The sequence below is a fragment of the Geothrix limicola genome (assembly GCF_030268085.1).
Taxonomy (GTDB): Bacteria; Acidobacteriota; Holophagae; order Holophagales; family Holophagaceae; genus Geothrix; species Geothrix limicola.
The window spans coordinates 457,934-682,053 of sequence record NZ_BSDE01000001.1 but is presented as its reverse complement, the minus strand read 5'-3'; the positions used below and the strand labels follow the sequence as shown (position 1 = coordinate 682,053).

The 224,120-nt window shown below is 66.9% G+C and carries 208 protein-coding genes and 2 tRNA genes (1 of these 210 cut by a window edge); 116 read left to right on the top strand and 94 right to left on the bottom strand.

What is annotated here, in order from left to right:
- The 6 genes from QSJ34_RS02905 to QSJ34_RS02880 form a co-directional block, all read left to right on the top strand.
- Positions 1-50, top strand: partial view of an efflux RND transporter periplasmic adaptor subunit gene (locus QSJ34_RS02905; protein WP_285570055.1) — the 3' end only. The gene continues 1,171 nt to the left of window position 1, outside the view; only the last 50 of its 1,221 coding nucleotides appear in the window; its start codon lies beyond the left edge, outside the window; its stop codon occupies positions 48-50.
- Positions 51-190: 140 nt separating this feature from the next.
- Positions 191-877 (top strand): ABC transporter ATP-binding protein, encoded by a 687-nt coding sequence (locus QSJ34_RS02900; protein WP_285570053.1) that lies wholly within the window; start codon positions 191-193, stop codon positions 875-877.
- A complete protein-coding gene (locus tag QSJ34_RS02895; RefSeq protein ID WP_285570050.1) occupies positions 878-2,128 on the top strand; it encodes an ABC transporter permease in 1,251 nt (416 codons plus the stop codon).
- Positions 2,121-3,434, top strand: a complete 1,314-nt coding sequence (locus QSJ34_RS02890; protein WP_285570047.1) for an ABC transporter permease — start codon at positions 2,121-2,123, stop codon at positions 3,432-3,434. The genes QSJ34_RS02895 and QSJ34_RS02890 overlap by 8 nt, the downstream gene beginning before the upstream one ends.
- Before the next feature lie 9 nt (positions 3,435-3,443).
- A complete protein-coding gene (arfB, locus tag QSJ34_RS02885) occupies positions 3,444-3,869 on the top strand; it encodes an alternative ribosome rescue aminoacyl-tRNA hydrolase ArfB (protein ID WP_285570044.1) in 426 nt (141 codons plus the stop codon).
- A gap of 25 nt (positions 3,870-3,894) precedes the next feature.
- Complete coding sequence (locus tag QSJ34_RS02880) at positions 3,895-4,326, top strand: DUF6526 family protein (RefSeq protein ID WP_285570041.1); 432 nt, start codon at positions 3,895-3,897, stop codon at positions 4,324-4,326.
- A 66-nt stretch (positions 4,327-4,392) separates the two neighbouring features.
- Here QSJ34_RS02880 and QSJ34_RS02875 read toward each other — a convergent pair whose 3' ends face one another.
- Positions 4,393-5,331 (bottom strand): bifunctional methionine sulfoxide reductase B/A protein, encoded by a 939-nt coding sequence (locus tag QSJ34_RS02875; RefSeq protein WP_285570039.1) that lies wholly within the window; start codon positions 5,329-5,331, stop codon positions 4,393-4,395.
- 285 nt (positions 5,332-5,616) lie between these two features.
- Between QSJ34_RS02875 and QSJ34_RS02870 the strand changes: the two genes are divergently transcribed.
- The 3 genes from QSJ34_RS02870 (at position 5,617) to QSJ34_RS02860 (ending at position 9,346) form a co-directional block, all read left to right on the top strand.
- The gene (locus QSJ34_RS02870) at positions 5,617-7,680 is read left to right on the top strand and encodes a DNA topoisomerase 3 (RefSeq protein WP_309568724.1); all 2,064 of its coding nucleotides are present in this window, start codon (positions 5,617-5,619) and stop codon (positions 7,678-7,680) included.
- Positions 7,681-7,845: 165 nt separating this feature from the next.
- A complete protein-coding gene (locus tag QSJ34_RS02865; protein ID WP_285570036.1) occupies positions 7,846-8,493 on the top strand; it encodes a GAF domain-containing protein in 648 nt (215 codons plus the stop codon).
- A gap of 73 nt (positions 8,494-8,566) precedes the next feature.
- Entirely contained in the window at positions 8,567-9,346 is a 780-nt protein-coding gene (locus QSJ34_RS02860; RefSeq protein WP_285570033.1) for a hypothetical protein, read from the top strand.
- 12 nt (positions 9,347-9,358) lie between these two features.
- Here the strand turns inward: QSJ34_RS02860 and QSJ34_RS02855 are convergent, their stop codons facing one another.
- Positions 9,359-10,195: a hypothetical protein gene (locus QSJ34_RS02855; RefSeq protein ID WP_285570031.1), complete on the bottom strand. Its 837-nt coding sequence runs from the start codon at positions 10,193-10,195 to the stop codon at positions 9,359-9,361.
- Between the two features lie 173 nt (positions 10,196-10,368).
- Between QSJ34_RS02855 and QSJ34_RS02850 the strand changes: the two genes are divergently transcribed.
- The 3 genes from QSJ34_RS02850 to QSJ34_RS02840 all read left to right on the top strand — a co-directional run bounded on the left by QSJ34_RS02850 (position 10,369) and on the right by QSJ34_RS02840 (position 13,062).
- Positions 10,369-10,578: a hypothetical protein gene (locus QSJ34_RS02850; protein ID WP_285570029.1), complete on the top strand. Its 210-nt coding sequence runs from the start codon at positions 10,369-10,371 to the stop codon at positions 10,576-10,578.
- A 115-nt stretch (positions 10,579-10,693) separates the two neighbouring features.
- Positions 10,694-11,011, top strand: a complete 318-nt coding sequence (locus tag QSJ34_RS02845; RefSeq protein WP_285570026.1) for a hypothetical protein — start codon at positions 10,694-10,696, stop codon at positions 11,009-11,011.
- 254 nt (positions 11,012-11,265) lie between these two features.
- The gene (locus tag QSJ34_RS02840; protein WP_285570024.1) at positions 11,266-13,062 is read left to right on the top strand and encodes an ATP-binding protein; all 1,797 of its coding nucleotides are present in this window, start codon (positions 11,266-11,268) and stop codon (positions 13,060-13,062) included.
- Between the two features lie 25 nt (positions 13,063-13,087).
- Here QSJ34_RS02840 and QSJ34_RS02835 read toward each other — a convergent pair whose 3' ends face one another.
- Positions 13,088-13,363, bottom strand: a complete 276-nt coding sequence (locus QSJ34_RS02835) for a hypothetical protein (RefSeq protein WP_285570022.1) — start codon at positions 13,361-13,363, stop codon at positions 13,088-13,090.
- Positions 13,364-13,941: 578 nt separating this feature from the next.
- On the opposite strand from QSJ34_RS02835, the gene QSJ34_RS02830 reads away from it, so the two are divergent.
- From QSJ34_RS02830 to QSJ34_RS02795, 8 genes are all read left to right on the top strand, one after another.
- Positions 13,942-15,252 (top strand): site-specific integrase, encoded by a 1,311-nt coding sequence (locus QSJ34_RS02830; RefSeq protein ID WP_285570020.1) that lies wholly within the window; start codon positions 13,942-13,944, stop codon positions 15,250-15,252.
- 47 nt (positions 15,253-15,299) lie between these two features.
- Positions 15,300-15,623 (top strand): hypothetical protein, encoded by a 324-nt coding sequence (locus QSJ34_RS02825; protein WP_285570018.1) that lies wholly within the window; start codon positions 15,300-15,302, stop codon positions 15,621-15,623.
- Positions 15,624-15,714: 91 nt separating this feature from the next.
- Entirely contained in the window at positions 15,715-16,398 is a 684-nt protein-coding gene (locus QSJ34_RS02820) for a hypothetical protein (RefSeq protein WP_285570016.1), read from the top strand.
- A 537-nt stretch (positions 16,399-16,935) separates the two neighbouring features.
- Positions 16,936-17,355 carry a hypothetical protein gene (locus QSJ34_RS02815; RefSeq protein WP_285570014.1) on the top strand — a complete coding sequence of 140 codons (420 nt, stop codon included), beginning with the start codon at positions 16,936-16,938 and terminating at the stop codon, positions 17,353-17,355.
- 111 nt (positions 17,356-17,466) lie between these two features.
- Positions 17,467-18,336, top strand: a complete 870-nt coding sequence (locus QSJ34_RS02810; RefSeq protein WP_285570012.1) for a hypothetical protein — start codon at positions 17,467-17,469, stop codon at positions 18,334-18,336.
- Positions 18,329-19,078, top strand: coding sequence for a P-loop NTPase family protein (locus tag QSJ34_RS02805; protein ID WP_285570010.1), 750 nt, complete (start codon positions 18,329-18,331; stop codon positions 19,076-19,078). The genes QSJ34_RS02810 and QSJ34_RS02805 overlap by 8 nt, the downstream gene beginning before the upstream one ends.
- Positions 19,075-19,518, top strand: a complete 444-nt coding sequence (locus QSJ34_RS02800) for an antA/AntB antirepressor family protein (protein WP_285570008.1) — start codon at positions 19,075-19,077, stop codon at positions 19,516-19,518. Before QSJ34_RS02805 ends, QSJ34_RS02800 begins: the two co-directional genes overlap by 4 nt.
- Positions 19,519-19,884: 366 nt before the next feature.
- On the top strand, positions 19,885-20,250 hold the full coding sequence (locus QSJ34_RS02795) for a hypothetical protein (RefSeq protein WP_285570006.1): 366 nt from the start codon (positions 19,885-19,887) through the stop codon (positions 20,248-20,250).
- A gap of 998 nt (positions 20,251-21,248) precedes the next feature.
- On the opposite strand, the gene QSJ34_RS02790 is transcribed toward QSJ34_RS02795, so the two are convergent.
- Entirely contained in the window at positions 21,249-21,563 is a 315-nt protein-coding gene (locus QSJ34_RS02790; protein ID WP_285570003.1) for a hypothetical protein, read from the bottom strand.
- Between the two features lie 105 nt (positions 21,564-21,668).
- Between QSJ34_RS02790 and QSJ34_RS02785 the strand changes: the two genes are divergently transcribed.
- Positions 21,669-21,866: a hypothetical protein gene (locus tag QSJ34_RS02785; RefSeq protein WP_285570000.1), complete on the top strand. Its 198-nt coding sequence runs from the start codon at positions 21,669-21,671 to the stop codon at positions 21,864-21,866.
- 2 nt (positions 21,867-21,868) lie between these two features.
- Positions 21,869-22,513, top strand: coding sequence for an SOS response-associated peptidase (locus tag QSJ34_RS02780; RefSeq protein WP_309568718.1), 645 nt, complete (start codon positions 21,869-21,871; stop codon positions 22,511-22,513).
- 645 nt (positions 22,514-23,158) lie between these two features.
- On the opposite strand, the gene QSJ34_RS02775 is transcribed toward QSJ34_RS02780, so the two are convergent.
- The 3 genes from QSJ34_RS02775 to QSJ34_RS02765 all read right to left on the bottom strand — a co-directional run bounded on the left by QSJ34_RS02775 (position 23,159) and on the right by QSJ34_RS02765 (position 27,608).
- Positions 23,159-23,234, bottom strand: a tRNA-Thr gene (locus QSJ34_RS02775).
- A gap of 40 nt (positions 23,235-23,274) precedes the next feature.
- Complete coding sequence (locus QSJ34_RS02770; RefSeq protein ID WP_285569997.1) at positions 23,275-25,428, bottom strand: prolyl oligopeptidase family serine peptidase; 2,154 nt, start codon at positions 25,426-25,428, stop codon at positions 23,275-23,277.
- Positions 25,429-25,496: 68 nt separating this feature from the next.
- On the bottom strand, positions 25,497-27,608 hold the full coding sequence (locus tag QSJ34_RS02765) for a prolyl oligopeptidase family serine peptidase (protein WP_285569994.1): 2,112 nt from the start codon (positions 27,606-27,608) through the stop codon (positions 25,497-25,499).
- Positions 27,609-27,716: 108 nt separating this feature from the next.
- Between QSJ34_RS02765 and QSJ34_RS02760 the strand changes: the two genes are divergently transcribed.
- The 16 genes from QSJ34_RS02760 (at position 27,717) to hisG (ending at position 43,373) form a co-directional block, all read left to right on the top strand.
- A complete protein-coding gene (locus QSJ34_RS02760) occupies positions 27,717-29,048 on the top strand; it encodes a PhoH family protein (RefSeq protein ID WP_285569990.1) in 1,332 nt (443 codons plus the stop codon).
- A 9-nt stretch (positions 29,049-29,057) separates the two neighbouring features.
- Entirely contained in the window at positions 29,058-29,609 is a 552-nt protein-coding gene (locus QSJ34_RS02755) for a hypothetical protein (protein WP_285569987.1), read from the top strand.
- 45 nt (positions 29,610-29,654) lie between these two features.
- The gene (gene tyrS, locus QSJ34_RS02750; protein ID WP_285569984.1) at positions 29,655-30,857 is read left to right on the top strand and encodes a tyrosine--tRNA ligase; all 1,203 of its coding nucleotides are present in this window, start codon (positions 29,655-29,657) and stop codon (positions 30,855-30,857) included.
- The gene (locus QSJ34_RS02745) at positions 30,854-32,494 is read left to right on the top strand and encodes a DUF4388 domain-containing protein (protein WP_285569982.1); all 1,641 of its coding nucleotides are present in this window, start codon (positions 30,854-30,856) and stop codon (positions 32,492-32,494) included. The genes tyrS and QSJ34_RS02745 overlap by 4 nt, the downstream gene beginning before the upstream one ends.
- A 161-nt stretch (positions 32,495-32,655) precedes the next feature.
- Entirely contained in the window at positions 32,656-33,459 is an 804-nt protein-coding gene (locus QSJ34_RS02740) for a septal ring lytic transglycosylase RlpA family protein (RefSeq protein ID WP_285569977.1), read from the top strand.
- A complete protein-coding gene (locus QSJ34_RS02735; protein ID WP_285569974.1) occupies positions 33,428-34,132 on the top strand; it encodes an IspD/TarI family cytidylyltransferase in 705 nt (234 codons plus the stop codon). Before QSJ34_RS02740 ends, QSJ34_RS02735 begins: the two co-directional genes overlap by 32 nt.
- Positions 34,133-34,249: 117 nt before the next feature.
- The gene (lpxC, locus tag QSJ34_RS02730; protein WP_285569971.1) at positions 34,250-35,170 is read left to right on the top strand and encodes a UDP-3-O-acyl-N-acetylglucosamine deacetylase; all 921 of its coding nucleotides are present in this window, start codon (positions 34,250-34,252) and stop codon (positions 35,168-35,170) included.
- Between the two features lie 71 nt (positions 35,171-35,241).
- Entirely contained in the window at positions 35,242-36,591 is a 1,350-nt protein-coding gene (gene hisD, locus QSJ34_RS02725; RefSeq protein WP_285569969.1) for a histidinol dehydrogenase, read from the top strand.
- A gap of 82 nt (positions 36,592-36,673) precedes the next feature.
- A complete protein-coding gene (locus QSJ34_RS02720) occupies positions 36,674-38,437 on the top strand; it encodes an aminotransferase class I/II-fold pyridoxal phosphate-dependent enzyme (protein ID WP_285569966.1) in 1,764 nt (587 codons plus the stop codon).
- The gene (gene hisB / locus QSJ34_RS02715; protein WP_285569963.1) at positions 38,434-39,018 is read left to right on the top strand and encodes an imidazoleglycerol-phosphate dehydratase HisB; all 585 of its coding nucleotides are present in this window, start codon (positions 38,434-38,436) and stop codon (positions 39,016-39,018) included. Before QSJ34_RS02720 ends, hisB begins: the two co-directional genes overlap by 4 nt.
- Positions 39,015-39,659 carry an imidazole glycerol phosphate synthase subunit HisH gene (hisH, locus tag QSJ34_RS02710; RefSeq protein ID WP_285569960.1) on the top strand — a complete coding sequence of 215 codons (645 nt, stop codon included), beginning with the start codon at positions 39,015-39,017 and terminating at the stop codon, positions 39,657-39,659. Before hisB ends, hisH begins: the two co-directional genes overlap by 4 nt.
- On the top strand, positions 39,650-40,363 hold the full coding sequence (locus tag QSJ34_RS02705; RefSeq protein WP_285569956.1) for a 1-(5-phosphoribosyl)-5-[(5-phosphoribosylamino)methylideneamino]imidazole-4-carboxamide isomerase: 714 nt from the start codon (positions 39,650-39,652) through the stop codon (positions 40,361-40,363). The genes hisH and QSJ34_RS02705 overlap by 10 nt, the downstream gene beginning before the upstream one ends.
- Positions 40,363-41,115, top strand: coding sequence for an imidazole glycerol phosphate synthase subunit HisF (gene hisF / locus QSJ34_RS02700; protein WP_285569953.1), 753 nt, complete (start codon positions 40,363-40,365; stop codon positions 41,113-41,115). The genes QSJ34_RS02705 and hisF overlap by 1 nt, the downstream gene beginning before the upstream one ends.
- A 1-nt stretch (position 41,116) precedes the next feature.
- Entirely contained in the window at positions 41,117-41,761 is a 645-nt protein-coding gene (gene hisIE, locus QSJ34_RS02695; protein ID WP_285569950.1) for a bifunctional phosphoribosyl-AMP cyclohydrolase/phosphoribosyl-ATP diphosphatase HisIE, read from the top strand.
- Positions 41,761-42,729 carry an ATP phosphoribosyltransferase regulatory subunit gene (locus QSJ34_RS02690; protein ID WP_285569947.1) on the top strand — a complete coding sequence of 323 codons (969 nt, stop codon included), beginning with the start codon at positions 41,761-41,763 and terminating at the stop codon, positions 42,727-42,729. The genes hisIE and QSJ34_RS02690 overlap by 1 nt, the downstream gene beginning before the upstream one ends.
- The gene (gene hisG / locus QSJ34_RS02685; protein WP_285569944.1) at positions 42,726-43,373 is read left to right on the top strand and encodes an ATP phosphoribosyltransferase; all 648 of its coding nucleotides are present in this window, start codon (positions 42,726-42,728) and stop codon (positions 43,371-43,373) included. The genes QSJ34_RS02690 and hisG overlap by 4 nt, the downstream gene beginning before the upstream one ends.
- An 11-nt stretch (positions 43,374-43,384) precedes the next feature.
- Here the strand turns inward: hisG and QSJ34_RS02680 are convergent, their stop codons facing one another.
- The 11 genes from QSJ34_RS02680 to QSJ34_RS02630 form a co-directional block, all read right to left on the bottom strand.
- Positions 43,385-44,920, bottom strand: coding sequence for an NAD(P)H-dependent oxidoreductase (locus QSJ34_RS02680; protein ID WP_285569942.1), 1,536 nt, complete (start codon positions 44,918-44,920; stop codon positions 43,385-43,387).
- A 77-nt stretch (positions 44,921-44,997) separates the two neighbouring features.
- Positions 44,998-46,098: a CofH family radical SAM protein gene (locus QSJ34_RS02675; protein ID WP_285569939.1), complete on the bottom strand. Its 1,101-nt coding sequence runs from the start codon at positions 46,096-46,098 to the stop codon at positions 44,998-45,000.
- 1 nt (position 46,099) lies between these two features.
- Positions 46,100-46,264 carry a hypothetical protein gene (locus tag QSJ34_RS02670; protein ID WP_285569937.1) on the bottom strand — a complete coding sequence of 55 codons (165 nt, stop codon included), beginning with the start codon at positions 46,262-46,264 and terminating at the stop codon, positions 46,100-46,102.
- Between the two features lie 147 nt (positions 46,265-46,411).
- Positions 46,412-46,735, bottom strand: a complete 324-nt coding sequence (hpf, locus tag QSJ34_RS02665; protein ID WP_285569935.1) for a ribosome hibernation-promoting factor, HPF/YfiA family — start codon at positions 46,733-46,735, stop codon at positions 46,412-46,414.
- A gap of 53 nt (positions 46,736-46,788) precedes the next feature.
- A complete protein-coding gene (gene rpoN, locus QSJ34_RS02660) occupies positions 46,789-48,357 on the bottom strand; it encodes an RNA polymerase factor sigma-54 (RefSeq protein ID WP_285569932.1) in 1,569 nt (522 codons plus the stop codon).
- Positions 48,357-49,094 carry an LPS export ABC transporter ATP-binding protein gene (gene lptB / locus QSJ34_RS02655; RefSeq protein ID WP_285569930.1) on the bottom strand — a complete coding sequence of 246 codons (738 nt, stop codon included), beginning with the start codon at positions 49,092-49,094 and terminating at the stop codon, positions 48,357-48,359. Before lptB ends, rpoN begins: the two co-directional genes overlap by 1 nt.
- A 34-nt stretch (positions 49,095-49,128) precedes the next feature.
- Positions 49,129-50,877: a hypothetical protein gene (locus tag QSJ34_RS02650; RefSeq protein ID WP_285569928.1), complete on the bottom strand. Its 1,749-nt coding sequence runs from the start codon at positions 50,875-50,877 to the stop codon at positions 49,129-49,131.
- Entirely contained in the window at positions 50,874-52,532 is a 1,659-nt protein-coding gene (locus tag QSJ34_RS02645) for a single-stranded-DNA-specific exonuclease RecJ (RefSeq protein WP_285569926.1), read from the bottom strand. The genes QSJ34_RS02650 and QSJ34_RS02645 overlap by 4 nt, the downstream gene beginning before the upstream one ends.
- Before the next feature lie 10 nt (positions 52,533-52,542).
- Positions 52,543-53,475 carry an acetyl-CoA carboxylase carboxyltransferase subunit alpha gene (locus QSJ34_RS02640; protein WP_420798820.1) on the bottom strand — a complete coding sequence of 311 codons (933 nt, stop codon included), beginning with the start codon at positions 53,473-53,475 and terminating at the stop codon, positions 52,543-52,545.
- Positions 53,476-53,590: 115 nt separating this feature from the next.
- The gene (locus QSJ34_RS02635) at positions 53,591-55,561 is read right to left on the bottom strand and encodes a hypothetical protein (RefSeq protein WP_285569921.1); all 1,971 of its coding nucleotides are present in this window, start codon (positions 55,559-55,561) and stop codon (positions 53,591-53,593) included.
- Positions 55,562-55,572: 11 nt separating this feature from the next.
- Positions 55,573-57,513, bottom strand: coding sequence for a hypothetical protein (locus QSJ34_RS02630; RefSeq protein WP_285569919.1), 1,941 nt, complete (start codon positions 57,511-57,513; stop codon positions 55,573-55,575).
- 97 nt (positions 57,514-57,610) lie between these two features.
- On the opposite strand from QSJ34_RS02630, the gene coaE reads away from it, so the two are divergent.
- The 3 genes from coaE (at position 57,611) to QSJ34_RS02615 (ending at position 62,857) form a co-directional block, all read left to right on the top strand.
- A complete protein-coding gene (gene coaE / locus QSJ34_RS02625) occupies positions 57,611-59,695 on the top strand; it encodes a dephospho-CoA kinase (protein WP_285569916.1) in 2,085 nt (694 codons plus the stop codon).
- A 1-nt stretch (position 59,696) separates the two neighbouring features.
- Entirely contained in the window at positions 59,697-61,082 is a 1,386-nt protein-coding gene (locus tag QSJ34_RS02620) for a TldD/PmbA family protein (protein ID WP_285569913.1), read from the top strand.
- A gap of 74 nt (positions 61,083-61,156) precedes the next feature.
- Complete coding sequence (locus QSJ34_RS02615) at positions 61,157-62,857, top strand: phospho-sugar mutase (RefSeq protein ID WP_285569911.1); 1,701 nt, start codon at positions 61,157-61,159, stop codon at positions 62,855-62,857.
- A gap of 65 nt (positions 62,858-62,922) precedes the next feature.
- On the opposite strand, the gene QSJ34_RS02610 is transcribed toward QSJ34_RS02615, so the two are convergent.
- From QSJ34_RS02610 to QSJ34_RS02590, 5 genes are all read right to left on the bottom strand, one after another.
- Complete coding sequence (locus QSJ34_RS02610) at positions 62,923-63,159, bottom strand: cytochrome c3 family protein (protein WP_285569909.1); 237 nt, start codon at positions 63,157-63,159, stop codon at positions 62,923-62,925.
- Between the two features lie 172 nt (positions 63,160-63,331).
- Positions 63,332-65,206 (bottom strand): cytochrome b/b6 domain-containing protein, encoded by a 1,875-nt coding sequence (locus QSJ34_RS02605; RefSeq protein ID WP_285569907.1) that lies wholly within the window; start codon positions 65,204-65,206, stop codon positions 63,332-63,334.
- A gap of 218 nt (positions 65,207-65,424) precedes the next feature.
- Positions 65,425-65,682 (bottom strand): hypothetical protein, encoded by a 258-nt coding sequence (locus QSJ34_RS02600; RefSeq protein ID WP_285569904.1) that lies wholly within the window; start codon positions 65,680-65,682, stop codon positions 65,425-65,427.
- A 227-nt stretch (positions 65,683-65,909) separates the two neighbouring features.
- Positions 65,910-66,161 carry a hypothetical protein gene (locus QSJ34_RS02595; RefSeq protein ID WP_285569902.1) on the bottom strand — a complete coding sequence of 84 codons (252 nt, stop codon included), beginning with the start codon at positions 66,159-66,161 and terminating at the stop codon, positions 65,910-65,912.
- 111 nt (positions 66,162-66,272) lie between these two features.
- Positions 66,273-67,928, bottom strand: coding sequence for an acyl-CoA mutase large subunit family protein (locus tag QSJ34_RS02590; RefSeq protein ID WP_285569900.1), 1,656 nt, complete (start codon positions 67,926-67,928; stop codon positions 66,273-66,275).
- Between the two features lie 75 nt (positions 67,929-68,003).
- Here QSJ34_RS02590 and QSJ34_RS02585 point away from each other — a divergent pair, with 75 nt between their 5' ends.
- The 3 genes from QSJ34_RS02585 to QSJ34_RS02575 all read left to right on the top strand — a co-directional run bounded on the left by QSJ34_RS02585 (position 68,004) and on the right by QSJ34_RS02575 (position 71,295).
- Positions 68,004-69,605, top strand: a complete 1,602-nt coding sequence (locus QSJ34_RS02585) for an amidohydrolase (protein ID WP_285569896.1) — start codon at positions 68,004-68,006, stop codon at positions 69,603-69,605.
- A 4-nt stretch (positions 69,606-69,609) separates the two neighbouring features.
- On the top strand, positions 69,610-70,296 hold the full coding sequence (gene rpe, locus QSJ34_RS02580; protein WP_285569893.1) for a ribulose-phosphate 3-epimerase: 687 nt from the start codon (positions 69,610-69,612) through the stop codon (positions 70,294-70,296).
- Between the two features lie 219 nt (positions 70,297-70,515).
- A complete protein-coding gene (locus QSJ34_RS02575; RefSeq protein WP_285569890.1) occupies positions 70,516-71,295 on the top strand; it encodes a hypothetical protein in 780 nt (259 codons plus the stop codon).
- On the opposite strand, the gene QSJ34_RS02570 is transcribed toward QSJ34_RS02575, so the two are convergent.
- The 7 genes from QSJ34_RS02570 to QSJ34_RS02540 form a co-directional block, all read right to left on the bottom strand.
- Positions 71,279-71,575 (bottom strand): GIY-YIG nuclease family protein, encoded by a 297-nt coding sequence (locus QSJ34_RS02570; protein WP_285569887.1) that lies wholly within the window; start codon positions 71,573-71,575, stop codon positions 71,279-71,281. The genes QSJ34_RS02575 and QSJ34_RS02570 overlap by 17 nt on opposite strands.
- Before the next feature lie 107 nt (positions 71,576-71,682).
- Positions 71,683-73,152, bottom strand: coding sequence for a hypothetical protein (locus QSJ34_RS02565; RefSeq protein WP_285569884.1), 1,470 nt, complete (start codon positions 73,150-73,152; stop codon positions 71,683-71,685).
- Complete coding sequence (locus tag QSJ34_RS02560) at positions 73,152-73,928, bottom strand: hypothetical protein (protein WP_285569881.1); 777 nt, start codon at positions 73,926-73,928, stop codon at positions 73,152-73,154. Before QSJ34_RS02560 ends, QSJ34_RS02565 begins: the two co-directional genes overlap by 1 nt.
- Positions 73,929-73,944: 16 nt before the next feature.
- Positions 73,945-74,826: a hypothetical protein gene (locus QSJ34_RS02555; RefSeq protein WP_285569879.1), complete on the bottom strand. Its 882-nt coding sequence runs from the start codon at positions 74,824-74,826 to the stop codon at positions 73,945-73,947.
- Positions 74,827-74,834: 8 nt separating this feature from the next.
- Entirely contained in the window at positions 74,835-79,583 is a 4,749-nt protein-coding gene (locus tag QSJ34_RS02550; RefSeq protein WP_285569876.1) for an alpha-2-macroglobulin family protein, read from the bottom strand.
- 1 nt (position 79,584) lies between these two features.
- Complete coding sequence (locus QSJ34_RS02545) at positions 79,585-80,544, bottom strand: DUF1175 family protein (protein ID WP_285569874.1); 960 nt, start codon at positions 80,542-80,544, stop codon at positions 79,585-79,587.
- On the bottom strand, positions 80,541-82,718 hold the full coding sequence (locus QSJ34_RS02540) for a hypothetical protein (RefSeq protein WP_285569871.1): 2,178 nt from the start codon (positions 82,716-82,718) through the stop codon (positions 80,541-80,543). Before QSJ34_RS02540 ends, QSJ34_RS02545 begins: the two co-directional genes overlap by 4 nt.
- 196 nt (positions 82,719-82,914) lie before the next feature.
- Here QSJ34_RS02540 and hutI point away from each other — a divergent pair, with 196 nt between their 5' ends.
- Positions 82,915-84,123 carry an imidazolonepropionase gene (gene hutI, locus QSJ34_RS02535; protein WP_285569869.1) on the top strand — a complete coding sequence of 403 codons (1,209 nt, stop codon included), beginning with the start codon at positions 82,915-82,917 and terminating at the stop codon, positions 84,121-84,123.
- Positions 84,124-84,266: 143 nt separating this feature from the next.
- Here the strand turns inward: hutI and QSJ34_RS02530 are convergent, their stop codons facing one another.
- Positions 84,267-84,500, bottom strand: coding sequence for a DUF465 domain-containing protein (locus tag QSJ34_RS02530; protein WP_285569866.1), 234 nt, complete (start codon positions 84,498-84,500; stop codon positions 84,267-84,269).
- Positions 84,501-84,649: 149 nt separating this feature from the next.
- On the opposite strand from QSJ34_RS02530, the gene QSJ34_RS02525 reads away from it, so the two are divergent.
- The 6 genes from QSJ34_RS02525 (at position 84,650) to QSJ34_RS02500 (ending at position 91,207) form a co-directional block, all read left to right on the top strand.
- Positions 84,650-85,588: an ABC transporter ATP-binding protein gene (locus tag QSJ34_RS02525; protein WP_285569863.1), complete on the top strand. Its 939-nt coding sequence runs from the start codon at positions 84,650-84,652 to the stop codon at positions 85,586-85,588.
- Positions 85,589-85,640: 52 nt separating this feature from the next.
- On the top strand, positions 85,641-87,101 hold the full coding sequence (gene guaB, locus QSJ34_RS02520; protein ID WP_285569861.1) for an IMP dehydrogenase: 1,461 nt from the start codon (positions 85,641-85,643) through the stop codon (positions 87,099-87,101).
- Between the two features lie 115 nt (positions 87,102-87,216).
- Complete coding sequence (locus QSJ34_RS02515; RefSeq protein ID WP_285569858.1) at positions 87,217-88,509, top strand: dihydroorotase; 1,293 nt, start codon at positions 87,217-87,219, stop codon at positions 88,507-88,509.
- A gap of 25 nt (positions 88,510-88,534) precedes the next feature.
- On the top strand, positions 88,535-89,422 hold the full coding sequence (locus tag QSJ34_RS02510) for a hypothetical protein (protein ID WP_285569856.1): 888 nt from the start codon (positions 88,535-88,537) through the stop codon (positions 89,420-89,422).
- A 35-nt stretch (positions 89,423-89,457) separates the two neighbouring features.
- A complete protein-coding gene (locus QSJ34_RS02505; protein WP_285569854.1) occupies positions 89,458-89,985 on the top strand; it encodes a GNAT family N-acetyltransferase in 528 nt (175 codons plus the stop codon).
- An 88-nt stretch (positions 89,986-90,073) separates the two neighbouring features.
- Positions 90,074-91,207: a GGDEF domain-containing protein gene (locus tag QSJ34_RS02500; protein ID WP_285569852.1), complete on the top strand. Its 1,134-nt coding sequence runs from the start codon at positions 90,074-90,076 to the stop codon at positions 91,205-91,207.
- 7 nt (positions 91,208-91,214) lie between these two features.
- Here the strand turns inward: QSJ34_RS02500 and QSJ34_RS02495 are convergent, their stop codons facing one another.
- Entirely contained in the window at positions 91,215-92,258 is a 1,044-nt protein-coding gene (locus QSJ34_RS02495) for an NAD(P)-dependent alcohol dehydrogenase (RefSeq protein ID WP_285569850.1), read from the bottom strand.
- A 106-nt stretch (positions 92,259-92,364) separates the two neighbouring features.
- Here QSJ34_RS02495 and QSJ34_RS02490 point away from each other — a divergent pair, with 106 nt between their 5' ends.
- Positions 92,365-92,874: a GNAT family N-acetyltransferase gene (locus QSJ34_RS02490; RefSeq protein WP_285569847.1), complete on the top strand. Its 510-nt coding sequence runs from the start codon at positions 92,365-92,367 to the stop codon at positions 92,872-92,874.
- Between the two features lie 9 nt (positions 92,875-92,883).
- Here the strand turns inward: QSJ34_RS02490 and QSJ34_RS02485 are convergent, their stop codons facing one another.
- Positions 92,884-93,393: a hypothetical protein gene (locus tag QSJ34_RS02485; protein ID WP_285569845.1), complete on the bottom strand. Its 510-nt coding sequence runs from the start codon at positions 93,391-93,393 to the stop codon at positions 92,884-92,886.
- 98 nt (positions 93,394-93,491) lie between these two features.
- Between QSJ34_RS02485 and QSJ34_RS02480 the strand changes: the two genes are divergently transcribed.
- Positions 93,492-94,061 (top strand): thioredoxin family protein, encoded by a 570-nt coding sequence (locus QSJ34_RS02480; RefSeq protein WP_285569843.1) that lies wholly within the window; start codon positions 93,492-93,494, stop codon positions 94,059-94,061.
- Between the two features lie 190 nt (positions 94,062-94,251).
- The gene (locus tag QSJ34_RS02475) at positions 94,252-94,878 is read left to right on the top strand and encodes an outer membrane beta-barrel protein (RefSeq protein ID WP_285569840.1); all 627 of its coding nucleotides are present in this window, start codon (positions 94,252-94,254) and stop codon (positions 94,876-94,878) included.
- Positions 94,879-94,884: 6 nt separating this feature from the next.
- Here QSJ34_RS02475 and QSJ34_RS02470 read toward each other — a convergent pair whose 3' ends face one another.
- Positions 94,885-95,682: a TrmH family RNA methyltransferase gene (locus tag QSJ34_RS02470; RefSeq protein WP_285569837.1), complete on the bottom strand. Its 798-nt coding sequence runs from the start codon at positions 95,680-95,682 to the stop codon at positions 94,885-94,887.
- Positions 95,683-95,713: 31 nt separating this feature from the next.
- Here QSJ34_RS02470 and QSJ34_RS02465 point away from each other — a divergent pair, with 31 nt between their 5' ends.
- The 6 genes from QSJ34_RS02465 to QSJ34_RS02440 all read left to right on the top strand — a co-directional run bounded on the left by QSJ34_RS02465 (position 95,714) and on the right by QSJ34_RS02440 (position 102,214).
- Positions 95,714-96,622, top strand: a complete 909-nt coding sequence (locus tag QSJ34_RS02465; RefSeq protein ID WP_285569835.1) for a LysR family transcriptional regulator — start codon at positions 95,714-95,716, stop codon at positions 96,620-96,622.
- 114 nt (positions 96,623-96,736) lie between these two features.
- The gene (locus QSJ34_RS02460; protein ID WP_420798819.1) at positions 96,737-98,305 is read left to right on the top strand and encodes an aromatic amino acid hydroxylase; all 1,569 of its coding nucleotides are present in this window, start codon (positions 96,737-96,739) and stop codon (positions 98,303-98,305) included.
- Positions 98,302-98,547, top strand: a complete 246-nt coding sequence (locus QSJ34_RS02455; RefSeq protein ID WP_285569831.1) for a 4a-hydroxytetrahydrobiopterin dehydratase — start codon at positions 98,302-98,304, stop codon at positions 98,545-98,547. Before QSJ34_RS02460 ends, QSJ34_RS02455 begins: the two co-directional genes overlap by 4 nt.
- Before the next feature lie 70 nt (positions 98,548-98,617).
- Positions 98,618-99,286 (top strand): hypothetical protein, encoded by a 669-nt coding sequence (locus QSJ34_RS02450; RefSeq protein WP_285569827.1) that lies wholly within the window; start codon positions 98,618-98,620, stop codon positions 99,284-99,286.
- Positions 99,279-100,439, top strand: coding sequence for a cytochrome c biogenesis ResB family protein (locus QSJ34_RS02445; RefSeq protein ID WP_285569825.1), 1,161 nt, complete (start codon positions 99,279-99,281; stop codon positions 100,437-100,439). Before QSJ34_RS02450 ends, QSJ34_RS02445 begins: the two co-directional genes overlap by 8 nt.
- Before the next feature lie 2 nt (positions 100,440-100,441).
- Positions 100,442-102,214: a cytochrome c biogenesis protein gene (locus QSJ34_RS02440; RefSeq protein ID WP_285569822.1), complete on the top strand. Its 1,773-nt coding sequence runs from the start codon at positions 100,442-100,444 to the stop codon at positions 102,212-102,214.
- 91 nt (positions 102,215-102,305) lie between these two features.
- On the opposite strand, the gene QSJ34_RS02435 is transcribed toward QSJ34_RS02440, so the two are convergent.
- The 3 genes from QSJ34_RS02435 to murD are packed head-to-tail and all read right to left on the bottom strand — an operon-like array spanning position 102,306 to position 105,581.
- Positions 102,306-102,830 (bottom strand): hypothetical protein, encoded by a 525-nt coding sequence (locus QSJ34_RS02435; RefSeq protein ID WP_285569817.1) that lies wholly within the window; start codon positions 102,828-102,830, stop codon positions 102,306-102,308.
- Positions 102,831-102,843: 13 nt separating this feature from the next.
- On the bottom strand, positions 102,844-104,256 hold the full coding sequence (locus tag QSJ34_RS02430) for an FAD-binding oxidoreductase (protein ID WP_285569815.1): 1,413 nt from the start codon (positions 104,254-104,256) through the stop codon (positions 102,844-102,846).
- The gene (murD, locus tag QSJ34_RS02425) at positions 104,253-105,581 is read right to left on the bottom strand and encodes a UDP-N-acetylmuramoyl-L-alanine--D-glutamate ligase (RefSeq protein WP_285569813.1); all 1,329 of its coding nucleotides are present in this window, start codon (positions 105,579-105,581) and stop codon (positions 104,253-104,255) included. The genes QSJ34_RS02430 and murD overlap by 4 nt, the downstream gene beginning before the upstream one ends.
- A 131-nt stretch (positions 105,582-105,712) precedes the next feature.
- On the opposite strand from murD, the gene QSJ34_RS02420 reads away from it, so the two are divergent.
- Positions 105,713-106,480 (top strand): EAL domain-containing protein, encoded by a 768-nt coding sequence (locus QSJ34_RS02420; RefSeq protein WP_285569810.1) that lies wholly within the window; start codon positions 105,713-105,715, stop codon positions 106,478-106,480.
- On the opposite strand, the gene mraY is transcribed toward QSJ34_RS02420, so the two are convergent.
- The 8 genes from mraY to QSJ34_RS02380 are packed head-to-tail and all read right to left on the bottom strand — an operon-like array spanning position 106,458 to position 115,362.
- A complete protein-coding gene (gene mraY, locus QSJ34_RS02415) occupies positions 106,458-107,546 on the bottom strand; it encodes a phospho-N-acetylmuramoyl-pentapeptide-transferase (RefSeq protein WP_285569808.1) in 1,089 nt (362 codons plus the stop codon). The genes QSJ34_RS02420 and mraY overlap by 23 nt on opposite strands.
- A gap of 21 nt (positions 107,547-107,567) precedes the next feature.
- Complete coding sequence (locus QSJ34_RS02410; RefSeq protein WP_285569806.1) at positions 107,568-108,917, bottom strand: UDP-N-acetylmuramoyl-tripeptide--D-alanyl-D-alanine ligase; 1,350 nt, start codon at positions 108,915-108,917, stop codon at positions 107,568-107,570.
- On the bottom strand, positions 108,914-109,900 hold the full coding sequence (locus tag QSJ34_RS02405; RefSeq protein ID WP_285569803.1) for an L-threonylcarbamoyladenylate synthase: 987 nt from the start codon (positions 109,898-109,900) through the stop codon (positions 108,914-108,916). The genes QSJ34_RS02410 and QSJ34_RS02405 overlap by 4 nt, the downstream gene beginning before the upstream one ends.
- Positions 109,897-111,354, bottom strand: a complete 1,458-nt coding sequence (locus QSJ34_RS02400) for a UDP-N-acetylmuramoyl-L-alanyl-D-glutamate--2,6-diaminopimelate ligase (protein WP_285569800.1) — start codon at positions 111,352-111,354, stop codon at positions 109,897-109,899. The genes QSJ34_RS02405 and QSJ34_RS02400 overlap by 4 nt, the downstream gene beginning before the upstream one ends.
- Positions 111,351-113,492 carry a penicillin-binding transpeptidase domain-containing protein gene (locus QSJ34_RS02395; protein ID WP_285569796.1) on the bottom strand — a complete coding sequence of 714 codons (2,142 nt, stop codon included), beginning with the start codon at positions 113,490-113,492 and terminating at the stop codon, positions 111,351-111,353. Before QSJ34_RS02395 ends, QSJ34_RS02400 begins: the two co-directional genes overlap by 4 nt.
- A gap of 45 nt (positions 113,493-113,537) precedes the next feature.
- On the bottom strand, positions 113,538-113,906 hold the full coding sequence (locus tag QSJ34_RS02390; RefSeq protein ID WP_285569793.1) for a hypothetical protein: 369 nt from the start codon (positions 113,904-113,906) through the stop codon (positions 113,538-113,540).
- Positions 113,907-113,917: 11 nt separating this feature from the next.
- On the bottom strand, positions 113,918-114,874 hold the full coding sequence (gene rsmH, locus QSJ34_RS02385; RefSeq protein ID WP_285569790.1) for a 16S rRNA (cytosine(1402)-N(4))-methyltransferase RsmH: 957 nt from the start codon (positions 114,872-114,874) through the stop codon (positions 113,918-113,920).
- A 2-nt stretch (positions 114,875-114,876) separates the two neighbouring features.
- The gene (locus QSJ34_RS02380; RefSeq protein ID WP_285569788.1) at positions 114,877-115,362 is read right to left on the bottom strand and encodes a division/cell wall cluster transcriptional repressor MraZ; all 486 of its coding nucleotides are present in this window, start codon (positions 115,360-115,362) and stop codon (positions 114,877-114,879) included.
- A 346-nt stretch (positions 115,363-115,708) separates the two neighbouring features.
- On the opposite strand from QSJ34_RS02380, the gene QSJ34_RS02375 reads away from it, so the two are divergent.
- Positions 115,709-116,095, top strand: a complete 387-nt coding sequence (locus QSJ34_RS02375) for a response regulator (RefSeq protein WP_285569783.1) — start codon at positions 115,709-115,711, stop codon at positions 116,093-116,095.
- A gap of 6 nt (positions 116,096-116,101) precedes the next feature.
- Here the strand turns inward: QSJ34_RS02375 and QSJ34_RS02370 are convergent, their stop codons facing one another.
- The 6 genes from QSJ34_RS02370 to QSJ34_RS02345 form a co-directional block, all read right to left on the bottom strand.
- Entirely contained in the window at positions 116,102-117,250 is a 1,149-nt protein-coding gene (locus tag QSJ34_RS02370; RefSeq protein ID WP_285569780.1) for an HD domain-containing phosphohydrolase, read from the bottom strand.
- Entirely contained in the window at positions 117,240-118,388 is a 1,149-nt protein-coding gene (locus tag QSJ34_RS02365; RefSeq protein WP_285569778.1) for an HD domain-containing phosphohydrolase, read from the bottom strand. Before QSJ34_RS02365 ends, QSJ34_RS02370 begins: the two co-directional genes overlap by 11 nt.
- Positions 118,388-119,602: a response regulator gene (locus QSJ34_RS02360; protein ID WP_285569775.1), complete on the bottom strand. Its 1,215-nt coding sequence runs from the start codon at positions 119,600-119,602 to the stop codon at positions 118,388-118,390. The genes QSJ34_RS02365 and QSJ34_RS02360 overlap by 1 nt, the downstream gene beginning before the upstream one ends.
- Before the next feature lie 7 nt (positions 119,603-119,609).
- The gene (locus tag QSJ34_RS02355) at positions 119,610-121,274 is read right to left on the bottom strand and encodes a PAS domain-containing sensor histidine kinase (RefSeq protein ID WP_285569772.1); all 1,665 of its coding nucleotides are present in this window, start codon (positions 121,272-121,274) and stop codon (positions 119,610-119,612) included.
- Positions 121,271-123,700, bottom strand: a complete 2,430-nt coding sequence (locus QSJ34_RS02350; RefSeq protein ID WP_285569769.1) for a PAS domain S-box protein — start codon at positions 123,698-123,700, stop codon at positions 121,271-121,273. The genes QSJ34_RS02355 and QSJ34_RS02350 overlap by 4 nt, the downstream gene beginning before the upstream one ends.
- A gap of 247 nt (positions 123,701-123,947) precedes the next feature.
- Positions 123,948-124,307: a histidine triad nucleotide-binding protein gene (locus tag QSJ34_RS02345; protein ID WP_285569767.1), complete on the bottom strand. Its 360-nt coding sequence runs from the start codon at positions 124,305-124,307 to the stop codon at positions 123,948-123,950.
- An 11-nt stretch (positions 124,308-124,318) separates the two neighbouring features.
- On the opposite strand from QSJ34_RS02345, the gene QSJ34_RS02340 reads away from it, so the two are divergent.
- The 4 genes from QSJ34_RS02340 (at position 124,319) to QSJ34_RS02325 (ending at position 127,609) form a co-directional block, all read left to right on the top strand.
- Positions 124,319-124,774 (top strand): tRNA (cytidine(34)-2'-O)-methyltransferase, encoded by a 456-nt coding sequence (locus QSJ34_RS02340; RefSeq protein WP_285569764.1) that lies wholly within the window; start codon positions 124,319-124,321, stop codon positions 124,772-124,774.
- A 12-nt stretch (positions 124,775-124,786) separates the two neighbouring features.
- Positions 124,787-125,185 (top strand): cobalamin B12-binding domain-containing protein, encoded by a 399-nt coding sequence (locus QSJ34_RS02335; RefSeq protein WP_285569762.1) that lies wholly within the window; start codon positions 124,787-124,789, stop codon positions 125,183-125,185.
- On the top strand, positions 125,185-126,549 hold the full coding sequence (gene radA, locus QSJ34_RS02330; RefSeq protein WP_285569758.1) for a DNA repair protein RadA: 1,365 nt from the start codon (positions 125,185-125,187) through the stop codon (positions 126,547-126,549). Before QSJ34_RS02335 ends, radA begins: the two co-directional genes overlap by 1 nt.
- A 61-nt stretch (positions 126,550-126,610) precedes the next feature.
- The gene (locus QSJ34_RS02325; RefSeq protein ID WP_285569755.1) at positions 126,611-127,609 is read left to right on the top strand and encodes a hypothetical protein; all 999 of its coding nucleotides are present in this window, start codon (positions 126,611-126,613) and stop codon (positions 127,607-127,609) included.
- A gap of 29 nt (positions 127,610-127,638) precedes the next feature.
- On the opposite strand, the gene QSJ34_RS02320 is transcribed toward QSJ34_RS02325, so the two are convergent.
- The 9 genes from QSJ34_RS02320 to QSJ34_RS02280 all read right to left on the bottom strand — a co-directional run bounded on the left by QSJ34_RS02320 (position 127,639) and on the right by QSJ34_RS02280 (position 138,547).
- Positions 127,639-128,352, bottom strand: a complete 714-nt coding sequence (locus tag QSJ34_RS02320) for a hypothetical protein (RefSeq protein WP_285569753.1) — start codon at positions 128,350-128,352, stop codon at positions 127,639-127,641.
- Positions 128,353-128,559: 207 nt separating this feature from the next.
- Positions 128,560-130,287 carry an NAD(P)H-dependent flavin oxidoreductase gene (locus tag QSJ34_RS02315; RefSeq protein WP_285569751.1) on the bottom strand — a complete coding sequence of 576 codons (1,728 nt, stop codon included), beginning with the start codon at positions 130,285-130,287 and terminating at the stop codon, positions 128,560-128,562.
- A 121-nt stretch (positions 130,288-130,408) separates the two neighbouring features.
- Complete coding sequence (gene ilvC, locus QSJ34_RS02310; RefSeq protein WP_285569748.1) at positions 130,409-131,425, bottom strand: ketol-acid reductoisomerase; 1,017 nt, start codon at positions 131,423-131,425, stop codon at positions 130,409-130,411.
- Between the two features lie 39 nt (positions 131,426-131,464).
- Positions 131,465-132,040, bottom strand: a complete 576-nt coding sequence (gene ilvN, locus QSJ34_RS02305; protein WP_285569745.1) for an acetolactate synthase small subunit — start codon at positions 132,038-132,040, stop codon at positions 131,465-131,467.
- 11 nt (positions 132,041-132,051) lie between these two features.
- Entirely contained in the window at positions 132,052-133,776 is a 1,725-nt protein-coding gene (gene ilvB, locus QSJ34_RS02300; RefSeq protein ID WP_285569742.1) for a biosynthetic-type acetolactate synthase large subunit, read from the bottom strand.
- Positions 133,777-133,787: 11 nt separating this feature from the next.
- Complete coding sequence (ilvD, locus tag QSJ34_RS02295; RefSeq protein ID WP_285569740.1) at positions 133,788-135,476, bottom strand: dihydroxy-acid dehydratase; 1,689 nt, start codon at positions 135,474-135,476, stop codon at positions 133,788-133,790.
- Between the two features lie 303 nt (positions 135,477-135,779).
- Positions 135,780-136,856: a 3-isopropylmalate dehydrogenase gene (gene leuB, locus QSJ34_RS02290; RefSeq protein ID WP_285569739.1), complete on the bottom strand. Its 1,077-nt coding sequence runs from the start codon at positions 136,854-136,856 to the stop codon at positions 135,780-135,782.
- 2 nt (positions 136,857-136,858) lie between these two features.
- Entirely contained in the window at positions 136,859-136,984 is a 126-nt protein-coding gene (locus QSJ34_RS02285; protein WP_285569736.1) for a hypothetical protein, read from the bottom strand.
- A 12-nt stretch (positions 136,985-136,996) separates the two neighbouring features.
- Positions 136,997-138,547, bottom strand: a complete 1,551-nt coding sequence (locus QSJ34_RS02280; protein ID WP_285569733.1) for a 2-isopropylmalate synthase — start codon at positions 138,545-138,547, stop codon at positions 136,997-136,999.
- A gap of 138 nt (positions 138,548-138,685) precedes the next feature.
- Between QSJ34_RS02280 and QSJ34_RS02275 the strand changes: the two genes are divergently transcribed.
- From QSJ34_RS02275 to leuD, 3 genes are read left to right on the top strand one after another with little or no spacing between them, the layout of a single operon-like run.
- The gene (locus tag QSJ34_RS02275; protein WP_285569731.1) at positions 138,686-139,606 is read left to right on the top strand and encodes a LysR family transcriptional regulator; all 921 of its coding nucleotides are present in this window, start codon (positions 138,686-138,688) and stop codon (positions 139,604-139,606) included.
- Complete coding sequence (leuC, locus tag QSJ34_RS02270; protein WP_285569728.1) at positions 139,603-141,012, top strand: 3-isopropylmalate dehydratase large subunit; 1,410 nt, start codon at positions 139,603-139,605, stop codon at positions 141,010-141,012. The genes QSJ34_RS02275 and leuC overlap by 4 nt, the downstream gene beginning before the upstream one ends.
- A gap of 1 nt (position 141,013) precedes the next feature.
- Positions 141,014-141,616, top strand: coding sequence for a 3-isopropylmalate dehydratase small subunit (leuD, locus tag QSJ34_RS02265; RefSeq protein WP_285569725.1), 603 nt, complete (start codon positions 141,014-141,016; stop codon positions 141,614-141,616).
- A 31-nt stretch (positions 141,617-141,647) separates the two neighbouring features.
- Here the strand turns inward: leuD and QSJ34_RS02260 are convergent, their stop codons facing one another.
- Positions 141,648-142,358 carry a tetratricopeptide repeat protein gene (locus QSJ34_RS02260; protein ID WP_285569722.1) on the bottom strand — a complete coding sequence of 237 codons (711 nt, stop codon included), beginning with the start codon at positions 142,356-142,358 and terminating at the stop codon, positions 141,648-141,650.
- Positions 142,359-142,548: 190 nt separating this feature from the next.
- Here QSJ34_RS02260 and QSJ34_RS02255 point away from each other — a divergent pair, with 190 nt between their 5' ends.
- Positions 142,549-143,424, top strand: coding sequence for a YicC family protein (locus tag QSJ34_RS02255; RefSeq protein ID WP_285569719.1), 876 nt, complete (start codon positions 142,549-142,551; stop codon positions 143,422-143,424).
- 72 nt (positions 143,425-143,496) lie between these two features.
- Positions 143,497-144,282 (top strand): PhzF family phenazine biosynthesis protein, encoded by a 786-nt coding sequence (locus tag QSJ34_RS02250; protein WP_285569716.1) that lies wholly within the window; start codon positions 143,497-143,499, stop codon positions 144,280-144,282.
- Between the two features lie 32 nt (positions 144,283-144,314).
- Here QSJ34_RS02250 and QSJ34_RS02245 read toward each other — a convergent pair whose 3' ends face one another.
- Positions 144,315-145,184, bottom strand: coding sequence for a periplasmic substrate-binding domain-containing protein (locus QSJ34_RS02245; protein WP_285569714.1), 870 nt, complete (start codon positions 145,182-145,184; stop codon positions 144,315-144,317).
- A gap of 1 nt (position 145,185) precedes the next feature.
- Positions 145,186-146,214, bottom strand: coding sequence for a threonine aldolase family protein (locus QSJ34_RS02240; RefSeq protein WP_285569711.1), 1,029 nt, complete (start codon positions 146,212-146,214; stop codon positions 145,186-145,188).
- Positions 146,215-146,280: 66 nt separating this feature from the next.
- On the opposite strand from QSJ34_RS02240, the gene QSJ34_RS02235 reads away from it, so the two are divergent.
- The 9 genes from QSJ34_RS02235 to QSJ34_RS02195 all read left to right on the top strand — a co-directional run bounded on the left by QSJ34_RS02235 (position 146,281) and on the right by QSJ34_RS02195 (position 153,988).
- Complete coding sequence (locus QSJ34_RS02235; RefSeq protein ID WP_285569709.1) at positions 146,281-146,616, top strand: winged helix-turn-helix domain-containing protein; 336 nt, start codon at positions 146,281-146,283, stop codon at positions 146,614-146,616.
- Positions 146,613-147,344, top strand: coding sequence for a hypothetical protein (locus QSJ34_RS02230; RefSeq protein ID WP_285569706.1), 732 nt, complete (start codon positions 146,613-146,615; stop codon positions 147,342-147,344). The genes QSJ34_RS02235 and QSJ34_RS02230 overlap by 4 nt, the downstream gene beginning before the upstream one ends.
- A 60-nt stretch (positions 147,345-147,404) precedes the next feature.
- Entirely contained in the window at positions 147,405-148,286 is an 882-nt protein-coding gene (locus QSJ34_RS02225; RefSeq protein WP_285569703.1) for an undecaprenyl-diphosphate phosphatase, read from the top strand.
- A gap of 133 nt (positions 148,287-148,419) precedes the next feature.
- A complete protein-coding gene (locus QSJ34_RS02220; RefSeq protein WP_285569701.1) occupies positions 148,420-149,181 on the top strand; it encodes an ABC transporter ATP-binding protein in 762 nt (253 codons plus the stop codon).
- Positions 149,181-150,371, top strand: coding sequence for an ABC transporter permease (locus QSJ34_RS02215; protein WP_285569698.1), 1,191 nt, complete (start codon positions 149,181-149,183; stop codon positions 150,369-150,371). Before QSJ34_RS02220 ends, QSJ34_RS02215 begins: the two co-directional genes overlap by 1 nt.
- 88 nt (positions 150,372-150,459) lie before the next feature.
- Positions 150,460-150,993, top strand: a complete 534-nt coding sequence (locus tag QSJ34_RS02210) for a TPR end-of-group domain-containing protein (RefSeq protein ID WP_285569695.1) — start codon at positions 150,460-150,462, stop codon at positions 150,991-150,993.
- 15 nt (positions 150,994-151,008) lie between these two features.
- On the top strand, positions 151,009-151,998 hold the full coding sequence (locus QSJ34_RS02205) for a gluconeogenesis factor YvcK family protein (protein ID WP_285569692.1): 990 nt from the start codon (positions 151,009-151,011) through the stop codon (positions 151,996-151,998).
- Between the two features lie 134 nt (positions 151,999-152,132).
- On the top strand, positions 152,133-153,257 hold the full coding sequence (locus QSJ34_RS02200; RefSeq protein WP_285569690.1) for a DUF4388 domain-containing protein: 1,125 nt from the start codon (positions 152,133-152,135) through the stop codon (positions 153,255-153,257).
- Between the two features lie 23 nt (positions 153,258-153,280).
- A complete protein-coding gene (locus tag QSJ34_RS02195) occupies positions 153,281-153,988 on the top strand; it encodes a hypothetical protein (RefSeq protein ID WP_285569687.1) in 708 nt (235 codons plus the stop codon).
- Here QSJ34_RS02195 and truA read toward each other — a convergent pair.
- The gene (truA, locus tag QSJ34_RS02190; protein ID WP_285569685.1) at positions 153,976-154,776 is read right to left on the bottom strand and encodes a tRNA pseudouridine(38-40) synthase TruA; all 801 of its coding nucleotides are present in this window, start codon (positions 154,774-154,776) and stop codon (positions 153,976-153,978) included. The two genes, QSJ34_RS02195 and truA, sit on opposite strands and share 13 nt — an antisense overlap.
- A 252-nt stretch (positions 154,777-155,028) precedes the next feature.
- On the opposite strand from truA, the gene QSJ34_RS02185 reads away from it, so the two are divergent.
- The 6 genes from QSJ34_RS02185 (at position 155,029) to QSJ34_RS02160 (ending at position 159,821) form a co-directional block, all read left to right on the top strand.
- Positions 155,029-155,424 carry an HU family DNA-binding protein gene (locus tag QSJ34_RS02185; RefSeq protein ID WP_309568717.1) on the top strand — a complete coding sequence of 132 codons (396 nt, stop codon included), beginning with the start codon at positions 155,029-155,031 and terminating at the stop codon, positions 155,422-155,424.
- Between the two features lie 263 nt (positions 155,425-155,687).
- Entirely contained in the window at positions 155,688-156,335 is a 648-nt protein-coding gene (locus QSJ34_RS02180) for a flagellar basal body-associated FliL family protein (RefSeq protein ID WP_285569683.1), read from the top strand.
- 93 nt (positions 156,336-156,428) lie between these two features.
- A complete protein-coding gene (locus tag QSJ34_RS02175; RefSeq protein WP_285569681.1) occupies positions 156,429-156,737 on the top strand; it encodes a FliM/FliN family flagellar motor switch protein in 309 nt (102 codons plus the stop codon).
- Between the two features lie 41 nt (positions 156,738-156,778).
- Positions 156,779-157,624 carry a bifunctional hydroxymethylpyrimidine kinase/phosphomethylpyrimidine kinase gene (locus tag QSJ34_RS02170; protein WP_285569678.1) on the top strand — a complete coding sequence of 282 codons (846 nt, stop codon included), beginning with the start codon at positions 156,779-156,781 and terminating at the stop codon, positions 157,622-157,624.
- Positions 157,621-158,808, top strand: coding sequence for a hypothetical protein (locus QSJ34_RS02165; protein WP_285569674.1), 1,188 nt, complete (start codon positions 157,621-157,623; stop codon positions 158,806-158,808). Before QSJ34_RS02170 ends, QSJ34_RS02165 begins: the two co-directional genes overlap by 4 nt.
- A gap of 23 nt (positions 158,809-158,831) precedes the next feature.
- Positions 158,832-159,821 carry a cation diffusion facilitator family transporter gene (locus tag QSJ34_RS02160; RefSeq protein WP_285569671.1) on the top strand — a complete coding sequence of 330 codons (990 nt, stop codon included), beginning with the start codon at positions 158,832-158,834 and terminating at the stop codon, positions 159,819-159,821.
- Positions 159,822-159,827: 6 nt separating this feature from the next.
- Here QSJ34_RS02160 and dusB read toward each other — a convergent pair whose 3' ends face one another.
- Positions 159,828-160,808: a tRNA dihydrouridine synthase DusB gene (gene dusB, locus QSJ34_RS02155; protein WP_285569668.1), complete on the bottom strand. Its 981-nt coding sequence runs from the start codon at positions 160,806-160,808 to the stop codon at positions 159,828-159,830.
- Positions 160,809-160,958: 150 nt separating this feature from the next.
- Positions 160,959-161,570: a class I SAM-dependent methyltransferase gene (locus QSJ34_RS02150; protein WP_285569665.1), complete on the bottom strand. Its 612-nt coding sequence runs from the start codon at positions 161,568-161,570 to the stop codon at positions 160,959-160,961.
- Positions 161,571-161,670: 100 nt separating this feature from the next.
- Between QSJ34_RS02150 and QSJ34_RS02145 the strand changes: the two genes are divergently transcribed.
- Positions 161,671-162,654 (top strand): CE1 family esterase, encoded by a 984-nt coding sequence (locus QSJ34_RS02145; protein ID WP_285569660.1) that lies wholly within the window; start codon positions 161,671-161,673, stop codon positions 162,652-162,654.
- Positions 162,655-162,696: 42 nt separating this feature from the next.
- On the opposite strand, the gene QSJ34_RS02140 is transcribed toward QSJ34_RS02145, so the two are convergent.
- Positions 162,697-165,642: a lantibiotic dehydratase gene (locus QSJ34_RS02140; protein WP_285569656.1), complete on the bottom strand. Its 2,946-nt coding sequence runs from the start codon at positions 165,640-165,642 to the stop codon at positions 162,697-162,699.
- 402 nt (positions 165,643-166,044) lie between these two features.
- On the opposite strand from QSJ34_RS02140, the gene QSJ34_RS02135 reads away from it, so the two are divergent.
- The 4 genes from QSJ34_RS02135 (at position 166,045) to QSJ34_RS02120 (ending at position 169,449) form a co-directional block, all read left to right on the top strand.
- Positions 166,045-166,197, top strand: a complete 153-nt coding sequence (locus QSJ34_RS02135) for a hypothetical protein (RefSeq protein ID WP_285569652.1) — start codon at positions 166,045-166,047, stop codon at positions 166,195-166,197.
- Between the two features lie 406 nt (positions 166,198-166,603).
- Positions 166,604-167,320: a sensor histidine kinase gene (locus tag QSJ34_RS02130; protein ID WP_285569649.1), complete on the top strand. Its 717-nt coding sequence runs from the start codon at positions 166,604-166,606 to the stop codon at positions 167,318-167,320.
- A complete protein-coding gene (locus tag QSJ34_RS02125; protein WP_285569646.1) occupies positions 167,289-168,029 on the top strand; it encodes a LytR/AlgR family response regulator transcription factor in 741 nt (246 codons plus the stop codon). Before QSJ34_RS02130 ends, QSJ34_RS02125 begins: the two co-directional genes overlap by 32 nt.
- Positions 168,030-168,261: 232 nt before the next feature.
- Complete coding sequence (locus QSJ34_RS02120; protein ID WP_285569644.1) at positions 168,262-169,449, top strand: two-component system sensor histidine kinase NtrB; 1,188 nt, start codon at positions 168,262-168,264, stop codon at positions 169,447-169,449.
- 31 nt (positions 169,450-169,480) lie between these two features.
- Here QSJ34_RS02120 and rho read toward each other — a convergent pair whose 3' ends face one another.
- From rho to QSJ34_RS02105, 3 genes are all read right to left on the bottom strand, one after another.
- Positions 169,481-170,743 carry a transcription termination factor Rho gene (gene rho / locus QSJ34_RS02115; RefSeq protein WP_285569640.1) on the bottom strand — a complete coding sequence of 421 codons (1,263 nt, stop codon included), beginning with the start codon at positions 170,741-170,743 and terminating at the stop codon, positions 169,481-169,483.
- A 121-nt stretch (positions 170,744-170,864) separates the two neighbouring features.
- Complete coding sequence (locus tag QSJ34_RS02110; protein WP_285569637.1) at positions 170,865-171,686, bottom strand: alpha/beta fold hydrolase; 822 nt, start codon at positions 171,684-171,686, stop codon at positions 170,865-170,867.
- Position 171,687: 1 nt separating this feature from the next.
- On the bottom strand, positions 171,688-172,164 hold the full coding sequence (locus QSJ34_RS02105) for a SixA phosphatase family protein (protein ID WP_285569634.1): 477 nt from the start codon (positions 172,162-172,164) through the stop codon (positions 171,688-171,690).
- Between the two features lie 187 nt (positions 172,165-172,351).
- Between QSJ34_RS02105 and QSJ34_RS02100 the strand changes: the two genes are divergently transcribed.
- Positions 172,352-174,010 carry a DEAD/DEAH box helicase gene (locus QSJ34_RS02100; RefSeq protein ID WP_285569633.1) on the top strand — a complete coding sequence of 553 codons (1,659 nt, stop codon included), beginning with the start codon at positions 172,352-172,354 and terminating at the stop codon, positions 174,008-174,010.
- 106 nt (positions 174,011-174,116) lie between these two features.
- Here QSJ34_RS02100 and QSJ34_RS02095 read toward each other — a convergent pair whose 3' ends face one another.
- On the bottom strand, positions 174,117-175,451 hold the full coding sequence (locus tag QSJ34_RS02095; protein WP_285569631.1) for an alginate export family protein: 1,335 nt from the start codon (positions 175,449-175,451) through the stop codon (positions 174,117-174,119).
- A gap of 104 nt (positions 175,452-175,555) precedes the next feature.
- Complete coding sequence (locus QSJ34_RS02090) at positions 175,556-177,994, bottom strand: penicillin-binding protein 1A (RefSeq protein ID WP_285569629.1); 2,439 nt, start codon at positions 177,992-177,994, stop codon at positions 175,556-175,558.
- Between the two features lie 81 nt (positions 177,995-178,075).
- On the opposite strand from QSJ34_RS02090, the gene QSJ34_RS02085 reads away from it, so the two are divergent.
- The 4 genes from QSJ34_RS02085 to QSJ34_RS02070 all read left to right on the top strand — a co-directional run bounded on the left by QSJ34_RS02085 (position 178,076) and on the right by QSJ34_RS02070 (position 182,486).
- Positions 178,076-178,954 carry an NAD(+)/NADH kinase gene (locus QSJ34_RS02085; RefSeq protein WP_285569627.1) on the top strand — a complete coding sequence of 293 codons (879 nt, stop codon included), beginning with the start codon at positions 178,076-178,078 and terminating at the stop codon, positions 178,952-178,954.
- A 311-nt stretch (positions 178,955-179,265) separates the two neighbouring features.
- Positions 179,266-180,666 (top strand): 3-methyl-2-oxobutanoate dehydrogenase subunit VorB, encoded by a 1,401-nt coding sequence (vorB, locus tag QSJ34_RS02080; RefSeq protein ID WP_285569626.1) that lies wholly within the window; start codon positions 179,266-179,268, stop codon positions 180,664-180,666.
- Positions 180,663-182,093, top strand: coding sequence for a 2-oxoacid:acceptor oxidoreductase family protein (locus tag QSJ34_RS02075; protein WP_285569625.1), 1,431 nt, complete (start codon positions 180,663-180,665; stop codon positions 182,091-182,093). The genes vorB and QSJ34_RS02075 overlap by 4 nt, the downstream gene beginning before the upstream one ends.
- A 129-nt stretch (positions 182,094-182,222) precedes the next feature.
- The gene (locus QSJ34_RS02070) at positions 182,223-182,486 is read left to right on the top strand and encodes a hypothetical protein (RefSeq protein WP_285569624.1); all 264 of its coding nucleotides are present in this window, start codon (positions 182,223-182,225) and stop codon (positions 182,484-182,486) included.
- A gap of 51 nt (positions 182,487-182,537) precedes the next feature.
- Here the strand turns inward: QSJ34_RS02070 and QSJ34_RS02065 are convergent, their stop codons facing one another.
- The 5 genes from QSJ34_RS02065 to rbfA all read right to left on the bottom strand — a co-directional run bounded on the left by QSJ34_RS02065 (position 182,538) and on the right by rbfA (position 188,479).
- Positions 182,538-184,847 (bottom strand): putative Ig domain-containing protein, encoded by a 2,310-nt coding sequence (locus QSJ34_RS02065; protein ID WP_285569623.1) that lies wholly within the window; start codon positions 184,845-184,847, stop codon positions 182,538-182,540.
- 110 nt (positions 184,848-184,957) lie between these two features.
- Entirely contained in the window at positions 184,958-186,340 is a 1,383-nt protein-coding gene (locus QSJ34_RS02060) for a tetratricopeptide repeat protein (protein ID WP_285569621.1), read from the bottom strand.
- 29 nt (positions 186,341-186,369) lie between these two features.
- Entirely contained in the window at positions 186,370-187,005 is a 636-nt protein-coding gene (locus tag QSJ34_RS02055) for a hypothetical protein (protein ID WP_285569620.1), read from the bottom strand.
- 167 nt (positions 187,006-187,172) lie between these two features.
- Complete coding sequence (truB, locus tag QSJ34_RS02050; protein ID WP_285569618.1) at positions 187,173-188,069, bottom strand: tRNA pseudouridine(55) synthase TruB; 897 nt, start codon at positions 188,067-188,069, stop codon at positions 187,173-187,175.
- On the bottom strand, positions 188,069-188,479 hold the full coding sequence (gene rbfA, locus QSJ34_RS02045; protein ID WP_285569617.1) for a 30S ribosome-binding factor RbfA: 411 nt from the start codon (positions 188,477-188,479) through the stop codon (positions 188,069-188,071). The genes truB and rbfA overlap by 1 nt, the downstream gene beginning before the upstream one ends.
- A gap of 104 nt (positions 188,480-188,583) precedes the next feature.
- On the opposite strand from rbfA, the gene QSJ34_RS02040 reads away from it, so the two are divergent.
- Both QSJ34_RS02040 and QSJ34_RS02035 read left to right on the top strand, forming a co-directional pair.
- Positions 188,584-189,309 carry a class I SAM-dependent methyltransferase gene (locus QSJ34_RS02040; RefSeq protein ID WP_285569616.1) on the top strand — a complete coding sequence of 242 codons (726 nt, stop codon included), beginning with the start codon at positions 188,584-188,586 and terminating at the stop codon, positions 189,307-189,309.
- 65 nt (positions 189,310-189,374) lie between these two features.
- On the top strand, positions 189,375-190,571 hold the full coding sequence (locus QSJ34_RS02035; RefSeq protein WP_285569614.1) for a phosphoglycerate kinase: 1,197 nt from the start codon (positions 189,375-189,377) through the stop codon (positions 190,569-190,571).
- Positions 190,572-190,610: 39 nt separating this feature from the next.
- Here the strand turns inward: QSJ34_RS02035 and QSJ34_RS02030 are convergent, their stop codons facing one another.
- Positions 190,611-191,018 (bottom strand): DUF3224 domain-containing protein, encoded by a 408-nt coding sequence (locus QSJ34_RS02030; RefSeq protein ID WP_285569612.1) that lies wholly within the window; start codon positions 191,016-191,018, stop codon positions 190,611-190,613.
- Between the two features lie 218 nt (positions 191,019-191,236).
- Here QSJ34_RS02030 and QSJ34_RS02025 point away from each other — a divergent pair, with 218 nt between their 5' ends.
- Positions 191,237-192,046 carry an AraC family transcriptional regulator gene (locus QSJ34_RS02025; protein WP_285569610.1) on the top strand — a complete coding sequence of 270 codons (810 nt, stop codon included), beginning with the start codon at positions 191,237-191,239 and terminating at the stop codon, positions 192,044-192,046.
- A 74-nt stretch (positions 192,047-192,120) separates the two neighbouring features.
- The gene (tpiA, locus tag QSJ34_RS02020; protein WP_285569608.1) at positions 192,121-192,855 is read left to right on the top strand and encodes a triose-phosphate isomerase; all 735 of its coding nucleotides are present in this window, start codon (positions 192,121-192,123) and stop codon (positions 192,853-192,855) included.
- A gap of 86 nt (positions 192,856-192,941) precedes the next feature.
- Here tpiA and QSJ34_RS02015 read toward each other — a convergent pair whose 3' ends face one another.
- Together QSJ34_RS02015 and QSJ34_RS02010 are read right to left on the bottom strand one after the other, a co-directional pair.
- Complete coding sequence (locus tag QSJ34_RS02015) at positions 192,942-193,685, bottom strand: zf-TFIIB domain-containing protein (RefSeq protein ID WP_285569607.1); 744 nt, start codon at positions 193,683-193,685, stop codon at positions 192,942-192,944.
- Positions 193,685-194,542 carry a hypothetical protein gene (locus tag QSJ34_RS02010; protein WP_285569605.1) on the bottom strand — a complete coding sequence of 286 codons (858 nt, stop codon included), beginning with the start codon at positions 194,540-194,542 and terminating at the stop codon, positions 193,685-193,687. Before QSJ34_RS02010 ends, QSJ34_RS02015 begins: the two co-directional genes overlap by 1 nt.
- 96 nt (positions 194,543-194,638) lie before the next feature.
- On the opposite strand from QSJ34_RS02010, the gene aroF reads away from it, so the two are divergent.
- The 4 genes from aroF (at position 194,639) to QSJ34_RS01990 (ending at position 197,644) form a co-directional block, all read left to right on the top strand.
- A complete protein-coding gene (gene aroF / locus QSJ34_RS02005; protein WP_285569603.1) occupies positions 194,639-195,670 on the top strand; it encodes a 3-deoxy-7-phosphoheptulonate synthase in 1,032 nt (343 codons plus the stop codon).
- Positions 195,671-195,708: 38 nt separating this feature from the next.
- Positions 195,709-196,044, top strand: a complete 336-nt coding sequence (secG, locus tag QSJ34_RS02000; RefSeq protein WP_285569602.1) for a preprotein translocase subunit SecG — start codon at positions 195,709-195,711, stop codon at positions 196,042-196,044.
- A 61-nt stretch (positions 196,045-196,105) separates the two neighbouring features.
- Positions 196,106-196,191, top strand: a tRNA-Leu gene (locus tag QSJ34_RS01995).
- Positions 196,192-196,549: 358 nt separating this feature from the next.
- The gene (locus tag QSJ34_RS01990) at positions 196,550-197,644 is read left to right on the top strand and encodes an A/G-specific adenine glycosylase (protein ID WP_285569601.1); all 1,095 of its coding nucleotides are present in this window, start codon (positions 196,550-196,552) and stop codon (positions 197,642-197,644) included.
- On the opposite strand, the gene QSJ34_RS01985 is transcribed toward QSJ34_RS01990, so the two are convergent.
- The 11 genes from QSJ34_RS01985 to QSJ34_RS01935 all read right to left on the bottom strand — a co-directional run bounded on the left by QSJ34_RS01985 (position 197,641) and on the right by QSJ34_RS01935 (position 207,250).
- A complete protein-coding gene (locus QSJ34_RS01985) occupies positions 197,641-198,357 on the bottom strand; it encodes a tetratricopeptide repeat protein (RefSeq protein WP_285569599.1) in 717 nt (238 codons plus the stop codon). The two genes, QSJ34_RS01990 and QSJ34_RS01985, sit on opposite strands and share 4 nt — an antisense overlap.
- A 171-nt stretch (positions 198,358-198,528) precedes the next feature.
- The gene (pal, locus tag QSJ34_RS01980; protein WP_285569597.1) at positions 198,529-199,248 is read right to left on the bottom strand and encodes a peptidoglycan-associated lipoprotein Pal; all 720 of its coding nucleotides are present in this window, start codon (positions 199,246-199,248) and stop codon (positions 198,529-198,531) included.
- Positions 199,249-199,313: 65 nt separating this feature from the next.
- Positions 199,314-200,594: a hypothetical protein gene (locus QSJ34_RS01975; protein ID WP_285569596.1), complete on the bottom strand. Its 1,281-nt coding sequence runs from the start codon at positions 200,592-200,594 to the stop codon at positions 199,314-199,316.
- 23 nt (positions 200,595-200,617) lie between these two features.
- Positions 200,618-201,016, bottom strand: coding sequence for an NUDIX domain-containing protein (locus QSJ34_RS01970; protein WP_285569595.1), 399 nt, complete (start codon positions 201,014-201,016; stop codon positions 200,618-200,620).
- Positions 201,013-201,837: a ribonuclease HII gene (locus tag QSJ34_RS01965; RefSeq protein WP_285569593.1), complete on the bottom strand. Its 825-nt coding sequence runs from the start codon at positions 201,835-201,837 to the stop codon at positions 201,013-201,015. Before QSJ34_RS01965 ends, QSJ34_RS01970 begins: the two co-directional genes overlap by 4 nt.
- Positions 201,838-201,860: 23 nt before the next feature.
- Positions 201,861-202,532, bottom strand: coding sequence for a glycosyltransferase family 2 protein (locus QSJ34_RS01960; RefSeq protein ID WP_285569591.1), 672 nt, complete (start codon positions 202,530-202,532; stop codon positions 201,861-201,863).
- Between the two features lie 5 nt (positions 202,533-202,537).
- Positions 202,538-204,352: a M61 family metallopeptidase gene (locus QSJ34_RS01955; RefSeq protein WP_285569586.1), complete on the bottom strand. Its 1,815-nt coding sequence runs from the start codon at positions 204,350-204,352 to the stop codon at positions 202,538-202,540.
- An 8-nt stretch (positions 204,353-204,360) separates the two neighbouring features.
- Positions 204,361-205,062, bottom strand: a complete 702-nt coding sequence (locus tag QSJ34_RS01950) for a TetR/AcrR family transcriptional regulator (RefSeq protein ID WP_285569584.1) — start codon at positions 205,060-205,062, stop codon at positions 204,361-204,363.
- Between the two features lie 60 nt (positions 205,063-205,122).
- Entirely contained in the window at positions 205,123-205,716 is a 594-nt protein-coding gene (miaE, locus tag QSJ34_RS01945) for a tRNA isopentenyl-2-thiomethyl-A-37 hydroxylase MiaE (protein ID WP_285569582.1), read from the bottom strand.
- Complete coding sequence (locus QSJ34_RS01940; RefSeq protein WP_285569580.1) at positions 205,713-206,561, bottom strand: EamA family transporter; 849 nt, start codon at positions 206,559-206,561, stop codon at positions 205,713-205,715. The genes miaE and QSJ34_RS01940 overlap by 4 nt, the downstream gene beginning before the upstream one ends.
- 23 nt (positions 206,562-206,584) lie before the next feature.
- On the bottom strand, positions 206,585-207,250 hold the full coding sequence (locus tag QSJ34_RS01935) for a DUF2520 domain-containing protein (protein WP_285569575.1): 666 nt from the start codon (positions 207,248-207,250) through the stop codon (positions 206,585-206,587).
- Between the two features lie 53 nt (positions 207,251-207,303).
- On the opposite strand from QSJ34_RS01935, the gene QSJ34_RS01930 reads away from it, so the two are divergent.
- Positions 207,304-208,005: a hypothetical protein gene (locus QSJ34_RS01930; RefSeq protein WP_285569572.1), complete on the top strand. Its 702-nt coding sequence runs from the start codon at positions 207,304-207,306 to the stop codon at positions 208,003-208,005.
- Positions 208,006-208,075: 70 nt separating this feature from the next.
- The gene (locus tag QSJ34_RS01925; RefSeq protein ID WP_285569570.1) at positions 208,076-209,596 is read left to right on the top strand and encodes a S1C family serine protease; all 1,521 of its coding nucleotides are present in this window, start codon (positions 208,076-208,078) and stop codon (positions 209,594-209,596) included.
- A 101-nt stretch (positions 209,597-209,697) separates the two neighbouring features.
- On the opposite strand, the gene QSJ34_RS01920 is transcribed toward QSJ34_RS01925, so the two are convergent.
- Both QSJ34_RS01920 and elbB read right to left on the bottom strand, forming a co-directional pair.
- Positions 209,698-210,789, bottom strand: a complete 1,092-nt coding sequence (locus QSJ34_RS01920) for a sensor domain-containing diguanylate cyclase (RefSeq protein WP_285569567.1) — start codon at positions 210,787-210,789, stop codon at positions 209,698-209,700.
- Positions 210,790-210,911: 122 nt separating this feature from the next.
- The gene (elbB, locus tag QSJ34_RS01915; RefSeq protein ID WP_285569565.1) at positions 210,912-211,589 is read right to left on the bottom strand and encodes an isoprenoid biosynthesis glyoxalase ElbB; all 678 of its coding nucleotides are present in this window, start codon (positions 211,587-211,589) and stop codon (positions 210,912-210,914) included.
- Between the two features lie 122 nt (positions 211,590-211,711).
- Between elbB and QSJ34_RS01910 the strand changes: the two genes are divergently transcribed.
- The 6 genes from QSJ34_RS01910 (at position 211,712) to QSJ34_RS01885 (ending at position 218,678) form a co-directional block, all read left to right on the top strand.
- Complete coding sequence (locus QSJ34_RS01910) at positions 211,712-212,869, top strand: pyridoxal phosphate-dependent aminotransferase (protein ID WP_285569562.1); 1,158 nt, start codon at positions 211,712-211,714, stop codon at positions 212,867-212,869.
- Between the two features lie 18 nt (positions 212,870-212,887).
- Positions 212,888-214,945: a DUF4178 domain-containing protein gene (locus QSJ34_RS01905; protein WP_285569560.1), complete on the top strand. Its 2,058-nt coding sequence runs from the start codon at positions 212,888-212,890 to the stop codon at positions 214,943-214,945.
- Positions 214,945-215,124 (top strand): hypothetical protein, encoded by a 180-nt coding sequence (locus QSJ34_RS01900; RefSeq protein ID WP_285569557.1) that lies wholly within the window; start codon positions 214,945-214,947, stop codon positions 215,122-215,124. Before QSJ34_RS01905 ends, QSJ34_RS01900 begins: the two co-directional genes overlap by 1 nt.
- Positions 215,124-215,342, top strand: coding sequence for a DUF350 domain-containing protein (locus tag QSJ34_RS01895; RefSeq protein ID WP_285569554.1), 219 nt, complete (start codon positions 215,124-215,126; stop codon positions 215,340-215,342). The genes QSJ34_RS01900 and QSJ34_RS01895 overlap by 1 nt, the downstream gene beginning before the upstream one ends.
- A 35-nt stretch (positions 215,343-215,377) precedes the next feature.
- Positions 215,378-216,928 (top strand): polyamine aminopropyltransferase, encoded by a 1,551-nt coding sequence (locus QSJ34_RS01890; protein WP_420798818.1) that lies wholly within the window; start codon positions 215,378-215,380, stop codon positions 216,926-216,928.
- Between the two features lie 142 nt (positions 216,929-217,070).
- Complete coding sequence (locus tag QSJ34_RS01885) at positions 217,071-218,678, top strand: FAD-dependent oxidoreductase (protein ID WP_285569549.1); 1,608 nt, start codon at positions 217,071-217,073, stop codon at positions 218,676-218,678.
- Here the strand turns inward: QSJ34_RS01885 and QSJ34_RS01880 are convergent.
- On the bottom strand, positions 218,640-219,185 hold the full coding sequence (locus QSJ34_RS01880) for a histidine phosphatase family protein (protein ID WP_285569546.1): 546 nt from the start codon (positions 219,183-219,185) through the stop codon (positions 218,640-218,642). The genes QSJ34_RS01885 and QSJ34_RS01880 overlap by 39 nt on opposite strands.
- 292 nt (positions 219,186-219,477) lie before the next feature.
- On the opposite strand from QSJ34_RS01880, the gene QSJ34_RS01875 reads away from it, so the two are divergent.
- The 4 genes from QSJ34_RS01875 to dsrP are packed head-to-tail and all read left to right on the top strand — an operon-like array spanning position 219,478 to position 224,027.
- Positions 219,478-221,289 (top strand): hypothetical protein, encoded by a 1,812-nt coding sequence (locus QSJ34_RS01875; RefSeq protein ID WP_285569544.1) that lies wholly within the window; start codon positions 219,478-219,480, stop codon positions 221,287-221,289.
- Positions 221,286-221,822 carry a cytochrome c3 family protein gene (locus tag QSJ34_RS01870; RefSeq protein WP_285569541.1) on the top strand — a complete coding sequence of 179 codons (537 nt, stop codon included), beginning with the start codon at positions 221,286-221,288 and terminating at the stop codon, positions 221,820-221,822. Before QSJ34_RS01875 ends, QSJ34_RS01870 begins: the two co-directional genes overlap by 4 nt.
- Positions 221,823-221,836: 14 nt before the next feature.
- A complete protein-coding gene (locus tag QSJ34_RS01865; RefSeq protein ID WP_285569538.1) occupies positions 221,837-222,748 on the top strand; it encodes a 4Fe-4S dicluster domain-containing protein in 912 nt (303 codons plus the stop codon).
- Positions 222,749-222,752: 4 nt separating this feature from the next.
- A complete protein-coding gene (gene dsrP / locus QSJ34_RS01860; RefSeq protein ID WP_285569534.1) occupies positions 222,753-224,027 on the top strand; it encodes a sulfate reduction electron transfer complex DsrMKJOP subunit DsrP in 1,275 nt (424 codons plus the stop codon).
- Positions 224,028-224,120: the final 93 nt, after the last annotated feature.

Genomic DNA, 224,120 nt, shown 5'->3' with positions numbered 1-224,120 from the left:
TGGAAGACCCCAGCAAGAAGAAGGTCGAGAAAGACGATGAGAACAATTGATGCTCTGCGGGGGGACCGCCTACTCGCTTCGCTCGCGATGTCCCCCCGCACCCCCGCCCCTCGGTCGGCCTTCGCCTCCCTCCGGGCCTCTACTCCATCCATGAATGGCCTGCCTGCTCTGCTCTCCTGAGAGAACGCCCATGAAACCCATCATCCAGACCGAAGCCCTCACCAAGGTCTACGGCGCCAACGGCACGGCGGTGCACGCCCTGCGCGGCATCGACTTCACCGTGAGCCGCGGCGAATTCGTCGCCCTCATCGGCCCTTCGGGATCGGGCAAGTCCACGCTCATGGCCATTCTCGGCTGCCTGGACCTGCCCACCGCGGGCACCTACACGCTGGATGGCCACCAGGTCCAGGGGCTGGCAGGCGGAGAGCTGGCCCGCATCCGCAACGAGAAGGTGGGCTTCGTCTTCCAGAGCTACAACCTGCTACCCAAGGCGAGCATCGCCCGCAACGTCGAGCTGCCCATGCTCTACGCGGGCGTGGGACGCAAGGAGCGCCGCGAGCGGGCCATGGCCCTGCTTGAAAAGGTGGGCATCGCCGACAAGGCCGACAAGCTGCCGGGCACCCTCTCGGGCGGTCAGCGGCAGCGCGTCGCGGTGGCCCGGGCCCTGGCCAACGAACCCGCCCTCCTGCTGGCGGACGAGCCCACGGGCGCCCTCGATTCCAAGACCGGCGCCGAGGTGCTCGACCTCTTCCGCGAACTCCATCAGCAGGGCAACACCCTGCTGCTCGTCACCCACGATCCCTCCATCGCGGCCCAGGCCCAGCGGCGGGTCGAGATCCGCGACGGTCTCATCGCCGTGACCGAGGGAGTGGCCTAGATGATCGCCTCCGGCGCCTTCCGCGAGCGGCTGTTCGGGGCCTGGGTGGAGATCCGGGAAAACCTCGGACGCTCGGTGCTGCAGGCCCTCGGCGTGCTGCTGGGCGTGGCCTCCGTGCTGGGCGGCTTCTCGATTTCGGATAGCCAGCGCAAGCGCTCCGACGAGCTGTACGTGAAGCTGGGCGGCCTCGACAAGCTGAACGTCCAGCCCCGGGCCGCCATCAAGGACGGCCAACCCACGGCCCTCCAGCAGGCCAACCTGGGGCTCCGGGACGCGGACGCCACCGGTGGCGAGGCCCTCAAGGCCGACGCCATCCAGGGCGTGAGCCGCCAGCGGAACGCCCGGTCTCGCGTCGTTTCTGCCTATGCGGACCAGGATCGGCAGATCAGCGGCATCGGCGGCGATTTCATTCCAGCCAACGGCTATGGCATCGCCCAGGGCCGCGGCTTCTCGAACACGGAGATGGAGACCGGCGCCCCCGTCGTCGTCCTCGGCACCGAGGCCGCCAACACCTTCTTCCCAAAAGGCGACGCCCTCGGGCAGTCCATCCGCATCGGCGACGTGCCCGTCACGGTGATCGGCACCTTCGAGGAACGGGTGTTCCGCTTCCGCGAGAACCAGGGCAACCAGTTCTGGTGGCGCAACCGGATCATCGCCGTGCCCGCCAACCTGGTGCAGCGCCGCATGAACGGCGACGCCTACCGCCGCGTGGACCGCGTGACCTTCCGCATCCCCGACCTCAACCTCATGAGCGGCTTCGCCGACCAGCTCCAGAACCTCCTGAAGTCGAACCATCGCCTGCAGGATGATTTTCGGCTCGACGACGTGGCGGCGCGGGTCCGCAAGAGGCGCAGCCAGGGCGATGTCTACAACATCATCTTCATGCTCTCGGGCGTCCTCGCGCTGGTGGGCGGCGGCATCGTGAACGTGAACATCCAGATGGCCAGCCTCAAGGAGCGCGTCCGCGAGGTCGGCGTGAAGATGGCCATCGGCGCCTCGGGGCGCGAGATCTTCAAGGGCTTCATGACCGAGGCCCTCCTCCTCACGGCCCTGGGCGGCTTCGCCGGCCTGGTGCTCGGTGTCGGGTTCTCGTGGATCATCACCTCCAGCATCGGCATCCCGCTCTACATGACGCCCGCCAGCTTCGTGTGGGCCTACGGCTTGGCCGGGGTGTTCGGGTTCGTCTTCGCGTTGTATCCCGCCTGGAAGGCCTCGCGCCTCTCTCCCATGGAGGCCCTGCGCTATGAGTGACGAGACCCTCCTCCTCCGCTCCCCCGGGCCCTCCCTCCTGAACGGCGTGGCCCCTGCCCCGGCCCCGGCCTCGCGCGGGTTCAGCCTCGGCATGCTGTGGGAGATCGTCCGCACCGGCCTGGTGGAACTCTGGGCCCACAAGGGGCGCAGTGTGCTCACGCTCACGCTGCTCATGCTCGGCGTCTTCGCGCTGGTCGTGATGACCTCCGTGCTCGATGGCGTCATGGACAAGATCAGCACCGGCTTCGCGGGCATGAGCTGGGACGGTACCGTCCGCATCGCCCCGAAGGCGCCCGAAACCGGGGAGGACCGCAAGCGCTTCAACATGAGCCCCGGCCTGCGCTTCGAGGATCTCAGCCGGGTCGCCACGCCCAATCCCAAGGTGCTGGCCTTCCTGCCCCGGGCCCAGAAGACCGTGACCGTGCGGATCTTCGGCGACTCCGAACGCATCTTCGTGAACGGCGTGACGCCCGATTACGCCCAGTGGATGAACCGTCCCATCGGCATCGGGCGCGGCCTCACCGAGGACGACCAGCGCCGCCGCTCCACGGTGGCCGTGGTGGGCGCCACCCTCGCCACCAAGCTGTTCGGCGGGGCCGATCCCGTGGGCCGCGACCTGGTGGTCGACGGCATCCCCTTCCGCATCGTCGGCGTCCAGGCCCCAGGCCAGATCTTCAACGACGAAAACTACTACGACGCCAACGGCATCCTCATCCCGCTGGAAACGTACATGGACCGCATGGATTCGGCCCACAAGCTCTCCCAGGTGACCGTCAAGCTCCGCCGCCCGGAGGATATGGGTGAGGTCTCGGCCATGCTGCTGGGCCGCGTCCGGCAGGCTCACCACGGCATCGAGGATGCAGAGGTGGTGGACCTGGATTCCGAGGCCGCCAAGAGCTACCAGAACTTCCTCGAACAGATGCGGGGCTGGCAGATCGTGCTGCTCAGCCTGGCCGGCACGGTGCTCCTGGTGGGTGGCGTGGGCGTGCTGTCCGTGATGCTCATCAGCTTCAGCGACCGCCGCTTCGAGATCGGCCTGCGCAAGGCTCTGGGCGCCTCCGACCACGAGATCTTCATCCAGTTCCTGCTGGAAGCCGTGGTGCTGGCCGCCATCGGCGCCCTGCTGGGAACCGTCTCCGGCGGCCTGCTCTGCCAGGCCCTATCCGCCAACTTCCCCTACGGCCTCGTCGTGAATCCCCTGGGCCTCCTCACCGCCTGGGTGGTCGCCCTGAGCCTGGCCCTGATCTTCGGCCTCTACCCTGCCTTCCGCGCCATGCGCCTCAGCCCCATGGAAGCAATGAGGTAGGATCAGGCCATGGCCGATCCCATCCAAGTCACCGCCTCCGTCCGCATCCCGGGCGACGCCATCCGCTTCAAGGCGGTGCGGGCCGGCGGCGCGGGCGGGCAGAACGTGAACAAGGTGTCTTCCAAGGTCGAACTCCGCATCGACCTCGCCGCCATCGAAGGCCTGCCCGAGGACGCGCTGTTCCGCCTGCGCGTGGCCCAGCGCAACCGGCTCGACGCCGAAGGGCTCTGGATCATCCTCAGCGACCGCACCCGCGATCAGCTCAAGAACCTCGAGGACGCCCGCGAGAAGGCCGCCGAAGCCGTGCGCGAGGCCCTCGTGAGGCCCGTTGCCAGGCGCGCCACCCGCCCCACGCGGGGCTCGAAGGAACGCAGGCTGGAGGCCAAGAAGCGGGCCTCCCAGACCAAGCAGCAGCGAAGGGGAAGCTTCGATTAACCTAAAGACCACCGAAGGGGATTCCATGTCCGAGCCGCAGACCTACGCCTCGCACCGTCGCGTCGATCCCTGGTACCACTACTTCGTGATGCCTTTTGGCTTTCTCCTGGTGTGCGTGGCGGCCGTCGCCCTCTTCCGCAAGCCCAGCCTCCATCAGGCTTTCGCGCTGCTGGGCTCCTTCGCGTTCCTCATGCTGATCTTCAAGGTTCGGCTCTACGCGCTGAAACTCCAGAACCGCCTCATCCGGCTGGAAGAAGCCCAGCGCATGGCAACCCTGCTGCCTGAAGATCTCAAAGCGCGCAGCTCCGAACTGACGATCCCCCAGGTGGTCGCCCTTCGCTTCGCCTCGGACGCCGAACTGACGATCCGGGTCCGCGAGGCCCTCGATGAAAAGCTCAGCAGCGAGGCCATCAAGAAGCGCGTCCAGACCTGGCGGCCCGACACGTACAGGATCTGAGCGAAAACGACGGATCCACCACGAGGGGCCTAAACCGCGTGGTGGATCCGTCCTGAACGCATCGCGTCAATCGCGGATGTAGTGGCAGGTGTAGCCGCCGGGGTTCTTGACCAGGTAGTCCTGGTGGTATTCCTCGGCCTTCCACCAGGGGCCCGCGGCGGTGATCTCGGTGACGATGGGCCGCTTCCACTTGCCGCTGGCATCCACCTCGGCCTTCACACGCTCGGCCGTCTGGCGCTGCGCTTCGGAGTGGTAGAAGATCGCGCTGCGGTACGAGGTGCCCATGTCGTTGCCCTGGCGGTTCAGGGTGGTGGGATCGTGGATGCGGAAGAAGAAGCGCACCAGGGCCTCGAAAGTGGTCTTGGTGGGATCGAAGCGGATCTGCACGGCCTCGGCGTGACCCTCGTGATGCTGATAGGTGGCGTTGGCCACGCTGCCGCCGGTGTAGCCCACCTCGATGCCGGTCACGCCGGGCTGTTTGCGCAGCAGGTCCTCCATGCCCCAGAAGCAGCCGCCGGCAAGGGTGGCGATCTCCTCTTTCGTCTCTTTCGGCGCGGGTTTGCCGAACAGCGGCAGGAAGGCACCCAGACCCTCCTTCTCCAGATCCTGCACGGGCACGAAGCGCAGTGAGGCGCTGTTGATGCAGTAGCGCAGGCCGCCGCGATCCCGCGGGCCGTCGTCGAAGACGTGGCCCAGGTGCGAATCCGCATCCTTGGAGCGCACCTCCGTGCGGACCATGCCGAGGCTCATGTCGCGCTTCTCCACGACATCCTGACCGGCCAGCGGCTTCGAGAAACTGGGCCAGCCGCAGCCTGAATCGAACTTGTCCTTGGAGGAGAAGAGAGGCTTCCCGCTGACGACATCGACGTAGACGCCCTCGCGGTGCTCGTTCCAGTACTCGTTGCGGAAGGGCGGCTCGGTGCCGGCCTCCTGGGTCACGTGGTACTGCATGGGCGTGAGCTTCTTCTTCAGTTCGGCAGGGCTGGGCTTCTTGGAATCGGACACCTGATCCTCTCGATTGGGCGAGGCTGTCGCAGAGGCAGCCCCAGGATTGATGGACGGGTTGGCAGAGGCGGAGAACCGACAGCCCGCAAGGGCCACTGTAAGAGCTATGCCGCCCCAGATGGCTCGTGGACGCATGAAAACCTCCGGTATGAAGGGTTGGATGCATAGAATCCTCCGGATGGTACAAATCCCTTTCCGGGTCGGTTCCAGGCGGGTTTCCATCGCGTCCAGCCCCAGGAAGGGCGGGCCTTCCACTACAATGGAGCCTGCGCATTAGGAGCCACCCTGCGTCTGATCATCGCCGAGAAACCGAGCATGGGCCGTGCCCTGGCGGAAGCCCTCGGGCTGCCCGGCAAGGGACGGAGCCTCATCGAGGGGAACGGCCTCGTGGTGACCTGGTGCGTGGGCCACCTGGTGGAGGCCCTGAACCCCGAAGGCTACGATCCCGCCTGGAAGGCCTGGCGCTGGGACCGCCTGCCCATCTTCCCCGCGCCCTTCCGCTACGCGCCCATCGCGCAGACCCGCGAGCAGTTCGACGTGGTGGCGCGCCTCCTCAACCGCGCCGACATCACCGATGTGGTGAACGCCACGGACGCCGGGCGCGAAGGCGAGCTCATCTTCGACCTCGTCTACCGTCTGGCGGAGTGCACCAAGCCCGTGAAGCGCTTCTGGGCGTCGAGCCTCACCCCCGAAGCCATCCGCGAAGCCTACGCCAACATGAAGCCCGGCGAGGCCTACACGGGCCTGCGCGAGGCCGCCCGCAGCCGCCAGGAAGCGGACTGGCTCGTGGGCATCAACGCCACCCGCGCCCAGACCCTGCGCATGCGCCGCGCGGGCGCCGAGGACGGCGTGTGGAGCGTGGGCCGCGTGCAGACGCCGACGCTCGCCCTGCTCGTGCGCCGGGAACTGGACATCCGCGATTTCAAGCCCCAGCCCTTCTGGACGCTGCGGGCCCGCTTCGCCCATCCCAACGGCGCATACGAGGGCCGCTGGTTCAAGGAGGCGGAAGGCCAGACTCAGGAGCGCTTCGCCAACGAGACCGAAGCCCGCGAACTCGCGGCGAGGCTCGAAGGCAGGCCCGGGAAGATCCGCAGCGCCACGGGCCGCACGGAAAAGAAGAAACCCGAACTGCTCTACGACCTCACCACCCTGCAAAAGGAAGCCAACAAGCGCTTCGGTTTCACCGCCGAAGGCACCCTGGGCCTGGCGCAGAACCTCTACGAGAAGCAGCTCATCTCGTACCCCCGCACGAACAGCCGCCACCTCACGGAGGCCGACGCCCAGAAGGCGCCCCAGTGGATCAAGGCCCTGGCCCAGGGCCAGCTCACGGAGCTGCAGCCCTTCCTCGACGAGCTGCGCAAAAAGTGGCCCGTCAAGCTGGACAAGCGCTTCGTCAACGACAAGGAAGTGGAGGACCACGCCGCCCTCGTGCCCACGGAAAAGCCCGCCAGGGGCCTCGCCGGCGACGAGCTGCGCATCTACGACCTCATCGCGCGGCGCTTCCTCGGCGCCTACTTCCCAGATCGCGTGGAAGCCAAGACCACCATCATCACGGAGGTCGAAGGCGAGACCTTCAAGACCAACGGCACCATCGTGAAAGAAGAAGGCTGGTCCGCCATCGATCCCCCCCATCGACGCAAGAAGGCCGAAAAGACCGCCGATCCTGCGGAGGCCGAAGCAGGAGCGGAGGGCCACCTGCCGAAGGCAGGCCCACAGGGCGAGGCACAGGAAGTGCCGAGTGAAGAGGAGGCGGATGAAGAGGTCGAGGGCGGCCTGCCCATTGTGAAGAAGGGCGAGGCCGTCGACGTCGCCTCGCTGCATCCCAAGGAAGGAAAGACCACACCGCCCAAGCGCATGAGCGAAGGCGACCTGCTGGCCGCCATGCAGGGTGCGGGCAAGGATCTGGATGACGAAGCGCTGCGTGGCGCCATGAAAGATTGCGGCCTGGGCACGCCCGCCACCCGCGCCAACATGATCGAGACCCTCATCAAGCGGGCCTACATCGAACGCAAGCGCAACGTCCTGCTGCCCACGGAGAAGGGCATCCGGCTCATCCAGGGCCTGCCCGCCGAGGCCCTGCGCAGCGCCGAGCTGACGGGCAGCTGGGAGGCTCGCCTGGAGCGCATGCGGCGCGGCGAAGAGGCCCGCGAGACCTTCATGACCGATATCCGCGGCTTCGTCAGCGGCGTCGTCGCTGAACTCCAGGACGCACCGGCCCCCCACGTCCACGGGAAGCCCTGCCCCACCTGCGCCAAGCCCATGCGGATCATTCCGAGCACCCGGCGCGGCGACTTCTTCCATCGCTGTTCGGACTGCAACATCGTGGAACCGGTTCCAAAGCCCTCCTGAGCCGTCGACCTTTGTCACAACAGGGGCAGCCCTCCCGGGGCCTGGTTCCTATCCTCAGAATGATCAATGCCGGCCGTCTCCTCACCGAGGCCCCGAAGTGTGACGTCCGCCACCGCGGTCCGATCCCCACTCGTGCAGACTGAAACACGTTTGTCAGGGGCTCCTTTGCAGCATCCGTTCCGCCAGGCCTACGATTCCGAGATCACCTTCCTCGATTCCGACGAGACCGCCCTCGCGGCCCTGCGGCAGGAGAACCAGCAGCTGCGCACGAAGGAGGCCTTCCTCAACCGCCTGCTCATGGCCATGACGCTCCTGACCCGGCACCGCTCCCTGGCCTCCGGCGACCTCAAGAACGCCCTCCGCGACATCACCCGCATGGCCGCCCTGTCGGTGGAGGTGCAGCGGGCCAGCATCTGGTTCCTGGACGAGGCGCGCACGGATCTGACCTGCGCCTGCATCTTCGACAGCCTTGAAAGCCTGCACGGCGAGGGCGCTCGGCTGCTGGCCCGCAACTACCCCGCCTACTTCGCGGAGATCGAGCGGGGTCGCGTGGTGGCCGCCGAGGACGCCCTCCAGGACCCCCGCACTTGCGAATTCGCCGAGGGTTACCTCCGACCCCTCCGCATCTCGTCCATGATGGACGTGCCCATCAAGGTGGGCGACCGGCTGATCGGCGTCGTCTGCCTCGAACATACGGGGCCCTGCCGCGCCTGGCAGCCCGAGGAGCAGCAGTTCGCGGCCTTCGTCTCGAGCCTGGTCAGCCTGGTGATCGAGACTTCCGAGCGGATCCTCGGCCTGACGGGCGCGAAATAGTCGGATTTCATCGCAGAACGAATGCCGGGTGGAATCGATGCCGATTCTTTACCCAGCCTTCGAGGAGTCCACCATGATCCGGACCTTTGCGACGCTCGCCCTCTGTTCCACCCTGCCCCTGGCGGCGGAAGATCCCAGCCGCAGCTTCCAGTTCGACCTCCACCGGGTCGGGCCAACCTTCGAAGGTCATTTCCTGGGGGTTCAGGACGGCAAGCCCCTGGTCGTCGACCTCAAGAACGATTTCGGCATCCAGAAGGACACCACCAAGATCGGCCTCGGCATGGAATACCAGGGGCCGCGTTTCGGCGTGGAGCTTTCGGCCGAAGAGCAGGACTACCGCGGCCACAACTTCATCCAGCGGGATATCCAGATCAACGGTTCGACCTTCCATGCGGGCGCGGTGGTGGATTCGACCGTCAAGATGACCGACTACACCTTCAACTGGACCATCCGCGCCTTCACTCGGCCCCAGTTCTGGATCGGCGTCGACCTGGGCGCCCGCGTGTGGGCCCTGGACATGACCGCCTCGGGCTATGAGCCGCTGACCACCGCCTACATACCGCCCGTCACGGAAAAAGTGCCCCTGCCCATCCCCCAGGTCGGCATTTCCACGGGCTTCAACGCCTTCGACCGGCGCCTCATCGCCAAGGGCTACTACCACCTGCTCAGCTACAAGGGCGCCACGTACCATCACGTGGGCGCCGACGTTCGCTTCTTCCCCATCCAGTGGCTCGGCGTCCGGGTCTTCACGGACGATGAAAAGCTGGACGTGCCCAAGGGCTCCCTCAAGGACGACCTCGAAGTCCGCCTGGACCGCCAGGGAACGGGATTCGGCGTGGTCGTCCGCTTCTGATCCCGCCTTTCCTCATTGACCCAGAGTGAGCCGGTAGCCGTTGATGGTGATGACTCCGCAGCCGGTCTGGATGTTCGGATCCGTGATCGAAGTATTGAAGCGGATCTCCGCGCTGGCGGGGGGAAGCGAGAGGTTGAGCACGCCCGAAGTCGGATAGGTGCAGCCCGAGGTCCAGATGAGGGGCGTGGCCTGTGCGATGGTGGCCGTCAGGGTGTCTCCCGCGGGCTGGGTCTGCTGGAAGCTGTAGGTTCCCCAGAACTTCATGGCATTCGCATTCGACCAGTCGGCCTGGAGATTCGGTGTGTACGACCAGGACTTGTTCTTGCTGGCATCGGTGGCGTGCTGGAAGGTCACGCTGAAGGGCTGGCCGGCCGGTACCGCCACGCTGCCGGTCTTGGCCGCGGTATTGATGGTGGTGATCTTGGTGCCCGTGTAGTGCCAGGTCCCGGCCGAATCCGCAACGGTCAGATCGTAGACGGCCGTATCGACGAGGGTGGTCGTCCCGGCGGCTGTGACTGTCACCGTGCCAGACAGGGTGCCACCGTTGGCGGAGCGGCATCCGTTGAAGGTGTATCTGAACGTGGTGAGGTTGACCGGCGTGACCGTGATGCAGCCGCTGCCCGAGACGCCCGCCGACAGGTTGTCGGGCCGGATGGTTTCAAGATCCGTGAACACGATGGTCGCCACCCCTGCGGGCGAGACCTTCAGGGAGGCCGGATCCGTGTTCTGAACAGTCACCTCGGGGCTCGAGGTACTGCTGCACGCGACGATGCCCAACATCAGGCCCAACACCAGGCTCGGCATCAGGCCCAGCGTGAGGAAAGTAGCCGGATAGGTTCGGACGGACATAGGCCCTCCTTGTGGCTTCTGCCTCCATTATCGAGCCGGAGCAGGCACAGGATTAAGAACCTACCGGACTCCGGCCGCTTTTCCGGATCATCCAGACCCCGGTCCCCGGAACTCTTGGCGGAATCCTGGCATCCAAAGATCAGACACCCATCCATCCACCGCCTGGAGGCTTTATGCCACCTGGGAATCAGCGCACCAAAATACCGGCCAAAGTCATTGAAAAAGCCACCGCCGAAGCCTGCGTCGCCATCGCGCACCGTGTGGCCCGCGTCCATTTCCAGGGGAATGACCCGCTGGGATCCAAGGCTGCCGAGCAGGTCGCCCGGTTCATCGAAGAGGAATTGCTGGGAGCGCCCCACATGGAAGGCGGGCAAGGCATTTGAGGGCCGGTCCTACCAACGAAGGCCTTTATGCATGGCCGCGAACTCTGGATCCGAACCTGCCGCCTGCGAGGTGGTACCGGCGATACTGAAGGACGCCGCGCGGCAAGGAGCGTCCATGGGTTTCGAGTTCAAGCCTGGTGACCGGGTGCGCCTCACGCGCACGGGCGTGACCTTCTACGGAGGTGCATGGCCGCACCATGTCCCCCAGGGTCAAGGCGGAGGAACCACCGGCACGGTGCTCGTCGCCGAGGACCGCCCGCACAAGCCCGGAGCCGCTCCCAGACCCTACTATGTCCGCTGGGACAACCAGGTCGAGAACAGCTACCGGGAAGAAGATCTGGAGGCCGCCACCCCCGCGGAACCAGGGCCGGACGCTGAACCCTTGAGCGACCAACCGACCAACATCGTGCCCTTCCGACGCCTGCCCTCCTGACCGTTGGAGGCCCGAAAATGACCGTTCGGCTGTTTTCAGCCTTGGGAAGGCTGTGGGCGGGTATTTGGTAGATGGCCCAGGCGGCGCCATGCGACTCGAAGGAGGGCAGATGCTTTCAGATCGGGACGAAAGCAGGGATTCCTGCCTCCTCCGTGCCATCAAAGAGGGATGGCAGAAGCCCCGCCGGAGCAGGCCCGTGGGCCGCCTCCTGCATCCCTCGATGTAGGCGGACTCTGTCGAACCGGAGGCCGCAGATGCTCCCTGCCAAGTCCACCGCTGGCGACCCGGGCCCGGATTTCAAGGCCATCTTCGAGTCGTCACCGAACCTGTACCTGGTCCTGGATCCGCACCTCAGGATCGTCGCCGTGAGCCAGGCCTACCTTTCCGCGACCTTGACTCGCCGCGAGGAGATCCTTGGCCGCGACATCTTCGACGTGTTTCCCGATAATCCGGACGATCTTGGGGCCACCGGAGTGTCCAACCTTCTCGATTCCCTCCGGCGGGTGATCGCCCTGAAGCGGCCCGATGTCATGGCCGTTCAGAAATACGACATCCAACGCCCACTTCCCGAGGGGGGCGGCTTCGAAGTGCGCCACTGGAGCCCCGTCAACACACCCGTCCTGTCGCAGGATGGCGACTTGATCTACATCATCCACCGGGTGGAGGACGTCACCGAATTCGTGCGCCTCAAGGAGGCCCACCGCGCCCAGGGTGACCTTGCAGAAGAACTGAAAGACCAGGCCTCCAGAATGGAAGTGGAGGTCTTCCAGCGGGCCCAGGAGATCCAGGAAACGAACCGGCAGTTGCGGGATCTCCAGGCCCACCTCGAGGCCCGCGTGGCGGAACGCACGGCTGAACTTCAGGAGGCCATCCAGGCCCTGAAGCAGAGCGAGGAACAGCTGCGCCAGTCCCAGAAGATGGAAGCGGTGGGCCGTCTGGCCGGAGGCATTGCTCATGATTTCAACAACCTGCTGACCGTGATGTTCAGCGCCTCCCAGGCCCTCGAAACGAAGCTCGGGGAGGATAAGAACCTGGAGGCGATCCTGGTGGCCTCCGAGCGCGCGGCCCGCCTGACCCGCCAGCTCCTCGCATTCAGCCGCCAGCAGATCCTGGCCCCGCATGCCATCGACCTCAATGCCTCCCTCGACGGACTGGGCCCGATCCTTCAGCGACTCGTGGGAGAGGAGATCGAGCTTCAGGTCCGAACGGTTCCCGGGCTCCGGACCATCTTTGCGGATCCCGGCCAGATCGAGCAGGTGATCCTCAATCTGGCGATCAATGCGCGGGATGCGATGCCCGAAGGCGGAAGGCTCGTCATCGAAACCCAGAATGTCGATCTCGACGAATCCTACGCTCAGGAACACCACGGCGTTGCACCCGGCCCCTACGCCAAACTGGCCGTGAGCGACACGGGCCATGGCATGGACAAGGCGACACAGGCCCGCATTTTCGAGCCCTTCTTCACGACAAAAGAACTCGGGAAGGGGACCGGCCTGGGCCTCTCCACCGTCTTCGGAATCGTGAAGCAGAGCCATGGCCACATCTGGCTGTACAGCGAGCCTGGCGTGGGCACGACATTCAAGATCTACTTCCCGGAAATACCGCAGGATCATGGGGCGTCACTGGCGATGACGGCCACTCAGACGGCGGACGAGGGCGGCAACGAAACCATCCTCCTGGTGGAAGATGAAGACCAGGTCCGCGAAGTCGCCGGAAACACCTTGAGGGAGGCGGGCTACAAGGTCCTGGAGGCCCGGAACGGAGACGAAGCCGTCGAGATCTGCCTCCAATCCGAAGCCCCCATCCACTTGCTCCTCACGGACGTGATCATGCCCGGCATGAACGGGCGGAAGGTGTCCGAAATGGCGATCTCCGCCCACCCAGACATGGCCGTCCTGTTCATGTCCGGATACACCGACGACGCCATCCTCCGCCATGGCGTCATAGAAGCGAATGTGCCCTTCCTTGAGAAGCCGTTCACCCCCAGGAAACTCAGGATCAAAGTCCGGGAAACGCTTGAGCGGATGGCGCAGCAGGCCAGCGGAGGATAACCCGGATCGCCCATCCGTCCGACCTTCATCCCGCCGCTTCCTCCTCCGCGAGAAGACCCGGAAGCGCCCATGCCGCGTTCGGCGCAGGCGAATTCGTGCACTTCGCCAGGAACTTGTCCACGTCGTCCGCCCAGGTCGCGTTGGGGTGCTCGATGCCGCGCAGGAGGGACAGCGCCTCCTCCAGATCAGTCAGAGCCAAGGAGGCGATGGTCAAAGGGACTGAAGACGTAAGGCGGCGGTTCCGGAGGTATTCCTTCAGGGCCTGCCTGCTCTCTGGAGTGGTGTGTGCCTGGACATTCATGGGTGCCTCCTGGGTTATCCAGAATGGCGAATTAAAAGCGAATGTCAACCATCAGCGAATGCCCCAAAAGAATCTTCGAATTCGCCAGAAAATGTCCAATCGACCGGCCTAAGTTGGCTCCATGCGACCCCTCGAAATCACACCCATGCAGACACCCCCGACTCAGCAGCCTCCCGCAACCGGGGAGCTCCCGGCAGACCGTCGGCGACCCGGCGTCCACCCCGCAAATCACCTCGCTGCCCTGGCTGGCGCCGTCCCCCTGCCCGGCCTCGAACCATGGACTGGTTTCGGCCGTCTTCGTTGACATCCAATCCGGCAGGGGCAGGGACTTTCTTCGACCAGCCGCTCAGACAAAAGGAAAACCCCCGTCGACTCAAAGTCTCCGGGGGTACCTCACTGGAGCCAACTACAGGATTCGAACCTGCGACCTGCTGATTACGAAAAAGATGGTCTATGACTTTGTGGAACTGATTGGAACACATTCAGATTGATTTTGTTTGAGTTATAATCTGATAGAACGAATTGGGACTTGATGGATCTAAGCCCGGATGTATATTGGTAGGACAACGGGAGAAACAATGCCCAGGGTGTCCATAAAGCAACTTACAGACACGCGCTGCCAGCGGGCGAAGGTGAAGAAGCACCCAAAGACGGGCGAGCCGGTCATGACCTATGAGTGGGATTCGGCCATCCGAGGCTTCGGGCTGCGCATTACCGCCCTGGGAACGAAAACCTTCTGCCTCAAGTTCATCGATACCCACGGGAAGCAGGCCTGGATGCCTCTTGGGCCCTACATCCCTGGTGTTGTGGATGCTGAAGGGGAGAACCTCTCACTCCTTAGCGCTCGAAAGCTGGCCGGGGAGTACAGAACCCAGATCGCCAACGGGAAGGATCCCCGCATCGAGAAGAAGAAGGCCCTGGACATTCCAACCTTCCGGGAATTCGTGAAGACCCATCTGGAGGCACAGAAGAAGAAGCTGCGCCCCTCCTCCTACAAAGGGACGAAATTCTACCTTGATGAGTTAGCCGTGCCGGAGCTGGGGGACTTCCGTATCAATGAGGTAGAACGCTTCCAGGTGTCTGCTTTAGTGGACAAGGTGGCCACGGGGTGGCGTCCAGGCATAAAGAAGGGCGAGAAGCCGTCGAAGCCGACTCCCGCCGCAGCAAACCGATTCCAGGCCGCCCTATCTAAGCTCTTCAGTGAATCCGAGCGAAAGGGATTGAGGACTCAGCACACAAATCCCTGCCAACTTATCGAAAAGCAGGCGGAGGCCAAGGGGAAGGAACGCTTCTTGACCCCTAAAGAACTGGAGAGCCTGGGCAAAGTCATGCGGAAGACCCTGGCAGCCAACGCGGCCGAAAAGCACCCGCTGAAGACGGTCCCCTATGAGATCGCAGCAATCAAGCTCCTGATGCTGACCGGAGCCCGCCTGAATGAAATTCTTGGCCTGGAATGGTCACAGGTGGACAAAGTCAGGGGGGTTATCCGAATCGAGAAGCACAAGACCAGCGGGAAGAAGGGCGCCAAGGAATTGCCCTTGAACGCAGCTGTCCTATCCATCCTCCAAGACCTGGAGAAATTGCCCACTCGTGAACTCAAGGGCCGATACGTCATCCAGGGGCACAAGCACGGGGAGCACCTGGTCAATCTCCAGAAGCCCTGGGATCGCATTAGGACCGCCGCTAAATGCCTGGACGTCCGAATCCACGATCTACGCCACACCTTTGCCTCTGTGGGAGTCACAGAAGGCATGAGTTTGCCTATGGTTGGGTCGTTGCTTGGTCATTCTCAGCCATCTGTAACAAACCGTTATGCCCACCTGGATACGGATCCCCGCCTCCAGGCCTCCGAACAGATCAGCGCCAAGATCGCAGCATCTCTGGGCTGAACCAATCACACCCGCAGGGCAACGCCCTGCAATTTGCTGGGGGTACCATGAGCACCAATGGAAATGTCATCCCGACATTTGATGAATTAAAGGTGAGGAAACCAAACCTCACCCCCTCTGAATACGGGCTGAAAATCTTTATGACCGAAACCGAAAAGGAGCCATCCTACAAAAAGTTCGAATTAAAAATGAAGCGGAGAATGGCCCAGCCTGCAATTAAGCTGAGCGGCCTGAAACGTGAATGTGATGGAGTAATACACGATGTTGCCATGCTCACGATGCACCCATCGCCTCTCGTTCGAGCAAAGGCCAAGAGAGAAGCCCAGATTGCCATTGATACGTTAACTGCTCTGCTTAAGCTTCGAAGCTAAGCTTAAGACAGGCGCGGCTAGGGTAGCTCCCGAACGCTGGTCCCACACCAGCTGCCGCGCCTCCTTTGTGGGGCATCGGTGGGGGTGCGTTGTGGATTCAAGTAATCATTCAGATCCGGTTTGGCTGCAATGGATCAACCCAAAGCCGGTCGATGATGAAGAGGTTGCCAAGATCGAGGCCGCGCTAAGAGAGGTGATTGAGACAGTTGAAGACCTCAATTATCTAGACACAGAAGGCCCACGCATTATCCCCAAACTCCGCCTCGTCAAAGAACATCTGGATGCAGTAGCGCTGCTACTTGAATCCTTGCCCGACCACAGAATTTTTAACGATTCAGAGAAGGCAAAAGGTTGGAAGGCTTCGATCGAAACGGTCAACCTTGGTGTCGCTGGTCTGATTAAAAAGGATGAAGACTGGTTGGCGTCCGAGATTGCAGCCCATGGGCCTCTGCCACTCCGCAAAGCAGGCCGCCCAGAGGAGGAAGGTAAAAGAGGTTGCGTGTTATACGTTTATGAGACCCTAAAATCACTCGGCAAACGTCACGGAATGCACCAGAACGGGCCGGTTGCCAATCTGGCTAGGTGGGTCTGGATCGAGGCTGGTGGGGACGACATGACCACCTTACGCGCCTGGGGTTCACACGCTGAGGCCTGGGTAAAGGAGTTGAAGGATGAGGACGAGCCACTAAAGACAATTGAATTAATATCTATGGATCAACTAACAACAAACATCAAAAAGTGGGTTGAGGACCAGAAAACCAACCCGAATTCCTGAATTGACTGGTCCTGACAGTTGATAGTCCTAGCACGACCCTTTTGATACAGCGGAAAACCGCCGAACCAAAAGGAGTCCAATCGTGAAGACTGCACACCCAGAACCCCAGAGAGTAGCGCTGAGAATCGCTGACTTCTGTATCCGATACAGCGTTAGCCGAACGCGGGTTTTTGAAGAGATCAAGGCGGGTCGGCTCCCTGCCAGGAAAGCAGGACGAGCGACCCTGATCGCCGTGGAAGATGGGGACTCCTGGTATGAGTCCCTGCTCCTTCGCAAGGCGAGTTGAGGCGACCCGATGAGAACCGATCACGCATCCCACTTAATGGGGGCTGAGGACTCATGCGGATCTGCGAATCCAGCATCAGTCACGGTGAACATCCCATGCTCAAGACCGCAGGACCTGGACTTCTTGGCAGCGGAGCACGAGGCTCTTGAGGCGGCCGGCGTCCCCTGGGAGTGGCGTGACGCCCTCCGGAGGACGATGCCGACTTCACCTGAGGAAGGTGCCCCCTGCCCCGGTGGATACGGATTCGGAGTATGAGTACCTTCCGTTGGATCCCGCGAAAGAAGAAGGCCAGCGCCAGTGTCACGATCCATTCCAACGTTCTGAAGGTTCTACAAACCAAGGCCCCACTCCCCTCCATGCCTCGGATGGAAGAACGGTTCGCGCCACTGATGGCCCCGAATGCCACACCGAATGAAGTGTGTTACCTCTTCGGCTCGTATGTGGCCAGGGTTCGGGCCAAGGCGAACCCCAATGCCAAGGGAGTGCAGAACCCAAATTCAGCGGCTTTCCGAATCATCGAATTGGCCTGCTCATTGGGTGCCTACCGCCTGGCCCTCCGAGGTGAGCTGCTGACCGATGAATCCGTATTTGCCGAGGCGCGAAAGGTCATGCCGGAGCTCCGGGCCCAGGTTGACGATGCGGAGGCGGGCCATGCTCCACACGAGGCCTAATAGGTCCTTCCAGGCCCAAGGGAGGGCCGTCTAATGGCCCGACGCCGATTCCTCCAGCCTGGTTTCTGGTCCAATCCCCTGCTGTCAAAATGCCCTGCCCTCACGCGGCTGATGTTCCAGGTGATCTGGACGCATGCGGACTTCGATGGAGCCTTCCAGTGGGATCCAGAGGCCCTGGCTATGAAGGGTCTCCCTCGAGATGACTTCGACGCTGGGGAGGCCCTGGCCCGCCTAGAGCATGACGGATTCATTCGGTCCTACACGGTCGGAGGGAAGCGGTTCGGCTTCGTAGTGAACTGGCACAAGCACCAGGATCCCCACCCAGGGGAGAAACCCATATTCCCACGCCCATCCGATGACCCTGACTTCCAGGTGAAGGTGAAAGAGGTTAGGTGGCGCAAGCCAGGAGACACGGCCTTTGAGTCTCCCGAGATCGAACGTGGCCTTTACCCTTGGCTGCAACTTGCAGGCAGGTTGCTGGCAACTTGCACAGAGGTTGCGGGCAGGTTGTCAGCAACGGACAAAGAAGGAAAAGAAGGAAAAGAAGGCCCAAGCCAGGAAGAAGATGTACCTAGGTTGGAACCACTCACCCGGCAAGGTCCGAAACCGAAAGCGGAACGGCAACCGAAACCCATCCCAAAGCTAGAGGCCATCCTTGGCCCCAAAGGGTCGCCGGATGATTTGGCCTATTGGAAGCTAGTCGGAATCTTCGGAGCGGCTAAGAATCCAGCTCCGACTCAGACTGCACAGGCATTCGTAAATGCCATGATGACCATTCCACCTCATTCCATCCTGGCCAAGGCACAGAATCTCAGGGACTCCCTCTCAGGGCCACAGTTCATGCCACAGCTCCAGAAATGGCTGGATGGTCAGGGATACCTAAACCCCGACGCACCTTCGGCAGGGATGGCCCCTTCTCACCGCCGTGAGTCCGACGAGGAATACGCGGCATTGCTGGAGAGGGAGCAAATCGGTGCCTGAACTCTGCCGGACTCCCGAACACCAAGACGCTATCCTCGATGGCGAATGCTGGAAGTGCCGCAAGGAATCGGAACGTCTGGATGCGATTGCCCAATTCCGGGCCGAACGCTCCCGGCGAATCCTAGACCTCCTCTGGGACGATGGCCGCGGGCTCCAGCGCCGGGAGGCCCGTGCCGAACGGGAACGGATCCCTGGGCTCATCCTCGAGGCAATCCCAGGCAGATTCCGGGCCGGGCACCTGGAGGTTGGATTCGGGATTGGAGGCGGGACCGGGATTGGAAAGACCCAGGCCATCGCGGCCCTCCTGACCGAAGGTCTCACCCACTGGTCCGAGCGTGTGATCGTGCCTAGCATCCAGGGGCAATGGGACAGCCGGAAGGACTTCCCGCGAGTCGTGTGGTCCAGCTGGCCCGATGAGGTCCATTGGCTTCGGTCCAATGCCGTGAATGGGGCAGAGGAGCGCGTGGAACGATTGGCGATGGCTCATCTCTTGGTCCTGGATGACCTGGGACGGGAGCGCCTCAAAGGCAGCTATACGGAAGACTGGGGGGCCTCCCAGCTCGATCACATCATCAACTCACGCTACCGGGCGGAGCTCCCCACGATCTGGACCACGAACGTCTCCCAGGTTGACCTGGTGCGGCTGTACGGTGCCGCCACGGTTCGCCGGCTGATCGAGCCTAACCCTCTTTCATGGGTCACAGGCTTGAAGCCGTTCAATCTTCCGGGGAGGCCCGCATGAGGCGCGCGTCGTCCAAATTGATCCCGATCCAGAAGGCCCAGCTTGGCGGTTCGGAGGTCAACGCCGTTTCAGGTAGGGACCTCCATGCATTCCTGGAAGTGGGCAAAGACTTCACTACTTGGATCAAAGATCACGTTGAAGCATTCAGTTTCATTGAGGGCCAGGACTTCGAGGTTTTCACCGAAAACGGGGAAAACCCCAAGGGTGGTCGCCCCGCTAAGGAATACATGACCTCCATTTCCATGGCCAAGGAATTGGCGATGGTTCAGCGAACAGCCAAAGGCAAACAGGCCCGCCTCTATTTCATCGAGTGTGAGCGCCGCGCGACTGGCAAACAGACATCCAAGCATCTCAATCGCTGGCTCCATGCGGGGGAATGCAAGTATTGGTCCATGGGTTACACATCTCACCCTCATTCAGGCCGCAAAGGTGCGGCATGAACTCAATGGATGAATGGCTGACGCGACTTCGAGAAGCGTTCAGGGTATCTATGCCGAACAACGAAGACCTGGCTATCGTGCTCGCGAACCTGGCCTACGCCGTGAGTCGTGAGTGCTTGGCAGGCCATCGAGTTCCACCCCCACCCACGACTCCGCTTTCCCCAGAAACGCGAGAGGAACGCCACAAGCGGGTAATAGAACTTCTTGGGATTGGGGTTCCTGAAGCCGAGATTGCCACGAGAGTGAATCTCCACAGATCCACCGTCAATCGCATCAAACTCCGACGCCGAGCAACTAAAAATACTGTCGCCCCTTGAGCCACCAACGCGACAACGGCGCCTCATCCTTGGCTGTGGAGGCTGCGCCGTGAATGAACTCGACCGATTACGCGCGAAGAAAAGGCGGCGGCAGGCTGCGCTTCAGCAAATCGGCGAGATGGAGGATCGGCTTCAAATTCTCAAGAATTCGTTTCAGGAGATCAGGACCCGCGCGCTCACGCTCCAAATTCGCTATTCACGGTTCATCCCGGATGCAATCCGGTTTAGGGCCACGTCAAAAGAATCCCTGCTGAAAGAGATCTCAGAGATTTCCGAGAAAGACGCCCTGTTAGATGAAATCGCCGGCGGCTTGGACTCCATCCGTTCGGAGTTCTTGACTCTGGCCCGTACCGACGAAGCCGAACTACAGGAACTCGACGCACTGCTCAAGTCACAACTCAAGGAGGATTCATGATCGTAAAGTTACCGATGGACCGTCTCAAGGAAATGCTTGGGCAGATGGTTGCCTTCGCGGACAGGATGGAGACGCTGAACACGGCTCGGATTTCCAAGATCGCTGCCATCAATACGGATAGCAGCCGAACCTTGGCATGGAAGACCACGGCAATTGAGCCCCTGCATACAGCCCCCGAACTCGACGCTTTGGGGGCCCAGGCACGACTTCTCTGGGATGCAATCGCGGAGCAACGGGGGCTCTGGCGTGATTCCGCCACCCTTCTGCGAGACACTGCGGTTCCCCTGCCCCGGCCGCATCGGCAGCCGGCTCCAATCCCTTCTGGAGTGGTGGGCTCTCAGCGCCGGCCGCGTCCATGCAAACGCAGATCTCGGCCCCGATTGTCGTCCACGTGAGCAACACGGGTGGCGCCACAGTGAGCGCGGACAACGCCGGCGCAGCCAGTCGGGACCTCGTGAAGATGTTTGAGCCAGTCATGAATGACTGGGCCGTGAAGCAGAAGCGGCCGGGCGGGATGCTGGCATGAGCCAGTAGTTCTCCCACCTGCACCCAGAATTCAGCAGAGATCTAACCTCACCTCCTGCTTGCCCTGAGGCGAGAATGCAACCGCTTCTGCACCGTCATTGAGGATTTCGGGCATCATGCTTCCCATGATCAGCCGTGAAACCCGCACTCATTACATTTCGTCACGAACCTATCAGTCATAGTTGGTTTCCCACATCGCGGGCAGTTACCATTTTTCACGCAATCAGGGCAATCACTAATGTGGGCCAAGGGCATCAACATCACTGCACCCTTCCCGTCGCAGGTTTTGCAGACAGTTGTTGGTGGAGGGACACAAACGGGAGACACCCATCCGGACTCCTCCCATTCGGATATTTCTTGGGTCACCTGGTCGAATCGTTCCGCAAGCCAGCGCCCAGGCCCAAGAGATTCGATCAAAACCCAATGTCCATCAGTCCGTTCGATTTTCTGACCAACGTAATGATTTCGCATCCTCAGGCCTCCCGATCGGATTTCACCTGCGCCTGGTGATTCCAAGCACCCCAGACGTGACTCGCGATTTCCATCAATTCAAGCGCTTTCGATGTCATTTTCTGGCAACCAATTGATTCGCAGTAGGCCATTACCACTTGGTCTGAATACCGCCCCCACGCCATGGCAACCACCCCGTCATTTTCAGATGCTGCGGTTTCCCAAAGCTTGAACAACCCATGCATTGACCGTAGCCCAGCGTTGCTCGTGTCGCTTGGCTTATAACCAAACTTTTCACAGTCAGAAATGAAATCAGATAGTTTTCGAGTAATGCTCATAATTGCCTCCTTAATTAATTTGCTCACAGTATTTCAGGCTTGCGGCAACACATGTTAAATAAACACTTACAGGTAAACCGGAGATTCAAACCATAAGGAGGCACATTGAAAGTGCTGACTTTTCTGATCAAAGCGCCCGATGACCACACCATAGAAGCCTCCCGTGAAGTGGTGGAGGGATGCTCAAGTCTGCTCTTCGCAACTTACGAAGCGAATCCCACTGTTCGCCTCCGTGACAGGCGTTACTTCACCAATGACGCCGGGTTCGACATGGGCGACCCTGCTGACTTTCTCAGAGAATAACTATGTGCGGACGCATGGTATCTGCGGCGATAAAACGGATGCTGCGGGAGGCCTTCCCAGGCCGCCCCATGAAAGAACTCATCAAGGAGTTCATGGATCGCTGGAATGTAAGTCCGGGGCAGAAGGTCCCAGTCATCGAGCCAGGTGAGGAATGGACGGTCACGGAACGCATGTGGGGCTTCCAACCTGGATGGAGCAAGCGACCCCTCATCAATGCTCGGGCGGAAACCCTGCATGAGTTGAAGACCTGGCGCGGGCCATTCAAGGACGGGCGCCTGGTGGTGCCGGCCACTGGCTTCTACGAATGGCCGGTGATCGCGGGCCGCAAGCGCGCCATGTTCATCCACCCTGCCGAGGGGCATCACTTTCTCTTCGCGGGCCTGGGGCTGCGCCACGAAGGGGAGGACGTTTGCGCCGTCATCACCACCTTTCCGAACAAGATCATGGAGGAGCTCCACCCCAAGTCCATGCCGGCGATACTTTCACCAGAGGCCGCCGAGGCGTGGCTGGACCCCAACACATCGCAGGCGGACCTCCAGGCCCTGCTGGGCCCCTGTCCTGACGAATGGATCGAGGCATATGAGGTGAGTTCGGCAGTGGGGAATGTGAAGGCGCAGGGGCCGGAGCTAATCCTCCCCATTGCCTAATCGAACTGGAGTAGCCATTCCCTGTCGATTCGAGAGGCCTATGCTTGGTGCCCCGAGGCATCAATGCGCCACCCATTCCAAACTGACTCGTTCGATCCAAGCGACTTTGAGCTAGTGAAGAAGGTGTGTGCGGGCCAGAAGCTTCATTTGGGGTTCCACATCGGCTCAACTGCCCTGGGGGTAGACGGAGACCGCTGGATCTGGCTCCACCATCCCTACCCATACCCAACGCCCTACAAATTCGGCGGTGGGTTCCTTCACCAACTTGTCTATCCGATGCCGGAATCCTTCGGTGAAGATCCGTACCAGGCTATGAACGCTTTCGAGTGGGCTTGGAACTTCGAGCGGAGGCGTCTCTGGGCATTGGAGCCGCCCCTAGTGCCGGCACAGGCACCCCTGCGGCCTGCAATACCTCCAGCACCCGCTCCGATTCGTTCACTGCTTCGAAGACAGCCCAAGGGCCGTCCTGTCGCACTGGCAGGTGCTGTACCTCTGCCAGGGCTAGAACCTTGGACCGGGTTCGGTCGTCGGGGATGAGCTGCTTGATCTTCATGGGGCCACTTTACGTCAAGGCCTCCAGCCAACCTGAGAACGCATGGGATGTTTATCGAGCAAAGCGAAGGCCCCTCGGAAGGGGCCTAAGTGTGGAGCCAACTACAGGATTCGAACCTGCGACCTGCTGATTACGAATCAGCTGCTCTACCAGCTGAGCTAAGTTGGCGCTGGCCTCTTAGTTTGCCCTGAGAGGCCGCTGGAATCAACTACTGGGCGAATCCGGAGGGCAGTTTCATGCCGAGGTTCTTGACGAGGAAGGCCCACTGGTCGGCTCTTTCGGCGATCTGCTTGGCGGTGGGCTTGCCGGCGCCGTGGCCCGCGTTGGTCTCGATGCGGGTGAGCACGGGGGCGGGGCCGGCCTGGTCGGCCTGCAGGGTGGCGATGAACTTGTGGCTGTGGGCGGGCACCACGCGGTCGTCATGGTCGCCGGTGGTCACGAGGGTGGCCGGGTAGCTCACACCGGGTTTCAGCTTCTGCAGGGGGCTGTAGGTCATCAGGTAGCGGAAACCCTCGGCCTCGTCGGAGCAGTCGTAGTCGCTCTTCCACATCCAGCCGATGGTGAACTTGTGGTACCGCAGCATGTCCATGACCCCCACGGCAGGCAGGGCCGCGCCGAAGAGTTCGGGACGCTGGGTCATGCAGGCGCCCACGAGCAGGCCGCCGTTGGAGCCCCCGTGGATGGCCAGCTTCGGAGTGCTGGTGTATTTCTCGCGGATCAGCCATTCGGCCGCGGCGATGAAGTCGTCGAAGACATTCTGCTTCTGGTGCAGCTTGCCCGCGTCGTACCACTCCCGCCCGTACTCGCTACCGCCGCGCAGGCAGGCCATGGCGTAGACGCCGCCCATCTCCATCCAGGCCAGGTTCGCGGGGCTGAAGCCGGGCGCCATGGGGATGTTGAATCCGCCGTAGGCGTAGAGCAGCGTTGGGTTCTGGCCGTCGAGCCTGAGGCCCTTGCGATGGGCCAGGAAGAGGGGCACCTTCGTGCCGTCCTTGCTGGGGTAGAAGACTTCCTTCACCTCGAAGGCCGCGGGATCGAAGGCCACCTTGGGCTGGCGGAAGACCTCGCTCTTGCCCGAGGCGAAGTCGTAGCGGTAGAGGGTGGTGGGCAGGTTGAAGCTGGTGAAGCCGTAGAAGGCCTCCTGATCCTGGCGGCGGCCACCGAAACCCATGAGGGAACCCACGCCGGGCAGCGCGATCTCCCGCTCCAGCTTGCCCTTCAGATCGTAGAGACGGACCTTGTTCAGCGCGTCCACGCGCCAGGTGGTGGCGAAGCGGTTGGCCACCAGGTTCACGCCCGCCAGCACGTCACGGCCAGGCGCCTCGGGAATCAGCGTCTTCCAATCCTTCGCCTCGCCCTTGGTCGCATCAATGGCGACGAGGCGTCCGCGCGCCGCACCCTGGTCGGTGTAGACGTAGAAGGTGCCGCCATCATTGCCGATCACGTGATAGGTGGCATCGAACTTGTCGAGCCAGGGCTCGACCTTCGCGTCGGCCTTCGTCAGGTCTTTGAGGTAGACGCGGCTGCGACGGTCCGTGCCCTGGTTCTGGTAGATGACGAGCCACTTGCCGTCATCCGTGACATGGGCACTGAAGCCCCAATCCGGCTGGTCGGGACGCTCGTAGACGACCACATCCTTTTCCACCGGCGTACCCAGCAGGTGGAAGAAGAGCTGCTGATGCTTGAAGACGCCCGTGAGGGCGCTGCGGTCCTTGGGCAGCGGGTAGCGCGTGTAGTAGAAGCCGCGGCCATCCTTCGCCCAGTCGCTGACGCCGTTGCGACCCATGGGCAGTTCGTCCGCGAGATCCTGGCCCGTCTCGACATTGCGGACCTTCCAGATGTTCAGATCCGCGCCGCCCTTGGAGAGGGAATACGCCATGAGGCGTCCGTCTTCCGTGAACACGGTGCCGCCCAGGGACACCGTGCCGTCGGTGCTGAGCCCGTTGGGATCCAGCAGCACCCGGCCCTTCTCCTTCAGGTCTGTCGTCACGTACAGCACGCCCTGGTTCTGCAGGCCCGAGTTGTAGCTGTAGATGTAGTATTTCCCCCGCTTGCTGGGGGTGCTGAACTTCTCGTAGTCCCACAGTTTCGTGAGGCGGGCCTCGATGGGCTTCCGCTCGGGAATCCCGCCCAGATAGGCCTGGGTCACCTTGTTCTGGGCTTCCACCCAGGCGGCGGTTTCGGGCGAACGGTCATCCTCCAGCCAGCGGTAGGGATCGGCCACCTTGGTGCCGTGATAGTCCTCCACCACGTCGGCCTTGCGAGTGTTCGGATAGGCCGGGGGCGCGGCCAGGGGGGACGAGGCCACGAGGGCCGAGGTCGCCAGGGCCAGCAGGCCGGTGCGAGACAGGGAAAGGGGCATGAAGGGGCCTCCTGAAGGACATGGGGATGCCCTTCAGGATACCTCGCAAAACTAGGCCAAATAAAGCCTCAGGGTTTCATGCCCAGGTTCTTCACCAGGAAGGCCAGCACGTCGGCCCTTTCGGCGATCTGCTTGGCCGTGGGCTTGCCCGCGCCATGGCCCGCGCTCGTTTCGATGCGCGTGAGGATGGGCGCGGGGCCCGCCTGGGCCGCCTGCAGCGTGGCGGTGAACTTGTGGCTGTGGGCGGGCACCACGCGGTCGTCGTGATCGCCGGTCGTGATCAGGGTCGGCGGATACTTCACGCCGGGCTTGATGGTGTGCAGGGGTGAATACGTCATGAGGGTGTCGAAGCCCTCCTTCGTTTCGCTGCTGCCGTAGTCGCTCTTCCAGCCCCAGCCCAGGGTGAACTTGTGGAAGCGCAGCATGTCCATCACGCCCACTTCGGGCACGGCGGCGCCGAAGAGGTCGGGGCGCTGCGTGAGGCAGGCGCCCACCAGCAGGCCGCCGTTGCTGCCGCCGTTGATGGCGAGCTTGGGCGTCGAGGTCACCTTGTGGGCGATGAGCCACTCGGCCGCGGCGATGAAGTCGTCGAAGACGTTCTGCTTCTTGTTCTTCCGGCCCGCGTCGTACCACTCGAGGCCATACTCGCCGCCGCCGCGCAGGTTCGCCATGGCGTAGACGCCGCCCATCTCCAGCCACACCATGCGCGACACGGAGAAGCTCGGAGTCAGCGAGACGTTGAAGCCGCCGTAGCCGTAGAGCAGGGTCGGGTTCTGGCCGTCCAGCTTGAGGCCCTTCTTGTGCACGAGGAACATGGGCACCTTCGTGCCGTCCTTGCTGGGATAGAAGACCTGCTTCACCTCGTAGTCCCCGGACTTGAAGGCCACCTTGGGTTCGCGGAAGACCGTGCTCTTGGCCGTCTTCAGATCCAGGCGGTAGATGGTTCCGGGATAGGTGAAGCTGCCGAAGGTGTAGAAGGTCTCCTGGTCCTCGCGGCGTCCGCCGAAGCCGGCGGCGGTGCCGAGGGCCGGCAGGGCCAGCGTGCCAGTCTTCTTGCCCTTCAGATCGTAGAACTCGATGGCGGAATGGGCATCCCGCATCCAGGTGGCGACGAAGCGCCCACCCACCAGGGACACGGATTCCAGCACGTCCTTGCCCTTGGCCTGGGGGATGATTTCGGTCCAGGCGGAAGGCTCGGTGTGTCCCTTGCGGATGGCCACCAGGCGGTTGCGCGGCGCGCCCTGGTTGGTGCTGACGAAGAAGCGGTCGCCCTCGTTGTCCACCACGTTGTAGGTGGCGTCCATCTTGTCCAGGAAGGGTTCCACCGGGCTGCCGGGCTTGGTGAGGTCCTGCAGGAAGAGGCTGGATTCGGGGTTCGTGCCCTTGCCCGCGGAGATGACCAGCCAGCGGCCATCATCCGTGACGGTGCCGCCCAGGTACCACTCGGGCTGATCCGGTCGCTGATAGACCAGCTTGTCTTCGGACTGCGGCGTTCCCAGCTTGTGGAAGCAGAGCTGGTGGTTGTTGTTCACGCCCGTGAGCGCCCCGCCCTCTTTCGGCGCTTCATAGCGGCTGTAGTAGAAGCCGCTGCCGTCCTTCAGCCAGGAGGCGCCACTGGCCTTGGACCAGCGGATCTCATCGGAGAGATCCTTGCCGGTGGCCACGTCGCGCACCTTCCAGGTCTGCCAGTCGGATCCGGCGACGGAGACGGAGTAGGCCATGAGCCGGCCGTCTTCCGTGAGGCTGAGGCCGCTGAGGGCGACGGTGCCATCCTTGCTAAGGGTGTTGGGATCGAGGAGCACGCGGCCCTTGGCCTTGGGATCCTCGGTGACGAAGAGCACCGCCTGATTCTGCAGGCCCGTGTTGTACGAATAGAAGTAGCGCTTGCCCCGCTTGAAGGGGGCGCTGAATTTCTCGAAGTCCCAGAGCTTGGTGATGCGTTCCTGAATCTTCGCCCGGGCCGGGATCTTCTCCAGGTAGCCGAAGGTGACCTTGTTCTGGGCCTCCACCCAGGCCTTGGTCTCCGCGCTGTTGTCGTCCTCCAGCCAGCGGTAGGGATCGGCCACCTTGGTGCCGAAGAAATCCTCCACCACATCCGATTTGCGGGTGGCGGGATAACTCAAGGGGGTTTGGGCCGAAAGGACGGTGCCGAGGGCGATGGCCATGGGAAGGAACCTCATAGGACGGTCTCCAGACGGGCAGCCATCATCCCACTTCCTCCGGCTCAAGCCTAGCCGTGCATGGGCGCCCGCTTGGTGGTAGGGTGCCTGCATCCCTGGAGGTTTGATTTGGTCCCACCATCCAGCAAGAAGGTCTTCGTCCTGGATACGAACGTCCTCCTGCACGACCCGAGCTCCATCCTCCACTTCCAGGAACACGACGTGGTGCTGCCCATCGTGGTGATCGAAGAGGTGGATCATTTCAAGAAGGATCAGACCGAAGTCGGACGCAACGCCCGCACCGTGTCCCGCCTGCTGGACAAGCTGAGGGCCAGCGGATCCCTCAGCCGGGGCGTGCCCCTGGGCGACGGCGGCACCCTCAAGGTCGACGTGGCCGCCCACAACCTCGACATCGGCATCCTGTCCGCCGACAAGCACAAGGCCGATAACCAGATCCTGGCCTGCGCGCGCGAGCTGCTCCACACCTGCAAGGACCGCGTCGTCCTCGTCACCAAGGACACGAACCTGCGCATCAAGGCCGACGCCATCGGCGTGCAGGCCGAGGACTACACCACCGACCGCGTGGAAATGGACGAACTCTACACGGGCCACAAGTCCTGGGAGGTCGATCCCGCCAAGGTGGACCTGCTCTACGACGGCGGACTGCAGCCCGCCGAGGAGCTGAACCTCCAGCCCAACCAGTTCCTCACCCTGGTGGACCAGACCAATCCCAGCCACACGGCCCTGGCCCGCTTCATGGCCACCGAGGGCCTGCTGCGCCCGCTCCACCGCATGGAGTCCTATCCCTGGGGCATCAAGCCGAGGAACCGCGAGCAGCAGTTCGCCATGGAACTGCTGCTGGACCCCACGGTCCAGGTGGTCACCCTGCTGGGCAAGGCGGGCACGGGCAAGACTCTGCTGGCCATCGCAGCGGGCCTGCAGCAGGTGGTGGACGACGAGGCCTACGACAAGATCCTCGTCAGCCGGCCCGTCATGCCCATGGGCCGCGACCTCGGCTACCTGCCCGGGGACATCGGCGAGAAGCTGCGCCCCTACATGCAGCCCATCTACGACAACCTCGAATTCATCGTGGGCGCCAACACCGAGGCCCGCAAACGCACCACCATGACCGCGCAGCAGCTGGAAGAAGCGGGCTACCTCAGTGTCGAACCCCTCACCTACATCCGCGGTCGCAGCATCCCCAAGCAGTACCTGGTGGTGGACGAGGCCCAGAACCTCACGCCCCACGAGGTGAAGACCATCCTCACGCGGGCCGGCGAAGGCACCAAGGTGATCTTCACGGGGGATCCGCACCAGATCGACAACCCTTACGTGGATGCCAGCACCAACGGCCTCAGCTTCCTGGCCGAACACTTCAAGCACCTCGACATCTCGGGCCACGTCACCCTGCAGAAGGGCGAGCGCAGCAAGCTGGCGGAACTGGCGAGCAACCTTCTCTAGGAGCCTTCGATGGCCGATTCATCCTGGGACAACAGTGGTCACGGGCAGCCCCTCAAACCGGGCCTGCCCCTCTGGGGCAAGATCGCCATCGGCTGCGGCGTGGCCTTCCTGATCGTCCTCGTGACCTGCGTGGGCGGCGTCGCCTTCGTCGCCAATAAGATCAAGAAGGATCCCGAGGGCTTCAAGCAGAAGGCCATGAACCTGGTGGCCGACAAGGTGCGCCCGGACTGGGAGGATTTCCGCACCGTCGTCGAACAGCTGCGAACCCCGGAAGGCTGCCAGGCCCTCTATGCCGCCAATCCGGCCCTCGCGAAAACCTGGCCCACCGAAGCCGCCTTCCTGGATGCCGCCTCCCGCTGGCACAAGGAGATCGTCTCCGCGCCCGACCTCACCCCGGATCTCATGGAGCGCGGCGGCCTTCAGATCAACCGCGACTTCGGCGGTTCTGTGCGCGTGGGCTGGAGTCCCAAATCCGGCCGGAGCGTCTACCTCACGTTTGAAAGCGCCAAGAAGCCCGGTGACAAGGGCCCCAGGCGCATCCTCGAACTGGATGTCCGGTAGCTGATCTACGTTGAGCAAGCGCGGATTTTCCGCCAAGATGCAGTTATGACTGCAGCTTTCGGATCCGTATCTGAGGCCCTCGCCCTGCTCACGAAGGGCACGGTGACCTGCCATAAAATCGAGCAGCTCGAGGCCAAGCTCAAGGAGGGCCGGCCCCTCCGCATCAAGGCGGGCTTCGATCCCACGGCGCCGGACCTGCACCTGGGCCATGGGGTGCTCATCCGCAAGATGGCCCAGTTTCAGAAGCTCGGCCATGAGGTCACCTTCCTCATCGGCGATTTCACGGGCCTCATCGGCGATCCCACGGGCAAGAAGGCCACGCGACCCCCGCTCACGCGGGAGGAAGTGCTGGCCAACGCCGAGACCTACAAATCCCAGGTGTTCAAGATCCTGGATCCGGACAAGACGAAGGTGCGCTTCAACAGCGAGTGGCTGGGCGGCATGGCCGGCGAGGCCTGGATCCGCCTGGCCTCGCGCTTCACCGTAGCCCAGATGCTCGAGCGCAATGATTTCGCCAAGCGCATGGAGGCCCGCGAGCCCATCGCCCTCCACGAGCTGCTCTACCCCCTAACCCAGGCTTACGATTCCGTCGCCCTCCAGGCCGACGTGGAGCTGGGCGGCAACGACCAGCTGTTCAACCTCATGCAGGGCCGCATCCTCCAGGAGGCCTCGGGCCAGAAGCCCCAGGTGGTGCTGACGGTGCCGCTGCTGCTGGGCCTCGACGGCGTCGAGAAGATGTCCAAGTCCCTGGGCAACTACATCGGCTTCATGGAGGATCCGGACACCCAGTTCGGCAAGGCCATGAGCGCCAGCGACCGGCTGATGTGGGACTGGTACCTGCTGCTCACGGACAAGCTGCCCGCGGAAATCGAGGCCCTCAAGCAGGGCCATCCCATGGACGCCAAGAAGGCCCTGGCCCGACAGATCGTCTCGGATTTCCACGGGGCCGAAGCGGGCCGGGAAGCCGAGGAGCGCTGGATCCGACGTTTCTCCGAACGCAGCCAGGAACAGGCCCCCGACATCGCCGTGCCACCTACCGAGGGCGAAGTTCAGCTTTCCCGCCTCCTGGTGGAGCGGGGCATGGCCGCCAGCCGCAAGGAGGCCGAGCGCCTCATCGGCCAGGGTGCCGTGAGCCTGGACGGGGAGAAGGCCAGTGATCCGGCCCTTCGGATCGCCCTGCAACCCGGCCAGTCCCTCCTGGTGAAGGTCGGCAAACTCAAGCTCGAACGATGGGTGGTGGTCACATGAGCCTTCCGGCCCTCAAGGATCTGTTCGCCCGGCACCGGGCCCGTGCGACCGGGGTATGGCGCCTGGGGCAGGACCCCTACCGCACCGTCTTCATCGAGTCGGGCGACATCGTCTTCGCCGCCAGCACCCACCCGCTGGACCGCCTGACCCACCTGCTGGTGGAACGGGGCAAGATCACCCAGGCCCAGCTCGACTACGCCATGACGAGCCTCAACCCATCCATGTCCATCGGCAAGAACCTCATCGAGATGGGGTTCATCACCCAGCGGGACCTGCTGGACGTGGCCCGGGCCCAGGTGGAGCGGGTGGTCTGGGCGAGCATGGCCACCCCGGACCAGGCCCCGGTCTTCGATGAAAAGGATCTGGACGCCACCACGGTGCGCCTGCCCTTCGATACCCCGGCCATGCTGCTTTCCGGCGTCCTGAACCTGGGCGACCGCGAGCGGGTGCTCGAAGAACTCGGCCCCCTGAACCAGGTCGTGGTCCTGGAAGGCCGCCGCTACCAGGAACTCACCCTGCCCCCGGACCTGGTGAAGCTGCCGGGCCTCCTCGATGGCAGCCGCACGCTGATGGAACTGAGCCGGGAATCCAGCGTCGAGCCCTTCCGGCTGGGCGCGTTCGCCCTCTTCCTGCGCGAAATGGGCTGGGCCCGCCTCCACGAACTGCCGCCCCTGGACCGCCGGGCCCTTGAACTGGCACTCGAGCCCGGCGAGCCCACCATCACACCCGCCCTGCCCACGCCCGCACCCCAGCCCTCCCTGTTTGCGGAAATCCACGCCAGCCAGCACCCCACCACCAACCTGGAGCATCTTTCGGAGGCCCTCGACCAGTTGGGCCCCGAGGATGAGCTGGAAGATCCCTTCCCGCCCGAGCCCGAGATCCCGACGCCCGCCCCCGTCGAACCGGCCCTGCCCATCCACCATGAGGCGGAAGGCAGCACCGAACTCCCCGACCTGCCACTCCCACCCCCGGATCTCGCCCGGAAACCCCCTTCCCGGCGCCCCCTGGTCCTCCTCGCCGTCGTCCTCCTTATTGGAGCGGCATGGGGCGGTTTCCGGTGGGTCCGCCGGCACCGAAGCGCCCCTCCGGTTCCCCCGAAGGCCAGCCTCCCCACTCCGACCGTCAAGCCCGCACCCTCAGATACCAAGCCCACCCCCCCCGCGCCGGAGGTGCCCAAGCCGGCTCCGGCTCCGGAACCGGTCAAACAACCCGAGCCGAAGGCGACCCAGGCCGAGCCTCCCAAACCCACACCGCCGCCCGCCAAGCCGGAACCGTCCGCGGTTCCTTCCAAGTCCGAGCGGCTCCAGACCATTCTCGGAGGCGATTGGAAGCGGGCCGTGGCCCAGGGTGCCCTTCAAAGGAAGGCCATCCAGGGTCGCTGGACCCTCCGCCTGGAGATCGCCTGCCAGGGCAGTACCGTCCAGCACGCGGCTGACATCCTGAAGGGGCAGGACCCCGACCTCTTCCTCGTGCCCATGGCCATGCGGGATGGTCGTACCTGTTATCAGGTCTTTTACGGATCCTACGGGTCCGAAGCCGCCACCAAGGCCGCGGCCAAGAAGCTCCCGCCCCCCTTCCTCGCCGAGGGGAACCGCCCGAAGCCCTACCGCGTCGCCCAGATTCCGGATCGTCAGTAAACCCCCAATATATCTTTATTTTAATTACCGACTCTTTACAAACGATCTAGGTTCGGCCATACTTCATATGTATACGAACTGGTCCATTAAATTTGACCAACTGATCTTTGTGGAGTCCAATGACGTCCCCCTTCCACCCTACCAATTGGAGTCAGGCTTGCGTGTCTTGGATCCATGAGATCCAGATCGCCTTCGACCCTCCAACGCCGGTGGAACCAGGGAAAGGTGGCTTGCTGCGCCTGATGCGCTGGGGCACCCCCCGGGTGGCAACCCTGGTCATCCTGAGCTTCACCCTTCACTGCACGCGTCCCCCCGCCTCCATCACGACCACGCGCACCGGATCCCGGAGCGGCTCCTCCGCCCATGACGCCCAGGCCTATGTCGAAGAAGGCATGGCCAGCTGGTATGGCGGCAATGACGATGGCTTCTCCGGGCGGCCCACCGCCAGCGGGGAGCTGTTCGACCCCGAACAGTACACCTGCGCCCATAGGACCCTCCCCCTGGGCAGCTTCGTGGAAGTCGAAAACCTGGAAAACCACAAGCGGACGGTGCTGCGGGTGAACGACCGCGGCCCCTTCGTGAAGGGCAGGATCCTGGATCTGTCCAAGCGGGGCGCCCAGGATCTGGGCCTCATCGGCCAGGGCACCTCGCGCGTCCGGCTGCGTTCGGTGGATGCCATGGGTCTGCCGACGGCCCTGGATCCGGCCGGAAATCAGGCCGATCCCTTCGTCATTCAGGTGGCCTCACTTTCGGATCCCAAGAACATTGAGTCCCTTACGCACGAACTTGAGAACGCCTTCGGCGCCGTGTCCCTCCAAAGCGCCACAGCTCGCAACGGCCAGTCCGTGAAGCGGGTCCGCGTCGGCAGCTTCACCACCCGGCAGGATGCCGAACAAGTCGCCGAACAGATCGCCAAGCTCCTGAAGGACCGTGGTGTCGAACCCTTCATCACCCGCCAGCGCTGATCCCCTGCGCCCCTTCCTGGTCATTCCGGCCGGGGGGCGGGGCCTGCGCATGGGCGGGGGCCTGCCCAAGCAGTTCCGTGACTGGGATGGCCGCCCCCTGCTCCAGGTGACCGTGGAGGCCTTCCTGGCCCCGGGCATGCCCCGCCTGGCGGGAATCGCCCTGGCCGTGCCCGATTCCCACCTGGAGGAGGCCCGCAGCTGGCCCTTTCCGGTGCCCTACACCGTCGTCCCGGGCGGGGATACCCGCCAGGAGTCCGTGTGGCTCGCCCTCCGGACCCTGCCCAACCTGCCCATGGCTCCGGTCATGATCCATGACGCCGTGCGTCCGTTTCCGCCCGCCGTTCCGCTCTGGGAGGCGCTGGAAGCCCTCAACCGTTTCGATGGCGTGCTGCTCGGCGAGCCCTCCACCGACACGCTGAAGCGCGTGGATTCCCTCGGCCGGGTGTTGCGCACCGAGCCCCGGGAGGAGTTCTTCCGGGCCCAGACCCCCCAGATCGCCCGTCTGGGGACCTGGCTCCAGGCCTTCCAGGCCGCCGAAGAGGCCGGCTTTATCGGCACGGACGATGTATCCCTCCTCGAGCGCCTGGGCCTGTCGGTCAAACTCATCCCGAGCCCCAGTTCCAATCTGAAGCTCACCACACCCGAGGACTGGGAACGCTCCAGGCCCCACTGACCACAGTGTGTGGTGGTCAGACCCACAACCTCGTTGCCTTTACCACTATCTAAATCATGAAATGATTTAGATAGACAATAGGCATGAAAATAGCTTACCAGACTGCGAGGACGAACCATGCCCCGCAGCACCACACCCCAGACCCTGGACCGCGAGATCACGATCTCGGGCCACGGCCTGCACAGCAATCGCCCCTGCTCGGTCCGCCTGGTGCCCGTCTCCTCCCCCTCGGGTCTGCGCTTCGTCCACACGCCCACCGGCACCGAGATCCCCGCCAAGGCGGATCTGGCCGGCGACCTCGTCCTGTCCACCACCCTGGTCAAGGATGGTGTGCGGCTTCAGACCATTGAGCACCTGCTCTCGGCCCTGTCCGGTCTGGAGGTCGAGCACCTCCGCATCGAGGTGGATGCCGAAGAACTGCCCATCCTCGATGGCAGCGCCGCCCCCTGGGTGGATGCCATCCTGCAGGCGGGCGTGCGCAGCCTCGAAGGCCGCCGCCGGTTCATGAAGATCACCCAGCCGGTGGAAATCCGGAATGGCAGCCGCTGGATCCGCGCCCTCCCCTTCGACGGCCTGCGCCTGCGCTACGTCATCGACTTCCCGATCCCCGCCCTGGGCCGCCAGAGCCGCGAACTGAGCCTCACCCCCGAGAAATACCGCCGGGAACTGGGCGCCGCGCGCACCTTCTGCCTCGCCCAGGAGATCGACCAGATGCGCGCCCGCGGCCTGGCCCTCGGCGGCAGCCTCGACAACGCCGTCGTCTTCGGCGCCGACGGCCCCCTGAACGAATCCCTCCGCTTCGAAGACGAAGCGGTCCGCCACAAGATGTTGGATCTGGTGGGCGATCTCGCCCTGCTGGGTGCGCCCCTGCTGGGCCTCGTGGAAGCCCATGCCGCCGGCCACGCCATGCATGTCGCCCTGGCCCAGGCCATCCTCGCCAACCCCAGCCACTGGGAATGGACCGAGGATGCCGAACCCGCCAACGTGCACTTCTTCTTTCAGCCTGCAGGACTGAACGTCACGGCCCAGCCGGCCTGAATCATCCGCAGGTTGAATTTGGTCTTGCGTACTGACCCTGGGTCTGGCACGCTGATATTTCTGCCCTTGAGGTGAATAGGTGTTACTTCATCCCCATCAGTGACCTGACGAACCGGGCGGACGTGCCCGGGTGGGTGGCCTCGCTGGCCAGAAGTGGGGAAACGGAAGAGGACACGCGGAAGGCCGTGGCGTCCATCCTGGCGGACGTGCGTCGGAAGGGGCTGGAGGCCGTGCTGGACTGGACCCAGCGCCTGGATGGCGTCGGCCTGGATCCGGCCGCCCTGCGCATTCCCGAGTCCAGCCTCCAGGCCGCCCGCGCCGACCTCGACCGTCGCCAGCCGGACCTCATGGCCGCGCTGAGAGAAATGATCGATCACGTCCGCCGCTTCGCCGAAGGCCAGCGGACCTGCCTGAACGATCTGAGCCTCTCCCTGCCCGGGGGCGGCACCGTGGGCGAACGATGGTGCGCGCTCAAAACCGCGGGCGTCTACATTCCCGGCGGTCGCGCCTTCTACCCATCCACCCTGGCCATGACCGTGATTCCGGCCCAGGTGGCCGGCGTCTCGCGCATCGTCGGCGTCACCCCTCCCAAGCCCCAGGCCACGCTGCCGGGCGCTTCCGGCGTCGATCCCCTGGTGCTGGCCTGCGCAGCGGAGCTGGGCCTGACGGAACTCTACCCCTTCGGCGGCGCCCAGGCGCTGGGCTGGCTGGCCTACGGCGAACCCGCGGTGGATCTCATCGCCGGACCGGGCAACCGCTTCGTCGCCGAGGCCAAGCGGCAGCTCATCGGAACCTGCGGCATCGATGCCCTCGCGGGCCCCACGGAACTGCTGATCCTCGCCGACGGCAGCGCGGATCCCGCCTGGCTCGCGGAAGACCTGATGGCCCAGGCCGAGCATGATCCCGACGCCGCCGCGGTGTTGGTGAGTTCGGATCCTGCGCTGCTGGAGGCCGTCGCCCTCGAACTGCAGACCCGAACCGAAGTCTCGCCGCGCCGCGCGATCCTCGAACAGAGCCTGGCTGTCCACGGGCGGCTCGTCTGCGCGGATCGCGACCTGGCCATCGAACTGGCCCAGGCCTGGGCTCCCGAACACCTCGAACTGTGCGTGGCCGACCCTGAGGCCTGGCTGCCCTCGCTCACCACCGCAGGCGCCGTCTTCATCGGCAGCTCCAGCGCCGAGGCCTTCGGGGATTACGGCGCCGGGCCGAATCACGTGCTGCCCACCGACCGCAGCGCCCGCTACACGAGCCCTCTCGGCGTGGCCACCTTCCTCAAGCGCCAGAGCCTGCTCCGGCTCTCCCCCGCAGACGCGGCCTCGATGGCGCCCTGGGTGGAACGGCTGGCCGAGGCCGAAGGGCTCACCCACCACGGTCGCAGCGCGGCCCTTCGCGGCCATCATCACGCCCATCATCACGCATAGGGAGCGCTCGATCCACAGCGCTCCGCTTCGCTTCTTGCTCCAGGAAGCCTGGATTCCTCCTACCCTCATGTCGAGTCTGCCCATGTCGCTTCTCCGCCCTGACCTGTCCGACCTTCCGGCCTACCAGCGTCCCCCCGAGCCGCCGGCGGGTGTGCGCCTGCACATGAATGAGCCTGCGAACGACTGGCCCTCGGCCGCCCGCGACGCGCTGCTGGCGCGGCTTCGCGAGCTGCCCTTCCACCGCTATCCCGAGCGCCAGGGCGAACTCACCGAGCGCCTGCGCAAGCGCCTGGGCGTGCCCGAAGGCGGCCTGCTGCTGGGGCCCTCCTCCGGCGCGCTGCTGGATCTGGTGGCCATGGCGGGCCTCAGCGCGGGCGAAGAAGTGGCCATCCCCGACCCCGGCTTCAGCCTCTACCCCATGCTCGTGCGGCGCCACGGCGGCCGCGTACGCCTGGTGCCCCAGGACACCGGCTTCCCGCTGGGACCCTGGTTCGAGGCTCAGGACTGCCGCCAGGTCTGGCTCACCCTGCCCAACAACCCCACGGGCGCCTGGATCGATCCTGACAGGCTGGAACCCCTGCTGGCGGCCCTCGCGGCGCGGTCCGAGCCGCCCCTCGTGGTGCTGGACGAGGCCTACGCCGAGTTCGCGCCGGCCACCCACCGCCTGGCCGTGGACCGCTACCCGAACGTGCTCCTGCTGCGCACCTTCAGCAAGGCCCTGGCCTCGGCCGCCTGGCGCATCGGCTACCTCATCGGGGATCCGTCGCTCGTCTCGAAGCTCACGACCCTCCAGCTGCCCTACTCCCTGCCCGCCGCCAGCCTGGAGGCCCTGGATGTAGCCCTGGATTACACCGCCGATTTCGAGGCCGCCGTGCGCGCCGTGCCCGAACGCCGGGAGCGGCTCTCCGCCGCGCTGAGTGTGCACCGCGCCGCGCCCAGCGAAGGCAACTTCCTGCACATCTCGCCGGATCCCTCGCCGGCCCTGGAGGCCGCGGGCATGAAGGTGCGCCGCCTTCCGGGCGCGGATGCGGCCCGGGTCACCATCGGCACGGAAGCAGACACCTCCCGCGTGGCCACCGTGCTCGGCGGGAAGCTGCCGGCCCCCGCGGCCCTCGCGGAACGGAAGCTGCTCGTACTCGATATCGACGGCGTGCTCATCGACGCCGACCGCAGCTTCATGGAAGCCGTCGCCCGCGCCCTCGCCGAGCTGCGCCCCGCCCTGCTCTGGTCCGATGGGGCCTTCCGCGCCTTCAAGCGCCTGGGCGGATTCAACAACGATTTCCGGCTCACGGCCGGAGCCCTCGCTTTGGCTGAAGCAAACGGAGACGTTGATCTCCAGCCCATCCTCGAAGGTGCCCTGGGCCGCGGCTTTCCTGAGCTCGAAGCCCGCATCCAGGCCCTGGAGCCCTCCGCGCAGCTCGTGGTGCAGAAGCACTACGCCGATACAATCCGGCTGGAAAAGCCGCTGGTAAGCCTCGACGAGCTGCGCGCCACGGGCTGGGATCTGGCGGTGCTGACGGGCCGTCCCCCCGAAGAGCTCGACCTCGCATGGCGCGTGCTCGGCTTCCGGCTGCCTGCGGTCTGCGATGCCGCGCCCCACCTGCGCAAACCCGAGCCCGCGGGCCTGCTGCAACTGGCCGACGCCTTCCGCGCCCAGACCATCCTCTTCGCGGGCGACACCATCGACGATGCCCGCTGCCTGCGGGCCGCCGCCGGACTGCGCCCCGAACTCCTGTGGCGTTTCCTCGGCCTGGGCCCCGACCGCGCCCGCTTCTCCGGGCCCGAAGACCTCCAATCCGCGAGCTTGCGCGACTTTCTGCCGATGCTGAATCAGGAGCTGCCATGAGGAAGGCCACCATCCAACGCGCCACCGCCGAAACGGACGTGAAGCTGAGCCTCTGCCTGGATGGGGGCGAGGCACGCATCCGCACCGGCCTCGGCTACCTCGACCACATGCTCATGCAACTGGCCAAGCACGGCGGCTTCGGGCTCGACGTCGAGGCCAAGGGCGACCTGCCCGTGGACAGTCACCACCTCGTGGAGGATGTGGGCCTTTGCCTCGGCGACGCGCTGAAGGAGGCCCTCGGCGACCGCCGCGGCCTCGCCCGCTTCGCCCACGCCTACGTGCCGCTGGACGAGTCCCTGGCCCGCGTGGTGGTGGATCTGTCGGGCCGCCCCTGGTGCGAATTCCACGCGGATCTTCCCCCGATCATCCTCGGCGATGGTTTCCAGGTGGAGATGGTGCGCGAATTCTTCGTGGCGCTCGCCATGCGCGGCGGCCTCGCCATCCACGCAGATCTGCTGCGCGGCGTGAACACCCACCACAAGGTCGAGGCCCTCTTCAAGGCCCTGGCGCGGGCGCTGCGCTTGGCGACGCGCCGCGAAGGCGAGGACGTCCCCTCCACCAAAGGAACCCTGTCCGCATGAGCGCAGCCGATTCCATCACCCTCATCGATTACGACGCCGGGAACCTGGCCTCGCTGGAGGGCGCCCTGGACGGCCTGGGCCTGCCCTACCAGCGTGCGGCCTCACCCGACCAGGCCGCGGCCTCGGGGCCCATCGTGCTGCCCGGCGTGGGGCATTTCGAGGCCGCGCAGAAATCCCTGCGTGAGCGCGGCTGGTGGCGGGTGTTGCCCGGCCTCGTCGCGGATGGCCGGCCCCTGCTCGGCATCTGCCTCGGCCTACAGCTGCTCGCCGAAGGCAGCGAGGAATCGCCGCGCGCCTCGGGCCTGGGCCTCATTCCCGGCATCGTGCGCCGCCTCGGCCCCGGCGTGAAGGTGCCCCACATGGGATGGAGCCGCGTACACCTGCACCACCCGCACCCGGCCCTGCCGGATCCGCAGGGTGACTGGCTCTACTTCGTCCACAGCTACGCCCTCGAGCCCACCGTCGACACCGTCTACGTGGCCGAGCACGGACGGCCCTTCGCCGCCGTGGAGGCCCGCGGCAACGTCATGGGCTTCCAGCCCCATCCCGAGAAATCCGGGCGTGCCGGCCTGCTCCTGCTCCAGTCCACCCTCGCCTGGATGGGCGTGACCGCGCCCGCCCCGGAGGTTCCATGCAATTGATCCCCAGCCTCGACCTGATGCAGGGCCGCCTGGTGCGGCTGCGCCACGGCGATCCGAAGCAGGCCACCTTCTATGAGATGACTCCCGAGGACTGGATCAGCAGCCTGGCCGAGGCCGGCGCGCGGCGCATCCATCTCGTCGATCTGGACGGCGCCTTCGGCCTGCCGCGGCAGGGGCGCTTCACGGCCTTTCCCGCGCGCTTCCCCGGAATCCGCTTCCAGGTGGGCGGCGGCCTGCGCGACCGCGCGGCCATCGAGGAAGTGCTCGACCTGGGCTTCGACGCGGTGGTGGGCACCCTGGCCGTGGAGCAGCCTTCGGCCCTCAAGGGATTGCCCGGCCAGCGGATCGTCGCGGCCCTCGATCTGCAGGGCGATCGCATCGTCACCCGCGGCTGGCAGACCGCCAGCGAATGCGCGTCGACGGACGTCTTCGAGGCCCTGCTCACACTCGGCTTCGACCGCGCCCTCGTGACAGACGTCAGCCGCGACGGCACGCTGCAGGGCCCCGGCGTCGAAGCCGCGGCCTGGGTCGCCCGCGAGGGTTTCCAGGTGCAGGCCTCGGGCGGCGTGAAGGCCCTCGCGGATCTCGATCCGCTCTCGAACCTCCCCGGCGTCGTCGGCGCCATCAGTGGCAAGGCCCTCATGGAAGGCTTCATCCCGCTGGATGACGTGCGCACCCGGGCGGCGCTGGAAGGGGTCGCCTGATGCCCGCCAAGCGCGTCATCCCCTGCCTGGACGTGAAGAACGGCCGCGTCGTGAAGGGCGTGCAGTTCAAGGAGCTCCGCGACCTCGGACACCCCGTGGATCTGGCCCGCCGCTACGACGCCGAGGGCGCCGATGAGCTCGTCTTCCTCGACATCGCGGCCTCGCTGGAGAACCGCGGCACGCGGGAAGCCTGGGTGCGCGACGTGGCTCACGAGCTGAGCATTCCCTTCACCGTCGGCGGCGGCGTATCGCACGTGCAGGATGCCCGCAGCCTGTTGCGGGCGGGCGCCGACAAGGTGGCCGTGAACACCGCCGCGGCCCTCCGCCCGGCCCTCGTCCGCGAGCTGGCCGATGCCTTCGGCCGCCAGTGCGTGGTGGCCGCGGTGGACGTGAAGCGCGATGCCGAGCTGGGCTGGCGCGTCTTCCTGAAGGGCGGCACCGAACCGACCGAACGCTCCGCCGTGGACTGGATCCAGGAACTGAGCGAACTGGGCGCCGGCGAGATCCTGCTCACCTCCATGGACCGCGACGGTACGGGCGACGGCTTCGACATCCAGCTGCTCGACCAGGTGTCGCAGCTGCCCATTCCCCTTATCGCCTCGGGCGGCGCGGGTCGCGAGATCCACTTCCTCGAAGCCCTCGAACACGGCGCCGACGCCGTGCTGGCCGCCACGCTCTTCCACGAAGGCATCCTTCCGATTCCCCGACTCAAGGCCTACCTGGCCCAGAACGACCTTTCCGTACGGATCTGACATGGACCTCGACACCCTCCGCTTCGGCCCCGATGGCCTCATCCCCGGCATCGTGCAGGACCGCGCGGGCGCCATCCGCATGGTCGCCTTCCTCAACCGCGAATCCCTTCAGCTCACCCTCGACTCGGGCTACGTCACCTTCTGGAGCCGCTCGCGCCAGGCCCTCTGGACCAAGGGCGAATCCAGCGGGAACCGCCTGAAGCTCGTCCAGATCCGTCCCGACTGCGACGGGGACGCCCTGCTCATCCTCGCCGATCCCGAGGGCCCCACCTGCCACCGCGGCACCGAAAGCTGCTTTGATGGCGATCCGAACGACCAAGTGACGCAGTCCTGGCCCGCCACCCTGCCCTGGCTGGGCCGGCTGGAGGCCCTGCTGACATCGCGCAAGGCCCAGGCGGATCTAGCGGGCAGCTACACGCAGAAGCTCTTCGCCCAGGGCGTGGACCGCATCGCCAAGAAGGTCGTCGAAGAAGCCGGTGAAGTCATCCTCGCCGCGAAGAATGACAATCGTGAAGACTTTCTCGGCGAGGCGGCGGACCTGATCTTCCACCTCGACATGCTGCTGCTCGAACGCGGCGCCAGCCTGCTCGACGTCGTGGAGGTGCTGCATCGCCGCCACGCGGAACGCACGGGAGGGCCCGCCTGATGGCCGTCCGCACGCCCCACTTCCCCGACCTGCTCTTCGGATCCGCCGCGCGCCTGCGCCAGTGGGAGAACACCCTCATGGGCCTGCTGGAGGCGCACGGCTACCGCGAGCTGCACCCCTCCCTGGTGCTGCGCGAAGGCGTGCCCGACGGCTCCATGCGCTTCTTCGACGGCGACGAGTTGGTGGCCCTCCGCTGGGATTTCACCGTCTCCCTCGCGGGCCTGCTGGCTCGCCGCTTCCCCCTGCCGCCGCCCCGCGTGTCCTACGCGGGTGCCGTGTTCCGCCGCCCCGTGCAGCCCTGGGAGGCCGTGGAGCGCTTCGAGGTCGGCTGCGAACGCATCCAGCCCGAAGGCGAAGCCTCGGGCGAGGCCGACGTGGAATTGGCGCGCCTGCTCATGGCCATTCCCGGCGCGCTGGGCCTGAAGAGCGCCATCCTGCACCTGGGCAACGCCGCGCTGGTGCGCCGTCCCCTGGAGGTCGAGGGCCTCTTCGGCGACCTGGCGGACGCGGTGGTTTCGGCGCTGTCGCGGCGCGCGCCCCACCGCGTGCGCGAGGCCCTGGACGGGCATCCGTCCGCCTCGCGGCTGGCGGCCCACGCCGAGGCGCTGCTTTCCGCCATGGACGGCCCCCGCACGCTCGACGCGCTGAAAGCCAGTCCCTACGCCGAATTGCTGCAGGGGGAACGGGAGCACATGGAACGCGCGCTCCATGCCCTGCTGCCCATCCTGCCGCCCAACCTGGAATTGCGCGTGGACCTGGCCGACGTGGCGGGCCTCGATTTCTACACCGGACCCACGCTGCGGCTCTGGGCCCCCGGCGCCCAGCAGGAACTGGCCGCGGGCGGCCGCTACGACCGCCTCTTCCCTGGCCTCGGCCGTCCCTGGCAGGCCGCGGGCTTCTGCGTGCGCCTGTCCCGCCTCCTCGATCTCGCCGAGACCCGGCCCGACCTCTTCGAGCAGCCCCGATGACGCCCTCCTCCCTCCTCATCGCCTTCCCCAAGGGCCGCCTCGGCGACGAGCTGGTGCCGAAGCTCGCCGACACGCCGCTGGCCCTGGATGCCACGGCCCTGAAATCCCGCGTGCTGCGCATTCCCACCGCCACGCCCGGCGTGGCCGCGCTGCTGCTCAAGGGCGCGGACCTGCCGCGCTACGTGGCCGCGGGCGTGGCTTCGCTTGGCATCGTGGGCTCGGACACGCTCGATGAGATGGGCATGGACGTGCTCGAACTGGCGGATCTCGGCTTCGGCGCCTGCCGCCTCTCCCTCTGCGCGCAGGCCGGCGTCACCCTCCACGCCCTGCGCGAAAAACCCCATCTGCGCCTGGCCACCAAGTTCCCCAAGGCCACCGAAGCCTGGCTCACCCGCGAAGGCCTCACCGCCGAGCTGGTGCCCCTGAGCAGCAGCGCCGAACTGGCACCCCTGCTGGGTCTGGCCGACGCCATCGTGGATCTCGTGCAGACCGGGGGCACCCTCAAGGCCCACGGTCTCGTGGAAACCGCCGTGCTGGGGCATTCATCGGCCCGGCTCATCGCAGCCCGCGGCGCCTACCTCAGCGAGCCCGGCCGCATCCGGCCCCTGGCGGAGCAGCTCATCGCGGCCCTCCGTCCCAGCTGAATCGTGGCGCGCTACAGCAGGTGGACGAGGGGAATGAGCCCGAACCACAGGAGGTAGGTCAGAGCGAGGACCATGAGGCCATCGATCCGCATGGTGGGGGCTCCCTGCCTGAAGAACCGCGCCAGCCGCCAGGCGAGGACGAGCCCATGGGCCACGGCCAAGTAGATCGCCAGGCCGCTGAGCCCATCGTAGTACCCGAGCAGCCGCCCGCAAAGGCCCAGGGCCGCAGCCGCCAGTGCCGCGCCCAGGGCCAGGGCCACGGCCCGGCGGGGGCCCAGGAGGACGGCCAGAGTGCGCTTGCCGACGGCCCCATCGGCCTCCAGATCGGGCACGGCCGACAGGATGATCGCCGGCAGTGTCGCCAGGAAGAGGGGCGCGCCGATCTGCCACACGGCAGGCGGCAGCGCGGTGCCGCACTGAAGCAAAGCCCCGCAGGCGATGGCGGCGAAACTGTGGGTGAGCGCCACGTCCAGCTCGCCGAGGCCGCGGTAGACCAGGCGCAGAGGCGGCATGGTGTAGCTCACGGCCAGGCAGGTCACCGCCACCATCAGGCCGATCGCGCGGTGCGAGGTGGGCAGCGCCCAGGCCAGGCTCGACAGCCCGAGCAGGAACAGCAGCGCGACGCAGCGCATCGCGCGACGGACGCTGGCGCCGCCGAGAGCCCCTTCGACCAGCACCCGCGAGCCGCCGTTGAAGGGCCCCGCGTGGCGGTTCAGGCGATCCGTGCCCTGGTCGTACCACTCGTTCCCGAGCACCGTCAGGACCTCCGCGAGAAAGACGCACGCGTAGCCGAGCCCGTAGCCCAGGGCTGACCAGGGGCGGCCCCTGCTGGCGGCGAGGGCACCCAGGGTGTACGCCACCCAGGTCATGGGGTAGAACTGCAGGCGCAGGATCTTCAGCCAGGCCCTCAGCCGCGCCCAGCGCCGGGCCGCAGCCAGACGGGCCGGGAGGCGGAAGGCCTCCTGACGAACACGATCCAACCAGGCTTGGCGAAGGGCCAGGGCGGCGGATCGGACCGGGCCGATTGAGGAAACGAAGGCCGGGCGAATGCCGCAAAACCCCAGGGTGGCCCGCTTCATGGCCATGTGGCCGGGCTGGCGGATGAAGAGCCGATAGGCCCAGGGCGGCGTGTCCATGGTCACCAGCAGGTGGGCCGAGCGCCCCTTCAGCAGCCCGCACCCGGGGCCGGGCCCCCCTTCCTGATCCTCGAAGGCGAAGCCCGGCACCAGGGTGCGGTCGAGAAAGCCCTTGAGGAGGGCCGGCGCCGTGCCCCACCAGGTGGGATAGACGAAGACCAGGTGATCAGCCCAGAGGATCAGTTCCTGCGCCCGCCGGAGATCCGGCTCGAGGATCTGGTTCTCGGGAGAAGGCACGCGCACGTTCGGATCGAAGACCGCGTCAGCGAGGATCAGCCGCCGCACCTCCAGTCCCGCCCGCTCAGCGCCTTCCGCGTAGACCTCGGCCAGGGCGCCGCAGAAGCTGTCCTTCCGGGGATGCCCCAGAATCAGCAGCACCTTGGGGTGTGGGATCTCTCCGGAAGCGAGCATGATCGATCCTCCCCGAACGGGAGGTCATGCTAACGCCGCATCCTCGCGCTGTCTCCGGCGCTGTCTCTGACCCCGGCTCAGGCCCGGATCTCACCGTAGATGTTGTCCCGCTGCCAGGGCTCGTAGCCCGCGGCTCGGATCATGCGCGTCATCTCGTCCTTGTTCACGCTGTAGCAAGTTCCCGCGGCGCTCACGACGTTCTCTTCGAGCATGAGGCTGCCCATGTCGTCGCAGCCGTAGTGCAGGGCCAGCTGGCCCGTCTTGCGGCCCATGGTGACCCAGCTGCTCTGGATGTGCGCGAAGTTGTCGAGGAAGATGCGCGCCACGGCGATGGTGCGCAGGTATTCCACGTCGGTGGGCTTGGGCACCTTGCCTTCCCAGGGCGTGTGGCCGCTCTGGAAGGGCCAGGCGGCGAAGGCCGTGTAGCCGCCGCCGTTGTTCCGCGCGAGGGCGCGGTCCTGCTGCGTGCGCAGTGCCTCGAAATGCTCAATGCGCTCAGCCAGAGTCTCCGTGATGCCGAACATCATGGTGCCCGTGGTCTTCACGCCCTCCTCGTGGGCGGCTTCCATGACTTCGAGCCACTTCTCGGGGCCACCTTTCAGCGGCGCGATCTTCTTGCGGATGCGGTCGACGAGGATCTCGGCACCGCCGCCGGGAATGGAGCCGAGGCCCGCCTCGCGCAGATCCGCGATGGTCTTGCCGAGCGTCTGGCCGCTGAGTTTGGCCATCATCTGGATTTCCACGGGCGAGAAGCCGTGCACCCAGATGCCGAGGTCGTGATGGAGGTAGCGCACCAGGTCCAGGTAGTAGTCCCAGGGCAGGTCGGGATTGACGCCGCCCTGCAGCAGGAAGCCCGTGCCGCCGATGGCCTTGGTCTCCTCGGCCTTCTGCTTCAACTGCTCCTTGGTGAGCACGTAGCCGCGGCTGTCGCCGGGCTTGTGGTAGAAGGCGCAGAAAGTGCAGTAGACGTTGCAGACGTCGGTGTAGTTGACGTTGCGGTCGATGACATAGCTGACCCGCTTCGGATCGTTGTGGCGGTCCCGGGCTGCCGTGGCCGCCATGGCGAGATCGGGCAACTCCGCCTGCTCGAGGAGGATCAGCGCCTCCGGCGCGGAAATCCGGCGCCCCTGGAGCACGCCGTCCAGGATCGCCTCGGGCGCGGCCGTGGTCGTCGTCATGCTAGACCTTGTACCCCATCACCTGGAGGCAGCGCCGGCAGACGCATTCCTGGCCTTCCACGCCGTGCTGGAAGTGCTCCAGCGTGTAGGGGCTGCGGCACTTCTCACAGATCTGGGTGGGATCGGTGCAGGTCTTGGGGGCGTAGAGATGGGTGGGATCGGCCATGACGGACTCCGGAGTCTCCAGAATACCGTGGAACGTCTCCGGGCCCCAGGCACCGATGTCACAGCCCGGGTCACAGCCCCTGGTTCCAATGGGCATGACAAAGGCGGCCCCGCAGGGCCGCCTTTGGATCGCGATCAGCGCCGAACCCTACTCTTCGACGGTCGCCGCCTTGGCGCTCTCGTGGGGGCGCGTGTTGCGCTTGTCCTGGTACTTGTGGGCCTGGGCCTCCAGCTTGTCGGTGGCCTGGGTGATGCTCGAGTACATGTCGTCGGTGGTGGCCGAGGCGACGAAGGCGCTGGTCCGCGTCTTCAGCGTGATCTCGGCCGCATGGCGATGCTTTTCCACACCCAGGATCACGTGGACATCGATGATGTCATCCAGGTAGGTGGCCATCTTGTCCAGCCGCTCCTTCGTGAAGTGTTTCAGGGGCTCGGTGAGCTCCATGTGGCGACCGGTATAGTTGACCTTCATAGGACACTCCGGAAAGGGGCCGGTCGGCCCGAAGTTGTGTGGATCCGGCCCTGTTATCGGCGCCGGCGCTGGGAAGCTGGAGGAATTTTCAATTCCTCGCGGTACTTGTTCACCGTGCGGCGGGCCACCTTGATGCCATCCCGTTCCAGCAGGCCCGCAATGGCCTCGTCGGACAGGGGTTTGGCGGGATCCTCGGCCTGCACGAAGGCCTTGATCCGGTGTTTGACCACGGTGGCGGAAACGTCTGAATCTTTTGGACGGGCCGAGAAGAAATAATTCAGGTCGAAGAGGCCCTGGGGCGTGTGGATGGTCTTGGCCTTCACCACGCGGCTGATGGTGCTTTCATGGAAGCCCGTCGCCTCGGCCACATCGCGCAGCACCATGGGGCGCAGGCGCTCGATGCCGTGCTCCATGAACTCCTTCTGGAGATCCACGATCTGGGCCGAGACGCGCAGCACGGTGCGGTTGCGGTCTTCGACACCGCGGATGAAATCCCGGGCGCTGCGGAACCGCTCGCGGATGAAATCCTTGTCGGACTTCGCCTCGCTGGAGGCCATGAAGCGCGGGTATTCGCCGTTCACGCGCAGGCGCGGAAGCCCCTCGTCGTTGAGGTAGACCTTCCAGTTGCCGTCCTCGCCCTTGAGCACCACGACATCCGGTTTCACCACCCGCTCGCCCTCGGGATCGAAGGCGCGCCCGGGCGAGGGGTTGAGGTGCTTGAGCTGCTCCATGGCCTGGTTGAGCTCTTCATCGGAGCAACCCACGGCCTTCCGCAACCTCGAGCTGTCGCGCTGGGACACCAGGGCGCAATGATCGTGGATGATGCGCACGGCCAAGTCGTCGGGTTCGGCGCCCGCATGGCGGAGCTGCAGCAGCAGGCTCTCCTGCACGGTGAAACAGCCCACCCCCGAGGGGTCGAATTCCTGCAGCACGTCCAGGGCTTCGCGCAGCGCCGTCTCGCTGACACCGAGATCCGCCGCCAGCGCCGCAGGCGTCGTTTCCGCGCAGGGCTGGTCGGGGTCCATGCGCAGGAATCCCTTGGCATCCAGGCGATCGATGAGGCGCTCCACGAGAGGCGCCCGCGGGTCTTCGTGCTCAAGGGTTTCGTAGAGCTGGCCCAGCAGGTGATCCTGCAGCGATTCGAAGGCGCTGAGGCGGTCTTCCCAGGAGAGTCGGTCCTCCTCGGGCAGGTTGCTCGTGCGCGGCAGATCCTGATCCCAGCTGTTCTCGGCGCCCAGTTCGGTCTCCTGCACCTGCGCCACGCCTTCTTCCGTGAACCGCTCCAGGTCCCCCTCGGGATTCATCTCTGTGGCAGCATCCATCAGCGGGCCGAGGTCCACCGTATCCACACCTTCGGGGAGCTCCACGCCGTCGGCGGTCTGCTCCGCGGAGCCTTCTGTCACCTCGGAATCACGGCCCTCTTCGATGGCCTCGAGGGTGGGCACCTCGTCGCCATCATCGGCCAATTCGAGCAGGGGATTGTCTTCGAGCTCCCGTTCGATGGTCTGGGAAAGCTCCTGCAGGTTCATCTGCCACAGCTTGAGCTTCAGCTGCATGGCCGGCGTGAGCGCGAGGGTCTGGCTCTGGGCGAGCCGCTGGGAAAGGAAAGGTCCGGCAGCCATCAATCCAACCTGAATCTGTCGCCGAGGTAGACCCGGCGGATGTCCGGATCCTCTGCGATCTCACTGGGCAAGCCGTGTTTCATGATCATCCCGTCCGCCAAGATATAGGCGCGGTCGGCGATCTGCAAGGTCTCCCGGACATTGTGATCTGTGATCAACACGCCGATGCCTCGCGCCTTGAGGTCGTCAATGAGCCCCTGGATCTCCAGCACCGACTTGGGGTCCACCCCCGCAAAGGGTTCATCCAGCAGCATGATGCGCGGTTCGGTCACCAGCGCCCGGGCCAGTTCGCAGCGCCGCCGCTCGCCTCCGGACAGGCTCATCCCCAGGGTGTCCCGCACTTTGTTCAAATGAAATTCCGACAGCAGACGTTCGCAGCGCTCCTTCTGCTCGGCCTTGGAGATGGGCTGCAACTCGCCCAGGGCCATGAGGTTTTCCCAAACGGTGAGTCCACGGAATACACTGGATTCCTGGGCGAGGTAGCCGATGCCCAATCGAGCCCGCCGGTGCATGGGCAGGGCTGTGACATCTTGCCCAAGCCACTTGATGCTGCCTTGGTCCGGGGCCTCCACGCCCACGACCATGTAGAAGGTCGTCGTCTTGCCCGCGCCATTGGGACCGAGCAGGCCCACCACCTCGCCGAGCCCCACGCACAGGCTCACGTCGCGCACCACGGTGCGGTCGCCGTAGCGCTTCTGGAGGTTCATGGCCTCGAGGCAGGGGGTTGGCTCTGTCATGTCTCTATCAGAACACACGCGGCCGCAGGACCGCTCACCATCCGGACCCCGCACCCTTTCCCCGCACGTGCCCCTGCCAGCGCACCGACTGCGTTCCTGGCTCCAACTCCAGGGCTGCGCCCTGCCCTTCGCCCAGACGGCCGCGCAGGGACACGGACCCCTGGGCCTGCACCAGCTTGACCGAACGGTCAGGTCCCATGAGCACGGTCACCGAATCCGCCGCCAGCCGCCAGCCCTGGCCCTGACACTCCACGCCACCGCTGAGGGTGATCTTCTGGCCCTCGCTCAGGCCGCGCTCGGCCCTCAGGAACAGGTCGCCGTCCGCCGCCGCCAGGGTGCCGTTGAGTCCCTCGGGGAAACTCACCTGGTCGCCCTTGCGCACGATGCGCGTCCCGGAAAGTCGCTCCCTCAGCCGGTTCCAGGCGGCAGGCCGGCCCGTGAGCGTCCACAGCGCATCTTCCCACACGAGCTTCGCCCCGCGCAGGCTGCCACCTGAGAACAGGTTGACCTGCACGGGGCCTTCGATGGTCCATCCGTGTGGATCGCCCTGCCCGGCGCCGCCCGTGAAGGTGCCGTCTTCTCCGCGGCCCAGCACGGGGCTTTGCAGCTTCCAGCGCCGCGTGGCCCGCTCCACGTCGATGCGCGGCGAGGACAGGCTGCGCCGCCCCCAGGTAAGCAGGGCCTGGCCTTCGGCCACGGCGTGGCCCACGGGCAGGGATTCGGGCAGATCCGCGCCGCGAGCCTCGCGAATGAGCACCCTGGGGGCCTTCAGCGTGAGGAGCTGGCCATCCACGGGCTGGTCCCACACCACGCTGCCCTCCAGGCGCAGGCCCGCGGGCGTCCACCGTGCCCCATCCGTCGAGAGCTGCTCCGTGCCCGTAGGCATGGCGCGATGGGCCTTGAATTTTCTGAACTCCACCTGCTGGAAGCTGGCGCCCGGCGCGGGCCTGGGCGCCACGCCGGACTGGGCTCCGCCGCGCCACCCGTCGGCCCGCTCGAAGGCGAGGGGTCCGGGCCAGGACACCGTTTCCGGCGAAAGGTCCGCGACCGAAGCCTGCAGGGATCCCTCGCTCAGTTGGGCCTTCACGCCCTCCAGATGGCCTGTCTGGAAGCCTGGAGTGGCCCACAAACGGTCCGCGTCCATCGACTTGAGGGTGGGGGCCGCGGGGCCGTCCGCGGGCGCCTGCCAGCGCACGGGGCCGCGTTCCACGCGCAGGTGCCCGTCCACTTCGCGTCGCCAGCCGGCGGGCAGGTTCCAGACGCCCCTGGAGGAACCCGCCAGGGATTCCCAGCGCAGCGGCGCCAGGCCCTCCCATTCCCCACCCGTCCAGCGGATGGCGGGCCCCGCCTGATCGACGCGGCCCCGGCCCAACGGCGTGGTCGTGCCGGGCTGGGCCACGCCCAGATCCATGGGCCCCTGCAGGGTCCAGATCCCGGCCTGCCGGCGCGCGCTGGGCGACAGGAGGCGCCACTGGCCCGCCTGCTCTTCCAGCCGGCCCGTCACCTGTTCCAGGTGGAGGTCCTCCTCGGAGCCGTCGATGGTCTTGTAGGAAAGCACCATGCGGTTGGGCCCCAGCTGCTCGGTGAGGGTTCCCACGCTGCCCCTGGTGCCTTCGCCGAACAGCGCGTCCCCGCCCGCCACGCGGCTCGGCAGGCCCTCCTTGCCGCTCGACAGGAAGCGTAGCGTGACGCCGAGGGTGCCCGCGACCAGCACCCATCCCAGCCCGTACCACAGCGGGTGGCGCGCGGGAGGGAGGGCCTGGAGCGGAGAGGACACCTTCACGGGGCCGCCTCCCCGAGCACCGAATCCACCAGCCAGGAGCGGCCCCAGCGCGCGCTGCCCTGGGGTGTGGCTACGACCGCCAGGCGCTCGCCGGACCTCGGCAGGGCGGGACGTCCCGCACCGGCGAACCAGGTCAGCGGATCCGCCAGCCCCGCCACGCGCAGCTTCCAGTGGTCCGCACCGAAGACCGTCGCGGAGGCGATCACGCCTTCCACCTTCGCCAGCGGAGGCGCGAAGCCCTGGCCGAAGGGTTCCAGCCGGGCCAGATCCGCATCGTCGGGCAATTCGTCGGGACTGCCATCCACGAGCAGCGGCGGAAGCTCCCGCCCCTGGGCCTGGTCCGCGGCGCCACGCTGAAGGGCCTGGCGCACGAAGGCCAGGCGCGAGGCTTCGAAGCTGAGGCCCGCGGCCACGCGATGGCCGCCACCGCCGAGAATGAAGGGCTGGGCCAGGGCCAGCAGTTCGCCGAGATCGTAGCCTTCCGGCGCGCGCAGGCTGCAGTGGGCCACGCCGTCGATGACCGTGCAGACGCCCGCGGGGCGCCCACTCGCGCGCATGCGATGGCCTGCCACGATGCCAATGACGCCCTTGTGGGCCGTGGGGTCCATCACCAGGTCAAAGGCCTCGCCAGTGGGTTCCGGCAGCTTCGCCGCCAGCTCCTGCTGGATGCTGCGACGCTCCTGGTTGAGCAGCTCCACCCGCGCCATCAGGGATTCGGCTTCGGCTTCCTCGCGGGTGAGCAGCAGGCGGACCGCATCCTCCGCGCCACCCATTCGCCCCACCGCGTTCAACCGTGGCGCCAGGCCGAAGGCGATGTCCTGCGCGCCGAGGGCGCCTTCCTTCTTCGCGGCCTTCAGCAGCGCCACCAGGCCCGGGCCGTTCTTCCCCGCGAGCGAGTTCAGGCCGCGGCGCACCAGCAGTGCATTCTCATCCACCAGCGGCATCACGTCGGCCACCGTGCCGATGGCCACCAGCTTCAGCAGGCCGTCCAGGAAAACCGCATCGGAGCCCACGGGATGGGGAACCGCGCCAAGCAGCGCCTGCGCCAGCTTGAAGGCCACGCCCACGCCCGCGAGATAGCGGTTTGCGTACTCGCCCAGATGGGGATGCACCACGGCACAGGCTGGCGGCAGTTCCGCACCCAGGGCGTGGTGGTCGGTGATCACCCACTCCACGCCCAGCTCCGTGCTGGCCTTTACTTCCTCCACGCTGCGCACGCCGCAGTCCACGGAAATGAGCAGGCCCGGATCCCGCGTGACCTTCAGCTCCTGGATGCAGTCCAGATGCAGGCCGTAGCCGTCGGAAAAGCGGTTGGGGATGAAGAACGACACGTCCGCACCCAGCTTCTCCAGGGTGCGCACCAGCAGGGCCGTGGCGGTGACGCCATCCACGTCGTAGTCGCCGTAGACGACGATGCGCTCGCGAGCCTCTACGGCCCTGCGGATGCGCGCCACGGCCGAGTCCACGCCCGGCAGCAGGTGGGGGTCCGTGCTACGCGCCCAGGAGGGATCCAGGCGCCAGGCCAACGCTTCGGGATGGTCCGCGCCGCGCATCCAGGCCAGCCGTGCAAGACGAGGCTCCAGGTTCCAGGCTTCGCTCAGGGTTCTCCAAGGCGCCGAGCCCGCCGGAAGGTTCCGACGGAGGCGCCACCGCATGGCTTCCACCTCAGCCCACGCTGCCCATGCGGGCGAACTTCTGGTACCGCTCCTCCACCAGCTGCTCCGCGGAGAGTTCAGACAGCTCGGAGAAGGCCTCGATGATGGCCTCCTTCAGCGAAGCGGCAGCGGCATCGAAATCGGAATGGGCGCCGCCGAGGGGCTCCTTAACGATGCCGTCGATAACCCCCAGCTCCAGCAGGTGCGGCGCCGTGAGTTTCAGAGCCGCGGCGGCCTTGGGGGCCTGGGTCGCATCCTTCCACAGGATGGAGGCGCAGCCTTCGGGCGAGATCACCGAGTAGATGGCGTTCTCCATCATGAGCACGCGGTCGGCCACGCCCAGGGCCAGTGCCCCGCCGCTGCCGCCTTCGCCGATGACGACGGCCACCACGGGCACTTCCAGCTTGGCCATTTCGATCAGGTTCCGCGCGATGGCCTCGGCCTGGCCGCGCTCTTCGGCGTCCACACCAGGATAGGCGCCGGGTGTATCGATGAGGCAGAGGATGGGCCGCTGGAACTTCTCGGCCAGCTTCATGAAGCGCAGCGCCTTGCGGTAGCCCTCGGGCTTGGGCATGCCGAAATTCCGAAGGATCTTCTGCTTGGTATCGCGGCCCTTCTGCTGGCCGATGACCATGACCGGGTTGCCTTCGATCCAGCCCATGCCCCCGACGATGGCCGCGTCGTCGCCGAAGCGGCGGTCGCCGTGCAGTTCGTCGAAGCGTTCGCAAATGCGCTCGAGGTAGTCCAGCGTGTAGGGCCGCTTGGGATGGCGCGCCAGCTGGGCCCGCTGCCAGTCCGACAGGTTCGAGAACAGCTCAGCCTTCAGCTTGTCGAGCTTCTTCGCCAGCTTCTCCCTCTCCTTGGACTGGGAGGGATCCATCTCCATGGCCCGGATCTGGGCCTCCAGCTCAAGCACCGGCTTTTCCAGCTGGGACAGATCCATGGTCTGTTCGGGGGACGCGTCTTTCATGAAGCCTCGAGCCGAGAAGTTCGACGGTCCAGTGTAGAGGGCCCAGACAGGATTGGATAGGGCGGGCTGACCCGGGGTAGGGCAGCCCTCAAGGCTGGCCGACCCGAAAGGCCAGGGCATCATCCCGGAAGGTTTTCACCGCGGTCCGATCCTTTTTCCAGGCTTTGAGCCCCGAGTCGAGGGCTTCGAATCCAAACCGCATGGGGAGGGTCTGCTGATGGAAATTCAACTTCAGCAAGGTTCCGGTCCCATGCGGGATGGCATGTGAGTTCCATGTGAAAGTCCGGAAGGGGGTTTCGACGGACTGGGTTTCCACGAAGGGCTTCACCGTTGATGTGAACTTCAACTCGGCCTGGTAGTCGAGCTCTCCGTGGGCGTAGCTCACGATCGGGTAGCGTCGGGCCTTACCAACTCTTTGGATGGCATCACGAACCACGGGCAGCCCCAGATCTGTAAGATACCCCTCTCCTCCCTGCTGGATTCGGAAACCCTCGGGGTGCTTCACTTTCACGGAAGCCTCGAAAGGTCGATCCAGGTCGAGCGGGTCCGAGATGGTTTCGACCTCTAGGCTCGCCGTGGGGGGAAGGTCCAGATAGCTCCGAAGCAGTAGGTCGTGGATGGCTTTAGCACCCCCGCGCCGGGCGGCCACCCGCAATCCCCAGTAACCTCCCGACTCTTTCAGGTTGATGGAACCTTTCAGTTCACGCCCGGTGACTTCCCCCTTCAACTGGAAGACCAGCCGCTGGGGTAGGATGGCCGTAGCTGGTACATCCACCCAGACGGCTCCCGTTGGGAGACAGATCATCACCCGACCATGCTCGTGGGCACTCGATAGGAACCCAAGGGGGGTGCCCATGTCCGTCGGGTCCACCAGCAGGAAACGGCCTTGCTTCGTGTCCACCTCTGCGGCCAGACCAAGGCTCTTTTCAAGGCGCAGGGCCGAGATGACATGGTTGAAGATCGGAAAGGGGGAGGCATCTGCATCCATGTAGCCGAGGCCTATGGCGGCGAGCGCCGGAGCGGTCGTGAAGCCGAGCCCTTTGGCTTCCCCCATGAAGAAGGCCGACAGGTCCTTGCAGTCGCCGTAGCGCTTGCGACCCACTTCAGCGGCCCCTTCGGGCACCCACCCCCGTTCTGGGCTGAGGTAGACCTGCTTGTAGGTCAGCCCCTGGCGCATCCAGGCCCAGAGCGACCGGAGACCCTCCAGCCCGGCCATCCCCTTCATACCGGGAAGGCCCGTGGGCTGGCAGGGCGTGCGGAAAGTCTCCGCGGTCCAACACGCGTAGGCGTCCCAGGAGCCCCACATGGCCGCCACGGGCAGCTTGGGATCCAAAAATCGCACCTGCACGACGGGCAACACCTCGTTGCCGTGCGGGTGGGCGCCTTCATCTGTCGGAAGGGCCGGCAAGCCCCTCACCCGCATTCCCCCCTCTGGAAGCTCCTCGACAAGGTCCACCCAGGGCTTGAAGTGGCGCCGATCGATCTTGATCTCAACAGCCTGCAGGTTGTTGAACCAGCCTTCACTCTTCGCAACCTCCAGCTCCCAAGTGCGCACCGGAAGGGACTCCAAGAGCCGCGTCGAGGCAACCGGGCCTATGGGACTCTGAAGCGATTCCAGGGATTCAAAGGCCAATAAGCTCCCCTTCACCACCCGCCCGAGCGAAGCACTGGTCAATGTGGAGGTGCTGAACTCTTCATCGAAGGCATCGTTCATGCTTTCCACCCGATCGGAATCCAACTTGACCAACTCACCGTCCGGCCGGAGGTTCCACCCCTTCAGGCGCTTGACCCGACTAGCCTTTCCGCCCAGCCCGCTGATGGAATACTGGCGGAATCGGGTTCCACGCTCTTCCAATACTTTCAGCAAGCGAAGACGTCTGAGCCGGACCTCGCCACCTCCCGTATAGGCCATCTCAGTACGATCCAGCAGTACCCATGCTTCGGCATCCTGAGGGCCAGGCTCGGATTGCGCCGCCTGGGCCGAAGGAACGGCCCAATCAGGAAGTTTGGAAACACCCTGAGCAGGGGCCACCAGGGCGGTAAGAGCCAACAGCAGCAAGCAGCCTCGCATCAGCCCTCCTTCACGAGTACGATCTGGCGGCGGCAGGCCGTTTCGATCCATCCGAGGTAGGCCTTGAAGCTCTCCCACCGGTCTGCGCCCTTGGAATTGGCCCTGACCTCCACCCTCAGCGCCACCTTAACTTCGCGGGTAGTCGGATCAAAAGAAAGGGCCCACACAACCTTCCCGAATTCATTCTCGTCGTGGAGGTCCGCCAAAAGACGAGGCGTGAATCCATGCGGGACCTTGAAATGACTGAGGGCGACCTGGGTGGACATGTAGGGGAGCACGATGGGCGTCTTGCGTGTCTGGTCCAGCTCCGAAGGCACCCAGAGGGGCCAGGGCATCCCAGGAAATGGCGTGACAGTGCGCGATCGTCCCGCCTCTCGCTCGATGAATCCCTTGACGCGCCAACTCACGTTCTTTTTCGGATCTGCCGCGTTGAATACAGTGGCCTCCGATACCGCCATGTCCTTCAATGCCGCCTCAAATTTTTTCTTCAGGGCCTTGCCCTGCTCCTTCGGTTCAAGGGGCAGGTAGGAATACCGTTCCGAATACTCGGGATAACCCGAGAATTCGCCTTGGGCCTCCACATTGTCCCCATCCTCGCTGAGATCGAGGGCATAAGTGAATTGCCTTCCATTCGCCAGAGTCCCCAGCCCAGGAATGACTCCCCGGCTCACTTTCCAAGTAGCGGAATCCACCTGGAGCATGTTTACGGCGGTGTAGTCGGGGTGGATAACTCCCGGGGCTGCGTATCGACGGGTCGGGTCAAACCACATAACCGCCCCGGAAGGTAGATCGATGCCGATGACAGTGTGATGAAACTGCCAGGGATTCCTCTGCGCCCATTGGAAGAGAGCCTTCTCGCGGTCGACAACCTTCCCGATCTTTGGAGCGAAACCCGCGGCCTTCAGAAGGTGGTAGTAGAGCAGCCGGAATCCGAAGCTGTCTGTCTTGCGAGTCTTGGCCGCCTCGTTCAAATCCTTGGATTCGAAACCCCTCCAGAAGGTCTTGGGAAGCGCCGCCTCCTCGGCGTAGGTGGAATGGCTCAGGTTGGCGACATTTTGATTGAGGCGGTTCAACAGTTCACCCGCCCGTTCGCCCGGAGTCTGCGGGAGGTCTGCCAGGAGTTCATCCGTCAGGGACTTGAAGGCCGATCCTTTTGAAATGCCGCTCTCGTAGTCCGGCTTGTAGATCGATTCAGCGGCCTGATTCCAGTAGGCCTCCAGAGGATCGTCAACGACGCCCCTCAGGCTTTCTGGCTGGTAGAACATCAGGAGAGTCGGTAGGCCCAGCAGGGGCTTGATGGCATAAGGAGGAGTATCCAGGGCTGGTAGATCATGGAAGGTTAGGACACGGAATCCCGATACATCCGACGTTTCCGGTTTCGCGATCACGCTAGGCTCCACCACCCAGGCCAGCGGGAAATACTTGAACACCTCGATGACCAACAATTTGGTGGGCACCGAGTTGGCAAGCGTCCACTTAGCGTAGAGGCCGTCATCGTATCGGCGCGGGAGTCCATGGAACCAGCCGTTGGCGGGCTCGGACCAGCTCACCTCCATCACACAATCCGAAGTGACACCCGGCGGCACAACATGCGTCGCACTGGATTCGGAACCTCCAACCTCCACCTTGCGCTCGGCGAAATCCTTCCGGTCGTTGAACTCGACCTGCCTCCCGTCCGGGTAAACCGTCCGCCCCTTGATATCCGAAACCGTGGTGGGCATATCCGGCAGCTGCGCGGCCTTGCGCCCTTCCTCGGCGAACACCCGCACCCTATAAACGTATTCCACGGCTCTTCCAGTGAATTTCATTCGCTCTTCAAGCACCAGGGCACCCTTCGGCCCTGAACGAATGGCCCAGACATCCGAAGGAATGGGAGCCCAACCCGCTGCCAATTGGCCGGCTGCTCCCATGAGTAAAACAATCGCAAGCTGTTTCAACATAAGATTCCTGATGATTTGGGTGGATATCTATTTGTGACAGATTGCCCGGCCTCCAACAAGGCGCGACCTTTCAATGAAGTGCTGGCAGGATTCGAGCATGCATTCCACCCCCTTCCCCATCCTTGGCCTCAGCGGCGGCATCGCGGCGGGGAAGAGTTTCGTCGCGGCGCAACTGCAGAAACTCGGCTGGGTCGTCATCGACGCGGATGCGCTGGCCCGTGAGGCCGTGGCGCCGGGCAGCGAGGGGTTGCGGAAGGTGGCGGAAGCCTTCGGCCCTGAGGCCCTGCGCCCGGACGGCACTCTCGACCGCACCTGGATGGCCGGCCGGGTGTTCTCGGATGATGGGGCGCGGGCGCGACTCAACGCCATCCTCCACCCGCGCATCGAGGCACTGCGGGACGCCCGCCTCCGGGCCCTTCCGGCGGATACCCTCGGGGTGGTTCTCGACGCGGCCCTGTGGGTGGAGCGGGGGAAGACCCATCATTTCGACGCCTTCTGGGCGGTGGACGCCCCCGAAGAGCTGCGCGTCGGGCGCCTCATGGCCCGCGACGGGATGACGCGCGAGGGCGCTCTGGCGCGCCTGCGCGCCCAGGCGACGGCACCCGAGCGGGCGCTCCACGCCGACCTGGTGATTTGGAACGATGGGAGGGACCTGTCCGGAATCCTGGGGGAGGCCCAGGCCGCCCTTCTGGCAAACTGGAAGATCCGCCGCGCGCGGACGTGGAGACCAACGATGCCCGCACCCTTCAGCGCAGACCAGCTGCGCGATGTTCTGACCGACCTGCTGAGCCGCGGCGGGGACTACGGCGAGGTTTTCGTCGAGCGGCGCCGGGCCCATGCCCTGGGCATGGACGATGGCCGCATGGAGGACGTGCTTGCCTCCGAAACCTTCGGCGTCAGCCTCCGACTGGTGGACGGCGAGACCACGCGCTTCGCAGACCTCATCGCCCCCAGCCATGAAGAACTCATGGAATCCGCCAGGACCCTGGCCGCGCCGGGACACGGCTCTGCCGCTGCCGTGCCTGCGCTCACGCCCCAGAGCTTCCCGACGCCCAGCCCCGTGACCCAGGATCCGGGTCAGGTGCCCCTCGGTGACAAGGTGGCCCTCGTGCGCCGCGCCGAAGGCCTCGCCCGCACCTACGCCGAGACCCTCCGTCCCGGCGCCCTGAAGCAGGTTTCCGTGGGCTACGGCGACAGCACCCAGCGCGTCTGGATCGCCTCGGCCGAGCTGAAGAAAGACACCTGGACGAGCCGCATCACCGAGGATCACCGCACCCAGGTGGTGCTGCGCGCCAACGTGACCGCAGGTGACGGCGTCCAGTTGCAAACCGGTTACCAGCCCCTGGGCGAGACGCGCGGCTTCGAGCTGTTCACCGATGAGGCCGTCACGAAGATGGTCCAGGAGGCCGTGCGCCTGGCCATCCAGGCCCTCGACGCGCAGCCCGCCCCGGCGGGCACCTTCCCCGTCGTGCTCAGCAGCAGCGCCGGCGGCACCATGATCCACGAGGCCTGCGGGCATGGACTCGAGGCCGATCTCGCCCTGGCTGGCATGAGCGCCTTCGCGGGCAAGCTCGGCCAGAAGGTGGCCGGCGAAGGCGTCACGATCATCGACGACGGTACCCTGCCCCACAAGCGCGGCAGCCAGGCCATCGACGACGAGGGCAATCCCGTGAGCCGCGTGGTGCTCATCGAGAACGGCGTGCTGAAGGCCTACCTGCAGTCGCGGAAGACCTCGCGGAAGATGGAGACCGAACCCACCGGCAACGGCCGTCGCGAAAGCTACCGCCACCTGCCCATCCCGCGCATGCGCAACACCTTCCTGGCCGCCGGCAGCGAGGCCCCCGAAGCCATCCTGCGTGACCTCGACCGCGGCCTGCTCGTGAAGCACATGGGCGGCGGACAGGTCGACACGGTCACCGGCAACTTCGTGTTCCAGGTGACCGAAGGCTACTGGGTGGAGAACGGCGTGGCCCAGTACCCGGTGAAGAACGCCACCCTCAGCGGCTGTGGGCCTGAGGTGCTGAAGGGCCTCACCCGCATCGGTAACGACCTTCACCACTTCGACATCGGCACCTGCGGCAAGGACGGCCAGGGCGTGCCCGTCAGCGACGCCCTTCCCACCATCCTCTGCCCCGCCCTCGTGGTCGGCGGCACCGCCGAACCCCTGCCGAGCGTGATCTGACATGAGCCCCTTCTCGACCTTCCTTCCCGAATCCCTTGAAGCCCGGCTCCAGGACGGCATCCGCCACGCGATGGACCTGGGCGCCGAAGGCGCCGAGGCCTTCATTTCCGTCTCCCGCAGCCGCAAGGCCAAGGTGCAGAACGGCGAGCTCCAGGACCTCAGCGTCAGCAAGCGCGGCGGCCTCGGCGTGCGGGTGCTGCGCGCCGGGACCAAGGGCTTCCGCGCGGGACTGGCCACCACCACGGATCTCGCGGCCGCCGATTTCCGCAGCCTCTTCGCCCAGGCCTGGGAACTCAGTGCCCTCGGCGATGAGGACCCCTGGCTCCGCCAGGCCGAGCCATCCGGCGTCGACGACCTGCCCAGCCGTTTCGATCCCGCGGTGGATGCCATCACCCCCGAGCAGCGCATCGCCTGGGCCCTGGATCTGGAAACCCAGGCCCGGCGGGCTTCCGCAAAGGTCGCCGCCGTGCGCGAAGCCTCCTGGAGCGACGGCACGGGCGCCAGCCTGCTGCTGACCCAGAAGGGCGTGCGCACCCCGGATGTGGGATCCAGCTGCTCAGCCTCCATCGAGCTCGCCGTGGCCGACGGCGAGGAACGCCAGGCCGCTTGGCACTGGGATGTCTCCCGCCGGCCCAACCTGGATCTCGCCGCCATCGGTGCCGAGGCGGCCCTCAAGGGCGAGCGGAAGCTGAATCCCCAGCGGCTGCCCGCCGGGAAATATCCCGTCGTGCTGCACCCGGAAGTGGCCGTCGACCTGCTCGGCATCGTGGCGGGCATGCTGGATGCGGAATCCGTGCTCAAGCAGCGCAGCCTCTTCGCCGGCAAGCTGGGCGAAGTCATCGCATCGCCCCTGCTCACCCTCGTGGACGATGGCCGCCTCGCGGAAGCGCCCGGCTGCCCCGCCCTGGGCACCGAGCCATGGGACGCCGAGGGCCTGCCCACGCGGCGCAATGTGCTGCTGGAGGGCGGCGTCCTGAAGACCTACCTGCACACCCTCAAGACCGCCGCGGAAATGGGCATGGCGCCCACGGGCACGGCGGGCCGCGGCCTGGGCAGCCAGCCCAGCGCCACCACCTTCAACCTCTTCCCCCTGCCCGGCAACACCGCTCCCGAGGCGCTCTACAGGCTCGCCGGCAACGGCGTGCTCATCACGGAGATCATGGGCCTGCACACGGTGGATCCCGTCAGCGGCGATCTCAGCGTGGGCGCCAGCGGCATCCGCATCCGCGACGGCGTGCTGGCCGAGCCCGTGGACAAGCTCACCTTCGCGGGCAACCTGCGCGACTTCCTCACCCGCATCGTGGCCCTGGGCAATGATCTGCGCTGGTACGGAAGCAGTGCGGGCCTGAGCCTCCTGCTGGAGGACATCGCCCTCGGCGGCGCTTGACCCGAGTGCTTGACCCCGGTGCTTGACCCTAGGCACATCCTCCCCACGATACGTTCTGTCTTTACGAGGCCGTCATGTCCCTGAATGCAGCGAAACAGTATCTCTCCCACGCCCACCTCGAAGCCGAGCTGCGGGCGGAGCTGGAGCCCCTGGTGAAGGCGGCTGAGGCCGGTGATGCCAAGGCCGTCGCGGAGCTGGAAGACCGCTTCTTCGAGCCCCTCGCCTTCGGCACCGGTGGCCTGCGCGGCTTCATGGCCGCCGGCCTGCGCCGGATGAACCAGCCCAACGTGCGCCGCACCACCATGGCCCTGGCGGCCGTGGCCAAGGCCCACGCGCCTGCCAAGAAGATCGCCGTGGTGGGCTACGACACGCGCATCAATTCGGAGGTCTTCGCCAAGGAAAGCGCCGCCGTGCTGGCCGCCGCGGGCTACGAGGTGTTCCTCGGCACGCGCCCCCTGCCCACGCCCTTCCTCTGCTTTGCGATGAAGGCGCTGGGATCCGCCTGCGGCGTGATCATCACCGCCAGCCACAATCCGAAGGAATACAACGGCTTCAAGGCCTACAACGACCTTGGCGGCCAGGTGGTCGATCCCTGGGATGCCGAGATCGAGGCCCACATGGCGGCGCTGCCCGTCGTGCCCGTGCCGCCCACCGCGCCCGCGGAGCGCATCAAGCCGATCCCTGCCGCCATCGAGAAGGCCTACCTCGCCCTCGGCCAGGATCTGCTGCAGCATCCCAAGGCCTTCACGCCGGCCCGGATCCTTTACACGCCCTTCCACGGCACGGGCATCGCCTTCGTCCCCACCCTCTTCGAGCAGGCGGGCCTGCCCCTGACCGTGAGCCCCAGTCAGGGCGTGCAGGACGGCACCTTCCCCACGGCCCCGAGGCCCAATCCCGAAGAGCTGGCCGCCTACGCGGCGCCGCTGCGTGAGGCCGAGGCCGCTGACATGGAAGTCATCCTCTCCAACGATCCCGACGCCGACCGCATCGGTGTGGTCGCCAAGCGGAACGGGGCCTGGGAGCTCATGTCCGGCAATGATCTCGCCGCGCTCACCCTGGACTACTTCTGCACCCAGAAGGGCCGGAAGGGCGCCGTCGTCAGCACGGTGGTCACCTCCGACTTCATGGCCGATGTGGCCCGGCATTACGGGCTGCCCGTCGTGTGGACCCTCACGGGCTTCAAGAACATCGCCGTGTGCATGGACCGCCTGGAAGCGCTCGGCGAGGCCTACGCCTTCAGCGCCGAAGAAAGCTACGGCATGTTGATCCCCCCCAGCTTGCGGGACAAGGACGGCGTCACCGCCGCCCTCGTCGTCGCCGAAATGGCGGGCCACTACAAGGCCCTGGGCCTGACCCTCTTCGAGGCGGTGGACGCGCTCATGGCCAAGGTCGGCGCCTTCCACAACCGCCTGGTGAACCTCGAGGATCCCCGGCCGGGTGGCGCCAAGCGGTTCGCCGAGGCGATGGAGCGCATCCGCACGGCCGGGCTCGCGACGCTGGGCGGAGAGAAGGTCGTCAGCTGGGAGGATTTCCAGACGGGCCTGTGGCACGGCGAGGGGCGCAGCGAGACCATCCTCGACCGGCCGGACAATCGTGCTGCCGCGCTGCCCATCCCCCGCAGCAACGTGCTGAAGTTCCGGCTGCAGGGCGGCGCCTTCGCGGCCTTCCGCCCCAGCGGCACCGAGCCCAAGCTGAAGGTCTACCTCCAGAGCCGCACGGATGCCGCTCTGCTGGACCGCCTGGAAGCCGAGGCGCGCAAGCTGCTCGGCCTGTAGCCAGGGCCAGTCCACAAAGAGAAACGGCGCCGGAATCGGCGCCGTTTCTGCGTTTGAAGTGAAGGTTACTTCTTCTTGCTGGTCAGCTTGCCATCGGCCCAGCCGTGGCATTCCTTGCAGCTCGCTTCGGTCTTGTGCTTGACGAGCATGTCGGCGGCAACCTTTGTGAGGTTGTCCTTCTTGGCCGGCAGAGCCTGGTGGCAAACGGTGCACTTGGCACCCTTGACCGTGGTGGGCTTGGCGTTGGCGACGGGGGCCAGGGCCAGGACGAGGGCGGCGGTGAGCAGGGTGATGCGACGCATGAGTGCTCCTCTGAAGGGGGGACTCGAATTCGTGGGTCGAGTCAAGGTTGTGAAGCAAGGACCGTACTAGAAGCGAGTGTGAAGCCTGGCCTTCTTTGAGTCAGTGATGAGTGTCACAGGAATGTACCATCAACGAATCGCCTCGGGTTCTCAAATCCGGCCGGGCGGGTGCCTACTTCGCTTCGGGCTCGGTGTCGGACTCACCGCTTTCCGTCTTTTTCATCAATTCGGCGTAGTACTCCGGACGGGTTTCGCGGATGTGGTCCGCCGAGGCCTTGCCCGTCAGCCAGGCCATGTCCATCGGGTAGACCTCGGGATCGAAGATGACGAGATACCAGTGCCAGACGAGGATCGAGAGGGTGGCCAGGATCGCTTCGTAGTAGTGGGCGGCCGTGGCGGCATCCATCACCCAGATGGGGAAGCGGGCGAGGCTCCAGTTCTGCGCCCAGAGCAGGACGCCGGTCACCGCCATCACGACCGTGCCCCACATGAAGGCCCAGTACTCCATCTTCTCGGCGTAGCCGAACATGCCGAAGGTGGGGCGCTTATCAGTCAGGCCGAGGTTGTACCGGATCGCGTTGAGGATGTCCTTGGCGTCCTGAAGGCCCGGCAGCAGCTCCTTGAGGATGACGCGGTCGCGCTTGACCAGGATCAGGTGGATCAGGTGCAGCACCGTGGCAGCCATGATGACGACCGCGGCGATGCGGTGCAGGAGGCCGCGGAGCACACCCGTGCCGTTCAGCCCCATGACCTTCACCCAGGCGGATTCGGGGAACTTCAGCGCAAAGCCCGTGAGGACGAGGGTGATGAAGCTGACCATCACCATGCCGTGGGTGATGCGGAACCACTTGTTCATGCGCGGCAGCTGCTCGCCCGTGCCGTGATGCGGCTTGTGGCGGCGCAGCTTGGCCAGCCAATCCAGGCCGTTGTGGAACAGCATGAAGCCGATGGTCATCGGGATGAGCATGTAGTAGGTCAGGCGGATCCACTTCACCGAGATGTGCTCGACGCCGCCCGCCATGCGGACGTGGACCTTGCTCACGGTGATCTTGTCGCCCACGCCGGGATGGCACTGGCCACAGGTCTGCTTGAGGTTCGCGGGATTGACGGTGGAACGGATATCCGCCGAAGACAGGATGTTGTGCACACCATGGCAGGAGGCGCAGTTGGCGGCGGTCTTCTGGCCCCCGCGGATGGCGAGGCCGTGGAAGCTGTCCTGGAAGGCCGGCACCTTGTCGCCGAAATCGTAGCGGGAGTTGAGGCGCTCATCCCCGTGGCAGCGGCCGCAGGTCACGGCGGACACGCGGGCCGCGTTGACCATGGATCCGGGATCCTTGGGCGCCAGGATGTTGTGCTCGCCGTGGCAGCCGGTGCAGGTCGGGGAATCCTTGGAACCCCGCTTCACCGCCAGGCCGTGGACACTGTCGGCGTAGACGGTCTGGACCTCGTTGTGGCAGACGCCGCAGGTATCGGCCACGTTGGCGCGGTTGACCTTGGCCTTGGGATCCGTCGAGGCGAGGATGTCGTGGCTGCCGTGGCAGTCGGAGCAGCCGGCAGCGGCCGAGTTGCCCTTGGCCACCTCACGGCCATGCACGCTGACCTGGTAGGCCTCCACAGGCTTCACGAAGGGGATCTTGTGCTTGGCGAGGAAGTCGGGATTCGAGTGGCAGCTCCCGCAGGTGCGCGGCAGGTTCTTCTTGTTCGTATTGGAACCAGGCTCGCTGGAGCCCAGGATCGTGTGCGGCGATCCATGGCAGGAAGAACAGGTGGCGGCGTCGGACATGCCGCTCTGCCGGGCCAGGCCATGAACGCTCTTGGCGTAGGCCTTGACCTCTTCCTCGTGGCAGGTGGCGCACTTCACCGGTGCCGGTTTGCCGTCGTGGGGGGCCTTCGTGATGCTGCTGTGACAACCGGTGCACCCCATGCTGGCGTGCTTGGAGGCCTCGAAGACCACCAGGTCCACGTCATGGCAGGCGACGCAATCCTTCGGGGCCGGCGGAGCCGCCGCCAGCACGACAGAGAGCAATCCAGCGAACAGCAAACGCATAACCACCTCACCAGTCCTCTATACCCTAGCCTGACAAACCTGTGATGGGCTAGGTGTAGGTGACATCAATCACGACATCTGCAGGAAATGAGTTTCAAAGCCCGGATGATCAGGCTTTTTGTTGTCGGGGCCAAGACCACGGGCTTGGATTCGCACCATCCCTGAAATGCATGAGGCGCCGGTGGGGACCGGCGCCTCGTTCAAGCCGTCTCAGCATCTCACTTGCCCTTGTAGTCCTTGAGCCAGGCCACATCCACTTCGGCAGCCTTCTTGTCCGTCTTCATCTTGAGGAGGAACTTGCCGCGCTCGTTGTTCTCCGAGGCCCCCTTCTTGGGCATCTTGTCCACGTGGCAGTACTGGCAGTTCTTGCAGTCGGCGAAGCCGAGTTCCTGGGCCTTCTTGACGAAGGGGATCTTGGCTTGGGCAGGCACGGCGAGCAACAGCACCGCGGCGGCGAGGAGCGGAGCGATACGCATGGCATCTCCTGGATGAAGGTTCCGCGAGGTGGATCGGGCGCGGAACGATGGATGTGGGGTTCTGGGCACGAGGCTACCAGCCTTCCCTGTCGCCCAGGGCTCAGGCGGCAGCATGTGATTCAGAGCACGGATGCCCGACAGGCCCCCGAAAAGACCACCGCCCGAGACAGCCTGGGCTGCTCGGGCGGTGTGCGGTGTTTAGCGTGTGCTCCGGCCTTGGCGGCGGGTCACTTGCCCTTGTATTCCTTCAGCCAGGCCAGATCCACTTCGGCGGCCTTCTTCTTGGCTTTCATGTCGACCAGGAACTTGCCGCGCTCGGCCATGTCGCCGCCCTTCTTGGGGGCTCCGACGTGGCAGGCCTTGCACTCTTTGACATCGGCGAAACCGAGTTCCTGGGCCTTCTTGACCCAAGGCATCTTGGCCTGGGCGGGAACGGCGAGGATCAGGGCTGCGGCGGCGACGAGGGTGGCGATGCGCATGGTGCCTCCTGGGGGATGACGCCCCGCTGCGCGGGACGAAGTTGGGGGGAGTCTTGCAACAAGGGTGCCTGGAAAGGAACCCTTCGCAAAGACGCCATTCATGGCATGAATCTAGAACACCAATTGTTCCTGGTATTCACCGAATTCAGCCCGCAGGGTGTCGCAGATCTCACCGATCGTCGCCTCCGCCTTCACGGCCGCCACGATGAGCGGCATCAGGTTTTCCGTGCCGGTGGCCGCGGCGCGAAGGGCCGCCAGGCGGGCATCCACCGCGGCCTGATCCCGGACCGCGCGCACCTTGGCGATCTCCGCCCGCCGCTGCGCGCCCAGGGATTCATCCACCCGCAGCAGCTCGGGCATCGTTTCACCGGTCACGGTGAAACGGTTCACGCCGACGACGACCTGTTCGCCCTGCTCCACGGCCTTCTGGTAGGCATAGGCCGCGTTCTGGATCTCCCGCTGGGGGAAGCCCCGTTCGATGGCGCTGACCATGCCACCCAGCTCGTCCACCTTGGCCAGCAGCGCCGAGGCGCGGGCCTCCAGCTCATCCGTGAGCGATTCGATGAGGTAGCTCCCCGCGAAGGGATCCACCACGTCCGCCACGCGCGATTCGTAGGCCAGGATCTGCTGCGTTCTCAGCGCGATGCGGGCGCTCACCTCCGTCGGCAAGGCCAGGGCCTCGTCCCGACTGTTCGTGTGCAGGCTCTGGGTGCCGCCGCAGACGGCGGCCATGGCCTGCACCGCGGTGCGCACGATGTTGTTGTCCGGCTGCTGGGCCGTGAGCGTGCTGCCCGCGGTCTGCGTGTGGAAACGCAACATCTGGCTTTTTGCATCGGTCGTCTTGAAACGTTCCTTCATGATCCGGGCCCAGAGGCGACGGGCGGCGCGGAACTTGGCCACCTCCTCGAAGAACTGGTTGTGGGCGTTGAAGAAGAAACTCAGGCGCGGCGCGAAGGCCTCCAGCTTGAGCCCCGCATCCAGGGCCGCCTGCACGTAGGCGATGCCATCGCCCAGGGTGAAGGCGATCTCCTGGGCCGCCGTGCAGCCCGCTTCGCGGATGTGGTAGCCCGAGATCGAAATGGTGTTCCAGTTCGGCACCTGCTCGGCGCAGAACGCGAAAATGTCCGTAATGAGCCGCAGGCTCTGGCGGGGCGGGAAGATGTAGGTGCCGCGCGCCATGTATTCCTTGAGGATGTCGTTCTGGATGGTGCCGCTCACCTGCTTCCAGCTGACACCCTGCTCCTCGGCCACGGCCAGGTAGAGGGCCAGTAGCACCGCGGCGGGCGCGTTGATCGTCATGCTCGTGCTCACCTTGTCCAGGGGGATGTCCTGGAAGAGGCGGCGCATGTCATGGATGGAGCTGATGCTCACGCCCACCTTGCCCACTTCGCCCAGCGCCATGGCGTGGTCGGGATCCATGCCGATCTGGGTGGGCAGGTCGAAGGCCACGGAGAGGCCCGTGGTGCCCTGCTCCAGCAGGTAGCGGTAGCGCGCGTTGCTTTCCTCGGCGGTGGCGAAGCCCGCGTACTGCCGCATCGTCCACAGGCGGCCGCGATAACCCGAAGGCTGCACGTGGCGCGTGAAGGGGTATTTGCCTGGCGCGCCGAGGTCTTTCAAGGGATCAAAATCCGCGAGGTCCGCCGGGGTGTAACTGTTCTTCAGCGGAATGCCCGAGCTCGTCGCGAAGGTCCGCTCCCGCAGCTTGGCGGGGTCTTCCGTCACCGTCAGCTGGGTGCGCACCTGCTCCAGGAAATCCTTCTGATACATGAAGCCTCCGAATGGTTCCACCTTATCCCCCGAAGTGACCTGGACGCTACACTGGCCCTTCCTCCCGAGATGCCCATGCCCCTTCCGCCGCCTCCACCCGCTCTCCTTCAGATCATCAGCGGTGCCGATGTCTGGACCGCCGAAGGCCCGCGCCACGGCCAGGCCGTGGTGATCCAGAGAGGGAAGATCCTCGCCGTGGGTCCGCTCGAAGCGCTCGAAAAAACCCATCCCAAAGCCAAGCACATCGAGCTTCCGGGCGGCACTCTGATGCCCGGCTTCATCGAGGGGCACGCCCACGTGGGCGGCCTGGGCGCCTTCGGACGCCAGATCGATCTCACGAACCTGGACAGCCTGCAGGACACCCTCGGCCGCATCCGCGAACGCGCGAACACTTCCAAGGAGCCTTGGCTGATGGGCCGGGGCTGGGATCAGAACCTGTGGCCGACCAAGGCCTTCCCCAGGGCCCAGGACCTGGATGCGATCACCTCACGTCCTGCCTTCCTCGAACGCGTGGACGGCCACGCCGCCTGGGTGAACACCGCGGCCCTCGCCCTGGCTGGCATCGGCCCCGACACACCCGATCCCAAGGGCGGGCGCATCCTCAAGGATGCCTACGGACGCCCCAGCGGCATCCTGCTCGATGCGGCCATGGAACTGGTGGTGAAGCACATCCCCCCGCCCACGGATCGCGAACTGGAATCGCGGCTCAAGGCCGGCCTGGATGCGCTGCGCGCCGAGGGCTTCACGGCCGTGGCTGACATGGGCATCGGCGATCCCGAACTGGCCGCCTACCGCCGCCTGGCCGCGGCTGGCGCCCTGCCCATCCGCGTCTTCGCCTACCTGAACCACGATCACAAGCTCATGATCCGGGAGCTGAAGCAGCCTCACGCCAAGAAGCTCTCCTTCTTCCAGGTGCAGGGCGTGAAGTTCTACCTGGACGGCGCCCTGGGCAGCCGGGGAGCGCGGCTGCTCGCGCCCTATGCGGACGAACCCAGCACCATGGGGCTCTGGGTCACCGAGCCTGACAAGGTCGCCGCGGACGCCGCCATCACCATGCGTTCGGGCTACCAGCCGGCCATCCACGCCATCGGCGATGCGGCCAACCGGGCCGCGCTCGACCTGCTGGCCAAGGCGATGAAGCGTGGCAAGGGCGCTCTGCCGCCGCGCATCGAGCACGCGCAGGTCGTCACCGCCGCGGATGCCGCGCGCTTCGGAAGCCTGGGCGTGGTGGCCAGCGTCCAGCCCGTCCACTGCACGTCGGATCACGCCTGGACTCCCGCGCGCCTGGGGCCCGAGCGCGTGAACGAAGCCTTCCCATGGCGCCGCTTTCTCGACGGGGGCGCCGTGCTGGCCTTCGGCAGCGACGCGCCGGTGGAAGCGCCCAATCCCTTCATCGCCCTCGCCGCCGCCGAGACGCGCCAGGATCCGCAGGGCCGTCCCCAGGGCGGATTCCTGCCGGATCAGCGCCTCTCCAGGCCCGAGGCCATCCGCGCCTACACGGCAGGCAACGCGAAGGCCCTGGGCCACGCCAAGGAGCTCGGCATCCTCCAGAAAGGCGCCGTGGCCGACCTCCTGTGGGTGCAGGTGCCCATCGGCGACCTCAGCCCCGAGGCCCTCCGCAAGGTGAGGCCCGGACGGCTCTGGGTGAACGGGGTGGAGGCAGCCCTGGCACACTAGAGCCATGAGCCTGAGACCCGCCTCCCCCCTCCTCGCGCCCTCCCTGCTTTCGGCTGATTTCACCCGGCTCGGCGAAGAACTGAAGGTCATCGAGACCTCGGGCGCCCAGGTGGTGCACGTGGACGTGATGGACGGCCGCTTCGTGCCCAACATCACCATCGGCCTTCCGGTGGTGGAGAGCCTGCGCAAGGCCACCACTCTGCCTCTGGATTGCCATCTGATGATCGTGGAGCCCCTGCGCTACGCGGCGGACTTCGTGAAGGCCGGCGCCGACTGGGTGAGCGTCCACCAGGAGGCCGATCCGCACCTGCATCGCACCCTGGCCGCCATCCGCCAGGCCGGCGGCAAGGCGGGCGTGGTGCTGAATCCGGGCACGCCTGTTGAAACCCTCGTAGACCTCGTCGGCGACTTCGACTTCGTCCTGCTCATGAGCGTGAACCCCGGCTTCGGTGGCCAGAGCTTCATCCCCCGCGTGCTCGACAAGGTGAAGCGGCTCGATGCCCTGCGCACCGAGCGCGGCGTGTCCTTCTTCATCGAAGTGGATGGCGGCGTGGGCATGAAGAACGCCGCGGATCTCGTGCGCGCGGGCGCCGACGCGCTGGTGGCGGGCAATGCCTTCTTCAAGGCCGAGGATCCCAAGGCCGCCGCCGCGGGCCTGCTCGGGGAAATGAACAAGGGCCGCAGGGCCTAAATCCTAAAGCCACCTCGGGCGGCCATCTTGCGGTGGAGCCTGGTCTAGTCCCAATGGACGAGATCTCTGGACGTCGGCCCATGTGACTGCCCGCGCGTTGAGGTCCAAACCCTGGAATCGCAACGGCTCCGAGCCGTCGTGAGCAGAGGCTGGCACCAACCTGGATCCCGTCGCATCTAAACGGGTGGCGACCACGAAGGCCTGGCAAGGGAGGCTCCCATGACACGCCATCGTCTTTTCAGCACCCTGGCCCCCTGCATCCTCGCGGGCGGCGCACTCACCCTGGGTGCCCAGCAGGAACACCGACGTGAGGATCCCCGGCCCGAGCGGCATCAGGAGCGTCCTGCGCATCGCGACGCGCCCCAGGAAAGGGGCCCCGAACCTCGGCGACAGGAACCACATCCCATGACGCCGCGTGCTCCGGCCCCTCTGCGGGAGACGCCACGGATGATGGAGCGGCCTTCTGAACGCCCGCCCTCCCCGAGGCAGGCGCGGCCTGAATTCCCGGAACCGGCAGGTCGGCCCCGCACCGTCGACCGGCCCCCCACCCGGGATCCGCGTCCTTCCGCGAGGGCCGTCCCCCCTGCTCGAAACCTCGACGCCGCCCGCGCCTGGCAGACGCGTCAGACCTGGCGGCAGGGCGCCTGGCCGGCCCACGCCACCTGGCAGGAACACCGCGCCCACCGGTGGGAGAGCGAGCATCGCACCTGGACTCAGCGTGGCGGGTACGGCGGATACCGCATCCCCGAGACCCAATTCGCGCGCACCTTCGGCGACCGCCACACCTTCCGGATCGGCAGCCGCCCGATGATCTACGGAGGCTATCCGCGCTTCCGATGCAGGGGCTACTGGTTCCTCATCGTCGATCCCTGGCCCGAATTCTGGGTGGATGACTGGTACCTGTGGGATGACGTCTACATCGACTACGACTTCGACGGCTACTACCTGCTGGACCGCCGCCACCCCGGAGTGCGGTTGGCCCTCATGGTTTCCCTCTGAGACACAGGGCCTCCTTGGCCTTCCGGCTGAGGCGCTTGACCGCACGCTCCCGCTTCAGGGCCTCGCTGCGTGAACCGCAGTTTTCGCGATACACCAGCTCAAGCGGCCCGCGGCCCCGCGTGTACTTGGCGCCCTTGCCCTCCTCGTGCTGCTTCAGACGGGCTTCCACATCGAGCGCGATGCCGCAGTAAAGGGTGCCATCGCCGCAGCGGAGCAGATACACGAACCAGGCCGCCTGAGGGGCGTCCTGGTCCTTCTCGCGCCGCTGCGGAGGGCACATGGACTACCCCCCGATCGCGCCGCGCACTGCGCGACGCTCCCACTCGGCCCATGGCCTCGCGGAGGGGGCCCCGTCATCGCCGCAGCGGAGCAGATACACGAACCAGCTCACGGCCGCCCCCAGGACGCGGGAAAAGCCTCGCTCAGAATCTGCTCGGCGGTGGCGCCCTGCCCGGCGCGGAAACGGGCGCTGGCCAGGCAAAGCCCCACGTTGTGGCCCCATCCGCGGCCCCTGAGATGGAGCGATCCATCCGCCTGCAGCGCTCCGTCGCAGACGTTGCTGGGCCAGGTGGTCCAGCCGAAGGAGCGTCCGGCGGCCAGACGCAGATCCTCCACCGCGTATGGTCCCGAATCCCCCAGCCTGAGACCGACCTGTCCGGGCTTCAGTCCCGGTTTCAGGCGGCGCTTGAGGGCCGCGACCTGGGCTGGGTTGAGCGTCCGCTCCCAGGTCGCCCAGCGGTCCTCAGGAACGGACTCGGCGCTCCCTGTTTCGGAAGGTCCCTCGCCCCAGGCCTCTCGCGGGCTGAGGGAATGGCCTCCAGCCGAGCCCGTGAAGAAGGCCCAGCGGGGATCCAGGTTGAGAACGGGCGCCGCCGAAACCGCCCGGGCCGTGTCTTCGGAAGCCTGCCCGCGCACGACCGCGCAATGGGTGAGGGGGCACAGGACCCCGCCCGGATGCTGATTCGGATGCCCCTCCAACCAGCGCCCCAGCACCGCTGCCAGCGCACGGCGCGCCTCGTAAGGAGCCTCGGCGCCCAGTTCCCCCTCCGTGGCGGCGGCGATCCACGCGGCCCTGGAAGCCGTCCAGGACAGGCTCCAGCCGTGAGTCGCGGCGCGGATCCTCACCTGCCCCCGCAGGTCATGCACCGGAAACCCTTCGGAAAACCGGACCCGTCCCTGGAAGCGCCAGGTCCGGCCGACACGATGCGACAACCGTTGTCCATTCACGGTGAGTGGCCCCCGGAGCCGCTCCGCGGGCCAGACCACGGTGACGGTCTCCCCCAGGGTCACGGCCTCTTTCACCCAGGTCTCAGTTTCCCGTGGCTGGTGCTGAGGCGGCACGGGCAGAACTTCCCGTCGCAACCAGGCGCGCAGCCAGCGGTAGGCCCAGGCCTGCTCGCGGGTGGTGCCACCCGCCAGGGCGCGGTCGAGCCGATCCTGCAACATAACCGCCGGTGGCGCGGGCCAGGCCTTGGGGGGCCGGGCGTGGCCTTCGGCCCAGAGGCAGCGGGCCTCCTCGTTCCAGCGGCGCAGGCCCTTCCCGGCCAGACGCCGGTGGGTGAGTTCGTGGCGGAGGACGGCGCCCGGATCGCGGCGGCGCAACTGGTCCCAGGGCCGCAGGTGCAGCGTGTCGCCCAGCCACTGACCGCTGCGCGCGGGGGGTGCGCCCGTGGCGCGCTCGAAGGAGCCGGCGTCCGGATGGAGGAAGACGCGCCAGGGCCCCGCCGGCCAGGGGCCCTGGGCCAGCGTCGTCGCGAAGGCGGATCGAAGCGCCGCTTCCACCTGGCCCTGGGCACCCAGGTCCCCCTCGAAGACCGGTGGCGTGAAGGGTGGCGCGGGTGCGACGAGCAGGAGCATCAGCCCTTCAGCCGCAGGATCTCGCGGATGCGCGCCAGGCCATCGGCTTTGCCCTTGCCCCGCGGCAGGTGTAGCACCACGAGCGTCGAGCCCTTCCCGCCCGCCACCCAGGCGCTGGTGGCCGTGGGTTCGCCGGGCACGGGCGCCGTGCCCGTCTTGAACCACCATCCCTGCTGGTGGAAGAGTTCCTTCACTTCGACCCAGGTACCCGCCAGGAAGCGCTCGCCGAAATTCACCACCTCGCCCTGCTCCGGCTCCATCAGCCAACGGAGGAAGGCCTCGGGACTGGTGCGCAGCAGGTCGCCATCCCCCACCCAGGCGGCGGTCAAGGGGGGCAGGCCTTCACCCGGAGGCAGGCGCCGCCCGAGGAACGGCGCGAAGACCTCCTCCATGCGGACACGGCCCGCGGCCTCGCCGTAGTCCTGCTTCCAGTGCGTCTGCGAATCGGCGATCCACATCAGGAAGGCCAGATTGCAGCTCTCCTGCAGCGCCTTGCCCAGATCCACCCGGCCATGCCCTTCGCGGTTCCAGCAGACATAGGGCCCGGCCTTTCCCGTGCACTTGAACTGCACGCTCCGGCTGGCCCAGTCGGCGCCCTCCAGCCGCAACCAGACCAGCTTGGCCAGGCTGCCCATGGGGGCCTCCTTCTTGGATTCGCCATAGGCCCTCACCTCGCCGTCGCCCAGGGTGATGGCGAAGCCCTCCCCCGGCAGCAGGGCCGGAGCCTTCGCCGGTTCAGGCACAGCCTGAGCCACCAGCGACAGGGCGACAAACACGGGTGCAAGGAGGATTCTAGGGTTCCACATCGAAGGTACCCAGCGTGACAGGTCCGGCGCCGGGAAGAATCAGGCGCTCCCAGCTCCAGCGACGTTCCTGGTCGGTGCCACCGTCCAGCAGGGCCTCCACACGGACGCGCGCGGGCTTGCCACCCCTCCAGCCGCCCGTCCACTTCAGGGTGTAGGTCCCAGCCGGCGGCGTGTCGTGGGTGTACTCCCCCGACCAGCGCAGCATGCCGCCAGAAGGGGTGCGGCGACCGCCTTCGGCCACGGCGCCATCGGGTTCCAGCACCTGCAGGTTGCCGCTGACGTATTCGCCGCCGGACTGGATGGTCAGCACGCGAAGCCGCGTGCGGGCCGTGGACACCCACCAACTGCGCACCACCCGGAGGCCGGATTCCGGCTCCAGGATTTCCAGCCGGTTCTCGCCGTTCTGGGCCGTGATCTCCTCGCTGGTTGTGTAGCCCACGCGGGTCGACCAGGTCAGCGCCGATCCATTGAGCCACACCTTCAGGGTGCGTTGGCGCCAGGCCTGGCGGGCCACTTCGGCCTCGCGCGCCAGCCGCGCCTGGCGGAGCTGCGCCGCCGTGCGGGTATCCTCCCCGCCTTCGGATTCCTCGCCTTCGCCTTCATCCCCGTAGTCGTTCCAGCGGCGGGCCTCATCCTTGGGCGGGTTGGGATCCTTGGGATCCACCAGCTTGATCCGCAGGTTGACGGTGCGGTCGCTGAACCAGCCGCCCAGATCCGGGGACACGTCCATGTGCCAGAGCTTGAGATCGGGCACGTAGGAGGGCGCCGCGGCAGGCTTGGCCACAGCCTTGACTGCTGGCGCCTGGGCTTTGACCGCCGGGGCTTGGGTGCCCAGCATGGCGGCGCAGAAGAGGAGCGCGCTAATCACAGGCTGCCTCATCGCGCACCTCCATCCAGCACCTTGAGATCCGCCCCATCGCAGGTGACCCACTGCCCTTCGTTCGACATGAGGCTCAGCTTGGCGGGACGCAGCCGGTAGCTGCCGGCCATGCCCGCGCGCAGGTGGATGCGCACCACGTGCGTGCCCCAGCTCCAGACGCGGTTGAACAGGAAGGTCACCTTGTCCCCGTGGACCTCGATGCGCGGCTTGGTCCACACATCCGAAGAACCTTCTTCGGTGAAGGCCTTGCCTTCGAGCACGAAGCCCTCCAGCTTCACCGTGGGGTTGAGGCCGCCGGGGATCGGCACTTCGAGCATCACGTAATCCGCGTCGCGATCCGTGTGGAACTGCACCTGCATCCAGGCCTCCTCGCCGGCCTTCAGGGTTCCGGTCCAGGGCTGGCGGACCCAGCCCTGGCGGGCATTGCCGGTCTCCTGTGGCGTCTTCAGGCGCCATAGGTTCCGTGTCACGGACATGCGCAGGGCCGACGATGCCTCGCCCTTGGGCACGCCCGCGGCGCTGCCCGGCACCTGGTAGGCGTAGGTCCACACCAGCAGGCCCTTGCCGCTGGCCGTCACCGTCAACGGTTTCGCTTCGGGCATGGCGTAGCTGCCGGCCCGCGGTTCCCGCGCGTTCCAGCGGCGCGTCTCGGGCCGCTCCTTGAAGTCGAAACTGGGCCCGCCCTGCACGGTCGCCTGGATGGAAAGCGGCCCCCACTCCAGCTTGCGGGTCTTCATGAGGTAGGGCAGCAGGTCCACGATCTGCCCCGTGCTCCAGGTCGAATACCATCCGTAGCCGCGGTATTCCGAAGCCAGGAAGGTCTCGCCCTGACGGATCAGCGGCGACTGGGGACGCATCAGGCACAGGGCCTTCAGCGCCATCACCGTGGGCACCACGTCGCCTGAGGCGTAACTCCACCAGTCTTCGCGACGGCCCTCCCAGCGGGCGAGGCCGCCCTTCAGCACGGCCTTCTGCTCCAGGGCCGAGGCCAGGGCCGCGGCCTTGGGATGCTTCGCCGTGGCGGCTGCGAGGGCCGTCATGGCGTGGACGTGGGCGCCGCTCCACTTGCCGCTCAGCACCTTGTCGGCCGCGCTGTCCAGCAGGCCCGCGATGGGCTCGCCGCACTGGGCCAGGGAGAGCAGCAGGAAGGCCGCGTCGGCCTGGGGATCGGCGGAATGTCCCTTGGGCTTCGCGCCCGCCTGGGCCTGATCCGCCTGGCGGGCCACCTGCTGGAAGAGGTTCATGGCCGCCTGGCGGCCGCGCTGGTAGACGCCTTCGTCCACGGTGTAGCCCAGGCGCTTCATGGTGGCGAAGCTCTGGATGGCGAAGCCCGTGGTGTGGGGATTCGCATCGAGACCGAAGTCGTTGGGCGCGTACCAGCCCCAGCCGCCGTTGGGCTGCTGGTAGCCGTAGACCTTGAACACGCCGTCGCGGATGTTGCGATCCAAATCCGTGAGCTTCTTCCAGTCGAGATCGGGCATGGCGCCCTGCTTCACGAGGTCGGCCACCAGCAGGTTGGGCACGAAGCTCGACAGGGTCTGCTCGACGCAGCCGTAGGGGTAGCCGATGAGGTAGGGCAGCGAGGGCGCGGCCAGGTGCTCGAGGCTGCCGACGGGCGTGAGCACCAGGGCCGCATCGCCCTTGGCGGAAGGCGGCGCGGGCAGCGTGAAGGTCTGCGTTCCACCATCAAGCACCACGGAGCCCGACATGGAGGCAGGCACCAGCTGATCCAGCACGGCGACCTTCTGCCGTTCGGCGTCCTTCAGCCCGCCGCCTTCGACGCGGGCGGTAACCGTCAGCGGCCCGGTCTTGTCCGAGAACAGCGGCAGGGCGAAGCGGAACTCGCCCTGGTCCTGCAGGCTGAAGCTGCCTTCGGGTGTGCCCGAGAAGCGGCCGTTCTGCACCTCGAGCCGGATCTTTCCGCTGATGGGCTGGCCCGAGAGGTTGCGCACCAGCGCGATGGCGCGGGCCTCTTCGCCCACGCTGAGCGTGCGCGGCAGGGTGAGAGCCACCTGCAGCGGCTTGGAGGAAGGCTTGGAGCTGCGCCCCACGCCGACCTTGGTGTCACTCGTGATGGCCGTGGCCGTGGCCCGCCAGGCCGTGAGGTTGTCCGGCAGCACCAGGTCCACGCTGGCCTTGCCGTCGCGGCCCGCGGCCACGAAGGGCGTCCAGTGGGCCGTGTCCTTGAAGTTCTGGCGCACCTTGTCGTCGTCATCGGCCTTGAAGTCGCCGCGCTTCGTCTGCTTGAGGCTCCACACGGGCCGCTGGCGGCGCAGCAAGTCGTGGAAGCTCCAGTCCGTCGAACCCGAGCGCAGCACCCCGTGGCGCCGTGTGGGGTGGAAGAAGCGCACGGGATCGGGATGCAGTTCCTGGCTCAGCGCGTAGATGGCCTCATCCACCACGCCCACGCTGAGGTCGGCGGCGGAGGGTTTGCCGTTGGCATCCGTCACGGCGACGGATACCTTCATCGGTTGCCCCGGCTGGTAGCGCTCCTTGTCCGTGGTCACGGCCACCGTGAGGCGACGGTCGCGCTTGGGCACGCGGATGGGCACTTCCACCATCTGGCGGCGACCTTCGGCCACGATCTCGAAAACGGCCCAGACATTGGGCTGCATGGCCGCGGTGACGGGGATGTCGACGAGGGCCGTGGTGCCCATGACCACGCGGCTCTGCCGCTGGCCGAGGGTTTCGTGCTCCAGCGCCCAGTGGAGGGTGAGCTTGGGCCGGGGCAGCTGCACGAGGATGCGCGCGGTGTCACCGGGCTGGTATTCGGGCTTGTCCGCCGAGGCCCGCAGATCCGGCACGGCCGGCAGCGGCGTGCCTTCGGCGGCCACGGTCATCTGGCGCTGGGCCACCACGGGACGGCCCTTCGAATCGCGCGCCTCGGCCACCAGCAGGAAGGCGCCGCCTTCGGGGATGCTCAGCATGGCCTGGGGACCCGGGGCCGAGGCCACAGTCTCGCCCGGTTTCAGGGCGCTGGGCCGCGACCACCAATAGGCATTGTCCTTTTCGGCGACGATGCGCGCGGCGCGCAGAGTGATGGCCACGCCCGGCACCTCTTTGCCGTCGAGGTCCAGCGCCCTCGCCGTCACCTGGAAGGGCTTGCCGGGCAGGGCCACCTGGCGATCCGCGGCGATCATCAGCACCAGGTCGCCCGCGGCGGCGCGCACCTGGGCCTGCCCGCTGTTGCGCTGCCCCGCGGCATCCGCGACCTTCACCACCATGCGCCAGAGGCCGTCGCTTTCGGCCTTGAAGGTGGGCAGATCCGCCTGACCTTCCTCGTCGAGGTCGACCTGACCGCTTTCCATCAGCTCGGGCGCGGGGCCAGAATCCTCGTCATCCCAGATCCAGCGCACCTTGGGCGGCACGACCTTGTAGAGAAACCAGTCGGCCTTGGCGCCGCGCACCGCAGCGCCGTAGAAGTAGCGGGCGTTGGCGTGGAAGTTCAGTTCGTCGCCCAGGCCCACCTTGGTCTTTTCAGCGCTGACCTTCACCTCGAAGGCCGGCTTCACGAACTGCTCCACCTTGAACTCGGCCTGACCCGGGCCCTGGGGCCCCTGGAAGACGATGCGGTAGAGGCCCAGGCGACCCGCGCCCGGCAGGTTGAACTGCGCTGCGTAGGTGCCGGTTTCGGCGTTGAGCAGCTTGGCCTGGCCCTCGGTGACCTTGGTGTCCTCGGGATCCAGCACGGTGAAGGGCAACGAGGCCGACCCACCGACCACGCGGTTCTCACCATCCTCCACGCGACGGAGGATGGCCTTGGCGAAGACTTCCTGGCCGGGCCGGTAAAGGGGTCGCTCGGTGAAGGCGTAGAGACGCTGGCGCACGGCGGCCGCGCTCTGGCCTTCGCTGGCGAGGATGGCGAGGCTGGCACCGATACGCGCCGTCACCACGCGGCGCACGCCGGGCGTGACGGTGGCTTCGGCCTTGCCGGAGCCATCAAAGGTCAGGGTTTGGATCTTGGTGCCTTCGATGATCTGGCCTGCGGCACCGGCTTTGGGGGCGCCGTCCTTCGCATCCACCGCCTGCACGCGGATGCGCGATCCATCCTGCTCCGAAAGCAGGGCCAGGTCCGTGACCATCCAGGGCACGTAGGCCGCATCGCTGCCCCGCAGCACTTCCACCAGGTAGAGCCCCGCCGCCTGGGCCGGGAGTTCCACCCGGCTGAGGAAGCCGTCGTCACCCGACTCATCGTCTGCGTGGCCCTTCTTCCCGGCGATGTCCTCGCTCACCCGGGGCACGATCTCCGTGACGAAGGTGAGGCCCGGCTGGCCTTCCAAGGGCAGCGCGGAACCCTCGCGGATGTGGGCGGGCGAGGTCTTCGCCGAGGTCAGGCGATCCGTCTGCTTGGCCGCATCGCGCAGCACCTGGCTGGCGGTTCGGTGCACGGTGACGAAGGCGCGCCGGCCGCCCCAGAGCACGGCCTCGCGCAGCACATCGAGGGGATCATCCACGCCCCGGCCCCCTTCGGCGGCGGCCCCGCCGCGCTCGAGCAGCACCTTCTTGAGGAAGGCGTCAGGATCCTCCACGCGGTAGATGCGGATTCGGGCTTCGACGGGAATGGGACCCGCGGCTTCGAGCTGACCGGGCTTGCCCGGAAGCGTGGGCCGGAGCGTGGCGAAGGCGCCGGTCCAGCCGGCCTCACGCCAGGGGCCTTCGGCCGCGCGCTTCTGGGCCGTGCCCGTGGTGGGCAGCAGCAGGAGCACCGGCATCAACAGGGTGAGGAGGGGGCGGAACCAGCGCATATCAGGACCTGGAAAGGGAGGCGGATTCAGAGGTCTCTGCGGCCAGCAGGCGCCAGCGGTAGAGGCCCAGGAAGGCGGGGTTCTCGGGCAGGGGGCGGAAATCCGGATCGGGGTGGTGCAGCAGGTCGTCCAAGCGCACACGGCGGATCTCGCCGGGTTGGCGGGTCATTCCACTGCCTTCGGGGCCCGTGTGGTAGAGCAGTACGGGCGCGCCATCCACATCGGAGCGCACGAAGGCCATCACGTGATCCGGCTGGTTGCGCGCGCCGCCCCGTCCGAAGAAGATCAGGTCGCCCGGCCGGGCCTGCTCGAGATCGCGGCCCAGGGACACGCAGGCCAAGCGGCGCAGGTAGGCGCCCTTGGCGAAGGGCTGGAGCCCTTCGGGCGTGGGGAATCCCTTTCGCCAGTCCCGGGCGAAGGAGGGCGAGGGATCCTGGCCCGGCGCCCCGGTGGTGAAGGCCACCCGCTCCCGCCAGGCTTCCGTGTGCGGGGCCAGGGCCTCGCGGAAGGCGAAGCGGAGCAGTCCGGCGCAGTCGCGCTGGGCGCCTTCCCAGGCGGGGCTGGGCGCCTCCAGTTGTTGTTCCAGCAGGGCGACAAACCAGGTCCGGAAGGCCTCGCGGTCGCCCTCTTCGCTCAAGGCCCATCGAGGTGACGAACCCGAAGCCGGAACGGACAGTGATTGTCGAAATCCCGGCCAGGCGCGGACCATGAGTGTGGCGGGGCCTTCCGCCCCCAGGAAGAACCCCGTTCGCGCATCGCCCCAGGCCGGGCCGCCGCTGAGCGACACGCCCCAGCCCGTGCGCCTCAGGCCCAGCAAGCTGCGGCTCTCCACGCGGACGTGCCGGATGGGATTGGCGGGATCGAACTCCACCACCGCCCGGTGGCGGACGGGCACCAGGGCCGCGCAAGCGCCCAGGGCCAGCGCGGCCGAGGCCGCGCCCAGAAGGCGAGTGGGTGTCATCGGGGCCGGCCCTCCAGACCCGCGGCGGTCCAATTCCATTCCAGGTGCACCGGCCCCATGGCCTTCAGCGCGCCCAGGAAGGGGCCGAGGCTGAAGGCCAGTTCCGAGGCGGCCTCGTCCTTGCTGGTCGTTTCGCCGATCCACCAGCCGCTGCTGGTGCGACTGCGGAGGAAGGCGAGCAGGAGGTTCTCCAGTTCCTTCGAGGCGCGCGCGCCGTCGATGTCCATGCGGGCCCAGGCCTTGGATTCCGTGTCGGCGAGGGTGGGCGCCTGGCCCTGGAGGCCCGCCGCCACGGCCTTCACGGCGGCCTCGTCCGTGCCCAGCACCAGCACGTCGGACACGACGCTCCAGGCAGGACGGAAAGCCTGGGCCGTCATCATCCGGTGGATCTCGGTAGCGCCGAAGGCCTGCTTCTGGTTCTGCCCCTTGAACAGTTTCGGCAGCAGCTTCTTTAGGAGGTTCTCCACCTGGATGCGCTTGGCCCCCTGGACCGGCAGGGCGAGGGCCAGGCTGGGCGTCATGCCGGGTTCACCGAAACCGCCGAAGGCCGAGATCTTCCCGTCGCGCTGCTCCTGCATGGCCCGCCAGGGATCCTCGCGGCGCAGCCTTCCCAGTTCGGCCAGCGAGGCCTTTTCGGGCCCGCTCAGGCCCGGCGCGCTCACCCATCCGTTCCAGAACAGGGCCGCGCCGCGGAGGTCCAGGCAGCCCTGCAGGGCGGCCACATCCTGGCGCAGGGAGGCCCGCTGTCGCTGACGATCCTGTGCCTTGGCCTGGGCCTCCTGAAAAGCCTTCATCTGCTCTGGGTTCAGGGCCCTTCCCCCATCCGCGAACTCAGGCATTTGGGGCATCCGGAAATCCGCGGTGTCGTCCACGCGCAGGATCGCCTCCACCAGTTTTTCCGTCGGGCCCGCGCCCAGCGAGACCGACAGGGCCCCGGTGCGGGGTGCCGCCTTGGCGATGAAGGGATTGGGCCAGGTGCCCTGCTGGAGGTTGGCCATGCGGCGGCGCAGGGCCTGGTTCTCGAAGGCCGCGTCCGCGCCGATGCGCGGCGAAATCCAGAAGGAGAGTTCCGTCTCGGGCGCCATGGCCGACAGGGCCACCCGAGCCCATTCCCGCCGCTCGCCCAACGTCGGCTCGGGGCCGGGAAAGAGCAGGGCGCGCAGGGGCGCTTCGCGGTCGCTGATCCAGGTGCCCTCGGCCTTCTGGATCAGGTGGAAGACACCTCCGGATCCGCGCAGTTGCTGCACTTCCGTCGAGGTGCCGAAGCCCGTCCAGGTCGCCACGCGGGAGCGCGCCCCCGAGCTGGTGGGATTCAGCTTGAGCAGGGCCATCATGAGCTGGGTGCGCCCGGGCAGGTCGCCGGGAATGAAGACCAAGGTGCCCTGCAGGTTGCGGTTCCCTTCTCGCTCCGGGCCGTAGTGCAGCACCCAGGCCTCGCGGTTGGCGAGGGGTTCCAGGGCCGGGGAGGCCTGCTTGAGCCAGGGTTCCAGATGCCTCACGAGGAACCCGGCCCGGCTGCCCTGGGCGAGGGCGGGCACGATGCCCATGGACGCGCCTGCCGCAGAAGCGCTGCTGCCTCCCGCGAGCGACACCAGGGTCTGGAGGCCCGGCCGCAGCTGCTTCAGGTGGATGAGCACGCCGGGCTGGGCGGCCTGCTCCAGGCCCTTCGGCAGCGCCGCAGTGCCCGTTTGCGAGAACAACACGGGACTCGGAATCCACTGGAAGCGCCAGCTGCCCTTGTCCAGATGCAGGCCCAGGCCGTGGGTCCAGGGGCGCTCCACGCGATCGGCGGGTCCCAGGTAGGCGTAGGCATCCGCGCCCGGCTGGCGGTAGCCGCGCAGGTAGAGGAACTGCGCAGCCTCGGCGCCACCGTTCTTGAGGGCCTCGCCCGCCCAGGAAGCCACCGGCCAGCCTGTCAACGCCCACAGGGCCGCCCGCCGCTCGCCGGGCTGTCGCAGCCGCGTCAGGGCCTCGGCCCGCTGATCTTCGGAAGGCGCCTGGCCCCATTTCTTGCCGGTCCACTGTGAATGCCCCTGGGCGTCGTAGTGGGAGACGGTCCAATTCCGGATGCGTTCACCGGCCCAGGCCGGAACCTGGCCTCCGCTCTGGGCCGCCGCCGGCAGCGCCGCGCAGATCGTGGCCAGCAGGCAGGCTGCCTGCGCGAGGTGTCGCATCCCCATTTCCCTGCCCAGCACTGGAACCTCCGGTGTCGAGCGATGCTAGCAAGAATCCGGCGCACAGGAAGCTTCCGGTTGTAAAAAGGCCGCTCCCGACTGGAAGCCCCGAAGGCCACCGTGCCTTTGGTCACCAAGCGGCACCGGACCCATTTCACTCCCGAACTCCTCTCAGTCGCCCTGGCAAACTGGATGCATGGCTGATCGTCGCGTGCTCACGAACCTCCGGGGCCTGTTGACCCCCGACCCCGCCCGGACCTGGGCGGTGGACCGCATTCCCGATGCGGCCCTGGCCCTGCAGGACGGACGCGTGGCCTGGCTGGGCCCCGCCGCGGACCTGCCCGCCACCTGGGCCGATGCGCCCCGGGTGGACGGCGGCGGCGCCTGGGCCACGCCCGGCTTCGTGGATCCGCACACCCACCTGCTCTTCGGGGGCAACCGCTCGGGCGAATTCAACCGGCGCCTGCACGGCGTCAGCTACCAGCAGATCGCCTCCGAAGGCGGCGGCATCCGTGAAACCGTGCGCGCCACCCGCAGCGCCACCGTCGAGGAATTGGTAGCCTCCGGCGAAGCGCGCCTGAAGGCCTTCCGCGAACGCGGCGTCGTGCATCTGGAATGCAAGACGGGCTATGGGCTCGAACTGGAGGCGGAATCCCGCCTGACGGCCGCCTACGCCGAACTGAAGCAGCGCGGCTGGAGCCTGGACGTCACCCTCCTTCCCGCCCACGACCTGGCGCCGGAATTCAACGGCGATGCCGAGGCCAATGCCCGCGCCGTGGCCGAGGATTGGCTGCCCGAGCTGGTGCGCCGTCATCCTGGCGTCGCGCGGTTCTGTGACGTGTTCGTGGAAACGGGCGTGTACAGCGCCGATCAGGGCCGCCGCATCTTCGAAGCCGGCAAGCGCCTGGGGCTCCTTCCCCGCGTGCATGCCGATGAACTCACCCGGACCGGCGGCGCCGAACTGGCCGCGGAGCTGGGCGCCGCCAGCGCCGACCACCTCATGTTCTGCAGCGAGGCCGGCATGAAGGCCATGGCCGAGGCCGACGTCACCCCCGTGCTGCTGCCGGGCACCACGCTGTTCCTGGGCATGCGCGACTGGGCGCCCGCACGCAGGATGATCGAGGCCGGCTGCCGCGTGGCGCTGGCGACGGACTTCAATCCGGGGTCGTGCCCCTGCGTGGATCCCCTCACCATCCTGCGCCTGGGCTGCCTGCAGCTGCGCATGACCTTCGAGGAAGCCTTCACCGCCATGACCCTCCACGCCGCGCGCAGCCTGCGCCACGGCGACCTGGGACACCTGCATCCCGGCGCCAAGGCCGACGTGCTGCTCTGGGGCGTGAACGAAATGCTGGAACTCATCTACTGGGTGGGCGAGCCCTACCGGCCCAGGTTCCTACCTGCGTGATTCCGAACGGACGGCCCCGTCAATAAAACGCCAACCGCAGAGAACGCGGTGAAATCCCCGCCGGGTATGACCGCGCCATCGGACAAGACAAAAAACGAAGCCCCGGGCCGATTCCCGGGGCTTCTCCTACGAGTGCGGGCGGCCTACTGTTCGGCGCGCTTGGAGGCCTCCTGCACGATGTGATAGATCCGTTCCTTGGCCCGCAGCTTGATCTTTTTCAACTCCACCTCTTCAAGGGATTCCTTGGCTGAGAGGCTGGGCTTCCTCTGGAGATCACCCAGCCGCGAGTCGGCGGACTTGTGTTCTTCCATGAGCTTGCGGAATTCAAAGTGTTCCTTCATCAGGCGCTCCTGAAGATCTGGGCGCAGGAAATCCATGACTCCTCCATGCCATGGCGGGGCTGGTTCGAGCCCCGCAGGGTGATTGGGTGGCCCAAGGTTAGGACCGCATTTTGGGGCGTCAAGCCCTATTCGGAGCACCTTTGGATCTCCTTTGGAAACCATTACTTCCGTGCGAACCTTTGAACATGTCACTCAGCATCAATGGCTTGGTCCTGAAGCGGGCGGACGGGGTGCGCCTGCTGGGCCCCCTGAGCCTGAACTTGGCCCCCGGGGACCGGCTCGGGCTGGTGGGCGAGAGCGGATCCGGCAAAAGCCTGCTGGCCCACGCCTTGTTCGGCGCCCTTCCCAAAGGCGTTCTTCAGGCAGAGGGCAGCTTCAGGGTTTTCGGCATCGGCCTGGACGGGACCCGATCCAAACACAACCTCACCTGGGGCGGGCGCCTGGCCTGGGTGCCCCAGGACCCGCTCGCCGCCCTTCATCCAATGCTCAGCCTGCGCGAGCACCTGGCCCTGCTTCCGGGCCTCCAACGGAGGGAGCCCCCGGAGACGGCGCTGGGAAGGCTCTCGCCCCTTCTGGAGCGGCTTCGCCTCCCGGCGGACCGGGCCTTCCTGGACCGGTTTCCCCATCAGATCAGCGGCGGACAGCGCCAGCGCGTGTGCCTCGCCATGGCCCTCTCCTGCGATCCCGAGCTGCTGGTGCTGGACGAGCCCACCACGGCCCTGGACCCGCTGGTTCAAAGGGATTTCCTCGATCTGATGCTGGGCCTTCAAAAGGAGCGGGGCCTGGGCTACCTCTGGATCACCCACGACCTGGCCGTGGCCTCCCAGGTCTGCGACCGCCTGCTGGTGCTCTACGGAGGCGAGCTCCTGGAAGCGGGACCCGCCCGCGCCCTGCTCGCGACGCCGCGCCATCCCTACACCCACCGCCTCCTGGAAGCCGCCCGGCATCAGCCTTCCACGGAATCGGGCTTCCTTCCGGCCCCCCAGGATCGCGCCGAAGGCTGCCCCTTCCAGCCCCGTTGCCCGCGCCGGCAGAACGCCTGCGGATCATGGGGGCCCTGGCGCGGAGATCCGGATCACGGGCTGCGCTGCGAGCGCCCGCTGGAAGGCACAGGCCAGCCGTGAGACCATGGGTTGCAAGGTCCCGCAGGTCGCGGGTCCGGATCCTGGAATCCCCATGCTGACCTTGCCCCTGATGCGCGCCCTGACCTTCGACGACGTCCTGCTCGTTCCGGGTTACTCGGAAGTCCACCCCAACCAGGTGGATCTGAGCACTCGGCTGACCAAGGACATCTCCCTGCGCATCCCGTTAGTATCGGCCGCCATGGATACGGTGACCGAAAGCCGCATGGCCATTGCCCTGGCCCAGCTGGGCGGCATCGGAATCATCCATAAGAACCTCAGCCCCGAGCGCCAGGCCGAGGAAGTGGACAAGGTGAAGCGCTCGGAATCCGGCATGATCACCGATCCCATCACCATCGAGCCCGACGCGCCGATCCGCGACGCCGAGGCGCTCATGGCCAAGTTCCGCATCAGCGGCGTGCCCGTGGTGGAAGGCCACAAGCTGGTGGGCATCCTCACCAACCGCGACCTGCGCTTCGAAACGCGCTGGGACATCCCCGTGCGCGAGGCCATGACCAAGGACAACCTGGTTACCGTGCCCGTGGGCACCACCCTGCAGGAGGCCCGCGCCATCCTGCAGAAGCACCGCATCGAGAAGCTGCTGGTGGTGGACGGCCAGGGCCAGCTCAAGGGCCTCATCACCGTCAAGGACATCGAGAAGTCCATCGAATACCCCAACGCCTGCAAGGACAGCCTCGGCCGCCTGCGCGTGGGCGCCGCCGTGGGCGTGGGCAAGGACCTGCTGGAGCGCGCGGGCGCCCTCGTGGAAGCCCAGGTGGACCTGCTCTGCCTCGACAGCTCCCATGGCCACAGCCAGGGCGTGCTGGACGCCGTGAAGGCCCTGAAGCAGGCCTTCCCCAAGATGCCCGTCATCGCGGGCAACGTGGCCACTTACCAGGGCGCGAAGGACCTCTGCGCCGCCGGTGCCGACGCCGTGAAGGTGGGCATCGGGCCCGGATCCATCTGCACCACCCGCATCGTCACCGGCGCGGGGATGCCCCAGATCACCGCCGTGGCCGAGGCCGGCCGCGCCTGCCGCGAGGCCGGCGTGCCCTGCATCGCTGATGGCGGCATCAAGTTCAGCGGTGACGTGGCCAAGGCCATCGCGGCCGGCGCCAACGCCGTGATGATCGGCAGCCTCTTCGCCGGCACGGACGAGGCCCCGGGCGAAACGATCTTCTACGGCGGCCGCACCTTCAAGGCCTACCGCGGCATGGGCTCCCTGGGCGCCATGAAGCAGGGCAGCAAGGACCGCTACTTCCAGGAAGGCAAGGACGACACCAAGCTCGTGCCCGAGGGCATCGAAGGCCAGGTGCCCTACAAGGGGAAAATGGGCGACCTCGTCACCCAGCTCATGGGCGGCCTGCGCGCGGGCATGGGCCTCAGCGGCGGCAAGAGCATCGCCGATTTCCACGAGAAGGCCACCTTCGTCGAGATCAGCGGCGCCGGCCTGAGGGAAAGCCACGCCCACGACGTGATGATCACCAAGGAAGCGCCGAACTATCGGATGGAGTAGGCTGGAAAAGGAAAGAACCGCCAACCGCCGAGAACGCGGAGAACGCTGAGTAGAATGAAGGTATTCCTCCGCGCTCTCTGCGTTCTCTGCGGTGAGACATCCCTTGGAGCCTGCCATGCCGCTTCTGGTCAAGAACGTCCGCCTTGTCGATCCCGCTCAGAACCTCGACGGGCCCGGCGATCTGCTGGTGGCCGAGGGCAAAGTGGTGGCGATCGGCGCGGACGCGGTCTCCCATCCCCAGGCGAAGGGCGCGGAAATCGTGGACGGCGGCGGCGCGGTGCTGGCGCCGGGCTTCGTGGACCTGCACGTGCACTTCCGCGAACCGGGGCAGACGCGCAAGGAGAGCATCGAGACCGGCAGCCGGGCGGCCATCGCCGGCGGCTTCACCTCCGTGTGCGCCATGGCCAACACCAAGCCCGTGAACGACAGCGTCGCCATCACGGAGATGATGCTCACGAGGGCCGCCAAGGCCGATCTCTGCCGCTACTTCCCCATTGGCACCGTGAGCCGCGAGATGAAGGGTGAGGAGCTGGCCGACATGGGCACCCTCAAGGCCGCGGGCTGCGTCGCCTTCTCCGACGACGGCCTGCCCATCTCCAACGCCTCGCTCATGCGCCGCGCGCTCGAATACACGCGCTGGCTGGAAGTCCCCGTGGTGGCCCACGAGGAGGACAGGGATCTGGCCGGCAAGGGCTACATGCACGAGGGCGCCGTGAGCGCCTCGCTCGGCTGCCTGGGCATCCCCGCGGCAGCCGAAGAGGCCATGGTGGCCCGCGACATCGTGCTGGCCGAGCACACCGGCGGCCACCTGCACCTGGCCCACCTCAGCACCAAGGGTTCCATGCGCATGGTGCGCGAGGCCAAGGCGCGAGGACTCAAGGTCACCTGCGAAGTCACGCCTCACCACTTCGCCCTGTCGGACAAGGAGCTGATGAAGTTCGACAGCGACTACAAGATGAACCCGCCCCTGCGCACCGAGAGCGACATCCTGGCCGTGCTCGAAGCCATCGCCGACGGCACGGTGGACGCCATCGCCACGGATCACGCGCCCCACGGCTGGGATGACAAGGAAGTGGAACTGCCCATCGCCGCCTTCGGCATCATCGGCCTGGAAACTGCCCTCCCCCTCACGCTGGAGCTGCTGGTGAACCGCAAGGTCATCAGCCTGTCGCGCGCCGTGGGTCTGCTGGCCTGGGAGCCCGCCAAGGTCTTCCACCTCGACCACCAAGGCCTCGGCAGCCTCAAACCCGGCGCCCCCGCCGACTTCGTGCTCTTCGATCCGTCGGCCAGCGTCCAGGTGGACCGCGCCTTCATCCAGTCCAAGTCCTACAACACCCCCTTCAAGGGCTGGAGCCTGCCCGGCAAGGTTCTCGGCACCTGGGTGGGCGGGAAAAAGGTTTGGGGCTGATCCCGTTTCATCAGGACCCGGGAACATGAGACGCCTCGCTGCGATCGGCTTCCTTTTCGTCTCCGCCTGTTTCTCTTTCGCGCAGGTGGCGGGGATAGGTCCCGCCCTCCCCTCGCCCGAGGTCTACCTGGTGGGCGCGATCCACAACATGCACTTCGATCCCCACCATCATTACGCCCTGCAGGATCTCCAGGCCCAGATCCTGGCCCTGAAGCCGGATCTGATCTGCGGCGAGATCACGCCCGAGGCCTTCGAGCGGCCCATGGAAGGCTACTTCCCGCCCGAAGCGGCCTTCCTCGCGGCCATGGCGCCCCGCTGGAAGATGCGCTTCGTACCGGTGGATTGGCGCATGGATTCAGACCTCCAGCAGAAAGCCGAAGCGGAGGAGCCCGAAGCCATCTCCCGGCGCGTCGCCGAACTGGACCAGGCCTTCGTCGGAGGCATGTCCGAATTCAAGGGCGACTCCCTCTACGACTACCTCCACAGCCCAGCGACCCTCGCCCTCATCGACGAGAAATTCGAGAAAGTGATCGGAGACCGTACGGTCGCGGATGTAGCGGCGGGCAGTTGGCATGAGCGCAATCGACGCATCGTGGACAACGGCCTCCGGGCTGCGGGAACGGCGCGCAGGATCGTCTTCGTGTTCGGCGTCTCCCATCTGCCCCAGCTGGTGCGCCAACTGAAGGCGCGCGGCATCGAAGCGAGCATCCCTCCGCGCCGCTTCACGCCCGGCGGGCCCCAGAAGCTGCCCGCCGAAGTCCTGGCACGCTGGTCGAAGAACCTGGAGAACCTGCGGGCCGTCCGCGACGGGAGGCTCGCCGTGGCCGAGGACGACGCGCGCAAGGTCCGGAACAGCCGCCGCATCCAGGACCTGGAGCAGGCCCTCCAATCCACCGCCTCGGCCAGGCCCTGATTCCACCCGCATCCCGACCTCCTGCCCGGACTCCCATGAGCACTGACCCCTCGACGTCCTTTCCCCTCACCCGCCCCCCCACACGTGTTGCCGGGCCCTCCGATATCGACGAGATCGTCCGTGTCACCAACCGCGCCTATGTGGCCGAGCAGTTCTGCCTCAAGGGGGATAGGACCGACGCGGCGGATGTCAGCACGCGGATGCGGGAGGGGCGCTTCCTCGTGATCGACGACCCCGCCCAGAAAGGCAAGCTCTGGGGCCTCGTCTATGCGGCGGTATCTGGAAACCGCGGCTACCTCGGCACCCTGTCCGTGGATCCGGCCTTCCAGGGACAGGGCCTGTCCAAGGCCCTCGTCTCGGCCGTGGAGGATCACTGCCGGCGCGCGGAATGCCTCTTCCTGGACATCACCGTCGTCCACCTCCGGAAGGACCTGTTCCCCTTCTACACGAAGCTCGGATTCGCGCCCATGGACGTCCTGCCCTTCCCGCGGCCCGAGAAGATGCTTCAGCCCCTGCACCTGGTGCAGATGACCAAGCCCCTCCATCCCCTGGAGGCGCTGTAGGCCAGCCTTCAAACACGCTCGGCACGGCCCTGCTCTCGAGCCGGCGGTGTGAGAATCATCCCCGGCCTCCACGGGGCCGATTAGTCCTGTGGTTCCCGGAGCGCTCCTGCCCATCCACCCGCCAACCCTCGACCTGGTGCTCGTTTGCCTGAGCCTCCAGGCGGCCCTGGCGCTGCGCATCCAGGCCCTCGGCCATCCCCTTGAACGGGGCCTCCGGCAGGCGGGGCTGGCCCTCCTCCTCCAGGCTGCGGGCCTGGGATTCGGGCTGTTCCTGCAGGGCCGCACCCTGCCGGGCCTCCTCTCCAACCTGTGCCTGGCCCTGATCCTCGGCGGCGCCTGCCTCCTGTACGCGGCCCTGCGCCTCTTCTACGGCCGCCGGGTGGGCATCTGGATCTACGCGGCATCCGCCCTTCTGACCCTCCTCGCGGTCAGCCTCGGGCCGGATGGCGCGGAGGCTCGCTTCGGTCCAGCCAGCCTGCTGGTGGGGCTCGTGGCCCTGGCCCTCGCGCGGGAATGCGCACGGAGGACCCGCGACGAGGTCTGGCCCGGTCCCCGCTGGCTATGCGCGTTCCTCTTTCTGTTCCTGAGCCTGGTGGCCATCGGCCGAAGCCTCCTACCGCACCTGGTTCCAGCCGGGTTGTTGAGGTTTGCCGCCCTGGTGGTCTATGGATTCCTGGGCCTCGGCATGACCCTGCTGCTGGCCCAGCGCCTGGAGGCGAGGCAGCGGCGCTTCGCCCAGTCGGACCTGCTCACGGGCCTGCTCAACCGCGGCGGCTTCGAAGCCTACGCGGCCCGGGTGCTCGCCCGCGCCCGCATCCGGGAGCAGTTCACCTCGCTCCTGCTCCTCGATGTGGATCACTTCAGTCAGATCCACCGAGCCCACGGCCACGGGGCCGGGGACCTGGTGCTGGAGACGCTCGGGGACCTGCTGCACCAGCAGCTTCGAGAGCGGGACGGCGCGGGGCGCTACGAAGGCGATGCGTTCGCGGTGCTGCTTTCGGAAACCCATGACTCGTTCGCGCCCCCTGTGGCCGAGCGGATCCGACGCGCGGTGGAGGCCCTGGAGATCGCCTGGGAAGGCCACGCCATTCCCGTCACCGTCAGCATCGGCGTCGTCGGCACGGGCGAATCGGGATCCGACCTGGAGGTCCTGATGCAGACGGCCGGAGAGCGCCTCGCCCGCGCGAAGGCGGGCGGGCGCAACCGGGTGGTGGCGGTCTGAGATCGACCTACAGCGTCTTCATGTCCAGCACGAAGCGGTAGCGGACATCGTTCTTCATCATGCGTTCGTAGGCTTCGTTCACCTGCTGGACGGGGATGAGCTCGATCTCGGAGACGATGCCGTGCTCGGCGCAGAAATCGAGCATCTCCTGGGTCTCCTTGATGCCGCCGATGAGCGAACCCGTCAGCACCTTGTGGCCGAAGATCAGCGATCCTGCCGCAACCGGCGTCGGCTCGGGCGGCACGCCCAGCAGCACCATGGCCCCCTCGAGGCGGAGCAGGCCCAGGTACTTGTTGTAGTCGTGGGGGGCGGAGATGGTGTTGATGATCAGGTCGAACTGGCCCGCCAGCTTCTTGAAGGTGAGGTCTTCCGACGTGAGGCCGAAGTGATGGGCCCCCAGCTTGCGGGCGTCGGCCTCCTTGGCCTTCGAGGTGCTCAGCATGGTGACTTCGGCGCCCATGGCCGCGGCGATCTTGACGGCCATGTGGCCCAGACCGCCCAGGCCCACGACGCCCACCTTGTCCCCCGCCTTGGTCTTGAAGCGGCGCAGGGGCGCATAGGTGGTGATGCCCGCGCAAAGCAGCGGCGCGGCGGCGGCGAGATCGAGCTTGGGCGAGATCTTCAGGGTGAAGGCCTCATCGACCACCACGCTGGAGGAGTAGCCACCGTAGGTGGGCGTCTTCTTGTCCATCTCGAAACCGTTATAGGTGAAGGCCGCGCCCTTCTCGCAGAACTGTTCGAAATTCCGCTGGCAGCTGGGGCAGGTGCGGCAGCTGTCCACCAGGCAGCCCACGCCCGCCAGGTCGCCCACCTGGAAGCCCTTCACGTGGGCCCCCACGGCGGTCACGCGGCCCACGATCTCGTGGCCGGGCACCATGGGGTACTTGGCGCCCCCCCACTCGTCGCGCACCTGGTGGAGGTCCGAATGGCAGATGCCGCAGTAGGCGATCTCGATCTGGATGTCGTGGGGACCCACAGCCCGGCGCTCGACCTGGAAGGGCGCGAGGGGGGCGGAGGCAGAAGCGGCGGCGTAGGCTTTGGCGAGGGTCATGAAGGCTCCTTGGGGAACGGCCTTACCACTCTAGACCAAGGCTCCAGAAGGAACCTCCTGGTGCGTTGCGGTTGGCAGGCCGATCGACTCCGGCGATCCTTGAACCATGACACTCATTCAGACCAAACGCCTGACCATCCGCCTCCTCGCCCTGGAGGACGCGCCTTTCATCTTGCGGCTGCTCAACGAACCGTCCTTCATTGAGAACATCGGCGACAAGGACGTGCGCACCCTCGCGCAGGCCGAGAACTATCTGAGCCAGGGCCCCCTGACCAGCTACGCCGCCCACGGCCACGGCCTGTGGATGGTGCAGCACCGCACCACGGGCAACCCCATGGGCATGTGCGGCCTCATCAAGCGCGACACCCTGCCCGAGCTGGATCTGGGCTACGCCCTCGTTCCCGAGTTCTGGGGGCTGGGATACGGACGGGAAGCCGCGGCCGCCTGCCTGGATTGGGGGCGGAACACGCTGGGGCTGGAGGGCATCCTTGCCATCGTGTCTCCCGGCAACGCCGCGTCCACCCGCCTGCTCGAGTCCCTGGACTTCCGCTTTACCGGCCGAAAAGAGATGGCCCCGGGCAACGAAGTGCTCGTCTACCGCCGCAGCCTGTCCTGAACACCAGCGCTATTGGCGCTGAAGCAGCAGGTACCAGCCGAAGGCCATCAGCAGCGACACCCGCGGATGGGGCAGGCCCGCAGGTCCGAGCCGGACTTCCGCCTGCTCCCGGTGCGGCCAGGGTTCCTTGGGCGGGGGTGGCTCCACGCAGAGGGTGACCAGGCGTTCGCCATCCGCGGCGTAGAAGGACCAGCCGCCGTGGTGCGGCTCTCTCCGCCAGGAATAGGACTCATCCTTGGAAAACCGGAGGAGCCCCCGGCCCAGGAAGGCCGGATGGAATTCGGCCAAGTCCAGCCGCGAACCCTCCTGGCGGATGTAGAACGTGGAGCTGAGGATGCCAGTCTGCAGGAAGGTCCAGGTGCCTTCGCGGGTCTTCGCCGTGGCCAGGGTCCGGCAGAGCGGTTCGAAAACCAGGGTCGCCAGCACCTCGTCCTCGAAGTGCAGCTCATAGCGGGGCTCCTGGGCCACCGGCTCCCGCCATTCCAGGTTCGTGAGGGTGGCTTGCATCAGGGTGTTCATGGCGCCTCCCTTCCGGCGAGACGTGCTCCGCGCCACCCCAAAGGTACGTCCCGGCACGGCGGCCGGCATGGCAGCATCAAAGGACTTCCGGAGGTCCCATGCCCCGACCCGCCATCCTGCCCCTGATCGACTGGAAAGCCGTGTTCGGATCGGGCCTGGACTACGAAGCCTGGCTGGCGGCGGCGGAATCGGCGGAGCAGCGCGACAAGCTCGAAGCCCAGCGCCAGGCCCTGAGGCTGGACCCCGCCGTGGCGGGCTTCCTGGCGGCCCTGCCCCGGCCCGTGCACGTGGTGGCCATCGCCGAGGACTGGTGCGGCGACGTCGTGCGCCACGCGCCCGTCCTGCAGCGCATGGCCGAAGCCGGCCCCGCCCTGAAGGTCCGCTACATCCGCCGCGAACAGCACCCGGAGGTGTTCGCGCGCTTCCTCACCAACGGCGGCGAAGCCATTCCCAAGTTCATCTTCCTCAGCGAAGCCTTCGTGGAATGCGGGAACTGGGGGCCCATGCCCGAAGCCTGCAAGGAACTCATCGCCCGGGGCAAGGCCTGTGGCGACGTGGCGTCGGCGCGGAAGAAGGTCTCCGCCCGCTACGAACTGGACAGCGCCCGCCGGGAGGTGGTGGCCGAACTGCTCCGCCTCGTGGACATCGCCGCGAGCCAGGAACCCTGAAACCGCGGCAGGTTCCAGAGTTCAAAACCGTTTGGAGGCCCGGGATCTAGACCTTTGGTCGGACTGGTTCCGGGCCCTGCCTTGCCTACCCTTGGCTCCATTGAAATCAAGCCTCGGCTTGATTGAGTCCGGGCCCATCGACCCCTCAGGACTTCCCGGGGGAAGGAGCCCAGTTCCAAGGAGGTGAACCGTGGCATTGACACTCCGATCTCTTCGGCCGTTCCTAGGCAAGCTTGGGACAGGCACCCTGGCGACCGCCCTGGGCCTCGCTCTAGCGACCTTGCCCGCCCGCGCCGATAACCCCGATGGCCCCTACCTCGGCGTGGGTTCCGGCCAATTCAAGCTGAACATCCAAAACCTGGATGATGCCGGAACCGCGGCCAATTCCATCCTGCACTCGAGCAACAACGCCCAGAAATACTTCGCGGGCTACCGGTTCAGTCCCAACTGGGCCATCGAAGCCGCCTACATCGACCTCGGCCGCTGCGGGGACCACTTCACGGCGACGGGATCCAACGGCAACTACCGCGTCAACATCAGCGGGTTCTCGCCCGCGCTCATCGGCAGCCTTCCCATCGGCCCCTTCGAACTTTCCGCCAAGATCGGCGAGTACTACTACGACTCCAAACTGCACGTCGATTTCGACGCTGGGCCCGCCATCGAATCCTCCCACCGACGCAATGACCTGCTGTACGGCGGCGGCCTCGGGCTCACCTTCTTCGATCACCTGCATGTGCGCGCGGAATACGAGACCATCGAGCTGCAATCGGCCAAGCACTCCGACGCCTTCTGGCTGAGCGCCGCCTGGCGGTTCTGAGGGCGTCTAACAAGCCCCCGCGTCGCCACCGACCATCCGGAACATCAGGATCGCCCCCGCGGCGGCCACGTTCAGGCTGTCCATGCCCGAGGCCATGGGGATGGCCACGGCGCGGTCGCAGCGGGCCAGCGACGCGTCGTCCAGACCCGTATCCTCGGGCCCCATCACCAGGGCGCAGCGCGGGGCCGGGGACCAGCGGCGGGCATCCTCCGCGCTGGACGTGAGGGCTGCGGCGACGATGTCCGATCCGGGCTCTGCGGCTTTCCATTCCATCAGCAGCTCCCAGGGATCCTCGGCCAGCCAGACGGGAATGCGCCAGACGGCGCCCATGGAGACGCGCACCGTGCGCCGGGTCCACTGGCCCGGTCCGGGCCCGGCCAGCACACCATCCAGACCCAGCGCCGCGGCGCTTCGCAGCAGCAGGCCCAGGTTCTCGCTGTCGTAGAGGCGGGGCAGCACCAGCAGGCGGCGGGCCCCGCGCAGGCTCGCCGGCGGCGGTGGCGCCGGCACCTGGGCGCAGGCCATGAGACCGCGGTGGAAGGGGAATCCCGCCAGATGGGAAAGGGCCGCGGGCTCGGCCGTCAGCAGCTCCGTTCCCGCCGGCAGTCGGTCCCGGATTTCTGCCGCCGCGCTCGTCGTGGCGGCCACGGAGATCACCTTCATACGGCCTGCGCGACCCGCTTCCAGCAGATCCTCGACGAGGATGCGGCCTTCCGCGATGAAGCAGGTTCCGTGTTCCGGATGCTCCCGCGTCCCGGCGAAGCGCAGGTCGCGGTAGGGGTCCCAGGGATCGAAGTCGGCCATGGGTCCAGGTTACAGGCTGTACCCTGATCCCATGTCCCGCAAACTCCCCCGTCACCTCACCTGGCTCGAGGCCTTCGTCGCCGCGGTGGAGACGGGCTCATTGGAAGCCGCGGCCCAGCACCTGGGCGTGGCGCGTTCCGTGGTGAGCGAACATCTGCGGGCCCTGGAGGAGTCCCTCGCGGACGGCGAATCGCTGGTGGAGCGCGGTCCGGGCCGCCGCCTGCGCCTCACGCCCCGGGGCGAGCGGCTCTTCGCCGGGGCCCAGGCCTCCTTCCACCAGCTGGACCTGAAGCGCCTGCGGGACCTGGCCGCGCCCGAGCCCGGCCTGCGGCTCGGCCTGAGTCCCACCCTGTCCGCACTCCTGCTGGCACCCCTGGCCCGCACCGCGGCCCAGCAGGGCCTCAAGCTGGAGGCCGCCTTCGGCGGCGCCCACGAGCTGGTGCGGCAGATCCAGACGCGGCAGTTGGACCTGGCCCTGGGCTTCACGCCCCTGCCGCCCCACCGCGGCGTGGAGTACCGCGTGCTGGCCCGCCTGCCCTTCGTCGTGCTCGCCGCCCCGGCCTGCGGGCTGCCCGCGGCGGCCTCCTTCCTCCGCGTGAAGGATCTGGCGGATAGGCCCTTCGTGGACTGGCTGCGGGACGACCCCTACGGCGGCGCCAATTCGGCGCGGTTCCTGGAGGCCGGCATTGAGGTGCACGAGGTGGCGCGCGTGGAGAGCTTCCTCCAGCTCTATCCCGCCCTGGAGGCCTTCGGCGCCTGCGCCATCGCCCCGGATCTGCGGGTCCTGGGCCCCTTCCCGGAACACCTCCAGGCCTGGCCCCTGAAGGAACGGAAGGCCCAGGCCGTCGAGGTGGTGGCGCTCTGGCCCGCGGGCGGCGCCTCCGCCGCGGCGGAGGCCTGTCTGAAGGCCCTGGCGGGGCATTTGCGGAAACGTCGTTAATCCGACGTTTGGTTCCTAATTTTTGGATTTCCGGCTATCTGTTCTGACACTAGGCTTGGGGAAACCCCGGAGTCCCGCTTGCCCTGCACCATGACCCCCACTCCAACGCCAGCCCTGTCCCCCACGGAACGCGCCATCGCGCGCCTGCCGGCCCACCTGCGCCGCTACGTGGTGGATCAGGACCACGGGTCCTACACGCCCCGCGAACACGCGGTCTGGCGGCACATCCTCCACCGGCTCACGGAGCGCCTGAAGGACACGGCCCACGCCAGCTACCTCTCGGGCCTGGCGGCCACGGGCATCGGCGTGGAGCGCATCCCCAGCCTGGACGAGATGAACGAGAAGCTGGAAACCCTCGGCTGGTCCGCCGTGGGCGTGCGGGGCTTCATCCCGCCCGCCGTGTTCACGGAGCTGCAGTCCCTGGGCGTGCTGGCCATCGCCGCCGACATCCGCAGCCACGAGCACATCGGCTACACGCCCGCGCCCGACATCGTCCACGAAAGCGCGGGGCACGCGCCCATCCTCGCGGACGCGCGCTACGCGCAGTACCTGAAACGCTGCGGCGAGGCGGGTTTCCGCGCCATCGCCTCCGTGGAGGATCAGGCGGTCTACGAGGCCATCCGCAACCTCAGCGTGGTGAAGGAAGATCCCGCGGCCTCGGAAGAGGAGGTGCGGCTGGCGGAGGAACGCCTGCGCGCGGCCTCGGCGAGCCGGCGCTACGTCAGCGAAAGCACGCGGGCCAGCCGCCTCTACTGGTGGACCGCCGAGTACGGCCTCGTGGGCGATCTCGGCCAACCGAAGATCTACGGTGCGGGGCTGCTGAGCAGCCTGGGCGAAGCGGCCCACTGCCTGACGGAGGCCGTCGCCAAAGTGCCCCTCAGCCTGGTCTGCGCCGACACCGAGTACGACATCACCCAGATGCAGCCCCAGCTCTTCGTGGCCCGGGATTTTGATCACCTCTTCGACGTGCTGAAGGCCTTCGAGGCCACGATGGCCTGGCGCCTCGGCGGCGACCACGGACTGGAGGAGGCCCTGCGGGCCCGCACCGTGAACCACCTGGTTCTGGACGGGGGCGTGGAACTCACGGGCAAGGTGGTGGCCCGCATTCCGGCCCGCGGCGCGCTGGCGCCGGGCCTTTCCACGGCCCTGGCGCGCCTGGAGGGCCCCATCCAGGTTTCCCGGAACGGCCAAGCCCAGGACCGTCCCTGGCCCGGAGAAGCCCTCGTTGCCTTCGGGAGCGGCGCCCTGCCCCACCGCGGCGCCTTCAGCCTGGACCTGCCCTCGGGCCTCTTCCTCACGGGCTTCCGCGTGGGTGAGCACGAGGTGATCAACCTGCGGGGCCACCAGGACGGCCGCCCCCTCGACCTGCCCAGCTGGGCCCTGCTCTTCCTCAGCGAGGGTCTGCCCTCCTTGGCCGGGGGACCCGCCGATCCGGGCGCCTGGGACGCCTGGTTCGGGGATCACTCAGCCATGGGCGAAGGCGAGGCCGAGGCCCAGGCCCGGGACCGCAAGGCCGCTTCCCTCTCCTCGGAGGTGGCCGGGCTCTACCTTGAGGTGAGGGCCCTGCGGGAAGCGCAGAAACCAGATTCTGCGCGTCTCCAGGCCCTCAAGACGCGCGCGATGGATCACCCCGAAGAATGGCTGCTGCAGGCCGAACTGGCCGAACTGGAGACGATGCGATGAGCTGGATCGAGCAGGATGGCGCCCTGGTGCGGACCTTCAAGACCCCGGACTTCATGACGGCCTACCGCCTCGTGAGCGCCGTGGTGGAGCCCGCCGAAGCCCTGAACCACCATCCCGACCTCCGCTTCGGGTGGGGCTATGTCGAAATCCGGCTCACCACCCACGACGCCGGTGGCATCACCGAGCAGGATCATCAGTTGGCACAGCGAATCGACGCGGCGGTTCGTCCTTTCGGTCTATAGAGATATGCCCAAGGTCACCTGTTTCCGCCCCGGAAGGTCCGGTAATCTTGAAGGTCTCACGAGGAATCCCTTGCCGAACCCTCCGAACACCTTCCGTCGATCGAACCTCCTCCCCGGAACCGGGGCGCTGCTCGTGAGCCTCGGGCTGCTGGCCCTGGGAACAGGCTGTCAGCGGGACCAGGTGGCCCACTACCGCGTTCCCAGGGAAGCCACCTCCGGCCACCCGGATCACCCGGGCCACGCCGAAGAGGCCATGCCCTCTGAAGGGATGTCTGCCGGCATGGGCCAGGACGCCTCCAACGTGCCGCCGCCGCCCACGCCCAAGGGCGCGCTGAAGTGGTCCCTGCCCAAGGGCTGGCGCGAAGAGGCCGGTGGTGGCATGCGCTTCGCCACCTTCAAGGCCCCCTTCGAAGGCAAGCTCGAAGCTACGGTGGTGGTGCTTCCCGGGCCCGCGGGCGGTGAGTTGGCCAACGTCAACCGCTGGCGCGGCCAGATCGGCCTGCCCCCCATGGACGAGGCCGGATTGGCCAAGGGCCGCACGGTGCTCAAGACCAAGGCCGGCGCCCTGAATGTCTACGACTTCATGAGCGAGGGCCAGGCCAAGAGCCGCATGGTTGCAGGCTACATCAGCACTCCCGACGGCAACACCTGGTTCCTGAAGATGACCGGGGATGCCGCTCCCGTGGCCAAGGCCAAGTCTGATTTCATGACCATCCTGGGGAGTGTCCGCCTTGATTAAGACCATCGCTTCCCGGATCGGGGCTTTCTTCAAGTCCTTCCAGCTCACCATCGTCCTGCTCGTGCTCCTCATGTGCCTGGTGGTGCTCTGCACCCTGGCGCAGGTGGAAATGGGCACCCAGGGCGCGGTCAACGCCTACATGCGCAGCTTCGTCGTGATGAAGCACTTCTCGGCCCTGCCCTTCCCCCTGCCCGTGTTCCCCGGCGGCGCGCTCGTGGGCCTCTTCCTCACGTTGAACCTCATCGCCAAGACCCTGGACATCAAGCTCAGCTGGCAGAAGGCCGGCATGTGGCTCGTCCACGCGGGTCTCGTGATCCTCTTCGCCGGTGAATTCGTCGCCGGCATGATGCAGGTGGACACCAACATGTCCATCGAGGTGGGCCAGACCGTCAACTACGTGTCGAGCTACAAGAACACCGAGCTGGCCATCATCGACGTCACCGATCCCACCTGGGACGAGGTCTACTCGGTGCCGGACACGCTGCTCGCCAAGGGCGGCCCCATCGCCATCCCCGGCACGCCGATCACGCTCAACGTGAAACAGTTCTTCCCCAATGCCGAACTGAGCAACCTGCCGCCCGGCGCGCCGCCCTCCATGGCCACCGCGGGCGTGGGCCCCGGCGTCGCCATCGTGGAAAAGCCGCTGGTCTCCGCCGACAACGAAATGAACCAGGCCTCTGCTTTCGTCGAGCCCATGGCCGGTGGCCGCAGCTACGGCACCTGGCTGGTCTCCGTGGCCCTGGGAGCGCCCCAGTCCTTCATCCACGAGGGGCACAACTACGTCCTGACCATGCGCCTGCGCCGCCAGTACCTGCCCTACGCGTTCACGCTGAAGCAGTTCAAGCACGACGTCTATCCCGGCACCGACATCCCCAAGAACTTCTCGAGCCTGGTGCAGGTGGTCAATCCGTCGCGGCAGGAATCCCGCGAAGTGCTGATCTACATGAACCAGCCGCTGCGGTACGAAGGCAAGACCTTCTACCAGGCGAGCTTTGGGAAAAACGACACCCTGTCCATCCTTTCCGTGGTTGAAAATCCCGGCTGGCTTCTCCCCTATGTGTCGTGCGTGCTGGTCTCCCTGGGCCTGCTCGTGCACTTCGCCATCGTCCTGCGTCGCTCGCTGAAGCGCCGCCAGGACAAGAAGGAGGGCTGATCATGACCTTCGTGAAGAAATACCTCGCCTGGGGCGCCGGCATCTTCGCCCTGCTCATCGCGCTCTTCGTCGCTCTGCCCGGCGGCAAGGCCCGCGGCTTCGATGTCAGTGGCTTCGGCAACCTGCCCATTCTCGAAGGCGGCCGCGTCAAGCCGCTGGATTCGCTGGCCCGCAATTCCCTCCTGGTGATCCACAGCCGCCAGGGCTTCCGTCACCAGGGCCGCATGGTGGGCCCCGACGAATGGATCCTGGATGTCATGTTCCGCCCCCAGGTGGCGGACCAACAGGCCATCTTCGTCATCGATGATCCGGATGTCATCGGCCTCATCGGCGCCCAGCAGAAGCAGAACCGGAACTACTTCAGCTTCGCGGATCTCTCTTCCCACCTCGACGAGATCCAGAAGCAGGCTTCCAATGCGCAGCAGAAGAAGCCTCAGACCCGTTCGCGTTTCGAATCGGCCATTTCGAACCTCTTCGACCGCGTCTACCTCTACTACAAGCTGCGCAACACCCTGCAACTCGCGGGTTCGCCCGGCCTGGGCTGGGAGATCCAGTCCCTCGGCACGGCCGAAGCGCCCCTGCGCCACCAGGACCTCATCCAGCTGGCCCACTTCCGCATCCTGCCTCCTACCGCCGGCGCGAATCCCGATGCCTGGCAGAGCGTGGGTCAGGCCCTCAGCGCCGCCCAGTCCGGCGTCCCGCTCCACCCCGGCCTGGCGCCCCTCGCCAAGATGAACGCGGCCTATGTCGCCAATGACGCCGCCGCCTTCAACCAGGCCCTGCATGAGATGAATTCCGTGGTCTCCACGCTGAAGCCCGGCGCCCTCGACCACGCGACCAACGAGGTTATCTTCAACCGGGCCCAGCCCTTCTTCGTGGGCCTGTCGATCTACTTCGTGGCTTTCCTGACGCTTTGCATCTCCTGGATCTACAAGCCCGACCTCCTGCGCCCCACGGCCTACGCGCTGCTTGTGTCGGGCGCCATCGTGCACACGCTGGGCCTGGCCGCCCGCATCATCCTGCAGGGCCGTCCTCCGGTCACCAACCTCTACTCCTCGGCCATCTTCGTGGGCTGGGGTGCCGTGATCCTCGGCCTCATCGTCGAGCGGATGTACCGCAAGGGCTTCGGCACCGCCGTCGCCTCCCTGGCGGGCTTCGCCACCCTCATCGTGGCCCAGAACCTGGGCACCGAAGGCGACACCATGGAGATGATGCGCGCCGTGCTGGATTCCAACTTCTGGCTCGCCACCCACGTCGTGACCATCACCATCGGCTATTCGGGCACCTTCCTCGCCGGCGCCATCGCCATCGCCTACGCCCTGCGCAAGCACATCGTCGGCAAGGCGGATCCCGAGACCGAGAAGGCCCTGGTGGACATGGCCTACGGCATCATCTGCTTCTCGCTCTTCTTCAGCTTCGTCGGCACCGTGCTGGGCGGAATCTGGGCCGACCAGTCCTGGGGGCGCTTCTGGGGCTGGGATCCCAAGGAGAACGGTGCGCTGCTCATCGTGCTCTGGAACGCCGTCATCCTCCACGCCCGCTGGGCCGGCTACGTGCGCGAGCGCGGCACCATGGTGATGGCCATCTTCGGCAACATGATCACCGCCGCCTCCTGGTTCGGCGTGAACCTCCTCGGCGTGGGGCTCCACGCCTATGGTTTCACCGACAGCGGCTTCTGGTGGCTTGTGGGCTTCTGGGCCACCCAGCTCGTCTTCATGGGCATCTGCTACGCCCCGGCGAGGTTCTGGATGGAGAAGCCCCACGCGAAGGCCTGAGGCGCTCGGAGTTCCCCGAACGCATGCACGACAAGACAAAACGGGCTCCCAACGGGAGCCTGTTTTGCATCCAGGAACCGCGATGGCGCGATCACTTCACCTTGCGCGTAACGGCCTCGAGGTAGGTGGCGAAGGCTTCGGGCTTGTTGGGCGGGGCGATCTCGAAGCGCAGGTTGACGAGGCTCTCCGACTTCCTCAAGTAGGTGAGGCGGAAACGCGGGCCGGGACCGGGTTCGCTGGTGAAGGCGACACCGTCGGGCGTCGCGGAAAGGATGTAGCGGATGACGTGGCCTTCGTTGTCGACGTAGAAGGCCTTGAGCTGCCCGCCTTCCAAAAAGACCGTCATCTGGTCCTCGTGGTGGGAGGCGGGACGTCCACCGCCTGCGGGCGAATCGGCGTAACTCCGACGGGTCAGGACCTGGCCTCCAAGCTCGAACTGGAAGGTCGCGGCCCCCGAGGACTGGCCCGGTCGCCCGCCGCCCTCGCCCACCCACTCGCCCGCCAGGAACCGCACCGGACCGAAGGGATCAGTCGCAGGCGCCGGGACCGAAGCGGGAGCGGGTGCCTGTGCTCCGAGGGAAGTGATGAGGGCCAGGGACAGGAGCGTGCTTCGCATGTGAGCCTCCGAATCAATCGAGCCGGGTGGTGCCCAGGATGCCCTCGGGATCCAGGTGCCGTTTCAGGGCACCGCTCACCGAACGTACGCTGAGCGGCGTATAGGCCTCGTAGAACCGCTGGTTGTGCGGTCCCACGCCATGCTCGGCGCTGTAGCTCCCGTCGAAATCCTTCACGGCGAGGTCGTAGATCCGCTGCTGGAGTTCGGGCACGAGCTCGCTGGCTGGGCGCGGCGCGCCGGCTTCCGTCCACACCAGGTTCAGGTGTGTGCCGCCGTCCCCCCAGTGGCCGAAATCGCAGCAGCGGACGAAGGGATAGTCGGAGGCGAGCAGCGCCCGGGCCGCCTCCGTGAAGGCCGCCATGCGGCTGCGGGGCACGCTGATGTCGAAGGCCAGGACCTTGCCTTCCTGGCGCAGGCTTTCGCTCACGTGGTGGCGGATGGCCCAGAGATCCTCCGCACGGCCCATGAACACGTCCGTGATCGCCTCGCCGGCCTCGGTCTCCAGGAAGGCGCCGAGGCGCTCCTCTAGCAGGCCCGGAAGGTCCAGGGCGGCGGCGGGAAGGGTCGAGGCCAGCTCCACCAGGGCCGTGTACGCCGGCGGTTCTGCGGCGCCGTAGGGATTGCGGAGGCCCTCGTGATGGGCGAACACCGGCTTCAGGGCCTGGGCGCTGATGACTTCGAAGGCCGTGAAGACATCGGCCAGATCCCGTTCCAGCGAGCGCAGGAGGAGCAGCGCGGCCTCCCCCGAGGCGCAGCCCACGAGGGCCGTGGCCTGCTGCACGGGCACGGGCACCACCTGGAGCACGGCCCCCGTGATGACGCCCAGCACCCCGCTGGTGCCCACGAAGAGCTGCTTCAGATCCAGCCCGGTGTTGTTCTTCCGAAGCTGGTTCATGGCGTCGAGCACGGTGCCGTCGGCTTGCACCACCTCGACTCCCAGCAGGTTGTGCCGCACGTCCCCGTACTTCAGCAGGCGCGTGCCGCCGGTGTTCGTGGCGATCATGCCGCCGATGGAAGGATCGGCGCCTAGGTCGATGGGGAACATCAGGCCGTGGGCCTTCAGCGCCTCGTTCAGGGCACTGAGCAGCAGGCCGCCATCCACCTTGGCCGTGCGATTGATGGGATCGACCTCCAGCCGGCGGTTGAGCCGTTCCAGGCTCAGCACCACCATGCCGCCGCCGGCATCCGGCGTAGAGGCGCCCACCAGGCCCGTGTTCGCGCCCTGGGGCACCACGCGCACGCCCGCGCCGTGACAGGCGGCGAGGGTCGCGGCCACCTGGGCCGTGGTTCCCGGGCGCGCCACCAGCAGGGCCCGGCCCTTGCCGTAGCGCCAGCCCTCCTCGTAGCGCACCAGATCCTCGGGATCGGTGAGGACGGCGTCGTCGCCGAGCAGGCTACGCAAGACCTGGACGAGGGCTCCGCTCATGACCGGCTCCAGGTCCGCACAAGGGCTTCGAACCGATCCCCCCGCTGCTCGAAGTTGTCGAACTGATCGAAGCTCGCGCAGGCGGGACTGAGCAGCACCTGGTCGCCGGCTCGGGCCAGCGAGAGCGCCGCGTGGACGGCATCGTCGAAACGCGGCACCACGTCGTGGGGCAGATCGCCCAGATCCCGGGTGAGCTGCGGGATGGCCTCGCCGAGGAAGACGAGCCGACGCAGCTTGCCCGCCAGGGCCTCGCGCAGGGGCTCGTAGCTGGCGCCCTTGTCGGTGCCGCCGAGCAGCAGCACGAGGGGCCCAGGGAGCGCGCGGAGGGCCGTCAGCGTGGCATCCACGTTGGTGCCCTTGGAATCGTTGTAGGCCTTCACGCCGCCCTTCTCGCCGCAGAAGGCGATGCGGTGAGCCAGGCCGGGATAGCTCATCAAGCCCTCGCGGATGCCGTCGAGGGAGGCCCCCGCATGGCTGGCGAGCAGGCTGGCCGCCAGGGCATTCTCCACATTGTGATCGCCGGGAATGCGCAGCTGTGCCCGCGACAGCAGCGGCTGGCCGTGCAGGTGCAGGCCGCCGGATCCATCGCACCAGGCCTCGCAAGCCGACCATCCGAACCGCGCCGTCCGGCCCTTGCCCGGCGCATCCGCCCACCATTCGGGATGGGCCATGGGTACCACGCGCAGATCCTCGGCCCTCTGGCCTTCGAAGATCCGCAGCTTCGTCTTCCGGTAGGTCTCCATGTCGCCGTGGCGGGCCAGATGATCAGGGGTGAGGTTGAGGAAGGCCGCGCCTTCGGCGTGGAAGGCCAGGGTCGATTCCAGCTGGTAGCTGCTCAGCTCCACCACGAAGGCCGTGGCCGCCGGCGCCGCGAGCACCGCGTCGATCACGGGCGTGCCCAGGTTGCCGCAGGCGACCGCCGGCAGGCCCGACACCTTCATCAGGTGGGCCGCCAAATCGGTCGTCGTGCTCTTTCCGTTGGTGCCGGTCACGGCGAGCACGCGGCTGCCGTCGTTGCGCTCACGGATCACCCGATGCGCCACTTCCACTTCGCCGATCACTGGAATGCCGCGCCTCAGCGCTTCCGCCACGAAGGGCGCCGTCCGCGGAATGCCGGGGCTGATGACGAGCTCGCTGCATGCCTCCAATAGTGCGAAAGGATGATCCCCCCATACACCCGGAATGCCCGCCTTGGCCAACTCGACTTCCAGGACCCCATCCGGGTCGGGCCGACTGTCTGTGAGGACAACGGGGTGTCCCTGCGCGGCGAAGTAGCGCGCGGCTGCGAGGCCCGACTTCCCTGCCCCCATGACCACGGTGCGCATGTTGCCTCCCCTTCCAGACTAGAAGGCCGGAGGTGGATTCGAAAGCCCCCAGCTGGCCCCGCAAGCTCCGGGACACCGCCTCGCCCCCGCGCTACACTGGACCAGCGGCCCTTGTTGAGCGCGGAGTGCAGATGGCCAAGGGCATCCTGGAGAGCATGCTGAGGGGTGAAGGCCACATCGTGCCTCACGTCCAGCCCATGTACCGGCTGAGCGACAATCGGCTCATGGCGCAGGAATACCTGGCCCGGCACCTGGATGCGAATGGTGAAGCGCACCCCGTGGGCCCCATCCTCCAGGACCCCACGCTCCGGCCGGAGGACCGTCTCTTCCTCGATATGAAATTTCTCGAATCGACCTTCCAGACCCTCGCGCGGACTGGAGAACCCACCCACCTCCACTTCGTGAATCTGGAGCCCGTGAGCCTGGAAGCGCCTGGGTTCTGGGACAGTCTGCCGCGCTGGATGGGGGCCCTGCCCTTCGGTCCCGAGTACGTCGTGATGGAGTTCACCGAATCCCAGGGCGTGCACGATCTCGAAGCCCTGCAAGGCTACGCCAACCGCCTTCGAAGCCTGGGCCTGCGCGTGGCCGTGGACGACCTGGGCGCGGGTGTGGCGAGCCTGACGCACATGGCGCGGCTCGCCCCGGATTTCATCAAAGCCGATCGCAGCCTCGTGGAGCAGGTCCAGCGCCGCCCCTACCAGGCGGCCCTGCTCAATGCGCTGTCCCATTTCGCCCAGCGCATGTGCATCGGCTTCATCGCCGAAGGGATCGAAACCCTGGAAGAACTCGAGGCCGTCATCGACGCGGACGTGCCCTGGGGCCAGGGCTACATCCTCGGGCAGCCCTGGCCCACGAGGCCCCGGCCCATCATGGGGCCTATCGCAGCTTCAGCGAACTGAGCGCCAGGATCGAGCACACGATGGCCGTGATCCACATGCGGATGACGACCTTGGTTTCCTGCAGTCCGCCCAGCTCCAGGTGGTGATGGAAGGGCGCCATGCGGAAGATGCGCTTGCCGCCGCGCAGCTTGAAGCTGCCCACCTGCAGGATCACGCTGACGGCTTCCATCACGAAGAGGCCCCCCGCGATGACCAGCAGCAGCTCCTGCTTGATGACCACGGCCACGGTGCCCAGCGCCCCGCCCAGGGCCAGCGAGCCCGTGTCGCCCATGAACACTTCGGCCGGATGGGCGTTGAACCAAAGGAAGCCCAGGCAGGCCCCGGCCATGGCGCCCATGAACACCGAGAGTTCCGCACCGCCGGGCACGTGGGGCACCACCAGGTAGGCCGCGATCTTCGCGTGGCCCACCACGTAGGCTAGGATCGCGAAGGTGAGGGAGACGATCAGCGTGCCGCCGGTGGCCAGCCCGTCCAGGCCATCGGTCAGGTTCACGGCGTTGCTCGTGCCCACCATCACCAGCCAGATCCAGGGGATGAGGAACACGCCCACGTTGGGACGGAAGTTCTTGAAGAAGGGCACGGACAGCTGGCTGGTGGAGGTGCCGCGCAGGCCGAAGTGCAGGATGAGCCAAGCCACCAGCAGCGAGATGCCCGTGAGCAGGGCCATCTTCTGCCAGCTGGTGAGGCCGAGGTTCTGCTTCTTGAGCAGCTTCTTCGCGTCATCGAAGGCGCCCACGGTGCCGAAGCCCACCAGGGCCATCAGGGCCACCCAGATGGCGCCGTTCTTGAGCTCACACCAGAGCAGCGTGGACACGGTGATCACGACGAGGATGAGGATGCCGCCCATGGTCGGCGTGCCCGCCTTCTTCTGGTGGTGCTCGGGACCTTCGCCGCGAATGTGCTGGCCCATCTTGAGGGCCGTCAGCGTGCGGATCACCCAGGGGCCCAGCATCAGGCTCAGCACCATGGCCGTCGCCGCGGCCATGGCCGTGCGGAAGGTCACGTAGCGGAAGACGGAAAAGCCCGGAATCGCGTCACGGAATGGGTAGAGAAGCCAAGGCAGCATGGATCATCCAGATTCTGAAGGTCAGCGGGCGAGAAGCCAGTCCACCACGCGCTCCGCGCGCCAGTACCGGCTGCCCTTCACCAGGATACGGGCTCCGGCCGGAATTGCGGAGAGTCCCGCGGCATCATCGCGCAGGCCCTCGAAATCCGGGAAGGTCTGGGCCCGCTGGCCGAAGCCCTCGGCATAGTCCGTCGCAAAATCACCATAGGCCCAGAGTCGGGAGATCCCGAGCGCCTTCAGGGCAGCGCCCGTGTCCCGGTGGATGCGCGGAGCCTCCGGCCCCAGTTCGCGCATGGAGCCCAGCACGGCCACCGATTCGCCGCCGGGCAGGTGTAGCAGGGCCTGGGCGCAGGCCAGGATGGAATCGCTGCTGGCGTTGTAGGTCTCGTCCAGCAGGCAGCCACCGCCGGGCAGATCGTGAAGGCGGCCGCGGCCTGGCTCGGGGCTCACCGTGCCGAGGCCCGCGGCCACACGCTCGGGATCGAAGCCCAGGCGGATGGCCAGGGCCGCCGCCAGCGCCGCATTGCGGATCTGATGTTCGCCCGGGAGCTGAAGACGGATGGGCACGGAACCCGCAGGCGTGCGCAGCCGGAAAGCGCCCCCGGCCGCGCCGAGGGATTCGATCCCCTCCCAGCCGAAGGCCTCGCCTTCGCCCACGGGGAGCGCTTCCGCGTGCTGGGCCCAGGGCTGGGCCGCGATCCAGCGGCACCAGGCATCTGAGGCCAGATGCGTCCAGAGTCCGCCGCGGTTCAGGCCCGCCACGAGCTCGCCCTTGGCCTCGGCGACGCCCTGCGGTCCCTTCGCGAAATTCTCGATGTGGGCCGTGCCCACCAGCGTGATCAGGCCCGCGTCCGGCGGCGCGAGTTCCGTGAGTCGCCGGATCTCCCCCGGCGTGCTCATGCCCATTTCGAGCACCGCGGAGCCCAGCCCTTCAGGCAGGGTGGCCAGCGCTTCGGGCAGGCCCAGGGTGTTGTTGCGGTTCCCCGGTGTCTTCCAACCGCCCACGGCCGCGGCCAGCAGTTCCTTCGTGCTCGTCTTCCCCACGCTGCCCGTCACGCCGAAAACCAGCTTCGGCCGCACCGCCTCCAGGCGCCTCTGGCCCCAGCGCTGGAGGGCCACGAGGGTATCGGGCACAACCAGTTGTGGACAATCGATGTCGAGCGGGTGATCCACCAGCAGCGCCGCGGCCCCCTTTTCGACCGCCTGGGCCGCGAACGCGTGGCCATCCCGTTCGGCCCGCAGCGCCACGAAGCAGGCTCCGGGCTGGATCGTGCGCGTGTCCATCGACAGCGAGGTCGGAATGACCGCGCCTTCGCCGAGGATCTCCCCGCCCAGCTGGGAGGCCACCTGGAACAGCGACCAGAGGCTCATCCCATCTCCTTCGCAGAAGCCCGGCGCAGCCGGTCCCGCACCGCCATCCAGGCTTCGCCTTCCGGGGGCCGCTCCATCATCACGCGCTCGAAGCCCGCATCGTCCAGTTCGTGCAGCAGGGCGTAAAGGCGCGCCCCGACAATCTCGGCGTCGAGAGGCAGCAGCACGCCCCGCACCTGGTCCGGCAGCGCGGGCAGCCTGCCCAGGGCCACGTAGGCCACGCGTTCCGAAGGCACGGCAACCGCGCTTCCCGGCGTCACCAGGTCCAGCCTCGCGCGGGGCGCGTAGTGCCGCTCGGCCATGCCCGGCGCGGCCTGGCGCTCCCCGGCCCTGACGGCGCCTTCCCAAAGATCCACCGATCCGACGATGGCGGCGAGGTCCGCCGGCGTGATGGGGCCGGGGCGCAGGATCCGCGGACGCGCTCCGCTCAGATCGAGAATCGTGGATTCCAGCCCCGCCTCCGTGGCGCCCCCGTCGAGAATCAGGTCCACCGCCTCACCCAGGCTCGAGGCCACATGCTCGGCGCGGGTGGGGGAGAGGTGCTGGCTGCGATTCGCGCTGGGCGCGGCCAGGGGCCGGCCGACGGCGCGGATCAGGGCGAGGGCCACGCGATGGGCCGGGCAGCGCAGCGCCACCGAGGGCCCGCCCGCGCGGACGATGGAGGGCACGGTCTCCGAAGCGGGTAGCACCAACGTCAGAGGGCCGGGCCAGAAGCGGTCCGCGAGGCGCTGGGCCGCCTCGGGCCAGTGGGAAACCAGGGCCTTGGCGGAAGCGACGTTGTCCACGTGGAGGATCACGGGATTCGTCGCGGGCCTCCCCTTGGCCGCATAGATCTTCGCCACGGCTTCGGGGTTCAAGCCATCGGCCCCCAGGCCGTACACGGTCTCCGTGGGAAAGGCCACCAGGCCTCCGGCCGCGAGGATCGTCGCCGCTTCGGAGATGGCCGAATCGTCCGCTCCGCGGATCTGCAGGAAGCGCGTCATCGCGAGGCTCCCAGCACGGCTTCCACGGCGTTCCGGTCACTGTAGGGATGCTTCACGCCATGGATTTCCTGGTAGGGCTCGTGGCCCTTGCCGGCCAGCAGCAGCAGGTCGCCGGGGCGGCAATCCGCGAGGGCCTGGGCCACGGCGGCCCGTCGATCGGCGTTGCGATGGTAGCGGGTTCCGTCGGCGCGGAGGGCCTCGGGAATGCCCGGGGCGGCGTCATCGAGGATGCGTTCGGGATCCTCGGTGCGGGGGTTGTCGCTGGTGTGCCAGAGCACGTCCGCGCCCGCCGCCACGGCCGCGGCCATGAGGGGCCGCTTGGCGCGGTCCCGGTCGCCGCCACAGCCGAAGAGCACATGCAGGCGGCCGCCCGGCGGCAGCAGTCGGCGGCCTTCGGTCAGGAGCTTTTCCAGGGCGTCGGGCGTGTGGGCGTAGTCCACCATCACGCCGAAGGGCTGGCCGCAGTCCACGCGCTCGAGGCGGCCGGGGGCGCCGGTCACACGCGGCACAGCGGGGATCAGGCGGTTCAGGTCGAAGCCGGCCTCCGCGCAGGCCGCCAGGGCCGCCAGCAGGTTGTAGGCGTTGAAGCGGCCCAGCAAGGGACTCTCCACCTCGAACTCGCCCTGAAGCGCATGCAGGTGGAACCGCGTGCCCGTGGGGCCCAGCACCAGATCCGTCATCCGGTAGTCGGCTTCGCGGTCGATGGCGTAGCTCCAGCACCTGCCGCCTTCGAGGAGGCGGCGACCGAAGGGATCGTCGGCGTTCACGAGGAATCGGCCGCACTGGTTCCGCAGCAGAGCCTTCGCCTCGAAATAGGCCTCGAGGGTGATGTGGTAGTCGAGATGATCCTGGGTGAGGTTCGTGAACACGCCCACTTTGAAAAGGGCCGCGTGCACCCGCCCCAGGCAGAGGGCATGGCTGCTCACCTCCACCGCCGAAGCCGCGTCGCCGGCTTCGACGCTGCGCCGCAACCACCGGTAGAAGGTGGGGCTTTCGGGCGTCGTTCGGATGGCCTCTTCTTCCTGATCCCCAGCCGCATTGAGCACCGTGCCCACGAGGCCGCAGCCGATCCCCGCGCCGCGGAGCAGCTGGCGAATGAGCGTGGTGGTGGTGGTCTTGCCGTTGGTTCCGGTCACCCCGAGGAGGGCCAGCCGCTCGTCCGGCGTGCCGTGCATCCGCCGCGCCATCTCCGCCATGCGCAGCCGCGGATCGGCCAGGAAGGTGCACGCGGCGATGCCTGCGGGCAGTTCCAGCGGCGATTCGGAAATCACTGCGCAGGCCCCCTGCGCGAGGGCCTGAGGCACGAAGGCGGCGCCATCGGTCTTCTCGCCCTTCAGGGCGATGAAGGCCCAACCCGGGCGCACCTCGCGGCTGTCGCAGGTGAGATCCAGCACCTCCCCGTCCGGTCCGGATCTCCGCTGCGCGAGGCCATCGATGAGCGTGTCGAGGTTCATGGGTTACCCGCCTTGATCTTCACCACGGTGCCCGATTCCAGCGGCGCACCTGCCTCCGGACTCTGCCCGATGACGCGCGTCGCGGTTTCACCGGGAGCCGCTTCGATCTTGGGATTGCCGCCCACCAGCACCACTCGGTGGATGGCCGCCTTCAGGCTGAGCCCCTTGAGATCGGGCACCTTGCCCCGCTCCACGTGCACGGCGGCCTCGTCGGTCTCGCTCACGGGCCAATCCCTCAGGGAGAGCTTCAGGTCGGCTTCGCGGTCGGGATCCGGCGAGGTCTCCCGGAAGCGCAGGATGCCGTCGCCGATGCGCTTGAAGAGGGGCGCGGCCACGTCGCCGCCGGTCGTGTCGCCCGCGGGATCGTCCAGCATGACCAGCACACCGTACTGGGGCTTGTCCGCGGGAAAGAAGCCCATGAACGACGCGAAGTGGCGTCGCGGATCGTACTTGCCGTCGATGAGCTTGCGGCTGGTGCCGGTCTTGCCGAAGGCCTCCACGCCGTTGTCGAGCTTGGCCCGCTTGCCCGTGCCTTGCGTGAGCACGCCCTTCAGCGTCTCCTTCATCAGGTTCGCGGTCTCTTCACTGAGCACCTGGCCGCGCACGGTGGGCTTGAATTCCTTCAGCAGGAGGCCCTTGTCGTTGTAGATGCGCTGCACGAGGATCGGCTGCATGAGCTTGCCGCCGTTCGCCAGGGCGCAGCCCGCCATGAGGATCTGCAGGGGTGTCGTGTTCAGGCCGTAGCCGTAGGAGAAGGTGTACTGGGTGGGCACGCTCCAGCGGTCCGGCGCGATCATGCGGCCGGGGCTTTCGCCGGGGAAGTTCAGGCCCGTGGGATCCCCGAAGCCGAACTTGCGCAGGTACTGGTAGTGCACCGCGGGATCGAGGCGGACGCCCATCTTGGCGGCGCCGACGTTGGAACTCTGCCAAAGGATTTCTTCGAAGGTCAGCACGCCATGGTGGTGGGTGTCCGTAATGGCCGGCACCTTGGGGCTGTAGAGCCAGCGCCCGCCCATGCAGTCGATCCGTTCGCCCAGATGCACCTTGCGTTCCTCCAGAGCAATGGAGGCCGTGAAGATCTTCATGGTGGAGCCGGGCTCGTAGACATCCTCGATGGGATGCACCTTGCGGGCGGCCTTCTGCCGCTCCAGCTCGCGGTGCAGTTCATCGCGCTCCCCCGCGGTGAGCTCGGACTCGGTGCGGTTCCGGAACTTCTTGGGGAGGATGTGGTTTGGATCGAAGGTGGGCGTGCCGGCGATGGCGAGGATCTCGCCGGTCTGGGGATCCACCACCACCGCGTAGGCCGTCTTGGGGCGCGAGATGCGCATGCCCTCTTCCAGCGCATCTTCCACGATGTGCTGGATGGACGCGTCGAGGCTGAGCTGCAGGGAGGCGCCGTTCACGGGCACCTGGCTGTAGTTCTCCTGGAGGATGAGCAGCTTGCCGTGGGCGTCCCGGGGGGCGATGAGCTCGCCCTTGAGGCCGGAGAGCTGCTTGTCGTAGGTCTGTTCGATGCCCAGCTGGCCGATGCCGTCGATGTTCGTGAAGCCGAGGATCTGGGCGGCCAGGCTGCCCCGTGGGTAGAAGCGCTGGCTTTCAGGCTGGAACTCGATGCCTTCCAGGTCCAGGGCTCGGATGGCCGCCACCTTCATGGGCGGCAGGTGGCGTTCCAGGTAGACGAAGGTCTTCTTCCGCAGCAGCTTTTCGAGCACCTGGGCCCTGGTCTGTTCGAGGATGGGCGCGAGCTTGGCGGCCATGTCGGAGGCGGCCTTGCGGTCGGGGTTGCCCCACTGGCGCTCGTCGCCGCGTCCGGGCTTGTAGTCCGGATAGAACACGCGGGGATCGACGAAGAGGCTTTCCACCTTGATGGAGATGGCCAGGGGCTCGCCCCGACGATCCCGCAGCTCGCCGCGGATGGGCGGCACGGGCACGATGGTCGTGTGCTGCTGGTCGGCCTTGGCCTGGTAGCGCTTGTGCTCCACACCCTGCAGCCAGAGCAGCCTCAGCAGGATGAGCAGGGCCCACAGAGCCATGCCCCCCATGATCCAGGGCATGCGGCGGTCCAGCAGGTCCTGGGGATCCTGCCGGCCGAGCAGGCGCCGGGACGCGGTGGGTTCAGTGGCGAAGCGGAGGGACACAGGTATGACCGGGGAGAGCGGGGGCCAACGCGGCCCCCCTCTAGCCTACAGCCCCTCAGAAGACACGGGACGCAGCTTGGCGATGCGCTGGTCCTCTGGCGTGAAGGCGCGCTGGATCATGTGCCCCTGCTTGCGGGGCTGCAGACCCGCCTTCTGGGCGTAGACCTGAACTTCCTCGTCCCGCTGGTAACGGCTGCGCTCCAGCATGAGCTTGCGCTGGAGTTCCTCTTCCTTGTGGATGCGCTCCTTGATGTCGCCCATGGCGTAGCTCATGCGGGTGCTCTGGATCTTCAGGTAGGCGAGGGTGCCCAGGGGCATGGCCAGGGCCAGCACCAGAAGCAGCATGCGCAGGATGCCTTCGCTTTCCACCGTGCGGGCGGAGGTCGCGGAGTTCGGCAGGATTCCAGCGGTCATGGGAACCTCGATCAGGAGATCCGCTCCGCCACGCGCAGGCGGGCGGAACGGGAGGGGGGATTGGCGGCGGCTTCGGCCTCGCTGGGCGCGATGCCACCGGCATGGATGAGCTTGAGGATCTTGGGGAGCTGGACCGGCGCGGTGCGGCCCGGCCCGTCGTAGATGCCCGCGAGGCGGCGCAGGGTCTGCTTGACGATGCGGTCCTCCAGGCTGTGGAAGCTGATCACCGCGAGGCGCCCGCCGGGACGAAGGTGGGACACGGCGGCTTCGAGGGAGGCGGAGAGCCGGTCCAGTTCCCCGTTCACGGCGATGCGGATGGCCTGGAAGGTCCGGGTGGCCGGATCGCTGTGACCCTTGCGCTTGGCGGGTTCGCGGGGGATGACGGTGTAGACGGCCTTGGCCAGATCGTGGGTGGTCTCCAATCGGCCTTCCTGCAGCGCCCGCAGGATGGCGCGGGCGATGGGCCGGCTGGCGCGCTCCTCGCCGTACTGGTAGATCGCATCGGCCAGGCTTTCGTCGGTCTGTTCGGCGATCCAGTCGCGGGCGGAGAGGCCGTGGTCCGGATCCATGCGCATGTCCAGCGGGCCCTCGTCGCGGAAGCTGAAGCCGCGCTCGGGGGTCCGCAACTGCAGGGTGGACACGCCGAGATCCGCCAGGATGGCGTCGAAGCCTTCGGGCGCCTGGGCGGCCTTCCAGGCCAGGAACTGGGGATCTTCCCAGAGATCCTCGTAGGCGCAGGCCAAGATGCTGAGGCGGTCATCGGAACCCAGCCGCTTCGCGGCCAGGGCCCGGGCTTCGGGATCGCGGTCCACGCCCAGGTACCGGGAATCGGCGTCGGCGCGGGCCAGCAGGGCCTCGGCGTGCCCGCCCAGCCCCAGGGTGAGGTCGAGGATGCGGGCCGCAGGGGGCAGCAGCAGGTTGTCGAGCACTTCCTGGAGCAGCACGGGAACGTGAACGGGGATCGTCATCATCAGATCCCCAGGTCCGCGAGCTGTGCCAGATCCTCGGCACTGAGAGGTTCGGCCGCGAGGCGGCGCTCGAAGCCGGCCTTGTTCCACAGGGCCAGGTGATCCATCTGCCCCAGCACGGCCACTTCGCCCATGAGCTGGGCGGCCTCACGGAGGATGGGGGGGATGACGAAGCGGCCCTGGGCATCGGGTTCGACCTCGCTGCCGAAGTAGGCGGTGGTCTCCAGGAACTTGCGCTTGGCGGGGCTGGTGGAAGGCAGGGCCGCCAGGCGGGCCTCGATGGCCTCCCAGACCGGCAGGGGGTAGAGGCGGGCGGAACGGCCATCCAGCGAGGTGAGGTAGTGCCGAAGGGGGGTGGTCCCTCCGCGCAGGCCTTCGCCCCCTTCGCCCTGAGCGAAGGCCTCCAGCTCGGCCTTGAAAGAAGAGGGCAGCTTGAGGCGGCCCTTCTCATCCACTGTGGCCGGTGAGTTTCCGCGAAGTCGCAGCACCGGTGACGCCTTTCAACCAACACCTCAGAAGGGAAGATCGAACCAACCGGGGACCACTTTGATCCACTTCAGCCCACTTTTCTCCACTGAGAACCACTTCAAAGTCTATAAACGCCTGGAAAGTCAACAAGTGGAAATAAAAACGAAAATGCACCCCTCCTGCCGGCCTTGGGAGGCCTCCGGCCAGCCGGGAAACCGGTCCAGATCCCCTGGCGGCGGAAGTGAATCGCTGGGCGATCAGGGAGGATTGACGCCGGCCCCCCGGTTCATGGAGACGGAATTTTCCACGGAAGCCCTCGACGCAGGGCTTCGGAGCGGGTCCAATAAGGGTTTTCAGCGAGGGCTCGTGGCGCGAATTGCAGTGGTGGATGACAGCAAACTCATCCGCACCTTCCTGGAGGCGGCCCTAAGGAAGGCGGGGCACGAAGTGCTCCTGGTCGAACCCGACTCGCTTCAAACCACCCTGGATGCCCTGATCGAATGGCGGCCGGAGCTGATGATCCTGGACCACTCCATGCCCGCCTATCAGGGGCCAAGCCTCGTCAGGGCCTGCTTCGAGAATCCCGTGCTCTCCAGGATCAAGGTCCTGATCCTCACGGCCCTTCACGATGAGGTCATGGCTGGGCGCATGCAGAAGCTGGGCGTGGACGTCATCCTCCACAAGCCCATCCGCCACGAGGATCTGACCGCGGCCGTGGACCGGCTGCTCCAGGAGCCCGTCAAGAATCAGTGAGGCGGTCTAGCCCCCTGTGACGACCAGCGGCTCCCGAAGCCCCGAGAGCCGGGCGAAATTGCGAAGTTTCTGCAGGTGGACCAGCCCGATGGTGGTGCCCTGGGGCACCACCAGCAGGCCGTCCATGGTTTCGATGCCAGTGACCAGCACCTGGCCGATTCGCAGCTCGTGCAGGCTGATCTCCCGCGTGGGAGGCGGCGGCGCTTCGGCCCCCTGCCGCTCCAGGCAGCGTCCGAAGGCGCGCAGCACCTCCAGGTCGTACCAGGTGGTTCGGCTCTCCATATCGCGGACCGCCGAGATGGGATTCCCGAATTTCGGCAGGAGCCGTTCGTAGTCCCACACGGCCCGCAGGATGCGGCCGCCGAGGGGAATATCCTCTCCCTTCCTGGCATCGGGCGGATAGCCGGTGCCGTTGAAGTTCTTGTTCATGTAGAGCACCGCGTCGGCCACCTCTTCCAGCCGTGGGATGTTCTTGATGAGGTCGGCTCCGATCTCGGGGATGCGGTTGGCGAGGTCCCGCTCGTTGCTGTTCAGGAAGGTGCCGGTCTGGATCTTGGTGGCCACGCCTTCGGGCACGGTGAGGATGCCGATCTGGGAGAGGATCGAGGCGATGCCGAGCACCCAGGGGTTCTTCATGCCCATTTCTCTGGCGATCGCTTCGGCCTGGGCCGCCATGGCCTGGGCCCGTCCGAAGGAGATGGGATCGAGGCAGGAGAGCAGCTCCACCAGCATCTTGATGGCGCCCTTGAGGGTGTCCTCCAGCAGCGTTTTCTCCGCCGTGATGAGCTCGTGCTGGCGCACGGCGAGGTCCAGCGTCTGCCCCAGCAGCTCCGAATCGCAGGGCTTGGTGAGGAAACGGAAGATCGCGCCCTTGTTCACGGCCTCCATGGCCGTGCCCTGGTCCGCATTGCCCGTGAGCATGATGCGCACGGTGTCGGGGTGCTGGGCCATGGCCCAGGCCAGGAAGGCCACGCCATCCATGCCGGGCATCCGCATGTCGGAGACGACCACGGCATAGGGCCCGCGGTCCTGCATGCGCTCCAGAGCCGCTTCGCCGCCGAGGGCCGTGTCGAGGTCGAATTTCCCGCGCAGCACCCGCGTGTAGGCTTGCAGGATGTTCTCCTCGTCGTCCACAAGGAGGACCTTAGGCTTCATGGGAAGCTCCGTCGGGAAGGCGGACGGATACCGGCTCCTGCAGCGCCACCAGCCGGGCGAGGCTGGACAGGAGTTCCAGGTGGCCCGCCCCGAGCCGGAGTTCCGCGGGCAGCACCAGCCCGCCGCCCTCGGCGCAAAGGTCCGAGGCGAGGGTCATGCCCGCGCGCAGATCTCGGAGTCGGAGATCTCGCGCCGCCGGGGGTTTGGGGCGGATCGCCAGCAGGGTGCCGAAGGCTTCCAGCACCCGGGGGTCGTAGGCCTTCGGTCGGAGGCGCATCTCCTCCAGAGCCACCGTCGCGCTTTGGCGGGCCTGTTCAAGCTCGGTGAAATCCCACACCACCTTGAGGATCCGGGAGCCCAGGGGCAGTGCCTCACCCCGGAGGTCATCCTCAGGAAGCCCGGACCCGTCAAAGCCCTTCGCCAGGTAGCGGATGATCCGGGCCGCGCCTTCCAGGCGGGGAATGGGCTGGAGCAGCCGCGCACCCACTTCCGGGAAGGCAGCGAGCAGATCCCCCGAACCCGTGCGGAAACTGCCCTCCTTCAGCGCCCAGGCAGGCAGGGCCACCCGGCCGATGGGCGCCAGCAGGGCGGCGATCTCGACGGCCCAGACCTCCTCGCAGCCCAGGTCCCGCGCCAGCCGCGCCGCGCGCTCCCGCACCACCTGGCTCCGGCTGAACATCACCGGATCCACGCCCGCCAGGAGTTCGGAGAGCACGGTGATGGCACCGGTGAGCGTCTGTTCGAGCAGCTCCTTTTCCGCCCTCACGAGCTGGTACTGGCGCAGCCCCGCGCGGATCGCCAGTTCAAGGTCCTCCGCAGGACAGGGCTTGGTGAGGAAACGGAACACCTGCCCATGGTTCACCGCATCCATGGCCGTCTTCTGATCCGAATTCCCCGTGAGCATGATCCGCGTCGTATCCGGAAACCGGACACGCGCCTCCTCCAGCAGGTCCAGGCCGCTCATTCCCGGCATGCGCATGTCCACGACCATGACCGCGTAGGGGCCGCGCGCATCCATGCACCGGAGGGCCTCCACGCCCCCGAGGGCCGTGTCGAGCTCGAAGGCGCTCCTCAGCACCCGGTGGTAGCCCTGGAGGATGTTCTCCTCATCGTCCACCAAGAGGACCTTTGCAGACATCACGCACCTCCCGTTCCAGCGACAGCTTCCTTGACCAGGGCCTCCCAACTTCTGACCCGATCCTGCACACCTGCCCGTTCGATCGCCACCTGATTCAACCGCCCGCTTTCGAACAGCGGATGGTTCGTCAGGACACCCGAGAAGATGTCCGCCGCATGCACCGCGATCAGAGGCGTCATGTGCCCTTCATCCTGCAGGTGCACCCGGTGGTGCAGGCTCACGATGTTCAGGATCTCGGCCGGCAGGCCCCACAGGCCTAGGAGGTAGGCTCCGACTTCGGCGTGGGTCACGCCGAAGAACTCCTGCTCGGCAGTGGAGATGATCACCTTCTCCGTCACCACGAGGTCCGCGGCCTTGTCGTAGGTCTCGGCGAAATTGGAGGCGAGGATGAGCATGCCCACATCGTGCAGGATGCCACCGACGAAGGCCGATTCCACCCCGGATCGCCCGAGTTTTTCGCAGTCTGCCACCGCTTTCGCCCCGCTGGCCACGCTCAGGCTGTGCTGCCACAGGTCCGAGATGCTGAGGCATTTCGTCAGCAGCGGCTTGGATTGTTCGAAGATGCTGTTGGTGAGGACCAGGGTCCGGACCGTGTCGAGCCCGAGGTAGGTCACCGCGTCCTGCGGCGTCGAGATGACGCGGCGCAGGCCGAAGAACGAGGAATTCACCAGCTTGAGGATCTTGGCCGTCATCCCAATGTCCTTCTGGATGATGGCGCCGAGTTCGCTCGAATCCACGTCCTCCTGGCTCAGGGCCTCCTTCAGCTCCAGGTAGACTTCGGGAATGGTGGGGAGGCGGTCGATGGCGCCGATCACCTTCCGGACCTCCTCGTCCACGAGGCGGCCCGACAGGGCGCAGGCGTTGCGGATCATGGCCTTCAGCTGATCCGGATCGCAGGGCTTGGAGATGTACTGGTGCGCTGTGCCCACGCACTGGGTGACCAGCTCCTTGTCCGCGTGGCCGGACAGCACGATGCGCACCATGGCGGGGTAGCGCCGCATGACCTCGTTCAGGAGTTCGGCCCCGTTCATCCCGGGCATCCGCATGTCCGTCACGATGACGTCGAAGGGATGCTCAGCCAGCCGCTCCAGGGCCGCCTGTCCGCTTTCCACGAAGGCCATGTCCCATTCCATCCGGAAGGGGCGGAGCAGGCGCTGCAGTCCCTGGAGCAGCATCGGCTCGTCATCCACGAAAAGGATCTGCTGCTTGGCCATGGCACCCTCAGTGTTTGGCAGGGCTCAGGGGAAGGAAGATGCGGAAGGTGGTGCCCTTCCCCTGCGTGGATTCGACTTCGATACGGCCCTTATGCTTTTCCGTGACGACGGCATGAACGATGGAGAGCCCCTGCCCCGATCCCTTGCCGATGGATTTGGTCGTGAAAAAGGGATCGAAAATCCGGTCGCGGATCTCTTCGGGGATCCCCGTACCGTCGTCGGAAACCCAGATCTCCACCTCGTCCTGGAGGTGGCGTGTTCCCACCCGGATCAGGCCCGGCCCAGAAGCCCCGCGGCTTTCCTGGCGCGCCGCGATGGCGTGCGCCGCGTTCACCACCAGGTTGAGAATGACCTGGTTGATCTCGTCCGGGTAGCAGGGCACCAGGGGAAGGTCGGGTGCAAAGTCCGTCTCCAGCTGGGCGACGGTTTTCCATTCTCCGCGGGAGACCGTGATGGTGCTTTCGATGCTGCGCTGCAGATCGATGGAGGACGCGGATTCGCCGCCGGGATGGGAGAAGTCCTTCATGGCGCCGACGATCTTGGAGACGCGGGCCACCCCTTCGAGGGTCTGCTGGATGGCCTTGGGAATCTCCTCTTCCAGGTAGTCCACATCCCCGACCGCCAGGGCTTCCAGGGCCGTCCGCGCCTCTTCGGCGGAGGGCCCGCCCGCTTCGCGGATCCGCTCCAGGTGCCCCTCAAGCGTACGGATCAGGGCCAATGACTGTCCGAAGACATCCCGAAGGAAGGTGGTGTTGTCGCCGATGTACTGGGTGGGCGTGTTGATCTCGTGGGCGATGCCCGCCGCCAGCTGCCCGATGGCCTCCAGCTTCTGCGAGTGGCGCAGCTGGATTTCGGCCTGCTCGCGATCCCGTTCCATCTGCCTGCGCAGGGAGATGTCCCGGGAGATCAGCAGCACCGAATCCCCCGGTCCGCCCGGATCCTCCACCGCCGACACCTGCCCTTCCAGATCGGCCCAGGCGCCGTGGGCATCGGGAATCCGGTATTCAAAGGTATGGGTGAGACCGGCCCTGGCCCCCTGGGACAGGGCATTCGCGAACCCCGCGCGGTCCGCCTCATGCACGAGATCCACCAGCTTCTGTTCCGAGATCCACTGATCCGTCCGCCCGAGGAACCGTTGGAAGGCCGGGTTGTGGTAGACCACCTGGCCCCGGGGATCGAGCAGGCAGATGAAATCCATGGCGTTGTCGGTGGTGGCCTTGAAGAGCCGCTCCGACCGCCGCATCCGGCGCTCCATGGCCGCCCGGTGGGTGATGTCACGGAGGTGGATCACGGCGCGGACGCTTTCGTCCAGGGAGCGGAAGACGGCCGTGCAGCCGAAATCGTGGGATCCGTCCTCCTCGAGGAAGGGGAAATCGAAAGACAACCTCGGGATACGCCCGTCGAGCACGCCCACCAGCCCCAGCGCCACGATGGAGATGTTGCCGTCCGGAGATTTCGTGAGGCTCCGACACAGGTCGCCGAACGGAGACCCGAGGGTCTGCCCGGCGAGGATCGGATTCTTTCCGCTGTAGGCTTGCCAGGCCTCGGTCACAGCCACGATCCGGCCCGACTGGTCCACGGCCGCCGAACAGGCATCGAGGCTGTCAGTCAGCGCCATGAGGACCGCCCGGTCCTGGCCGGGGAGGGCTTCTGGAATCAGGTGCACCGTCATTCGGCCCCTCCGCCGGCTGCGGCCGCCTTCAGGGGAAGGTGCAGGATGAACGTGGTGCCCCGACCCACCTCGGACCGAACCTCGATGCGTCCCTGGTGTTTTTCGACGATGACCGCATGGGCGATGGCCAGACCCTGGCCCGTTCCTTTGCCCACGGGCTTGGTGGTGTAGAAGGGCTCGAACATGCGCGCCTGAACGGACTCGGGGATGCCTGTGCCGTTATCGGAAACCATGACTTCCACTTCGTCGCCTTGCCTCCGGGTCTTGATCGTGATTTGACCGAGGACACCGGAACCGGCCCCTCCCAGGGCGGATTCGATGGCATGGGCCGCGTTGACGATCAGGTTGAGGATCACCTGGTTGAACTCACCGGGGAAACAGGGGACCCGCGGCAGGTCGGGATCGAAATCCGTCACCAGGTTCGCGGCGTACTTCCATTCGTTCCTGGAGACGGTGATGGTGCTTTCGATGGCCTGGTGGAGGTCCGTGAGGGTCTTGGCCTCGCCGCCCGGGTGCGAGAAATCTTTCATGGCCTTGACGATCTTCGAGATGCGGCTCACGCCGTCGAGGCTTTGCTGGATGGCCTTGGGAATCTCCTCCTGGAGGTACCTGAGGTCGGTCTGCTCCACGTCCGCCAAGGCAGCCCGGGCTTCCTCCGCCCCGGGCCCGAAAGCGGCGGCGATGGCGCCGAGGTGACCCGTCAGCCGCTCCATGAGCGCGAAGGCGTCCTTCCAGGCATCGCGGAGGAAGCTGGTGTTGTCGCCGATGAACTGGGTCGGCGTGTTGATCTCGTGGGCGATGCCCGCCGCCAGTTGGCCGATGGCCTCCAGCTTCTGGGCCTGACGCAGCTGGACCTCCATGGCCGAACGGCTCTGTTCGGCCTCCTTCCGCTCGGTGATATCCCGCGCGACCACCAGGGCCCGCACGTTGCCCGTTCCCGGATCGGGGATGATGGCGGCCTTGCTTTCGAAGTACAGCCAGCGGCCATCCTTGTGCCTGAGGCGGTACTCCAGGCCCTGGGCGGCCTGCCCTTCCATGATCCCCCTCAGGGCCTGGGAGACCCGGTCCAGGTCGGCGGGATGCAGCAGGTCCAGCGAGGACAACCTCTCCATCTCCTCGTCGGAGTAGCCCAGGACGAACTGGTACGAGGGGCTCGTGTAGATCCTCCGCCCCTGCGGATCGATGATGGCGATGAGATCGACGACGTGGCGGTGGATGGCGGAGAACAACCATTCGTTCTGCCGCAGCGCCTCCTCGGTCTCCTTGAGCCGGGTGATGTCGAGGAGGGTCGCCACGTAGCCCTCGGGCCTTCCTTCCGCATCCCAGAAGGGGGCCTTCTTGAACAGGGCGTGCCGGGTCCGGCCACCGGCGAGCGGCATGTGGAAGGAGGTGTCGTAGGCATCGGGAATGCGCAGGAACCCGGGTTCCGTTTCATGGGCCTGGTCCTCTTCCGCACCGGCGAGGAGATCCGCCGTCAGATGACCGATCACGGCCTCGGCCGGCAGTCCCAGGAAGGCCTGGAAAGCCCGGTTGCAGCCGAGAATCCGGCCGCCCATGTCCTCGTAGTAGAGGGGGCTGGGGATCGTCTCGATGAGGGTGCGGAGGAATTGCAGCGTCTCGAACTGCTTGCTCTCCTGGTCCTTGCGTTCCGTGATGTCCCGCACCACGCCCACGGAATGCCAGGTGTCGCCCTGGCGAAGGGCCGCAAGCGTGACTTCGACGGGGAATTCGGTGCCGTCCTTCCGGCGCGCATCCAGCTGGATCACCCTTCCGGCGGCCGAGCACGGCCCGATTTCGTTGAGCCTCGCCACCCCCGAACCGCTGGTGGATTGGAGGCGGGACGGCGCGATCAGGGCGTGGAGGTCCCGACCCATGGCTTCGGATTCGGTATAGCCGAACAGACGTTCGGCGGCCTGGTTCCAGAAGGAAATCCGTCCCTCTCCATCCATCACCACGATGCCATCCACGGTCGCCGAAGTGATGGCCCTGAGCCGGTCTTCCAGGGTCAGGAGTTCCGCCCGCGTGCTTTCGGCCGCCGCCCGGATCCGTTGCTCATGTACCTCGCGCTGAATGGCCGGGACAAGCCTCGCCAGCCTCGATTTGCTGATGAAATCCTTGGCGCCCCGGCGCAGGGATTCCACGGCCGCTTCTTCGCCCAGCTCGCCGGAGACGAGGATGCAGGGAAGGTACGGCGCCCGCTCGCCCACCACCTGCAGCACCTCCAGCCCGTCCAGGCCCGGGAGGTTGAAATCCGTCAGCAGGATGTCCCAGGCGGAGCCGCTCAGGGCCTCCTGGAGGGCCGCGAGCGTATCCACCCTCCTGAGATCGAACAGCAGGCCCTGAGCCCGCAGATGCCGCTCCAACAGGAGCGCATCACCCTCCGAGTCCTCAACCAGCAGGATGTGGATGGGTGGATTGGCTTCCATGCTGTTTCCCTCATAGGGCCACGCATCGATTTGGAACATCCGAGATTCTGGGCAGGCGACCTGAACGGACCGCTGCCGGCTTATCGGATCGCCGGATCGTTCATTCCAGATTTGTCGATTTCTTCGCCGGAGGCTGAAAGGCGCGCCGCCCAGTTGCCGAGGCAACCGGGTTATTCACAGATCTTGTGGTTCAAGCTGAGTCGAAGCCCACCCGGCCCAGATCCGAGACTCAAATCAGATGCACGGATTACTGGCAGAGCTTTCCGCCCAGCGTCTTTCCGCCCAGAAGGTGGAAATGCAGGTGGAAGACCGACTGGCCGGCGTCGGCGCCGCAGTTGCTGAGCAGGCGCCAGCCGCTGTCCTGGATCCCGTGATCCGCGGCCAATCGGGCGGACACCTGAAGGATCCGCCCCGCGGCGGCGGCGGCCTCGGGCGTCATGTCCGCCAGGCCCTCGCAGTGGACCTTCGGAATGATGAGCAGATGCACGGGCGCTTGGGGGAAGATGTCTTTGAAGGCGAGCAGAGTATCGTCTTCATACACGACGGCCGCCGGAATCTCCTTCCGCGCAATCTTGCAAAACAGGCACTCGCTCGCAGGGGCGCTCATCAGGACCTCCGATGTTCCACATCATCTTGCACCAGCCCGAGATTCCGCAGAACACCGGAAGCATCGGACGCCTCTGCGTGAACAACGGCGCCAAACTGCACCTCATCCATCCGCTGGGCTTCGAGACCTCGGACTACTACCTGCGCCGGGCCGGCCTGGACTACTGGGAAAAGCTGGATCCCACCCACTACACGGACTGGAATGATTTCCTGGCCCGCAATCCGGCCAAGCGGCTCTGGTTCTTCACCACCAAGGGCGCCCGCCGCCACACGCAGGTGTCCTGGGCCTTCGGCGACGGCCTGGTCTTCGGCCGCGAGACCGCGGGCCTGCCCGAGGAGATCCTCAAGGCCTATCCCGACCACCTCGTGCGCATCCCCATGCTGGGCGACCACCACCGCAGCCTGAACCAGGCCCAGGCGGCGGCCATTGGCCTTTACGAAGCGCTCAGGCAGACTGAGAACTGGTAACCGGAGTCTCCCATGAGCCAAGCGCCCATACGCGTCGTCATCGCCAAGCCCGGCCTGGATGGGCATGACCGCGGCGCCAAGGTCGTGGCCCGCGCCCTGCGCGACGCCGGCATGGAAGTCATCTACACCGGCCTGCGGCAGACGCCCCAGCAGATCGCGGCCGCCGTCGTGCAGGAAGATGCCCGGGTGCTGGGCATGAGCATCCTCAGTGGCGCCCACAACCAGATCTTCCCCGAGGTGCTCCGCCTGTTGAAGGAGCAGGGCGCGGACGACGTGCTGGTCTTCGCCGGCGGCATCATCCCCGACGAGGACATCGCCCCGCTCAAGGCCCAGGGCATCCGCGAAATCTTCCAGCCCGGCACCAACACCGATGACATCGTCGCCTTCATTCGGAAGGAAGTCCGCGACTGATGGCGAAGACGAGCCCGCTCTTCGAATGCACGGCCTGCGGTGCGCGCCACCCCAAGGCCCTCGGAAAATGCACGGCCTGCGGCGCCTGGGACACCGTCCAGGAGGTGCGCGGCTCGCTGAAGCGCGACCTGCAGCGCGCCGGGTCAGCCTACGCCCAAAGCCACTACACGGGCCCCGTGGCCCTGCCGGACGTGGAGATCACGGACACTCAGCGCGTGCCCACGGGCCTGCGTGAACTCGATCGCGTGCTGGGGGGCGGCGTCGTGCCGGGCATGGTGGCTCTGCTGGGCGGCGAGCCGGGCATCGGCAAATCGACCCTGCTGCTGCAGTGGGCCGCCACCACCGACGGCACGGTGCTCTATGCCAGTGGCGAGGAAAGCGAACGCCAGATCAAGCTGCGGGCCCAGCGCCTGGGCGCCGAGAACCCGGGCATCCACCTGCTGGCCGAAACGGACGTGCGGCGCATCCTCGAAGCGGCCGAGCGCATGAAGCCGGGTCTGCTGCTGGTGGACAGCATCCAGACCCTCTTCGATCCCGATTTCGAAAGCAGCGCGGGCAGCGTGAGCCAGGTGCGCGGATGCGCCGCCATGCTCACCCGCTGGGCCAAGACCACGGGCACGCCCCTGGTGCTGGTGGGCCACGTCACCAAGGACGGCAGCCTCGCGGGCCCCAAGGTGCTGGAGCACCTCGTGGACACGGTGCTGGCCTTCGAGGGCGACCGTCACCACCACCACCGCCTGCTGCGGGCCCTAAAGAACCGCTTCGGCGCCGCCTTCGAGCTGGGCGTCTTCGCCATGACCGAAAAGGGTCTCGTGCCCGCCGAAGGCAATCCCTTCTTCCTCGACGCCGAGCCGCGGCCGGGCTGCGCCGCCACCGTCGTGCTCAGCGGCACGCGGCCCATGGTGGTGGAGATCCAGGCCCTGGTGGCCGCCGCGGGCCTGGGCATCCCCCGCCGCACGGCCCTCGGCATCGATGGACAGCGGTTGTCCATGCTCTGCGCCGTGGCCGAGCGCCGGGGTGGCGTGCAGCTGCACGACCGCGACGTCTATGTGAACGTGGCGGGCGGCCTGGAGATCGAGGATCCCGCCGCCGATCTCGCCGTCATCGCCGCCCTCTGCAGCAGCGCCGGCGGCCGCCTGCTCGCCGAGAAATGCCTCTTCATGGGCGAAGTGGGCCTCACCGGCGAAGTGCGCCCCGTGGCTCAGCTCCCGCTCCGCCTCCAGGAAGGCGCCCGCCTGGGGTTTGCCGCCGCCGCCGTGCCCCGCCTCGGTCTGGAGGGCAAGAGCCCCTTGGATCTGTTTCCCGAGACCAGCGTGGAGCGCCTGCGCAGCAAGGCCTGGCTCAAGGCCGTCGTCGAGGAATGAGGCCTGGAGTCCCATTGATTCTCCAGATGCCTCTTTCCCCTTTCGGATCTACGCTCGTTCCATGACGTGGAAACCCACTCCCCGGGCCGAGGCCGACCCCCACCTGCCCCTCGATCCCCTGCAGGGCTACCTGTTGTCGCGGCTCGACGGCACATTGGACGTGCCCACCCTCGCCACGCTCATGAACCTGGGCGAGGGCCAAGTTGCCGGCATGCTGGAGCAGCTCGTCCACCTCGGGGCCGTGGCTCCGGAGAAGGGCCCGGTGCCTCCGTCCCCGCCGTCCCCCGTTCCCGCGCCGGTCGTGGTTGCCGTCCAGGCGACCGCGCCCGAAGCCGGCCCGGAGGAACCGATCGAGGAGGATTCTCCCGCCGCCATGGCCAAGGCCGCCTCGTACCGCCAGCTCTTCGAGCAGCACCTCCACGCCCGGCCGCTGGACCAGCGCGTGGCCCAGGCCCAGGTGGCCGTCGAGCCGGACCTGAGCGCCTGGTGCTTCGATCCCACCGCCGAAGTGATCCGCGCGCTGCTGGAGAACCCGCGCACGGGCACATTGCACGCGCGCCTCATCGCCACCCACCACCGCACGACCGCGGGGCTGGAGGCGGTGGGCGCCCGCCTGGGCTTCACCAACGATCCCGGCGTGCGGCGCGCCCTGCTGCAGAATCCCCTGCTGCCGGCCGGCCTCTTCCGCCGCCTCTGGGCGCCCAAGCGGCTGCTCGACCAGTACCTCGTCGCCATCTCCCACGACGTGCCCGAGCAGGTGCGCGCCATGGCCCGGGACCTGCTGCGCACCACCTTCAATCAGCGGGCCGGCGAGGAGCGGGCCGAACTCATCCTCACCACCGAAGGGCGCTGCCTGGCGAGCCTCGTGGGCCTCACCATCGACAGCCACGCCACCGCCATCCTCTGCCGCCGCACCTACACGTCCACCCTGCTCGTCCAGAACATCGCGCGCTGGAGCGCCGCCCCGCCCCCGCTCATCGCCCACCTCCGCCGACAGGACATCGTGAAGCGGAACCCGACGCTAAGGCAGATGCTGGAACGGCACCCCAACGCGAGTTGAGCGTGTTGAGCAGAAACTGAAACCGCGGACTACCGCGTCAGCCAGGTCGCGATCTGCATCCAGAGCCCCGTTCCCGCCAGGGCGAGGCGCAGCCAGTGCGAGAGGATGACGAAGCCGCCACCCCACAGGAAGGCCGGATGGAAGCGCCCGTGGCGGGACCGGTCGTAGAGCGCGCATCCGATGACCGCGAGATCCGTCAGACCGAAATAGGCCACGGGGCCGGCCTTGGCGACGACGTCCAAGGGAATGCGCGCGATGGCCGCGGCGAGGATGCCCACGCAGGAGAGCAGCAGGAGGCGGCGGTGCGCCTCGCGGTTCCGACGCATCGCCAAGCCCGTGCCCACGAGGGTGCCGAAGACGACCATATCGCCCAGCGGCACCACGAGGAAAATCAGCGCCGGGGGCCCGGGCGTATGGCCCAGGCGGGCCGCCGTGATGGCCGTGACCGTGCCCACGACGAGCACCGATGCGGCCAGGAAAGCGCCGAGCAGACCCAGCTTCTTGTGCAGGTCCACGCGCCGGGCCGCCACCAGCCGGGTCTGCACCAGGAAGAGCGCGAACCAGAGGGTCATCACCAGGCCGTGGAGATGAAGCAGAGGTGGGAGCGCAGGCGTGCCGAAGGCCAGCTTCAGGTAGTAGGTCTTCGCGAAGCCCAGCAGCACGATGAACACGACGCCCCAGGAGGCGACGGTGTAGAGCCGGTGTCGGGCGTCCAGTTGGACGCTGGCGGATTCGGTGGTCATGGCCATCCTCCGGAATCGGATTGAATTCTCGTTGTCGCAACAGGCTTGATCTAAAATAAACAGGCCTTGTTTAATATCAACAAAAATCCAACAGGCATCGCGGATATTCCTCCCCAGAGGCCTTTATACACATGGATCCATGAGTAGGCCAAGGCCGGTGCCCCTGCAATCGTTCTGAGGCTGGATGCGGAGTCTAGGCGTGGAAGTCTAGGCGTAGACCCGCTGAAGCCCAGGATCCTGGGTCAGTTCCTCGATGAGGTCGCGTACGCTCACCAGTTCGCGGAGCTTGGCGCCGTTGCTGCCGGTGAAGAAGAGACCGTTCTCCTGGTCGCCCTTCATGGCATCGGCCAGACGGTCGGCGATGCAGTAGCCCACGGCCATGGCGCCCTTGCCGTGGCCGCAGGGCGACAGGCAGTTGCTCACGCAGCGCACCTGGGGCGCCGTGCCGGCCTCGATGCGCCGCTGCAGGCTCGTGCGCACGCCGCGCGCGGGCAGGCCCACGGGGGACTTCATCAGCTCGATGTCCTCCGCCTTGGCCCGCAGGATGACTTCCTTGAAGAAGGGTGAGGCGTCGCACTCGAAGGTGCCGATGAAGCGCGTGCCCATTTGCACGCCCGATGCGCCAAGGGCCAGGAATTTCTGGATGTCCGCGTGGTCCCAGACGCCGCCCGCCACCAGCACGGGGAAGTCGCCCCACTTGTCCCGCTCCGCGATGACCTCGGGCAGGATGTTCTCGAGGGTGTGGGCCGGATCGGCGCAGCCCTCGTGGCTGAAGCCCTGGTGACCGCCGCTTTCGGGGCCTTCGAGCACCACGGCATCCGGCAGGCGGTTGTACTTCCGCTGCCACTGCTTGCAGATGACCTGGAGCGCGCGACCTGAGGACACGATGGGCACGAGCGCCACGTCCGCATCACCCACGTAGCCTGGCAGCGCCAAGGGCAGACCCGCGCCCGAAACGATCATCTGCGCGCCGCCTGCGATGGAGGCGCGCACGGCGGATTCATAGCCTTCGATGGCACAGAGGATGTTCACGCCCACGGCGCCGCGGCCCGCGGAGCGTTCACGCGCCGCGCGGATGATCCACTCCAGCGCCTTGGGCGGGTTCAGCGAATCGGTGCCGTCGGGGCGTCCCAGGCGCATCTTGGGGCTGGCAGAGCCGTGATAGCCCGTGCCGATGGCCGACACCAGACCCACGCAGCCTTCGTGCGCCACAGCGCCCGCGAGGCCCTCCCAGGAGATGCCGACGCCCATGCCGCCCTGCTGGATGGGATAGGCCAGATCGAGGTTGCGGATGCGCAGGCGCGGCAGCGTGCAGGCTCCCTGGCGCACGAGCGATTGCGCCATGGAATCCAGGCCCGCCATGAGGCGCGTGCGGAAGGCCGCCAGGGGCGAGGCGTCGAGCAGCGAGGGCGTGCGGGGCTGAAGCCCGATGGCGCCGTCGGCCATGGCCTGCCTGGCCTCGGCTTCCGTATCGGCCACGGCCATCACGGGCAGGCCGATGGAACGGAGCGCCGCCACGAGCCCGGCCTTGGCCAGCAGGGCGGAGGCGCCGCCGGCCTTGGCCTGGGCGGCTTCCTCGGGATTCTGCACCGCGACGAGGCGCGGCATGTTGGCGTGGCGCAGCATGGCCAGCGAGGGCGGCAGTTCGGCCGTGTGCAGCAGGAAGGCGACGCCCGCCTCGCGGGCCGCGGCCATGACCGCATCCGCGCTGTCCCTCAGGCCGCGCAGATCGAGGCCGATCTTGGCGCCTTCGCGCATGGAGGCCTTGAGCTCCTCCAGCCGGGCGCGCAGCTTGGCCGCGTCGGGGAAGGCATCGGTGCGGGGCAGTGCCCAGCCACCGGCCCGCAGGAAGGCGGCCTGGAAATCGAGCGAGCCCGGCGCCTGCCAGCCCTGCAGGGTCGGCGCGGTGGCGGTCTTGAAGAAGGACTCGGCCATTCTGGGGCTCCGGGGCGCGGGACTTGCTCCGCACAAGACCCATTCTGGGCTTAAAAAGCTGTGACGGGGTTCAACCTTTTGACCTGGAGTCAAGAAGGTCGAACCCCGTCACGGGAATTTCTCACGCCTTCACAGCGGGAGCCGGAGCCTCGACGGGATCCAGGAAGGGCATCATGCCGCGAAGTTTCCGACCCACCTGCTCGATGGGGTGATCGTGATCGGCCGCGCGCTGGGCCTCGAACCACTGGCGGCCCGTGCGGTTCTCCTCGATCCAGGCCGTGGCATAACGGCCGTCCTGGATCTCCTTGAGGATCTCCTTCATCTCGGCCTTGGTCTGCTCGGTCACCAGGCGGGGGCCGCCGGTGTAGTCGCCGTACTCGGCCGTGTCGCTCACGCTGTAGCGCATGAAGCTGAGGCCGCCGCGGTACATCAGGTCCACGATGAGCTTCAGCTCGTGCAGGCACTCGAAGTAGGCGATCTCGGGCTGGTAGCCCGCTTCGACCAGCGTTTCGAAGCCGGCCTTCACCAGCGCGCTGGCACCACCGCAAAGCACGGCCTTCTCTCCGAAGAGATCGGTTTCAGTTTCCTCCGAAAAGGTTGTCTCCAGGACGCCTGCCCGAGTGAGGCCTAGGGCTGCGGCATAGGAGAGCGCCAAGGCCAGGGCCTGGCCGCTGGCGTCCTGGTGGACGGCCACAAGCGCCGGCGTGCCGCCGCCTTCCACGAACACCTCGCGCACGCGGTGGCCGGGGCTCTTGGGCGCCACCAGGCTCACGTCCACGCCCGCGGGGGGTTCGATGCAGCCGTATCGGATGTTGAAGCCGTGGGCGAACATCAGCGTCTTGCCAGGGGTCAGATGGGGCGCGATGGCTTCCTGGTAGAGGGCCGCCTGGCCGGTGTCGGGCGTCAGCACCATGATGACGTCGGCCCAGGCCGCCGCTTCGGCGGGGCTGGTGACCGTCAAACCCTGGGCCTCGGCCTTGGCCTTGGAGGCAGATCCGGCGTGCAGGCCCACGCGCACGTGGACGCCGCTGTCGCGGAGGTTGAGGGCATGGGCGTGGCCCTGGGAACCGTAGCCCAGGATGGCGACCTTGCGGGCGCGGATGAGACCGAGATCGGCTTCGTAGTGGATGGTGGCCATGGTGGCTCCTGTGGGGTGAAAGGTGGAAGGGTGAACGATCTAGACGGACATGGCTTCGGGACTGGTGCCCGTGCGCAGCGGCAGGGCCGGGCGCGCTTTCGTGAGGGTGCGGGTACCGCGGGCCATGGCCACGGCGCCCGTGCGGCCCATTTCGAGAATCCCGAAGGGGCGCATGGAATCCACCAGCGCATCGATCTTGGCGAGGCTGCCCGTGCACTCGATGACGACGCTGTCTTCGGCGATATCGACCACCGCGGCCCGGAACACCTGGGCCAGCTGCAGCACTTCGGAGCGCACCGCGGACGCCGTGGCCACGCGCAGCAGCACCAGGTCGCGGACCACCATGGGCTTGTCCGCGAGCTGCTCGACCTCGAGCACATTCACGAGCTTGCGCAGGTGCTCGACCGCCTGGCGCACGCGCTGCGCGTCCGAATCCACCACGATGGTCATGCGGGAGAGGCCCGCCCGCTCGGTGGGGCCGACGGTCAGCGAGTGGATGTTGAAGCCGCGGCGCCGGATCAGCGAGGCCACGCGGGTGAGGACGCCTGGTTCGTCATCGGTGTAGACGACGAGGACGTGGGGCCCTGGAACTTGTTGCCCGGGAGCGTGTGTCATGGAACCTCCTTTCAAACGGGATCGGAACCGGTTTCGGCCAAAGCGCTGGGCCGCCGGATCATTTCGTGGAGCGCCGCGCCCGCCGGCACCATGGGATAGACGCTATCCTCCTGCTCGACCTTGAACTCGATGAGGGCGGCCCCTTCGAAAGCGCGGGCCTTGGCGACGGCCGCGGCCAGGTCACCGCGGCATTCCACCCGCTGGCCCTGGACACCGAAGGCCTCCGCCAGCTTCACGAAATCCGGCGAGAGGATGGGCGTGGCGGCGTAGCGCCCCTCGTAGAACATGGCCTGCCACTGGCGGACCATGCCGAGGTAGCCGTTGTTGATGACGGCGATGTTGACCTTCACGCCCTCCTGCACGGCGGTCATCAGTTCGGCGAAGGTCATCTGGAAGCCGCCGTCCCCCGCCACCACCCAGACTTCCGCATCGGGCCGGGCCACCTTGGCGCCGATGGCCGCGGGCAGCGCAAAGCCCATGGTGCCCGCGCCGCCGCTGGTGATGAGGCTGCGTTCGCCGTCGTGCTTGTAGTATTGGGCCTCCCACATCTGGTGCTGGCCCACGTCCGTCACCACCACGGCCTCGCCCTTCGTGAGGCGCCACAGGTCATGCATGACATGCGCCGCGTAGAGGTGACCGTCGTCCGGCAGGTTCTTGATGTCGCGCACGGCGGAATCGCCGCGCCATTCGCGAATGGTCTCCAGCCAGCCGGAGCGGTCCGCCACGGGTAGCTGGGGCAGCAGGGTCCGCAGCACGTCGCCCAGATCGGCGGCGATGGCCACGTCCACGGGCACGTTCTTGTTCAGCTCGCTGGCGTCGATATCGATGTGGATTTTCTTCGCGTGGGGCGCGTATTCCTTGAGCTTGCCCGTGACGCGGTCATCGAAGCGCATGCCGAGGGCGATCAGCAGGTCCGCCTCCTGGATGGCGCGGTTCACCCAGGATTCGCCGTGCATGCCCATCATGCCGAGGCTGAGGGGATGCGTGGCGGGCACGGCGCCCAGGCCCAGCAGCGTGAGCGCGAAGGGGATGTCGGCACGTTCGGCGAGGGCGAGCACTTCGGCACGGGCGCCCGACAGCTGGATGCCGTGACCCGCGAGGATGATGGGGCGCTTGGCCTGGCGGATGAGGTCGAGGGCCTGGGCCAGCGCCTCCGGATCCAGCGGCGCCGGCAGGTGGCGGCGATGCCGCTGGGGGGTGGCCGCCTCCCAATCCAGCGCCGCGCGGGACTGCTGGGCATCCTTCGTGATATCCACCAGCACCGGGCCGGGACGGCCGCTGCGAGCCACGGCGAAAGCCTCGCGGATGGCGGGGACGATGTCTTCGGCCCGCGTCACCAGGTAGTTGTGCTTGGTGACGGGGATGGTGATGCCCGTGATATCGACTTCCTGGAAGGCGTCCGTGCCCAGCAGGGCCGAGCCCACCTGCCCCGTGATGGCGACGAGCGGCGTGGAATCCAGCATGGCCGTGGCCAGGCCCGTGACGAGGTTCGTGGCGCCGGGGCCGGAGGTCGCCACCACCACGCCCACGCGGCCGCTGGCACGGGCGTAGCCGTCCGCCATGTGACAGGCGCTCTGCTCGTGGCGCACGAGCACGTGGCGGATGGGGTAGCTCACCATGGCGTCGTAGGCCGGCAGGATGGCGCCGCCGGGGTAGCCGAAGACCGTGTCCACGCCTTCGCGGAGCAGGCTTTCCCAGATGAGCTGTGCGCCGGTGTAGGAGCCTGATTCGGACATGCTTTCCTCCTTTACCGCGCGACCGTGATGGCGCCTTCGGAGGCGCTGGTCACCGTCGCGGCGAATTTGGCGAAGACGCCCGTGCGGTAGCGGGGAGCCGGAGCTTTCCACTCGGCCCGACGTTTCGCCAGTTCGTCTTCGGAAACTTTCAGATCGAGCCTTCGCGTCGGGACGTCGAAGACCACCGTGTCACCCTCCCGCACCAGCGCGATGGGGCCGCCCACGGCCGCCTCGGGTGCCACGTGGCCCGCCATCAGGCCGCGGGTGGCGCCGGAGAAGCGGCCATCCGTGAGCAGCGCCACCGAATCGCCCAAACCCGCGCCCATGAGGGCTGCCGTCACGCCCAGCATCTCGCGCATGCCGGGGCCACCCTTGGGGCCTTCGTAGCGGATCACCACCACGTCGCCCGGGTCGATGCGGCCCGCCTGCACGGCGGCGAAGGCGTCATCCTCCGTTTCGAAGACGCGGGCCGGGCCCGTGTGGTGCAGCCGCTCATGACCGGCCACCTTGATGACGCAGCCCTCGGGAGCCAGGCTGCCCTTCAGGATGACGAGGCCGCCGCTGGGCTTGATGGGGTTCGCGAAGGGACGCACCACCTGCTGGCCCGGCGTCTCCTGAGCCGAAGCCAACTCCTCCGCCAGGCTGCGGCCCGTGACCGTCAGGGCGCTGCCATGCAGCCGCTTGCCTTCCAGCAGCCGCTGGGCCACCAACCGGATGCCGCCTGCGGCGTGGAGATCCGGCGCCGTGAAGCGCCCGCCGGGTTTGAGATCCGCCAGCAGCGGTGTGCGGGAGTTGATCTGGTCGAAATCATCGATGCTGAGGGGCACGCCCGCCTCCCGGGCCAGGGCCAGGTAGTGCAGCACGGCGTTGGTGGAGCCGCCGGTGGCGGCCACCGAGGCGATGGCGTTCTCGAAGGCGGCCCGGGTCAGGATGGCGCTGGGGCGCACATCATTCCGCACCAGGTCCATCACCAGGCGTCCGCAGGTCTCGGCGGCCTCTCCCTTGCGCGGGTCTTCCGCGGGGATGCCATTGAAACCCATGGGGCTGAGGCCGATGAGCTCGAGGCTGGCGGCCATGGTGTTGGCCGTGAACTGTCCGCCGCAAGCGCCGGCGCCGGGGCAGGCCGCATCCTCGACGGCCTTCAGGCCCGCGTCGTCCAGCTTGCCGGAGCTGTGGGCGCCCACGGCCTCGAAGACATCCTGCACCGTGAGGTCCTTGCCATCGCATTCGCCAGGCGCTGTCGAACCGCCATAGAGGATCAGGCCGGGGATATCGAGGCGGGCCAGGGCCATGGCCACACCGGGGTTGGTCTTGTCGCAACCCGAGAGGCAGACGAGGCCGTCAAAGGCGTTGCCGCGAGCCACCAGCTCGACGGAATCCGCGATGACCTCGCGGCTCACCAGCGAGGCCTTCATGCCTTCGGTGCCCATGGTGATGCCGTCGCTGATCGAGACGGTGTTGAACTCCATGGGTGTGCCGCCCGCGGCGCGCACGCCCGCCTTCACACGCTCCGCCAGCTCGCGCAGGTGGTAGTTGCAAGGACCGATCTCGATCCAGGTGTTCGCGATGCCGATGATCGGCTTGGCCAGATCCTCGTCCGTGAATCCGACGGCCTTCAGCATGGCCCTGGCCGGCGCGCGGTGGGCGCCCTGGGTGATGACCCGGCTGTTCCGGTTGAGGGGTTGTCCTGCGTCCGTCATGCGTCTTCCTTCTGGGGAAGGCCGCCGACCTCGAAGACATTGGGACCAGATGTGAAAAGGCCCCGCATCTTTCGAGGTGCGGGGCCGGTTTCGGTGAATCTTCCGAACCTAGGGTGCCCCCACCTCGCCGCTAATAATCAGGACGGCGGAGATGGCTACCAGGCCTACCAGCAGGCGGACGACCGGCGACGACTGGGTCGCGGAAGCCTGAATGGTGGTGGAGGGGGCGTTCATAGGCATCGAGTGTCGGGGTGGGCCCGCAGGCTGTCAAGACAAGATTGGCTGCAGCCACGCGGGATTCGTTCATCGTGAAGGAGTGACGGCGGCGGCGAGCCGCTCGCGGACGCAGGCCCCCAGAGAACGGGTGCCGTGAGCCTGGCGGGCGCCCTTCAGATCGCCAGTGCCGTGCCCTTCGCGCAGCGTCTGATCGACGGCGGCTTCCAGCTCAGCGGCTTCGGCGGTGAGATTCAGGCCGTGGCGCAGCAGCATGGCGGCCGAGAGAATCGTGCCGATGGGGTTGGCGCGATCCTGGCCCGCGATATCGGGTGCAGAGCCGTGGATGGGCTCGTAGAGCCCCACGCTGCCGCCCAGGCTCGCCGAAGGCAGCAGGCCGAGGGAACCCGCGAGCACGGCAGCCTCGTCGCTGAGGATGTCGCCGAAGAGGTTTTCCGTGAGCACCACGTCGAAGTCGCGAGGCCGCGTGATGAGGGACATGGCGAAGCTGTCCACGTAGGCGTGCTGCACGGCGACATCCGGATAGGCCGGGGCGAGATCATCCACGACCTTGCGCCAGAGCCGCGACGTCTCCAGCACGTTCGCCTTGTCGACGGACGTGAGGCGCTTCCGGCGCGACGAGGCCAGTTCGAAGGCCATCTTGGCCACGCGCTCCACCTCGGCACGGGTGTAGGCCAGCGTGTTTACGGCCGCCTGATCCGAATACGAGCGGGGCTCGCCGAAGTAGAGGCCCCCCGACAGTTCGCGCACGAACATCAGATCCGTCCCACGCACCACCTCGGGCTTCAACGGCGAGGCATCCTCCAGGGCCGGGTGCACGCTCACGGGGCGCAGATTGGCGTAGAGACCCAGAGCCTTCCGCAGGCGCAGCAGGCCCGACTCGGGCCTCTGGTCCCGTGGATGCTTGTCCCAGGCCGGGCCGCCGACGGCGCCCAGCAGCACGGCATCGCTGCCCTGGCAGGCCTTCAGCGTCGCCTCGGGCAAGGGATCGCCAGTGGCATCCACGGCGGCACCGCCGATGAGCGCCTCCTGGAATTCGAACCGGTGGCCATACCGCTCGGCCACGGACTTCAGGCAGGCCACAGCCTCGGCGGTGACCTCGGGACCGACGCCGTCGCCGGGAAGCACGGTGATGCGGACGTCCATGCTCACACCCCCCAGCCGTAGGCATCGGGTTCGGGGTTAGCGCCTTCGGCGCCGTTCGTGCCCGAGGGCTGGATCTTCTGAACCACCTTGGCCGGAAGCTCGGCTGCGTCGGATTTGGGATCGGGCATCTTGTCCTCCATTTACGGCCTCGCCTGGATTTCGAGCGGCGCGAGGGCCGCCCGGCGGGCGAAGAGCACCTTGTTCGTCGCGTTGAGATAGGCACGGACACTGGCTTCCACGATGTCCGTGCTGGCGCCCTTGCCGCCGTGGGCCACCCCGTCGAATTCCACCTGGACGAACACCTCGCCCACCGCGTCCGCCCCGCCGGTGATGGCGTGGATCCGGAAATCCAGCAGCCGCCCTTTCAGGCCCGTCAGCTTGTCCACGGCCGCAAACACCGCATTCACGGGGCCGTCGCCCATGGCTGTCTCCGTGGCATCGCCCTCATCGGTCGCGAGGGTGACGAGGCCCGTGGCAAACATCGAGGTGCCGGCCGTGGCCTGGAGCGCACGCAGCTTGAAGGTTTCGGGGATGTGCGTGAGGCCGTCGCGGACGATGGCCAGCAGATCCTCGTCGAAGATCTCCTTCTTCTGATCACTGAGCTTGGTGAAGAGCTTGTAGGCCTTGTCGAGCTCGGCGCGATCCAGCGGGTAACCCAGCTCCTCGAAGCGCTTGGCCAGCGCGTGGCGGCCGGAATGCTTGCCCAGCACGAGGTGCGTACGGCGCACGCCGACGGATTCGGGCGTCATGATCTCGTAGGTGGAGCGGTGGCTCAGCATGCCGTGCTGGTGGATGCCACTCTCGTGGGCGAAGGCGTTGCGTCCGACGATGGCCTTGTTGGGTTGCACCTCGATGCCGGTGATGTTGGCCAGGGTCTGGCTGGTGCGGTAGATGGCCTCCTGGTTCACGCCCGTGGCGAAGGGCATCACGTCGCGGCGGACCGAAAGGGCCATGACCACTTCTTCCAGCGCGGCATTCCCGGCGCGCTCGCCGATGCCGTTCACCGTGCATTCCACCTGCCGCGCCCCGGCCGAAACGGCGGCCAGCGAGTTGGCGACGGCCAGGCCGAGATCGTTGTGGCAATGCACGCTGATGGTCACGCCATCGATACCGGGCACGCGCTCGCGCAGGTGGGTGATGAGCTTCGCGTATTCATCGGGCACCGTGTAGCCGACGGTGTCCGGCACGTTCAGCACGGTGGCGCCGGCCTCGATGGCGACGGTGAAGACTTCCACGAGGAAATCCCAATCGCTGCGGGTGGCGTCCTCGGCGGAGAATTCCACGTCGTCGCAGTACGACTTGGCCCGGCCCACGCCCTCTCGGATCATCTCCAGGGCTTCTTCGCGAGTCTTCTGCAGCTTGTAGGCCAGGTGGATGTCCGAGGTGGCCAGGAAGGTATGGATGCGCGGCCGCTCGGCCTCCCTGAGGGCCTCCCAGGCCCGGTCGATGTCGCGGGGGATGGCCCGGCACAGGGCTGCGATCACGGGCTTGCGGCATTCGCGGGCGATGGCCTGCACGGCAGCGAAGTCGTCGTCCGAAGCCACGGGGAAGCCGGCCTCGATGACATCCACGCCCAGGACCTCCAACTGGCGGGCCATCTGCAGCTTCTCGTCCAGGTTCATGCTGCAGCCGGGCGACTGTTCGCCATCGCGGAGGGTCGTATCGAAGATGGTGATCCGCTGGGTACCCATGATTCGGGATGCTCCTTGAGCCCGGACTGACCGGAGGGATCACCTGAAGATGGCGCGAGTAGGATCATAAATATATTTAATTTTTTTTATCATTCCATAAGTTATTCTTCGGATCCTACACTTCGGAACGGAGCCGTCATGGACCTTGGGCAGCTGGAGACCTTTCTGGTGGTAGCGCGGGAGAAGAGTTTCTCGCGGGCCGCGGAACGCCTGTACCGCACCCAGCCCGCCGTGAGCCTCGCGCTCAAGCGGCTGGAGGAGGAGCTGGGCGAAACCCTGCTCGACCGCACCACCAAGGGCGGCACCCTGACGGACGCCGGAGCCACGCTTCTGCCCCTGGCGCAGCGTATGTTCGACCTGCGCAAGCAGATCCTCGACACCTTCGGCGCCTTGAAGGGCCTGCAGCAGGGCCGCCTGAACATCGGCGCCAACGAAAGTGTGACGGAATTCCTGCTGCCCAGCGTGCTGCTGGCCTACCAGCAGGCCCACCCCGCCATCCGGATCCAGGCCTACCGGCAGAGTTCCGAACGCATTCCCGCCGAGGTGCTGGAACGGCGTCTCGACATCGGCTTCGTCTCCTATGACCCCATGCACCCCGAGCTGATGAGCGAGGTCATCCTCCGCGACCACATGGTGCTCGTGGTGCCCCCGGATCACCGGCTGGCGCGGCGCCACGAGATCTCGCTGGAATCCCTCGGCCGCGAAACCTTCGTGGCCCACAACGCCATCACGCCCACCCGCAACGCCATCATCGACCTCTTCGCCCGCTGCGGCACACCGTTGCGCATCACCATGGAGCTGGGGTCCCTCGCCACCATCCAGGAGTTCGTCGCCCTCGGCGCGGGACTGGCCATCCTCCCCCGCATGACCGTGCTGGAGGCCGTCCGCCGGGGAAGGCTGGTGGAGGTGGCCGTGAAGGAGCTGCAGGTCGAGAAGCTCATCCGCATCGTCACCCGGCGCGAGGAGGCCATGTCGCACGCCGCCAAGGCCTTCCTCCAGCTCATCCGCGCCACCGATTTCACCCACACCGAAGCCGTTGCCAGGAGAAAGCGAACATGAGTCCCCGCACCCTCTACGACAAGATCTGGGACGAGCATCTCGTCACCACGCGCGCCGATGGCACCAGCCTGCTCTACATCGACCGCCACCTCGTGCATGAAGTCACCAGCCCCCAGGCCTTCGAGGGCCTCCGCGAGGCCGGGCGCCCCCTGCGCCGGCCCAACGCCATCCTTTCGGTCGCCGACCACAACGTGCCCACGATCGACCGCGAAAAGGGCATCGCCGACGAGACCTGCCGCCTGCAGGTGGAGGCGCTCGAAGCCAACGTGGCCTCCTACGGTGTGCCCTACCTGCCTCTGCTGGACGAACGCCAGGGCATCGTCCACGTCGTCGGACCCGAGCAGGGCTTCACCCTGCCCGGCACCACCATCGTCTGCGGCGACAGCCACACCAGCACCCACGGCGCCTTCGGCGCCCTCGCCTTCGGCATCGGCACCAGCGAAGTCGAACACGTCATGGCCACCCAGACCCTGCCTCAGCGCAAATCCAAGAACCTGCGCGTGCGCTTCGAAGGCGCCCTGCCCGCGGGCCTCGGCGCCAAGGACCTGGCCCTCGCCCTCATCGGCCGCATCGGCACTGCCGGCGGCACGGGGCACGTCATGGAGTTCACGGGCGATGCCGTTCGGGCCCTCTCCATGGAAGGCCGCATGACCCTGTGCAACATGAGCATCGAAGCGGGCGCCCGCTCGGGCCTGATCGCCCCGGACGAGACGACCTTCGCCTACCTGAAGGGCCGCCCCCTCGCACCCAAGGAAGCGCTGTGGGACACCGCCCTCGCGCACTGGCGCACACTGGCCAGCGACGCGCAGGCCAGCTTCGACACCGACGTCGTGCTGGATGTCTCCGCACTCGCTCCGCAAGTCACCTGGGGCACCAGTCCCCAGTGGGTGACGGACGTCGCCGGTCGCGTGCCCGATCCCGACCAGGCCACCAGCGCCGAGGACCGCCAGGCCATGCTCCGGGCCCTCGAATACATGGACCTGAAGCCCGGGACGCCCATCGAAGACATCGCCCTGCAGGCCGTCTTCATCGGCTCCTGCACCAACGGCCGCATCGAGGATCTGCGCGAAGCCGCCGCCGTGGCGCGCGGCCGCAGGGTCGCCGCGGGCATCCGCGCCCTGGTGGTGCCGGGCTCGGGCCTGGTGAAGCGCCAGGCCGAAGCCGAAGGGCTGGACCGCATCTTCACGGAAGCCGGCTTCGAATGGCGCCAGCCCGGCTGCAGCATGTGCCTCGGCATGAACGATGACCGGCTGGCCGAAGGCGTCCGCTGCGCCAGCACGAGCAACCGCAACTTCGAGGGCCGCCAGGGCCGCGGCAGCCGCACCCACCTGGTGAGCCCCGGCATGGCCGCCGCCGCCGCTGTCGCGGGCCACTTCACCGATGTCCGCCGCCTGATGGGAGCCTGAGATGGATCCGTTCACCGTACTCACCGGGACCGCCGCGCCCCTGCTCCGCGCCAACATCGACACGGACCTCATCATCCCCAAGCAGTTCCTCAAGACGCTCGTGCGCTCGGGCCTCGGGCGGAACCTCTTCCATGAGATCCGCTACGACTCCGATGGCCGAGAGCGGCCCGATTTCGTGCTCAATCAGGCGCCCTACCGGAAGGCCTCGATCCTGCTCGCGGGCCCCAATTTCGGCTGCGGCTCCAGCCGCGAACACGCGCCATGGGCCCTCAAGGATTTCGGCATCCGAGCCATCCTCGCGCCGAGCTTCGCCGACATCTTCTTCAACAACTGTTTCTCCAACGGTCTGCTGCCGGTGACGCTGCCCGGCGAAGCCATTGAGAGTCTGGCGGCCTGCGAAGGCCCGCTCACCATCGATCTCCCCGCCCAGCAGGTGCGCGGCGGAGGACAGACCTTCACCTTCGAGATCGAGGCCGCGCGCAAGGCCGTCCTGCTGGAAGGCCTGGACGAGATCAAGCGCACGGAGGCGAACCTGGCCGACATCACCGCCTACGAGGCGCGCCGCCGCCAGGAGGCGCCCTGGCTGGACATCCAGAAGGTCTGATCCCGAAGCTGGGTCGAGGTTCAGGCTTTTCTCACAGAAGGAAGGCTTGAACCTCAGGATGGTCCCGCACCTTGTCGAAATCCGCCTCGGCCAGCAGCGGGCGCCAGTCCCTGAAGCCCAGACGGCGGGCCTCCTCCATGAACCGCACGGTCTCCTCGACGTTGCCGGTCAGGGCGTACACCCGCACGAAGCCCAGGCAGGTCTGCAGAGGATGCGCATCCCCCTGGAAGCCGACGGTGCTGGAGGGGGCCGAGGCCGCGAGGCTCGGATCGAGCTCGAAGGCCCGCGCCAGCGTCTGCCTGGCCTTCGCGAAATCGCCCATGTGCATCAACAGGTTCCCGAGGTTGAACTGGGCTACGGCGAAGGCGGGATCGAGGGCCACAGCCCGCTCCAGGCGGACCCGCGCCTCCTCGAACTTCTGGTTCTTGACGCTCACCACGCCGAGGTTGCAGAGCGCGGGCACGTTGCCTGGATCCAGGGCGACCGCCTTCAACAATGCCCTCTCTGCGAGATCCACTCTTCGAATCTTCAGATACGCGAACCCGAGCAGTGCCTGGCCCTGAGACGAATCCGGCACCCAGCGAACCGCCGCCTCGAAGGACTGCACGGCCTGCCCGTAATCGGCCTCGGCCAGGAAGGCGCGGCCCTGGGCCAGGCAGACCTCGTAGCGCTGCTGACGGACCTCAGGGGATTCGGCCGGGCGGTGAACACACCCTGCCGAGACAACAAGAAAGAAGGCCATGACCACTCGGCACACGTGTCGCATCGCACACCCGCATCCCGGCCCAGACGAACCATCCCGTACAATCGGTTCAAATCCTCAAGAAGCAAGGGCACCCAGCCATCCCCTTTATAAACGCCTCGGAGGTCCCAGTTCGGGAACCCGTAGCGGGCCCTGCGCTAAGCTGGGGCCTACCTGACCAGGATCGCCCATGAAATCCATGACCGCCTTCGCCGAAATTGTCCGCCCACTGGAGGCCGGCCAGCTGCGCCTCACCTTGCGCAGCGTCAATTCCAAATCCCTGGACCTGAGCCTGCGCCTTCCCCCCGCGCTGTTTCCCCTGGAAGCCGGCCTCCGCGCGCGGATCCGCGACGCGGCCCAGCGCGGCAAGCTCGACCTCAGCATCGAGGTGCAGGATGAGCCTTCCCTCGAACCACGCCTCAACCGCGCCCTGCTGCGGGCCGTGGCCAAGGGCTGGCAGGAGGATGCCGAATGGCTGCATCTCCCGGCCCTGACGGCCGAGGCCTTCTTCCGCCTCCCCGGCGCCTTCCAGCCGCCGGCCTCGGATCTCGGCGAGCGGCTGGAGGGACCCGTCCACGAAGCCCTGAAGGCCCTGCTCGAGACGTGGAACGCGGGTCGCTCACGCGAGGCGGACCGGCTGCGGCCCTTTTTCGAACAGGGTCTGGCGCGGCTCAAAGCCCTGCGGGAACGTCTGCAGGCCGAGGCGGAAACCCAGGCCGCCGAGCTGCCGGGCCTCTACCGCCAGCGCATCGAGCAGATCCTGGAGGATGCGCGCCTCGCGGGTCAGTTGCCCGCGGAACGCCTGTTGGCGGAGGCCGGCGTGCTGGCCGAGCGGCAGGACGTGCGGGAAGAGCTCATCCGGCTCGCGGCCCACCTCGATGATTTCGCCGAACGGCTCGCCAAGGGCCGCCTCGAAGGCAAGGCCGTGGACGTCTGGTGCCAGGAGGTGCTGCGCGAACTCAACACCACCGGCAGCAAGTGCAAACGCATCGACATGACGCGCGCCGTGATGGAGGCCAAGGGCGTCCTGGACCAGATCCGGGAGCAGTCCGCGAACCTGGAATAGGCGAGGTTTCTCCAACAGAACCCCTCGAAAGGTTCATCACGACTTCCTCGCCAAGCCACCGTAGAGGCCCCCATGCGTCTGCCCCTGTACCAGATCGATGCCTTCGCCTCCCGCCCTTTCGAAGGCAATCCCGCCGCCGTGATGCCCCTGGAAGCCTGGCTCCCCGATGCCCTCATGCAGCGCATTGCCTCGGAGAACAACCTGTCGGAAACGGCCTTCCTGGTGAAAGAGGCCGATCAGTGGCGGATCCGCTGGTTCACGACCGTCGCTGAGGTGGACCTCTGCGGCCACGCCACCCTGGCCAGCGCCTGGCTCATCCTGAACGAGCTGGAACCCGCTTCCAGCCGAGTCGCCTTCCAAAGCCAGAGCGGCCCCCTCTTCGTGGATCGCGTGGGGGAGGAACTTGTCCTGGATTTCCCATCGAGGCCGGGCCGGCCTGCACCCGAGCTGGCCGATCAGGTGGCCTCGATCCTTGGTCTCCCGCCAGAGGAGGTGCGGCAATCCCGGGATGTGATGGCGGTGCTGAGCGATGAAGCCGCCCTGCGCGCCGTGGTACCCGACTTCGAAGCGATGAAGGGCCTGCCTGGCATGGCGCTACTCATCACCGCGCCTGGCCTGGGTCATGATTTTGTGTCCCGTTGCTTCTTTCCCGGAGACGGCATCCCGGAGGACCCCGTCACGGGAAGCGCGCACTGCACGTTGATTCCCTACTGGGCCGAGCGCCTGGGAAAGCGTCGCCTGCGCGCCTTCCAGGCCTCTCCGCGAGGTGGCGAATTGGCCTGTGAGCTGGTGGGAGAACGTGTGCGGATCGGAGGCCGGGCCGTCAAGGTGATCGAAGGCTGGTTCCTGCTGGATTGACGGAAGAGGGTCTGCGCCTGGAGACCGCAGCGTCAAAGGCCGAGCGGATCGAAGGGCAGATCGATGGCACCCTTCCAGGCACCGAAGATCCGGGTGCCCGTCCAGTCCGCGGTGTTGGGGCGCAGTCGTCGAAGACGGCGGGACAGGAACCAGACGCTGCCATCCTTCATGCGGAGTTCGTCGTAGGGGGCAAGCCGCACCTTGGCCATGTCCTCTGGCGCGATGTTGCCGGGAAACACCGCCCAGGCCCAGCGGCCCGCAACCAGCCCCTCGGCCCAGGCCCGGCTTTCCATCAGGCTTGAGTCTGTGATGACGGTGAGCCCAGCCACACCGGCCTTTCCGCGGGTGAATGCATCGAAGCGGAGAAGGGTGTGGTCTTTTCGGATGAAGGGTCCGCTGCCCGGCACCCGCCAGTGGGCCAGCCGGTATCGCAGATTCTTCGGCCGCTGCTTGAACCGCAGGTCCAGGGTGCCGGTGTCGACGAGGCGGATCTCACCACCGAGGGCTGCGACTTCAGCCCGGAGCGCGGCTTGAACCTGCGCGGCGTCCAGGGTGGATCCGTTCTGCATCCGCCAGCCCTCGCGCAACGTGATGCGCCAGCGCCGTCCGTGACGCGAGACCTCGAGTCCGGAAGCCAGCTGCCCGGCCCAGGCACCCGACGGATCCTGCTCGATCAGGCTGAGATCGGACTGGGCCGCCAGGAAGGCCTCGAGCCCCTGCCCTGCAGGCATCAGCGCCTCCAGTCGGGCGGCGTCTTCCCCGAAATCCGGGTTCGCTTTGACGAAGAGATCCTGCCCCGCGGCCAGGGGCACGGGGATCAGGGTGTCGAGGTAGACGAGGTACCCAGCCCCGCCGAGGATCGCGAGCACCAGGAGCGCGGCGAGAACGGTGCGGGCCTTCATCTCAGGCGCTCCGGAGCAGGTGCGCCAGGGGCTCGATGCGGCCCAGGGCCTCTTCGATATCGGCCATGGCGAGGTCGCGATGGGGGATGAAGCGGATGGCCGATCCCACGGGCAGGACGCGCACGCCCACGCCTTCCAGGGCCGCGAGCGCCGCCGGGGCATCGGGCACCGGCAGCAGGAGGATGTTCGTCTCGGGCACCGGCGCGGCCACGCCGAAGCCGCGTAAACCCTCGGCCAGGCGCCGGGTCTTGGCGTGGTCCTCCTCGATACGGGGCAGGTAGTCCAGGGCCATCAGGCCCGCCGCGCCGATCACGCCGCCCTGACGCACGCCGCCGCCCAGCATCTTGCGCACCCGGCGGGCCTCCTCCATGGCGGGCTTCGAGCCGCAGAGCAGCGATCCCATGGGCGCGCCCAGGCCCTTGCTCAGGCAGACCTGCACCGTGTCCACGCCCTCCGTCAAAGCAGAGAGGGGCAGATCGAGCGCCGCCGCCGCGTGCCACAGGCGCGCGCCGTCCAGGTGCACGGCCAGCTTGGCGGCCTTGGCCGCGGCCACGAGGGCGCGATGCTCCGCCACGGGCGTCACCGTGCCGCCCGCGAAATTGTGCGTGTTCTCCAAGCAGAGCAGCGTGGTGCGCAACGTGTAATAAGGCCCCGGCGCCCCGGCGGCCTTGGTGATCTGCGCGGGCGTGGGCCGACCGGGGCCGCCTTCCCAGGCCAGGGCCTCGGGCATGCCCCCCGCCAGCCAGGCGCCTGTTCCCAATTCGGAACCCAGCACGTGCGCCTGCGCCGGAGCCAGGAACCGGTCGCCGCGGCGCAGGTGCAGCATCAGCGCGATGAGGTTGCCCATGCAGCCCGAGGGCACCCAGATCGCCGCCTCCAGGCCCAGCAGATCCGCTACGCGGCCCTCCAGGCGCGCAAGCGTGGGATCGCGCTCCAGCACGTCGTCACCGACCTCGGCGGAGGCCATGGCCGCGCGCATCTCGGCCGAGGGCTTTGTGACAGTGTCGGAACGAAGATCGATGGGTCGCATGGAACGATTCAATCACGGGTGCAGGTTTTCGGTTGACGAAACTAGTTTGTATTGCAAACTAGTTTCATGGTCAAAACAGGCTCCCATCCCAGCGCCATCCCCAAAGCCATCCTCGACCTCGATCGGATCGTCCACGAACCCGCGCGGCTGGCCGTGCTCACGGTGCTCGCCTCCGCCGAGGAGGTGGCCTTCCTCTTCCTCCAGCGCGTCACGGGCCTCAGCAAGGGGAACCTGTCGAGCCACACGCAGAAGCTGGAAGCCGCCGGCTATCTCGAAACCGTGAAGGCTTTCCAGGGCCGCATCCCCGTCACCAGTTTCCGCATCACCGAAGAGGGCCGCACGGCCCTGCGCCTCTACCACCAGCAACTCCGGGCCCTGCTGCCGAAGGAAGGAAAGCCATGACCACGCCCGATCTGAAGACCCTGGAAACCCTCACCCGCGACTACGCGACCTTCCAAGCCCGGAAGAGCGGGTTGGCGACCGCACTGGGCGGGCTACTGGCCGTGGTCCTCGTCGTCGCAGCACTCAGTCCGAACTTCATGGGTATCCATGTCCTCAACCGCCTCCTCGTGGAATTCCTCGTGTGGGTCCCCCTGCTCTGGCTGGTGGCCAAGTCGATCATCGGGCCACTCGTCTACCGGGGACTGGGTCCCGTGCGCGCCCTGACGGACGTGGCCTATGAGCGTCGCCGGTGGCGCTGGATCCTGGGCCTCGCCCTGTTCCTGCTCGCGGTCCTGCTCGCGGCCCTCTATGCCTTCGCGTCGGGCCGATTGGTCGCCCATCCGCCTCAGGCGGCCCTCCAGCCGACTCCGATGTGGATTCTCGTGATGCCGTTCCTCTACCTCCTGGCCATGCCCTGGGCCATCCGCGGCATCGAGGAAGCCCGCGCCTACGTGGTGCTGGTGGGCCAGTGCATGCTCTGGCTCATCCCCTTCTTCATCTTCAGCTTCGGACCGCCCGCCCCGCCCTTGAAGCAGGGATGGGGGCTCTTCGGCGACGTCCTGGGCGTCGGCATTCTCGTCCTCATCTATGTGGTGCTGATCTGGGGCGCCCTGGCCATGGTGCGCGGTTGGAAGGAGCACCGCGAATACCTGGCGATCCTGAGGCGTATTCCCGTGGAGGAAGGTTAGAGACGGGATTCTGTGGAATAGCGGCGCTCTGGCACACTGATCCTTTGTGCCGGAGCCCGAATGAACCTGTTGCACGCCATCCTCCTGGGTCTCATCCAGGGCCTGACGGAATTCCTGCCCGTGTCCTCCACGGCGCACCTCACGCTGGCCGAGCACCTGATGTTCGGGGGCCGCGCCATGCCACTCGCCTTCGACGTGCTGCTGCACGTGGGCACCCTGGTGGCCCTCGCCATCTACTTCCGCCACGAACTGGTCCAGGTGCTCATGGGCTGTTTCGGGCGGGACAAGGAGGGGCGCCGATTGGCGATCTGGCTCTTCGTCGCGATGATCCCCACGGGCATCTTCGGCATGGCCACACGGGGCGTGAAGGAGGCCGCGAAGGAGCACCTCTGGGTCTACGGCGTGGGCCTACTCTGCACCGCCGTGCTGCTGTTCATCGCCAACCACCTCAGCAAGGAGAGGGCGAGCCTCAACGAGCAGGATCTCGCAGGCCGCGACATCCAGGACCTGCGCGCCATGGACGCACTGGCCGTGGGCACCATCCAGGGCATCGGCGGCGGCTTCGGGCTGTCCCGTTCGGGATCCACCATTTCCGTCGGCGTGTTCCGCGGCCTGAAGCTCCCGGCTTCGGCCCGCTTCAGCTTCCTGCTGGGCATGCCCACCATCGCCGCGGCGGCGGTGGTCGAGCTGCGGGGCCTGCTCAAGCCCCTCATGAAGCACCTGCCCCTGCCCCCGGACATGGCCTTCCCTGCGGGTTCCGCTTCTCCCGTGATGCTCTGCGTCGTGGGCGTGATCGCCTCCGCCATCTCCGGCTACCTCGCCATCGGGCTGCTGGACCGGTTCACGCGCAAGCCCCGGCTCAACGGTTTCGCCCTCTACTGCCTGGGCATGGGCGCCGTGATGCTGGCGCTCGGGCTCAGCGGCGTGCTCGGTCACCACTAAACGCCACGATTGGGGGCCACCACTGGGGGTCCAGCCCCTTCCGTTCGCCGGTCGGCCCGCCCCGTTCGCCGATGGGCGGAAGGGTTCTTTCGCGCCCTTCCGTAAACTGGGGCCTTCCCATCCGGAGGCCCAGGTGATCCACCTGAATGAGGTCCACAAATCCTTCACCGTGAAGGATCGCAAGACACGAAGCAGCAAGTGCATCGATGCCGTGCGCGGCATTTCCCTCACCGTGAAGCCCGGCGAGATCTACGGGCTGCTTGGGCCCAACGGCGCCGGCAAATCCACCACGCTGCGGATGATCGCCAGTCTGATGGACCCCGACTCCGGCAGCATCGAAGTGTGCGGCCAGGACACGAAGCAGAAGCCCGAGGCCGTCCGCAGCTGCCTGGGCTACCTCAGCACGGACATGGGCGTCTACACCCGCTTCACACCCCGGGAGCTGCTGCGTCTCTTCGGCGAGTTCCAGGACGTGGATCCGCTCGTGGCCGAGCGCCGCGGCCTTCACTTGCTGGACAAGCTCCAGCTCTCGGATTTCGCCGACGTCAAGATGGACGGCTTCTCGTCGGGCCAGAAGCAGAAGGTGAGCATCGCCCGGGCCCTGCTGCACGATCCCAAGGTGGTGATCTTCGACGAACCCACCACGGGCCTCGACGTGCTCACCGCCAAGACCGTGCTGGACCTGCTGCGCATCATGCGCGAAGAGGGCCGCACCGTGATCGTCTCCACCCACGTCATGCCCATGGTCGAAGACATCTGCGACCGCGTGGGCATCATCTTCGACGGCAAGCTGCACGGGGACGCGCCACCGCGGGAAATCCTGCAATCCCGGCGCGCCAAGACGCTCGACGAAGTCTTCTTCCAACTCGCGGCTGAATCCGAAGGAGCCAACTGATGCGCGGCGCCCTGCTCATTGCCAAGAAGGAATTCCTGGAGCTCACCAAGGACCGGAAGACCCTCTTTCTCGTCTTCGTGATGCCCTTTCTCCTCTACCCGGCGATCTTCACCATGATGGCGAAGCTGGGCAAGCGCAGCGAGGATCAGAACCGCAACAAGGCCAGCCGGATCTACCTCGTTGACCCCTCCGCCACCCTGGTCCCCATCCTGAAAGCCGATCCCAAGCAGTTCGAACTGGTGGCCAAGCCCGAGGGCGACCTCAGGCAGGCCATCCGGGATCAGAAGCTGGAGCTGGCGCTGGAAGTCGCCCCCGAAGCCGGCGCGGCCCTCCAGAAGCAGGAGACCTTCCAGGTCACGGCCACGGTGGACGAAAGCGAGCGCGCCTCGAACATCGCCCTCAAGCGGCTGAAGGGCGCCCTGGAGCCCCAGGAGAAGAACTGGATCCAGACCCGCCTCAAGACGCTCAGCGCCTCGCCGCAACTGGCCGAGCCCCTCAAGCTCGAGGTGAAGAACGCCGCCGACACGGCCTTGGAGGTGGGCAAGGCCATCGGCACGATGCTGCCCTATCTGCTGATGATCATGATGTATTCGGGTTCGATGCAGCACGGGATCTACGCCACGGCCGGCGAGAAGGAGCGCCAGACGCTGCTGAGCCTCATGGCCACGCGACTGCCCCGGATCCAGATCATCCTCGGGAAGCTGCTCTACATCTTCAGCATCGGGGTGATCTCCGCCCTACTGAACCTGGTGAGCCTGGGCCTCTCGATCTCCATCCTGGGCAGCGATTCCACCAGTTCGGTGCAGACCATGTCGGCCATCGCCAACCCCATGACCCTGGGGCTCACCTTCATGATCATGGTTCCCCTGGGCCTGTTCTTCGCGAATTTCATCCTGCTCATGGGCATCCAGGCCAAAACCACGGTCGAAGCGGGCACGGCGATCATGCCGGGCATGTTCCTCGTGATCTTCCTGGGCGTGTTCACCATGGCGCCGGGCGTGGACAAGATGGCCTTCCTCTCCTACGTGCCCGTCGTGAACGTCTGCTTGGCCCTCCGTAAACTGTTCAGTCAGCAGTTCAGCTGGCTGGAATACCTGGTCTCCTTCGCCATGACAGTGGGCCTCGCGGGCCTGATGACCCTGGTCTCGACCCGCATCCTGAACCAGGAAAAAGCCCTGTTCAAAATGTGATCAACGTCCCCGTCGCCATGCGAACCCGGATTTGCCGGAGAAACCCTGTCACTCTATAGTTTCTTCAAAGCATCTAGAGGATCCCCGCATGGCGACGAAGGCTAAGACCGAATCCGCATCCAAGTCCACCTCGGCGCCCTCGCCGGCCGTGCCCTCCCAGCTCGTGCTCGACTTCACCAAGGCCGTGAAGCTGGTGGAAGCCGGCAAGTTCCCCGAGGCCGCCAGCGCGCTGCAGGCCCTGGCGGAGGCGGCCCAGGCCGCCGGTGACTGGTCCATGAAGCGCCGGGCCCAGGTCTATCTCGCCCTGGCGGATTCCAAGAACCATCCCGCCAAGGCCGTCGCCGCCGACCCCGTCACGGAGATCCAGGCCTGCCTGAACCGCGGCGAGACCGAAGAGGCCCTCAAGCTCAGCGAAAAAGCCATCAAGGCCCACCCGACCATGGGTTCGCTCCACTACCTGCGCGCCGTCGCCTTCGCGCAGGACGAGAACACCGAGGCCTCGGCGGAGTCCCTGAAGAAGGCCGTGGAACTGGATGCGGACTTCGTCTACCAGTGGCACATGGAGCCGGATTTCAATCCCATCCGCAAGTCTCCGCTCTTCGCCTTCACCGAAGGCCGCTGAGCCCCGGGATCAGCCATGGCTGGCCTCACAGGCCTTGATCCAGACCAACCCCTGCGGGTGGTGGCGCTGGGTGGCGGCACGGGTCTCGCGGCGCTCCTGCGCGCCCTCAAACGCGAGGCCGGGCGCAGCCGCGACCCATGGAAGCTGACGGGCATCGTCACCGTCTCGGATAACGGCGGCTCCTCCGGCCGCCTGCGGGACGAGCTGGGCGGCATCCCCCCCGGGGATCTGCGCAACTGCCTCTCGGCCCTCACGCTGGAAGACTCGGCGCTGTCCGATCTGCTCAACTACCGGTTCCGGGGCGACGGCAATCTGGCCGGACATTCGCTGGGCAACCTGATGCTCTGGGCCCTGGCGGATCTCACCGGCGACTGGGTGCGGGCCATCCGGCAGCTGTCCGGCGTGCTCGTCACCCTGGGGCGCCTCTTTCCCTCCACCGTCGTGCCGGTCACGCTTTGCGCCGAGGACATGGCCGGGAAGCACTACATCGGCGAGACGTCGGTCGGGTCCTGCACCCCTCCCCTCGCGCGGCTCTGGCTGGAGCCACAGGATGCTGAACCCCTGCCCGAGGCCGTGCTGGCCTTGCTGAGGTCGGATCTGATCCTGCTCTCCCCCGGCAGCCTCTACACCTCCACCATCTCCAACCTCCTGCTGCAGGATCTGCAGGAGGCCGTCGAATCCTCCCGGTCGCCGGTGGTCTATGTTGCGAACCTCATGACCGAGCCCGGGGAAACGTCCGGCCTGGACCTGGAGACCCACGTGGCGGCCATTTCTGCCTTCGGGCGCACCCGGATCTCCGCCATCATCGCCAATGCGGCCCCCCTGCGCCCGGACATGCTGGCGCGGTACCAGGTCGAAGGCGGGGAACCGCTCCTGACCGAGGCCGACCGGATCCTGGACATCCCGGTCTATAAGTTCCCCCTACTGGACCCCGAGGCACCCATGGCCCGGCACCATCCCGACCTGCTGAACCGGGCCATCCGGGAAACCCTTTCCAGGCTCTGAGACCGATCTCCCCCTATCGAAACGTTTGGGGGTGCCGATAGGTGAGGCAGGGTGGAGATGGCGTTTGTATTTTTGGATGGATCTGGTTTTTATGACAGGGACCGGGGTAGGCTTGTCGCAAGGGGAGGCAGCCGTTGGCGCTAAGTGGTGATCTGGCGACCATGGGACTGGAAGACATCTTCCAGTGGCTTGCCGTGGGCAAGAAGACCGGTGTGCTGGAACTCAAGGGGCCCCTGCACACGAAGCGGGTGGCCTTTCACGAGGGGCGCATCACGAGCATCTGGTCTTCCGATCCTCGGGAGTACCTGGGCCAGTACCTGCTCGCCTTCAACCGCATCAGCGAAGAGCAGCTGCGCGACGCCCTGGCCACCCAGGAGGATGAACAGCAACTACTCGGCCGGATCCTCATCAACCGGCAGCTGGTCACCGAAGCCGAGATCCGCCGCATCGTGCAGCTGAAGGTCGAGGAAAGCATCTTCGACACCTTCCTTTGGAACGTCGGCAGCTTCGAGTTCCACGATGGCGCGGCTTCCCATCAGAAGTCCATGCTGCTCAGCCTGGACGTCACCGGCATCGTGCTCGAAGGCGCCCGACGCCTGGACGACTGGAAGCGCATCCGCAAGGTCATCAAGGGCGGCGACGCGGTGCTGTCGGCCATTTCCGAAGCCATCGCCGAGCGGCTACCCCTCGCGCCCGAAGACGCAGACATCCTCGCCCGGCTCGACGGGAACAAGCGTGTGGATCAGCTGGTGATCGACATGCGGATGCCCGAATACAAGATCAACAAGCTGCTCTTCGACCTGCACGAGAAGGGCCTCGTGCGCATCGTGAACGCGGGCGGCAACCTGGGCGAGAACCCCAGCCTCCAGCTTCAGCGGGCCCGGGCCCTGGTGGAGAAGCAGAAGCTCCAGGAAGCCCAGGAGGAGCTTCGGCGCATCCTCAAGGACCAGCCGCGCCACCTCGACGCGAACAAGATGATGGCGGTGGTCCAGGATCTTCTCGAAGAAAAGAAACTGGATCAGGACCTGGTTCCCGAACTCGCGGTCTCCCTGGACGAGTTGATGACCACCAACCTCGGCCCCAACGAGGCCTTCCTCGCCAGCCGCGTGAACGGCCTGTGGAGCATCCGCGACATCCTTTCCATCGCCCCGTTTGAGCCGGCCGAATGCCTCAGCATCTTCTCCAAGCTGCTGAAGCGTGGGATTCTCAAGACCACGAAACCCGCCCAGGGAGGCGATCAGTTCAGGACCCAGCGCTGAACCCTCCCGCCACCGGAGGTCTCATGCGTCTTGTCCTGTCCCTGCTTCTCCTGGCCCTGCCCCTGGCCGCGGCCAAGAAGCCCACGACCGCCCAACTTCAGAGCCAGGTGAACCGGCTCACGGAAGAGCGTGATGATTTGAAACAGCGCCTCGCGGCCACCGCCGACCTGCAGGAGGAGGTCGCGAGCGCCAAGAAGGCCAGGGATCTCGCGCGATCCGAAGCCGAGGCGGCCCGCAAGGAAGCGGACCTGCTCCGAGCCACCCTCAAGGAGAACCAGGGAGGCGGCGACGCCATCCTGAAGGAACTCCGGGAGACCAAGACCGCCGCGGCGGAGGCCCAGGAAGAGGTCAAGCGCCTGAAGTCCGAGAACGCGACGCTCCAGGTCAAAGCCAGCGCCATTCCGGGCGAGGGGGACCTCGTTCCTTTGGGCGAAGAGATTCAACCCGCAAGACCCATCAACCTCAACCGCGCGACCCCACGCCTCAAGTCCTCCAGCTTCTTCGCGGCCCGTCCCAAGGGCGTGGTCGTGGTCAACGTCCTGATCAGCGAGAAGGGTGATGTGATCGCCGCCCGTCTGATCCAGGGCCTCGCTGGCGAGTCCCCGGAGGCCCGGGATGCAGGAGAGGCCTGCGTGGAGGCCGCCAAGCACCTCGTCTTCGATCCGGCGTCCTCCAAGGACGGGAAGACCCGCTTCAAGGTCTGGCAGGGCGTCGGGTTCTACCTCGACTGATCGCGGTCGCCGAAGGGGCTGGGTTCTCCCAGGCCCCACCGGGTTTCGTACCAGACCTTCTCCAAACACAATCCATGGGGGGGCGCCGTGAGGCCGGCCCGCACCCGATCCCTCGCCTCAAGCACCTCCGCCAGCGAATCCTCGGCGCGCCTGCCCCGGCCAACCTCCACGAGGGTGCCGGCCATGATGCGCACCTGGTGCATGAGGAAGCTGCTGCCTTCGAAGACCAGGTCCGCGCCCCCTTCCACCTCCTGGATCCGGATGGCATGGAGGGTCCGCACGGGCGTCTTGGCGACGCATTCGGCGCAGCGGAAGCTGGAGAAGTCGTGGGTTCCGAGGAGCGGTGCCGCTGACCTCGCCATGGCCTCCAGATCCAGCGGGGCCGCCTGGTGGACCTGCCACCTGAAGGTCGCCTGGAGGGGATCTGCGGCGGGTCCCAGGCCCAGCCGGTAGACATAGCGCTTGGCCACGGCATGCTGACGGGGGAAGAAGCCCCCCGGCGCCGGCTGGACCGCCATGACGCGGAGATCCCTGGGCAGGTGCGCGTTCAAGGCCATGAGCAGCCGGTACGGCTCCCAGGCCTTTCGCACATGCACGAGCACACCCTGGGCCCGCGCATGCACGCCCGCGTCCGTCCTCCCGGTGCCCTGTGGCATGGGTGCCTCGGCATCGAAAGCCCTCAAGGCCTTCCAGAGTTCGCCCTGACCGCTGCGCAGGGATGTCTGGATCTGCCAGCCGTGGAAACCGGTCCCAGCGTAAGCCACCGTGAGAAAGTAGGGGTAGGACATCGCTCCATCTTAGGCCTGGACCGGTTCGAGTGGTCAGGAGATGGCCGGAGCAGCCGTTCTACGGGGATCTACGAGATCCACGAGACTTATGGTCGAGCATTTCCGGCCACTTTCATGTTCCATGCCCCTTCAGATCGCCCAACAGTGCCGCTCTCCATTTTTTTCGGAAAGAAAATCCTTGACCATGCTGCATCTGCGGCGTAGTTTCTTGGCAGTTTAGGAAATACAGGATTCATCAGCCTCTCGGGGCTCATGATGTTCGAAAACCCAATAAATACGGCCATCTCTTCCTGGAGATGGAATCGTTTCTTTCACCCCCGGGGATACAACTCCCCAATTTCGGAGGTTCTCATGAACAAGGCTGAACTGGTCAGCGCCGTCGCCGACAAGGCCGGCATCACCAAGGCCCAGGCTGCTGCGGCCCTGGACCAGGTCCTCGGTGGTATTGCTGGTGCTCTCCGCGCGGGCGACAAGGTCACCCTCGTCGGCTTCGGCACCTTCTCCGTCGCCAACCGCGGTGCCCGCACCGGCCGCAATCCCCGCGACAACAAACCCATCAAGATCGCCGCCAAGAAGGTTGCCAAGTTCAAGCCCGGCAAGAAGCTCGCTGACGAAGTCAACGGCAAGGGCGGCAAGAAGCGCAAGTAGGATCTAAGACTCCGGGCATCCACCGGAACGTCGAACCCACGGGGCCTGTCATGACAGGCCCCGTGTTTCATCAACTCCAATTTTTGATGGACTAACATTCCATTCATTCCTGTAGCCACAGAAGAAGGCTGCCAGGACCTATCCGATCCATTCCCGTTGAAAAACCCCCATCCCATTGGAATTGAATCTGGTTCGAGGCACGAGCACCGCAATTCAGGCTCCTCTCCCGCCCATCCGATGAAGGGGAATCCGACGAGGTCTCCATGTCCGACGACGCAGCCGCTTTGAAAAAAAGCCCCATGAAACTGATCATCCTCCTGGTGGCCGCGCTGGTCGTCCTTGGCGGTGGCGGAGCCGGCACCATGTTGTTCCTGAAGAAGCGGGCCGCGGCGAAAGCCGCGGAAGAGGAAAAGGCCAAGGCCCGCGAGGCCCAATCCCAGGGCGAACCCGCCGCGGACTCTGCCGGCCCTGGCGGCGAGGATTCCGAAGATTGCGAAGAGACCGGTGAGAAGCACGAAAGCGGGGGACACAGCGGGCCCGAAGCGGCCCCCGTCATGGTGTTGACGCGCACCGTGAACCTCACGGGGCCCCGCCGGAACGCCTTCCTGCGCTGCGAGCTGAACATCCTTTTTTGCGACAGTGAACTGGGCAAGCTGGTCTCCGGCGACAAACCCTCGCCCGAGAAGAGCCTCATCCAGTCCATCGTGCTCGGCATCCTCTCGGGCAAGAGCGTGGAGGAGGCCACCGACCCCGAGTCCCGCGAAGCTCTGCGTAAGGAGATGAAGGACAAACTGAACGAGCAGTTCAAACCCCATCCCCCGAAACCGGGCGAAAAGGAAGATCCCAAGCACAAGAAGCCCAAACGGCCCATCAAGAGCGTGCTCATCGTGGATTGGGCCATCCAGCAGTGAGGCCGGCAGTGAAGCGCGAAACGGAGCTCCTGGCATGGCCGTTGCGATGCCGGAAGCCTGAGTCCATGCTTTGACAGGACCGGCGGGAGGGACATGGCCATCAAGCGGGGGGATCGGATCGACAGCGACCGCGTGCTCAGCTTCGAGCAGGTCGTGGCCGAGGTCATGCCCTTCATCGATACGCCCCTCAAGCTGGAAATCCAGCTGGGCCAGGCCCGCCTGACCATCCGCGACCTGCTGGACCTGGAACCTGGGTCCCTCGTGGAGTTGAAGAAGAGCGCCGGCGAACCCATGGACGTGCTCTGCAAGGACCGCGTGCTCATCCGCGGCGAGGTGACCGTCCTGGAAGACAGTCTGGGCCTGCGCGTCACCGAGATCGTGGATTCCGACCGCCGGGTGTAGATCGGGCCGCCGCGGCCATCCTGTGGCATCCTGGAAGGTCCATGGTTGCCGCCCCCGCCAGTGCCCCGCCGCTCGCCCTCTGCCTGGGCGGGATGGACCCGTCGGGCGGGGCCGGTCTCCTTCGCGACGTCCTGGCCCTGTCGGAGCTGGGCTGCCAGCCCATGGCGGTCAGCCTGGCCGAAACCCTGCAGAACGGCCTGGCCTGCGTCCGCATCGAGCCCCCCGCCATGGATCCGATTCAGCGGATCGAAACCCTCGCACCGCACCTGGTGGGCCGCTGGGGCGTGAAGCTGAGCCTCTGCGCCCTGGAAGCCGGAACCTTCCGGCGCCTCTGCGCCACCCTGCGCCACCTGGCGCCCCCCATCCGCATCTGGGATCCCATCCTCGCGCCCAGCGCCGGCGTAGGGCTGCACGATGGCGAGGACCTTCGCCGCATGGCCGCCGAGCTGCTGCCCATGGGCGGCTGGGTCGTGAGCCCCAACCGTGGGGAGGCCGCCGCCTTCGCCGGGCTGCCTCCTGAGGCCATCCGGACCGCCTCGGCGGAGGAGCTCTCGCTCCCCTGGCTGAAGGCCGGTGCGGCCGCCGTCTGGCTCAAGGGCGGTCACGGGGCTGGCGACCAGGTGCAGGACGTCTGGATCACCGAGGGGCGCCTCCAGCCCCTGGAGGCCACCCCCAGGCTTCCCGGCGAACGGCGGGGCACCGGCTGTCTCCTCTCGGCCACCTGGCTGGGCCTGAGGCTTCAGGGCCTGGATGACCTGGCCGCGGCCGAAGCCTCCGCCCGCCGCCTGAGGGCCCGCTGGAACCGCGCCTTCGCGCCCGGCGGTGTGGGACGTCCCATGTTCACGCCGACGTTCGCGCCGCCCCCCGCCCCTCAGGAGACACCGTGACGGGAACCGAAGGACGGGGATTCATCCTGAACGTCGCGCCGGACGGCCCCTGGGCCGGATGGGCCGGATCCCGGTTCCTGGAAGAGGGATTGGCCTCGGTGCATGCCGCCCCCGGCAGGGCCCTGGCCCGCCTCATGAACCTGGTCTCGCTGCTTCCGGGGGGCTTCGGACTGATCTGGGACCATCCCCCGGCCTGGATGCAGGCCCTGCCTTCCGAATCCCGCCAGGGCTGGTGGGAGGCCATCACGGCCATCCCTCACCTGAGCCTCCATCTTGGTCCTCAGTCCGCTCAGCAACTACCGGGGGGCGCCTTCCGCGGCTGGGCGCACACATCGGAGATGCCCGAGGGCCCCCTGGGCGAACTCTGGCGCCAGGGCGTGATCGGATGGGTGCCACGCCCGGGCCGGGACTGGACTTTACCGGGCCTGGGCGTGGCCCATTCGGGAGACGAGGCGGGCCCCGGCTGGCTGTGGGGCGAAGCGGCTCTCGCCCTCGGCGCCCTGCCGGCCCTCGCCTCAGGAGAGGCCCTGATCGCGGCGATGTCGGAAGCCCAGGGCACCGCCGAGCGGGGCCTCGCCCAGCGCCTGGCTTCAGGAGCCTGGGTGGACCTGCCCTTTTCGCGAAGGGCCGTGGGATGGCGGCTCTCCCTGGCTGGAGGCGCCGAATTCCTGCGGGCCGGTGGCAGTTGGCCCGCGGCCCTTGGACAACTGCGGGCGCTCAAGGCGCTGCTGCAAGAGCGCCTGCGCGCCCCCATCCACCTGGGCGCCTGCGAGGATCTCCAGGTGGCCGCACTGCTGGGCCGCCAGGCCCTGCGGGAAGGCCACCCCTGGCGCGCCAGCCTGCCCCTGCCCCCCGCCCCCGGCGCCTTCACACCTGGCCTGGCGGCGGATCCGCGGGATCCCGTTCCCCTCGAGGCCCGCGCCATGCTACCGCAGGGTTGGCTGGAGACCTTGGATCATCCGCCCGTCGCGCTCCTGCGGGTGCCCGCGGTGCCTCCCGAGGCCGGGGCCCAGACCCTTCTTGGCCAGATCCAGCCCGCCCCGGCCATCCGCTGGCTGCCGCCGGGTCTGCCGCCGCCCGGGCGCTTCGATCCGGACCGTCCCTGGGCTCCGGCCGAGGCCTACCCTTTTCCTGCCGACCCCGGCAATGGCGTTCAGCGAGGCCTGTTCGAAGATCTCGGCTGAACCTGTGCATCGAAGGAATGACCATGTCCGCTGAGCACCTCGAACAGAGATTCCGGATCCGCGTCGCCAGCCTGTCCATCGTGGCGGGCACCTGTGTGCTCGGCCTCAAGTACCTGGCCTTTGCCTTGTCTGGCTCGGTGGCCCTGAAGTCCGACGCCATCGAAAGCGTCGTGAACGTCGTCGCGGCCGTGTTCGCGCTGGGAGCCGTGATCTTCGCGGGCAAGCCCGCGGACAAGGAACACCCCTACGGACACGGCAAGATCGAGCATTTCAGCGCCGCCTTCGAAGGCGGCCTCATCTCCCTGGCCGCGGTGTTCATCCTGCTCGAAGCCGGCCGGGGGCTCATCTACGGGGTCGAGCTCAAGGACCTCGGCAAGGGCCTGGCCATCAATCTGCTGGCGGGGTTCATCAACGGCCTGCTGGGCTGGTTCCTGCTCACCCAGGGGCGGAAGACCCGATCCAAGGCCCTGGAGGCCGATGGCCACCACATCCTCTCCGACTTCTGGACCACGGTGGGCATCGCCGCGGGTCTGCTGGCCGTGAAGCTCACGGGCATCAAGTGGTTCGATCCGCTCATGGCCGCCATCGTAGGCCTGCTGCTCGCCCGCACGGGCTTCCGGCTGGTGAAGGAATCCTCCCAGGCCCTGCTGGACATGGAAGATCCCGAAGCGCTCAACAAGGTCCTCGCCTCCATGAACACCGTCCGGACCCCGGACATCATTGCAGTCCACGAAATGCGGTCCTTCCGCTCGGGCCGCTACACCCACGTGGATGTCCACATCGTCGTTCCCGAGTTCTACCCCGTGCGGCGGGCCCACGACCTCTGCGAAGACTTCGGAAAGAAGGCCCTGGAGGCCGCCGACATCGAAGGCGAGGTGCACACCCACGTGGATCCCTGCGGACGTCTCTACTGCGACCGCTGCCCCGTGGAAGGCTGTGCCATCCGCCTCGCTCCAAAGACCGCCGATGCGGCGTTCACACTGGAAGATGCCACGGCCGCGGGACCAGCCTGAATTCAGCTAGGCTGCCTGGTGCCGCAGGGCATCAATGGCCGCCATGAGGGCCTGGGGGTCGCTGGCGGCGTGCAGGTTCTGGCGGAAGCCGCTGCCGCCGGGCACGCCCTTGGTGAACCAGGCGCCGATCTTCTTGATCTTGTGCAAGGCCTCCCGCGGTTCCAGCAGGTCCAGCAGGATCTGGAAGAGCCGCAGCGTCGCGTCGATGCGCATCTCCGTCGTCACGGCGAATTCCGGATCCAGGATCTGGCGGAACAAGAAGGGATTGTAGAGCGCGCCGCGGCCGATCATCACCGCGGCGCAACCCGTCTGCTCGATCATGCGGAAGGCATCCGCGGGCGCATTCACGTCGCCGTTGCCGATGATCGGATACGAGGTCCCCGCGTCCACGGCGCGGGCGATGATGCTCCAGTCCGCGTTCCCCTCGTACTGCTGGGCGCGGGTGCGCGGGTGGATGGCCAGGGCCTGCACGCCCACGGCCTCGAACATGCGCAGGAAGTCCAGGAACTCGCCGCGTTCCTTTTGCGAAGCGTCCCAGCCGGCCCGCATCTTCACCGTGACCGGCACCTTCACGGCCTTCACCATCCCCGAGACGCAGCGCTCGGCCAGGCGGATGTCGCGCAGCAGCGCCGAGCCCGCGCCGCCCTTGGTGACGTTGCTGGCTGGGCAGCCCATGTTCAGATCCACCAGGTCCGCGCCCGCCGCCGCGCACAGTTCCGCGCCTTCGGCCAGCGCCTCGGGACGGCCGCCGGAGATCTGCATGGAGAGCGGCCGCTCGCCCGTGGCCGCCATCATCCTTTCCGCCTTCACCGCATGGCGGATCAGCGCCTCGCTGCTGATCATCTCCGACACGACGAGTCCCACGCCGCCGATCTCGCGGATGAATTTCCGGAAGGGCTGATCGGTGATTTCGTGGAGCGGCGCCATGACGAGGCGGTTGGGCACCTCGACGTCGCGGATCTGGAATGGCGTGTGCGGGAAGGTCACGGGGAGGCTTTCGGATGACCCTACAGTTTACCGGATGGCTCGGGATCTGGCCTACGACCAAATCCCGAGATGGGGATGCTGCGCATCCCGAACAGGGGATCGTCTGGAAACGCTCAGCGTTCCCCAGCTCTGAATCCGGCACAGCCGGATTCAGAGCCTCCGGAACCTCGCGTACTGGAATGCCTGCAGGGTCCCGAAAGGCGTGGGATGCAGCTCCCGCGAGGCTTCCAGCAGATCGAAGCCCTCACCCAGCTGATCGGCGAAGCCCTGTGCGTCGTAGCGGCAGACCGGCAGGCCGCTGCACTTCTCCGGGCCGTCGGGCGCGAATCCTCCCAGCACCACGAAGCCGCCGGGTCGCAGGGCCTTCTTCAGCGCCTGGACGTAGGCCTGTCGCTGCTCCGGCTCCGTGAGGAAGTGGAAGACGGCCCGGTCGTGCCACAGGTCGAACTGGGATTTGGGAAGATCGATGGCCGTGATGTCGCCCACGAGGAAGGCCACCTCGGAGGCGCGCGCCCCCAGGCGTTCCCGCACGCGCACGAAGGCTGATTCCGCGATGTCGAGCAGGGTGGGCCGGAACCCCGCTTCCAGGAGTTCATCCACCAGGACCGAGGCACCAGCGCCCACGTCCAGCACGGTGGCACCCACCGGCAGCCCACAGGCCCGGATCAGCCGCGACGACTCCGTGGAGGCGGGCTGGTACCAGCTCACCGCGTCCCCCTTGGTGGCGTGGATGTGCTCCCAGTGCTCTTTGTGCTCGGTCATGACTGAAACCTCGAATGGGCCCCAGTTTAGCCTTCGACACCCAGCCAGGGGCCGACACCCCAGCCGCGCGTTCCACTGCCAGGTTGTTTTTTTACCGGGCATGGCTATGCTCCTGCGCATGATCCTTCGAAACATCCTTCCTTCCGCGCTACTTGTGGGATGCCTCGGAATCCCCGCACAGGCAGCTTCCATCACCGAGGGCATCGTCGCTACCAAGGACGGCCCCAGGCACTTTCTCGTGGCCGTACCTGCGGGGCCCGCGCAGCCCAGGCGCCCCCTCGTGATCGTGCTGCACGGCCACATGGGGAACGCCAAGAACACGCTGGGCACGGGCCTCCAGGAGCGATGTCCCCTCTCCGCCTGGGCCGCCATCGCGGACCGAGAAGGACTCGTCGTGGCCGCGCTCGACGGGGCGAAGGGCGAGGATGGGAAACAGGGCTGGAATGATGGACGACCCGGCAGCACCGGCAACCCCACCACCGATGACGTGGCCTTCGCGAAAGCCGTCATCGACCGCATGGAGCGTGACCAGAACACGGATCCCCAGCGCGTCTATGCCATGGGCATGTCCAACGGAGGCGTCTTCACGTTCCGCCTGGCCCTGGAACTCGACCATCCCCTGGCCGCCATCGCCGCGACCTGTGCCTCCATGCCCGGCGACCACGCGCCCGCGCCGGCTTCACGACCCATGTCCGTGCTCATGATCGAAGGCACCAAGGATCCGCTCATGCCCTACGAAGGCGGCCAGGTGCACTTCTACAAGAAGCTCCGCGGCGCGGTGCTCGGCACGGAAGCTTCCCTGGCCTATTGGCGAAAGGTGGACGGGCTGGGCGGTGTTCCCACTCAGCAAACGATCCCCCCGGCTGGACGCTCCGGCGATCCCACCCGCGTGACCCGCATGACCTGGGGCGATCCCGGCGGCCCCCAGGTCGTGCTGCTCAAAGTTGAAGGCGGCGGCCACTGCGAGCCAAGCCTGGCGCACAGATACGGCCTCCTTTATACGGCTGTCTGCGGCAAGCAGAACGGCGATGTCGAGAGTGCCGAAGAGGCCTGGCGTTTCTTCAGGGACAAGCGGGCGAGGTGAGCCTGCGCGGGAGTGGTCCCGCCAGCTTCCATCCGGACCCATTCAACAAGGGGCAGGCTGCCGCGCCATCCGGGACTCGTACATCCGGGCCAGGAATTCCATGAGCACCCATTCCTGCTCCCGGGGGTTGTCCCGGAACAGCCGGTTGAGGTGCATGTGTGCCAGGCTGCTGGCCAGGCTGATCCGATCCTCCTGGATCAGTCCCTGCTCAATGGCCTCGCGGATGCGCGCCAGACTGCCGGACGCCGTGGCCCCTTCCGCCGCGTCCTGGAACGCACGCTCCAGGTCCTTGCGCAGGTTTCTGAACTTCGCGCCGATCTGCACCACCGTTTCCCCGGTGTCTCCGAACTCCTTCCGGAAGGCCTCCCGGGAGGCCTGGGCGAGATCTTTTCGCTCGCGGAGATCCAACCCAAGAGCCGCCCAGATGGCATCCACGCCCACGAAGCCTGATCGCCACCGGGCTTCCATCGTCGGGCCGGCAACCAGATGTTCGAGGACGCGTCCGCTGTCCTCGAAGAACCAGGCCTCCGCCAGGGCGAAGCCGTGGGGGCCGCCGTAGCGCTCCAGCTCCGGCTCGAAGGTGTCGACCTGCCACTTCCACAGCAGCCCCTGGGCCAGGGGTTCCTTCAGGTGCCCATGAACCAGCGGCAACAGTTCGGCGAGGAGCCGGCCTGGAACGCCGTGGAAGCGAAGGCGCAGGTGATGCTCCGGATCGCGGTACCGAATGAAGTGCCAGCGATCCCAAAGCCCCTGGGCCTGGGTCGCCCGCAGGAAGGGCTCCAGTTCCACCAGGAGGCGATCCGCGCTGGCCGCTCCGCAGTAGAGCTTGAGGTAGAGCCACTCCGAGCCAGGCGGATAGGCCCTCGCACCCGAATCCTGCTGTGCCTCGGGGAGAGGGCCCAGCCCGGGCCTGTCGGGAGACGCCGCCTCGAAGGGGATGACCAGCTCGTGGGCCAGGGCGCCTTCTGGTGAGGTGACCAGGGCCTGGCCCGGATCGGGGAAACACTCCGTGAGAAGGAAGAAGGGACGCCCGGAGACAAGGTGGTGGAGGGCCTCCACCCACAGCACCCGGTCCAGGTCCACCAGCAGGCCGTTGTCGGCGTCGTTCAGCACGACGAACCGAGGAAGCCCGCGCCGCTCCCGCAACGCCTGGAAGGCCCCCCAGGCGCCTTCGCGGGAATCATCCAGGGCTGACTTCAGTTCTGCGGCTTCGATGCGCCAGCGGGCCTTGCTGAGCACGTGCCGTCCACAACTGACCCGGGGCAAGAAGGGCTGTTCGGACAAAGCCCCCCAGGACCACCCGCCCGGGCGGCCATCCTGGTCCTGCAGGCGGGCCAGGAACCGGTAGACCACGGGCCCGTGGGCAAAGTTGTGGGCGGAGGAGAGCCGCGGGACCACCTCCCGCCCGAGGCGTGCCGAGGCGAGCACCACGCGGCCTCCCCGCACGGTCACCCGGAGATCCGATGGCAGGATCGTCTTCTCATCGGAAACGCCCGGAGTCGCGAGGAAGGGGATCTCGTACACCCGCAGCGCCGGCCTCGCGAGCACGTTGCCCATGCGCCCCTCGGGCACGTGGACCACCTCGGCGAACAGAGCCTCGGGGCAGGCTGCTTCCTCCTTGCGCAAGTGGTCCTTCAGGACCTGCTCCAAGCCCGGATCGCCCGAGGCGAAGCGGCCGAGCCAGCGTGCGGCGGTGGGCCCGGAATATTGCTCCATCCAGAATTGAAAGGTCCCGCGGTCCAGGGTCTCCGGGCTGTCGGCCGCGAGAGAAGTCAAGGCCGCGAAGGAAGGCGGGAAGCGCGGCGGGTCGGGGTTTTCGAGCGCCTCCACATCCGCATCGCTCAGCTCCCAGATCCGAGTGTCGTGCCATCGATGGATCTGCTTCAGAAGGAATTGATCCCGACGGGACAGCAGGCGCGGCCTTGAGGCGCTGGGAAAGGCCAGGCCCTCCAGTAGCGGCGAATCCAGGGGCAGGCCGCCATCGAAGCCGAGGCCGCTCTCCTCGTCGAGCACCTCCAGGAGGGGCATCCACCGGGCGCCGTACCGGTCGAGAAAGGCCACGCGGAAGCGATCCAGGGGCCCTTCGGCGGGCGGTGGTGTGAGCCGGCGGAGGGTCTCGGCACCATCTTCCAAGGCCCGCTGAACCAGAGGAGACAGGGTCAGGTCCGTCACCGGTCTGAAGAGATCCACCTGGAGGACATCCTTCGTTTCAGGAGAAATCCCGAGGCCCGCCAGCGAGGCCGCGAGGCCGCCGTAGCCTTGGGGTTGGGTTCCGATGGGCGCTTCCCGAGCCGTCTCCAGATCCCTGGCCACGGCCTCCAGCGCTTCGGCTCGATGCCCGGCGGTGGGATCCGATCGCAGGAGGGCGGTGACCCAGCCCATGGGATCGGGACAGGTCAGCGGTGGATGCAGGTTTCCGCAGAGGAACCGGGCCTCGATGACCTGCTCCAGAAACGACCGCGCTTCCGCGGGATCCACCGCCATGCGGTGGGCCAGGCTCGAGGTGAGGTCCACCAGGCGGGCCCCCTCCCGGGCCTGCTGCAACACGACGTCGAGGTGGGCCGTGGCTTCCACCGCTTCCAAGTGGTAGCTCCGCTCCTGGCCCTTCCCCGAGGGGCGGCGCTCGAGGTACCGGTACCAACCGCCGCGTGCATACAAACTCGAGTTGGGCCGGTAGGTCAGAAGGTTCCGAACGTCGGCCTCCTGCTCCAGGCGGTCCACCGCGGATTCCAGAACACCCCAGTCGAGACGCATGACTTTGCGGCCCTCCCGCCAGGCCGGCACAGACAGGCGGCTGGTGCTTGTCCAGCTCCCCAGGGACACGCCCGCGAACAGTCCGAAGGGCGTCGCGCGATGGCTCATCCGGCTGAGGTACTTCAACAGAGCCCACTCCAGCCGCCGTGCCGCCGTGGGCTCCATCGAACCGTCCTGCCAGGCCTCCAGTCGGGAAGCCAGATCCGGGGAGGCGAGGGCGACCGCTTCGCGCACCGCCCCATCCTGGATCAGCTGACGGAGGCGCTGGCGCAGCGCGTTCCGGTCTTCCTCCAATCCACTCTCGGAAGGGGCCAGGCCATGGGCTCCTCCAGGATCAGGGGCACAGCGTGAAAGCGCGTCCGAGGCCAGCCCCGGCGTGCGGAGTACGAAGAACGCTGCAGTCTGGCAAGGGGGCCGATGTGTCATGGCGTGGCTGCTTCCTTCACCTAGAAGAACAGGACCCACCCAGGAATACAGCCATCCAATCCCGAATTCGAGCCGGCCGCCGAAAGGTGTTCGAAGCGCCCCCCAACGGTTGAAGTCGTGCTTAGATACCGTTCATGGAAAGGATTTGGCTTTCATCCCGGCAAGCCTCAGAACCGTGGTTGCGCCCCATGGCGCTACCCGGGAATTCCCATGAACAGCCGCCTCTCCTTCCGCAAAGAATCCATCCAGCGTTCGAGCTCCGCCAGCGAATCGCTCCACCAGGCGCAGAAAGCCCAGGGCTTGAAGGCTGCCCGTGAGCAGAAGCCCTTCTCCTTCACCACTGTCCTCACGACGCAGGGATGACGGGCCCGAATTCGCCGAGCTTGGTGATCGCGGAGCCCTAGGATTGACGAATTCTTGGGCTTCTTGTTTCCCCCTGGCCAAAAACTGGCGATTCATGGGGGTCTGCTACGCGATTTTGGTGCTGCTGATTCTCCAAGGGCACTGGGCGGGCCACCGACTCGGATCTAGCTGGATCTGGATCAGCGCCATCTCCTCCCCGCTAACGCACATTGGAGCCTTTGCCCTGCTGGCTCCCTTGCCTTGGATCCTGCCCCGCCACTTATCTTCGCCTTGGAATTTCATTGTTGGCTTCGCTCTTTCGATCCTCATTTGTGAACCAATCTCGGCCCTTCTCCCACTTCTTGACGCTTGGATACTCGCTCATGGAAGCCTCAAATTCAGCCTGGGCAAGGTCGTGGAGCTCTATGTGTCACTGGTTGGTCCAGGCATGATGCTCGTCGGTGGTTTGGTCGCCGCCCGCGCCCGTTCCGAGGAGCTGCGGCAGGCCTCGGTCGCCGAAGCGCGGGTGGCCAAGAACCGGCTGCTGCAGAGCCAGATCCATCCCCATGTGCTCTTCAATGCCCTCAATGGTCTCGCAGAACTGGTCAACAAGAACCCCAAGGCGGCGGAACGAGCCATCCGGCACCTCTCGGACCTGCTCCGGCGCATCATGACCGCTTCGGAGTCCATGCGGATGCCCCTCGGGGAAGAGCGCAGGGTCATTTCAGATTTCCTGGCCCTGGAGGCCATCCGGCTGGAGGATCGGCTCAGGGTCACCTGGGAGTGGGACGAGGGTCTGGATGCCATCGAAGTGCCGCCGCTGCTCGTCCAGCCCCTGGTGGAGAACGCCATCAAGCACGGCATCGCCCCCAGCATCCGCGGCGGGGAATTGATTCTCCGCGCCCGGAACCAGGAGGGGGTGATTCATCTGGAAGTCTGGAATTCCGGCGTGCCCTATTCCGATCGACAGGGAGGAGGGGGCCTGGGCGTGAAGAACCTGCGTTCGCGGCTCTCCCTGCACTTCGGCACGAGCGCCAGCTTCGAGGTAGGCCCTTCGAACGAGGGCACGCTTGCCTGCATCCGCCTGGAGGCGAACCAAGTAGACTATGCCGATGAAGCGCTTAAAAGCCCTGGTGGTCGATGACGAGCCCCTGGCCAGGGAGCGCTTGTCGCGGTTGCTTCAGGAAGCGGACTGCGCGGTCGTCGGCGAGTTGAGCGACGGACAGGCCCTGCTCCAGTGGCTGAAGCAGCCGCAGGAGCTGGATGTCATCTTCCTGGACATCCAGATGCCGGGCCCCAACGGCATGGAGGTGCTGGCAGAGGCCCCGTCCTGTCCGCCCGTGGTCTTCGTGACCGCCCACTCCACCTACGCCGTGCGTGCCTTCGAGCTGGCCGCCGCGGACTACCTGCTCAAGCCGGTCTTCGAGGACCGGTTGGCCAAGTGCCTCCAGCGATTGCGCCAGAACCTCGTCAGGCCCCTCAATCCCAGCGAATTGAAGACGCTGCTCCCGCCTCCCGTGCGGTTCCCCATCCGCGCGGGCGACGGCGAGATCTTCATGGAACTGGACCTCATCACGCACTTCGAATTGCAGGATGATCACGTCTGGGCCTGCCGCGGCATGAACCGGTACGTCACCCGCTGGACCACCCTTTCGGAAGTGGAACAGGCCTTTCCCGATGATGGGATGCTGAGGATCCAGCGCCACCTGCTTCTGCGGCCCAAGATGGTCCGGGGCATTCGACCCGCCACGGTCGGGCGGGTCAAAGTGATGATCGCCCCGAAGGTCGAACTGACGGTCAGCCGCGCCATGACCCCGAGAATGCGAGCCTACCTGCGGACCGAACCGGACTGAAGGCGCAATCCGGACCAGTGAGACCTTGGTGAAGGAATGCCCGTTCGGGGGTAGGAAAACCACCGTTCGGCGGAACTGGATTACAAGCGACGGGTGCCCTCCCTATGATTCTGGCCATAGGGCTGGCCCAGGCCGGCCTAGGCGAAGACATCGACATCCAGGAGCCGGACATGTGCCCATCCCCCACTGCCTGCGCTTTCGGTGCCCCGGCCGGTTCTGGAGGCTGGGCGGCATGAGCGGTCTCGCACCTGATCCCCGGATGGAACGGGGGCTCGCTTCTGCCCTCGACCAGGTCCCGGAGGGGCTCGCCCTCCTGGATGCCAAGACCGGGACCTTGCTGCATTCGAACGCCGCATTCTCGCGGATCTTCAACCAGTCCGGTCCCTGGCCCGCGGGGCAAAACCTGCTGGACTTGTTTGGACCCGAAGTGCAATACAACATCCTGGCCACCGCCCTTGATCAAGCGCGCACGGGCAAGGCCTGGATGGGCCGCGTCTTCCTCAGGACCCGCGCCGGGCGGGAAATCTGGTTCGAGGGCACCCTTTCTCCCGTGCAGAACGAACAGGGGCTGGTCGAGTCACTGATCGTCCGGCTGAGGGACATCACCCTGGAATCGGGGAATGACTGGCACCCGCGGGTGGCCCAGAGAATGGGCACCCTCGGCGCCCTGGCCCGGGGGGTTGCCCACGACTTCAACAACCTGATCGGCGTGGTGCTCACCACGGTCGACCTCATGGAGATGCAGGTCGGTCCCGACAGCCGCATCCAATCCAAATTCGAGATCATCCGGCGGGTGGGCGGCCGCGCCAAGGAGTTGGCGTCGCAGATCATGAACTTCAGCCGCCGCTCCGATGGTCCCTGGACCCCAGTGGACTTCACCAGCCTCATGGAAGAAGTGGCCAAGCTCCTCCAGAACGCGCTTCCGGAGAACGTGCAACTGCGGAGCGACATCGCCGAGGGCCTGGAAGTCCCCGGAGATTCCTCCCAGCTTCACCAGGTGATCATGAACCTGGGTTTCAACGCGAGCCAGGCCATGCAGCCCGCAGGCGGGGAACTCTACATCCAGGTTCAGAAAGTGGCCAACGAGCAGGGCCTGGTGGATCCCTCCTATTCCGGCCCCTGCATCCAGCTCACCGTGGAAGATACGGGGTGCGGGATGTCGGTCCAGACGATGGAGCGGATCTTCGAACCCTTCTTCACCACGAAGGATGCGGGCCAGGGGACCGGGCTCGGTCTTTCCGTCGTGCACGACATCATTCAAAGGCACGGCGGGAACCTCAGGGTCTCAAGCCGGCCGGGCCATGGAAGCTCCTTCCAGGTCTTTCTCCCGGTCTACCAGGATCGGCGCCAAGGCCATCGAGCGCACGTGGCCCCGTCCCAGATCAACGGCCTGGGGCAGAATCACGCGTCATCGCGATAGGGCTGTGCCGGAGATGGGGCGCCCCGCGGCCTTACCGTCGTGTGGGCGGTTCTTGTAGATTCGCCAAGAACTCGTCGTTGGTTTTTGCCTTGCCGAGGCGGTCGACGAGCAGTTCCATGCTTTCGCTGGGGCCGCTGGCGCCGAGGATCTTGCGGAGCACCCAGATCTTGGCGAGCTTGGCGGGCTCGATGAGCAGGTCCTCCTTGCGGGTGCCGGACTTCTGGATGTCCATGGCGGGGAAGATGCGCTTGTCGCTGAGCTTGCGGTCCAGCACGATCTCGCTGTTGCCCGTGCCCTTGAACTCCTCGAAGATCACGTCGTCCATGCGGCTGCCGGTTTCGATGAGCGCCGTGGCGATGATGGTGAGGCTGCCGCCCGCCTCGATGTTACGGGCCGCGCCGAAGAAGCGCTTGGGCCGCTGCAACGCGTTGCTGTCCACGCCGCCGGAAAGCACCTTGCCGCTGGGCGGAACGACCGTGTTGTAGGCCCGGCCCAGGCGCGTGATGGAATCCAGCAGGATCACCACGTCCTTCTTGTGCTCGACCAGGCGCTTGGCCTTCTCGATGACCATCTCGGCCACCTGGACGTGGCGCGTGGCGGGCTCGTCGAAGGTGCTCGACACCACCTCACCCTTCACGCTGCGCTCCATGTCGGTGACTTCCTCCGGGCGCTCATCGATGAGCAGCACGATGAGGAAGACTTCCGGATGGTTCGCCGTGATGGAGTTGGCGATGTTCTGCAGCAGCACGGTCTTGCCCGTGCGGGGCGGCGCCACGATGAGCGCGCGCTGGCCCTTGCCCAGCGGCGTCATCAGGTCCATGACGCGCGTGCTCAGCTCCTGGGCATCCCGCTCCATGCGCAGGTGGTGCTTGGGGTAGAGCGGCACCAGGTCATCGAAGTGGGCGCGGTCCTTGGCCACCATGGGGGGATCGAAGTTGACGGCGTCCACGCGCAGCATGGCGAAGAACTTCTCGCCTTCCTTCGGCGCGCGGATCATGCCGGACAGGGTGTCGCCGGTGCGCAGGTTGAACTTGCGGATCTGGCTGGGCGAGATGTAGATGTCCTCGGGCCCCGCGAGGTAGTTCTGATCGGGGCTGCGCAGGAATCCGAAGCCCTCCGGCAGCACTTCCAGCACGCCTTCGGCGAAGAACTGCCCTTCCCGTTCGGCCTGGGCCTGCAGCACCCGGAACACCAGCTCCTGCTTGCGCATGGCCAGCGGATTCTCGATCTGCAGCTCCTTCGCCAGTTCGGCGAGCTTGCCGATGGATAGCTCCTTGAGCTCTTGCAAGCTCAAGATGATCGGAGACTGAGAAGGGGTGGCCATAGGTCACCTCGGCGGCAGGGCGAGTCAGGAGTGGCTCGGGAATGTGGACAGGATAAGTCAGATCTTCGTATCGACCAAATCCCGCCGGGCATCAGATCTGAATTCCCGTGATGAAAGCCCGCACCTGAGCCACGAATCCCTTGGGATTTTCCACGGGATAGGCGTGGCCGATGCCCGGCACGATCTCGAAGCGGCTGTGGGGGATCCGCCGCGCCGTCTCCAGGCATTTCCAGGGCGGCGTGAGCAGGTCTTCGGCGCCGCTCAACAGCAGCACCGGCGCCTGGATGCGGTCCAGGCGGTCGCGGATGTCCCAGCCCAGGGTTCCGCGGATCTGATGCAGGTTGCCGTGCATGGGCTTGTTGCCGCCCGTCACGACCTGATGGTAGGCGCGCAACACTCCGTGGCGGGCCTCCAGGAAGGTGTCTCCCCACAGGAAGGGCGCGACGGCGTCGAACTGCATGAGGGGCCCGCCCACCTCCAGGCAGTGGGCCCAGTGCTCGGCCTTGAGGCTCAGGGCGAAATCGAAGCTGGGCATGGCGCTGGTGAGCACGGCCCCGGCGAAGGCTTCCGGCCGGCTGCTCAGCAATTCCAGGCTCATGGCGCTGCCGTTGGAGAGCCCGATGAGCCAGGGACGCCTCACGTTCAACTGCCCGAACAGCTCCCAGGCCTCCTCCGCCAGCAGCGCCGTGGGATAGGGCCCCTCCGGGGGCGCGTCCGAGCGGCCCTGCCCCCGACTGTCGAAGGTGAGGATGCGGAAAGCGTCGGACAGGCCTGGCAGCACACCGGCCCACATGGTCGTATCCGAAAGCAGGCCGTTGAGCAGCACGAGCCAGGGCCCTTCGGGATTCCCCTGCACGCGGTAGTGCAGCTTCAGGCCTGAAGTCAGCTTGGCGAAGGTAGGCTGGGCGCGCACCTCAGGACCTCAGTTCGGCGGGCTGGTACTGGCGTTCGAAGTGCCAGACGCCCTCCTTCCAGCGGATGACCGTGCAGGCGACCTTCTTCACGTCCAGTTGGCGGTGGGTGAGGTGGAAGATCAGGTCGCTGAGGAAGGGCTGATGGCTGACGAGGACCAGGATGTCGCCGGGCCTCGCCTCGGCCATGAGTCCCCGCAGCCAGAGATCCACCTGGGCCGGCCGGCCGTTGGGTTGAAGCTCCACGCGGGTTTCCATGGGGAAGGCGCCCGCGGCTTCCTGCAGACAGGTCATGGTCTCCGCCGCGCGCCGGTAGGGGCTGGTGTAGCCCCGCGTCGGCACGTATCCCCGCGCCACCAGACCCTTCAGCGCGGCGCGGGTCTTGGTCCAGCCTTCCTCCGTCAGGGCGCGATCCGCGTCCTTCTGGCCGGGACGCGGGTCCTCGGCGATACCGTGACGGATGAGCAGCAGCGTCGTCATACGCCGATCTTAACGCCCCGCGCTGCAGCTGCCTTCGCGTTCTCCGGGAGTGCCATCCAGCCTTTTCCCTTGTTTTTCAAGGCATTCCACGAGATGATAGCCGTTTGGGCCCCTCCCGGCTGGCGCTGTCCGCCAATAAGAGATTGCCATTCGGCACACTCGCGCAGGGATAGCCCCGGGAGACAAAGTGAGCGATACGACCTTCGCAGCCCTCGGCTGCAGCGAAGCCCTGTTGGCCGCCCTGGCCAAGCGGGGTTTCGAATCCCCCATGCCCGTCCAGGCCCAGACCATCGTGCCCGGCCTTGCAGGCCGCGACCTGCTGGTGCAGAGCCGCACCGGTTCGGGCAAGACCCTCGCCTTCGGCCTGCCCCTGCTGCAGCGGCTTTCGGATGAGCGCCGCACCCAGGCCCTCATCCTCGCGCCCACGCGCGAACTGGCCCAGCAGGTGGGCGCCGAGCTGCACAGCCTCGTGCCCAAGCTGCCCATCGCCTCCCTCGTGGGCGGCATGAGCTACACGCCCCAGCTGCGCGCCCTCCAGATGGGTTCGCCCGTCGTCGTGGGCACGCCCGGCCGCGTGATGGACCACATGGAGCGCGGCACCCTCGACCTGAGCCAGGTCAGCATGATCGTGCTCGACGAGTGCGACGAGATGCTGAACATGGGCTTCCTCGAGGACGTGGAAACCATCCTCGCCAAGGTGCCCGCGAACCCGCAGACCTTCCTGTTCTCCGCCACCCTGCCCGCCCCCATCGCCAAGCTGGCCAAGCGCTTCCTCAAGGATCCCGTCCAGTTGCAGCTCACCGAGGCCGGCGAGACCGCCAGCCACGCCGACATCGCGCACACCCCCGTGCTCGTGCCCGACCACCAGCAGGTGCGCGCCCTCGTGAACCTGCTGCTGAAGGATCAGCCCAGCTCGGCCCTGATCTTCACCAAGACCAAGGCCCAGACGGAGGAGGTCGCCGAAGAGCTGACCGTCTCGGGTCTGCCCGCGGCCTTCCTGCACGGCGACCTCGCCCAGGCGACGCGCACCCGCATCCTCGGCCAGTTCAAGGATGGCAAGCTGCGCTACCTGGTGGCCACGGACGTGGCCGCGCGCGGCCTCGACATCGGCGGCCTGCCCCTCGTCGTCCACATGGGCATCCCCACCCAGCTGGAGAGCTACATCCACCGCAGCGGCCGCACGGGCCGCGCCGGCGCCAAGGGCACCAGCATGGCCCTGGTGGGCTGGAAGGAAAGCCGCATCCTGCTGGCCTGGGGACGCCGCGGCGGCCTCAAGCTGGACTGGCGCCCCGTGCCGACGCCCGCGGAAATCCGCGAGTCGCAGGCCGCCAAGCTGCTCGACGGCATTCAGGGTTCCGCCAGCGCCGCCCTCATCCACCAGGCCACCCAGATGCTGAAGGATGCCGATCCCGTGCGCCTCGTCGCCGGCCTGCTGGGCCTCGTCCAGGCCGACCAGGCCTCGGGGTTCGAGCTGCCCAACGAACCGGAAAAGAAGCCCAAGTCCAAGTTCGACTCCCCGCGCGAGCGCAAGGAAGGCGGCCCCCGCCCCCAGCGTACGTATGCTGAGCGCGCCGCCGCACGCGGCACCGAGCGCCCCGACTCCGCCTTCTCGAAGACGCGACCCGACGGCAGCTTCAAGCCCCGCAGCGATTTCGAGGAGCGCCCCCGCCCCTACGCCAAGCCCCGTCCCGACGTAGCTGAAAAGCCTCGCAAGGCCTGGGAGGAACGCCCCACCGCCAAGGCGGAGACGCCTCGCCCCTGGAAGCCCAGCGCCAAAGCCGGCGCCAAGCCCGCCGGCAAGTACGGCGAGGATCGCCCCGCGAAGACCTGGAAGAAGAAGGGGTGATGTTCTCCGGGGGTTCCGTGCTTCGCACACACCCCCGGACCCCCGCGCGAAGCCCGGCTCAGCCGGGCTTCGCTTTTCAATTCTGGGGACTCCTTTCCGCCCCGACTCAGCGGTGCCGGCGGAAGGTGTAGATGATGTCCACCTGCAGGAAGCGGCCGGTGGCGGGGCCCGCATAGAAGGTGCCGGGGTCCAGCCGTTCGTAGGTCAGGCGGCCCTGCCACTGGTCCGAAACCTTGAGGTCCGCCCGCACTTCGTCCAGACGGCCGCGACCCAGGCCGGAAGCGAAGATGGGGCCGTGTCCGATGACGGGCTGGAAGGCTTGCATCCAGAACACACTGGCACGCAGACCGAGCTTGGCGTGGGGCTTCGCCTGAACCGTGGCCTCCCACATGCGCAGGTTGGACCACACGGCCACGCCGCCCTCGGGAATCTGGCTGTAGATGTACAGCTCGCTCCACTTGGGCCAGCGGCTGAAGACCGGATCCCATCCCTCGTGGGTGCGCGTGGAGGGATTGTCGCCGGAAAGCCCCACCCAGCCGAGGCTCAGCTCGGGTCGTAGCGGCGCATTGAAGGCCTGCGTCACGCGAGCCTGACCGCCCCAGGCGCGGATGTCGGAAGCGGGTTCCAGCGTGCCGGGGTGGCCCGATTGGCGGCCACCCTGCACGGTGAATTCCCCCATGGCGGAAAGACCACCTCCCAGTTTTTCCGCGACCCGCAGGCCCAGGGTTTCGACCCAGCGGTCCGGCACGAAGATCGGATCGGTCCAGGCGCTGACGTCGTGCCGCTCGGTCTTGTGGAAGACGTAGGCCTGCACGTCGTGGCCTTCGCGGCGCCAGGTGCCGTAGACCGCGAGCGCCGCCTCGTCCCGCTCGTTGAGCAGTGTGCGTTCCTTCGGATTGTCCGTGTGGTTCAGACCCGGAAGGGTACGGTCCCGGGCCGGATCCGAAATGCCGAGGAACTCCACCTTGGCGTCGCCACCGGTCCAGGTGAGGTCGACGGCGTTGACGTAGGCCGTGCGGCTGCCGTCCAGGGCCCCGCCATCGCAGAGCACGAAGCCATCGCCACGCATCAGGGTCTGGCGCCCGGCCCGCAGCGACCAGGAGGGGTCCATGCGCCAGTCCAGGTAGCAGCTGTCGAAGATGATTTCGCGACCGTTGTAGGCCACATCGGGGCGCACGAGCTTCCGATTCTCGTTGACCAGTCCGGCGGTGAAGGTCAGATCCTCGCCGAGAGGCACGATCACCCAGGCGTTGGTGCGGAAGCGGTACTGGACCCTGAAGTCCGGCGTGGTCCGGCGATGATCCACGATGTCGTCCCAGGATTCGGATCGCGACCGGTGCTGGAAGCCGTACTCGAAGGCGGGCTCGGCGGGACGCGCATCCTGGGCCAGCAGCGAGGCAGCGCCAAGGCAACAGACAGTCAGGGATCGGCGCAGCGACAAGAGACACTCCGGTGAGACCCCAGCATCCGGGAATCCCGCCGAGACATGGGTCACCTGCCGGATTCAGGCCCGGCAGCCCCCTGCGAAATGGCCCATTCGATGGATCAGGCGTTGGGATCCGAAGCGCCCAGATCCACGGGCTTCTCCTCTTCGACCTGCTTGGGTCGGCCCCACACGCGGTTTTCCACGGGCTGTCCGGCGGCCTTGTCCCGGGCCTCCTTCACCTGTCGGATGGTCTCGGCATCGCTGCCGGACTTGGGCACCGTGCCCGGCTTGAAGGCCAGGTGCAGCACGCGGTCCGCCGTGGCGGAAGTGGCCAGCAGGCCCGTGAAGCGGTCGATGTCCGCCCACTCCATGCCCTCCGGCGCCTTGAAGTCCTCCTTCTCGCCCGTGGTGGGCAGGGCCACCCGCATGAAGTCGATCCAGATGGGGAGGGCGACCTTGGCGCCGTCGGCGCCGCGGTAGATGGTCTTCTTCTCGTCCAGCCCCACCCACACGCCACAGACCACCTTGGTGGAGAAGCCGATGAACCAGCCGTCCGTGTGCTCGTCCGTGGTGCCGGTCTTGCCCGCCACGGGCCACTCCAGCTCGTTGCTCTTGGCGCCGGTGCCGCTGGTCGCCACGCCCTGCAGGCACTGGATGAGCTGGTAAGTGCTCATGGGATCCAGCACCTGCTCGGTGGCGGCGCCGCTGTGGCTTTCCAGCACGCGGCCGTTGCGGTCCGCCACCTTCTTGATGAAGAAGGGCACGGGGGCCTGGAGGCCGCCGTTGGCGATCGTCGAATAGCCGCGCACCATCTCCTTGAGGGTGAAGTCACCGGATCCCAGCGCCATACTCGGATAGGGCGGGATGGGGCCGGCGACGCCGCACTTGCGCGCGAAGTCGATGACGTTCAGGACGCCCGTCTCTTCCAGCGTGCGCACAGCGGGCACGTTGCGCGAATCCCGCAGGGCCTCCCAGATGGGGATGGGCCCCCAGAAATCGCGCTCATAGTTCTTGGGTTCGTAGGGCTTCACGCCGGGTCGCAGGGGCTTGTAATCCGAGGTTCCATCGGGATGCGTGACCGTGAGGTAGTCCACCGTGTCGAGGAAGCGCGTCGGCACGTCCTGGACCATGGTGGCGGGCGTCTTCCCGGCGGTGAAGGCGGCGCCGTAGACGTAGGCCTTCATGGTGGAGCCCACCTGGCGCTGGGCCTGGGTGGCCCGGTTGAACTTGGAGCGGTTGAAATCGTAGCCGCCCACCATGGCGCGGATCTCGCCGGATTTCGGATCCACGGCCATCAGCGCGCCCTCCACCGAGGGTTCCTGATCCAGCTCCAGCGTCTTGGGCACGCCATCATCCGCGGCCTTCACGGCGAAGAGGGGGGCGGCGCCCCGGGGCAGCAGCTTCTGGATGTCCTTGCCGGCCCAGGCGAAGGCGCTTTCGGGCACGTCCAGCTCGGTCTTGCCGATGCGCACGCGGGCCTTGCCGCCCTTCCAGTTCAGAATGACGCCGCGCACGCTGTCGCCGATTTCGAAGTAGCGCTTCCAGCCATTCAGCTGCGTCGTTTCGGGGTCGCTGACGAACTGCACCGCCTCCTTGCGGAAACCCCTGCGCCGGTCCACGGCCTTCAGGCCCGCGCGCACGGCGGCGTTGGCGGCCTCCTGCCAGTAGCTGTCCACCGTCGTCGTCACCTCGAGCCCGCCGTTCAGCACCTGCTCCCGGCCGTACTTCTCATACAGGTACTTCCGCACCTCCTCCACGACATAGGGCGCCACCGCTTCTTCCTGGGCGTTTTCCCGGGCCAGGCGGATGGGGCGTTCGACGAGCTGGCTCGCCTCGGCCGCCTTGAGGAAACCCATCTTCACCATGCGGATGAGCACGTGGTTGCGGCGGGCCTTGGCGGCGGCGCGGGCCCTGGGATCGGGGTTGTAGGGGTTGTACCAGTTGGGATTCTGGACGAGGCCCGCCAGCAGGGCGCACTCCTCCACGTTGAGCTGCGGCGCGCTCTTGCCGAAGTAGAACTCCGCCGCCGCCTCGATGCCGTAGCGCCCCCCGCCGAAGTAGACCTCGTTGGCGTACATCTCCAGGATCTGCTTCTTCGAGTAGGCCTTCTCCAGCTTGCGGGCGAGGATGATCTCCTTCAGCTTGCGGTCCAGGCGCTTCTGCCGCTTGGCCGTCACGGTGCGGATGAGCTGCATGGTGAGGGTGGATGCCCCTTCCCGCCTCCGGCCGAAGCTGCTGACGAAATTCCATCCCGATCGGGCGACGCCCCAGGCCGATACGCCGCCGTGCTCCCAGAAATCCGTATCCTCCGTGGCCACCAGGGCACTGACGAAGGCCTTGGGGATGTCGCCGTAGGGGATCACGACGCGGTGCTCCTCGGCGAAGATGCCGATGACGTTGCCCCGCTGATCGAGCACCTTCGTGATCGTCTTGGGCACCCGCAGGGCAAACAGAGTTAGGAAGCTGTCGGCGTCGCGAGAGAGCACCGACCAGGACACCGCGAAGATGCCCGAACCCAGGACGACGAGGGCGAGGAAGGCCCACAGGGAGCGCCGCATCCAGCGTCGGAAGGGCGAGGAGGAGGGGGTCGACTTGGAAGCCATGAGCCAAGGATACCGGGAGAGCGCTAGAGTTATTCCATGCCCCAACGTCTCATCCTCGTGGCCAAGGTCAAATCCCCTCACCTGGGGTCCACCCTGCGTGAAGCGCTGCCGGTCCTGCTGGATCGGGGCTGGACCGTGATCGGCGAACCGGGCCTGGAGGAGGCCTGGGTTCAGGCGGGTCTCGACCGATCCCGCCTGAAGATCGACCTGAATCTGGGTGCCAGCGAGGATCCCGCCGACCTCTGCCTCGTGCTGGGCGGCGACGGCACCTTGCTCTACGCGGCCCGCCGCGTGGGCCTGCGCGGCACGCCGATCCTCGGCATCAACCTGGGGTCCCTGGGTTTCCTCACGGCCCATCCCGTATCGGGGGCCCGTGAGGCGGTGGAAGCCTTCCTCACCGGATCCCTCGTCCCGGATGTGCGCCCCATGCTGGAAGCGGAGCTGTGGCGGAAGGATTTTCTGCTCACAAGGCAGACCGTGCTGAACGATGCCGTCGTGGCCAAGGGCGCCCTCGCCCGCATCATGGACATGCGCCTGCGGGTGGGCGGCCAGGACGCGGGCCCCATGAAGGCCGACGGCCTCATCGTGGCCACGCCCACGGGTTCGACCGCCTACGCGCTGTCAGCCGGCGGGCCCATCATGTACCCCAGCCTCGAGGCCTTCGTCATCGCTCCCATCTGCCCGCACACGCTCACCCTGCGCCCCTCGGTGGTGCCGGCCTCCCTGCCCATCAGCATCACCCTGGAAGATGCCGAGGACGCCCACCTCACGCTGGATGGCCAGGTGGGCCATCGCGTGCTGCCGGGAGACGAGGTCCGGCTGCGCCGCGCCGAGGCCCGCATCACGCTGCTGCAGCAGCCCGGCCTGGATTTCTTCGCCCTCCTCCAGCAGAAACTGCACTGGGGCGACCGCTAAAAGCTGGGAACCGCGAATGGCGCGAAAGGGCGCGAATGGAACAGCGGTTGGGTAGCACCACCTGCTGATTCGGTTGCCCCGTCCGGGCCATGAGTTGCGCACCGAGTGGCGGTTCGTGCCATTCGCAGTTTCCTTTTGCCCTGAAGAAGTCTGTCGGCGCTCGCCGTGACGACAGACCGCCCGGCCAGAGGGCCATTCCGTCCCCATTGGTCGGCGGTGGTCTGCGTCATTCCCCGCTTGTGACCACGGGCACATGGGCCGAGGGCGACACTTCACGGCAAGTAGGATCTGCGTCCCTATATGGAGGCCCCATGGCCCTCAAAGAACGACCGAAACCCTTTCTTCTGCCGGAGTATTGCAAAGGCTGTGGCCGGTGTCTCGACGCCTGCGCCAAGGACTGCATCACGCTCAGCGACCAGATCAATCCCCTGACGGGCCTGGTGCCCGTCGAGCTGGACCTGGCCAACTGCAACGCCTGCGGTCTGTGCATGGACGCCTGCCCCGAGCCCTATGGCCTGCGCCCCGCCCACGAAGGCGAGATCCAGGACTTCGAGCTCGAAGACCCCGCCAAGCTCTTCGGCGTGAAGCCCTGCGACGCCCCCGAGCCCGTGGACCTGCCCTCGGAAGTGCTGCCCCTGCCCCGCACCGAGCCCCTGGTCATCAAGGGCACGTACGCCTCGGCCCTGGGCGCCCTGCTGGCCGGCTGCCGCCACGTCTACGGCTACCCCATCACGCCCTCCACCGAAGGCGCCGAGCTGATGGCGAAGTTCCTGCCCAAGCTCGACGGCACCTTCATCCAGGCCGTCAGCGAAGTGGCCGCCGTGAACATGATGTACGGCACCGCCGGCGCGGGCCTGCCCACCATGACCTTCACCTCCTCGCCGGGCTTCAGCCTGATGCTGGAGGGCGTCTCCTACATGATCGGCGCCGAGCTGCCGGGCGTGTTTGTCGATGTGATGCGCGGCGGCCCCGGCCTAGGCAACATCGCCCCCGAGCAGTCCGACATCAAGCTGGCCTGCCACGGCCTCGGCCATGGCAACACTCAGGCCATCACCCTGGCGCCCTCCACGCCCCAGGAAATGCTGGACCTGACCATGCTGGCCTTCGAACTCAGCTTCAAGTACCGCAACCCCGTGATCCTGCTGGGCGACGGCTACCTGGGCCAGATGACCGGCAAGGTGCAGCTGCCCGACGCGATGCTCAAGCCCGGCATCCCCAAGTGGGCGGTCTACGGCGACGCCATGCACCGCAAGAACCTCATCTCCTCGATCTTCCTCACGGAGACCGACCTCGAGGCCCACAACGTCCACCTGAACGCCAAGTACGAAGCCATGAAGGTGGAGGCCCGCGCCGAGACCTTCCTCTGCGACGACGCCGAAGTGGTGCTCATCGCCTGCAACACCCCGGCCCGCACCGCCAAGGGCGCGGTGCAGGAGCTGCGCCATCAGGGCATCAAGGCCGGCCTCTTCCGCCCCATCACCCTCTGGCCCTTCCCCGTGGAAGATCTGAAAGCCGCCATCCACGGTGCCCAGCGCATCGTCGTGGTGGAAGCCAGCGCGGGCCAGCTGGAGGATGAGGTCCGCCTCGCCCTCAGCAAGGCCGGTGTCCGCGAGTTCCCCGAAATCGAATCCGTCCGCCGCATGGGCGGGGTCCTGCCCCAGCAGAACGAGATCATGACCCGGGTCCTGGGCCGGAAGGAGGTGCTCGCATGAGCAAGGCCAGCGTCATCTACGACAAGTTCGAGCGCCATTCCCACGGCGAGGGCCTGAAGGGCCACGCCACCCACTACTGCCCCGGCTGCGGCCACGGCCTCGCCCACAAGTTCCTGGCCGAAGCCATCGACAACCTGGGCATCCAGGACCGCACGGTGGCCGTGAGCCCCGTGGGCTGCTCCGTGTTCCTCTACTACTACTTCGATGTGGGTAACACCCAGGCGGCTCATGGTCGGGCCCCCGTAGTCGCCCTCGGCCACAAGTTCGCCAATCCCGACAGCGTCGTCATCAGCTACCAGGGCGACGGCGACCTGGCCTCCATCGGCCTCGCCGAAACCGTAGCCACGGCCCAGCTCGGCGCGCCCATCACCGTCATCTTCATCAACAACGCCATCTACGGCATGACGGGCGGCCAGATGGCCCCCACCACGCTGATGGGCCAGACCAGCTCCACCAGCCCCTCGGGCCGCAACGAGTACAACGGCCAGCCCATGAAGATGGCCGAGCTCATCGCGGGCCTCGACGGCCCCGTCTACGTGGAGCGCGTGGCCCTCTTCGACGCCAAGCAGCGCATCAAGGCGAAGAAGGCCATCCAGAAAGCCCTCCAACTGCAGGTGGAAGGCAAGGGCTACTCCTTCATCGAAGTGCTGGCCGAATGCCCCACTCACCTGAAGATGAGCCCCGAGGACACGGAGAAGTGGGTCAAGGAATGCATGGAGCCCGTTTATCCCCTCGGCGTGAAGAAGGACCTCACCGTCGAACCCTGGTTCAAGCGCAACCCACCCTGCTTCAAGGGCGAGAAGCTCCTCAGCCTGGCGGGTGCCACAACGGAACGTCCTGAGCGTTTCTGCCAGGGCTTCCCCACCCACCTCGACCTGAATGACATCTCCCTCAAGCTCGCCGGTTCCGGCGGCGACGGCGCCCAGACCGCGGCCATGCTCATCGCACGCGCCGCCATCAGCGAGGGCTTCGACGCCACCCACATCCCCAGCTACGGCCCCGAAAGCCGCGGCGGCACGTCCTACGCCGATGTGCACGTGGCCGAGACCGAAGTGCTGAATCCCGGTTCGCCCGATCCGCAGGTGCTCCTCGCCTTCAACGCGCCGAGCCTCGCCAAGTTCGGACCCACCGTGCGCAAGGGCGGCTACGTGATCTACGACAGCTCCGTGGTCACCGAAGCCCCCGTGCTGGATCCCAGCATCAAGGTCTTCCCCGTGCCTTTCACCGGCATCGCCACCGACCTGGGCAAGGCCGTGGTGAAGAACATCGTGGCCCTGGGCGCGCTGCAGGCCGCCACGGGCATCTTCCCCAAGGACACCATGCTCACGGCCATCCGCGTGGCCCTGAAGGACAAGTGCGCCCTGATCCCCCTCAACGAAGAAGCTTTCGCCTGGGGCATCAAGTCGGTGGAATCCCTCGCTAACTGATCCACCACGGAAACACGGAGGGCACAGGGGAATCACGGAGAACAAGAGACAACAGATTTTTTCTCCGTGCTTTTTTCTCAGTGTTCTCCGTGTCTCAGTGGTGAATTTTTTCCTTTCCAGGAGGCAGCCATGAGCGATACCGCCATCCAGACCACCCTCACGAACGAGGAATGGAAGATCATCATGGCCCTCCGGGAGATCCCCGACAGCCCGCTGCGCCAGAAGGTCTCGGGCCTCTTCGGCGAACTGGTGCGCTTCATCCAGCAGCCCCGCTGCCTCGGCATGCAGAGCGACGGCTTCCCCTGCGGCACGCCCCACACCAGCTGCGAGGAGTGCCAGCACATGCTCAAGGTGCTGGACGATCTCGCCGCGCGGGTACCCGTCCAGAACTGATCGCAGTCTCTTCAACGGAAAGGCCGATCGGCGCGAGCCGATCGGCCTTTCTCACAACTGGCCCGACTTCGCGGCCTTGGCCTTGAGGAGCATCACGCCGTGGGCGGGCACCTTGAAGGTGCGGACTTTCACGTCCTTCTGCCGCCAGAGATCCCTCAGCGTCCGGGAGCCTGCGAGGCCCAGGGCCTTCAGGTCCAGGGTGTAGGCGGTCGTCTCAGAACCCAGGTTGAAGACGCCGATGGCGCGGCCGCCATCGGCCAGCTCCTTCACCCAGATCTGGAAGTCGCCCTGCTTGAGCCTGAGCGTGGCCTGCTTGCCGAGGCGGTCCTGATCGACGGCGAGCACCTCGTCGTTGGTGAGCAGGTTCAGGGTGAAGGCATCCAGGCGCGGCAGGTCGCAGCCGATGAGGAGCGGCGCCGACAGCAGGCTCCATAGGCTCAGGTGCGTGTACTGCTCGTCGGGCGTGAGGCGGCTGGGATGGAGTTTCGGGCCCCAGCCCACCCAGCCCACCACCAGCATGTCGGGATCGTTCCAGTGACCGGGCCCGGCGAAGGGCGCGCCTTCCACCTGGGAGAAGCCGATCTTGCTCATGCTGTCCCAGCTGTCACTGATGTCCCCGGTGGTGCGCCAGAGCTGGCCGCCCACCTGATCGCCCCACTCCCACACCTTGCCCATGCCGTACTGGCAGAGGCTGTATACGATGTCGCGATCGACCTTCTGGAGGGCCTCGTTCATGAGCGCGAAAGGCTTCTTCAGCTCCTCGGGGGAATCCAGGTTCTTGGCGATGGTGCTGTACGAGCACCAGTCGTATTTGAGGTAGTCCACGCCCCAGGAGGCGTAGGACCGGGCGTCAGATGCCTCGTTCTGATAGCTGCCCGCATAGCCGCCGCAGGTGGCGGGCCCGGGCGAGCTGTAGATGCCGAACTTCAGGCCCAGGTCGTGGAGCCGTCGGCCCAGGCGGGCCATGTCCGGGAACTTGCCGTTCACCTTGATGCGGCCGTCGGCTTCCCGCAGGGGCACGCCGTCGCGGGTGGAGATCTCCCAGCCGTCGTCGATGTTCACCGAAGCCCAGCCGTGATCGCGCAGGCCCTTGTCCACGATGGTTTTGGCGCTGGCGACGACCTTCTCCTCGTCCACGGCCAGGCCCCATGCGTTCCAGCTGTTCCAGCCCATGGGCGGCGTCAGGGCCAGCCGCGGACCGGCGACGATGTCGAGCTTGCGCTGCGTGGATCCCTTCGCATTGGTCGCGCGGAGCGTCACCGTGTAGGTGCCGGCGGCTGGCAGCGTGCCCCTGATGACGCCCGTGGCGGCATCGAGGCTCAGGCCCTGGGGCAGGCCCTTGGCGACGAAGCGGATGGGTTTCTGGCCACTGGCGGGCACGGTGAAGAGGAAGGCGCGACCGGGCCGGCCACCCACCACCTCGGGACCGTTGATGCGCGGCGAGGCCGGGGCCTGGGGCGTCAGCACGTAGGGGCTTTCCTCGCTGCGCGTCAGCGGTGCGCCGCCCTCCTGGAAGCTAAGCCCGTACTGGATGCGACAGGCTTCGGACCGGCGCGGGATCTCGAAGCCGATGCTCTGGCTGGACTTCGGCTTGAGGTCCAGCTCGATGACCTTCGAAAGCACCGGCGCGCCCGAAACGAGCCCCTTGGCCGTGAGGGTCAACTGGCCTCGCAGCGGACGGGTGGCCGAGGTGTTGGAGACGGTGAAAGTCTTCGCGAGTTTCGATCCCTTGAATGCGAAGGGTTCGAGGTCGGGGTTCAAGGTGACATAGTCCGCAGGCTCCATCATGCGCACCAGGGGCGCGCCCATGAGGCCGCCCCAGCCGCTGACCATGTAGACCCGCATGGCCAGGACGTTCTCCTGGCCCCACTTCAGGCGGGGATCCTCCAGGTCAAGCAGGTAGGTGCGGGGCTGACCCGGCAGGCTTTCGTCAGCCTTCCAGAAGAGGTCGTCGGGCGTGCTGCCCACGGGCACCACGGTGCCATTCGCCCCCACCATCTGCCCGTTCAGGAAGCACTGGTCGAAGTCCGCCACGCTGCCGATGCTGAGCCGCAGACCGTCCTTGAGCAGGTCCTGCGCCCTGAGCTTCTCGGGCAGCGTGAAGCTCACGCGGTACCAGGCGTAGCCCTGCACCTGCTCCCAGCCCTGCTTCTGCCAGGCGAGGCCCACCTTGATGGGCTTCCAGGCCCGATCATCGAAGGCGCTGGCCGCGTAGGCGAGATTGTCGCCGGGCATGAACTTCCAGCCCTGATCCAGCGGCAGCCGGGCCGGCGAAGTCGTGGCGCCTTCCCCGGAAGCGGTGAGAGGCAGCCCCAGGATCACCAGGGCGGCCGGAATCAGAATGGAGCGGAGCACGGGCATGAAAACCTCGAGACGGAATCAGCAACTAACATCTGATATATGAGGCCATGGCCGCGCCGGTTCGGCGAGCAAAAACTGGAGGCCCGGCGTCCCTCGGGCTTCCACGGCCGCTAGGATTCCTTCTTGGCTTTAGCCACCGTCTGGAGGGCCTGGGCCACCTCGCGGATGACGGGTTCCCAACCGCCGGGTCCCTGGCGGAAGAGCCGCATGAGACCCGGGTACCAGGGCGAATCGTCTCGCCCCGTGAACCAGCGCCAGTCCGTCTTGTGATGGGGCAGCAGCACCCAGCAGGGCCGGCCGAGGGCGCCCGCGAGGTGGGCCGCCGCCGTGTCCACCGTGATCACCAGATCGAGGTTCATCATGAGCGCGCCCGTATCGGCGAAATCGTCGATCCAGGAGCTCGGATCGAAGATCGCCAGGCCCGGCGGCGGATCCTGGGCCTCGGCTTCCGCCACGCCCTTCTGCAGACTCACGAACAGGATCCCCGCCGAAGCCAGCGGGGCCAGCGTCTCCAGCCCCGGAAGCGAACGGTCGGCATCATTCTCGAAGCGCGGGTTCCCCTTCCAGGCAAGGCCCACCTTCAGCGCCGAAGCGGGCAGCCGCTCCGCCCAAGTCCTGACCTGCTCCGGATCCGCCCGCAGGTAGGGGATCGAGGCCGGAATGGATTCCATCCGCGTGCCGCAGTGATGGGGCGCGCTCATCGGCAGCGTCCACAGATCCCAGCCGAGGTCCGGCACCGGCTCACCGAGGGCCACCACGGCATCGACGCCCGGCAGGCTCGCGAAGAGGCGCTTCAGGGGCGCGGGGCACACGAGGCCGAGGCGCGCCACACCGCACTGCTTAAGCAGAGGGAGGTAGCGGACGAAGTGGATCATGTCGCCGAAACCCGCCTCGCTGCCCACGAGCAGCGCCTTCCCGGCCAGATCCTCACCCTGCCACCGCGGCGCGGGAATCTGATCGTTCAGCGCCAGGCTCCAGGCCCGCGCCTCCAGGGCCTCCCAGCCCTCTATGAAGCGCATCTGGCGGAGGAGGATGTAGCTGAGGTTGTAGCGCGCCCGGTGATGGTTCGGGTTGAGCCTCAGGGCTTCGCGCAGACAGCGCTCGGCCTCCTCATCCTCCTTCAAACAGGCGTGCAGCACGCCGAGGCTCGACCAGAGCCCCGGCGCCTCGGGGTGCTTGCGCATCGCGGCGGCATGGATCGCCGCGGCTTCCTCAAAGCGCTTCTGCTGGATGAGCAGGGCGCCGAGGTTGAGGAGGCCCTCCAGGAAATCGGGATCCAGCGCCAGGGCGCGCCGGTAGCAGGACTCCGCTTCAGCGAGGGCGCCCATGCGTTCGCGGGCCACGCCCAGGTTCGCGTGGGCTTCGGCCAGGTCCGGCGCGATCTCCAGGGCCCGGTCATAGCTCGCGACGGCGCCCGGGAAATCCTCCTCCGCCACACAGCGCGCGCCCCGCCCGAAGAGCGCCTGGAGGGTTTCCGGATGGGCATGAGTCACGATTCGAGCATAGCGCCGAGGCCACAGGTTCAGGGCTTCAGCGCTTCGTCCAGCTCCTTGAGCATCTCGCGTCCGATGCGGATCCGGCTCTGATTCCAGGTCTGATTGAAGCGGAAACCGTTCAGGAGCCGGTCCAGTTCCTGGGGCCTGAGGGATTCGGGCTCCAGGGGCGCGAAGGTGAGCAGGTCCGCAAAGGCCGGGTTGAGCATCAGCTGGTCCTGGATGGGGATGAAGCGCTGCATGTCGGCATAGACCTCCGACATCCGCTGGAGCCGCGTGGGATCGATGTGGCGCAGCCCGCCCGTGGCGCGCGCACCCTCCCAGGCGCTCCAGGTGAATCCGAAATCCGGGTTCTGGGTCTTGAGCCGAACCGGCAGGGGAGCCTTGCGGCCCGCGCGACGCTCGGCCACCGCGCGTTCCAGATCCTCGTAATAGGCCTTGGTGACGGGGATCTCGGTTTCCAGCCGAACCAGCCGCTGGGCCGTGTCGTCCCGGTTCCGGCGGAGTTCCGCCTCGATGCGATGGAGGCTCTCCTCGCTGAGGCGGAGCTCCTGCCGGTGCTCCCGCCACTGTTCGAGCCCCAGGGCCATGATCAGGCCCAGGAAGGTCGCGAAGAGATGCTTGCCGAAATGCTTGAGATCCTCGGGAACGTGGGGGTGGAGCATGGAACCTCGCGGAGAAGGCCAATCCTGCCTCCGCCCGAGCGGGCTGCGGCATCAGGCTTGTCGACATCCCTCCCAGTGTCGTTTACGACCACACGGGAATCAATGAGTTCGGCAGACCCGTCCACTCCGATAAAGTCCCAGCGCAACCCACGACGATGGCCGCCCGCCTAGAGCCCGCCCCGCAGGTTCGCGAAGGTGCGCAGCCCATCTTCGGCGGGCTTGAGCAGCGCCACCAGACGGTCGTCATTCAGGGCCCGCAGCGGCGCGCCGGGATCGGGGAAGCCTTCCGGAAGGACCCAGGTCGCGGGATGGTTTTCGCCCACGGGGATGGCGCGGCCATGGGAGAGGTGCTCGGCCTCCTCCTCGCTGAGCAGGCGCGAGGGGCACCAGGGCAGCAGGTCGGTCCCCTTGAGCAGCCTTTCGCAGCCTTCGCCCGGATCGGTCCAGGGGCCGATGGCCGTGCGGTGCAGCGCGGACAGATGGGCCCCGCAACCCAGGGCGCGGCCCAGATCCCGCGCCAGGCTGCGCACGTAGAAGCCGCCCCGGCAGGTGATCTCCAGACGGCTGGCGCGCGGCAGGTCATGGCTGAGCCACCTTGCCGACAGCAGGAAGACGCGGCTCGGCTTCATGAGCACGATCTCGCCGCGATGGGCCTTCTTGTAGGCGGCTTCGCCGTCGATCTTCTTGGCGCTGGTGGCGGGGGGCACCTGGTCCGCCCAGCCGAGAAAGGGCGCCAGGGCCGCGTCCAGCAGCTCTGGTGAAAGGTCGGCGACGACGGCCTCGCCCAAGGGAAGGCCCTGCAGATCGCAGGTATCGGTCTCCACGCCCCAGGCCACTTCGGCCACGTAGGTCTTGGGCAGGGGATGCATGAGTTCCATGAGCCGCGTGGCCTGGCCCGCCAGCACCAGCAGCAGGCCCTTCGCGAAGGGATCCAGCGTGCCGCCGTGGCCCAGGGCCAGCTTCTTCTGCCCGGCCTCGTAGGCCCGGTGCTTGAAGCCGCGGATCACGTCAAAGCTGCTCTGCCCCACGGTCTTGTGGACGAGGTGGATGCCCGACTCGACCATCAGGATTCCGGCGTCTCGGTCCCGTTTTCAACCTCGGGATCGGCGGGCCTGGAGGCGCGCTCCCGCTCGATCTCGGAGAGGAGGGATTCCAGGTGGTTGCCCGCCTCCAGCGTGCTGTCCGGGAAGAAACGCAGCTCCGGCACCCGTTTCATCTTGAGGCGGGAGGCGAGCTGGCTGCGCAGGAAGCCCGCGGCACGGCCCAGGGCCTTGCGCGTCAGAAGGTCCTGCGCTTCCTGGTCGCCGCCGTTGGCCGGCAGCACCGTGAAGTAGACCTTGGCCACGCTGCGATCCGGCGAAAGCCGCACGGCGGTGAGCGTCACGAAGCCCAGTTCGGGATCCCGGAGATCCCGCTGCACGAGGGTGGAGAGGAGGAAGTGGACTTGGTCTTCGAGGCGTTCAGGGCGTTGCATGGGTTTCCTTTGCGGCATCCATTCTACCCGACCCGGCGTTCCGACTCTGAAATGCGGCGCCCGCCCGCCTCAGTGGATACTCTGAGCTATTGGAAGGATCTCCGTTGTCCGAGTGGTTCGAGAGATGGTTTGACGAGGACTACGCCCGGCTCTACGCCCACCGGGACGCAGAAGAGGCGCGCGTGGCCGTGCACAAGGCCCTGCGAGTCGCGCCCGAACTGGCCGAGGGCCCCGTGCTTGACCTGGCCTGCGGCGCGGGGCGGCATCTGGAGATCCTGAGACGCGCCAACCCGCTCGCCTTCGGCATGGACCTTTCGCGAGTACTGCTTGGCATGGCCCCCAGCTCCCTCCGTCCCTGGCTGCTCCGGGCCGACATGCGGCACCTGCCCTTGAAGGAAGGCAGCCTTCACGGCATCTGCCTCTGGTTCACGCCCTTCGGCTACTTCTCGGATGAGGAGAACCGCGACCTGATGACGCGCTTCGGCGCCCTGCTCAAGGCCAACGGCGTGCTGGTGATGGACTACCTGAACGCCGATCTGGTGGCGCGCACCCTGATTCCCGAAGACACGGTGGAACAGGGCGGCATCCGGGCCCACAGCCACCGCGCCCTCGAAGGCGACCGCCTCGTGAAGCGCATCTCGCTGCTCAACCTCGGCTCAGGCGACGTGCGCGAAGTCCTGGAAAGCGTGCGCCTCTACCAGCCCGCCGACCTGCAGGACATGGCCGTCCGCGCGGGTCTGCGCCTGCGCCGGGTCATGGGCACCTACGCCGGCGAGGCCTTCACCGCAGACAGTCCCCGCTGGATCGGCATCTTCGAGAAGGCCTGGTGAGGAGTCCCATAGCCGACCCCGTCATCTTCCGTCAGAATGGAATCTTCCAAGTGCAAGGAGCAGCCATGGGTTTCCAATCGGTGCAAGATCTCGATGTGAAGGGCCGCCGCGTCTTCCTGAGGGCGGATCTGAACGTGCCCCTGAAGGACGGCAAGATCACGGACGCCACCCGCGTGCGCGAGACCCTGCCCACCCTGAAGTGCCTGCTGGAAGGCGGCGCCTCCGTGGTGCTGGCCTCCCACCTGGGGCGCCCCGAGGGCAAGGGCTTCGAGGCCGCCTACAGCGCCGCGCCCGTGGCCGCCTGGCTGAAGGAGCAGGGCTTCGAATGCCGCCTGGCCAGCTACGTGAACGGCGCGGCGGTGGAAGCCGAGGCCGCGGCCCTGAAGCCGGGTCAGATCCTGCTGCTGGAGAATCTGCGTTTCGAGAAGGGCGAGACGAAGAACAAGGAGGAGTTCGCCGCCGATCTCGCCAAGCTGGCCGACACCTACGTCAACGACGCCTTCGGCTCGGCTCACCGCGCCCACGCCTCCGTCAGCGGCATGGTGGCCCATTTCCCCAAGGACCGCGTGGCCGCGGGCTTCCTCATGGAGAAGGAACTGAAGGCCCTCAGCAAGGTCACGGACAACCCGGACAAGCCGCTGGTGGTCATCTTCGGCGGCGCCAAGGTGAGCGACAAGATCGAACTCATCCAGAACTTCCTCGGCAAGGCCGACGCCATCCTCATCGGCGGCGCCATGAGCTACACCTTCCTCAAGGCCCAGAGCTTCGAGATCGGCAAGAGCCTCTGCGAAGTGGACAAGCTGGACCTGGCCCTTGATCTGCTGAAACAGGCCGAGGCCAAGGGCACGCGCCTGATGCTGCCCCTCGACCACATGGCCGCGGCCGAATTCAAGGAAGACACGGACTGCGCCATCACCACCGATCAGAACATCCCCGCGGACCGCATGGCCCTGGACATCGGCCCTGAAACCGTGGCCGCCTACGCCGCCGAGATCCGCGCCGCCAAGACCCTGCTTTGGAACGGTCCCATGGGCGTCTTCGAGATGGCCCCCTTCGCCAGCGGAACCCTCACCATGGCCGAAGAACTGGCCGAAGCGGCGGACAAGGGCGCCTTCGTCCTGGTGGGCGGCGGCGATAGCGTCGCGGCCGTGAACAAGGCCGACGTCGCCTCCCGCATGAGCCACGTCTCCACCGGCGGCGGCGCCAGCCTGGAATTCCTCAGCGGCCTCGAACTCCCCGGCGTCACTGCCCTGCAGCGCTGATCAGGGAAATCCCTTCCAGCCCGGACCTTGAGCCCGGCCCTAGCGCTGGGCTGGAAGGGTGTAGTTCAGCGCGTAGGCGTGCAGCTTTCCTGTGATCGTGATGGTCATCCTGCCGGCGAGCCCCTTCAGCTCACCGGTGCCCGAATCGGGAACCACCATCACGATCCACTCGCCGGGCACGCCGTGGTACATCACGGCGAAATGCTGGAGCAGGAAGGTGCCTGCCCGGCCGTGGAGCTTGCCGCTGACCCGCTCGATGGCGGTGTAGCCCGCGGATCCCTGGACCTCCGTTCCCGCGGCCAGCATCTCACCCTGGCTGGTCGCCTCCAGGTCGCCCTTGAACTGCTTGTCGATGGACATCCGGCCCGGGGACCAAACACCCTGCCGCACCCCGTCCGTGAGGGGCACCACGTTCACATCGAAAGATCCTGTCGCAAGGGCCGTCACGCGGACCTCCTTTGGCTGAGTGGCGCGAATTTGAGCATTGTTTTGGGGGCCGGTCTGGGCGGCGAGCCCGGATCCCAGGCCGAGGAGAACAGGCAGGACAAGGCCTGTCGGGATGGGCGAAATGGGCATGGCGGCTCCGGTCGCTGAGGCTGATCCCAGCATCGGCCCGCCTGTGATGACAGTATTGTAGAAACGCGACAGCCCAGGGAGAGGAGCACATGGCGAAGCCCACGGAGTGGCGACCCAAGGGCGTGGTGGGCGCCGAGGCCATCCGCCGAGAATCCCCGGCCGGACGCTTTCTTCCCGAGGGGCCTCTGGCCGAATTCGTGGAGCACTTCTGGACCGTGTCCTGGGATCTGAGCGGACAGCCTTCGCTGGTCCGAGAGACCCTGCCCCACCCCTCGGTGCACCTGGTGATTGAAGAAGGGCGATCCGGCCTCGCCGGCGTTCACACCGGACGCTTCAGCCGCAGGCTGGAGGGCCGGGGATGGGTCCTCGGAACCAAGTTCCTCCCGGGCTGTTTCCGTCCCTTCTGGGGCCGGCCTGTAAGCGAATTCACGGATCAGGTGCTTCCCTTGGCAACCGCCTTGGGCCCGCCGGGTGCGGCCCTCGAAGCCGCCGTGCTGGGCTGCGGTGAGGACGCGAGCACCGCCGTGACGCACGTCGAGGCCTTTCTGCTCGAACGCCTCCCCCGACCCGATGCCAAGGCCCGGTTGGCGCGCAGCATCGTGGCCCGGATTCTGGAGGATCGCGAGCTGACCCAGGCGGAAGCCGTGGCGCGGGAAGCCGGGTTGAGCCTCCGGTCGCTGCAGCGGCTCTTCCAGGACTACGTGGGCGTCAGCCCCAAGTGGGTGATCCAGCGGTACCGCCTCCATGAGGCCATGGAGCAACTGGAGGCCCATCAGGCGGTGGACCTTCCGGCCCTCGCCCTGGCCCTCGGCTTCTTCGACCAGGCCCACTTCATCAAGGCTTTCAGGACCTACCTGGGCAGGACGCCCGCCGTGTATGCGAGGGGCCCGGAAGGCTGATAGGCTCGAAGTTTACCCACTGGTCGCGTCTCGAACATGGCCGACGACCAGCCCTGCGTCCCCCCGGAGATCCCATGCGCTGCGTCGTCGCCAACTGGAAGATGAACCTGACCTCGGATGAGGCCCGATCCTTCTGCGAGAGCATGCTCGCGCAGTTCACGCCCAAGGCGGGGACCGAAGCCGGCATCGCGCCGCCCTTCACGATGCTCTCCCTCGTGAGCGGCCTCGTGCGGGCGAAGGGCCTCCAGGTCTTCGGGCAGAACGGACATGCCGAGCCCAAGGGCGCCTTCACCGGCGAGATCTCCATGGCCCAGCTCAAGGACGCGGGCTGCACGGGCGTCATCCTCGGCCACAGCGAGCGCCGCCAGTACTTCGGCGAAACCGACGCGGCCCTGGCGAAGAAGATCCAGGCCGCCCGCCAGAACGGCCTGCTGCCCCTGCTCTGTATCGGCGAAACGCTGGACCAGCGCGATGCCGGCCAGACGCTCGCCGTGCTTGGACAACAACTGTCCATTCTCGCCGAAAACGGCGCCGGCCCCCTGTGGGTGGCCTACGAACCCGTCTGGGCCATCGGCACGGGCCGTCGCGCCGAAGCCGAGCAGGTGCGCGAGGCCCATGCCTTCATCCGCGCCGAACTGAATCGCCACCTTGGAGCCGCGGCCGCCCAGGTGCCCATCCTCTACGGCGGCAGCGTCACTCCCGAGAGCTTCCCCGAACTGCTGGGCATCCCCGAAGTCGCCGGCGGCCTCGTCGGCGGCGCCAGCCTCGACCCCAAGAAGTTCGCCGAGCTGGTCAAGCAGGCCAGCTAGTTTTTAGCCACGGATGAACGCAGATCAACACGGATGAATGGGCAGGTTCTTATCTGCGTTCATCCGTGTTCATCCGTGGCTGAAGATCACTCCCGATCGAGGAAGATGCCCGCCACCTCGGCGGCGAGGCCCAGCAGGCCCGCACCGCTGAGCCAATGGCCCTGGGCGTTCATCTGCTGCTGGAATTCATAGGACGAGGCGGGATGGGGATGGCCCGGCAGCTCCGCGGCCCGTTTCGCCGCTTTCAGTTCTTCGATTTCCAGTTCGCGCGCGCGGTCCAATCCGCCTCCTTCGACGAAGGCCAGGACGCGGCGCAGTTCATCCTTGTCGAACCAGAGGCCGTGGGCCTTGCAGACATCCACCACCACACCGGACCGCTTGGCGTAGTTCACGCGGTTCATCCGCTGGCGGCAGCTCGGACAGGGTCGGTACTGCACGGGCTCCAGCCGGCCCGTGCTTGGCGCATCGGGCGCGGGCAGTGCGCCCAGCACGGCGCCCTGGCGTTCGCGGCTGGATCCCAGCTGTTCGAAGACGGACCGCTCCAGCCAAAGGCCGCCGCAGGCCAGACATTCCCGGCAATCCAGGTCACCCACCTTGGCCGAGGCCAGGGGCTTGGCGCAGGCGGGACAGGGCGCGCCATCGGGCGTCACGGCCTCACGCGGGGCCAGGGCCGCGCCGCACCCGGGACAATGGCTGGCGCTCAGCGGAACCAGGGCGAAGCAGGCCGGGCAGGCCACCGTGGCCAATTGGGCCCGGCAGTAGGGACATTGGGTGGCATCCGGAGGCACTGAGGCGCCGCATCCGGAACAGCGAATGACGCGGGTTTCCATCAGTGCTTCGGCTCCGGACCGGGCTCACCCATGGGCTCGGGCGAGGTTCCCGGCGGGGGCGGCGGCACGGCCGGAGGCGGCGGGGGCGGTTCAGTGGGTTGCGGCGTCCTCGGCGTCTGCGGCTTCGGAGGCGGAGGGGCCGGTGTGCGTTCTCTGGGCGCCGAGGGATCTTCGTAGAAGCGCTGATCCGTGAAGCGCGTCCACTGGAAGTAGGAAGACAGCTTGGCCACCACCACCCGGGCGAAGCCCCGGGCCTCCTCCTCGCGGATGCGGCCGTCGTCGTCGCGGTATCCGGGCGGCAGGGGATCCATGGCTTCGACCACTTCGGCGGGTCCGATGGATTCCACCCACAGGGGCTCGAGATTCCCGGCCTGCAGGAGGCTCACCTCCGCCCGCACCACCTGGGGTTCGTATCCGAGGCGGTCCTGCACGCGATCGCGGTGCATGGCCGCATGGGTGCCGGCCCAGAGGCCCCAGAAGAGGCCATCCATCACACCCCAGCCGCGGTTGCCCGACATGGTGCTGAAGGCGCCCACGGTCACCCCTGTGGCGACGCCGACGGCGGCGGCGCTGGGCTGGCTCGGCGCCGGGGAGATGTTCCGGATCTCGACACGCAGTTCGGCGGCGCCCACCGGTGGCTTGACCCCTTCGGGCACCACGACGACGCGCGTGGCAAGCCTGGCGCGCAGGGCCGAGGCGTACTCCCGCTGGAAGCCCTCGCGGTCTTCCAGGCCCGCGGGCAGGCTCACGGCCACGCTGACCGGCGCCGGGCGCTGCCGGAACGCCTCCACTTCGGGCCGGGTGCATCCAATGACGAACACGATGGGAGCAAGGAACAGCCAGGGAGCGCGCCTCATGGGAGACCTCCGATGCCTAAGTGTGCGTCCGTTGGCGCGAAGGTGTCCAGGAGCGGCCTCCTGGCTCCCGGTAGAATGGCCTTCCGAGGCCACTCCATGCTCATCCTTATGGAAAATCATGCCACGCCGGACCAGGTGAAGGAGGTTCTGTCGCTCTTAGAGGCCGCCGGCATCCGTTGTCAGGTGAATGAAACACCCGAGGCTCTCAGCATCGTGGCGCCCAACGCCTCCAAGGCCCTGAAGCCCGACCGCATCGAACCCATGGACGGCGTGCGCCGCGTGGTACCCATCACCAGCCCCTACAAGCTGGCCAGCGCGGACGCCGTGGCGGGCCGCACGGTGGTGGACGTACGAAGCGTGAAGATCGGCGGCTCCGCCCTCGCGCTCGTGGGCGGCCCCTGCGGCGTGGAAAGCCGCGAACAGCTCTTCACCGTGGCGCGCTACGTGGCCGAAGCCGGCGTGAAGCTGCTGCGGGCCGGGGCCTACAAGCCGCGGACGAGCCCCTACGCGTTCCAGGGCCTGGGACTTGAAGGGCTGCGCCTATTGGAGGAAGTGCGCGCCGAGTTCGATCTGGGCATCGTCACCGAGGCCACGGAGGTCGAGACCTTCGATGCGGTGGAGCAGAGCGCCGACATGGTGCAGATCGGCGCGCGCAACATGCAGAACTTCGCCCTGCTGCGCCGCGCCGGACGCTGCGGCAAGCCCGTGCTGCTCAAGCGCGGCCCTTCCGCGACCCTCGAAGAATGGCTCTACGCCGCCGAATACGTGCTGGGTGAGGGCAACCGGAACCTGGTGCTCTGCGAGCGCGGCATCCGCACCTGGTCCGATCACGCCCGCAACACCCTGGATGTCAGCGTCGTTCCCGCCGCCAAGGCCCTCACGCACTTGCCTGTGATGGTGGACCCGAGCCACGCCACCGGGCGGCGCGACCTCGTCATCCCCTGCGCCCTCGCGGGCGTGGCCGTGGGCGCGGACGGGCTGCTGGTCGAAACCCACTGCCACCCCGAAAAAGCCCTCAGCGACGGTCCCCAGGCCCTTCTGCCCTCGGATTTCATCCGCCTGGTGGAGCGGGCCGAGGCCGTGCACCGCGTGCTGCAGGCCCCCAGCCTCACGGGGCTATGGATGTAGGCGGCCCGGCATGGCAGACTAGGAGGTTCGGAGTTTCCATGAACGGCCTCGCCATCACACTTCTCGTTCTCTTCGGTGTCCTCCTCATCGGGACGGTGCTCCTGCAGCCCGGCACCAAGGGCGGTCTCGGGGCTTCCTTCGGTGGGGGCGGCGCCAATTCGGCCTTCGGCGCCCAGGGCGCCACGCCCTTCCTCTCCAAGGCCACCTACTGGCTGGCGGCGGGCTTCCTCGCCACCACCCTGTTCATTGAAGTCCTGATCATCCGCGAGAACCGCTCGGTGCTGGACAAGACGATGGACAAGGCCGTCGCCACGACGCCCGCTCCCGCGGTTCCCGCGCCTGCCGTTCCCGCGCCTGCACCCGTCAAGAAGTAGGCTCTGCAAAACGGGTGATTGACTGCATCCGCGCTTTGAGAGACACTTAGGTTTCCACGTTGCCCGCGTGGTGAAATTGGTAGACACGCCATCTTGAGGGGGTGGTGGCCACAAGCCGTAGCAGTTCGAGTCTGCTCGCGGGCACCAAAGAAAAAGCGCCGGTCTTCCGGCGCTTTTTCTTTGGCAGTTCTATCCGGGGGTTCCACGCTGCGCGAACACCCCCGGACCCCCGCGCAGGATCTCGGCGAAGCCGCGCTCCTGCTTTCATCCTCTCCGGGGGTTCCTCGCTGCGCGAACACCCCCGGGCCCCCGCGCAGGATCTCGGCAAAGCCGCGCTCCTGCTTTCATCCTCTCCGCGGGTTCCTCGCTGCGCGAACACCCCCGGACCCCCGCGCAGGATCTCGGCAAAGCCGAGATCCTGCTTTCATCCTCTCCGGGGGTTCCTCGCTGTGCGAATACCCTCGCGATCCTGCTTTCGGCCTGCGAGAACTGGTAGCGTCAAAACATGTCGTGGATTCCTTCTCCTGAGCTTCTCGCGCCGCTGGCGCCCTGGTTCGATCGGGTGCGGCGCGATCTGCCCTGGCGGGCGGCGGATCTGGATGCGCCCCATCCGGATCCCTACGCGGTGCTGGTCTCGGAGCTGATGCTGCAGCAGACCCAGGTCGCCACCGTCACGCCCTATTTCAACCGCTGGATGGAGCAGTTTCCGACGCCGCAGCACCTCGCCGAAGCCGGGGAAGACGCCGTCCACAAGGCCTGGGAGGGCTTGGGCTATTACCGCCGCGCGCGCTTCCTGAAGGCCGCCGCGGGAACCGTGGCCGCGGAGGGCTGGCCCACCGATCTGGATGGGCTGACCGGCCTACCGGGCCTCGGCCCCTACACCGCCGCCGCGGTGGGATCCATCGCGTTCCAGTGGCCCACGCCGGCCCTCGATGGCAACGCCTTCCGCGTGCTGGCGCGCCTGCTGCTGATCGAAGGGGATCCCAAGGACCAGGCCGTCCGCTTCCGGACCTGGCTTGAGCCCGCCCTCGCGGCGCACGGCCCCTCCCGCATGACCCAGGCCCTCATGGAGCTGGGCGCCACGATTTGTTTACCCTCACCCGTCTGCGCGACCTGCCCCCTTTCGGAGCGATGCGGAGCCCATCTCACTGGGAGGACCGGCGACATCCCGCCGGTGGCGAAACGGCCGAAGCCGAAGGCCTCCACCCTGTGGCTCTACGCCCTCGAAGCGGAAGGCCACGTGCTGCTCCATCCGCCTGCCGCCAAGGGGCTGCTGGCGGGGCTTTGGCGCTGGCCCGCCCTCGAAGCCGCCGAGCCCTCCCTCCAGGCCCTGGTGCCCGCTCCAGGGGCCGTCCGTGCCTGGCCGGGCTGGACCCAGGTTTACACCCATCGTCGCGAAGCGGTGAACCCCCTGCACCTCAGCCTGGACGCCCGCTTCACGCCCGCCCCAGGCCTGCGCTGGGTGCCCCGCGCCGAGCTCGCGGCGCTCCCCCTGGGCAAGCGGGATCAGCGCCTGCGCGACCTGCTGGAGACGCCGGGACAGGTGCCCATGGAAGCCCCGGATCCCGCGGCGCTGATCCGGGCCTGCTCGGCGGTCTAAAGCCCCAGGTCGCTCAGTTCCTGCTGGGCCGTGCGGGCCTCGGCGCTACCGGAGAACCCGTCCACCAGCTCGCGGAAGGCCTTCACGGCGGCGGGCTTCAGGCCCTGCTTGAGCAGGCACTGGGCGCGCTTGAGCTTCGCCGGGAGGAACTGGGGCGAGGCCGCGTGATCCTTGATGATGCGATCGAAGGTCGTCTGGGCCTTGTCGTAGGCGCGCTGGTTGTAGTGGCAGAGGCCCAGGAAAAAGAGGGCGTCGGGCCGCTTCGCGCTCTGCGGATAGGTCTTCAGGAAGAGTTCGAGGCCCTCGGCCGCGAGGGGATAGTTGCCCCGGTTGTAGTCCAGCACCGCGGCGTTGTAGGCGCGCTCGTCCTCGGCGGCGGTCGTGGTCGGCGCGGGCCCTTCGACGGGAGGCCGGGTCCCGCCCTTGGGCAGGCTGCCGAGCCGGTTGTTCATCACGCGGGTGGTGTCCTGGACCTGGCGCAGGCTCTCCTGCAGATCCGCCTGGAAGCGGCGATCCTGCACGCGGGCCTCGGCGGCGGCGTCCTGATCCGCCTGCGCCTTCTTGTTGCCCTCCTCCACCACCTGGCGGAGCTTGAAGACCTCCAGCTTGAGATCGCCTACTTCCTGCTCCACACGGCGAAGTTGTTCCTCGGATCCGCATCCGATGGCAAGCAGCGCGGCCAGGGCGGGAAGCATCATCGTGCGGGCGCTCATGGGAACTCCAGGACTCGACTTCATGCTAATCGAAAAGTGGTTGTTTGATGAAAGCCGGGGCCGGGTTCATCCAGGCCCCGGCGCGGGGGTTCGGGGGTATGCGCGTCATCGGGAACCCCCGAAGAAAAGAAGCGGGGGCTTTCGCCCCCGCTTCACGCGATGCGGACCAGGTTACTTGAGCTTGAACTCGCCGCGGCGGTTCTGGCTCCAGCAGGCTTCCTTCGCCTCGGTGCAAAGGGGCTTTTCCTTGCCGTAGCTGATGGTGGTGAAGCGGGCTTCGTCGACGCCCAGGGTCTTCAGGTAGGCGAGGGCGGCGGCGGCGCGCTTGTTGCCGAGGGCGAGGTTGTACTCGTTGGTGCCGCGCTCGTCGCAGTGGCCTTCGATCTCAACCTTGGCAGCGGGGTAGGCCTTCATGAAGTCGGCGATGCCCTGCAGGATGGCGCGGTCCTTCTCCTTGATCTCCGACTTGTCGTAGTCGAAGTGGATGTTCACGAGCACCTTGGCGGCGGCAGCCTTGAAGGCGGCAGCCTTTTCGGCCTCGGCGGCCTTGCGGGCAGCCTCTTCGGCGGCGGCGCGGTCGGCGGCGGCCTTCGCGTCGGCGGCGGCCTTGTCGGCGGCAGCCTTGTCGGCGGCGGCCTTGTCAGCGGCATCCTTGTCGGCCTTGGCCTTGTCCCAGCCGTCGTACCAGCCCTGCATCTTGTGCGGGTTTTCCTTGTCGTTCACGTACGGGTTCGTCTCACGAGCCTTCCCGTCCTTGAACGCCTGGACGCCTTCGTTGAAGGCAGCCTGCGTCTCCTGCTTGATCTGCTCGGCGGTCTTGGGGGGCTTGCAAGCCAAGCTGCCAAGGGTGAGCACGACGGCTGCAGGGACGAGGTAGGTTCCGTATCGCATGGGGTTGTTCCTCCTGGATGGACTCGAGTATAGAACGCCAGAACTCACGACATTGCCATATTTTTTCATCTACCCCTGATCCAGCGGGGGCTCTGGCAGCCCGCCAGGTCCATCAGGCGCAGGATCTGCCGACCCGAGAGATCGCTGGTGAAGAGCTGGGACGAGCCGAAGCGGTTGCTCGTGAACACGAGCCTGCGCTCGTCCGGCGACCAGGCGGGCGATTCGGAGGTGCTCACCCCCGTGGTGATCTGATAGGCCTTACCTTCGCCCAGCTTGTAGACAAAAAGATCGAACTTGCCCTCGAAACGCGAAACGTAGGCGACCATGGCGCCATTGGGACTCCAGGCGGGGCTGGCGTTGTACTGCCCCTCTCCGGTGAGGCGGCGGAGGTTCGAGCCGTCATCCTGCATGAGGAACACCTGGGGGCCGCCCTCCCGATCCGAGGTGAAGGCGATCTGGTTCCCGTTGGGATTCCAGCAGGGTTCGGTGTTGATGCCGTTGCCGTCCGTCAGGCGCCGCGCCCGGTTGGTGGCCAGGTCGAGCACCATGATGTCCGTGTTGCCGCGGCGGTCGCCCTGGACGAAGGCCAAGCGCTTGCCGTCGGGCGACCACACGGGCGAGGAGAGCATGCCCCCCGCCCCGCTGGTGGGGTAGAACTTTTCGTGGGGGCCGTCCTTGCGGCGCTGGCCCCAGATCTCGGGCGCGCCACCCTTGTATGTGATGTAGGCCAGGCGGCCGTCCACGGCCACCGTGGGCGACAGCGTGAGGCTGCCGTGCCGGGTGAGCTGCACCAGGCCCGCACCGTCCCGGTCCACCTGGAAGATCTCCTTCACGCCCGGCGAAAGCTGGCGCACGAAGACGATGCGGCTGGAGGCCACGCCCTTTTCGCCCGTCAGGCGGCCCACCAGATCATCGGCCAGGTAGTGCGCGAGGTAGCGCAGCGGCACGATCTTGTTGGCGTTGTAGGTGCGGGTGAACACGCCCTTCTCGGCCGCGGTGTCCAGCGCCGAGGCCTCCAGCTGGAGGTCCCCGTTGGCGGCCTTGGTCAGCTTGGTGTTCAGCAGCCACTGGGCCCCGGCTTCCTTCCAGGCCTTCACCGGCGCCGAGTTCGCGGGAAGCCGTTCCGACAGCATGGCGATGACGCCCGTCTCATCCAGATCCCGCTTGAGCACGGCCGTGAACTCCGAGGCGACGGAGGCTTCATCGACCCCCGTCACCTTGGGCGAGGTCATGCCCAACACGAGCTTCGCGCTGCTGGTGGCGCTCAGCACCACCTCTGTCTGCTGGGCGAACAGCCCCGACGCCGCCAGGGCGCAGAGGAAGGTCCGAATGAGGAATCGCGTCATGGCATCTCCGGGCCTGGGAAGCTTCAGGTTATCAGATCGGCAAGAGGAGGCTGGGACTCGTCGGCGATCCGCGCCAGGGCGGCGATCAAGGGAAGGTTCAGGGGCGGTACCGGCAGATGCAGCATGTCCGCCGCCGTGAACCAGCCCCAAGCCAAGTCCGTGCGGGGCGCCACATCCGACCGCACGAGGAAAGGATGCAGCCGCACGGCCCCTTCCAGCGTGGGCATGGGTTCCGCGAAGTGGAGCGACACGCCCAGTTCCTCGCGCAGTTCACGCATCAGGGCCGATTCGGGCGTCTCGCCCTCCTCGACCTTGCCGCCCGGGAATTCCCACAGACCCGGCAACACGGGATTGGATGGATCGCGCCGCTGCAGGAACCAGCGATTCCCGTGCCTCAAGAGGCCGATGGCGACGGCCTTCACGGCCCCTCTCCGACCAGTCCTTCCGCGTCGGCGAGCTGCACGAGGCGATCCGCATAGCGGCGGCGCAGCGTTTCGACCCACACCAGCTTCAGGCGACCGTACGAAGGCCGGAGGTCCTGGTCCACCCAGGTCCGCAGCTCGCTCACGGAGGTGCAGGCGTCCAGCCGGTGGCGCAGCACATCGCGCAGGGCCTCATCCACCCTCTGCATCGCGGCGATGGGCGCGTAGCTGATGCGGTGGATGGGGCTCACGCCCAGCTCCTGGATCCGCGCCCGGTGCAGAGGTGTGCCGTAGCCCTTGTGCTGATCGAAGCCGTAGCCCGGATGAGCCGCCTCCATGGCGATCATGAGCGCGTCGCGGTGGGCCTTGGCCAGGATGCTGGCGGCGCCGATGGCGCAACTGAGGGCATCGCCATCCACCACGAGACGCTCAGGCAAGCCCGTCCTGGGCCCGCGATTGCCGTCAATGAACAGCATCCGCGGGCGCAGGGACAGATTCGCCACGGACTGTCGCATGGCCATCATGGTGGCTTCGAGGATGTTCTCCCGGTCGATGGCCATGGCATCCATCTCGGCGATGGCGTAGGCCGGCAGGATGGCCTTGAGCTCGGTGGCCAGCACCTCCCGCCGTTCGGGCTTGAGCTGCTTGCTGTCCCGCACACCCCGCAGCACGTGGCCCCACTTGTGGACGGTCTCGCCATCCAGCACCGCGCAGGCGGCCACCACAGGTCCCGCCCAGGCGCCCCGCCCCGCCTCGTCCACACCGCCCCAGGCCACGCCCGGTGGCACGTTGCCGAGATCCCAATCAAGCGGATTGACCATGGTTCCACGCTACCAGTTCTGGCTCAGCACTTCAGCGATTCCCATGCGATGAGCCACGTATCCATCACGCCGCGGAAATGGCTCCGGTGCGGCCCGGGCCGGTAGATGGCCTGGATGGGGATGTGGGCCCACCGCAGCTTCCAGTCGGCGGCCTTCATGGCGATTTCCATTTCGATGGCGAAGCCCGTGGCGCGCAGATCCAGGCGGTCGAGCACTTTTTTTCGGATGAGGCGGAAGCCGCTCTGGCTGTCCTCCCAGGTCACACCGGCGATGCGGCCCAGGGTCCAGCTGCCCAGCGCATTGGTGCGCCACCGTTTCGGCGGGATCTTCGCGCGATCCAGGAAACGCGAGCCGATGAGGAAATCCGCATCCGGGTGCCGCGCCAGATGATCCAGGAAGCACCGCAGGTCGGCGGGGTCATGCTGGCCATCGGCGTCGAGGAAGAGATAGAAGTCGAAGGCGTCCCCGCGCAGATGGGCGATGCCCGCGCGCATGGCCTGGCCCTTGCCGCCGCCCTGCCCGGGCTCCAGGCGCAGCACCTCGGCACCCTGGGCCTCGGCCACCGATCCCGTGCCATCCGTGGATCCGTCGTCCACCACCAGCAGACGATGGAGTGCGTAAGGTTTCAGCCCCTCCAGCACCGGGGCGATGTGGTCGGCTTCGTCGTGGGCGGCGATGATCGCGGCGATCCTCACCGGCCTCACCGACGTCCGCCGCGCTTCACGGGCGCCGCGGGCCAAGCCTGCCCGTAGGAGGCCGTGAAGGAGGTCCGGGGCGTGGCGCCGGCCCTGGGGTCGGGCACCAGGCGATGACTGCGTTCAGGGCTCAGCATCACCGGAACGCGGGCTTCGAACACGCGCCCGCGGTCCGCCGCCAGCACCGTCACCATGGCGCCGGGCCCGGCCTGGGAGAACCCGCGCTGAACTTCGGCGGCGGTGGTGGTGCGCCATCCGTCCACGGCCAGGATCTCCATGCCGAAGCTGAGGCCGGCCGCGGCCGCGGGGCTGTCAGGAATCACGTTCTGGATGGTGGGGCCGTTGGCGGCCAGGCTGAGGCCCGTCCAGGACTGGGCGCGGCGAAGGCTGGCCGGGTCCTGCCGTTCATCCACGGGAAGGGTTTCCCAAGGCGCCTGGGCTTCCATCCTCAGCCCGAAGGCCCGCAGCAGGGGCGCCGCATCCAGTTCCGTCCGGCCCGAGATGTAGGCCTCCCAGAAGGCCGCTGGATCCTTTCGGGAAAGTTCCTTGAAGGCCTGGCGCACGTCAGCGTCCCGCAGGCCCGTTTCGCCATGCCGTGTCCAAAGCAGGCTGAAGAGGTCGGCCAGGCCTGCCTTGCCGCGGCTGCCTTCGCGAAGCGTGGCGTCCATGAGCCAGGCCACCATCTCGCCCTTGTCGTAGTAGCTCACGGAGCTGTTGGGGCTGAACTCGTGCGGCTTGTAGAGGCGGATCCAGGTGTCCCAGCTGGACTCCTCCAGGCTCTGCTCCAGGCGGCCCGGGCGCTGCACCTGCTCGCCCCAGCAGCGGGCCAGCTCCTTCGATGTGTGGCTCCAGGGCACGACGCCCGCGCGCAGGACGATCACGTGTTCCATGTAGGCCGTGAGCCCCTCGTGGAACCAGAGCATCTTCGTCGGGTTCTCGCGGCTGTAGTCGAAGGGCCCGAGCACGGTGTCGTGGAGGCGCTTCACGTTCCAGGCGTGGAAGAATTCATGCGCCACCAGCTGGTAGAGAGCGTAGTAACCCTCCGGCTTGTCGAAGGCGTGGCTGTCTGAGATGAGGCTCGTGCAGTCCTTGTGCTCCAGCCCGCCACGCAGCTTGGGCGCGAAGGTGAAGAGGAACACGTAACGGTCGAAGGGGAAGCCGCCGAAGATGGCGCCCGCCGCATCGACGATCTTTTCCGTGGCCTCGGTGATCCGGCCCTCGTCACCGCTGTGCAGGCCGGTGAAGGCCAACTCGAAGGTGGTGCCACCGCACTTGAAGCGCCGCGTGCGGAAGGTGCCCAACTCGAAGGGCGAATCCACCAGCGTGTCGAAATCCTTGGCCAGGTAGGCGCCCTGCTTCTGCGGCAGCGCGGAGGCCACCTTCCAGTCGCCGGGAAAGCCTTCGAAACGGACCTCCACGGGCCGATCGAGCTGCCCTTCCAGGTAGAGAAAGGTGGCGGCGGGGATGATTTGTGCGTGGGTGGCATCCACGTGGTTGGTGCGCACGGTGAGGTCGTTGCCGTACACCCGGTAACGGATGGTGAGTTCCCGCTTCGAGGCCGGAAGCTTCCAGCGCTGCTTGTCGAGCTTCTCCAGCGGGCTTTCCTTGCGGCCTTCCACGAGGCGCATCCGGTCCACGAACCGCGCGTAATCCCGCACCAGGTACGAGCCCGGCGTCCAGGCGGGCATGGCCGCGACGGCGCCCTGGCCCAGGGCTTCGGCGGGAAAGACCAGTTCCACCTCGAAGAGGTGCTGGGACAGTTCCAGGGGGCGTAAGGTGGCCCGGATGGATGCAGGCTTCTGCATGGTTGGCTTGGCCATGACCGGCCTCAGCCCAGGACGCCGTGCAGCCAGCGGCGGGTGACCCAGTCGATTTCGGCCTCGGTGATCTGGTAGTTCGGATCCCGCAGCTTCTCCTCGATGAGCGATCCCACCAGGGAGGTGAAGAGCAGCACTTCCTTGCGGGCCATCTCCAGGCTGGTGCCGAACACGTGATGCACGAAGAGGCCCAGGGGGCTCAGGCCACGCTCCACGAGGGGCATGAGGTCGCGGAAGCTGGAATCCGGCGAGGGCACGGCGATGGAGCGCAGGATGAATCCCGTGAATTCCTGGCTCTCCAGCAGGAGGCCGAGGTAGGCATGGGACAGCTTCAGACAGGCGGCTTCCACCGCCTCGGTCCCCTTGATGGGCGCGGCCAGGAAGGGCTCCACCATGGCCTGGATGCGCACGGCCATGCTAGAGAGCGAGACGAGGCAGAGCTGCCGGAAGAGCCCTTCCTTGCTGCCGAAATGGTAGTAGAGGGTCGGCTTCGAGACGCCGGCCTCCTCGGCCACTTCCTTCACCTGCACGCCGTCATAGCCCTTGGCGGCGAAGTGCGACAGGGCCGACAGCAGCAGACGGGCCTTGAGATCGCCTTCGCCGCTGAGGCGTTCGAGCGCCGCATGGAAGCTGCCGTGGGTGCCCACGCCGAGGGCCTCGGGCCCGAAGACCGGCACCATTTCTTTGAGACCATGGTCTGGAACGGTTGACATAGATTGCCTCGGAGAACCCTTCCAGAATGCCACGAATGGCCTTACCAGGGGTTAAACCACCTAGTGGACCGCAGACCGCCAGGGCAGGCTCTGGATCACTTCGGCCTCGCGGTCCAGCCACCAATCGAGCCGGGAAGTGGCCTCCGTGCGGAAGCGTTCCTCGGCGAGACTGCGATAGCCCAGGGCGTGGCCGGCCTCGCAGCGCTCGAGCTCCAGGAGGAAGGCCAGCCATCCGGCCGAGCCGAGCGCAGCGTGGGAAGCTTCGGCCCTTTCCAGCATCCACAGCCGCTCGCAGCTGCGGGCCTCGATGAGGGCGGCGATGAGCAGGCGGTCCAGCAACCCCTTGGAGGCCTGCTTGTGCAGGGCCTTGGCGTAGGCGTTGCCGCGGTCGGGCCGCAGGGTCCAGCCGAATCCCTGGAGGGCTTCCAGCACGCGCCGGTAGTGGTTCAACTCTTCTTCCGCCAACCGGGCCAGCAGCACCGATCCTCTCGGCGCGTCCGAAAAGGAAAGGCTCAGGTTCAGGGCGTTGAGGGCGGCCTTCTTTTCGTTGTGGGCGTGATCCGACAACAGGGCCTCGGGATCGGCGAGGGCCGCGGCAGCCCAGCCGGACGGGGTTTCGGCGCGAAGCGGAAGGGGAGGTTTGAAATCACTCATGATCGCGCTCCGATGACGGCGTTCCATCCAAAGGCACAGGCGATGACCAACCCGCCCGTCATCAGCCTGGACCAGTCCACGACTTCGCGGAACACCAGGCCCGCCGCCAGGATGGCCAGGGGGATCTTCAGGTTGTTGAAGATGGCCAGGGTGCCCATGTCCGAGCGCCGGGCCCCGGCGTTGAACAGGAAGAAGCCCAGGCCCGACGCCACGACGCCGAGGTAGAGCAGCACCAGCCCCTGATGCAGGGTCATGGCCGACACCCGGGTCCAGGAGAGGCCCGGCGCCGCCGAGCCCACCGCCACCGCGGCGGCCCCCAGGTAGAGCAGGCCCATCAAGTCGCGGTCCCGCTTGCCCGAAAGGGGCGCCAGACGACGATAGAGCACCTGGCCCAGGGCGAAGCAGGCGTTCGCGGCCTGCATCACGAGGAAGCCGCGGATCAGCCCCGCGCGGCGCAGATCGGTCCACACGCAGATGCCCGTGCCCAGCACGGTGATCGCCGCGGTCAGCAGGATGCGCCAGGACCAGCGCCGCGCCAGGAGGTCGTCGGCCAGGGTCACGAAGATCGGCGTGAAGATGGTGAACAACGCCACTTCCGAGGGCCGCAGCCAGCGGAACGAGGTGATGTAGAGCAGGTACATGAGACCGAACTGCAGGGCGCCGATGCCCGCGAACGCGAGCGCCCGGCGAGGTCCCAGGCCTTTCGTATTCAGGAAGGGCAGGAATACGAGGGCCGCCAGCACGCTGCGCGCCGCCGTGACGAAGGGCGCGCCGAGGGCGCTCACATGGGCCGTGAGGCTGAAGGAGAGGGCCCACAGGATCGAGACGAGAAGCAGCAGCGGCATGGTGATCCAGGACCTTCAGGCGATCAGAGGCTCCGCCCCAGTTTCAGGAAGATCTCCCGCCAGGGCTCGGGCAGTGCCTCGGCGTCGCGGGCGATGGTGGACTCGTCGCCGCGGACGAAGGGGCCCGTGCGGCCTGCGGCACCCAGTTCGGCCACGTTGCGCAGGGTGGCTTCGGCCAGGGGCAGCAGGCCCCGGCCCGGCAGCGCCACACCCCGGGAGCGCAGCAGAGCCTCGGCGCCCAGCCAGAGGGTGGCGGCGTGGCCGGACGTGAGCACGGCCGCCGCGTGGTAGAGCGGTTTGAGTTCGCCCGGCAGATCGAAGGCCGCGAAGCCCAGGTCGCCGAAGGCCCGCCGCAGGTCATCGGGAACCGGTCCCGTGATCGCCAGGGGCGTGCCACTCCAGTCGCGGGCCCTGCCGTCGAAGCTCGTCAGCGGATGGGCGCAGGGCACTACCGGCAGATGCAGGCCGCCCGCCAGATGCACGCAGCGACCCGGGAAGGCGCCCGCCAGTTCGGGCACCGCGCGGTCCGGCACCGCCAGCAGCACCCATCCCTCGGGGCGGGCCCCATGATCCAGCAGCGCCGCCCGCGGGCCCCAGGCCTCTGCCAGGGCCCGCCCGGCGCGGCCCCGGCCCAGGATGGTGAATTCGACGGTCCCCTCGGAGGTCATGGGGGACAGTGTGGCGTACATCGCTCCCGGCCTTCAGCCAGGACTCCAGAATCCGGACTCCTTACACTGGCTCCATGCCCCACCCTTCTCCCGTGACCTGGGCCCTTCCGCCCGAAGTTCCCTGGCCCCGCTTCCTTCGGCTGCTGCGCCAGCCGGATCCGCCCCGGGGCTGGCTGGAATGCGCCGCCGACCTGCCTGAACTGAAGAAGCGCCCCCTGCTGCTGCGCTGGATCGCCCAGCACCCCAAGGCCCCGGCCCACCTGCGCGCCCACCTCCTCGCACGCCTGCCCTGGCGCGCCCTCGCGGCCGTTACAGCGGACGCCGCCGCGCATCCCCAGGCCCGCCAGCAGGCCACGGAAAAACTACAGCAGCTCTGGGCCACCATGACCACCGGCGAGCGGCGGAGCCTGGCCCTGCACGCGCCGCGCCCGCTCTGGCCCCTGGTCTGGCGGACGCCTTCGGCCAGCGTGCTGGCGGCCTTCCTCCAGCACCCCAAACTCAGCCTGGAAGCCCTCGTCGCCCTCATCCAGCCGCCCCTTCGGCCCGGCCAGGCCGAGGCGCTGGCCGGATCGCGCTGGCTTGAAGCCGAACCCGTGGCCGACCAGGTGCTGCAGGCCCTGGACCGCAGCCTCGGACTGCCTGATTCGGGCCTTGCCCTCGGCCACGCCGCGCCTTGGATCAGGGGCCTAAACGAAGAGGCGCGCATCCTCACCGCGAGCCGCCTCGTCACCCCCGCGCTGCGGCGGCTGGTGCACCCACGGCGGGAGGAGCCCTGAACTCGAATTGGACACCCGGAACCTTCAGCAGGTAGCTTGAAGAATCTTTTGCGCCAAGGATCCCAGCGAGATGATTCACGCCTGCCGCCCCGCCTTCCTCCTCCGCGTCTGCCTGACCGGCCTTCTCGGAGCCTCAGGCCTATCCGCCGCGCCTGAGACCGATCCCGCACCCCGCATCGAAGATTCGGTCGTCAAGGTGTTCTCCACCATCCGGAAGCCCGACACCGCGAAACCCTGGGGCAAGCACGCCCCCGAGGAAGCCTCGGCAACGGGTGTGGTCATCGAAGGCCGGCGCATCCTCACGAATGCGCACGTGGTGCTCTATGCCAGCCAGGTGCAGGTCCAGGCGAACCAGGCCGGCGACAAGATCTCCGCCAAGGTGGAGGCGGTCGCGCCGGGCATCGACCTCGCCGTGCTCAAGCTCGACGATGAGGCCTTCTTCGACGGCCACCCGCCCCTCAAGCGCGCCAGCGTCCTCCCCGAAGTGAAGGACGCCGTCATGGCCTACGGGTTCCCCACCGGCGGCACCAGCCTCTCCATCACCAAGGGCATCGTCTCCCGCATCGAATTCACCCGGTACAACCAGCCTGTCTCGGGGCTCCGCATCCAGATCGACGCGGCCATCAACCCCGGCAACAGCGGGGGCCCCGCCATCGTCGGCGACAAGATGATCGGCCTCGCCTTCAGCACCCTCGGAGGCGCCCAGAACATCGGCTACATCATTCCCTGCGAAGAGATCGACCTGTTCCTCAAGGACATCGAAGATGGCCGCTATGACGGCAAGCCCGCCATGTTCGACCATCTGCAGACCCTCGAGAATCCGTCGCTCCGTTCCTTCCTCAAGCTCGACCGATCCGTCCAGGGCATGGTTGTGCACGAGCCGTTCCGTTCGGTCCCGGCCAATCCCCTGAAGGAATGGGATGTCATCACCCGCATCGGAGGCACGCCCATCGATGATCAGGGAATGGTGAAGGTCGGCGCCAACCTCCGGGTCCGATTCCAGTACCTCATCCAGAAGCTGGCCAAGCAGGGCACGGTCCCCCTCACGGTGGTGCGCGGAGGCAAGGAGCTGGCGATCCAGATGCCCGTCAGCGCCAACCACCCGACACTGATCCCGGATCTCCAGGGCGCCTACCCGTCCTATTTCGTCTATGGCCCGCTCGTCTTCTCCACCGCGACCCTGCAGTTCCTCAGTGGCAATAGCAACCGGATGGGGTACTTCATCTATTCCGGAAGCCCCCTGGTCACCCGGAGCGGCCAGGATCCAGCCTTTCCAGGCGAAGAGCTGGTCGTCGTCGCCTCGCCCTTCTTTCCTCACAACCTCGCCAAGGGGTACTCCAACCCCATGACCGAGGTCGTGAAAAGCGTGAATGGCCTTCCCATCCAGAACCTGAAGCACCTGGTCCAGGTCCTGCGCGATGCGAAGGACGAGTTCATCGTGCTGGCCTTCGTCCGGAGCGGCGCCGAATCCATGATCTTCCCCCGGGCGCAGACCCTCGCCGCCACCGAAGAGATCCTCACCGACAACGGGATCCGCTCCCAGGGTTCGCCCGACGTCCTGGCGGTTTGGAAGGCGGCCTCTGGTCAGTGAATGGGTGAGCGTGGCTGTGTAAGGGAGGAATGGACCGCCCGCCAAGGCTCGCTCTGCACGCTTCTACTGCTGCCATGAGACGTCTGGGGTAAGCCCCGGCATCACGTCTGTGCCGAATGTTTGGTGTGACTGTGCACGGCGTGATGCGACCGTTTCATCTCGTACATGGCCTGATCGGCCAGCTGGAAGAGCGATTCGATCTCCAGGCCGTCATCGGGGAAGACCACCGCCCCCACACTGACCCTCAGGTCAAGCAGGCGCCCGTCGTAGGAGAAGGTCCCACGGACCTGGTCCGCCAGCTTGCGGGCATAGCCCCGGACCGCGGCGGAATCCGTCAGTGACGCGAGCAGGACCCCGAATTCGTCTCCGCCGAGGCGGGCGACCGTATCGGATTCCCGGACCAGGGCCCGCAGCCGCCCGGCCAGAGTCCGGAGCGCCGCATTGCCCGCCAGGTGCCCGTGCAGGTCGTTGATGTGCTTCAGCCCGTCCATGTCCACCAGGGCAATGCCCAGCACCTGCCCCTGCCGCCGGGCCAGTTTCATGGCCTGGTGGAGCCGGTCGTAGAAGAGCGCGTGGTTCCCCAGGCCCGTAAGGGAATCCTCGGTGGCCCGGCGGAAGAGATCCCGGACCGTCTCGACCTGGGCGATGTAGCTTCGGGCGTGGGCGAGGGTGCTGGCCACCACGTCGGAGATGAGTTCCAGGGTCAGGAGGTCCGCCTCGCTGAAGGCCTTCTCATGCGGGGAAAGCACCTTCAGCACACCCGCCGTCTGGTCGCCATGCCGGAGCGGCACCGCGACCATCGAGCGCAGCCCCGCGGCACGGCAAGCCTGGCGATCCACCCGGGGATCGGTTTCCGAATCTTCGCAGTAGAGCGGGCTCCCCTGGGCCACGCACAGGCCTGAAAGACTACCGATCCGGGCAAGGCGCAGGCCCAGCTGGTTCTCGGCCGTCCCCGAGGCCGCCCGGTAGACCATGTCGTCCCCTTCCGCCATTTCGACCACGGCACCCGAAGCCCCCGTGAGCATCTGGGCAAGCCCCGCGACCCGCCGGATCACCTCGGCGGGGTCCAGGTCCACCTTGGCCAGTTCGGCCTGGAAGCGGATGATGCCCAGCAGACGGGCCGAAGGCAGGGCCGAGACCGCCCTCTGAGCGACGCCCTCCGAGGAAATGTCCATGGGCACGCAGCTGGCCATCCCAGCCTCCATTGAGAGGTGCCGGCCCAAGCGTCGATTCTGGCCCCGCCTCCGTCAATGGGCAGGCGCGGCCGCCCAGGAGCTCCGAGTGGCCCTGGCCCTGGGGCGGAGCGGTCTCCGGTCTAGACCCGCTTCAGCACCTCGGTCACGCAGCGGTCGATGCCCACGAAGACGTCGCTCAGCCGCGCGTCGTCGAACATGTAGGCGGGTGTCGTGACGAGGTTGAGGGACTCGTCGACGATGATTTCGCGGGCACTGGGCGTGTCCTGGTGAAGGTGGCCCAGCTTGCGCATGGCGTCCGCGCAGCCCGGATCGCCGCCCAGGGTGAGCCGCGCCGCACTGCGGCCCGACAGGGCCAGCGCCACGAGGGCCGGGGCGATGCAGATGGCGCCCACGGGCTTCTTCGCGTTGAAGAAGCCGCGGACGAAGGCCGCCACGTCGGGCCGCACCTCGCCCTCGGCCCCCTTGAAGGCGAAGCTACAGAGGTTCTTGGCCACCCCGTAGCCACCGGGCATCAGCAGGGCGTCGTAGTCTTCGACCCGGGCCTTCGCCAGATCCAGGCACTGGCCCACGCGGGCGATGCGGCTGGCTTCTTCAAGGATGTTGCGCACCGCGCCGGGCACGGGCTGTCCCGTCACGTGGTTGATGACGTGGTGCTGCTCGGCGTTGGGCGCGATGCACTGGAAGGCCGCGCCATGCTGATCCAGGGCCAGCAGCGTGAGCACCGCTTCGCGGACCTCGGCACCATCGAGGTGGCCCGAACCGGCCAGCAACACTGCCACCTTGAGCGCCTTCGCCATGGGAGCCTCCTGTGATTCCGGGATTATCGCGCGAAAACCGAATCCCGACCGCAGGATCATAAATTGGCCCCGCAGGCGGCGTCGGAAGCCGGGGATCCAGCCCCTTCGTCTACCCTGGAACCATGCGCCTCTCCTCCCGCCTGCCGCACGGATTCACGCCGAACGCCCTGACGGCCTCGCTGGCCGCCCTGAAGGCCGGGGGCCGGGAGATCCTCGACCTGACGGTTTCCAACCCAACCCGCTGCGGCTTCGCCTACCCGGAAGCCGAGATCCGCACGGCCCTTTCGGCCCCCACGGTGCTGAGCTACGACCCGGATCCGCAGGGTTCCCGAACCGCCCGGGAAGCCATCGCCCGCCACCACGGACACGGCCTTCGCGCCGAGGACCTGCTGCTGACGGCCTCCACCAGCGAAGCCTACGGCCTGCTGTTCAAGCTGCTGGCCGATCCCGGCGACGACATCCTGGTGCCCAGCCCCAGCTATCCGCTCTTCGACTGGCTGGCGCGGCTCGAAGGCCTCTCCGCCCGGTCCGTGCCTTCCTACTTCCACGAGCGCTGGCACCTCGATCCAGGCACGCTGGAAGCCGCCGTCACGCCGCGCACCCGGGCCGTGGTCGTCGTGAACCCCAACAACCCCACCGGACATTTCCTGTCCAAAACGGAATGGTCGGACCTGACGGCCTTCTGCACCGAACGGAAGCTGGCGCTGCTCGTCGACGAGGTGTTCTCAGACTACGCGCTGGAGCCGCCCGCGGATCGCCTGGACACGGCCCTCCAGGATGCCGATCCCCCCTGCCCCGTCTTCGTGCTATCGGGCCTCAGCAAGGTGGCGGCCCTGCCCCAGCTGAAGCTGGGCTGGATCGCCGTGCGCGGTCCCGGAGCGGCCGAACACATGGAGGGCCTCGCCTTCCTGGCGGATCAGTACCTTTCGGTGTCCGCTCCCGTCCAGGCCGCGGCGCCGCGGCTGCTGGAGCTGGCGCCCGCCATCCGGGATCAGATTCGCCAGCGGCTCCGCGCCAACCTAGCCGCCCTCGACGCGGCGCTCTCCGCGCATCCCCACCTGTCCCGGCTGCCCGTGGAGGGCGGCTGGTCCGTCCTCCTGCGCCGCCCCGCCGTGGATGGCGACGATGCCTGCGCCCTGCGCCTGCTGGAACACGCCTCGGTGCTGGCCCATCCCGGCTCCTTCTTCGATCTACCGGGCGACGGGCACCTGGTGCTCAGCCTCCTCGGGCCCGAATCCACCTTCCGCGAAGGATTGGCGCGCGGCCTTTCCCTGCTCTGACATAATCACCGGAATCCCATGAGCACCCTCGCCTCCTGCCCCAGCTGCGGTGCCGCCCTGAGCTTCCGGCCCGGGACGATGGTCGCCGTCTGCTCGTACTGCAAGGCCCTGGCGGCGCGCAAGGATCGCGACGTCGAACAGCTCGGCAAGGTGGCCGATCTGGTGGACACGGGCTCCCCCCTGGGCCTGGGCGCCTCGGGCACCTATGCCGGGCGGACCTTCTCGCTGGCCGGTCGCGTGCAGCTCAAGCACCCTTTGGGCGGCGTGTGGGACGAGTGGTACCTCGCCCTCGACGATGGCCGCTGGGGCTGGCTGGCCGAAGCCCAGGGCCGCTTCTACCTCACCTTCACGCAGACGCCCCACGGCGCGCTGCCTGCGGTCGACAGCCTCCAGGCCGGCGCCAGCGTCGACCTGGGCCCCGATGGCACCTGGACCGTGGACGAGGTGAGCCACGCCGCCTTCCACAGCGCCGAAGGCGAGATCCCATGGGCCCTCGATCCCGGTGCCACCTACCGCTTCGCGGACCTCTCGGGGCGCAACGGCGCATTCGCCACCCTCGATTACGGCGAGGATACGCCACTCTTCTTCCTGGGCCGCGAGATCCCCCTGGCCGACCTGCACCTTCAGGGCGGCACACGCAAACCGGCCAAGGTCGGGACTCAGGCGCTCAACTGCCCCAAGTGCGGCGGGGCCCTGTCCCTGCACGCGCCGGACCAGACCCAGCGCGTGGGCTGCCCCAGCTGCGGCAGCCTGCTGTCCGCCGAGAACGGCAAGCTGGCCTTCCTGAAGAGCCTGAAGCAACCCCATCAGGATGTGGTGATCCCCCTCGGCGCCGAAGGCACCTTGAACGGCGAGAAAATCATCTGCATCGGCCAGCTGCGCCGCAGCTGCAGCATCGAAGGCACGAGCTATCCGTGGATCGAGTACCTGCTGCTGGACAGCCAGCACGGCTTCAAATGGCTGGTGGAAAGCGAGGGCCACTGGAGCCTGGCCACGGCCGTGCCCCCCGGCGAGGTGCCACAGGTCGAAGGCGCTCAGCGGAACCTGTGGACGCTGGGCCAGCACTGGCGCCGCTTCCAGGATGTGGTGGCCGTCGTGGAAGGGGTGTGGGGCGAGTTCTACTGGACCGTCGAGCAGGGCGAAGAGGTGCAGGTGACGGAATTCGTCTCCCCGCCCCAGAGCCTCACCCGCGAGTGGCAACGCCACAAGGGCGGCGGCCAGGAAGTGAACTGGAGCCGGTCGGTCTACCTGGAACCCGAAGCCGTGTGGTCCGCCTTCAAGCTCGAGGGCCGGCCCTCCGCGCCCCAGGGCATCTCCTCCTTCCAGCCCAACCCCCACAAGACCACACTCGCCAAGTCCCGCCTCTGGATCATGGGGGCCCTGGGCCTGCTGCTCATCCTGGTGATGGCCGAATCCGTGACGCATCGGAACGTAGAGCTGTTCAGCCGCAAGCTCGATCTCTACGAAATGAGCCCGGGCCTTCGCACGGGCACACCCGAGACCGCCCGCAGGGGCATCCCCGCGCGCAGGCCCGCCACGCCAGCCACCTTGGGGACCACACCATCAGCGCCCGCACCATCGGATGCTCCGCCGACGGAAGCCCAGGAGCCCGTCTTCTTTTCGGATCCCATCGAGATCAAGGACGGCCACAGCAACCTGGCCGTCACCCTCCGCGCGCCGGTGAACAACGCCTGGGTCAGCCTGGACGGCGCCCTGGTGAGCGAAACCACCGGTGTCGCCGAGCTCTTCCTTCTGGAAAGCAGCTACTACCACGGCGTGGACGGCGGCGAATCCTGGTCCGAAGGTGAGCAGGTCTCCACCGTGTTCCTGAGCGCCGTGCCGCCCGGCAACTACGTGCTGCGCCTGGCCCCCCAGTGGGATGGCACCTTCCCGCCGGTGCGCGCCATCGACGTGCAGCTGCGCCAGGGCGTCATGCGCTGGCTGTATCCGATGCTGGCCCTCGTGGGCATCCTGATCGTGCCCCTGCTGCTCGTCTTCCGCATGGCGGCCTTCGAAAGCCGGCGCTGGCAGGAGAGCATGTACGCACCGAGAGCAGCTTCTGGCGGAGACGACTGATGCGCATCCTCTACGCCCTCTTCCTCGGCGGTGGTTTCAGCCTCATGGTCGCCAACGGCTTCTTCGGCCGCGAGTTCTTCGGCCAGCGGCGCCGCGCCGATCTTCCGCCCAGCGTCCGCCAGACGCCCGGGGCCTACCGCACCTTCCTTCACAACAACGGCTTTCACGGAGGTAAGTGATGTTCACGAACCAGCTGCTCCATCAACTCCTCGTCGCCGCCGTCTTCTCCGCCCTGGGCCTCGTCATCCTCGGCGTGGTGTGGCTGATCCTCGTGAAGGTGCTGCCCTTCTCGCTCCGCAAGGAGATGGAGGATGACCAGAACACCGCCCTCGGCATCGTCCTCGGCTGCCTCATCCTCGGCATCAGCATCATCATCGCCGCCGCGATCCATGGGTGATTGGCCACAGATGAACACGGATGAACGCGGATCGGATGTCCTCCGTGGCTAATTCTTTTTCAGAACCCGCCTCGCCCCAGCCCACCCTGAAAGCGCCTCTGCTCTTCATCAGCGTGCTGCTCATCGCCTCCTGTGGGCTGATCTACGAACTGGTGGCGGGCACGCTGTCGAGCTACCTGCTGGGGGATTCGGTCACGCAGTTCTCCACGGTGATCGGCGTCTACCTCAGCGCCATGGGGCTCGGCTCCTGGCTGTCGAAGTTCCTGCAGCGTGGCCTCGCCCGCCGCTTCGTGGATCTGGAACTGGCGGTGGCCCTCGTCGGAGGCTGCTCGGCACCCATCCTCTTCCAGGCCTTCGCCCACACCCACGCCTTCCGTGTCGTGCTCTACGGCGTCGTGATGGCCGTGGGCACGCTGGTGGGGCTGGAGATCCCCATCCTCATGCGGATCCTGAAGGACCAGGTGCGCTTCAAGGATCTGATCGCCAGTGTGCTCACCCTCGACTACGTGGGCGCCCTCTTCGCCTCCATCCTCTTCCCGCTCCTGTTCATGCCCAAGCTGGGCCTCGTGCGCACCAGCCTGCTCTTCGGCCTCCTGAACGCTTCCGTGGGGCTCTGGTCCACCTACCTGCTGCAATCCCAACTGGGCCCCACGCGCCTCATCCGCCTGCGCTGCCTCGCCGTGATGGCCCTACTCGCCGTGGGCCTCGGGTTCGCGGGGAAATTCACCCTGGCCATGGAAGAGGAGATCTTCGCCGACGAGATCGTCTACGCCAAGGACAGCGCCTACCAGCGCATCGTGCTCACCCGCGGCCGGGGCAGCTTCCAGCTCTTCCTCAACGGCAACCTGCAGTTCTCCAGCGCCGACGAGTACCGCTACCACGAGGCCCTGGTGCATCCGGCCTTCGGCCTGCGGCCCGATGCGAAACGCGTGCTCATCTGCGGCGGCGGCGACGGCCTGGCGGTGCGCGAGGTGCTGAAGCACCCTTCCGTGCAGGAGATCGTGCTGGTGGATCTGGACCCCGCCATGACCGACATGGCCCGCCGCCAGCCCATGGTGCGCCAGCTCAACGGCGCCTCCCTGGACGATCCGCGGGTGAAGATCATCAACGCCGACGCCATGGTCTGGCTGCAGGAGACCAGCGGGCCACCCTTCGACATGGCCTACGTGGATTTCCCCGATCCCAACACCTATGCCCTGGGGAAGCTCTACACCGCGCGCTTCTACCGCCTGCTCCAGCGCCGCCTTACGGACGACGCCATGATCACCGTGCAGAGCACCTCGCCCCTCATGGCCCGCCAGTCCTTCTGGTGCATCGCCGCCACCATGGAGGCCGCGGGCCTCAAGGTGCGCCCCTACCATCTGGCCGTGCCCTCCTTCGGCGTCTGGGGCTTCGCCCTCGCCTCCAGGCGCGACTTCGACGTACCCACCCGCGTGCTGCCGGGCCTGCGCCACCTGTCGGATGAAGCCACCGCCGCCATGTTCGCCTTCCCGAAGGACATGGACCGCGTGCCCACCGAGGTGAACCGTCTGGACAACCAGGTGCTCGTCCACCTCTACGCCCGCGAGTGGCGGCGATGGTCCTGAACTTGGCCCCTCTTCCACGCGGGGAAAGACAAACGCCAACCGCGGAGAACGCCGAGAGCGCAGAGAAAGACAAACATACCCTCTGCGTTCTCCGCGTTCTCTGCGGTGAATCAACCGCCCGCCCCTCCTGGACGACTGAACCATGAAGCGCCGCAGCTTCCTCGCGGCTTCGGCGGCGGCAACGCTTCCCATCGCCTGCCGGCGCAAGCCCGAATTCCCCTTCCAGGGCGCGCTGGTGGGCCCGGACCTTCCGATGGGCCACTGGCTGCGCGGCGGCGCCTTCCCGGATCCGGAGCGTTTCGAACCCGTCTCCGTGCTCGTCGTGGGCGGCGGCGTGGCGGGGCTCAGTGCCGCCTGGCGGCTGGTGGGCGCGGGTCTTGATGATGTCCGCGTGCTTGAGCTGGAACCGGAACCCGGCGGCACCTCCAGATCCGGCCGCAACCACGTGAGCGCCTTCCCCTGGGCCGCGCACTACCTGCCCGTGCCGGACCGCGGCAACCATGCCGTGCTGCGGCTGCTGGACGAATGCGGCGTACTGGAGGGCTTCGACGCGAAGGGCGATCCCCGCTTCGCGGAGGAGGCCACCGTGCGCGCGCCTGAGGAGCGCCTCTTCGCCCACGGCCAGTGGTGGGAGGGTCTCTACCTGCGGGCCGGCGCCAGCGCCGAGGACGAACGGCAGTACCACGCCTTCTTTCAGGAGGTGGACCGCTGGGCCGCCTTCCGCGACGCGAAGGGCCGTCCCGCCTTCAGCATCCCGCGCTCGCGCTGCTCCGACGCGCCCGAGGCCCGCGCCCTGGATGGCCTCTCCTTCGCGGCCTGGCTGGATGCGCGTGGCTTCAGCTCGCCGCGGCTGCGCTGGCTGCTGGACTACGCCTGCCGCGACGACTATGGTTCTCGTCTCGACACCACCAGCGCCTGGGCGGGCCTCTTCTACTTCGCCGCGCGCAAGCAGGGCCCCGGCGAGGATTCCAGGCCTTTGCTCACCTGGCCCCAGGGCAACGGCTTCCTCATCGAGCACCTGCGCCAGGCCTGCGGGACGCGGCTGAACTGCGGCGTCATGGCCACCGCCATCCGCCAGGAGAAGGACGGCCTGCTCGTCACGGCCTGGGATGCGGTCGCGCAGCGGCGAATCGGCTGGCGCGCGAAACATGTGATCTTCGCAGGACCCCAGCACGTGGCGAAACACGTGATCGACGGTTTTGCCGCCGCGCGGCCCGCCGCGGCCCGCATCCACAACGCACCGTGGATGGTCGCCAACCTCACGCTGCGCGCGCGGCCTCAGGAGCCCACCTTCCCTCCGGCCTGGGACAACGTGCTGCGCGACAGCGAGGCCTTGGGCTACGTGGTGGCCACACACCAGAGCCTGCACGATTACGGGCCCACCGTCTGGACCTGGTACCGCCCCTTCACCGGCCCCGATTGCGAAGCCGAACGGGCCCGCCTGCGCGCCCTGGACTGGCCGGCCTGCGCGCGCATGGTGATGGACGACCTGCGTCCGGCCCATCCCGATCTGGAAGGCCTGGTGGCGCGCCTCGACGTGATGCGCTGGGGCCACGCCATGGTGCGGCCCGCGCCCGGCCTGATCTGGGATCCCGACTTCCTCGCCCTGTCACGTCCCTTCGGGGCGATCCACTTCGCCCACACCGAACTCAGTGGCTTCGCCCTCTTCGAGGAGGCGCAGGACCACGGCCTTCGCGCCGCCGAGGAAGTGCTAGCGGGCCTGGGGCACCCCACCAGCAGCTGGCGCTAGCTCCTGCCGCCGCGTCTCCAGGGTGGCTTCGCCCTTCGCGGACACGCGCACGATCCAGAGCCAGTCGTATACGTCGAGGGGCCAGTAAGGCACCGCCCCCTTCACGCCCAGGCCGCGGACGAGCTTCTTCATGAGGTCGTGGTGCCAGCAGACGATGACGGTATGGCCGCGCTGCTCGCGGAGGATTTCGGAGGCGAGGGTTCCGCTCGCGTCCCTGGCGCGGATCTGCGGCTTCAAGGCCAGGGCCGTGGCCAGCGGCGCCAGCGTCTGCTGGGTACGCACCAGGTCCGACGCGTAGAGCGCCGCGGGCTTGAAGGGCGTGAGCAGCGGCACCAGGGCCTGGGCTCGTCGCCGCCCGGCGGCGGCCAGAGGGGAATCGCCGTCCCACAGGGATTGGCGTTCCGCGTGGCGGAGCAGGACCACCGTCGTGTCCTGGGCTCCGAGGCCCAGGGCGAAGACGCAGGCCGCGATGAAACGGATCAGGTAACGAAGAAATGGAAGAAGCATGGGCAGACCCCCTGATCAGCTTGCCATCGGGAGGTTGCCGCTGTGACGCCCAGCACATCACCCCGAGGTCCCCTGAAATTTCGAGACGAAGGTTCGCGCCGGTTTTCTCACAGAAGCCTCAAGCGGAATGGAGGATGTCCAAATCTTCTATGTTCCAACATCTTTCATTATTCTCTTTATGCGTCACTTGGAATGACTTTATTTCGCTTGACGCTCCTCCGCCAGGAGCGAGGCTTGGGCATCACACCCTTCTCAATTCATCGACATTCCTCCTCATTTTGAGGTTGTGCCCATGTCCACGGCCGAGGCCTATCCCTCCAGGCGCGATCCGGCGGAGGCCCTGCCCCAGGGCCTGGAAGCGCGCCTGGTCGTCCTGGCTGAGACGGTCGCGAGACTCGAGGCGCGGGTCGCTGCGCTGGAAGGTGCCGTGCCAGAGCAACCGGCCGCCTCCCCCAGGCCGATTCCCTGCACGGCAGTCTCTGATCCGATGGTTCCCGCCCCCGGGCTTCCCAGCGCCGTGCGCCTCATGGGTCTCATCGGCCGCACCTGCCTCATCCTCGGCGGAGCCACCTTCATCCGGGCCCTGGTGGACGCCGGCACCATCCATCGCGGATGGGGCGTGGCGCTGGGCCTGGCCTACGCCATCATCTGGGCCCTGCTCGCGGCGCGCGCCAAGCATCCGCTGGATTCGGCCTTCCACGCCCTCGCCTCCATCCTGATCGCCTACCCGCTCATCGTGGAATCCACGGCCCGCTTCGGCATCCTGGAGCCGGTCCTCGCGGCCCTCCTCCTCTTCACCGTCACGGGCATCCACGGGGTCGTCGCTTGGCGACGCGACCTGCAGCCCATCATCTGGACCGCCACCCTGGCCTCGATCCTGTCGGGCTTCGCCATGATGTCGGCGCGCCGCAGCATCGAGCCCTTCCTCGCGGTCTCGCTGCTCCTCGGCGCGACCACGCTCTGGGTCACCTACGGCCGGCGTTGGCAGAGCCTCCGCTGGCCCACGGCCCTCGCCTCCGACCTGGGCGTGGTGATCCTCACCTCGCTCGCCGCGTGGCCCGGAGGCATCCCCGAGGCCTATCGCGGCATCACGCCGGGCCGGACCGTGGTGTTTGCCCTCGCCCTCGTGCTCATCTACCTCGGCAGCTTCGCCGTGCGGATGCTCCAGCGGCGCCGCGTGGTGAACGCCTTCGAAGTGGCCCAGAGCATCCTCGTGCTGCTGTTGGGTTTCGGCGGCGCCCTGCGGGTCAGCCTCATCTCCGGATCGGGTGCCGGGCTGTTGGGCGCGGGGGTTTCGCTGGCAGGCCTCGGCTGCTACGCGACGGCCTTCCCCTTCCGCGACGATCAAGAGGAGACCCACGCGAATTTCATCTTCTTCCTCTTCTTCGGCCTCGTCTTCCTGCTGCTTGGCGTCCTCGTGCTGCTGCCCCTGCCGGGCGCCGGCGCCCTGGGCAGCGTGCTGGGCCTGGCCGCCATGCTGCTGGCGCTGCAGTCGCGGCGCGCCGTCTTCATCATTCAAAGCGCGCTGTACCTCGGAACCGGGGCCCTCGCCTCGGGCTTCGCGGCCTGGTCGCTCCGCGCCTTCCTGGCGCCGACCGGGCCGGACGCCTCTCTGCCCTGGTCCGCGGCCCTGAGCCTGGTCCTTCTCGCGCTCGCCTTCACGGCCTTCCTCTGGCGGCGCGCTCCCGGCCTCGTCAGCGCGCGGGTCCGCCCACTGGTGCTGTGCCTGGGCGCCGCCGTGGCGGCCGGCCTCGGGGCGCTGGCCATCTGGATCTGCTGCCATGCCTTCTCAACGGGCGCGGTGGATCCCAGCCTGCTCGCCGCCGTCCGGACCGGCGTGCTGTCGGCCCTCATCATCTCGCTGGCCTGGTTCGGCCGCCGGGCACCGGACCTGGAGCTGAAGTGGCTCGTCTACCCCGTGATGATCATCACGGCTTTGAAATTCCTCTTCGAGGATCTGGCCGTAGGACGGCCACTGACGCTGTTTCTCGGATTCATGTGCTACGGCGCAACGCTCATGCTCGCGCCGCGCCTGCTGAAGAACCCCACCCCGTCCGATAGGGACAGGAATGCGAACGATCACATGCCGGAGGTCCATCCATGAACATACGCGCGATCCATTATCTGGGCCTCGCCGTGCTGCTGGCCCTGCCCGCCTTCGCGGGCGAGCCGAAGGCCAAGGAGGAACCGGCGGCCCAAGAAGGCATCCAGGTGCCGAAACCGCCCTTCTCAGAAGGCATCTTCCCCTGCACCTCCTGCCATGACGGCAAGCAGATGAAGGTCGACACCAAGCGCCGCGAACTCGGCATGCACAGCGAGATCGAGCTCAAGCACGGTCCCGACAGCCGCTGGTGCCTCGACTGCCACGACGCCAACAGCCGCGACAACCTCCACCTCGCCAGCGGCGAGAAGGTGCTCTTCACTGAATCCTTCAAGCTCTGCGGCCAGTGCCACGGCGACAAGCTGCGCGACTGGCGCGTGGGCGTCCACGGCAAGCGCACCGGAAGCTGGAACGGACCCAAGCAGTACCTGCTCTGCGTCCACTGCCACAACCCGCACTCGCCTCACTTCAAGCCCTTGAAACCCATGCCGCCGCCGATGCGGCCCGAGCAGATCCGGAAAGGGGGTGCCAAATGATGGACCACCAGCCCATGCATCCCCAAGACGATGGTGGAGGCGCCAGTGCCTGCGGCAGCCGCCGCGAATTCCTCGGCACGGCCGTGGCCGCCGTGGCCACCGCGCTCACGGGCTGCGGGAAGCTCAGCAAGGAGGAGTTCCTCCAGCACAATTTTCGCGAGCTTTCCAAAGATGAGATCCAGACCATCATCGCCCGCCTGGAGAGCGAGTACAAGGCCAAGTACGGCAAGACCGTGAAGGTCAACAACGAGGCCGCCATGCCCGGCGTGATCTTCGGCTACGCCCTGGATCTCAGCCGCTGTATCGGATGCCGGCGCTGTGTCCACGCCTGCGTGAAGGAGAACAACCAGTCGCGGGATCCCGAGATCCAGTGGATCCGCGTGCTCGAGATGGACAAGGAGGAGGGTGTCAACCTGCAGCACGCCGAGCAATACTACAACCCCGAAGAGGTGCCCCGCGAAGGGCACTTCTACATGCCCGTGCAGTGCCAGCAGTGCAAGAAGCCGCCCTGCGTGAAGGTCTGCCCCGTGGGTGCCACCTGGAAGGAGAAGGACGGTATCGTCGTCGTGGACTACAACTGGTGCATCGGCTGCCGCTACTGCATGGCTGCCTGCCCCTACGGCGCCCGCCACTTCAACTGGGGCGAGCCGACCATGAAGTCCGCCGACGTGAACCCGGAAACCCACTACCTGGGCAATCGCCCGCGGCCCAAGGGCGTCGTGGAGAAGTGCACCTTCTGCATCCAGCGCACGCGCAAAGGCCTCTATCCCGCCTGCGTGGAGATCTGCCCGACGGGGTCGCGCAAGTTCGGCAACCTGCTCGACGCCAAGAGCGAGATCCGCCAGGTGCTGGAAAACAAGCGCGTCTTCAAGTTCAAGGAAGACCTGAACACCCAACCCACCTTCTTCTACTTCTACGGGGTGTGAGGCCATGATCTCTCTTCGGAACTTCAAGAACTTCATCGTCGACACCGTCGGCCTCATGGTTCACGGCAGCCGCCTTTACTACGCCTGGGTGGGCTTCCTGCTTCTGCTCATCGCCGTGGGCGGCATCGCCTACCTCAACCAGCTGAACAGCGGCCTCATCGTCACGAGCATGCGCGATCAGGTCTCGTGGGGCTTCTACATCGGCAACTTCACCTTCCTGGTGGGCGTGGCGGCGGCTTCGATCATGCTGGTCATTCCGGCCTACATCTATGATTGGGCGCCCATCAAGGAGATCACCATCCTCGGCGAGATGCTCGCCGTGACGGCCCTCATCATGTGCCTCGGCTTCGTGATGGTCGACATCGGCCGGCCCGACCGCTTCTGGCACATCATGCCGCTCGTGGGCCGCCTCAACTGGCCCCAGTCCATGCTGGCCTGGGACGTGATCGTCCTGAACCTCTACCTGCTGCTGAACTGGTTCGTCGTGACCTACCTGCTCTTCAGCTCCTACGTGGAGAAGCACTACAACAAGAAGATCGTGCTGCCCCTGGTGCTCCTTTCCATCCCCATGGCCGTGAGCATCCACACCGTCACCGCCTACCTCTACAACGGCCTGGCCTCCCGCCCCTTCTGGAATTCGGCCATCCTCGCACCGCGCTTCCTCGCCTCGGCCTTCTGCTCGGGGCCCGCCGTCCTGCTCATCCTGCTGCAGGTGTTGCGCCGCACCACGCGCCTCAAGATCACCGACGCGGCCATCTTCAAGATCGCCGAACTGATGGCCTACACCATGGGCTTCAACCTCTTCCTCACGGCGGCGGAATCCTTCAAGGAGCTCTACTCGGGCACCGAGCACATGGTCTACTTCCAGTACCTGCTGTTCGGCCTCGAAAAGAACGGCGTGCACTACAACACGCTGGTGCCCTTCGCCTGGGCCTCGATCATCACGGGCTTCATCGCCTTCCTGCTCTTCCTCATCCCCAAGACCCGCATGAACTGGACGACGCTGAACATCGGCTGCGTCCTCATCTACGCCAGCGTCTACATCGAGAAGGGCATGGGTCTCATCATCCCGGGCCTCACGCCCGACGCCCTCGGCGAGATCTACGTCTACCGCCCCTCCTTCACGGAAGTCGCCGTGGCCGCCGGCATCTTCTCCCTCGGCGCCCTCGTCTTCACCGTCATGCTGAAGGCCGCCGTGCCCATGATGCTCGGCGAGTTCACCATCACCAGGGGACGGAAGGCATCTGAACCCGTGGAAGCCGATCCCATCCAGGCCTGATGGCCCCATAACCTCATTGAAACGGGAACCACGACTGACGCGAGTGAGCGCGAATAAAGGAAACACCGATGTGGTTTTCTTCTTTATTCGCGC

What these genes read in the sequence shown, in the direction of transcription:
- QSJ34_RS02470 (WP_285569837.1), bottom strand. Translation starts at nt 95,682, where the DNA reads ATGGCCGACTTCGATCCCTGGGACCCCTACCGCGACCTGCGCTTCGCC.
- QSJ34_RS01880 (WP_285569546.1), bottom strand. Translation starts at nt 219,185, where the DNA reads ATGCTTCTTCCATTTCTTCGTTACCTGATCCGTTTCATCGCGGCCTGC.
- hisB (WP_285569963.1), top strand. Translation starts at nt 38,434, where the DNA reads ATGAGGAAGGCCACCATCCAACGCGCCACCGCCGAAACGGACGTGAAG.
- QSJ34_RS02855 (WP_285570031.1), bottom strand. Translation starts at nt 10,195, where the DNA reads ATGTCCGTCCGAACCTATCCGGCTACTTTCCTCACGCTGGGCCTGATG.
- QSJ34_RS02360 (WP_285569775.1), bottom strand. Translation starts at nt 119,602, where the DNA reads ATGGCCAAGCAGCAGATCCTTTTCGTGGATGACGAGCCGATGCTGCTC.
- QSJ34_RS02365 (WP_285569778.1), bottom strand. Translation starts at nt 118,388, where the DNA reads ATGTCTGCAAAGGTCCTCTTGGTGGACGATGAGGAGAACATCCTCCAG.
- rsmH (WP_285569790.1), bottom strand. Translation starts at nt 114,874, where the DNA reads ATGACGATCCCCGTTCACGTTCCCGTGCTGCTCCAGGAAGTGCTCGAC.
- QSJ34_RS01940 (WP_285569580.1), bottom strand. Translation starts at nt 206,561, where the DNA reads ATGCCGCTGCTGCTTCTCGTCTCGATCCTGTGGGCCCTCTCCTTCAGC.
- QSJ34_RS01900 (WP_285569557.1), top strand. Translation starts at nt 214,945, where the DNA reads ATGCGCATCCTCTACGCCCTCTTCCTCGGCGGTGGTTTCAGCCTCATG.
- QSJ34_RS02800 (WP_285570008.1), top strand. Translation starts at nt 19,075, where the DNA reads ATGAGGCGCGCGTCGTCCAAATTGATCCCGATCCAGAAGGCCCAGCTT.
- QSJ34_RS02185 (WP_309568717.1), top strand. Translation starts at nt 155,029, where the DNA reads ATGATGTTCGAAAACCCAATAAATACGGCCATCTCTTCCTGGAGATGG.
- QSJ34_RS02605 (WP_285569907.1), bottom strand. Translation starts at nt 65,206, where the DNA reads ATGCGTTTGCTGTTCGCTGGATTGCTCTCTGTCGTGCTGGCGGCGGCT.
- hpf (WP_285569935.1), bottom strand. Translation starts at nt 46,735, where the DNA reads ATGAAGGTCAACTATACCGGTCGCCACATGGAGCTCACCGAGCCCCTG.
- QSJ34_RS02595 (WP_285569902.1), bottom strand. Translation starts at nt 66,161, where the DNA reads ATGCGCATCGCCACCCTCGTCGCCGCCGCAGCCCTGATCCTCGCCGTT.
- guaB (WP_285569861.1), top strand. Translation starts at nt 85,641, where the DNA reads ATGCTGACCTTGCCCCTGATGCGCGCCCTGACCTTCGACGACGTCCTG.
- QSJ34_RS02035 (WP_285569614.1), top strand. Translation starts at nt 189,375, where the DNA reads ATGGGTTTCCAATCGGTGCAAGATCTCGATGTGAAGGGCCGCCGCGTC.
- QSJ34_RS02245 (WP_285569714.1), bottom strand. Translation starts at nt 145,184, where the DNA reads ATGAAGGCCCGCACCGTTCTCGCCGCGCTCCTGGTGCTCGCGATCCTC.
- QSJ34_RS01930 (WP_285569572.1), top strand. Translation starts at nt 207,304, where the DNA reads ATGCCCCACCCTTCTCCCGTGACCTGGGCCCTTCCGCCCGAAGTTCCC.
- QSJ34_RS02565 (WP_285569884.1), bottom strand. Translation starts at nt 73,152, where the DNA reads ATGCTCCTGCTCGTCGCACCCGCGCCACCCTTCACGCCACCGGTCTTC.
- aroF (WP_285569603.1), top strand. Translation starts at nt 194,639, where the DNA reads ATGCTCATCCTTATGGAAAATCATGCCACGCCGGACCAGGTGAAGGAG.
- QSJ34_RS02550 (WP_285569876.1), bottom strand. Translation starts at nt 79,583, where the DNA reads ATGCGCTGGTTCCGCCCCCTCCTCACCCTGTTGATGCCGGTGCTCCTG.
- QSJ34_RS02285 (WP_285569736.1), bottom strand. Translation starts at nt 136,984, where the DNA reads ATGCCCGATCCCAAATCCGACGCAGCCGAGCTTCCGGCCAAGGTGGTT.
- QSJ34_RS02175 (WP_285569681.1), top strand. Translation starts at nt 156,429, where the DNA reads ATGGCCATCAAGCGGGGGGATCGGATCGACAGCGACCGCGTGCTCAGC.
- leuB (WP_285569739.1), bottom strand. Translation starts at nt 136,856, where the DNA reads ATGGACGTCCGCATCACCGTGCTTCCCGGCGACGGCGTCGGTCCCGAG.
- QSJ34_RS02430 (WP_285569815.1), bottom strand. Translation starts at nt 104,256, where the DNA reads ATGAGCGGAGCCCTCGTCCAGGTCTTGCGTAGCCTGCTCGGCGACGAC.
- QSJ34_RS02210 (WP_285569695.1), top strand. Translation starts at nt 150,460, where the DNA reads ATGGCGACGAAGGCTAAGACCGAATCCGCATCCAAGTCCACCTCGGCG.
- QSJ34_RS02345 (WP_285569767.1), bottom strand. Translation starts at nt 124,307, where the DNA reads ATGAGCGCCCCTGCGAGCGAGTGCCTGTTTTGCAAGATTGCGCGGAAG.
- QSJ34_RS02850 (WP_285570029.1), top strand. Translation starts at nt 10,369, where the DNA reads ATGCCACCTGGGAATCAGCGCACCAAAATACCGGCCAAAGTCATTGAA.
- ilvB (WP_285569742.1), bottom strand. Translation starts at nt 133,776, where the DNA reads ATGTCCGAATCAGGCTCCTACACCGGCGCACAGCTCATCTGGGAAAGC.
- QSJ34_RS02440 (WP_285569822.1), top strand. Translation starts at nt 100,442, where the DNA reads ATGACCTTCGTGAAGAAATACCTCGCCTGGGGCGCCGGCATCTTCGCC.
- arfB (WP_285570044.1), top strand. Translation starts at nt 3,444, where the DNA reads ATGGCCGATCCCATCCAAGTCACCGCCTCCGTCCGCATCCCGGGCGAC.
- QSJ34_RS02145 (WP_285569660.1), top strand. Translation starts at nt 161,671, where the DNA reads ATGGCTATGCTCCTGCGCATGATCCTTCGAAACATCCTTCCTTCCGCG.
- QSJ34_RS02515 (WP_285569858.1), top strand. Translation starts at nt 87,217, where the DNA reads ATGCCGCTTCTGGTCAAGAACGTCCGCCTTGTCGATCCCGCTCAGAAC.
- QSJ34_RS02755 (WP_285569987.1), top strand. Translation starts at nt 29,058, where the DNA reads ATGGCCGATTCATCCTGGGACAACAGTGGTCACGGGCAGCCCCTCAAA.
- murD (WP_285569813.1), bottom strand. Translation starts at nt 105,581, where the DNA reads ATGCGCACCGTGGTCATGGGGGCAGGGAAGTCGGGCCTCGCAGCCGCG.
- QSJ34_RS02325 (WP_285569755.1), top strand. Translation starts at nt 126,611, where the DNA reads ATGACGTGGAAACCCACTCCCCGGGCCGAGGCCGACCCCCACCTGCCC.
- QSJ34_RS02840 (WP_285570024.1), top strand. Translation starts at nt 11,266, where the DNA reads ATGCTCCCTGCCAAGTCCACCGCTGGCGACCCGGGCCCGGATTTCAAG.
- QSJ34_RS02410 (WP_285569806.1), bottom strand. Translation starts at nt 108,917, where the DNA reads ATGAGCCTCTGGTCGCTGTTCCAGGTGGCCTCCCAGCTGGGCGGGGAG.
- vorB (WP_285569626.1), top strand. Translation starts at nt 179,266, where the DNA reads ATGGCCCTCAAAGAACGACCGAAACCCTTTCTTCTGCCGGAGTATTGC.
- QSJ34_RS02120 (WP_285569644.1), top strand. Translation starts at nt 168,262, where the DNA reads ATGAGCGGTCTCGCACCTGATCCCCGGATGGAACGGGGGCTCGCTTCT.
- QSJ34_RS02435 (WP_285569817.1), bottom strand. Translation starts at nt 102,830, where the DNA reads ATGCGAAGCACGCTCCTGTCCCTGGCCCTCATCACTTCCCTCGGAGCA.
- secG (WP_285569602.1), top strand. Translation starts at nt 195,709, where the DNA reads ATGAACGGCCTCGCCATCACACTTCTCGTTCTCTTCGGTGTCCTCCTC.
- QSJ34_RS02150 (WP_285569665.1), bottom strand. Translation starts at nt 161,570, where the DNA reads ATGACCGAGCACAAAGAGCACTGGGAGCACATCCACGCCACCAAGGGG.
- QSJ34_RS02610 (WP_285569909.1), bottom strand. Translation starts at nt 63,159, where the DNA reads ATGCGTCGCATCACCCTGCTCACCGCCGCCCTCGTCCTGGCCCTGGCC.
- QSJ34_RS02525 (WP_285569863.1), top strand. Translation starts at nt 84,650, where the DNA reads ATGTCACTCAGCATCAATGGCTTGGTCCTGAAGCGGGCGGACGGGGTG.
- rpoN (WP_285569932.1), bottom strand. Translation starts at nt 48,357, where the DNA reads ATGGCTGCCGGACCTTTCCTTTCCCAGCGGCTCGCCCAGAGCCAGACC.
- QSJ34_RS02680 (WP_285569942.1), bottom strand. Translation starts at nt 44,920, where the DNA reads ATGCTCGCTTCCGGAGAGATCCCACACCCCAAGGTGCTGCTGATTCTG.
- lpxC (WP_285569971.1), top strand. Translation starts at nt 34,250, where the DNA reads ATGCCCCGCAGCACCACACCCCAGACCCTGGACCGCGAGATCACGATC.
- QSJ34_RS02350 (WP_285569769.1), bottom strand. Translation starts at nt 123,700, where the DNA reads ATGGAAGCCAATCCACCCATCCACATCCTGCTGGTTGAGGACTCGGAG.
- QSJ34_RS02280 (WP_285569733.1), bottom strand. Translation starts at nt 138,547, where the DNA reads ATGGGTACCCAGCGGATCACCATCTTCGATACGACCCTCCGCGATGGC.
- QSJ34_RS02160 (WP_285569671.1), top strand. Translation starts at nt 158,832, where the DNA reads ATGTCCGCTGAGCACCTCGAACAGAGATTCCGGATCCGCGTCGCCAGC.
- QSJ34_RS01975 (WP_285569596.1), bottom strand. Translation starts at nt 200,594, where the DNA reads ATGACGCGATTCCTCATTCGGACCTTCCTCTGCGCCCTGGCGGCGTCG.
- QSJ34_RS01870 (WP_285569541.1), top strand. Translation starts at nt 221,286, where the DNA reads ATGAACATACGCGCGATCCATTATCTGGGCCTCGCCGTGCTGCTGGCC.
- pal (WP_285569597.1), bottom strand. Translation starts at nt 199,248, where the DNA reads ATGCGATACGGAACCTACCTCGTCCCTGCAGCCGTCGTGCTCACCCTT.
- QSJ34_RS01935 (WP_285569575.1), bottom strand. Translation starts at nt 207,250, where the DNA reads ATGTACGCCACACTGTCCCCCATGACCTCCGAGGGGACCGTCGAATTC.
- QSJ34_RS02860 (WP_285570033.1), top strand. Translation starts at nt 8,567, where the DNA reads ATGATCCGGACCTTTGCGACGCTCGCCCTCTGTTCCACCCTGCCCCTG.
- QSJ34_RS02615 (WP_285569911.1), top strand. Translation starts at nt 61,157, where the DNA reads ATGTCCCTGAATGCAGCGAAACAGTATCTCTCCCACGCCCACCTCGAA.
- QSJ34_RS02770 (WP_285569997.1), bottom strand. Translation starts at nt 25,428, where the DNA reads ATGCCCCTTTCCCTGTCTCGCACCGGCCTGCTGGCCCTGGCGACCTCG.
- QSJ34_RS02830 (WP_285570020.1), top strand. Translation starts at nt 13,942, where the DNA reads ATGCCCAGGGTGTCCATAAAGCAACTTACAGACACGCGCTGCCAGCGG.
- QSJ34_RS02780 (WP_309568718.1), top strand. Translation starts at nt 21,869, where the DNA reads ATGTGCGGACGCATGGTATCTGCGGCGATAAAACGGATGCTGCGGGAG.
- QSJ34_RS02485 (WP_285569845.1), bottom strand. Translation starts at nt 93,393, where the DNA reads ATGAACACCCTGATGCAAGCCACCCTCACGAACCTGGAATGGCGGGAG.
- tyrS (WP_285569984.1), top strand. Translation starts at nt 29,655, where the DNA reads ATGACTGCAGCTTTCGGATCCGTATCTGAGGCCCTCGCCCTGCTCACG.
- QSJ34_RS02765 (WP_285569994.1), bottom strand. Translation starts at nt 27,608, where the DNA reads ATGAGGTTCCTTCCCATGGCCATCGCCCTCGGCACCGTCCTTTCGGCC.
- QSJ34_RS02075 (WP_285569625.1), top strand. Translation starts at nt 180,663, where the DNA reads ATGAGCAAGGCCAGCGTCATCTACGACAAGTTCGAGCGCCATTCCCAC.
- QSJ34_RS02530 (WP_285569866.1), bottom strand. Translation starts at nt 84,500, where the DNA reads ATGGATTTCCTGCGCCCAGATCTTCAGGAGCGCCTGATGAAGGAACAC.
- miaE (WP_285569582.1), bottom strand. Translation starts at nt 205,716, where the DNA reads ATGAGTGATTTCAAACCTCCCCTTCCGCTTCGCGCCGAAACCCCGTCC.
- QSJ34_RS02090 (WP_285569629.1), bottom strand. Translation starts at nt 177,994, where the DNA reads ATGCGGCGCTCCCTGTGGGCCTTCCTCGCCCTCGTCGTCCTGGGTTCG.
- rbfA (WP_285569617.1), bottom strand. Translation starts at nt 188,479, where the DNA reads ATGCAACGCCCTGAACGCCTCGAAGACCAAGTCCACTTCCTCCTCTCC.
- QSJ34_RS02230 (WP_285569706.1), top strand. Translation starts at nt 146,613, where the DNA reads ATGACCACGCCCGATCTGAAGACCCTGGAAACCCTCACCCGCGACTAC.
- truA (WP_285569685.1), bottom strand. Translation starts at nt 154,776, where the DNA reads ATGTCCTACCCCTACTTTCTCACGGTGGCTTACGCTGGGACCGGTTTC.
- QSJ34_RS01925 (WP_285569570.1), top strand. Translation starts at nt 208,076, where the DNA reads ATGATTCACGCCTGCCGCCCCGCCTTCCTCCTCCGCGTCTGCCTGACC.
- hutI (WP_285569869.1), top strand. Translation starts at nt 82,915, where the DNA reads ATGGCTGATCGTCGCGTGCTCACGAACCTCCGGGGCCTGTTGACCCCC.
- truB (WP_285569618.1), bottom strand. Translation starts at nt 188,069, where the DNA reads ATGGTCGAGTCGGGCATCCACCTCGTCCACAAGACCGTGGGGCAGAGC.
- QSJ34_RS02540 (WP_285569871.1), bottom strand. Translation starts at nt 82,718, where the DNA reads ATGCGACACCTCGCGCAGGCAGCCTGCCTGCTGGCCACGATCTGCGCG.
- hisIE (WP_285569950.1), top strand. Translation starts at nt 41,117, where the DNA reads ATGGACCTCGACACCCTCCGCTTCGGCCCCGATGGCCTCATCCCCGGC.
- QSJ34_RS02250 (WP_285569716.1), top strand. Translation starts at nt 143,497, where the DNA reads ATGCGTCTGCCCCTGTACCAGATCGATGCCTTCGCCTCCCGCCCTTTC.
- QSJ34_RS02275 (WP_285569731.1), top strand. Translation starts at nt 138,686, where the DNA reads ATGGACCTTGGGCAGCTGGAGACCTTTCTGGTGGTAGCGCGGGAGAAG.
- tpiA (WP_285569608.1), top strand. Translation starts at nt 192,121, where the DNA reads ATGCGCTGCGTCGTCGCCAACTGGAAGATGAACCTGACCTCGGATGAG.
- QSJ34_RS02505 (WP_285569854.1), top strand. Translation starts at nt 89,458, where the DNA reads ATGAGCACTGACCCCTCGACGTCCTTTCCCCTCACCCGCCCCCCCACA.
- QSJ34_RS02690 (WP_285569947.1), top strand. Translation starts at nt 41,761, where the DNA reads ATGGCCGTCCGCACGCCCCACTTCCCCGACCTGCTCTTCGGATCCGCC.
- QSJ34_RS01875 (WP_285569544.1), top strand. Translation starts at nt 219,478, where the DNA reads ATGTCCACGGCCGAGGCCTATCCCTCCAGGCGCGATCCGGCGGAGGCC.
- QSJ34_RS02675 (WP_285569939.1), bottom strand. Translation starts at nt 46,098, where the DNA reads ATGACGACGACCACGGCCGCGCCCGAGGCGATCCTGGACGGCGTGCTC.
- QSJ34_RS02260 (WP_285569722.1), bottom strand. Translation starts at nt 142,358, where the DNA reads ATGGCCTTCTTTCTTGTTGTCTCGGCAGGGTGTGTTCACCGCCCGGCC.
- leuD (WP_285569725.1), top strand. Translation starts at nt 141,014, where the DNA reads ATGGATCCGTTCACCGTACTCACCGGGACCGCCGCGCCCCTGCTCCGC.
- QSJ34_RS02025 (WP_285569610.1), top strand. Translation starts at nt 191,237, where the DNA reads ATGGCGAAGCCCACGGAGTGGCGACCCAAGGGCGTGGTGGGCGCCGAG.
- QSJ34_RS02320 (WP_285569753.1), bottom strand. Translation starts at nt 128,352, where the DNA reads ATGACCACCGAATCCGCCAGCGTCCAACTGGACGCCCGACACCGGCTC.
- QSJ34_RS02180 (WP_285569683.1), top strand. Translation starts at nt 155,688, where the DNA reads ATGTCCGACGACGCAGCCGCTTTGAAAAAAAGCCCCATGAAACTGATC.
- QSJ34_RS02745 (WP_285569982.1), top strand. Translation starts at nt 30,854, where the DNA reads ATGAGCCTTCCGGCCCTCAAGGATCTGTTCGCCCGGCACCGGGCCCGT.
- QSJ34_RS02815 (WP_285570014.1), top strand. Translation starts at nt 16,936, where the DNA reads ATGAGTACCTTCCGTTGGATCCCGCGAAAGAAGAAGGCCAGCGCCAGT.
- QSJ34_RS02790 (WP_285570003.1), bottom strand. Translation starts at nt 21,563, where the DNA reads ATGAGCATTACTCGAAAACTATCTGATTTCATTTCTGACTGTGAAAAG.
- radA (WP_285569758.1), top strand. Translation starts at nt 125,185, where the DNA reads ATGGCGAAGACGAGCCCGCTCTTCGAATGCACGGCCTGCGGTGCGCGC.
- QSJ34_RS01895 (WP_285569554.1), top strand. Translation starts at nt 215,124, where the DNA reads ATGTTCACGAACCAGCTGCTCCATCAACTCCTCGTCGCCGCCGTCTTC.
- QSJ34_RS02895 (WP_285570050.1), top strand. Translation starts at nt 878, where the DNA reads ATGATCGCCTCCGGCGCCTTCCGCGAGCGGCTGTTCGGGGCCTGGGTG.
- coaE (WP_285569916.1), top strand. Translation starts at nt 57,611, where the DNA reads ATGCATTCCACCCCCTTCCCCATCCTTGGCCTCAGCGGCGGCATCGCG.
- mraY (WP_285569808.1), bottom strand. Translation starts at nt 107,546, where the DNA reads ATGCTGCCTTGGCTTCTCTACCCATTCCGTGACGCGATTCCGGGCTTT.
- QSJ34_RS02315 (WP_285569751.1), bottom strand. Translation starts at nt 130,287, where the DNA reads ATGGCCGAGTCCTTCTTCAAGACCGCCACCGCGCCGACCCTGCAGGGC.
- QSJ34_RS02575 (WP_285569890.1), top strand. Translation starts at nt 70,516, where the DNA reads ATGACACGCCATCGTCTTTTCAGCACCCTGGCCCCCTGCATCCTCGCG.
- QSJ34_RS02055 (WP_285569620.1), bottom strand. Translation starts at nt 187,005, where the DNA reads ATGCTCCACCCCCACGTTCCCGAGGATCTCAAGCATTTCGGCAAGCAT.
- QSJ34_RS01955 (WP_285569586.1), bottom strand. Translation starts at nt 204,352, where the DNA reads ATGGCCAAGCCAACCATGCAGAAGCCTGCATCCATCCGGGCCACCTTA.
- leuC (WP_285569728.1), top strand. Translation starts at nt 139,603, where the DNA reads ATGAGTCCCCGCACCCTCTACGACAAGATCTGGGACGAGCATCTCGTC.
- QSJ34_RS02340 (WP_285569764.1), top strand. Translation starts at nt 124,319, where the DNA reads ATGTTCCACATCATCTTGCACCAGCCCGAGATTCCGCAGAACACCGGA.
- QSJ34_RS02510 (WP_285569856.1), top strand. Translation starts at nt 88,535, where the DNA reads ATGAGACGCCTCGCTGCGATCGGCTTCCTTTTCGTCTCCGCCTGTTTC.
- QSJ34_RS02480 (WP_285569843.1), top strand. Translation starts at nt 93,492, where the DNA reads ATGCCCCGACCCGCCATCCTGCCCCTGATCGACTGGAAAGCCGTGTTC.
- QSJ34_RS02890 (WP_285570047.1), top strand. Translation starts at nt 2,121, where the DNA reads ATGAGTGACGAGACCCTCCTCCTCCGCTCCCCCGGGCCCTCCCTCCTG.
- QSJ34_RS02705 (WP_285569956.1), top strand. Translation starts at nt 39,650, where the DNA reads ATGCAATTGATCCCCAGCCTCGACCTGATGCAGGGCCGCCTGGTGCGG.
- QSJ34_RS02495 (WP_285569850.1), bottom strand. Translation starts at nt 92,258, where the DNA reads ATGACCCTCGCCAAAGCCTACGCCGCCGCTTCTGCCTCCGCCCCCCTC.
- QSJ34_RS02405 (WP_285569803.1), bottom strand. Translation starts at nt 109,900, where the DNA reads ATGACGCGCTTCCTGCAGATCCGCGGAGCGGACGATTCGGCCATCTCC.
- QSJ34_RS02620 (WP_285569913.1), top strand. Translation starts at nt 59,697, where the DNA reads ATGAGCCCCTTCTCGACCTTCCTTCCCGAATCCCTTGAAGCCCGGCTC.
- QSJ34_RS01885 (WP_285569549.1), top strand. Translation starts at nt 217,071, where the DNA reads ATGAAGCGCCGCAGCTTCCTCGCGGCTTCGGCGGCGGCAACGCTTCCC.
- QSJ34_RS02845 (WP_285570026.1), top strand. Translation starts at nt 10,694, where the DNA reads ATGGGTTTCGAGTTCAAGCCTGGTGACCGGGTGCGCCTCACGCGCACG.
- QSJ34_RS02810 (WP_285570012.1), top strand. Translation starts at nt 17,467, where the DNA reads ATGTTCCAGGTGATCTGGACGCATGCGGACTTCGATGGAGCCTTCCAG.
- dsrP (WP_285569534.1), top strand. Translation starts at nt 222,753, where the DNA reads ATGATCTCTCTTCGGAACTTCAAGAACTTCATCGTCGACACCGTCGGC.
- QSJ34_RS02010 (WP_285569605.1), bottom strand. Translation starts at nt 194,542, where the DNA reads ATGAGGCGCGCTCCCTGGCTGTTCCTTGCTCCCATCGTGTTCGTCATT.
- QSJ34_RS01990 (WP_285569601.1), top strand. Translation starts at nt 196,550, where the DNA reads ATGTCGTGGATTCCTTCTCCTGAGCTTCTCGCGCCGCTGGCGCCCTGG.
- QSJ34_RS01865 (WP_285569538.1), top strand. Translation starts at nt 221,837, where the DNA reads ATGCATCCCCAAGACGATGGTGGAGGCGCCAGTGCCTGCGGCAGCCGC.
- QSJ34_RS02420 (WP_285569810.1), top strand. Translation starts at nt 105,713, where the DNA reads ATGGCCAAGGGCATCCTGGAGAGCATGCTGAGGGGTGAAGGCCACATC.
- QSJ34_RS02195 (WP_285569687.1), top strand. Translation starts at nt 153,281, where the DNA reads ATGCGTCTTGTCCTGTCCCTGCTTCTCCTGGCCCTGCCCCTGGCCGCG.
- hisF (WP_285569953.1), top strand. Translation starts at nt 40,363, where the DNA reads ATGCCCGCCAAGCGCGTCATCCCCTGCCTGGACGTGAAGAACGGCCGC.
- QSJ34_RS02370 (WP_285569780.1), bottom strand. Translation starts at nt 117,250, where the DNA reads ATGAAGCCTAAGGTCCTCCTTGTGGACGACGAGGAGAACATCCTGCAA.
- hisH (WP_285569960.1), top strand. Translation starts at nt 39,015, where the DNA reads ATGAGCGCAGCCGATTCCATCACCCTCATCGATTACGACGCCGGGAAC.
- QSJ34_RS02720 (WP_285569966.1), top strand. Translation starts at nt 36,674, where the DNA reads ATGTCGCTTCTCCGCCCTGACCTGTCCGACCTTCCGGCCTACCAGCGT.
- QSJ34_RS02465 (WP_285569835.1), top strand. Translation starts at nt 95,714, where the DNA reads ATGTCCCGCAAACTCCCCCGTCACCTCACCTGGCTCGAGGCCTTCGTC.
- QSJ34_RS02105 (WP_285569634.1), bottom strand. Translation starts at nt 172,164, where the DNA reads ATGACGACGCTGCTGCTCATCCGTCACGGTATCGCCGAGGACCCGCGT.
- QSJ34_RS01920 (WP_285569567.1), bottom strand. Translation starts at nt 210,789, where the DNA reads ATGGCCAGCTGCGTGCCCATGGACATTTCCTCGGAGGGCGTCGCTCAG.
- QSJ34_RS01965 (WP_285569593.1), bottom strand. Translation starts at nt 201,837, where the DNA reads ATGGTCAATCCGCTTGATTGGGATCTCGGCAACGTGCCACCGGGCGTG.
- QSJ34_RS02585 (WP_285569896.1), top strand. Translation starts at nt 68,004, where the DNA reads ATGCCCCTTCCGCCGCCTCCACCCGCTCTCCTTCAGATCATCAGCGGT.
- QSJ34_RS01890 (WP_420798818.1), top strand. Translation starts at nt 215,378, where the DNA reads ATGTCCTCCGTGGCTAATTCTTTTTCAGAACCCGCCTCGCCCCAGCCC.
- QSJ34_RS02065 (WP_285569623.1), bottom strand. Translation starts at nt 184,847, where the DNA reads ATGCCCGTGCTCCGCTCCATTCTGATTCCGGCCGCCCTGGTGATCCTG.
- rpe (WP_285569893.1), top strand. Translation starts at nt 69,610, where the DNA reads ATGAGCCTGAGACCCGCCTCCCCCCTCCTCGCGCCCTCCCTGCTTTCG.
- QSJ34_RS02215 (WP_285569698.1), top strand. Translation starts at nt 149,181, where the DNA reads ATGCGCGGCGCCCTGCTCATTGCCAAGAAGGAATTCCTGGAGCTCACC.
- QSJ34_RS02880 (WP_285570041.1), top strand. Translation starts at nt 3,895, where the DNA reads ATGTCCGAGCCGCAGACCTACGCCTCGCACCGTCGCGTCGATCCCTGG.
- QSJ34_RS02900 (WP_285570053.1), top strand. Translation starts at nt 191, where the DNA reads ATGAAACCCATCATCCAGACCGAAGCCCTCACCAAGGTCTACGGCGCC.
- QSJ34_RS02015 (WP_285569607.1), bottom strand. Translation starts at nt 193,685, where the DNA reads ATGGAAACCCGCGTCATTCGCTGTTCCGGATGCGGCGCCTCAGTGCCT.
- QSJ34_RS02335 (WP_285569762.1), top strand. Translation starts at nt 124,787, where the DNA reads ATGAGCCAAGCGCCCATACGCGTCGTCATCGCCAAGCCCGGCCTGGAT.
- QSJ34_RS02600 (WP_285569904.1), bottom strand. Translation starts at nt 65,682, where the DNA reads ATGCGTATCGCTCCGCTCCTCGCCGCCGCGGTGCTGTTGCTCGCCGTG.
- ilvD (WP_285569740.1), bottom strand. Translation starts at nt 135,476, where the DNA reads ATGACGGACGCAGGACAACCCCTCAACCGGAACAGCCGGGTCATCACC.
- QSJ34_RS02135 (WP_285569652.1), top strand. Translation starts at nt 166,045, where the DNA reads ATGAACAGCCGCCTCTCCTTCCGCAAAGAATCCATCCAGCGTTCGAGC.
- QSJ34_RS02630 (WP_285569919.1), bottom strand. Translation starts at nt 57,513, where the DNA reads ATGTTGAAACAGCTTGCGATTGTTTTACTCATGGGAGCAGCCGGCCAA.
- QSJ34_RS02400 (WP_285569800.1), bottom strand. Translation starts at nt 111,354, where the DNA reads ATGAACCTCGACACGCTCATCGATGGCCTCGCGCAGCGGAGATCCGGA.
- QSJ34_RS02590 (WP_285569900.1), bottom strand. Translation starts at nt 67,928, where the DNA reads ATGTATCAGAAGGATTTCCTGGAGCAGGTGCGCACCCAGCTGACGGTG.
- QSJ34_RS02235 (WP_285569709.1), top strand. Translation starts at nt 146,281, where the DNA reads ATGGTCAAAACAGGCTCCCATCCCAGCGCCATCCCCAAAGCCATCCTC.
- QSJ34_RS02355 (WP_285569772.1), bottom strand. Translation starts at nt 121,274, where the DNA reads ATGACGGTGCACCTGATTCCAGAAGCCCTCCCCGGCCAGGACCGGGCG.
- QSJ34_RS02640 (WP_420798820.1), bottom strand. Translation starts at nt 53,475, where the DNA reads ATGGATCTGTCCCAGCTGGAAAAGCCGGTGCTTGAGCTGGAGGCCCAG.
- QSJ34_RS02255 (WP_285569719.1), top strand. Translation starts at nt 142,549, where the DNA reads ATGAAATCCATGACCGCCTTCGCCGAAATTGTCCGCCCACTGGAGGCC.
- QSJ34_RS02390 (WP_285569793.1), bottom strand. Translation starts at nt 113,906, where the DNA reads ATGACCGCTGGAATCCTGCCGAACTCCGCGACCTCCGCCCGCACGGTG.
- QSJ34_RS02170 (WP_285569678.1), top strand. Translation starts at nt 156,779, where the DNA reads ATGGTTGCCGCCCCCGCCAGTGCCCCGCCGCTCGCCCTCTGCCTGGGC.
- QSJ34_RS02455 (WP_285569831.1), top strand. Translation starts at nt 98,302, where the DNA reads ATGAGCTGGATCGAGCAGGATGGCGCCCTGGTGCGGACCTTCAAGACC.
- QSJ34_RS01910 (WP_285569562.1), top strand. Translation starts at nt 211,712, where the DNA reads ATGCGCCTCTCCTCCCGCCTGCCGCACGGATTCACGCCGAACGCCCTG.
- QSJ34_RS02570 (WP_285569887.1), bottom strand. Translation starts at nt 71,575, where the DNA reads ATGTGCCCTCCGCAGCGGCGCGAGAAGGACCAGGACGCCCCTCAGGCG.
- QSJ34_RS02240 (WP_285569711.1), bottom strand. Translation starts at nt 146,214, where the DNA reads ATGCGACCCATCGATCTTCGTTCCGACACTGTCACAAAGCCCTCGGCC.
- elbB (WP_285569565.1), bottom strand. Translation starts at nt 211,589, where the DNA reads ATGGCGAAGGCGCTCAAGGTGGCAGTGTTGCTGGCCGGTTCGGGCCAC.
- QSJ34_RS02125 (WP_285569646.1), top strand. Translation starts at nt 167,289, where the DNA reads ATGAAGCGCTTAAAAGCCCTGGTGGTCGATGACGAGCCCCTGGCCAGG.
- QSJ34_RS01950 (WP_285569584.1), bottom strand. Translation starts at nt 205,062, where the DNA reads ATGTCAACCGTTCCAGACCATGGTCTCAAAGAAATGGTGCCGGTCTTC.
- hisG (WP_285569944.1), top strand. Translation starts at nt 42,726, where the DNA reads ATGACGCCCTCCTCCCTCCTCATCGCCTTCCCCAAGGGCCGCCTCGGC.
- QSJ34_RS02205 (WP_285569692.1), top strand. Translation starts at nt 151,009, where the DNA reads ATGGCTGGCCTCACAGGCCTTGATCCAGACCAACCCCTGCGGGTGGTG.
- QSJ34_RS02070 (WP_285569624.1), top strand. Translation starts at nt 182,223, where the DNA reads ATGAGCGATACCGCCATCCAGACCACCCTCACGAACGAGGAATGGAAG.
- QSJ34_RS02085 (WP_285569627.1), top strand. Translation starts at nt 178,076, where the DNA reads ATGCCCCAACGTCTCATCCTCGTGGCCAAGGTCAAATCCCCTCACCTG.
- lptB (WP_285569930.1), bottom strand. Translation starts at nt 49,094, where the DNA reads ATGACAGAGCCAACCCCCTGCCTCGAGGCCATGAACCTCCAGAAGCGC.
- QSJ34_RS02835 (WP_285570022.1), bottom strand. Translation starts at nt 13,363, where the DNA reads ATGAATGTCCAGGCACACACCACTCCAGAGAGCAGGCAGGCCCTGAAG.
- ilvC (WP_285569748.1), bottom strand. Translation starts at nt 131,425, where the DNA reads ATGGCCACCATCCACTACGAAGCCGATCTCGGTCTCATCCGCGCCCGC.
- QSJ34_RS02225 (WP_285569703.1), top strand. Translation starts at nt 147,405, where the DNA reads ATGAACCTGTTGCACGCCATCCTCCTGGGTCTCATCCAGGGCCTGACG.
- QSJ34_RS02670 (WP_285569937.1), bottom strand. Translation starts at nt 46,264, where the DNA reads ATGGCCGATCCCACCCATCTCTACGCCCCCAAGACCTGCACCGATCCC.
- QSJ34_RS01905 (WP_285569560.1), top strand. Translation starts at nt 212,888, where the DNA reads ATGAGCACCCTCGCCTCCTGCCCCAGCTGCGGTGCCGCCCTGAGCTTC.
- QSJ34_RS02645 (WP_285569926.1), bottom strand. Translation starts at nt 52,532, where the DNA reads ATGCGGTGGCGCCTCCGTCGGAACCTTCCGGCGGGCTCGGCGCCTTGG.
- QSJ34_RS02825 (WP_285570018.1), top strand. Translation starts at nt 15,300, where the DNA reads ATGAGCACCAATGGAAATGTCATCCCGACATTTGATGAATTAAAGGTG.
- QSJ34_RS01985 (WP_285569599.1), bottom strand. Translation starts at nt 198,357, where the DNA reads ATGAGCGCCCGCACGATGATGCTTCCCGCCCTGGCCGCGCTGCTTGCC.
- QSJ34_RS02490 (WP_285569847.1), top strand. Translation starts at nt 92,365, where the DNA reads ATGACACTCATTCAGACCAAACGCCTGACCATCCGCCTCCTCGCCCTG.
- ilvN (WP_285569745.1), bottom strand. Translation starts at nt 132,040, where the DNA reads ATGACACACGCTCCCGGGCAACAAGTTCCAGGGCCCCACGTCCTCGTC.
- QSJ34_RS02545 (WP_285569874.1), bottom strand. Translation starts at nt 80,544, where the DNA reads ATGACACCCACTCGCCTTCTGGGCGCGGCCTCGGCCGCGCTGGCCCTG.